Origin of the sequence: Algoriphagus lutimaris, assembly GCF_017051705.1 — a bacterium.
GTDB lineage: Bacteria > Bacteroidota > Bacteroidia > Cytophagales > Cyclobacteriaceae > Algoriphagus > Algoriphagus lutimaris.
The window spans coordinates 1,611,484-1,842,169 of sequence record NZ_JAFIDJ010000001.1; the positions used below are offsets into that span (position 1 = coordinate 1,611,484).

Here is a 230,686-nt window from a genome sequence, read left to right on the forward strand (position 1 = left end):
AGCCTTGGGTAGACTCTCATGAATTAAAAAGAATTGGAGAAATTTCAAGTCCTTGGCCATGTTTTGTCATGGTCGCATCCAACAAAGCTTTAAAAGCATTTGGAGATGTTATTCTACAACTCAGAGATATGGTATACGAAGAATCTGCTCATCTTCAACAATCGAAGTCTACGGTTTCAGAAATAGCAGATAAATATAAATTGCATCCCGAGGATGTGGTACAATGGTTAACCCAAACAGAATGGGCCACCAAAGCTGAAGTTTCTCAGGTGGAACTTCAGAAGGCCATCCAAAACATGGTAGATTTAGGAATTTTGAAAAAGGAATTAAGCTTGGGAGATTTCCTTTTTAATAGTAGTATTCGAATCTTGGATTAAGTCTACCCTAGGAATGTCTAAGCAAATTTTTGTTCCTTCCCCCTCTTGGCTATAAATGTAAATTTCACCCCCATTCATGCGGATAAATTCCTTGCAAAGTTGAAGTCCTAGTCCGGAACCCTTTTCCTGTTCGGTTCCCTTTTGAGAATCGGTAATTGTGTATTCTTTGCCTAAAATTTCTTTGATTTGGGATGCTTTAATACCAATCCCATGGTCTTGAACACACCATTTTACAAACTGACCATTGGATGAAGTAGTAATCTCTACAGTCCCATTCCTTTTTGAAAATTTCACCGCATTGTTTAAAATATTCCTCACCACGACTTCCATCAAATCCTGATCTGCATGTACAAGCTGGTCCTTATTCATCAAATTAGAAACTACTATATTCTTTTCTTTGAGTTGAGGTTCGATCAAAGTTAAGTTAGAGGCTACTAAGTCATGAAAATTGAAAGACATTTTTTTGAGCTTAAAACCCTCCATTTGCGCCATGGACCATTTTAAAGTGTTGTTCAAGGTGAAATGAACTGAGTTAATATCTTTATTGAGCACCTTCAGTAACTCCTCAAATTCCTCCTTAGTAAGCATTCCTTGAATCAATAAATCAACCACCGACTTTACCTGTCCTATAGGAGCCTTTAAATCATGGCCCAAAATAGAAAACAGTTTATTCTTAGTTTCATTGATTTTTCCGAGCTGCAATGATTTAGCTTCTAGATCTATATTTTGATCCTTAATCTTTCTTTTCTGCTCTAAAAGGAAATCATTGTATTTCTTAATGTTCCTATTCAATAGGAAGAGCCATATTAAAAGACCCAATATCAAAACTGCTGCAATAGCAATGATGTAATAATTCCTTCTGATTAATTTTAATCTTTGCGCCTGGTTTTCATTTTGCTCCTTGAGTAAGTTCAATTCTGATTTATCCAAATCCTCTTGAAACATCCCTTGAAGGAGGGCAATTCTATCCCTATTGCCTTTATCCACCAAAGAGTCATTTAATACCACATAGGTACTTTGGTGTCGATAGGCATTCCTTATATCTCCCTTTTGCTCATAAACCTGGGTCAAGTATTTATGGTTTTTAGCCAACTCATCCAAGAACTTATTTTCTTCTGAAACTTTGACACCCTCGAGCAATACTTCTTCCGCATCTTTTAATTTACCGAGTTTCAAGTAAGTTGCACCCAATCTATGAGTTACACTGGCTTCCGTAGTTTTTACATTTTGGAGTCTTGCTTCCTTGAGTGAATTTTCAAAAATGGAAGCAGCACTATCGTAATTTCCTGAAGAATAATAAATATCGCCGATTACACGATTGGCGAATGCAGTCAAGTAAGGCGAGCCTGCCTTTTTATTAACTTCGATAGCATATTTGGCATAATATAACGCTGAATCCAGTTCATTTTTCTGGCTAAAATTATAGGCCATATTGTTCAAACTTCGGATCTGAGTATACAGGTCACCCTCCTTTTTACTTAGGATGTATGCTTTTTTAAACTGTTCAATTGCCAGGTCAAAATTCTGCTGTTCATAATACAATGCCCCCATTGAATTAAGAAGTCTTGCAGCCACTTTCATATTGTCAACCTGAAGGGCTAATTCATATGCATCCTTTGAGAAATCAAAGGACTTTTGGTATTGACCTCTTCTGTAATAAATCCATCCTATATTCTCCTTAGCTAAACTTTCACCCGAGATATCTCCTAAAGAGTGTGCTAATCCTTCTGCTTCTAAGGCATAATTAAAGGCGGACTCTTGGTCAGATTCTCTAAGATTGGTTGCAAGCAAGTTTAATGTTTGGACACGGGCTTTACCCTCCGTACTTTTTAATTCCGATTTTAAGCTATCAATATTTACTAATGATTGCGCTTTCCCCTCAAAAGATAGTATGAGGACTATTACAAAAAACAAAAAAATGCCTAGATTCCTTTTCACGCCCGAAATTATAAATGACGACTCACTGAAATTAACTAAATTAAGTGATAGTCAATTTTACCCAATTTTTTAATTTTTAAATTTCTTTGAAGCATCAAAAATAAAAGAACTCAGAACTTTACCATCAGAATTCTGTAAAATCACTTAAACAAAATCTTCAAACACTTTGATTTTCAAACAAATCAAAGCTTGTTCCAATCCCATTCCTTGTTGATCTGGCTGATCGAATGATGCGCTGTTAAATCATATTGGCAGGGTACAATGGAAACATAATTATTTGCAATAGCCCATTCGTCATTATCCTCCCCCTTATCAAAATTCACGAAATTACCCGCCAACCAAAAGTACTTTCTACCATTGGGATCATATCGCTCGTCAAATTCCTCTTGCCACTTCGCATCCGCTTGCCTACATACTTTTATCCCTTTGATATCTTCATTCCTTTTTGGAGGAAAATTTACATTTAATGCCACCCCTTTAGAAATTCCATTTTCCAATACCTGTATGGCTATTTTCTCCACCCATTCTTCGACATGAGAAAAATCGGCATTGGAAGAGTAATCGCACAATGAAAAGCCGATCGAAGGGAGCCCCTCTAAGGCGCCCTCAATAGCTGCTGACATGGTACCAGAATATAAGACAGAAATAGAGGTATTTGAACCATGGTTGATCCCACTCACCACTAAATCGGGAGTTCTATCTTTTAAAACATAATGCTTTGCAAGCTTCACACAGTCAGCAGGAGTGCCACTGGATTTGTAGGCTTTCACATCCTCAAATATCTCTTCTTCGGTAAGTCTCAGTGTCTCTCCTATGGTAATGGCATGGCCCATACCAGATTGGGGACTGTCTGGCGCTACCACCACGACTTCACCCAACCTTTTCATAACAGATACTAAAACTCTTATTCCCTTGGAAGTGATCCCGTCATCATTTGAGACAAGAATTAGTGGCTTAGGCATTAGTTTTTATTCAATTCGTTGTAATAAGCAGTAATCCTTAATAAATCCCCTCTTTTGTCATGCTCCAACCTGTTTTTTCTCATAAACAAATCAATTTCTTCATCATAACCTGTGAGGTAATTATACAACTCTTTTTTCTTCAAGTTATATTTTTGGATTTTTCCATTTTTAAAAAAATAATAATTAAACGCTAATCGATATCCAGTCATGGTTTGAGGACCCCAAAATGGGTTCATCCCCATAGCACCATAAGCTCCCATGCTTCTGGAATCTGTTGCGATGTACTCTCTACATAATAATGCAATGTCATCACCCTGTGTCAGGACCTCAAAGAAAATAGGGGTTTCATAATCTCCATTTACACTAAATGGTAGGCTATAAAAGGTTCTCACGCCTCCAAAAATTTCATCATATATCTCAAAATTTGAAACATTGGATGCTGTCAGCGTTATGATACTTTCGCTTTTTAGTTGAACGAGGTTATTATCCAAATCATATTTGATAAGTCCTGAAAAGGTCTGCCCGTCAGCCCCATAAATATTCCCTTTATGCCAGACTTGGGAGGGAAATTGATTTTGAGCCATGACAGTCACAAGGCCAAAGAAAACTAAGCTTAGGGTGAATATTGCTTTTTTCATGGTTTTAGTCATGCCTTATTTTACGTAAATCTAATATTTGGGTTAGAATTACTTTCTTTTAGATATTTAATTTAACAACATTTTTACTTTAAAATGTTGTGACCCATTTTATCTCTCTTGGTTTGTAGATAACGCTCATTGTGAGGGTTAGGTGATATTTCTATGGGAACTTGCTCTACAATTTCTAAACCATAGCCTATCAAGCCCACTCGTTTTTGAGGATTATTAGATATCAATCGGATTTTACTAACATTTAAATCTCTCAATATCTGTGCTCCAACTCCGTAATCTCTGCTGTCCATAGGAAGTCCCAATGCCAAATTAGCTTGCACTGTATCCATTCCTTGTTCTTGGAGTTTGTACGCTTTCAATTTATTAATCAATCCGATACCTCTACCCTCTTGATTCATATATAATACCACTCCTTTTCCTTCCTTTTCTACCATATCCATGGCAGCATGCAATTGAGGTCCACAATCACATCTACAAGATCCGAAAATATCACCAGTTACACAGGAGGAGTGCACCCTTACCAATACTGGTTCATCTGGTCCCCAAGATCCTTTAATCAAAGCCATGTGGATTTCTTCCGTATTGGTTTGTTTGAATGCGATTAAATCAAAGTTCCCGAACTCAGTAGGCATTTCCACACCGATTTCCCTCTTGATTAAGGATTCTTTCTTCAATCTGTACGCAATCAAATCTTTAATTGAAACAAGCTTGAGATTAAATTTTTTGGCTACAGTCACCAAATCATTCAATCTAGCCATGGTCCCATCTTCATTCATGATTTCCACCAATACACCAGCAGGTGAAAAACCAGCCAACCTTGCAAAATCAATAGCTGCCTCGGTGTGCCCTGCTCTTCTTAAGACTCCGCCTCGTTTGGCCTTCAAAGGAAAAATATGGCCTGGCTTACCTAATTCATTTGGATCAATGCTATCATCTACTAATGCTTTGATGGTTTTTGCTCGGTCTGAGGCTGAAATACCTGTGGTACATCCATGTCCAATTAAGTCTACCGAAACAGTGAAAGGTGTTTCAAATGCAGCCGTGTTTTGGCCCACCATCATATCCAAGCCTAATTTTTCACATCTATCTTCAATTAGAGGTGCACAAATAAGTCCACGTCCATGTGTCGCCATAAAATTGACGATCTCAGGAGTAATCTTTTCTGCAGCACAAACAAAGTCTCCTTCATTCTCTCTGTCCTCATCATCAACGACAATGATTACTTCACCATTTTTGATTGCTTCGATCGCATCTTCAATGGGATCTAATTGATAATTTTCCACAAGATTTGGGTTTGAATTCATATCGGAACTGCAAATTTACACGCTTTCCTTACAAAACAGGTTGTGACCAAAGAAAGTTTGGTTCTACCCAATGACAATTCCGAGTTCTTTATCTATTTCTAATTGAACCTTCTTTAACTCAAAATAGATTTTTTGCAATTCATCTATTTTCACATCAGCTTCTTGGTCTGATTCTGCTGATTTTATCTTTTGCTTGGCTTCTTCCATCATTTTTTGAACCACTCTCCGCTTCAACCTTAAGATGGATTTAAAACCGGTCAAAGACAGATTATCTGATTCAGTATTTATAAAAATTTGATGTCGTTCATGCCAGTGGTTGGAAATCTCATGCCTCGGAGTAATCAGATCAATGATCTCCTGACGCATTTCCTCATCCTTTTGCCTGATAAAAAGGTCTACAGAAGGCACTTCTCCCCTTCTTAAAATTTGCCGATAGGTCAATAGTATCTTTTCATAAACAGGCGTTTCAAATTCCAGATCCTGCGTTTCGGCCAGTAAATAATCGCACAAATGAAGTTCTTCCTGATCTAGAGTTTCCCAGCCATAATTAATGAGTAGCCGAACCATTTCTCGTTCCTGGACTTTTAAAATATCAGAAAATTGAGTTTTCTCTTCTGTAGGAAGAAATTCTTCAAATCCAGTTTCAGGCACCTGCGGTTCCTGCTGCTGATTGTAATGATCCTTTTGTGTTTTTAGTAAGGACTTATTTAACTCTGTATGGATTACATCTTCTTCAACTTCCAATAAAGTTGCTGCCTCTTTGGCATAAACGGACCGAATTATCGGGTCAGGTATTTTGCCGATACTTTGGATCACTTCACGTATTACCTCTGCTTTCCGAATTGGATTTTTTACAAACTCATCTTTATACAAGCCTATTTTAAATCCGATAAAGTCCCGTGAATTTTGCTCCAAATAGTCTTGGAATGCTTGGCTTCCCACCTTTCTTGAATAGCTATCCGGATCTTCCCCATCTGGGAATACCACCGCTTTCACATTTAAGCCCCCTTCCAAAAGCAGATCTATTCCACGGAGAGAAGCTTTAATTCCAGCAGAGTCTCCATCATAGAGGACCGTCACTTGATCTGTAAAACGCTTGATGAGTTTTATTTGCCCCTCTGTTAATGAAGTACCAGAAGATGCCACTACATTCTCAATACCTGAAAGATGTAAAGAAACCACATCCGTATAGCCTTCTACCAAATAGCAGTTATCCTTTTCCCGAATGGCTTTCTTTGCCTGAAACATGCCATATAGCACATCACTCTTATGGTAGACTGCGGTCTCAGGTGAATTAATGTATTTGGGTTGGCTTTTATCCTTAGTTAGAATCCTAGCTCCAAAACCAATGGGTTTACCTCCGATATTGTGAATGGTAAATGTTACCCTTCCCCTAAATCGGTCATATACTCTACTGGCATCTCCCTCTTTTTGAAGGATCAGCCCGGCTTTCAATAATATCTCTTCTTGGAAGCCAGCAGATTTGGCAGCCTTCAACAGGTGATCCCACCCATCCAGTGCATAGCCTAAATCAAACTTCTCTATGATCACGGGGCTGAAGCCTCTTTCTTTGAAATAGCTTAGACCTATGGATTTACCCTCTGGGGTTTGGAGATTTTTTACAAAAAAATCTCTCGCAAACCCCAAAGCTATATACAGACTTTCGCGTTCGCTTTGAGCTTGATCTTGTTCAGGGGTTCGCTCCTTATCCTCCTCCACTTCAATGCCGTATTTACCTGCCAGGTGACGGATCGCCTCTGTAAACCCAACTCCTTCTATGTCCATCACAAACTGAATAGGATCTCCTGCTTTTCCGCAACCAAAGCATTTATAAATCTGCTTAGCGGGCGAAATAGAGAAAGAGGGACTCTTTTCATTGTGAAAAGGACAACAAGCCCACATATTCTGGCCTTTCTTTTTCAAAGGCACATAATCCCCTACCACCTCAACGATGTCTACTCTTTCTTTTACTTTTTCTGTGGTGAGTTTACTGATTCCCATGGGTACATTTATACGGCAAAGGTATCTTTCAATTTATTAAAAGGTGCGATAATGTCCGAACTATTTACCAAATACCTAAGTTAATCGAGCATGAAGTAACTCTTTTGACTTTTCTAAGCCAGAGAGAGTCCCTAAATTGCAAAAAAATTCAACAATCATCCGATGCATTTATCTGCGGAAGCGATCCGAAAAACACTTTCCAGAGTACAAGACCCTGATTTAAAAAAGGATCTAGTCACTTTGGGAATGATTCAAAAAATAAATATTGAAGGCAATAAAGTCAGTTTTAACGTGGTTTTGACCACGCCGGCTTGTCCTTTAAAAGAAGTAATCAAAAATAATTGTCTCGAGGAGTTAGAGGCAGACTTTGGGAAGGATATTGAGTGGGATATTTTCATGACCTCTCAGGTTACCACTGTGAGAGATGCGGCACCAGTCCTTCCGAAGGTTAAAAATATCATTGCCATTGCCTCGGGTAAAGGAGGTGTAGGAAAATCAACTACTTCTGTCAACCTCGCCGTAGCCTTGGCGGAGTCAGGTGCAAAGGTGGGACTTATTGATGCGGATATTTCTGGACCTTCTATTCCTACCATGTTCAATGTGGAGGGAGAGCAGCCATCAGTCAAAAAAGTAGGTGAGAAAAACATCATCATTCCTATTACACAATACGGAGTAAAGCTGATGTCCATTGGATTTTTGACTCCTTTGGAAAGTGCAGTTGTGTGGAGAGGCCCTATGGCAAGTTCCGCATTACGACAATTTATTTCAGATGTTGATTGGGGCGAATTGGACTATTTATTGATTGATTTACCTCCTGGCACTTCAGATATTCATTTGACAATGGTGCAAACAGTTCCTGTCACAGGGGCAGTTATTGTTACCACTCCACAAAAAGTTGCGCTAGCAGATGCAAGCAAAGGCTTATCCATGTTTAGACAGGCGCAAATTAATGTTCCCGTTTTAGGTGTTGTTGAAAATATGGCTTATTTTACGCCAGAAGAATTGCCCGATAATAAGTATTATTTGTTTGGTAAAGAAGGTGGCAAGAGATTAGCTGCTAAGTACGAAGTACCACTTCTTGGTCAAATCCCAATAGTACAGAGCATTAGAGAAAGCGGGGATACAGGATACCCAGCTGTGATGAAAGACGGATTGACAAAAGAAGCCTATATGGATCTTGCTGAAGAAGTAGCTCGACAAGTTGCCATTAGAAATGCCTCAAATGCTAAAACTGAGGTAGTAGAAATTAAAGGTTAAAAAAATGGAAGCAGAATTAAAAAATAAAATAGAGTTTGCCTTGGACACCATTCGACCCTATTTGGAGGCCGATGGCGGGAATGTGAGGATTGTAGAAGTAACAGATGACATGGTACTGAGAATTGAAATGATGGGATCTTGTGGTTCCTGTCCTATGTCCTCTATGACCTTGAAAGCTGGTGTTGAAGACGCAATCAAAAGAGCGATCCCTGAAATCACCAAGGTGGAAGCCATTAATCTGACTATCGCCTAATATTTTAATCTGGATGAAAAAAGGTTTTCGCTTTTATTCAAAAGCCACTTTGCTTCTTTTTGGAGCCATTTTTACGTTTTCAATTTCATTCGCCCAGCAATTCAACATAGTTGATGTAACGGGTCAGACAAGTAACAATACTAATCATGCGCATACTGGAAAGTGTGCGCATACTTTTTTAGAAGCCAAACAGGAAAAAGAACTTGGTTTTTTTGGAACCAAGCAATATTTTGAAAGTTGGGTCGATCAAAAAATTGAGGCAAGAAAAGCCAATCCTCAGATTTCTTCCAGAGCTAATTCAGAACTTCGATTGATTCCTGTGGTGGTTCATATAGTTCATAATGGACAAGCAGAAGGCGTAGGATCCAATGTACCTACCAGCCAGATTTTGGAGCAGATACGAATTTTAAATGAAGATTTCCGTCGGTTAAACGCAGATGCGGTCAATACTCCGGGTGAATTCTTACCTGTAGCAGCAGATGCTAACATTGAATTTGTGTTAGCAAAACAAGACCCCAATGGTTTACCCACTGATGGAATAATAAGAATTCAAGGTCCCAAAACAAATTATAATCCAGAGACTGACGCCACAATTATTGGACAATTGTCCCAATGGAATCCAGAAGAATATTTAAACCTTTGGGTAGTCCCCTTGATCAACCCCTATATTGGATACGCTTCCTTCCCTATTTCCGATTTACCAGGACTAAATTCACCTCCTAACTCTGCTTTAACTGATGGGGTGACTATTGATTATCGTTTTTTTGGAGTCGGCGGAAGTGCCATATCAGCTTCATTGGGCAGGACAGCTACCCATGAAGTGGGCCATTATTTGGGATTGAGACATATTTGGGGTGATGGCGGATGTGGAGTGGACGATTTCGTTGCAGACACCCCTGAGCAAGATTCTTCTAACAATAGCTGTAGTCCCAACTTCACTCGCACCAGCTGTGGATCTACAGATATGATTCAAAATTACATGGATTATACCCCTGATGCATGTATGAATTTATTTACACAAGGGCAAGTGGAGCGATTTAATGTGGTCTTGGAAAACAGTCCCAGAAGAGTGACCCTTGTCAACAATAGAGCAACCCAAGAGCCTGAATTACTCGATGTGGATCTTGCTATTTCAAAAATAATTTCCCCATCAGAATATATCTGTTCCACCACTGTCAGCCCTGCCATTGAAGTTTTAAATGCAGGAAACAACAGGCTTACCTCTGGTAGAATCGAGTTGAGAAGAAATGGAACGCTCCTAGAGAGCAAAAGAGTGACATTCGATTTAGAAACTGGAGAGTCTACTACCGTCAGCTTCAATGATTTCAATTTACAAACTTCTGGAACTACTGTTGAATTCAAAATCACAGAGGCAAATGATCAGCCTGACATGAATGAATCCAATAACATTAGAAGTTCAACGCCTTTAATCCAAGAGGAAATCACTTTGCCATATACGCTTGATCTAAACAATTTCCCTGGACAATTTACAGTAGAAAACCCTGATGAAAGCTTTACTTGGGAAAAAACGACGCGTTCGATTTCAGGTGTAAGTCAACCTCTAGTTACTATTTCTAATTACAATTATGAAGCGCCAGGAGAATTAGACTATTTCATTTCTCCATTGATTAATTTGGAAGAATATCCAAATGCCCAAATTGTATTTGAACTCGCATATGCAAATTATGATCAAGCTGGTTTCGAGGATCAATTGATTGTGGCGGTTTCCCAAGATTGTGGAAATAATTTTGATTTGGCTAACGCAACCTATCAGAAATTTGGTCAAAGTCTGGAAACTGTAGAGGCTACCTTAGATGAATTCTTTGTTTCAACCTCCTCCCAATTCAGAACTGAGATCGTCAATCTAAGTGAATATCGCGACCTGGGCACGATACGTTTCGCATTTATCAATCAAAATTCATACGGTAATAATCTATTCATCAGAAACATCCGTATTCTACCGACAGAGCAATTCAAGTATGAATTGTCCGTCAATGAAATGCTTACCCCATCTCCGATCGCAGACGGAGAACAGGATAATGAAATATATCTCCTACAAAACACTGGAAACCTACCTGTCTCCAAGTTTATATTTTCGAAGAGTACAAATGATGGAGTAACACAAACTTTCTTGGCAAGTGGTTCCACAGTTGAACCGGGCGAGAACTTTACTTTATCTTCTCCCAAATCTACGATTTCAGGCAAAAACAAAATTGAGATAGAAGTTAGGCAACCAAATTTTGATCAAAACGGAGACAATTCAGATGACTTAACCCGTTATATCATTGAAGATGATAATACCATTCTAACCCCTTGGAGACAAAATTTCAATAACTCATCCAGTATTACCCCGATTAATCAAACCATCAATCCTGAATCAGATCAGACTGCTTGGGAGATTATCCCTATCAATTCAGGAGAAGGGCCAAATAATGTCGCAAGGCTTCAAAATCAAGAAGATGGAAATACCTATTGGTTGGGAACCTCTATATTTGATTTAAGTAGTAGAAAACAAGCCAGTGTGTTCTTTGACTTAGCGGCAGGGGAAGTGAGTAATAATACCACCTTCAATGTATTGGTAAGTACAAACGGAGGCCAAGACTTTTCCATCGCCTACCAAATTTCCGGATCAGAAATTTCTACGGTATCTTCTGGAGAAGCAAATCCAAACTCCGTGAACGACTTTGCCAGAAAATATGTAAACCTGACCGAATATGCCGGACTGGCAGAGGGTAAAATAAGACTTGCCTTTGTGGTAGCAGGTGGATCTAGCGAAGACAGTCCTATTTACCTAGACAATATTGAATTATTCCAAAGTGCCAATCCAGACCCTGTCATTCCAGGGGAAGGAATGAGTATTCTTTACCCTAACCCTGCTCGAGATATTTTCAATATTGCGTTTAATTTAGCCCAGTTTGAAGATGTAAATATTCAAGTGATTTCTACCTCGGGTATGGTTGTTCAGGATTTAGATTATCCAGGCACCCTAAACCAAACGTATTCTTTTAGTACAGAATTATTTTCCAAGGGTGTATTCATAATCAAAATTACCAGCCCTACCATACAGGAAACCAGGCGTTTAATAATAAATTAACTTGTTTTCAGGCCGAAGTTCATTCTTCGGCTTATTTTTTGTCTGTGGTAAAGCTGGTTTTTGGGAATCCCTTCGTTGTAGGGTTTCAATTTCCCATGTATCTTTAGCTATCGTAAATTTCCAAAATGAGTTCATTTAACTATTCCATAAAGAAAGTGTTGATCAATCTATTTATTGTGATTGGGCTTTCTATATTACTAGGTTACTTATTCTTGAAGCTTTACCTCCCTATGTACACCAATCATGGAGAAACCGTTTCTGTTCCTGACTTGAGCGGATACACCTTTGAGGAAGGCAAAAGTATTTTAGAAGATGCAAGTTTAGAATATGAGGTATCTGTAGACTCTGCTTTTAGTACAGACGAAAAGCCTTTGGCGGTACTCAAGCAATTTCCAGAGGCAAATTCACAGGTTAAAACCGGTAGAAAAATCTATTTAACCCTGAACGCCAGAAATGCACCGATGCTTAAGATGCCTAACCTAGTCAATACTCCCCTAAAAAATGTTCAGGAAATATTAGCAAATATGGGGCTAAAAAGAGGTGACATAGTGTATGTACCAGATATTGGCATCAATGTGGTATTGGAGCAAAAATATAGAGGCGTGGATGTGCCTGAAGGATTCGAAATTCCAAAAGGAGCCAGAATTGATTTAGTTGTTGGTGACGGATTGGGAAATCAGATCTTAGAAGTTCCAAGTTTGACAGGAATGGATGAAATTGACGCAGAGTTTTTAATCTTAGGTTCCGGGTTGAGAGTGGGAAATAAAAATTTCGCCGCAAATGACACCGTACCTCCAGGAAAAATATTTATGCAAACCCCTCCTGCTGGTACTCAAGTAAAAACCGGAGAATTGATTGAGCTTTGGATCTCTAAAGAAAATTTTTAAATCAATGGGCAAAAGCCTATCCCTTATTTGTACATGTACCTTCCTCCTTTTTCTAGGCTTGGAATCAGAGTCTCATGCTCAAATAGTAGAGTTTGCCCCTATCCATCAAATTAAAATCCCTAAAAATACTGCTGAACGCGAACAGTTAAGAATACAAGACACACATACTATTCCTTTTTGGGATGACTTCTCTCAAGGTCTAGACACGTTGGTATGGAAGGTAAATGGAGCCTCATATACGGAAACCATTGGGATTGATGCGCCTTCTTTTGGACAAGTATTGTTTAATGGTGTGGACGCTAATGGTAAACCCTACTCCCTCTCCCAAAGAGATATTGGCATTACTGATATGTTGACCTCCAAGGTATTTAATTTATCTGCCCAAAATTCCAACTCTTTGTACTTGAGTTACTTTTGGCAAGCAGGGGGAAAAGCCGAATTTCCAGACGGCAATGATCAATTCTATTTACAGTTTCTGAATGCATCTGGAAATTGGGTCACTGTATGGAATCAATTTGGAGGAATAGAAGAAAATCAAACCAAATTCTCCCAAGAAATCATTCAGGTTGGACCTGACTATCAACATGAAGCATTCCAATTCCGATTTGTTGCAGATGGAAGACAAGTAGGCCCTTTTGATAGCTGGATTTTGGATTATGTGTATTTGAATGACGGCAGGTCAGCCACTGATTTGAATTACAAAGACAGAAGTCTAACACAAGTAAATCAGGTCCTAATAGGAGATTATGCTGCCTATCCCTTAGCATTAATTGAAGGTAATCAGGACGGGTTTTGGAGTAGAATTCAAAATCAGTTTTATAATTTAGAGAATAGGTTTAGGGCGATGGAATATACCATTCAGGTAAAGGATACTTTAACGAATAGCTTCTTGGCTATCAATCAAAATACCCCATTTGACCCAGTTCCTAATTCTAAAGAAAGAAGAAATTTTACAAGCAATGAGTTTGATGAAGTTCCTATCCCGATAGGTGAATCTGCCTTAGAATTTACAACTTCACTTACCACAGGAGATGATTTGTATTTTGAGGTGGACGGAAATGACACTACATTTTTTCAGACCATAGACTATCGGATAAATGACACGGTAAAGAGTTATCTCCCTATTCAAGACTATTTTTCTTATGATAGAGGTACCGCAGATTATGCTGCAGGCATCAATCAGAAGTCGGGCATGCTGGCGGTGAAATATGATACTCCGGAGGAGGCCTTTTTGAAAGGAATTTCCATCAATTTCACCAATCCCAATCAAGCAAACCAAGCCATTGATATTATTGTTTGGAAAGACTTAGATCAAGGCCCTATCTTCCGAAGAGAGGACTTGATATCTGTGAAAGAAGCCGAAGAGGAATTCTTATATTATTCTTTGGATACGAATATTCAAGTATCCGGAGAATTCTACATTGGATACGCGCAGTTTACCAACGATTTCATTCATGTAGGACTTGACAAATCCAATGACCAAGGTGACAAATTATATTATAACGTCTTAGGGGCTTGGGAAGAAAATACGGAAGTTCAAGGCGCCATGATGATTCGTCCACATATCAGTATAGATGCCCCATTTGAAGAAAGCTCTATTCCAGAAGCTAGATTGATAAAAGTCTTCCCAAATCCAGTGGAAACTATTCTGAATTTGGAGGGTAGTTATAGTGATTTAAGGATTTTTGATTCCTTTGGAAGGGAGATTTTTCTTCAAAGAGAACGTAGTCTAGAAGGGGAAATTATTAATTTTACAGGACAACATCCCGGAATCTATCTGGTCAATGTGGTTTCGGAAGATGGATATCAGTCAATAAGAATATTAGTTAAATAGAAATATGGAAGATATTACTGTAGAAGACCTTAAAGCTAGGTTAGACAAAAACGAAAAATTTGTATTCATAGACGTTCGCGAAGAGTGGGAATATGATGATGACAACCTCGGAGCCATGAATATTCCACTAGGAGACTTACCTCATAGATTGGATGAAATCGATCAGTACAAAGATCAAGAGATTGTGGTGCATTGCAGATCTGGCGCCAGAAGTGGCAATGCCAAAAAGTTTTTGGAATCCAAAGGTTTCACAAAGGTTCGAAACGTACTTGGTGGAATAATGGCCTACAACAACTTATAAAAAAAGCTCCCTTGGTGGAGCTTTTTTTATGAAAATATAAATGGTTTTGGAGAGAAACTGATGAGGAAAATAAGGATTGCAATCCAACCAATAATTTTTCTCGAGGTACTTATTTCTCTCAATCCAGAGACTTCTGGATGCTTTAGCCCCATAATTCGTCCCAGCAGGAATCCAAAAAACAACCAGCCTTGATATCCCTCCCATTCAGGTTTTACAAAAGCAATGGTATATTGAACAGCTGCTAAGCTTAACACAATCGTCAACTTATTTTGGACAGTTAGCCCTGACTTACTATAACAGATGTACAAGAATGCCAGGTATAGAGGAATTCGGAGCAACAAATCATTTCCAGGTAAATAAGGAGAAATAAATCCCAAACCGGCATATCCAATAAATCCCGTAAAGGCAATCAAAGAGACATATTGATGGTACTTTGGAAAAAGCCCAAAAATCACATGTCCACCATCTAACTGGCCTATTGGTAATAAGTTAAGCGAAGTAAAAAACAAGGCTAAATATCCTGCAAACAGAAAAGGATAATGAATTACTTCTGCCATCTCAGGGAGTCTTTCCGGATCTGCAAAAACTTTCCCCAGACCAGAAAAAAGCAGATTATTACCCAATTCAAAATCGATGGCATCTTCTCCATATCCCTGAAAGCTTTCATCAGCATACTCAGGATGAATTTCATAGATATAGTCTGCAGGAGGCAACGTAGAAAAGCCATAGATTAATACTCCCAAAGCCACTACAAATCCAGCCAGAGGTCCTGCTACACCAATATCAAAGAATTTTTTCCGACTGTTTACAAAGCCTTTCATCTTTATCACCGCCCCAAACGTCCCGATGGAGGGGATACCTATAAATCCAAGCCACACTGGAATAAAGAAAGGTAAACTGCACTTCACTTTGTGGTATAAGGAGGTAAAGAAGTGCCCTAACTCATGAATCAATAAAATTCCAATAAAAGGGATAGAAAATGCGGTAGCTTTCCAAAAATCTTCTAAGGAAAGGAAATGTTCTCCGGTCGCCAACACTGACTTACTCATCACCCATTCTCCCCCTGCGAGGGTAGTAGTAATTAAAGTGAGAATAAATAAAAGACTGTGAACTAGTAGTTCCTTTTTGCTATACATGCTTTAAGTATTCAAATATGATTTGAGGTCCAGTCACATGGACCGCTTGGATACCAATGGAGTTTGCACCTTTGACATTTGCTTCCAAATCATCAAAGAAAACCACTCGTTCAGGTTTGGTTCCTAATTGTTCCACCATGCTAAGATAAATTTCGGGAGAAGGTTTTGACATTCCCATTTCATGGCTATAGAACACATGCTGAAATAGCGGATCAAAATTATCCAACTGAAAATCTTTTTTCAGCATTTTGTAGACTGCTTCTATATGGATTTCATTGGTATTGCTTAAAATCCCTAATCTGTATTTGTCTTGTAAATTGGAGATCAAATCAATTCGTTCGGCAGGGATATTTTTGAGAAGAGAGTTCCAGATATCATCAACCTTTTCATCATTCCAGTCTTTTTCGAAGTAATCTCTCACCTCTTCTCTAAACTTTTCAGAATTTATTTCACCCTTTTCATATTTTTCATGAAACTCTGTCAAATAAAATTGATCTACCTTATCATGATGATAATCAGGCAATTCCTTTTTGATTAAATCCAAAGATTTTTGGTAGTCAATATCTACGATCACATTACCGAGATCAAAAATCAAAAAATCCGCATCAGGAACGTTTTTCATGCACTAATTAGGTTGTGAATTTGATTTCAAATATGTAACATTGCACTCCCAAAACCAAGGTTTAGGACAAATAGAACAAGCTATTGCCTACTTTGATTTTAAAGGGCCTATAGCTCATCCCGATAGCTATCGTGGAGGTTAGAGCTTTAGGTTAGTTAAAGTAATAATATTTTGGGCCTATAGCTCAGTTGGTTAGAGCACCTGACTCATAATCAGGTGGTCCCTGGTTCGAGCCCAGGTGGGCCCACTAAAACCCCGTTTACTGAAAGTATTCGGGGTTTTGTTTTTTTAAATTATTAAACTTCGAATAAAAACATTAATCCTTATCCCAACCCCATCTTGATTAATTAATAGGATTTATAACTGGCGGTCCCTGCCCACGATAGCTATCGGGGTGAGCCCAGGTGGGCCCACTGAAACCCCGTTTACTGAAAGTATTCGGGGTTTTGTTTTTTTTAAATTATTAAACTTCGAATAAAAACATTAATCCTTATCCCAACCCCATCTTGATTAATTAATGGGATTTATAACTGGCGGTCCCTGCCCACGATAGCTATCGGGGCGAGCCCAGGTGGGCCCACCGAAACCCCGTTTACTGAAAGTATTCGGGGTTTTGTTTTTTTAAATTATTAAACTTCGAATAAAAACATTAATCTTTATCCCAACCCCATATTGATTAATTAATAGGATTTATAACTGGCGGTCCCTGCCCACGATAGCTATCGGGGCGAGCCCAGGTGGGCCCACTAAAACCCCGTTTACTGAAAGTATTCGGGGTTTTGTTTTTTTAAATTATTAAACTTCGAATAAAAACATTAATCCTTACCCCAACCCCATCTTGATTAATTAATAGGATTTATAACTGGCGATCCCTGCCCACGATAGCTATCGGGGCGAGCCCAGGTGGGCCCACTGAAACCCCGTTTACTGAAAGTATTCGGGGTTTTGTTTTTTTTAAATTATTAAACTCCGAATAAAAACATTAATCCTTATCCCAACCCCATCTTGATTAATTAATAGGATTTATAACTGGCGGTCCCTGCCCACGATAGCTATCGGGGCGAGCCCAGGTGGGCCCACTGAAACCCCGTTTACTGAAAGTGTTCGGGGTTTTGTTTTTTTAAATTATTAAACTTCGAATAAAAACATTAATCTTTATCCCAACCCCATCTTGATTAATTAATAGGATTTATAACTGGCTGTCCCTGCCCACGATAGCTATCGGGGCGAGCCCAGGTGGGCCCACTAAAACCCCGTTTACTGAAAGTATTCGGGTTTTTTTTTTTAATTGTTTTAATAATTAAAGATTCGTTTCTCAAAATCAGGTTCCATTGAGATATACCTTCAGCAAGTTAGAAAGCCATTTGCGGAATGATAATCCAACTACCAACTTAAAAGATAATTTAATAAAAGTGATACTCTATTTTTGAGAAAATAACCTCACTGGGGTCAATTGATATTAGCCAAGTATTGAACCCTGAGAGACGAATGGAGAACATTTTGATCATCGACAAATGCTGAAATCAGAATTATTTGGGAGAATAAAACTAAGATTTTACAAGGATGTGAATGTTCGTCTGATGAATACGCATCAGTCCCTTGATTCCAAACTTTCAATAAAAGACAATCCAAAGTTCAACAAAGGAATGGTAGTCGTTTTCTTTTTTTTCTCAATACTTTCCAAAGAGTGTCATCCTTGAATAACTTCTTGAACTACTCGAAGCCTGGCTTCAAAATTTTATTTTCAGTTTTTTTCGCATAAAAGTTCCCCCAATAAGTATCTACCTTTTGGGGGCTAGTTCAATTCTCTGCCTTTTTCTTTCCTTCATAAAACCCAACAGTGTTACTTCTAAAAATTAAATCTTGCGGATAGTAAATAGATCTGCGTTTCCCTTTTGGAATAAAACTCCTGTGAAAAAGCATTCGTAAGTGTATTCCCAGCAAATCTTCTCGTATCAAATATATCACGCGCACTAAACGTCAAGCTTCCCTTTCCATCAAAAAATGATTTTTGTAAACTTCCATCGAAGTAGTATTGTGCCAAATCTCTTCCTTGTGCTTCAATTTCCGGAGATTCATAATTACCGACCAACTGAAAGTTAATTCCTAAAGGAAGTTTAAAGTCTTGAGTTAATTTAACATTCCATGAAAATCCTGAATTTGTAAATTCCTCTCCGATATTGGATCCGTCTACAGCAATTTGAAAAAGTGTCAAGCCTCCATTAATAGAATACCAATCAGTAATCTCATTAGTGGTAATCAACTCTACACCATAAGATTGGGAGGAAAGTAAATTGTCAGGCTGGGAGTAAGATATTCCATCTTCAATGATGGTGATGAAATCTATTTGGCCATTTACCTTACGATAAAACAGGTTTGTTGTAAAGCTAGATTTATCAAAATTAGCCAGATGCCCTAACTCGAAGGAATTAATCATTTCAGGATCCAATTCAGGATTACCCCTTCTTACATTCAAACTATCCGTGATATCTGGAAAAGGGTTCAATCTCCAAGCTCTTGGCCTATCAATTCTTCTACTATAGGTAATTTTCAAGGCATGTTGATCATTCAAGTTATAAAGCGCCTGCACACTTGGAAAAAGGTTGAAATAAGACTGCTTATTGGTCTCGTTTGTATTCTCAAGATAAGTATCCACTTGGGTATATTCTCCTCTTAAACCTACTGCATATTCAAACTTCGGTTTGGTTCTGGAATAGACCATATAACCCGCATGAATTTGATCTTTGTAAACAAAGCGGTTACTAATAGCAGGGTCTAAAACAAAATCTTGGCTTGCCTCTTGGAATCTCAGGTATTGATAATCATTATCAAATTTACGTAGGGTGGATTTCAAACCAGTTTCAAATTTCCCGGTTTCAAATGGCCTGATATAATCTGCTTGAAATACTGATATGTTTCTAACCTCATCAGTAAATGCACGTTCCTGCCCAGTTAAATTCCCAGGATCAGGATTCAAACTATTATTAAAGATCTCAATGTTTTGTGTTTTGTACTGATTTCGATACGAATGACTAGCAGATGCACGCAGCAAATGTCCTTTTTCTTTAAATGAGTGTTCAAAAATCAAGGCATTATCCAAACCGTCATCCGTTTCATTTTCTGAGTTTCGTCTGACATAATTGAACTCCTTACCTCCCCTCACTTGCTCTGCAAACAAGGTGTTTGTTTGCCAATTTTCACTGGACTGATAAACTCCTTCGTAACTCAAAACATTGTTACCAAAGTAGTAATCAGCTCCATAGTTCAAATTATGCCCGATATCCTGTTCTGAATTATCTGTATTCTGAACAAGGGATTCATCATCTTCAAAAAGAAAGCGAGTGGATTCACGCGTCCCTATACTTTTCCAATTCCGGTAATTATAACCGGCGTAAGTATTCAACCTAAGGCTCCTGTGGCTAATTCTAGCTCCTAGGTTTGTCCTATTTCTAGTTCCGTACGTAGCTTCTACACCTCCATGAGTTCCCAACTCAATTCCTTTTTTCAAAACAATATCAATTACCCCTGCTTCTGCTTCCGCATCATATCGAGCGTTCGGGTTATTGATTATTTTGATTTCCTCTACCGCACTTGCAGGTAATTGATCTAAATTTTGGGTAAGAGAAGAGTTTCTTCCATTGATCAGGATATTGGTCCCTGAACTTCCACGTAAGGAAATAGCCCCATCTTCACTTACAGAAATAGAAGGAGTATTTCTTAGCACATCCAATAAAGTACCTCCAGTATTAGCCAGGTTGTTATCAGGAGTGATTGTCAACCCTTCCATGGTGGTCCGAACAGGCATTTTTGACGTTTCTACTACTACTTCCTCCAAATTTTGGTTTTCACTTTTCAGCTCAAGAATTCCTAAATCTTCAGCTCCAGAGACTTTCACATTTGGGATATTCAAATCTGAATAACCTAAAAAGAATGCCTTTAAAGCATATTCGCCAGGATCTACTTGAAGTGAAAACCTTCCACTATCGTCAGTATCTCCAAAGGATTCGGGAGACGTAGAATCTTGAGAACCAAAAAGAGCTACCTGAACAAAAGGCAAAGGCTTTTTGGATTCAGAATCTACCAATACCCCTGTTACCCTTGAATCTTGTCCAAAGGAACCATGTACTATAAATGCAAAGCACAGGATAAAAAACAGGAAAAAATAGGAATTTACTCTCATCATTAAATCAGTTGGTTTTTAAGTTTGATAGAAATTTACCAACTGATTCTGAATCAAATTTGAAGTTGATTAGCGAAAGCTGATTTTTGTACTGTGCACATTCCCTTCAGATGAATATTGAAAATTCAAGCCATAAGACTTACAAATTTGAGAGACTATTGCCAACCCCAAACCAATAGAATCCGACTTGTCACTCTCCTTTTCAAACCGTTTCAAAAGAACTTCAGGGGCTTTCTTCAAAGGAGAACCAGAATTTTCAACCCATAAATAATCTGAATTGAGTTGAATTTTAATCCAGCCTTTTGCTTGATTGTGCTTTACAGCATTGCTAATCAGGTTTTGAATCATTACATCAGCGGTAAATGGATGTATCACTACAGTAACATCAGGATCAATTGATTGTTCGAGTTGCAATCCATTTCCTTCAATCAGCTCTTCAGTTAGTTCTATATTTTTTAGCAGTACCTCTGAAAAATTGATTGCTTGGGGAGACTCAAATTCATTGTTTTCCAGTTTTGCCAACAGGCTCAAAGATTTGACAATCCGCTGAATTCGCTCATTGTTCTGGTAGGCGGAATGAATCAATTCCGACTGTTTTTCGGTAATTCCCTCATTCATTAAATGTTCGAGCTTTCCTCGGATTATAGTGGTAGGGGTTTGTATTTCATGGGAAATATTTTCTGAGTATTCCTTAATTTGTCTATAGTCCTTCAACAACTTATTGGACATGCGCATCAAAAATTCATTAAGCTGATCAAATTCCTTAATGTTACTTTTCTCAAATACAAAGGGCTCGTTCGTTGCAAAATTGAAGTTTTGGATTTTCTTCAAGGACTTTTGAAACGGGAGTAAAATCCGGTTGGAAATCCCCCTTAAAAAGAATACAATGAATGCTAGCTGCAATAGAAACACTACTCCCATAGTAAATACCACGGTTTCAGTAATATCATCTGTTTCTACTACAATGTTGAAATAGGAAATCCTGTAATGCTCTCCTCCGATTTTATAGGATTTACTGGCCTTCAGCTGCTTTACTTTTCTATCACTGGATTCGTGATAGGCAAGTGTATCCCTCAAATACAGTTCTTCAACAGTTCTCTCAAATGGGATCATTTCAATCTCTAGTTGGTCCGTGATCAGACTTTTATAAGGGTTCCCTCTTCTAATCTGATCCGCTACTGAATCTACCTGTCGGTCTAATTCTCTCCCTGTTTCAAAATCAATCTCTGACTCGATTTTGAGGTAAATGAATAATCCACTGATTAGCAACCCTGCTAAGGTTAAGATCAGGTATAAAAAAGTAATAATGTTAATGAGCCTATATTGCATTTTCGTCAAATTTATACCCAATACCATAGACGGTTTTGAGGTAATCCTTCCCCCCTGCTTCTGTGAGTTTTTTCCTTATGTTTTTGATGTGTTGGTAAACAAAATCGAAGTTTGCCAAATTATCCGTGTAGTCTCCCCATAAATGTTGGGCGATGGCTTGTTTTCCTAGAACTCGATTTTTGTTGGTGATCAAGAAGATCAACAGATCAAATTCCTTCCTGGTCAAATCAAGTAATTTCTTGTTAACGTAGGCTTCCGATGTGCCATGATGGATTGAAATTTCATTAATTTCCAAAACATCGATCCCGTCCAGTTTTGCCCTTCTATAAATGGCCTTCAGGCGAGCTAATAATTCAGACAAGTGAAAAGGCTTCGCCAAATAGTCGTCTGCCCCTAGATCCAACCCAGTGATTTTGTCATCTAAAGAACCTTTCGCGGAAATGATCAAAACATTGGGAGCTTGCTTCGTTGATTTGATCAGTTTGAGTAATTGGAGTCCATCTCCATCGGGAAGCATGAGGTCCAGAAGAACACAATCATAACTGTAAGAAAGCAGTTTATCTTCTGCATCAAATAAGGTACTTGCGGTTTCACATAGAATTCCTTCGTGCTCTAAATACCTCACCACATTTTCGGCAAGTTCTGCATTGTCCTCCACCAATAAAATTTTCATAGTTAGAAAATTAATGAATTTGAATTCATTAGAATAAATCAAATTCTTGAAACACTCTGAAGCAATTCTGAAGTTACACTTTAAATAAATGAAATACGGACCCACCCAAACTATTCATATCCAACCACTTACTCTAAATTCACTTTTTTAAGCTAAAATTATCCTCCATTTTTTTTCGATTTATTTGTTCTAGAAAATTGAAAAAAGGAATAATTCACTACATTTGCATCCGGTTCTGGGGAAAGAGTTTCAAAATTCTTTTTCCGAATGGAATCGGGGTGTAGCGTAGCCCGGTATCGCGCCTCGTTTGGGACGAGGAGGTCGTAGGTTCGAATCCTGCCACCCCGACTTAAGAAGCCAACATAGAAATGTGTTGGCTTTTTTTGTGCCTTATACTGAACCGTTCATTTTTTTAAAATTTGGTCGCTTAACCTATTTCATCTAACTTAAAAAGAGAAACTTAACAGTATCCTTTAGTCTATTTTCCTCATGAAAAAATTTATCCAAACTTTTCTCCTATTGACCTTATTTTTCCATGAGGCTTGTTCGCAAAGCACCTCCTCCAATCCCTCTACTCCAACTGGGAGTTTGGCAGTAGTAGAGGCTTTTCCGGGTCTTTCTTTCACTAGACCAGTGGATTTTCAAAATGCAGGAGACAATACCAATCGTGTTTTCGTAGTAGAGCAACGAGGAGTGATTTCTGTCTTCCAAAATGAATCAAATGCCACGTCCAAATCAACCTTTCTCGACATTGAAGCTCAGGTGGATGATTCTGGAAACGAGGAAGGCCTATTGGGCTTGACATTCCACCCCAATTATTCCAGTAATGGCTACTTTTATGTGAATTATACTGCATCCAACCCTAATAGAACAGTAATTTCCCGATTCTCTGTTTCAGCAGCAAGCCCAAATCAGGCAGACCCAAGTAGCGAATTGGTGCTTTTGGAATTTGGACAACCCTATTCCAATCACAATGGAGGTCAAATCTCTTTTGGCCCTGATGGCTTTTTGTATATAGCTGTAGGCGATGGAGGAAGTGGTGGTGATCCAAAAGGAAACGGACAAAATCGAAACACTTTACTTGGGACTATTTTAAGGATCGATGTAGATCAAACGAATGGAGCTAACAACTATGCTATTCCTGCTGACAACCCTTTTATCAATAACAACCAGGGATTCAGAGAAGAAATCTATGCCTATGGTCTACGTAACCCCTGGCGATTTAGCTTTGATTCAGAAAATGGTGACCTATGGGTAGGAGATGTTGGACAAAATAGGTACGAAGAAATTGACCTCATCAAAAAAGGAGGAAATTATGGATGGAATACCATGGAAGGGTTTCATTGCTTTAACTCCTCTAATTGCAATCAAGCAGGCTTGGAATTACCTGTTTGGGAATATGACCGTTCCAAAGGTGACATTTCAGTAACGGGTGGCTATGTTTATAGAGGCCCAAGCATCCAAGAATTACAGGGTTTATATATCTATGCGGATTATGTCTCAGGTAGAATCTGGAGTTTGGATATCAGCAATCCATCGAGCCCCGTCAATACAGAACTTTTTGATACGGATTTTGCTATTTCATCTTTTGGAGTGGACCAAAACCAAGAATTGTATATCTGTGGATTTGATGATAAGATCTACAAATTCAGCATAGAGTAAGAGGGCTTTTAGCTTCTAAAACCAATCAACGAAGCAATAGATTAACCCAAGATATTTTTCCCTATAGGGAGGAATGACTGATCTATTTTTGAGGGGGCAAGGGGCTACCAATCTATATTGCCTGAATTTTCAATTTCAGAGACTTAAATAATTTTAAGCCCTTTTAAAACGATTCTTCTCAATTAATAAGGTATTTTTTGCTTTCTTCGGGTTTAAAATAAACCCAAGCAATCGAGAACTTTATAGATTTAGAAGTATACAAATAAAAAATGAAAGAAATTGTAGAAGCAATTAATGCTGTAGTATGGAGTGATGCCTTAATTTTATTATGCCTTGGGGCAGGGATCTATTTTTCATTTGTGACCAAATTCCTTCAAGTCACTTATTTCAAGGAGATGATACAACTCCTTTTCAAAGGTGAATCCTCTGAAAAAGGAGTTTCTTCTTTTCAGGCATTTGCTATCGCGATATCAGGAAGAGTGGGAACTGGAAATATTGCTGGTGTAGCGACCGCCATCGCCATGGGTGGGCCTGGAGCAATTTTCTGGATGTGGGTTATTGCTTTTCTTGGAGCCGCTTCCGCATTTGTGGAATCCACTCTTGGACAGATTTATAAGGAAGTTGATAAAGGAGAATATAGAGGTGGCCCTGCTTATTATATTGAAAAGGGATTAGGGTTAAAGTGGTACGCTATGGTATTTGCATTTGCAACCATCCTTGCTACTGCCCTATTTATGCCTGGAGTACAAAGTAATAGCATTGCCTTAAGTGTAGAAAATGCATTTGACATTCCTGTTCTATATACTGGTATCATCATCACTGCTTTCTTGGCCTTAATTATCCTAGGAGGAGTCAAAAGAATTAGTAAAGTAGCAGAAGTGGTTATTCCATTTATGGCCGCAGCCTATATCCTGATGGCTATAGTAATCATCTTGATGAATATCACTGAAGTACCTTCCATTTTTGCCTTGATCATTAAATCCGCTTTGAACTTGGAAGCTGCCTTTTCTGGAGTTTTCGGAATGGCCATTGCCTGGGGAGTGAAAAGAGGAATTTATTCCAATGAAGCTGGCCAAGGTACTGCACCGCATGCTGCCGCAGCTGCAGAAGTTTCACATCCGGTAAAGCAAGGTTTGGTTCAATCTTTTTCAGTTTATGTAGACACCATCTTCGTTTGTACTGCTACTGCATTGATGATTCTATTTACAGGCCAATACAATGTATTGAATCCTGAAGGAGGTTTCATTGTAGAAAATCTTCCTGGGGTTTCCTTTGGACCTGAATACACTCAGTTTGCGGTGGGAACTCACTTCCCTGCTTTAGGTAAAGGTTTCGTGGCTGTTTCCCTACTGTTCTTTGCCTTTACTACCATTATGGCTTATTACTACATCGCAGAAACCAACCTAAGCTATTTGATCAGAAAGTCTAATAACAAGTGGGCAATCTGGGTACTTCGAGTAGCAATTTTAGTGGCCACTTTCTATGGCTCTATCAAAACTGCTGCTTTGGCTTGGACCATGGGTGACATTGGTGTTGGCATGATGGCTTGGCTCAATGTGATTGCCATTCTATTACTTAGAAAACCTGCTATGAAAGCATTTAAAGACTACAAAAAGCAGAAAAAAGAAGGGAAAGATCCAGTCTTTATTGCCAAGGACGCAGGTATTGATAATGCTGATTTCTGGAAATAGGATTTGTTGAATAAATAAGAATTCAAAGAAAACAAAGATCAAAAAATAGTCCTTCATGAGAATGGGCTATTCAAGGGCCGACAAGTTTATTGTCGGTCTTTTTTTGTTTGATTTAGGAAACAAAAAATTTCAAAAAAAATCCGACCTGTTTTTAGAAAATGATCCAAAAAAAGGACTTAACTTAAATAATAAAAAGCTGAAAAGTCGGAGATGAAATGGAAGTAAATTATTAGAAAACCATAAACTTAGCTTCCAGTAAAAAATGGCAATTGGAACAAAGGAAAGTGATTTAGAAAATCAAGTGATATTGAAAATATAGCTGTCTTTTAAGATCTAAAAAAAATAGTTTAAAAGTCATTTACAGAATTTTCCAAGCAAGAAGTCATGAAGTTACTCATTATTTTAATACTGATTTGTTGTTCAATTCATATGACTCATGCTCAGAATAATGTCTACTTGAAAAACAATGTCAATGGGCACCAAAAAAAACTAAAGCCTAGGACCATATTAACTTTTAAAACTTCAGACTCCACCTCATTCACAGGAAGAATCCTTTCTGCATCCGACAGTTCATTTGAACTATTAACTTTAAAAGAGAGAAAAAATTCAGACACAGTCCAAATCCAAATTAAATCAGTAAAAGAAGTGACAAATAAATTTATGAATAAACCTGCAACTGGAGCAGGGATAATTGGTTTCATTGGTTTCATTGGATTAATAACTTCTCCACTGCTTTTGATTACAGATACAAAAGAAGATGCTCAAGGATTACTTGAAGTCAGTGGGGTATTTCTCGGAATAAGTGGGGTTCTATATAGTCCTCATTTAATTAAAAGAAAATATGATACTTCAAATAAATGGTCTATTGTCACTAAATAGATAATTGTAAAGAAAGAGAAATTCGAATCAAGGTCATCACCCACTGCATTAATGTAAATCTTTCCCCTATTTTAAAATGTAATTCGGTGTCACCAATAAATCACACTATTCCTTACATTAAGAACAACCATGAAAAAAGGCGGCGCTAATCTCTGGAGTTTCAGTTTTCATAGGTCAACATTTTACCCGACGATCAAAAGCATTTTCTTTCATTATCTTGAGTACAGTAAACTTTACAACCTCTTTTGAGGCCTATGAAACCATAAGTGATCAAGAAAAAGCTTTAAAAAACTATAAAAACCTCTTATGCTAAATCTAAGAAATGAGCACCCAAAAATGAAAATTAAAAGCGTTAGCCAAGGCAAATAATTAATAAGGAATGATCATACTTGATCCTTTATTTTGGCTTCCTTTATCAACTTCAGTTTTCTACTCTTGATGAGACAAAAAAAGAACAAAAGAAGATGAAGCAGTATTATTTTATTATTACTCTCATTCTAGTCAGTTTCAACTTGTCCGCGCAAGTTGATAGTTCTTGGAATCAAAAACCTCAGATCAACATTTTGGGCTTTGCTGATGTATTTTATGTATACGACTTTAATCGACCATCCAGCACCGAAAGACAGCCTTTTTTGTTCAATCACAATCGACACAACGAGTTTAACTTGAATTTAGGATTGGTAAAATTTAGCGTAGAGCACATGAAGTATCGTGCTAATTTCGCATTGCAAAGTGGAACCTATGCCAATGATAATTATGCGGCAGAACCAGGGGTTCTAAAGAATATTTTTGAAGCCAATATTGGCATTTCCCTTAACAAGGAAAATAATTTATGGTTGGATGTAGGTGTGCTACCTTCTCATATTGGATTTGAGAGCGCAATTTCAATGGATAACTTGACTTTAACTCGTTCCCTTTTGGCTGAAAATTCGCCCTATTTTTTAACTGGGGCGAAACTAACTTTCAACCCCAACAATAAATGGGAAATAGCAGGTTTAGTTGTAAACGGTTGGCAGCGAATTCAGCGGTTGGAAGGAAATTCATTACCAAGTTTTGGGTCCCAGGTTACATATAGCCCATCAGAAAAGATATCCTTAAACTGGAGTACTTTTTTAGGAACAGATGATTCGGATAGTACAAGGAGAATGCGGTACTTTAATGACTTTTATGGGCTTTTCCAATTGACAGAAAAGATTAACCTGATTACAGCTTTTGATTTAGGTTTCCAGCAAAACGAAAAAGAAAGTTCAGATTATAATCTCTGGTTTAGTCCAATCATCATCGGTCAGTATGTAATCAACAAAACCTGGAGAGCGGCCATACGAGCAGAATACTACCAAGACAAATCAGGAGTCATCATTCCAACCAATACGATCAATGGTTTTCTAACCAAAGGAATTTCATTAAACTTAGACTACTCCCCTGTTCAAAATATTACATGCAGATTAGAAGGTCGTATGTTGCGAAGTAAAGACAAGATATTTGAAACTAATACTGCTTTTTCTGATACGAACTTTTTTGTCGCGACCTCAATAGCATTTAGATTATCCGATACATTTTATAAATAACATTGGCTGGAATCATATGATTCTTGAGCTATCTACAGATTCAACCAATAAGTCATTTTGAAAACCAGTGCGCGAGATTTTGAGCCACCAAATTGGATAAAACCTTCTTGGTTTTCTGCGAGGTAATTATCTGTATAAACCAAGAAAATATCCGAAACGGGAGCAAATCTCCACTGCAGTCGCGAATTGATATTCACATTGTCAATTTGACTATTGTATTGTACAAAAGTAGTCCAAAACAGTTTTTTGCTGAATGTGAAGTCAAATCTCGGCCCAATTAAGAAGAGGTTTGCATCATTGTAAGGATCTGGCAACCTGATGCCATTGTATGCAAAATCGATGCTTGTAAAACCTAATGGTTGATACCGCCATTGAATACTTCCTTCCAAATTCCAACGCATCCCATTAAAATATTGTCCAGACCGCGTACTTAATTCATAGGACAATTTCTTTCTTTCATCGGACCTGTATCGAGCAATGATCAGATTTGTGGTGTATTCAGTATTTGCTGGAAGAGCAAGACCGTCGGTTCCACTTGGGTCGAAACCATTGAACAAGTAAGTGTATTGCCTACGCAAACGCATGGAGAATTCAGCAGAAGATCGCCAGGTAATATCATATAGGATGTTCATATCCCAATCAAGCAAGCCATAAGTTCCATTACCCAATACATCGAAGTCCAGCCCAGGGCCATGCCTTTGTACCCCTCCACTTGATGGAAAAAACCTTCTTCTGTAGGTCATCGCAAGCTGCTGAATATCTGTTCTTCGGACAAAACCTACTTCAGGAGCATAATTTGCACCTACCATTTGAGATCGCATATTCAGGGACCATTTCGGAACGCTGTATTCAAGTTCCATCCCCGCTGCAAAAGTGCTATCGATATTGGTCTCCCTAATATTATAATGATAGAAGATTTTACCGTTGATTTTATTGTCTGCAGAAGCGAGGTTATAATCCACTCCTACCGTTCTATCCCACTGATTGTATAAGCTATCACTATACTCCTTAGGACTTTCAAAAGTCTGCTTATTTACCAGAAAAGCTGAAATATTGGATCTGGAAAAGACTTTTTGCTGTATGGAAACCATGGAATAATTATACGAAGGCAAACTTGCCGCTTCGTTATCTGAGACTTGCATACTTAAAACCCCCAAGCGCAAATTATCATTTACTTTTCCACTGAGTCGCATTCCTAATGGAATTGCAGATTCAATATTCTGTCCTATACTTTCATCTCTGGAAACACCTATCCTCCTACTGAAAAATGGTCTGGTACCTCTCTGACCATAATCGGCAAATAGATCTGCATTTTCTAAAAAGAACTGTCTTCGCTCGGGAAAGAAAATCTCAAATCGGTCCAGGTTTGTTACCTGCTGATCAACTTCCACTTGTGAAAAGTCAGGATTTACAGTTAAGTCAAGATTTAAACCTGGAGTTAATCCATATTTCAGATCAAAGCCTGCATTGAAACCAGTCTGGGCATCTTTTCCTTCTTCCAAATTTTGATTATAGTTACCAGACACATAGGGGATAACAGAAAGGTTTTTCCCACTTCTTTTGGTGGGCTCCTCCCACTTGGCAACATTTAGCGATGCTAAATTAAAAAGTGTGAAATTTCTCTGGATAGGCGCCCAAGTTGATCTTTCTGCACTCTCGCTATCAATTCGATAAAAATTCACATTCCAATTACTTTGCCCCTCATTAAATCTGAGGGAGTTTAAAGGAATGGCGATTTCTGCCACCCAATACCCCATATACATTTTAGCTTCCCCTCTCCAGACGTTATCCCAGTCAAGACTAAATGACCTTTCTCCACTTCCTCCATTTGTAACTAACCCTTCTCTTCGAACTCCAAAAGGATTAATACCGAAAGTAAATGCGTTTGTTCTATCCTGAAAAGTGTCAAAGATGACAGTAAAGTTGTCATTTGCGGCACCTCTAAAATCTCTTCTGAGAGAAGGGGTTACATAGATTCTATCATCAGTAGCATTGTACATGATTCCCAACACATAGATGTTTTTGTCATCGTAAAGCACTTTAGCCACCGACTGGTTTACCGCCAAAGAGGAATCATAGGGGAAATATTGCATCCAATTATAGGCAGAATCAGCTGTGGCCCAAATTTCGTCAATCTCCCCATCGATAATAACCGGCACATCGATTTTCTTAAATTCTATGTCTTGGGCATACGTGCTAATGGAACATAGAACAAGTCCCAAAAAGTAGATTACTTTTTTAAACATGACACTAAACTAGTCTAATTGGAAAGCCGCTTACCTTAATTTTTTATCAGCGGTTCTCAGGTGTTTGGTATTGGGGTTAAACTTGATCTCCTAAAACAAGTTTAAATACCTCCAATATTTTATGTAAACGGTTGAGCGGTGACAATTAAATTAGCTTTTTGTTCTAGGTATGCTCGATGTTCAACCTTTCCATTTTCAATTAACAAAAATTACTTTTTTAGATTTTTGACAATAAAACCGTTTTTAATTGGGCACCTAGAAAACAATTAATAGTTGATTTTTACTAGAACAGAATAACGCAAAATCCATAGTAATGAATACACCTTTCCCTTCCTCTCAGACACAAAAAAACCTCCCGATAAGCTGCTTCTTACCGAGAGGTTACATTCATTTTAAGCCTCTTTCTAATTAATGATGCAAATGGGCGTTTGGATCATAATTGGCTTCTAATTCGGCCAAAGTTTTCTTACCATAGGCGATTTTTGTAATCACCACATACAATACTGGTACAAAGAAAATAGCGAGGAAGGTTGCCGCCATCATTCCTCCAATTACCGTCCAGCCAATGGTCTGTCTAGCCACAGCCCCTGCTCCATTTGAAATTGCCAAAGGAACTACCCCAAGGATAAATGCCAAGGAGGTCATAATGATCGGACGCAATCTCAATCTAACAGCATCTAGGGTAGCCTTGATCAGTGGCATGCCAACATCTACCCGTTCTTTTGCAAATTCCACGATCAAGATGGCGTTTTTTGCTGCCAGACCTATCAATGTAATCAGACCAATTTGGGCATACACATTATTGTCAAGTTTAGGTAGGAAGTGCAAAGCAATGATGGCTCCAAATGCTCCCAATGGCAACGCCAATAGTACTGAAAATGGTACAGACCAGCTTTCATATAAGGCAGCCAACAAAAGCGAAACCAATACAATCGCCAAGGCGAAAATTAGGATCGTCCTATTTCCTGAAGAAAGTTCCTCCCTGCTCAACCCAGAAAAATCATAGCCATAACCAGCAGGAAGTACTTCTGCGGCCACTTCCTCTAAAGCTGATAAAGCTTGACCACTACTATATCCTGGTGCAGCATTCCCATTGACTTCTGCGGAGCGGAACAAGTTGTAATGAGAAATCACGGGCGCATTTTCTACTACCTCATAATTGATCAATGCACTCAATGGAACGGATTCGCCTCCTGTGCTTCTTACATAATATTGCTCTAGGTTATTGATCCCAGCTCGGTAAGCAGTATCGGCCTGTGCAATAACCCGGAAATTTCTTCCATATCTGGTGAAATCGTTCACATAGGAACTCCCCATGAAATTAGACATGGTAATGAATATTTCAGTTAATGGAACTCCAAGCTTTTTGGCTTTCTCACGATCCACAGTAACATGATAACCAGGCGTTTTGGCGGTAAAGAAGCTATAAGCCATCGCAATTTCAGGCCGTTGATTGGCTGCTGCCAAAAACTTACCCAGTGCCGCCTCAAATTCCTTAATATCTCCCGTACTGGATCGTTGTTCCAACATAAAGCTAAATCCACCTGTCCTTCCTAACCCAGGAATTGCCGGTGGTGGCACTACTACAATATTGCCTTCAGTGATTGCTGCAAATTTTTGATTCAAGGTAGCCAACATGCCTCCCAACTGAAGAGAGGGTTCTGTTCGCTGATCCCAAGGATCCATTTGCACAAAGAAAGTAGCTGAATTCGGTTTGAAAGAGAAGTTAATCACATTCAATCCACCAATACCGGTCACGTGGTTAATTCCTTCTGTTTCAGCGAGGATTTTGTTCATTTTTTGCATGACCTCCTGAGTTCGGTTACTTGCTGCTCCCTCTGGCAACTGAAGTGTAACATACAATCTCCCCTCATCTTCTGTAGGTAAAAAACCAGTTGGTTTGGTCTGGAATAATCCGAATGTTCCTACAAAAATACATACCAGTAGAATCAGCATTAACGGTGCTTTTTTGATTGCTCCTTTCACTCCAGAAGTATAAGACTGGGTAGTTCGATCAAACCACTGATTGAACTTGAAGAAGAACTTATTCAGCCCCTTTCCTTTTTCATTGACCTCAGAAGGTTTCAACAAAAGCGTACATAATGCAGGAGTCAAACTCAATGCAACAAACGCAGAAATCAATACCGAAATAGCGATAGTTATGGCAAATTGCTGGTACATTCTACCTACAATTCCAGGGATAAATCCTACCGGAATAAACACTGCGGCCAAAATCAAGGCAATGGCAATTACTGGAGCAGTAATATCCTTCATCGCCATTCGAGTGGCTTCTTTAGCAGAAATCTTTTTGGAATCTATGTAATGCTGAACCGCTTCCACCACCACAATGGCATCATCCACCACAATACCAATCGCCAAAACGAACCCAAATAATGTTAGTGTATTAATCGTAAATCCAAGCAAGGGGAAAAATATAAAAGTACCGATAATGGATACCGGGATTGCCAGCACTGGAACCAAAGTTGCTCTCCAGCTCTGAAGAAATAAGAATACTACAATTACCACCAAAAGAAGAGCTTCTCCGAAGGTTTGAAGCACCTCATCTATAGACACTTCCACCACAGATACCGATTCGAATGGAACCGTGTATTTCATATCCGTCGGGAAAGATTTTTGAAGTTCCTCTAAAGCAGCATAAACTCCTTCTGCAGTCTCAAGCGCATTACTTCCTGGAGCTTGATAAATCAACAGAATTGCTGATTCTTCTCCATCCAAGGTGGAATATCTTCCATAATCAAATTGGCCCAATTCAATTCTGGCCACATCCCTTAAATATACCAAAGTTCCATCTTGTGGATTTGTTCTCAAGACAATATCCTCAAATTCCTCTGCTCTTTCCAATCTACCATTGACAGTAATCGGATATTCAAAAGCCTGCGAGTCAAACTGAGGCATACTTCCTACAGTACCTGCTGCTACTTGTAAGTTTTGTTCCTGAATTGCGGAGGTTACTTCCCTCGCAGAAATCCCATATAGTGCCAATTTATCCGGCTGAAGCCAGACACGCATACTGAAATCCTGTCCAATCGCGGTGATATCCCCTACTCCATTGACACGGAGTAAAGCATCTTTGATAAAAATATTCGCATAATTGGATAAGAACTTGCTATCATGAGTTCCTTTCGGTGAAGTAATACTCAATACCATCATAATGGATGGGTTCCTTTTTCGAACCACTACCCCAAGCCTACGAACAGCTTCTGGTAAGGATGGTTCTGCAATAGAAACCCTGTTTTGCACATCCAAGGTGGCAATATCAATATCTGTCCCTACTTCAAACGTAACGTCCATTTGCATTTGGCCGGTACTGGTATTGTTGGAAGAGATATAGGCCATTCCCGGAGTACCATTCACTTGGGTTTCTATAGGGGTAGCTACGGTTTGCTCTACGGTCTTGGCATCAGCACCCGTATAATTTGCCGATACTGAAACCACCGGAGGAGTGATATCGGGGTATTGGGTAACGGGTAGGTTCAGAATGGCTAAGACCCCGACCATGACGAGGACAATGGAAATAACCATTGCAGTGACAGGCCGTTTTATAAATACGTCTGATATCATTAGTTAATTAATCAAGTCGTGTAAAAAGAATTTATTGTAATTGGGCCGATTGTTCTGCGATCTGTACCCCTTCCCGTAGATTTTGGATGCCTGTAACCACTATTTTTGAGCCTTCCTGCAGTCCTCCTCTAACGACGATTTCATTGCCAACCTGGGTCCCCAATTGAACCACCTGCTGCTTTACGGTATTATCAGGTTGAACTACGTACACAAAGTATTCACCCATTTGCTCCGTCACGGATCTATAAGGAATTGTAATCTGGTCCCCAATATCCTCATTAAGTACTCTTAAATTCACAGTCATCCCAGCAATCAAATCCTGACTAGGATTAGGAAAGTTTACCCGAAGATTGATAGTACCAGATTGACGTCCCACTGCACGATCCATGGTGGTTAATGTCCCCTGATATGGATAAATACTTCCATCACTCAATTCAATAGTCATTAAAGAATCTAGCGTATCCGTTGATTTCAAAAGCCTATTGAAACGGGGAATTTCTTTTTCGTTGATCACAAAATTCAAGGCCATAGGATCAGTAGAAGACAGTGTATTCAAAAGTGGTTGTCCCGGTGAAACCTGAGCTCCTAAACGCACTTGGGAAATACCTACCCTACCATCAAAAGGAGCTTTCAAAACAGAATAACTATAGTCAGTTTTTGCAGACTCTAATTGGGCATTGGCATAGGCCATTTGAGATTTCGCATCCAAAACGGCAGTTTGTGCATGATCCAATTGTTGCTTTGCTATGGCATCTTGTTCATCCAATCTTTTATATCGCTCCAGGTCTTTCTCCAATTTATCGAGATTTGCTTTTGCACTGGCAAGATTCGCTTCCGCTTGTTGAAGTGCAGCTGCATACTTGCTTCTGTCAATCTCATAGAGATTCTGCCCTTTCTTTACTTCCTGACCATCTTTGATGTAAATATTAGTGATGTAGCCACTGATTTGAGGTCGGATTTCCACTTCATTTAAAGGAACTAAGGTAGCCGGGTAAACATCCATCGCTACAACTGGCTTTCTCTCCACTTGAACCGTTGTTACCGAAACTGCACTAGCTGGAGGAGGACCTGCCTGCTGTTTTGTACCACAGGAAAAAACTGCGAATAGCAGTGCTAAATAGGCAACTTTGCTAAAATTAGATTTCATATATATATAATTATAGATTCGCTTTTAATATTATTCGATAAGTCCCAAGGCTTTTTCTAGATCAAGCTTGCTCTCCAAAACCTGGAAAATGGCATTTAAATGATTGATCTGGGCAGTTCTTAAGTCAGTTTCTGCTACCACCAAATCCACATAGGCTTTGATCCCCTCGTCGTACTGTAATTTGATGATGTCATATACCTCCTCTGCCATCTTCATATTTTCACGGATATTTTCCCATGCATAAATGTCACTTTGATAGGTGGTCAAGGCTACCTCGTACTCAGTCTTAATTTGATTTCCTAGGTTTTCTAAATCAATAGCTCCCCTATCCATTTGAAGATCTGCTACCCGTACCCGATGATTTCTTTTACCCCCTTGGAAAATCGGCAAAGATAAGGTCAGTCCAACCAAAGAGGTGGGATAAGCCTGATTATACAGATTGGAAAACTCCTGATTGAAATACAACCAGTTGTAGCTATAGTTAGCTGATAACTGTGGCAAGTAATTCCACTTTTCATAGCTAAACTGGATTTCATTTAAGGTCTGCTGGGTCTGCATCAACTGATACTCTACCCTGTTTTCCAAAACCAATGGTTCAAAAGCATCCATATAGATTTCAGATAGCATCTGCTCTCGGTCAAAACTCACCGTAAACTCGAATTCCTCCGGACAGCCCATCAACTGTTTGAGATAGGCATACCTAGCATCAAAAGAAGTTTGAACCCTATTTCTGACACTCATCTCATTGGATAAGGAAATACTGGCCCTTTGGTAATCTGTTTTATCTACCAAACCTGATTCATATCTGTTTTTGGCATCCTTCAATTGCTTTTCTAACCTCCCAATATTTTCATTTAATACATTGAGTTGCTCTTCCGCCAAAAGGATATCATAATAAGCCTTACTTACCTCCACAATAGTTGTAATCCGGGTATTTTTAATGGCTTTGTCAAGCTGATCCCGGTAGTATTTAGATGACTTGGAAGCAAACAATTGATCTCTATTAAATAAAGTTTGATTCACCTGGAACATCAGATTGGAATTCCAAGGCTGACCAAAAGTGATCAATTGGTCCCCGATCACAGAGGTCTGAAGTTTAATGTTATAATTCCCCGCACCAGAAAGAGTAACCTGAGGATACCAATCCGCCAAACTTGCCTTGATTTCATGGTCCCCTATCTCCTGATCTATTTGTGATTGCTTTACCATTGGACTATTCACCAAGGAATATTCTAAAATTTCCTTCAAGGTTAATTCTCCTTGAGGAATTGGAGGGTTCTCTTGTGCATAGCCAGATGTCGAAAGGAGTAAAACTCCCATCACGACAAGCAGAACATACTTTTTAAACATAGAATTGATAATTGAATAAAATTTACTTCCTAAAAAACTTTGGGCTTATCATCTTTTATACCCTCCCAAATGAGCTTGGAAATTTCCTCCAAGTCCACATTGTTACGGGCAAGTTTTGCTTTGAAGTTATTTTTGATCTTCACTACTGAGTTGATATTCGAATTGACTAAAATGGCGAGGATCGTTGGGTTCATGTTTTTGATGGCTCCCTGATCTATTCCAGACTGAAAAAATCCAAAAGACCACTCATGCCAGACATTGGGAAATTGCTGTGAACTCTCAGAATTAAAAGGAGAATTTAAGAATTGATCATAAAACCCGTGTTGTGCGGGGTTTAATTCATAAAATCTGGTGTAGTTTTTCCAATAATTGAAAAACCTACTTTTAAAATCCAAGGTCTCATCGTCTCTATCAGAAACATAGGCCTTGATGTTTTGAGAGACATATTCATAAATCCCCAAAATCAATTCTTCTTTGCTTTCGAAATAGGTATAAATTGATCCTGCCGCCACACCGGCATTCTTAGCTACTTTACTAATAGGGCTTCCATGAAAGCCTTGCTCATTGATTAATTCAAGAGCACTTTCAAGAATGCATTTTCTTTTGTTGAGTAAATTTTCCATGACTGAATGAACGTTCAATCACACCTAGAAGAAATAAGTTCCTTCTTATTTCAAAAAATTTCAATTTTTAAATCTATTTCTAAAAAAGCGACCGAATATCCGCAAACACTTCTCATTAAAGAGCCGGAAATGAATATCCCTCAAAAATTACTTCTTATTGGATTTGCTGAAATTCTTTTTGATCAGTTTCCAAAAATTCTCACTTTCTTCAGAAATGGTAATTTCATCACCCAATAAAAACCCATAGGCTTTTAAATTCTCATTTTTTTCCAAGGTGATTTTCAATACCCCTACCAGCGGAATAAACAATATCATCCCAGATATTCCCCAAACCCATCCTCCAAATAAAATTGCCAAAACCACTGCCAAGGCATTTACCTTGACTTCTGAGCCTACTACCAATGGCGTGATTAGGTTATTTTCAATCAATTGAATTCCCCATAACACAAAGAAAGTAATCAATGGAAAGGCCAAAGAATCAGTGGTAAGAAAAACATAGAGAATGGCAAATAAGGAACTGATAAACACCCCCACATAAGGGATTAAATTCATCAAGGCTACAAATACAGCAAATAATAAAAAGTATTTAACGCCAATTAGATAGAAAAATAATCCGGACATCAACGCTACAATTGCGGTTACTTTCAGCATTCCCGCCAAATAAAACTGAATTACCCTACCGGAATCTTTTGCCCAGTTGATGATCTTTTCATTGGAGTCTTTGGATTTTCTGATCAAAAACTCCACAAAAAAATCTTTATAATACATCAATAAAAAGATGTAAAGCGGAATAATCCCTGCCAATACAATGGATTTTCCAGTAGCAAAAATGGTCTTATTCAGACTACTAAAATCAAATATTCCCACCTTATCAAGCAAATCATTGGAATTTAACTCAACCCCGAAAAGATCTTGCAAATCACTCAAATAGGTTTCTACTCGGGAATTAAAGGCACTTCCAATTTCCGGAATATCGCTGATCAGCCCAATTACTTGGTTAAGCAATAAATAAAAAACACTGAATGCCAATAAACTAACCACTAGAATACTACTTAAAATCGCTAATCCCCTGGGAATCCTTTTCTTCTCTATCCAACTAGACAAGGGATTTAAGGCAAAAGCGAAAAACACTCCCCAAACTAAGGGCACGATAATAAATGAGCCCTCCTTAAGGAGAATAAAACCCAAGACCAATACGATCAGAAGGTTTGCAATATTTTGAAGGTTTTCGTTTTTCATGTTGATAGATGAAAGATAAACAAAATCAAATCCCAAGAAAATGACTATTGTCATGATCAACCCGATTTTAATTTTAGAATTATCTCTAATTTGTAGGCCGAAATTACCCAAACCCCTGATTCACTATGAAGAAGTTGTTGTTCGTTTTGTCCTTCCTACCTTCTTTGGTATTTGCCCAGGCGACTGTGGACACCATTGAGGTTTATAGTCAGGCCATGAAGAAAACTCTAAAGGCTGCAGTAACCACTCCTTCAGGATATTCAAACTCCGAAAAGCTTCCAGTTCTTTATTTACTTCATGGAGGAAGTGGTGCTTTTGACGATTGGCATAAAAAGATAACAGAACCAGGAATCGTCAATAAAATGGCCGAAAAATATAATCTGATCATTGTGACTCCTGGGGTAGGCCCTGCAAGCTATTATTATGATAGCCCAATGATGGATTCCGTTCAATACGAAACCTATATCACAAAAGAGCTCATTCCTGAAATAGACAAAAATTACCATACAATAGCTAAAAAAGAGTCTAGAGCTATAACCGGTTTGTCTATGGGAGGTCATGGAGCAATGATGCTCAGTGCCAAACATCCTGAATTATTTATCGCTGCAGGGAGCATGAGTGGGGTAATGAATATTGACACCCGACTCTGGAAAGTCCCAGAGAGTTTTCAAAATTTGAGACAATCTCAACAAAAAGCTATGCTTGGAGAAGATTTGATGTATGACTCCCCCTATTCCATCTATACCGCTGTTGGCTTAGTTAATAAAATGAAAGACAATGGAATTGCGCTGATTATCGATATTGGAGTAGATGATTTCTTGATAGAAACAAATAGACAAATGCATCAATTGCTATTGGAAAACGGAACCCCCCATGATTATACAGAAAGGCCTGGTGCTCATACGTGGGAATACTGGACTGAAGCACTTCCCTATCATTTATTGTTTATCTCTAAACATCTGAAATGGGAATAATTAGCTTGATGGTTAAAAATCATTTAGCGATTATTCTTCAAAAATTGACCTAAATTTTGCTTTTTGCAATCTCACTCGCCCTTGTACTATGTCAAATTTTGATTCTATCAGGCCATTTTACGATGCAGAAGCCAATGCTGCCATTCGAGAAATAGTGGATGATCCCATGCTGGAGGCCATGATGAATTTCACCTTTCCTTCAGATTCAAAAGAACATTGGAAAGACCTGATGTTACATACCCATTCTTTAAGGGATTTTCAAATCAACTTTATTTACCCTGGAGTAAAAAAAGTGCTTGAAAAAAGTTCTGATGGGCTTAGTATCGGTGGTTTCGAGCAATTGGAACCCAATACGGCATATTTATTTATTTCCAACCACCGGGACATTATTCTCGACACCTCTTTACTTAATGCCTGTCTTTACGAGAATGGGTTGGTCTTAACTACTTCAGCTATTGGAGACAATTTGATCAAAAAGAAATTCTTGCATACGCTTTCTAGACTCAATAGAAATTTTGCTATCAAAAGAGGACTTCAAGGAAGAGCTTTACTGGAAAGTTCTCAATTGGCCTCTGCATATATTAAAAAGTCATTGGTTCATGAAAACAGGTCTGTTTGGACCGCACAAAGAGAAGGAAGAACCAAGGATGGAAATGATGCTACCCACCGAGGTGTATTGAAAATGCTCACCTTAGCCGAAGATGGTAATGACCCTTTTGCCTACTTCGAAAAAATCAAAGTTGTTCCGATCTCAATATCCTACGAATACGATCCAACAGACATTTTGAAAATGCCTGAGCTGCTGGCAAAGTCAAGAGATGAAAAATATATAAAGAGCGAAAATGAGGACTTCTTAAATCTTTTAAGAGGAATCATGGGTACCAAAAAGAGAATTCACATTCAAGTCAATGGTATTTTAGACCAGGAGATTGCCGAAATTTCAAAAACTGATCTCAACTTAGGTGAAAAGCTTTCCCAGTTAGCGGCGGTGATAGATCAAAAAATTTGGTCTGGGTATAAACTTTGGCCAAGTAACTACATTGCCCATGATCTCTTATACGGAGATGAAGAGTACCTTTCTTTTTATACTCCGGAGGAAAAAAATGCATTTGAAAAAAGGTTGGTTGAAAAGGTAGATACCAAGAATACATTGATGGTTAAAAATTTCCTTGCCATGTATGCCAATCCAGTCAATAATCAAAGGAAAAGCCTGGAATCAAACTCGGTTAATTAAAACTGATTTTAATTGTAAACTCAGTCCCTTTTCCTACTTCAGATTGAATGGACATTTCTCCATGTAGATATTTCACCAACTTTCTAACCATATTCACTCCAAAACCAAAACCTTTCTCTCCAGAAGTTCCCAGTTCGGTGACTACTTCATTAGAAAGTAACTGAATAATCTTTTCCTGAGACATGCCCATGCCGGAATCCCTCACTTTTATTTCCAACATCATTTTATTAGACTCTAGTTTTAAATCCAATAAGATGCATATAGAACCACTGGAGGGAGTGAATTTAATTGAGTTTGAAACTAAGTTCCCGACAATTTGCATCAATTTAGCCTTTGGGAAAGGCACATATTGATTTTCTTCATTCAAAATTACCTGAAGGTCAATTTCTTTAAGAATTGCCTGAGGAGTGAACATGTCCAAAATTTTCGTTCGAAAGGATTTTAGATTAAGTTGATAATCTTCGAGTACCGTGGACCGGCGTTGGGAAGTATCATTGTGCTGTTCCAAAATTTCATCAGCAAGATCCATCATGGATTTACTACTCTTTTCTATCAATCCCATGTATTCCAACACTTCCTCTGGATCATTACCTCTCCCTTGGCTTATGATTATTTCAGCAAGCCCCATAATTCCACCCAATGGTCCTCGAATATCATGGGCAAGCTTTCTTTGACTTTGGTGTAGTCCCCCAATTTGAACTTCCAAATCTTGAATCTTGCTATTCACTTTCAAACGATCAACAATTTGCCTAGCGATCATTTTAAGCAGTTCTCTTTTTTCCTGACTAACCTGCTTCAACTCGACATCCATCACACAAAGTGATCCGAGGTTATACCCTTCCGAAGTTTTCAGAGGAACTCCCAGATAATAAGTCAGATTTGGGTTCTCTGTAACATACTTCTTTTCTTTGAAGCGCTCATCTAATCTTAAATCATCAACTTCGAAAAATTCACCTTCCTCATTTCCAAGTGTATATTGGCATACGGAATCTTCTCTAGGCATTTGAGTTAATTCCATACCCACAGAGGCAATACTCCATTGAGTATAGGAATCTATCAAATTAACCAACGAAACTTGGGTACCGGCCACAGATGCAGCCATTTCAGCCAGCCATTCAATCCCATGCTTGGCATCGTAATAATCTAAATCCAAGTTGCTTAAGGCTAAAATTCTTTCCAACTCATTGTCTAGCATTAACTTTTGGTTATCCAAAGCAGGAATTATATTAGTTAAAACATTGAAAACAGATCAAAATGCCCCATTTTCATATCTAGATTTATTGCAACGCTTAATTTTCATCTTGAAATGTTCATTAAAAATCAACACTGCCTTTTGACTTTACTATTAGTTTGTATTGTTTGTTCCTTATCTTTTAGTCAATCCTCAAAGAAGGTACCTTTAGGAGAGATTAAGACTCCCTATGGGAAAATTTTAATTTCCCTTGCAGATCAAACTCCTAACCATCGTGATAGTTTCATAGAATTGGCAAGCGCAGGCTATTGGGACACACTCACTTTCAATCGGGTTATTCCAAATTTTGTCAATCAAGGGGGATGCCCAGATACTGAAGAAGGGTTTAATGATCCAGAATATTTACTAGCTCCGGAAATCACTCCAGAACTTACTCATGTTTATGGTGCTGTTGGTTCAGGAAGAGATGGAAATCCAGAAAAAATCAGTGCTCGTTGTCAATTTTACATTATTCAAAATCCGGAAGGAGTCCATCGACTAGATGGAGATTACACGGTATTCGGTCAGGTAGTTCAAGGTATGGATGTAGTGGAAACCATCGCACATCTAGATACCGATGACAAAGATGAACCATTGAAGCCGGTTACCATGAAAATTAAAATCAAATACTTCTCTCCCTCAAAAATCGAAAAACTTAAAAATTCAAATCCATGAAACCCATAAAAATATTAGTGGTAGGATGCGGAAACATGGGAGCTTCTCATGCCGCCGCCTATCACCAATTTCCTGAGTTTGAAATTTGCGGATTGGTCGCCAGAGGAAGCAGTAAAGAAAAGCTCAATCAAAAATTGCAAGCAGCATATCCTCTCTTTGAAGATTTTGAATCTGCATTGGAAAAAACTTCGCCAGATGCTGTTTGCATCAGCACCTATCCTGACACCCATGAAGAATTTGCTTTGGCTGCTTTGGAAGCTGATTGCCATGTTTTTATTGAAAAACCATTAGCAGATACTGTATTGGGTTGTGAAAAGATCATTGCCAAAGCAAAGGAAAAGAACAAAAAGGTGGTGGTAGGATATATCTTGAGACATCATCCTTCCTGGATTAGATTTATAGAAGAAGCCCAAAAAATGGGAAAACCCTTGGTGATGCGTATGAACCTGAATCAGCAAAGCCAAGGCTATATGTGGGAGGTCCACAAAAACCTCATGAAAAGCCTAAGTCCCATTGTGGATTGTGGAGTGCATTACATTGATGTAATGTGCCAAATGACCCGTTCTAAGCCAATATCTGTATCCGCAATCGGTGCCCGCTTAACCGATGCCATTGCCACTGACAATTACAATTATGGTCAACTACAAATCCGCTTTGAAGATGGTTCTGTTGGATGGTATGAAGCAGGTTGGGGTCCTATGGTCAGCGAAACAGCTTTCTTTGTCAAAGATGTTTTTGGTCCTAAAGGATCGGTTTCTATTACTGCCAAAGAAGCGGGATCATCTGGGAAATCTGATGATGTAGATAGCCATACCAAAACAGAATCCATTCGGGTCCACCATGCCGACATCAATACAGAAAACAAGTTTATTAAAAAAGATGAATGGATTGATATGAAGGATGAACCTGGGCATCAAGAGCTTTGTAACCGAGAGCAGTCTTTCTTTTTGAAATCTATTAGGGATGACCTTAATTTGGATGATCATTTGGATGATGCCCTGAACAGTTTAAAGATCGCTTTTGCTTGCGATGAATCAGTAAAGACCGGTGAAACAGTAAAACTGTAGCTTAAAATCAAAAGTTATTGCGGTTGGTTAAAAGCGACATTATCTTAATTTTTTTTTATAAAAATCATGAAAAATAAAACCATAGTAATAACCGGAGGAGCCAGTGGTATAGGATTGGCAATGGTGAAAAAATTTGCTTCGGAGGGAAGTTCCGTGTATTTCTTGGATCTCAACGAAGCTGGAGAAGCCATCAGTAAAGAACTTACTGCCGAGGGAAAAACTACCACATTTATCAAATGTAACTTAGCATCCTTCTCAGAAACCGACAATGCGATTAAAAGCATTCCTGGAAAAATCGATGTGCTCATCAATAATGCTGGAATTTCCCATATTGGAAAAGTTGAAAACACCTCGGAAGAAGACTTTGACAAAGTATTTCAAGTCAATGTAAAGGGCATGTTTAACTGTACCAAAGCGGCCTTACCTAAGTTGAAAGAAAATGGTGGTGGGTCTATTTTAAACATGGCTTCTGTTGCTGCTACTATCGGGATTCCGGACCGATTCGCCTATTCCATGACTAAAGGAGCCGCTTATTCCATGACTTTAAGTATTGCCCGAGATTATGTAGCGGATGGTATTAGATGCAATTGCTTATCTCCAGGAAGAGTCCATACTCCTTTTGTGGATGGATTTTTAGCTAAAAACTATCCGGGTCAGGAAAAAGAAATGTTTGAAAAACTTTCTGCAACCCAACCAATAGGAAGAATGGCTACTCCAGAAGAAATTGCCAACCTAGCCTATTTTGTGAGTTCCGATGCCGGTAGCTTTATTACAGGTACCAATATCCCAATTGACGGAGGGTTTTTAGGACTTAAAATGTAAAATAAATTGATTTACATTCTTGATTTAGGAATATAGACTATTAACCAACCGATTAAATGGCATTCGTTCATTATCCTAAATCTTGATACTAATTCTACACACTCAATTCAAAATACCATATACAAAATTCTAGACACTAGATTATGAAACTGATACGATTTGGAGAAGCTGGTCAAGAAAAGCCAGGAATTATAGATGAAGAAGGAAACTACCTAGATTGTTCTGGCTTCCTTGAAGATTGGAACGAGCAATTCTTTGCCGAAAATGGGCTCGATAGATTGGACGCTTGGTTAGAAGCAAACCTCGATACCTTAAATAAAATCCCAGAAGGTAGTAGAATTGCCTCTCCTGTTGCCAGACCTTCCAAAATTGTTTGCATTGGATTAAACTACAGGAAACATGCCATTGAATCAGGTATGCCGGTTCCCGAAATACCAATCATCTTTATGAAAGCTACTTCTTCCCTATGCGGACCATTTGATCCAATTTATATTCCAAAAAATTCGGTTGCTACTGACTGGGAAGTTGAATTGGCGGTAGTGATTGGAAAAAGAGCCAAATATGTCAGCAAGGAAAATGCAATGGATTATGTAGCAGGTTATTGCTTACATAATGATGTCAGTGAAAGAGATTTTCAGCTTCGACACGGTGGACAATGGGTAAAAGGAAAAAGTGCAGACAATTTTGCTCCTCTAGGTCCTTTTATGGCTACCAAAACTGAGATTCCCGATCCTCATAATTTGAGACTTTGGTTGAAACTTAATGGAGAAACGATTCAGGACAGCAATACTTCTGACTTGGTATTTGATATTCCAACCCTTATCGAACACCTAAGTCAATACATGACTTTATTGCCTGGAGATGTGATCTCTACCGGAACTCCTGCAGGGGTAGGTCTAGGATTTGACCCACCAAGGTATTTGGCTGAAGGAGATGTAGTAGAGCTAGGAATCGATGGATTGGGCGTTTCCAGGCAAGTGGCAGTCAATGATCCGGAAGCATGAGAATAGATGCTCACCAGCATTTCTGGAAGTATAATCCACAAAAACATCAGTGGATCAATGATGATATGAAGGTCATCCAGAAGAATTTTCTTCCAGAGGACCTGATTCCTCTACTTTCCCAACATCAGCTTGATGGCTGTGTGGCTGTTCAGGCTGATGAAAGTTTTTATGAAACCGCATTTTTAATTGATTTAGCAGAAAAGTTCAAAGAAATAAAAGCAGTGGTAGGTTGGGCTGATTTAGGTAGTGATGCCTTGGACAAGGATCTTGATCAGTTTTCCAAACACAAAAAGCTTAAAGGATACCGGGAAGTTTTACAAGACAAGCCGGTGGAATACATGCTTAGAAAAGAGTATATCCGTGGTATTGAGAAAATAGGAAAGCGAGGATATACTTATGATATTCTAATCTTTCCTAATCAACTGGAAGCCACCCTGCAATTTTTGAAACGAAGTCCAGAGCAACCATTTGTCATTGACCATCTGGCTAAACCTAATATTAAGCTGGGAATCTGGAGAGAATGGAAAAAGGAACTGTCCCCTATCGCAGAGCGGGAATATGTTTCCTGCAAACTATCTGGTATGGTCACCGAGGCGGACTGGAAAGCATGGAAACCCAATGATTTTGAAAACTATATGGAGATTGTTTTGGAGACTTTTGGTCCCAAGAGATTGATGTTTGGTTCTGACTGGCCAGTTTGTTTGGTCGCTGCAGAATATGAACAAGTATTTGAATTGGTAGATCGTTTTACCGACAAGCTTTCACCTTCTGAGAAAAAATTAATTATGGGTGAAAATGCAGTAGATTTTTACGGGATAAAAGAATAATATAGATTAATAAAACCCAAAATGGATTTAAATCTTAAAGATAAAGTCATCATCATCAGTGGAGGTGCCAAAGGAATTGGAGGAGCAATTTCCAATGGTTTGATTGATGAAGGAGCGATCCCGATTATTATTGACCCTTCCATTGAAGAAGGAGAGTTGATTTTAGAACGAGCCCCCATGAAAGCCCTTCAAATTCCCATCAGACTTCAGGAGGCTAGTGATGCCGAAAAGGCAGTAAAGTTGACGATTGAGAAGTTTGGAAGGATAGACGGCCTGGTCAATAATGCCGGCGCCAACGATAGCGTGGGCTTAGAAAATGGTTCTCCAAAGGCATTTGCCAACTCAGTTTCCAAAAACCTATTCCACTATTACCAAATGGCCCATTATGCGCTTCCTCATCTGAAAAAAACGCAAGGAGCCATTGTGAATATCAGTAGTAAGACTGCGGTAACAGGCCAGGGAGGAACTTCCGGTTATACCGCTGCCAAAGGAGCGCAATTGTCCCTGACCCGAGAATGGGCAGTGGAATTATTGAAATATAAAATCAGAGTCAATGCGGTAATTCCTGCTGAAGTTTATACTCCCCTTTATCAAAACTGGATTCAAACTTTCGATAATCCAGAACAGAAGCTTGCGGACATTACTAAAAATATTCCTTTAGGAAATAGAATGACTACACCGGAGGAAATCGCTGCCATGAGCATTTTCTTACTTTCTGACAAAGCCTCCCACATAACAGGACAACATCTGTTTGTGGATGGAGGATATACGCACCTTGATCGATCTCTTTAATGAACAACCCAACCCAAAAACCTGCTCTTGTCCCCAAAAATTTAATTCTTCCATTCATTCTGATTACCTCCCTCTTTGCCTTGTGGGGGTTTGCCAATGACATCACCAATCCCATGGTGGCTGCATTTAAAAGAGTATTGGAATTGAATAACACCCAGGCATCTTGGGTGCAAATGGCATTTTATGGAGGCTACTTTACCATGGCCCTTCCTGCTGCCTTTTTCATTAAAAAATACTCCTACAAAACAGGAATTCTACTTGGACTAGGTCTGTATGGATTCGGAGCCCTCCTATTTTACCCAGCAGCAGCTTGGGAAAGTTATGGTTTCTTCTTAGCCTCCTTATACATCTTGACCTTTGGCTTGGCTTTTTTAGAGACCACTGCCAACCCCTATATTTTGGCAATGGGACCAGAAGCCACCGCTACCCAACGATTGAACTTAGCCCAGGCCTTTAACCCTATGGGAGCTTTGGCAGGCTTATTTGTAGCCAAGCAATTCATCCTGAATGCCCTCCAATCCAATGAAACAGATGCGGATGGGAATATCATCTTCACCACCTTGGATGAATCTGCTAAGGCCGTGATTAGAACTGCAGATTTGATGGTCATACGAAATCCTTATGTGATGCTTGGATTGGTGGTTTTGGCCATTTTAGTCATTATCGCCTTGGCCAAAATGCCCGAAAGTAAAGACGCTAACAACCGAATTGACTTTGCTGCTACCATGAAAAGGTTATTGGCCAAAAGGAATTTTGTGGAAGGAACTTTTGCACAGATGTTTTATGTAGGTGCTCAGATTATGGTTTGGACCTATATCTACCAATATGCTGAAGTATTAGGGATTTCCAATGCTTCTGCAGTGAATTACGGGTATTCGGCATTGGTGGTATTTTTAATTGGGAGATGGATTTGCACCTACTTATTTAAGTTTTTTGCTCCGGCAAAGTTACTAGCCATTTTCTCTGTATTAGCCATCCTATTTACAGCTGGAGCCATATTCCTTCCCGGAATGTTAGGATTATATAATTTGGTGGCGATTTCCTTTGCCATGTCCTTGATGTTCCCAACAATTTATGGAATCGCTTTAGAAGGTCTTGGTGAAGACTCCAAATTTGCTGCTGCCTTTTTGGTAATGGCGATTGTAGGTGGTGCCATCATGCCCACCCTACAAGGAATGATTATGGACATAGGAGGAGCAGGTTACGATGACACCCTTATTTTAGGGGTACCTGAGGTCAATTTCTCCTTTATTCTGCCTTTAATCTGTTTTGTATTTGTAGGATTGTTTAGTATTCGAGTAAAATCTTCTGCCCAATGAAAACCCAAACATTTGTGCTGATCTGTGACCTAAAAAATGAAGAAGAAGCCATTCAAGCCTACGTAGCATGTCATAAGGCAGTGGCTCCAGAAATCATTGAGAGTATTCGGGTTGCTGGAGTCTTGCAAATGAGTATTTACCGTTGGCAGAACAGGTTGACCATGATATTGGTGGGTGACAAGGATTTCTCTTTCGAAAAGAAGGCAAAACTAGATGAGAGCAATCCAAAAGTGCAGGAATGGGAGACCTTCCTTGGACAATATCAGACCAATCTCCCAGGTACTCCGGCTAATTGGAGATGGGCGATTACTGAGAAAATTTTTGAGTTTAAAGTCTAAAATAAACCTTATGAAAAAGATATTATTAGTACTCAGTGTAGTTATGGGTTATGGATTTGTAAATGCTCAAGAAATCGTTTTACCACTTTGGGAAGGAACTCCTCCTCTTCAAACCGATATGGGTTTGGAAGAAAAAGCCGTGGAGCAAGGAATTATTCGAATTGAAAATGTTCAGATTCCTCAGATTGAAGTCTTTTTACCAAGTAAGCAATCACGAACAGGACAAGCAGTAGTCATTTTTCCTGGAGGTGGATACCATATTCTAGCTTATGACTGGGAAGGAAGGGATTTTGCCAAATGGCTAAACACCCAAGGAATAGTTGGAATTGTCGTTAAATACAGACTCCCCGATTCCAAATCACTGACAGATGGGAAGGAGGTTCCCTTACTCGACGCACAAAGAGCTATTCGACTGGCAAGACATCATGCAAACGACTGGCAAATAGATCCAGACAAAATCGGTGTCTTGGGATTCTCTGCTGGTGGACATTTAGCCTCGACGGTAAGTACCCAATATGCCCATGAAGTAGATCGGCCAAAAGATGCCATAGATGCCTTACCTGCACGTCCTGACTTTTCAATTTTAGCTTACCCGGTTATATCATTCAGGGATGCCAGTGCCCATTCAGGTTCTAGAAGAAACTTAATCGGAGAAAACGCTCCACAAGAGTTGATCGATCGTTTTTCGGGTGAACTAAACGTCACTGAAGACACCCCTCCTACGTTCTTGGTACATGCACAGGATGACAAAGGGGTTCCAATCGAAAACAGCTTTTTATATTACAAAGCCCTTCATGCCAAGGGAGTTCCTGCTTCTCTGCACATCTATCCTACCGGAGGACATGGCTTCGGCTTTGGATTAGGTAAAGGTCCTGTTTCTGGATGGAGAGAGGTGTTGTTGGATTGGATGATTTCACTGAGTAGTGAGCAGTGATCAGTGGTCAGTGATCAGTGGTCAGTGGTCAGTGGTCAGGAGTCACTGGTCAGGAGGAAGTTGCACTGCGCAGATTTTTTTTGAACTGTCATTGCGAGCCTGCCTTCCGGTAGGCAGGGAGGAAGAACGACGACGTGGCAATCACAAAATTCATAAAACAGATTCCTTCCTTTCCTTAAATAAGTTAAATGAAAATTTAGAAGGCTTAAGTATGAAAAATGAAATTAGTGTTCCGTCGCAGTGGTCAGTGATCGGATTACGTAACTTTGACAAAAAATCGTTTATTCGAATTTTGAAGCTCTTTATTTTGAGAAGGAACCAAATCATTTTATTCCCTAATCTTTAATTTTTACAACATCTCAATTTTAAAATTTCATGATTAAAGTAATCGCTTTCGACGCAGATGATACCCTTTGGGTTAATGAGCCATTTTTTCGAGAGGCTGAAGAAAAATTCACAGAGATGTTAGAGGATTTCATGCCTCAACACAGCTCTTTAAAGGAATTATATCATACTGAGATTGAAAACATTAACATCTATGGCTATGGCATCAAAGGCTTCATGCTTTCCATGATAGAAACCGCCATCCGGGTATCTGAAAAGAACATTCCAATAACCATGATAGAACGAATCATGGATATTGGAAAAGAAATGATGAGTAAACCAGTGGAAATGCTACCCGAAGTAGAGCAGGTTCTAAAAGAACTGAGTTCGGATTATAGACTGGTAATGGCCACCAAAGGCGACTTGGTAGATCAGGAAAGGAAACTCAAGAAATCAGGTTTGGAAGCTTATTTCCATCATATAGAAATCATGAGCGAAAAAAAGGAAGCGGACTTCCTAAAGCTCATCAAGCATTTGGATATTTCCCCTTCGGAATTTTTGATGATCGGGAACAGCTTAAAATCAGATATACTCCCTGTCTTGAAACTTGGGGGTCACGCCATTCATATTCCATTTCATGTGACTTGGAAGCATGAAATGATCCATCATGAAATTGAGCACGAAAACTTTTATCAGGCCGAACAGATTTCACATATTATCCCTTTGATTAAAGAAATGTGAATCAGTGGTCAGTATTCAGTCATCAGTCATCAGTATTCAATATTTCAGATTTCCTATTTCGTACTTCCTACTTCTCACTTCAATTATCAATCCCCCTACCCCCTTTTCAAAGGGGGAGTTGGCAGTGCTACTCTTAACTTTTAGTTCTGAATACTAGGACCTTAACACTGGAAACTGATTTCTGACTTCTTACATCCTAAATCCTATATCCTCGCCTGATAAGTATACAATTGATAATACCTTCCTTCCAAAGCAATCAATTCTTCGTGCTTCCCTCTTTCTACAATCTTGCCTTGTTCGATCACCAAAATCTGGTCGGCTTGTCTGATGGTGCTCAATCGGTGTGCAATCACAAAAGTGGTTCTTCCCTTCATCAAGTCTTTTAAACTCGCCTGAATCAAAGTTTCTGATTCCGTATCCAAATTAGAGGTAGCCTCGTCCAAAATCAATATTCTTGGATCAGCCAAGATGGCTCTCGCAATGGCAATTCTTTGTCGTTGTCCGCCGGAAAGCTTCACCCCTCGTTCTCCTATCAAGGTTTCCAAACCATCTTCAAAACGATCCGTAAATTCCTGTACATGGGCTGCATGAACCGCCTGAAGCAATCGTTCTTCCGAGGCATCAGGTCTTGGGAACAGAATATTTTCCCGAATAGTCCCTTCAAAAAGGAAATCATCCTGTAATACCACGCCCAATTGGGCCCTGAAAGAGTCCAGCGTCACTGTAGCCAAATCATTTCCATCCAGGTAAATACTTCCAGAGTCCGGAGTTAAGAACGTGGCTGCCAGTCCAGCAATAGTAGTCTTTCCTGAACCTGAAGTCCCTACCAAGGCAGTCACAGATCCGGCAGGTGCTTCAAAACTTACCTCTTTCACCACCTCTTTTCCCTCTTCATAAGAAAAAGAAACTCGGTCAAAAACCATATCTCCTTTAATTTTGGCTAAAGATAAAGTTCTCAGGTTATCGTCAGCCTCCAATGGAGTATTCATGATTTCCTCAGTTCTATCTAATCCTGCAAAGGCTTCAGTCAACTGACTTCCTATGTTTGACATCTGAACAATCGGAGCGATCATAAATCCCAAATAAAGGGTAAAAGCCAGGAAATCCCCAAAAGTCAATTGCTCTTGCATGATCATATAACCGCCCAAACCCATGATCCCTGCAGAAGCTAGCCCAAGCAATAAGGCACCTGCGGAAGTCACAAAGCTGGTAGCCGTCAAACTTGCCTTCACATTCAAAAACAGCTCTTCTACCCCTCTGGCAAAGGTTTTAATTTCCTGTTGCTCCGCATTAAATCCTTTGATCACTCGTATTCCTCCCAAGGTTTCCGTGAGCCTTCCGGTCACCTGCGCATTAATCTTTCCTCTTTCCCTGAATATCGGCCGGATCCTTCCAAAGGCTTTTAAGGACACCAAACCGAAAATCACCACAGGAAGCAGCACAAACAAGGTCATTTTAGGAGATATGCTGATCAGTAAAAACAGCGAAATGATCGCCGTCAAGATCCCCCCTACCATTTGGGCAAAGCCCGTTCCGACCAGGTTCCTGACTCCTTCTACATCCGACATGATTCTGGACACCAATTCTCCAGTTTTAGTATTATCAAAGAATCGGATAGGAAGTTTGATGATGTGACTTTGGACCTGAGACCTTAGCTTGGCGATCAGATTTTGTGCTTCCACGCTCAGGATTTGAGTCAAAGCATAAGAGGTGACCGACTGGATCACGATGGCGGTCACAACGGCAATAATCAACCATTTGAGCATGGTCAGGTCATTACTGGGTATCACATCATCTATCAGGTATTTACTGGCTCCAGGGAGCACTAGGCTGGCGAGTCTACTGATAATGATCAAAAAAAGACCTAAAAATAAATGCTTTCTTCTGGGCCAGATGATGGTTTTAAATACCTGACCCATGGTCACTTTGCGTGCTGCTTTTTTAGCCATGAAATAGTGCGTTAAGATTGGTAAACCTGAATTCAGAGAATTCAGTTCAGCTTGTAATTTAATTTCAAGATCCGATATACTGAATTAATTACTTTCAGATTTATTTCAAATCAATTAGAAAACATTAAATGGATTTGATCATTGAAGGACAAGAAAGAAACAAGTAACGTCCTGTTAAATATTCAAAAAGAAGTATTCAGGCTATCCAAAAAAGAGCCGTTAAAAAGGCTGGAATCAAAAAAGCAAAACAGCTCATACCTTAAGACGTTCTCCAAGTAGTCATCGTGACGCTACCCATTTACTGGAAAATGGAACTGACCTAAGGGATATTCAAAGCTTATTTGAACATGAAAGTGCTAAAACCACCGAGGTATATACACATATGATTACCAAAGAGTTTAATTAGATTCAAAGTCCATTGGACAAGTTAGCTATATAAAATATATGCGAAACTAGTTGCGCACACACAATCGTTGTCAAAAATTGAGATTTGTCACCTTATTCTATTTTCAATCGTCTAATTTAAAAACAAGCATCTCAATTATGAAAAATCCGTTTTCTAATTCAAAAGAAGGTAGACTTCGAGCAGGCTGGCGTATCTTCATTTTCCTATTACTTTTTTGGGGATTCGCTTCAATTATTTTTTTGATAAAGCCCTTATTTGGTGAAATAGGTAAAAGAGAGTTCCTACAGAACTATAGTTTGATTATCGTTGCAATTCTTGCTTTCGGCGCAACTGCGTCAGTATTTATATCAAGAAAATATTTGGATAAAAAGTCATTGGTTTCATTAGGTATAATAATAAATAAAAGAACTATCCAAGATATCTTTTTCGGGTTTTTATTAAGTGGATTGATGGTGAGTATATTTTTTGTTTTATTATATACATTTAATTTGGTAGAATTCAATGGATTGAACTTTGGAGATGGTCAAAATATTTCTAATGACTCTTTTACCTTTGTCAATTTTATGAGTATAATTTCAATTGGGTCCTTATCCTTGCTTTTATTGGAACATATTTTAGTGGGTTATTGGGAAGAACTTGTTTTTAGGGGTTATATACTGCAAAATATGATAGAAGGGATGGGATTTAAACTAGCCATAATTATATCGTGCTTGCTATACGGCATCATTCATGCCGCAAATCCAAATGCAGGAATATTATCTTCTTTAATTATTGTACTCTTTGGCTACTTAAGAATTTATGGATATCTATCTACTAAAATGTTATGGCTATCGATGGGAATGCATATGGGCTGGAATTTTTTTCAAGGTCCAATTTTTGGTTTTGCCGCTAGTGGACATAAAAAAGCAACTCTAATGGATTTAACTATAACATCTAATATAGATTGGTTAACAGGAGGAGAGTTCGGACCTGAAGGAAGTGTAATTGTTATTCCAATAATTTTAATAGCCCTATTCATAATGAATTGGTATTCAAAGAAGCAAAATAGGTCATCAACTAATTATTTCTTAAATAAACAAAACTCTTTCTAACATCATGCATCGCTCATTGCGGCTGAATTCCTTAACGGAATCCATTGCAATTTGCTATCTTTCTGTTACCGCGGAAATTCATAGCTGATTTTCCGCATCGAGCCCTATATGCAACGTTGGCATTAATTAGAAAGAATTTAAGAGCAATTGAAAGTAGAAATTACTGGATTAATCATTTTATTTTTTTCAGCATGTACTATGAATGAAAGTACTGTAGATATTGTAAAGAAAGAACATCATGCTCCAGCATTTCATTACCTGCTTTTTGATTCAGACTCTGTATTGAATGAAGTGCTACACGGATATCAAAATGTAGAAGATAAAACAGCGGTTGATAGACGGACCTCTTTTCACGCCTTTTCTGTAACCAAAACTTTTACTGCAGTTGCAATAATGCAACTCATAGCCGATGGTAAAATCAAGCTTAGCGATACCATTAGTTCACATATTCCTGCCTATTCATTCTCCAGACCTGTTACTATCAGAAATTTGCTTAACCATCAATCAGGTATAGCCAATCCACTACCACTTAAATGGACGCATTTAGCAGATAAGCATACGAGTTTTGATTACAGCAAATTCTCCGACACAATCATCTTAAATCATTTAGAGTTAAAGCGCTCCCCAGGCACAAAGTATGCCTATTCCAACATAAATTATCTTGTATTGGGAAGACTAATCGAAGAAATTAGTGGGAAGGAATATCAAGCATACATTACCGAAAATATTTTAAGCCTTTTACCGACCAAAGAATATATTGGGTTTGACATCCCGGAAACAAATCATGCCAATGGTTACCATGCAAATACCTGGCTTCAAAACCTGCTTTTAGGATTTTTACTAAATAAGGACACTATGATATATCGAGCAGGTGAAGATTGGAATGGTTTTCATCCATTTTATAATAATGGTGCACCTTACGGTGGTATTATTTGTGCTCCAGATGCATTAAGAGCCTATTGTCAGGAATTGCTAAAGAATAATGGTAAAATAATGCCTAAATCCTCAATTAAGGAGATGCTCACAGAACAACAAACTACTAAAGGGGAAAATACGGGTATGGCCTTAGGATGGTTTAAAGGAACTTTAAATGAGAGTGATTATTACTGCCATGCAGGTGGTGGTGGTGGCTACTATTCGGAAATAAGAATTTATCCTTCTTTGGGGCTTGGAAGCGTAATTATGACAAACAGCTCAGGAATGTCAGACGAGAGAATTCTTGACCAGCTGGATATCCAGTACCTGAAAAATATAAAATGATGAATCGTAAGATAAGTAACGCTCACTGTTCAGGCTGGTTCCCCATTTCAACTGCAGTTTTAATGCTACTATTCTGGACGCTATTTGCTGTCTTTTTACCAATGCAAGAAGCCTATATTAATTGGGTATTAGATAGTAACTGGACCTGGATTAATATAATCGGGTTTATAGGCGCATTACTGGGAATATTTGCATTGAATTCAATTGCTGCAGCTCTCAACTCTAAAAAGAATATAGATTTTATCGGATACCTTGCTGCGGTTTGTGGAGTTACAATACTCACTGCTATATTATTTTTTGAAGCCTTTATTCTAAAAGATATAGCAATTCAAAATCCTGAGATCATTAATCTTAATGAGGGCTTTTATCAAAACTCTACATTCAAAACTGCCAACTTATCCGGTGGACTTTTACTATCAATAGGCGCTTTGATATTAGGTTTCAGCATGATTAAGAAAAGAACATTTAAAAAGTGGAAGGTTATCTTGTTTATGCTCGGATGTCCAATGTTCGGAATTGTTTTCATGCCAGGCAATGTAAGGCTGATAGGAGTACTTCTATATTCAATCTCTTTAATTGCTATTGGAATTGAAATGATCAAAAATAAACTAATGCCAACTAGACCTAAACTGCATTAAAACGCAGTTTAGCTTAAACGCATGGCATATAACAATTTAACCACTAAAATATATGATATGAAGTACAGAGTACATAGACTAGAGGTCAACAGTGCAAACATGCAAGAAAAATTAGAGCAATATTTAAATAAACTTGATGGAGAAGTTGTTTCAATAATCCCTAATGTTCGTCCAACTTTTCAACTAATGGGGGCAACAGCGAAAATTGATTATATCCTTATTGTTGAAAAGCAAAAATAAGAGATTCGTACTTAGTAGAAAAATATGTAAATGAAGCCAATTATTGGAAAAGAAAAATAACTTTTTTCCAGATCAAGCATCAATAAAAACGATTGATAGCAAAAGGATTATTTATTTTATGATTGCAGTTTTATTTTTCTTTTTGACAGAAATAGGTAGGACTATTTATTTATACAAATGTGGATGAATGAAGGACAAATAAATGGTTTACAGTTTTTAGAGAAATCAACAGTCGAAGAAGCCCCCAAAATCCAGTCTAACACATACATTGAGAAATTATCTGGTCACGGATTTGGATGGTTTATTGATGGGCCTCCAAAAGTTTTTAGCCATAAAATCGTGCGTTAAGATTGGTAAATCTGAATTCTCTGAATTCTGTTCAGCTTGTAATTTAAATCAAAGAACCTAAATCCTGAATTTAATCCACTTGTAATAAATACAATTCCATCAATACAATAATTAATAGATGAACTAATTATTTAGAATTATTTCGCATATTTACCATATAGCTGTATATACGCAACTTTTCAATATTTTTTAATGAATAAAGCAGTTGAAATAGAAGTAAAAGGGAGAAAGATTCTTTTGAAAATGCCAAAAAATGAAGCTGATATCGGCTATGTCAGAGGCATTCTTTATTCACGTTGGAATAAAGACCTTTTTCTTTGGGAAATCCCCCATTATCCCGGTAACCTGGAAAAACTGGAATCTTATTTCGGAAAAAGAATCAGTAAACTGACAAAAGAAGAACGACACCAATCCACCACCACACCCAAAACGACCATTGAGAAAACTGGAATATTGGCGATAATAACCCAAAACAGAAGAATCAAACTCCTTTTTGGATATATTCCTACACTCATAAAACACATTAAAACTATCCCTTATGCAAAATGGGATAGCAAAAACAAATGGTGGACGGTACCCTATTCTGAACAATTTTTAGAAGAAATAAAAGTTCACAGCGCCCAAGCAGGTCTTTCATTAAGAATAGAAATGGAGCCTCCCAAAACAGGGATTACCAAACTCAAGCCTGAGGAAGTCGCTCAGTACAAACCTGCTCCTGAATCCTTTAAGGATAAGCTTGTAGAGTTACGATACAGCGAAAACACCATCAAGACCTATATCCCTTTATTTGAGGAGTTTATCAATCATTTTCCAGCCGAAGACATGGATTCATTGAATGAGAAACATGTCATAGAATTCTCAAGATTCCTGGTCACTGATCGAAAAGTATCCAGTTCTTATCAAAATCAAGCAATTAATGCCATCAAATTTTACTTTGAGAAAGTATTAGGTGGTAAAAGAAAGTTGTATTTTGTGGAACGTCCCAGAAGAGAAAAAACACTTCCTGTAGTCTGTAGTGAAGAAGAGATCAAAAGGATATTAAAAGAAGTGAAAAACATCAAACATTTGGCAATTTTGAGCACAATTTATTCAGCGGGATTACGGATTGGTGAATTGATTGATCTTCCCATTCATGCGGTTGATTCCAAGCGGATGCAAATCCGGATTGAAGGGGCTAAAGGGAAAAAAGATAGGTACACCATCTTATCCAAAAAGTTGCTGGATTTATTGAGGGTATATTTCAAACAGTACAAACCTTTTTACTATCTTTTTGAAGGACTAAGAAGTACCTCTGAAAAGCCTGTACAATATACAAGCAGAAGTATTCAGGCGATTTTAAAAAAAGCAGTAAAAACGGCGGGAATCAAAAAAAATATCACTGTCCATACCTTAAGGCATTCCTTCGCAACTCACTTGTTGGAAAATGGAACTGACCTAAGATATATTCAAAGCTTATTAGGACATGAAAGTTCTAAAACCACGGAGGTTTACACCCATGTGACTACCAAAGGGTTCAATCAGATTCAAAGTCCTTTGGACAAGTTAGATATATAAAATATATGCGAAACTAGTTTCGTATACACAATCGTTGTGTGCCATGCGAAGAAAGCCAACGCACATTCAAGCACATTTGGTTTTTGCCGACACGCAAAGCCAAAGCTGAAAAACCAAAAGAGCTTGAATTTTTGCCAACGCTCGACTGAAACGAATAAAGAAGAATAGACATAAAATGAATTTAGATACTCAAAGTTTACAACCAATTATCAACTTCATCTGGACTGTTGCGGATGACGTATTGATTAACAAATACCTTGAAAACCAGTATCAGGACGTGATATTGCCAATGACGGTATTGAGAAGGTTGGACTTGGCACTAGAGCCAACAAAAGACAAAGTGCTTAAAACACACAATGAGTTCAAAGGGAAAATTGACAACCTATCAGGACTACTGACAAGCAAAGAACATGGCTCTGGATTGGCGTTTTACAATACTTCGCCTTACACAATGAAAAAGTTGCTGGCTGACCCGAAAAATATTGACGCCAACTTTTTGGACTATCTAAATGGCTATTCTGAAAATGTCCAAGACATTATTTCAAAGTTCAAATTCAGAAACCAATTAGAAACCTTTGAAAATACAGGAATCACTTTTTCCTTGATTGAAAAATTCTGTAGTCCGAAAGTTGAACTACGACCAGAAAAGATTTCGCCTATGGCAATGGGCTACATGTTTGAGGACTTAATCAGACGGTTCAACGAAAAGACCAATGCAGCGGCAGGACGACACTTTACACCAAGAGAAATCATTGAACTGATGACCCATTTGGTTTACCTGCCCGTAAAAGACAAAATACAGCAAGGAACTTACTTGGTTTATGACCCTTGTGCGGGTTCAGGTGCAATGTTGACACAATCTAAACGCTATGCGACCAATCCTGATGGTGAGATAAAATCGAAAGCGACCTTTCACTTGTACGGACAGGAAAATACAGGTGAAATGTATGCTGTGTGTAAATCAGATATGTTGCTAAAAAATGAAGACCCTGACAAAATCAAGTACGGCTCTACGCTTAGCGAATATGGCTTTGACCCTGATTTGAAGTTCAACTTCATGCTGACCAATCCGCCTTATGGAACAAGTTGGAAAGAGGATATTGGAAAACTGAACGTAGGTACAGAAAAGAAAGTCAGCATTGTTGACAGACGATTTAATCTACCAATCAAAACCTTTAAAGGTGAGTTAGAAGAAACTTGCTTGACTTCCAGAAGCAATGATGGGCAGCTCATGTTCATGCTTCACATGCTTTCCAAAATGAAAGACCCAAAAGATGGCGGTAGTCGAATTGCTTCTGTTCAAAATGGTTCCGCCCTATTTACTGGAGATGCTGGAAGCGGAGAAAGCGGAATTCGTCAATATATTTTAGAAAATGACCTTTTGGAATGCATCATACAGTTACCTAATGACATGTTCTACAATACAGGTATTTCAACTTATATCTGGATAATCAGCAATGTGAAAGAAGAACGAAGGAAAGGCAAAGTTCAACTTATCAATGCTTCTTCTGCTGAATTCTACAAGAACATGAGAAAGCCACTTGGTGACAAGCGAGTAGAATTGACAAATGACCACATCATTAAAATTCAGGAACTGTACTTCGCCTTTGAAGAGAATGAATACAGCTTAATTTTTGACAATGAAGATTTTGGTTTCTACCAAATTACTGTACACCAACCTGAAAGAAATGCTAATGGCGAAATAATCAAAGACGCTAAGGGTAAGCCCAAGTCCGATAAGGAGTTGAAAGACACTGAGAATGTACCCATGAAAGAGGACATTCAAGAATATTTTGAACGTGAGGTTTTACCATTTGCTCCTGATGCTTGGTATGATAAGTCCAAAATGAAGTTGGGCTATGAAATTTCTTTCACTAAGTATTTCTACAAACACGAACCACTTCGAGATCTTGCTGATATTGAGAATGATATTATGCAGTTGGAAAAAGAAACAGATGGTTTATTAAAAGAGATTGTGGAATAATGGCAAAGAAGAAATACACAAGCTATAAACCTTCTAAAACGCTTTGGCAAGAGGAAATTCCAAGTCATTGGCAGGAAACTGACTTGAGAATGATTTATACTGAAAACAAAGTCAAGAACATTGGTTTAGTTGAGCGAAATCTTCTTTCTCTGAGTTATGGTAAACTGAAACGCAAGGACATTGACAATGCTACTGGCTTAGTACCCGCTTCATTTGAAGGTTATCAAATAATTGAAGAAGGCTACATTATTCTACGTTTTACCGACCTGCAAAATGATAAAAAGAGCTTGAGAGTTGGCTACTGCCCTGAAAGAGGCATTATCACCAATGCCTATGTTGGTATCGTTCCGAATGAAGATATACATTCCAAATACTTTTATTACCAACTGCACTTTTTAGACACCATAAAGTATTTCTACAATCTTGGCGGTGGAGTAAGACAGTCATTGAGTTACAAAGAATTTAAAAGGGAAACACTGCTAATTCCTGAACCAGAAGAACAAATCAAAATTGCAGCTTTTCTCGATTACAAACTCGCCAAAATCAACAGATTTATCCAAAAGAAAAAGCAACTCATTAAACTACTCAACGAGCAAAAAGCGGCCATTATTAACCAAGCCGTTACCAAAGGCTTAGACCCCAATGCCAAAATGAAAGTTAGTGGCATTGAGTGGTTGGGAATGATACCAGAAAAATGGAGGGTTTGGAAGTTTAAATACTTTACAAAAATACTTTCAGGATTTTCTCCTGAACAAGTCAAGTTTTTAGATGAGGGTGGCGTTGATTATTTCAAGGTTGAGCAATTAAACAATATTGATAATAGATATAGATTGAATGAAAGTACTTGGAGAATTGATGATGCAGAGTTAAAGAAAATTCATCCTAGTAATATTTTATTGATTCCAAAAAGAGGAGCTGCAATCAGCACAAACAAAATTGCAATTACAACTGATAGATCTGTTTTTGACACAAATGTAATGGGGCTCAAGCTAAATTCGAAAATGGTAAATATCGATTTTATTGCACTATGGATAAAGAACAGGAATCTTATTGAAATAGCAGATACTACCACCATCCCTCAAATCAATAACAAACACATAAACCCACTGCAAATAGCTTTGCCAGAATTGGATGAACAGCAGTCTATTATAGACCACATTATATCGGAAGTGGATAATATTGAATTAACTATCAGCAAAATAAACCAGGAAATACTCTTGACCCAAGAATACAAAACAGCCCTTATCGCAGAGGCCGTTACTGGAAAAATTGATGTCAGGGATTTTGAAATTCCAGAATCAATCGAAGATGAGAGTTTTGAAGATTTAGAAGAGGAATTGAGTTTAGCAGCTGAGAATGAAGCGGACTATCAAACCGAAGAAATTGAAGAATGAGTAAAAGTACAGATACCACAGAAAAGGGCTTAGAAAGTCATATCACCAACTATTTGGTAGAGGCGAATAGGTACATCCAAAGAGAAAGTACGGATTACAATAATGTCTCCTGTTTAGATGAAGACTTATTGTTTCAATTTTTAGAAACTACCCAACCCAAAGCGGTCGAGAAGCTCAAGCGGTATCACAAAGAGTTGTATCGCCAAAAAATCATCAAACGTCTGAACGACCGCATTCAAGCCAAAGGGGTAATTGAAGTTTTAAGAAAAGGCATTGTTGATGGCTTTACAGATACCAAACTCAAGCTGTTTTATGACAAGCCTGTTTCGGCTTACAATGCCAGCGCAAGTGCCTTGTACCAAGCTAATATTTTTTCGGTCATTCGTCAGGTCTACTACTCTACTAAAAACAAGAATTCCTTGGATATGGTCGTTTTCATTAACGGCTTGCCTGTCATCACTTTTGAGTTAAAAAATGAACTAACCAAACAGAATGTAAAACACGCCATCAACCAATACAAAAAGGACAGAGACCCTAATGAGGAATTATTTCGCTTGGGGCGTTTGGTTGTCAATTTTGCTGTTGACACAGAAGAAGTTTGGATGTGTACTCAACTAAAAGGCGAGCATTCGTATTTCTTACCATTTAACAAGGGCAATAGCAATGGAGCTGGAAATCCACCAAACCGAGGAATAAAAACAGATTATCTCTGGAAAGAAATCCTAACCAAGGATAGCCTAACAGACATCATTCAAAACTTCTCTCAGCTCATTACCGAAGAAAAAGAATACACGGACGACAAGGGCAAAAAGCGAACTAAAAAGGAAAAAAAACTCATCTTTCCACGTTACCACCAACTATCCGCAGTAAGACAGCTCTTGGCAGATGCACAAGAAAAAGGTTCGGGACAGAAATATTTGATTCAACATTCCGCAGGTTCAGGCAAGTCCAATTCAATCGCTTGGATTTCGCACCAGTTAATTGGCTTGCACGACAAGTCAGGAAGTAACAACATTTTTGATACGGTTATTGTCGTTACAGACCGTAGAGTGTTGGATGCTCAAATCCGAGAAAACATCAAGCAATTTCAACAAGTCAGTGGTGTGGTAGAAGCGATTACCGAAGGAAGTAAGCAACTCAAAACTGCCTTGGAAGACGGAAAGAAAATCATCATAACCACCATTCAGAAGTTTCCGCACATAGTAGAAGAAATTGGAGAATTGCCTGGAAACAATTTTGGAATTGTCATAGATGAAGCTCACAGCAGTTTGAGCGGTCAGATGGCCAGGAAACTTAATGAATCTTTATCCAAACTAAATGATGAAGACGAATTGAAATCTGACTTGGAAGATTATGACGAAAATGAAAACAGTGAAGTAACAGGAGAGGATTTAATCAGGGCTTTAGTGAAGTCAAGAAAACTCTTGCCAAATGCCAGTTATTTTGCTTTTACGGCCACTCCCAAAAACAAGACTTTAGAACTCTTTGGAGTTCCTTATCAAGAAAGAGATAAAACCAAATTCAGAGCTTTCCATCTCTACTCTATGAAGCAGGCGATTGAAGAAGGCTTCATCAAAGATGTATTGCAGAACTACACTACTTATCAAAGCTTCTACGCCTTACTCAAAAAGATTGAGGATGACCCTGAATACGACAAGAAGAAAGCACAAAAGAAACTCAAAGCTTTTGTAGAAAGCCATGAACACGCCATTAAGAAAAAGTCAAAATTGATGGTTGACCATTTTATGGAAAATGTGATTCAGAAAAAGCGAATGGGCGGCAAAGCAAAAGCCATGATGGTAACGAGTAGCCGAAAAAATGCTGTGCAATACAAAAAGGCCTTTGATGCTTATTTGAAATCCATTAACAGTCCTTATAAAGCGGTTGTAGCGTTCTCAGGCGAAATTGACGGAGAAACAGAAGCAAGTTTGAACGGCTTTTCAAGTAGCTCAATACCTTCTGAATTTGAGAAGAATGAATACCGTTTTCTGCTGGTAGCCAATAAATATCAAACTGGTTTTGACCAGCCTTTACTTCACACTATGTATGTAGATAAAAAACTAGGCGGAGTAAATGCAGTTCAAACCCTATCAAGGCTTAACAGAAGTCACCCTTTGAAGAAAGACACTTTTGTGCTTGACTTTGCGAACACAGCAGAAGATATGGAAAATGCTTTCAAGCCATATTTTGAAAGCACAATTCTTGGAGAAGCTACGGATCCAAACAAGCTGTTTGATTTGCAAGATGCTTTAGACAACTATCAAGTGTATTCGCGTGAACAAGTCGAAGATTTTTCAAACAAGATTTTAAATAATGTGCCAGTTGACCAGCTACATGCATCATTAGATGAATCGGCTGCAATTTTCAGAGACGACTTAGAAGAAGAACAGCAAGCAGATTTCAGGGCAAAAGTCAAAACATACGTTCGCCTTTATATTTTCCTTTCTCAGATTGTACCGTTTGAGAATCCTTATTTGGAGCGTCTTTACATTTTCCTGAATCACCTACAAAACAAATTTGGTGGTGATACTTCTGTGGATTTAGCAAAAGGAGTTTTGGACAATATTGACATGGACAGTTACCGCCTACAATTGGAATCAACAACCAATGTGGTTTTAGAGCAGGGCGAAGACTTGAAGCCTATTCCAACCGATATGAGAGGCGGAGTGAGTGATCCTGAAATTGACAAACTTTCAAATATCCTTCAAACTTTCAACGACCGCTACGGAACTGAATTTGAAGACGCAGATAAAGTCCGTCAAATGGCGGAAAATATCGCAACTGATGTAGCTAAGAACAAAGAGTTGATAAGTTCTATTCAACATTCAGACGAACAGAACGCAAGAATCACCAGTGACAAAATTGTAGGAGAAGAACTGCTAAAGCATATCACTACCAACTTTGACCTGTACAAGTTGTATTCGGACAACAAGGAATTTAAAGAGGACTTCTCGGCAATGATGTTCGGTGTTGTGAAAGAATTAATCAACAGAGGAATAAACGCACAGAAGTAAGAGATGAGACTAACAATTCAAATATTGCTTTTCGTTATTTCATACGTTCCATTGTACTTCATTCTGTTTTTTCAAAACCTGAATGACAAACTTTGGACGAAAGCAAATGAATTTATAGGCATCAAAGAAGCCCTGATTTTAAATAAAGTTTCATTGGCCTTTTTAATATTAATTATCGGTTCAGTTTCGCTTTATTTTATCCTCTACAAAATTGTTATCAAGTCATCCCACGAAGAAATTAAGGTTGTCAGAATTCAGGACAATCATGCAGAACATCTCTCTTATTTGGCAACCTATATTCTGCCGTTTATAGGTTTAAAATTTGATACTTGGCAAAATATTCTGTCAACTGTGGCATTGTTCTACATACTTGGGCACATATACATTAAAACCAACCTCATTCTTACAAATCCAACTCTGACCTTGTTCGGATATCATATTTCAAAGATTGAGAACGATAAAGAGAAAATGAAAATCATTATTCATAAACAAGCATTAAAGAAAGGGCAAACAGAGAAGGTGGTTCACTTGACATCTAATGTTTACCTACAAAAGATAACAGAATGACTAGAGACGATCTATTAAATCACTTAGCATTCCTTGATTTAGAGGAAACACCAACAGTTGAAGTCTATATACTTGACCAGCCTGTTGATTCTGAAAACGGAATTGACTTAAATATTTACAAAGGCAGAATGCATGAAGATTTGGATCAACAAATCATTGATACATTCTATCCCAAAATAAGAAGTCGCTTGATAAGACGACAATACGACCTAATTCCATATAATCCAGCACTTACGCCTGATAGAACCGTTAATTGGTTCTATCCAAGTGATGAAGTTCCATTCTATGGTATTGTTCTCGAAAAGTTGGCTGAGTTAGATGATGAAAACCCCATCTATTACGACAACACGACATTACCTTATTCGGATATTTGGGCTTTATGGATAAAGCTTAGTATTCAGGGCAATGATTTCTATTTTTTAAGAAAAATTACGCCTCAGAAAGTTTTAGATACTGGTGGTAAACTTGCCCTCATATTCAGTCAAACAGTTTTCAGAAAACTTGACCAAAACGTTTTGACCATTGATGGAAACTTTGATGTATTTGCATTTAATGGCACTTTGATTTTTGAGAATAAGACCAATTTTGAAAAGACTCTCCTTTACGAAGAAGTCAAGAGACAAGTAGCTAATGAAACCTTGGACGACATACAATCAATTGATATCATTGAGAATTTTGACGAACTGAGAGGGTTTTTAGAAGACGACAAGCATTCGATTAATAAGCTCAACAAATTGAGAGAGAAAGAATACTTCCGACAAAAGACCTTTGCTGACTATCACAGAATAATTCGAGACTATGGAGTTCCTGTGACTGTTGATGAAGCAAACGGAAAATTCAATATTTCGAGTAAAGCGGAAGCCAAACAACTGATTAAAGTTCTAAATGACGACTACTTGAAATCAGAATTAACGGACTTGAAATATTCAGCGAACAGTAAAGAAGAAACTAATGCCAACGCTTAGCATCCATACACATTGGCAAGTCGCTCAAAGCCGACCCGCAAACCAAAACTTGCCAAAGAGTATGGCTGCCCCAACGCACAGACGAACAGAAAAAATAAAGCACAGGCACACAACATTGTGTATAAGCAATAGCGGGTACAGTGCTATTTTGAAACATAAAACTATAAATCAAAGGTCTGTGCTATCTGACAGTTTAGTGGGTTAAAATCCGCTACTGCTCATACACGAGACCGTTGGCGGTAATTTAAAATGAGAAAACTGATAATCATAATTTTCGCAGTAGTCGGATTGGGTTCCTGTAAAACGGATGAATTTTATAATGTAACTAAAATTATTGAAGCACCAGAACAGATACAACTTGACAAACCTTTCAAGTTCAAACTTAAACTCGTAAATAAAACAGATTCCGTTTTACCATTAACACTTGACAAGGATATTACTAAATCAATTCAGTTTTTACCGAATTGGTATTGTGGTGAAGATTTATTAATTGATAGAACTCCAAAACCAGCGAATAAAAAACACAATTACTATTCCGTAAACTTAGAACCAAAAGACTCCTTAACTTTCGAAATGACTGCTGAATTAAAGACCTATTCAAATGCGGACAGTTTATTGTTTATGATTGACAATTATGAAGAGGATTTTAGACTCGCTAACCAAAATTGCAAGGATTTTCATCTAAACTTTGGAGGAATGTGGATTCCAGGGAATGGACCTTTTGATGATTCAATGGAAGGATACAATTTTAGAACGAAAATTAGAATAGAAAATACCGCCAACAATGTATTTAAAAAATAGGCGAAACATCAATAAAATTAAGGCTTGTGGCGGCTATTAAAATTTGTGTTTAGCCGAAAATTTCGAACTTCGAAATCGCCTACTTTTCATATACTAAACGTTAGCAACAAGCAGAACAAAACACAATAATGAAAAATAATTTTAAAGAATTTATTAAAAATATAATACCTGTTCTATTGGGTGTATTAATTGCATTGTGGATAGATAATTGGAATGAAGATAGAAAAGACAGAAAATATATTGACAACTTCTATTTATCTTTAAAAAAGGAATTAGGGGATACCGATAAAGAAATAACTGAAAAAAACCCATACCAAAAAGCATTAGTAGATACCCTTGATTCTTACTCGAATAACGAAACATTACCATTAATTACTATCATTGAAAAAGCTGGGGGCATTAATGGCCCTCGTATCAAACTTAATTACTGGAGGGCATTATCGAACTCCAAAATAGAGTTGATTGAATACGGTAAATTATCTGTTTTGACAGATATAGAAGAAGGGAATGAACTCTTAAAGTACAAACAGAATAAACTTTTGGATTTCATTTATTCCAACCTGACTGAAACGGGTAAAAAAGAAAAAATCTTACTAAAATTAATGATGGAAGAGTTAATGAGAACACAAATAAGTGTACAAAAGGATATCCAAAAAATATTGAATGAATAAATGCCAGTTGCTAACAATGCATAACCGAAATTACAGTGGATTCGACTACGTCCGAATCTACTAGGAATTGCTAAAGTAAGTGCCAAACCGAAAATTAACGCTTATTAACCCGAGACCGTTGTGGGCAAACCACTGGACAAATTAGAACAACTCGAAAAATCCGGATATAGAAGTATCTTACCTAGACATAAGAGTAATAAATCATTTAAAAATGGCACTATGAAAAGAAGATCGTTTATCAAAAATTCATCTCTCACCGCTTTGAGTATTAGCGCATTTGGATCCATTCAATGGAATGGCAAGAGCTTTGTCGGAGACACTCCAACAACCACTGACATTCTTGGACCCTTTTATAGGCCGGGTGCGCCAATGAGAAGTGATATTATTCCACCTGATTCGAAAGGAATTCCGATGAACCTAACTGGAACAATTTTTAAAGAAGATGGAAAAACTCCATTGGACAATGTACACGTTGAAATATGGCAATGTGATGAGAATGAACATTATGACAATACTTCTGATAGTTTTTTATTCAGGGGAGCAATAAAGACCGAGAAGAACGGAAAGTATGCCTTCAAAACTATTGTGCCAGTTCCTTACAAAGCTGACCCTAATAATGATGAATCCTGGCGACCAGCCCATATCCATATGCGGGTTTCCGTTGCCGACCAACAAGACTTAATTACGCAAATTTATTTTAAAGGCGACAAATACAATGATACGGACACATCGGCATCCTCTCCGCAGGCTGTGAACAGAATCTTGGAAATTGTCAAAAATTCATCCGGGGAGCATTCAGTCACATTCGATGTTGTACTGAGTAAAGAATTTCCGCTCGACCAGGAAGTATACAATAAGATTACCGGTCTATACAGAATGGACAGTAACAGTACCCTGGAGTTCATAAAGAGAGACGACTTATTGTTCATGAAAAGAAACGGTCAGTTGATCGCAAGTTTTAATTACATAGGCAACAATACATTTGAATCTGGGAGAGGATCTCTAAAAGTAACCTTCGAGTTGTTACCCAAAGGGGATGCTAAAGTGGTCGTTACCACGCGGGACAACACCTACACGGGTGAGAAATTCTTAAAATACAGTGATGGATAATCTTAGGTAAGGTAATTTGAAACAAAGCTGAAAGCGGCCAGCCCACAACAAAATGTTTGTGCAATGGTGGCAGGATGTCAGGGTATTAAGTTATATTTTTTTATATAGTTTGTGCACGGGGACAGGACGCGGTTTTAATATGCCACCAATGCGCAAACACCAACGTTATCTATAATTATCAGAAACATGAAAAAAACAATCGGCATATTATTAATTACTTTCTCTTTCCCATTATTTGGTCAAGAAAAAATCAATGTCCTGATTCTACAAAACGAGTATGCCCACGATGTGCATATTATAACAGACGTATTTGAGGAAGTACTGAATAACACGGGAAATTATTCGATTGACAAGTTTTTTGTTCAAGAAAAAGATGGCTGGGAGAAATTCAATTATAATTTCAAAGATTATCAATTGATAATATCATCAAGACTTGGTGGTGATATGCCTGAAAAATTAAGAAATGAATTTGTTTATTACATAGCAAATGGAGGTAATCTAGTCATAACTCATCAAGGTGTTAGTTCTTTTTATGATTGGCCAAAATTTCATGAAGTAATTGGGTTAGGATGGTATAAATCAGATGCGGGAGAACATATTTTCTGGAACGAAAGCAGCGGTGATTTTGTCAGAACTCCTATATACCACGGAGTCGGAGTCGGCCATGGAAAACAACATGAATTTCTTGTGACTATGAGAGATACTGAACATCCCATTTCTAAAGGCATTCCAGTAGAGTGGATACAATCAAAAGATGAATTATATCATGGTTTGCGAGGGCCAGCCCAAAATATAACAATTATAGCTACTGCATATTCTGACAAAAACACTTGGGGTTCTGGAGACCATGAACCTATAGCATGGACTACTAATTATGGGAAAGGAAGGGTATTTGTAACTGTTCTTGGACATGTTATGAAACAGGAATACGAGAATGCTATCAATGGAATAAATTCTTGTGAAAATAAAAATGAGGCTATTTACTCTGTTGGTTTTCAAACGCTTTTCGCACGAGGAGCCGAATGGGCTGCTACTGGCAAAGTGAGTATTGAAAATCCTGATAATTTCCCTTCAAAAACGGAATCTAGTTCTGTTGAACCTAGTAAAGTTAAATGGAAGAAATAAAAAATGTAGCTAACACCGTGTAAAAATAATTGCTTGGTTCTCGCCTATTAGAAAATCATTATGGTTTTTCTATGATTCGTTCCATTTTTAGTAAGTTAGTTGCTTGCACACGCAACTATCTTTACACAAACCGTTATCAACAATAAATACAAACTATGGATAATAAGGTTATCACTATTATCAGTATCCTTTTTTTCTTTTTATCATCATGTGATAATCACAATAAAGAAAATCAGTTTCCCACTGCATCTTGGAAAATTTCAACTTTTGAGGCTGAAGGCCTGAATAGTAAGCCTTTTGATGATTTATTGAATAGGATTGCAAATGGAGTTTACGGTAATGTTGACCAACTGCTCTTAATTAAAAATGGAAAGTTGGTATTTGACCAATCATTTACGAATGACTACGAAAAAATAAGTAAAGGAAAGTCAGGTGTTCTTGGATGCGGATTTGCAACCTGTGAAGATTCGACGATTTTTGGAGACTATAATTATTATCATCCCAATTGGCATCCATATTATCAAAATCAAAAGATTCACACCCTACAATCTGTTACCAAATCAATTGCTTCTATTATGATTGGCGTTGCAATTAAAGAAGGTGATATTAGCAGTACAGACGTCAGAGTAATTGATTTTTTTGAAGATTACGACTTATCAATGGCTGACGAATCTCTCAAAACTGCAACCTTAGAAAATTTGCTGACTATGCAACTGGGGATGGAATGGCATGAAATAGACAGGCCAATAGATTCAACAAATACTACCGGACAGCTTGAAGCAAGTCAAGATTGGATTCAGTTTACATTGAATCAACCCATGGACACGATTCCAGGAACTAAATGGGTTTATAATAGCGGGGGGAGTCAACTAATGTCAGGGATCATCAAAAAAGCAACTGGATTATACATTGACGAATATGCAGAGAAACATCTATTTACACCTCTGGGAATAGAAAACTATCATTGGAAAAAAACACCCACTGGATATACCGATACTGAGGGTGGATTGTATTTAGAAGGCCAAGATTTGGCGAAAATTGGTTTTTTAATGCTAAGAGAAGGTAAATGGAATGGACAACAGATAATTTCTTCTGAGTGGGTAAAAAAGAGTGTCACAAAACAGGTCTCTTTCGACAAAGAAAAAGGATATGGGTATCAATGGTGGAGAGACGATCAAGATGGTGTAGAAATCTGGGCTTGTCATGGTTTTGGTAATCAATACCTTCTGGTATTTCCAAAATTCGAAACTATAGCAGTGGTTAATAGTTGGAACATATTTGATGAAGAAACGGAGAATATTTTGGAAGCAACTAACACAGCTGTGATTCAGTCAAACTCTCAATAAGAGTCATATGAACTCAAGCCAATGGGTAATCCTAATTTTCGGAATATTGTATTTTAGCTTCATCCTCTTTACCCGAAAAAAAGGAAATTTTGAGGAGTATTCAGTAGCAGGAAGAGGCCTTGGCTTTTTTCTTATTTTTTCTTCGCTTTGTGCTTCTTTTATAGGGCCAGGTTGGTCTATGGGGTTAGTGAGGGAAGGTTTTTCAAGAGGTATGTTTTTGGCTTATCTTCTTCCGCTTTGTGGATTGGGTTTGATACTGGTTGGCATCTTTTTAGTTCCCAGAATTAGAAATAAATTCAATGATATATATTCTATTGGAGATTTAGTTGGAGGTATAAAAAGTCACAATCATAAATTTGTTCGACTGGCTACTGGAGTTTTCTCTCTTCTTTTTTTCGGGTCTATCACAGTGGCTATGAGTTATGCCGGTGGTGAATTAGTGAATAACGTTTTTGGCTTTTCTAAAATATGGTCTATAGTAATAGTAACTACCATTGTAATATGCTATTCTTATTTTGGTGGTATTAGGGCTACTATTCAAACAGATTCAATTCAATTTGTTCATTTTATAATTCTGATACCCATATTGGCTATTTTGATATTATCTGAGGACCGGTTTATTTGGAAAGATTACATAGAGGCAACTTCTTCCAAGACAACAAGCGCATTTGATTCGCATCCAATAATTGGAATCTTCAGTTTCGGAGTATTATGGCTTCTTAGCTCAACAGGCCTTGATTCAGGTGGACTAGGGAGGTTTCTTGCTTCAAAAAGCAATAAAGTTGCTCGAAATTCGACTGTTGCCGCAGGTGTATTTATGGCCATATGGCTTGTCTTAATGGTTTTTATAGGAAGTACAGGGTATTACTTATATCCTGAACTTGATAATAATGATCAAGTATTACTTCATATTGCTTCAGAACATTTTCCTGGCATACTCTATGGCATTTTCATTATTGCCATGTTAGGTGTAGTCATGTCGTCTCAGGATACTGTACTAAATGCAGGCAGTATCCTATTTAGTGAAGATATTATAGGCGTGTTGAAGCCAATGACAGAAAAACAAAAACTTAAAGCTGCGAAACTATATACCCTGTTAATGGGAATAATCTGCATAATTATAGCTAGTTATCTGTCTTCAATTCTTGAAGTGATAATGATTATTACCGAGTTCTACATTCCAGTTATGATACCAGTAATTGTTTTTTCAATTCTTAAGAAAAATTTTCATTGGCAAGCTGCTTTAATATCTATGTTCGTTGGCTTTATTTCATACATCATTTGGAGACAGTTTTTGAGTTTTCTTTTACCTGAGTTAGTAGCGGCTTTAACCCTAAGTACTTTATCATATTTTGTAAGTGATTATATTCTAGCTAAAAAACTAAGATTAAATGATTAGTCTCTAGCCTATTAAAAAGGAAATAATATTGAAATGTGAATGAAATAACTGTTGCTAACACAGTGTATAAAGCATAGCTAATAAGTGTTAAACCCAAAGGTTTACGTATATTTAGAAAGCCCGACAAATTTTTAATTTGGCTTTTAAATAAGAGAAAAATTAAAAACAAAATATAAAAATTCGGCTCTGTGTTAATCCGAAAAGTTAGTCTCTTTTTACACACTACGTTTCATACACAAGACCGTTGTGTGCAAGCAAAAACAATGAAAGACTTCTTAAATAAAATACATTCAATAGATCAAAAAATTCTTGAGGAGTACATTTCTCAATGGACTGAATACAAGGCTCCTAGAAAAACCATAATGACAGCTCCAGGCGAAACGGAACGATACATGTATTTTGTGCTAGACGGGATTCAAAAATCCTATTATTTAAAGAAGGATAAACAACACGTCATTGCTTTTACCTATCCTCCCTCGTTTAGCGGAATACCAGAATCCTTTCTTACCCAAACACCATCAAAGTACTTCATAGAGACCATTACAGAAAGTTCATTTCTTCGGATTTCTTTTGAAAAACATCAACAACTAATGCAAGAATATCGGGAGATAGAAACGCTGTTTAGAAAAGCCACTGAACTCGTATTAATCGGCATGGTACAACGCCACTATGAGTTAATGGCATTTGATATAAATGAGCGATTTAAATCCTTTGCTCAAAGAAGTCCACACCTGTTCAGTTTAGTTGCTCACAAAGACCTGGCTTCCTACTTGCGGATCGACTCAACGAACTTCAGCAAGTTGTTCAACACGATTAAGATTTAGAATCTTGGTTTATACCAAAAATAAGCCGGGTTAGGTGTCTGACATTTGTTTAAAATTAATAAACAATGAAACGGGCTATTAACATTTTAATCTTAATCATCATGAGTACAACAGCATTTTCCCAATCATGGGTAGACACATCCCTTTATCCATTTGAAAACAAATACCTGCGATTGGAAGCAGGCAACGTGCATTATGTGGATGAAGGAAAAGGTGATATTATTCTCTTCGTTCACGGCACTCCAACATGGTCATTCTTATACAGGGATTTTATAAAAGAACTTTCAAAAGAAAATCGTTGCATTGCCTTAGACCACTTAGGGTTTGGCTTATCTGACAAACCGGACTCAGCCACTGGAACACCTGAATGGCATTCGGACAATCTTAGCGAATTCATCAAAAAACTGGACCTTCAAAACATCACTTTGATTGTGCATGATTTTGGAGGCCCTATCGGATTAGCAGCGGGCATTAAAAATTCAGAAAGAATTAAAAGAGTTGTATTGTTCAACTCCTGGTTTTGGGCTACTGATCAAAGAAAGGATGCTGAAAAAATAAATAAGATCGCTAACAGCTGGTTTGGCAAGTTTATGTATCTCAATATGAATTTCTCTGTGAAGGTACTTTTGAAAAAAGGCTTTGCAAACAAGAAAAATCTATCGAAAGAAGTTCATCAACAGTACATCAATCCATTTCCAGACAAAAACTCCAGAATTCCTTTACTCAATCTTGCCAAAGCGTTGGTCGGTTCATCGGATTGGTATCAGAAACAATGGGAGCAGCTTGACCTTTTATCAGACAAAGAATGGCTAATTCTATGGGGAACTGAAGACGCATTCATTACAATGGACAACTTGGAGAAATGGCAAAAAAGGCTTTCAAATTCTAAAACGAAAGAATTTGATTGTGGTCATTTTGTTCAAGAAGAAGCTACAGAGGCTTCAATCAAAGAAATAACTAACTTCATGAATAAATAAAGTCAACACACGACAAGGTGTATAGGGCATACCCTGCGGGATACGCACTATACACCAACCATGAGCAATTATACATTATGAAAAAATTTCTATTAATACCCATCCTACTTACTGTACTTTCTTGTGCTGAAACAAAAAATAATAAAGAGACAGATAAATCCTTAATGGACAAAAGTCACTTTAGACATCTACGTTATTTGCTTAATGTTAAAAATGAAACTGCTAAAAAATATTGGCCTGATTTCGCAGAACAAGACTTTTTTCAAACTGTTGTATATTATTCCAGAGAAAATACCTACGTACTTAATCCGAGCGACCATATTCTCAATAACTTCGATTATCAAGAGATCGGAAATTTTAACGAGGTAAAAGTCATCCAACTACCAGATAGTTATACTGACACGACGGCTTTTAAATTTGAGACAAGTGTAGGGATGGACAGTACTGAGCTTCATTACAAGAAGCCGGTTTTATATTTTCAAAGTTTTGAACTCTCCAAGAAGTTTCCTGAAGTAGGTGTAAATGATCTGGAGGATTGGTCCTTGATGGTGATACATGAGCTGTTCCATGGCTATCAATGGTCAAAACCAAAAATGTTTGCGCTAGCAAGAGCCACTTCTATACCTGGCGGACCAGATGAATTTCTTGGTTCATACCGCAGAGATCTTAATTGGTACAAAGAAAGTGTGAAAAGGGAAAATGATGTACTAAAAGCAATTTGGATTGACGGAGCAGACTTAAATCAGAATCTAAAGCAATTTGACTCTCTACGTGATCTAAGGATTGAAAGAATTAAACGAGAATACGATGTTGATATTCGAGCGGCTGAAGATTATGAAAACACCATTGAAGGAAACGCACGCTATTTTGACTCGTTCACCAGACGATACTTAGCCGAAAACAAACCGGACGTCTCTTTTTTGACCGAGGGAGATAAAAAGGACATTATTGATAGGTTCAATAGCTATAAGGTTTCAACAGACAGCTTAAATTATAATATCACTAAGGATAGATACTGGTATCCTCTTGGCTTTAACATGTCTATGATCCTGGAAAAATACGATTCCGATTTTAAGAATAAAATTTATACTGAAAAGGTGACCCTTCGTGATTTATTGGAAGAATTAAAAAGCTCACAACAATAAATAAACGGTATTAAAATGACCGTTTATTAAGATCGTTAGCCTCAATTACTAAAAATAAATTATATGATTAATAAGCCGCTAATAATACTTATAATCTCACTAATAATGATTATTCATAATTCATTATTTTCTCAATCAAAAAAGGACCAACAGTATTTATTTGAAATAGGGCTTGTTGATAGTTTATATTCAAAAACATTAGGTGAATACAGAAAGATCTGGGTACATGTACCGGAAAGTGTAACATCTGACAAAAACAAAAAATATCCGGTTCTCATCGTTTTAGATGGAGATACACAGCTACTTAAAATTAGAGCAATTCTGCAGCAACTTGAAAGGGTTAAAGTACCCGAAATGATTATTATTGGAGTGGATAATAATACTAACAGACTAAGAGATTTAACACCAACAAAACCCCACAATCCAAGTCCGGCTTCTCCTTTACCTGGTGGTGGGGAGAAATTTACTCAGTTTATTCAAAATGAATTGCTTCCTTATGTAGATAGCAAATATCCTACAACACCTTATCGCACCTTTTTTGGACATTCTATTGGGGGTTTACTTGTATTAAATTCATTATTTTTAAATTCCGCTAGTTTTGATAACTATATAGCAATTGAACCCAGTCTATGGAGGGGTGGCGATTACGATTATTTAAAAGAGTATTCGACTTATTTAAAGAACACTCAATTTTTTCAAAAATCACTTTTTGTAGGAGTTGCTAATACGATGTCAAGATTAAATTTAAATCTTGACACGACTTCTGTTTTAAAAGATAACTCAAGAGCAACAGAACATATTCGTCATATTTTGACCTTTGCAAAGACAGCAAGTGAAACTAATCAAAATAAACTAAATTTTGATTGGAAGTATTATGACAATGAAGACCATAATAGTGTTGTTCTAAGATCAACCTATGATGCTTTATGTTTTCTCTTTAGTTGGTATCCAGAAAATAAAAATGATTTGATGAAAATTAAAAACGCTGATACGCCTGTAGACGAAGCACTCAACATATTTAATAAACGAAATAAAGAACTAAGTAGTCATTTTGGGTATACTGTTATGCCGGAAGAACAAGTAATAAATCGACTTGGTTATCAATTATTATCGATGGGTCAGAGTGAAAAATCATATGCTTTCTTTAAAATGAACATTGACTATTATCCCAAAAGTCCTAATGTATATGATTCTATGGCAGATTATTTTGAATCTGAAAAAGACAAAGAAAACGCTTTAAAGTATGCAAGAATAGCATATGAAATTAGTGGCGAAGACTACTATAAGGATAGAATAAAAAAGCTTGAATCAAATAAATAATAGAGGCTAACAACACCTAAGAAAACATGGGTCGGACAGTGGTTCCCGCAAGGTTCGTTCTTCGTGGCCTTCTTTGTTACAGACGAAGAGAAAAGTACTCTGAAAGGCCCCAAGCTTCTTTACTCCAAGCTGTTATATTCCAGAGAAGAGGTAAGGAGAAAACCAAAAAAATCCGACTTGGAAAACCTTCAGAAAACGTACGCTCCATTGGCGAGAGCGCTATTTGAGCAGTATAAGATTATTTCACTAGACAATTACTAAAACAAACACATGCAACAGATCTCTTTTTGGCAAACATGGGTAGTGGCAGGCTTACTGATGATGTTGCCCTCAATAGTAACAGCACAGGAAGGTGAGCTCACTCTTGATGACCTATTCGCAACGCCAAAATTGACGGGAACAACCCCGTCCCAACCCACTTGGGCACCAAACAGCAAGCACTTTGCCTTTTCCTGGAGTGAACCAGGAAATCCTAGGCGTGGCCTCTGGGTCTTCACAAGCGATGGGAAGCAAGTGCGCCTTAATTCCGATACGGCATCCGAGTCAGTGCGCGATATTGCATGGACCGACGCGAACACAATCGTCAGCCTCCGAGGCAACAACTTATGGCAGACTTCGCTGAGCCAGGGAAAAGACCTCCAGTTGATGCCCGTCCAGGCAGATGCACATAACCTGTCGATATCGCCAAACGGCAAGCAAGCGGCATATATACGGAACGGTGACCTTTGGCTTGCTGACTTCCCTTCCAAACAGAATCGCCAGCTCACCAAGATCGGCATCGCCAGTCTCTCGAGCTTACAGAAGGGGCGATACAGCCGACCGGAACGTGAAATCGGTCCAGGCATCTGGAGTGGGCCAACTTACAAATGGTCCCCGGATGGCAAAACAATTGCGTTTCATATCGTTGACAGACGTGAGATGCGAAAGGTACCGTTCCCGGATTACCTCGCTGATGAAACGAATCCCAACGTAGTACGCAGAAGTTACCCGGGCGATCCAAATGAGATTCGTAGGGTTGGACTGCTCGATGTAGAAAGTGGTAACATTATATACCTAGATTTGCCAGATCCGCATGCCAACCAGGTCATCGACTTCAACTGGTCACCAAGCGGTGCGCTGCTGGTGGATATCGCATCCGACACGGCGGTTGAACGTAAGTTGTTTGTAGTTGCACCCGGAGAAAGCCAACTGCGCGAGATTTGGCGAGGTGTTCGAGAGAGCCGCATGTATACATCGTTTGGGTCTACCTGGCATCCGGATGGAAAAAAGGTTGTTTTCTTAAGCGATTTGGGTGATCGCTACGGCCTGTTCACGATCGATGCCTCACCGTCTGGGGATCGTCCGCAGCTCCTGACAGATTCGTCCTACGATGTACTATCCGTTCCAAGTATTGCTGGTGATGCACTGTTTTATCCAGGCAACGGTGTCAATCCGTACGAACAACACGTGTATCGCCTGAAAATGTCCGGTGGCGATCCAGAGCAGGTGACGGGTCTTTCGGGCCGGAACGATGGCTACCCCTCACCGGATGGCCGGCACTTGGTGTTCATGCACAGCAACGACACATCACCGCCCGAGCTTTATGTGGTAAGCAGCGAGGGTGGTGACGCTACGCGAGTAACCAACTCGCCCTTGCCCGCCTTTACGGAGCGAACCTGGGCAGCTGCCGAATACGTTAGTTTCCCCAGTCTTGTAGATGAATACACGCTCCATGCCAGGATTCTGAAACCTACTAACATGCAGCCCGGCAAGAAGTATCCCGTACTGTTTGGGCCCGTGTATTCAAATACAGCGAGGAACCGCTGGGCAGGTAACTACAGCCTCGTACAGCAGCTGTTGGTCAGGAAGGGATATATTATCGTACAAGTGGATTCACGAGGTAGCGACGGTTATGGCCGAGCATTCCGAGAAGAGTTTTTGCTGGGTTTTGCGGACCAGGACATTGAGGATTATGCAAGTGCCGTTGCCTACATGGAGTCACTGGATTATGTAGATCCCGATCGCATCGGGATTTGGGGCAGCAGTTACGGTGGCACACTCTCCGTTTATTCGCTGTTGATGAAGCCGGGCTTATTCCAGGTGGGTGTTGCTGCAGCGGCGGCTGTTGACCCGATGTTCTTTGGCACGGACGACGTTGCGATTGTTCGTACCCCACAGACACACCCGGAGATCTTCGAAAGAAAAGCGCTCAACTATGCATCAAATCTGCAGGACAAACTCCTGTTTATCCATGGTATGCAAGACCATGTGGTGCCCTTCAAGACAGTGGCCGTGTTAGCTGAAGAACTGATTAAACAGGGTAAAGACTTCGACTTTGCGTTTGCTCCGGGTGCGACGCATGGATGGAGCCGTGAGCAGAATTATGATCGCTACCTATTTGGAAAGATAATCGAATACTTTGACCGACACCTAGCCGTTCCGTCAAAGTAGATGTTTGTAGGTCTCTTGTTTCTAGGGGTTGAGGAACACCGTATAACAAACGATATACCACATGCCTCACCTGAGTTATCTGAAAGTGAAACGCAACAAAGAAACATTACCGATATTTGAAAGCCCAGAGGCATGTGCCATATCTGGACGTTAGCAAATAATATTTTTCAGATTTTTTTAGGTAAAACAAAAACAAGCCAATTTAGGTAGTATACAAAGCAATAGGTTATTTTTCTAATTGACTACTTATTCGTTGAAAACCAACTGCAAACTAATACAAACCATGAAGCTCTTGTTTTTACTACTCTGCTTGACTTTTGTCACCACTTATGAAGTTTTTGCACAAACAGTTTTTGTGCTCAAACCCTCCCAAAGTATGATCATAACAGGAAAAGGACCTGGTCAAGACGCGACGATTAATCCTTATCGAGGACAGGATTGCTATGCAATTGTTGAAAATATTGGGGACAGGCAATTTTCGGTTAGAATTCAACAAGACGGAAAAATCATCAATGAAATCACCATTCTTAAAGGGGAATCAAAAAAGATCAAACTTTTAAAAGATCATGAACTCTACCTAGATCCAAATCCAAAAGGCACCGCAAAAGCCAGTGTGGATTATGAAAAAATAAGTGGTAAGTGAATGTTTATTCCAAGCGATATTTTTTAATTCCTGTTAAAGTAGTGTCTATAAAGTAAACATGATTTATGACGAGGATTTAAGTTGAATACCTCCAGTTAGGTTTTCTAGCCCCTTCCCTATTTTTATTTATTACAATTCCATATTCCCTGTACTCCAAGGTTTTATGTGATTTTTAAAGTAAATTCATAGACATTAAAATCGCAAAGCCATGTCTATCCGAATCGCATCCAGTTGCAACCACTGCAACTCTTTTTCCGAATCCCACATGTGCAAAACACATGATTTAAAAGTCAGTGAGGAATACACATGTGACCAATTTTCTATTCTTCAGCAATTAAACAAATCCATGCATTGCAATAGTTGCCAACGAATGAATCGGGCAGATTGCGAACATCCCGATTTGGCTGCCGAAGGAATGCTATGTGCAAGTTGGGCTCCGAAGGTTTCTTGAATAAAAGAGTGCTTCTTGAATAGTTAAGGCCCAAAGAAGCTTAGGGAATGCCTTTTCCTCAGAAATTAAGAAGAGATTCTACTACTTTATCATAAAAGTGGATTAGGTAGCTTATGACTAAAATTAATGATACCTGAATGCCCCATCCCCAATTCTTAAAAAGTCTTTACCGAATAGCAAACTCCTTTTTCCCTACATTCGAGCATTATGAAATCTACCTAGAATCATTTTGATAGTGAGAAAAGGATCATTAACTACTAAATAATAAACTTACATCAAGGTTAACTGTGGCTTAATACAAATTCTGTGTAGCTTTTATAAACCACACTCAAAGCTTCCCCCTGAATGGAAAAATCAACCTTTGAAATTCCAAAAATGGACTGTCCTTCCGAGGAAAATTTAATCCGGATGAAGCTAGATGGATTAGCAGGTATTAAACAATTGAAATTTGATATTCCTAATAGAAAATTAACTATTTATCATCAAGGGGAGACTGAAAAAATTGAAGGATCCATTTTGGATTTGAATTTGGGTAGTAAAAGGCTGAAAACAGAAAAAATAGAGCAATTAGATTTCGAAGAAACTACCCAGCAGAGAAAATTACTCTGGGCAGTCCTAGCGATCAACTTTTCCTTTTTCCTCATTGAACTTACCACTGGTCTAATTTCAAAATCCATGGGCTTGGTGGCAGATAGTCTGGATATGCTTGCCGATGCTTTTGTTTATGGAATCAGCCTCTTTGCAGTGGGTGGAACACTGATGCGGAAAAAGAAAATTGCAAAGCTAGCAGGCTATTTTCAAATCCTATTGGCTGCATTCGGGTTCTTGGAAGTATTGAGAAGATTTTTCGGAACAGAAAACCTCCCCCACTTTACTACCATGATTTACATTTCTGTCTTGGCTTTGGTAGCAAACGGAATATGTCTCTATTTATTACAACAATCAAAAGGGAAGGAAGAAGCACATATGAAAGCCAGTATGATCTTCACTTCCAATGATGTCATCATCAATTTAGGAGTCATTATAGCTGGACTTTTGGTGCATTGGTTAAACTCCAATAAGCCAGATTTAATTATTGGGAGCATCGTTTTTGTTTTGGTGGTGCAAGGAGCTGTCAGGATATTGAAATTAGGAAAATAAATCCCTAGTCACTTTTAGCTAATTTCTTTAAAAAATCTTCAAACTGAACCCACCAAAGATTTATAGGATTTTGGTAAATTAATTTGCTTTTACTTACTGGAATTAGTCTGTTGAATTTTTATACTCCCGTTTGACTACGTTAAAAACTGAAATGACTCTGGAAGAATTAGGATTTACCGAATCGCTGGCTACTTATCAAAAAGAGCAACATCTTGATTCTTTTTTAGTAGGAAGAGTAATATCCGAACACAAGGAACGATACCTAGTAAGAACGGCTGACTCGGAATACGACAGTGAAATTATCGGCAATTTAAGATTCACTGCCAATAGCCGGGCTAATTTCCCTGCTGTTGGGGACTGGGTGGCCATTTCTCCTTTTAATGAAAAGGATGCATTGATACACGCTGTATTTCCCAGAAAAACAATCATAGAACGAAAGGCAGTTGGAAAACACGGAGAAAAGCAAATCATTGCCACCAATATTGATTATGCCTTTATTGTTCAAGCTGTGGATCGGGATTTCAACATCAATCGCATCGAACGATACCTTAGCATTTGCTATGCTTCCAAGGTAATCCCCATGATCATTCTTAATAAAATAGATTTAATTGAGGATTCAGACCTACAATCCTTAGTAGCAAAAGTACGGAATAGAATCCCGGATGTTCAATTATTCACTATAAGCAATGAAAGCCTTCATGGTATTGAGATGATTAAAAAGGTCATACAAAAAGGCAAAACTTATTGCTTACTAGGATCCTCTGGTGTTGGCAAATCCAGTTTATCCAATATTCTTTCAGGTAAACAATCCATGAAAACGGATGCCATCAGTACCAGTACAAACCGAGGAAAACATGTGACCAGTCATCGGGAACTATTGATTTTAGAAAATGGAGGAATCCTGATTGATAATCCTGGAATGAGGGAAGTTGGATTGACAGATACCCGTGAAGGCCTTGACCAAACATTTGAACAGATTATTACCTTGGCTAAGGAGTGTAAATTCAAAGATTGCACCCATACTAGTGAATTGGGGTGTAGAGTCCTTAAAGCTGTGGAAAAAGGAGAGCTTAATCAATCTGCCTACGAAAACTACCTAAAAATGGAACGGGAAAAAGCCCATTTCGAATCAACAGTAGTGGAAAAACGCAAAAGGGACAAGCATTTTGGAAAGATGATGAAGAATTATAAAAAGGATCAAAACAAGTTTAAATAGCCAAAAACGCTCACTCCTAATTTTTATCCTACAAAACAGCCTCCCGGAATTCCGAGAGGCTATGTATTGATTTTAATCACATCAAGCTTTTTGATTACTTGGTCTTAGGTAGCACATTGGAGATCAAAGAAATCTTCTCAATTGGCTCAGATGCGTTGGAATAAATTCTAACTACCGAATTTTGCTTGCCCATTTTTCCTGTAGAGTTAAAGGAAACTTTAATTTCAGCAGATTTACCTGGAGCGATTGGTTCTTTAGGCCAACTAGGAACAGTACATCCACAAGTTGCTGCTACATTGGAAATGATCAATGGAGCTTTTCCAGTGTTGGTTAATTCAAAGGTATGGGACACTTTTTCACCTTGGGTAATATCTCCAAAGTCAATTGACTTTTCCTTAAAGGTAATTGCTGCTCCAGAAGCTTCTTGTGCATTGGCATGGAATACCAAAGCAAATGCAAAAAGGCTAAATAGAATGGCTAATTTTTTCATGGTAAATCTATCTTATAGTTTTCAAATATTTATTTTTTTCGAATAGCATCAAACAACGAAATTGACTTCTATTGGTTTTTTTAATTGAAAATACCTTGCCAAAAATACTTGAATGACTCACTTTAATCTTCGCTTTCCGGTGATTTAACAAAAAATAGTGGATTAAAATTCACCAAATACAGTTCCTCAGTAGCTCTGGTGACAGCTGTATACAACCACCTGGTAAAGTCTTTATCAACCTGGTCTTCTTTCAGATACCCTTGATCCACAAAAACCGCCTTCCACTGCCCTCCTTGGGCCTTATGGCATGTTAAGGCATAGGCAAACTTTATCTGCAAGGCATTTAAATAAGGATCCTTTCGAATGAGTTCCTGTCGCTCTACTTTGCTGGCTACATCTGCATAATCCTCTGAAACCTGTTGGTAAAGACTTCTATATTGATCTCTGGTCAAAGATGGGCTCGGTGAATACAGGGTGTCCAAGAGTACTTTTGCCTCAAAGTGAGGTTCATCTGGATAATCCAGCAGCCGAAGTTCTAAGGTTGCAAACCTGAATCCATATAATTCTTCAAAGGATTTGATTTTCATCACTTCTGCCATATCACCATTGGCCAGGAAATTCACCCGATCCGAATCAGCCATGTAGGTGTAGTTATTTTTCACGATCATCAACAAATCACCGGTACTGATCTCATCCTCAAAAAAATGAATCACTTTTCGGATGTACAGATTATACTGAACAGCTGCTTTATTAGATCTAGTGACTATGGTGGTGTTTTCCGTACCATATTTATCATAGGCATATCTTAATCCATCTTCCAGCCTTTCTCCGGTCATCTTGAAGGTATCCCTGAAGCGATTAGTCGTAATCTGTATTTCCTGTTGCTCCTTTCTTAATTGATCCCTCAAGTTGGTCGCATTGTACAGAATACCCGATTCCAATTTTTGACGCATTACCTCTGTCAATTCAATTTGGTCTGTATCTAGACGAAAATGCCTAAGCAAATACCCGGACTCTAAGGCAGGGCTATAATCACTTCCAACCGGTGGCAATTGCGCGGTATCCCCAACCAAGATCAATCGATTCCCGGTTCCTTGAAACGTAAATCGGATCAGATCCCCCAATAAGGTCCCGGACATCCCTCCATCATCAGCAAGCATGGAGGATTCGTCAATGATGAAAACGGTATCTTTATAGTAGTTTTTCTGAAGAATAAAGCCCATTCCCAGATTCCCATCTTCTCCTTTAGGCTTATAGATGATTTTGTGAATGGTATAAGCAGCTCTATTACTATAATTCCCCATGACTTTGGCAGCTCTTCCTGTAGGAGCAAGCAACAGAGCCCTCATGTTCAGTCGTGGCAAACTTTTTACCAGGGCTGAAATCACAGATGTCTTCCCCGTTCCCGCATATCCCCGGAGTACAAATGTGGGTTTGGATTCAGGCTCCATCAACAGAAACTGATCCATTTTCTTAAAAAAGCTGGATTGTCCTGATGTGGGAGGAAAAGGAAAATTTTTGATCAATAAATCCGAAGGCTTCGGCAAGTGCTGATTATCTTTAGCCATAGAAACGAATGTAAATGTCAAAAGACGAAATCAGCAAAGAAATCGAATCAAAATTTGGAAATCATTTACGAGTACGGGTAAATGGAATCCTTATCGAGGACAATAAATTGTTAATGGTTAAACATTTGATGGGAAATGGAAAGATTTTGTGGTCCGTCCCAGGAGGTGGGATGCATTATGGAGAAAATGCAGCACAAAATCTCATTCGTGAATTCGAAGAAGAGACTGGCCTAAATGTTAAAATTGCTAAATATTTGTTCGTTCATGAGTATTTAGACCCTCCTTTACATGCCATGGAGCATTTTTTTAGCGTAAAATCCACAGGAGGTTCTTTGAAACTCGGAGAAGATCCCGAACTTAGTAAGGAATTCCAGATTCTAAATGAATTGTCATGGATGAGCCTGGAAGATATCCGTTCACTGCCTCAGGACTCCCTTCATCAAATCTTTTGGCGAATAAATTCACTTGAAGACCTAGGTTTGTGGAAAGGATATTTTAATTTTGGAAATATTTCCATAAAATAGCACGTTTTAAAAACCTTCAACCTTACCTTGATTTAAAATTTAATCAAAATGAATCTAACGAAAGTATTATCCTTTGTCTTCCTTTTAGCTGCTCTAGGTCTTGGTTACCTTCTTTGGAAAGGCGTAGATGATGTAGTGGAAACTGAAAAGAGAATTGCAGCGACAGAAGCTGCCATTATCGGAAAGCTCCAAATGCTACGTGATGCTGAATTAGCATACCAGGCAGCCAATGGGAAATATGCAGACAACTGGGACTCCTTGAAGCAATTTATCAAGGAAGGTAAAATCTGGTTAGTACAAAGAACAGAAACTACTAAATTGTTAGAATACGGTAAAGAAGAAACCACCGTTACTTTTGACACGTTGGGTTCTGTCAATGTACTTGACTCTTTGTTTAATGATAGAAAATATCCAGACTTCAACTTAGAAGCGCTTGCAGTGGTTCCAGGTTCAGGAGGAAAGCAATTTGAATTCTTTGCTGACAAAATCGAAAGAAATAATTACGAGGTTGCTGTATTCGAGATCAGAGACCCTGCTCCTATCAATCCTGAAAGAAGATTAAACAATAACGAAAAAGCCCTTAAAGTGGGTTCCAGAACTGATGCTTCAACTGAAGGTAACTGGAAATAATCCCTACGGATTTTGGAAAACATTCTAAAAGTATATAAAAGTGATAAGTTTGATGTGGAAGACACAACGAGCTTATCACTTTTTTTATATCCCAATTCTCTCGCTGTTTTTGCCAAGGACAACAACCAAGCAAACATTGGTATACACTTTTATACCACATTTAGTTGGGATAAATTAGACGGACTTCTAGTCAATGACCCATTATTGAAGTTAGACCTCCCGACCAAAGTCTACCTTCATCAACCCGACTTTTGCCTGGTTCCGGGAGTGTTATTTCAACCAGGAAAAGAAGAAACTTACTTATCTTTTATTGGAGATTTAAAAAAGGATAATTTTTACTTTTCATCACCTCTGGATAGCAATAACATCCAGTTGGTTTCTTATTTGAATAAGAAAGCGAAGAAATCTTTAGAAGCCAGATTTTCTGATTTAAGTTTTTATCACGGAGGCACCTCCTTTCTCTCCTATCTTTTCAAGGAGCGGTTCAATTTAATAGGACAGGAGATCTTGGTATGTGTTTTTGATCAGTACATCTACTTGGCTGCATTTACTGATCAAGAACTAAGTGTGTTCAATATTTTTGAAGTTCAAGATAAAGCAGACATCCTCAAATATGTGAGCATCCTTATCGCCCAGCTTAATTTTGATAAGAATTATGTTCGCATCAGTTTATTTGGAGCAACAGAGCAGAATGGAATCACAGAAGATTGGGGAAAAAGTTATTTCCACCATTTCCGGATACTGACTCCTCATTCCAATCAAAATTATCCCCATGGATTTAAACATTTGAAATCCAGAGGATTATTTGAAACTTACTGGCAATTCGATTAACCAATGAAAAAAGTAGCCATATTTCCAGGTTCATTTGACCCATTTACCATGGGACATCATGACATAGTAATCCGAAGTTTGAAACTATTTGATGAATTAATCATTGGAATCGGCTACAACTCTACCAAACAAAATCGATATTTCGACATCGATATGATGGTCAGCAAGATCGAGGATGTTTACAAAGGAATAGACTCGGTGAAAGTAATCGTATACAATGAATTGACTTCTACCCTTGCTAAAAAACATAATGCATCCTATTTGGTCAGAGGGCTTAGGAATACCACCGATTTTGAATATGAAAACACGATCAGTCAGATGAACCGGTATTTAAACGAAGATCTTGAAACCGTATTTTTGATTACCTCTCCGAACTACGCGGCAATCAGTTCTACGGTAATCAGAGAAGTACATCGTTATGGGGGGGATATTTCTAAGTTCGTCCCCTATAAAATCTGAACCTTTGGACGGTTTTTTATGAACTGCTTAAACAGGTAGCGCATGGAAGGGTAAGAATTGACTAATGCAATCTTGGCATCTGTTTCATAAAACCAACGAATATCATCGATGCCTTCTTCTTTTTGAGGCGTCATTTCTTTATCATCTAAGCATTCCATTTCATACCAAAAAGTCTTCTTTAGAATACTCTTTCTGTTCTGGGTATAGGTATGCCATGTATTGTATAAGTGCTTTTTTGATTTCACTTTGATGGCACATTCCTCTTCTACTTCGCGCACAGCACATTGTTCGGGAGTCTCACCTTTCTCAAATTTTCCTTTAGGGAAGTCCCATTTTCCCAACCTGTAAATCAATAGTACTTTTTTCTTCTTATTGGTCACCACCCCTCCAGCAGCTTTAATAATCATAAACCTACTTTTCACAAACTTCTTAAGGGCAGCTTTATCATTTGTCACCAAGGTAATGGAATCCAGATTTTTAAGTTTTCGAGTTCTCAATACATATAACAGTTTGATTACCAGGTCATGGGAAGGCTCATGAAACAATATATCATCATTCCAAGAAACTTGGTTCAGCAATTCATCTGGTTGGCGGTAAATCGACTCATAAGACTTCTTTGCATCTAACTCTTCGTATGAAAGGAGTTCCAAAGGCTTGTCGTTCACAAAAATTCTCATAAAAATACTGAGTCTTTAATTTACTGAATGAGCCAAAAATGCATAAAAAAATCAGCAGCAACAACCTTCAGCAAAGTTTATCACTTATTTTTGGGGTATGGAAATCTTAGACCCGAGTGTAGCTGCAGAAGTAGCTGATAAATTACTGGAAATACAAGCCATTCGTCTCCAGCCAGAAAACCCATTTACTTGGGCTTCCGGATGGAAATCCCCTATCTATTGCGATAACCGACTGTCTTTATCTTTTCCAAAAGTCCGTAATCTTATCAAAGAACAATTGATAAGAAGTGTAATGCATTATTTTCCAGAAGCAGAAGCCATTGCCGGCGTTGCCACTGCAGGTATTCCTCAGGGTGCTTTAATTGCCAATGATCTGGAGCTTCCTTTTATTTATGTTCGCTCTAAGGCCAAAGGCCATGGAATGGAAAATATGATTGAAGGAAAAGTTACTCCTGGCCAAAAAGTAGTGGTAGTAGAAGATCTGGTTTCTACCGGTGGCAGTTCATTGAAAGCAGTAGATGACTTAAGAAAAGCTGGATTCGAAGTTCTTGGAATGGTAGCCATTTTTACCTATGGTTTTGATGTTGCAGATCAGAATTTTAAAAACTCAAACACCAAATTGATCTGCTTAAGTCATTACGAAGCCTTACTTCCTAGGGCGATCCTAAAAAAATATATCACAGATGAAACCTTAAAGTCCCTATCCGCCTGGAGAAAAGACCCTGGCAGTTGGACTCCTTAAATCATAAACATCAATCCCTCATTAATAGCAATTTATTAGTGAGGGATTTTTTTAATGGTGGAAAAAATCTATTAGGGCTTCATTCTAAATTAGATTTCTTTCACCTCAGAATTTTAGTGTTGTAGAGCGGAAAAGTTTTTGGATAAATACAACTTAACAATTCCTGCAAGTAGGAATAATGCTAATAACCCTACCAACAACCATTTACATGTAGTGATAATAGAGGCCCAAGTCACCATAATGGGCTTTTCTACTGGATAGGAATTTAAAATTTGGATAATCAGGATATTTTCAATCAAGTCAAAAAGAACTATTCCTAAAGGAATAAGCAGAACAGTAGGCTTTTTCCAAACTAAAAATAGTAAGCCGCTTGCAAGCATACCATAAACAAACATATATGGGAAGTCCAATGCTAAAATTCCTACTCGGTATAAGTCTCGGTCAGGTTTAGATAGATTTCCAATAGCATTATATGCTTGTTCTACTGTGTAAGCAAATTTGAGATCCAAGGCATACTCAGAGGGGAGAAAATAATTCAATAGAAAATTGAATACTAAAAATAGGAGCGTTAAACATATTAAAACTGCCCTCCTACTAAGCGATAAAAAAATTGCTTTAGGAATCATAAAAAATGGATTTGATAATAGAAATTTACAAAAAAATATAATTTAAACCATTAAATGCTTACTGTTTTTTATGGCAATTCATTTAAATTTTAGAAAGTTTTACTCTTTTTCAAACCAAGAGGCATACATCGGATAATTTTTGGCAGTTCTATCTATTACCTCCTGCATAGCTTCCCCTGTATCCTTCACTTTTTTAGCAGGCATACCCGCATAAATCGAATTTGCTTCCACTACAGTGCCAGCCAATACCACTGCTCCGGCAGCGATGACTGCACCGGAATGAACCACAGCACCATCCATTACAATAGCTCCCATTCCAACAAGTACTCGATCATGAATAGTACAACCATGGACGATGGCATTATGGGCGATCGATACTTTATTTCCTATGATTGTAGGAAACTTCTGATAGGTACAGTGGATCACCGCCCCATCTTGTATGTTGGTATCATCCCCAATTTGAATTTTATGGACATCTCCCCTGATAACTGCGTTATACCAAACCGTACAGTTTTTACCCATCCTAACCTCACCTACCACTGTTGCATTAGGTGCTAGCCAACAATTTTCACCAAAGGACGGCTCTTTTGAATTCACTGGAATAATTAATGCCATAACGTATTTACAATTAGATTTCATTCAAATCTAATTAGATAAATTTCTCAACATAAAATTATTTAAATGAAACTTTTCTAGAAATTTTGAGTTTACATGTATATACACATAAATTTGCAACGTATTCAACCCTTATCAAATAATACAACCAATGAAAACTATTAAACTATCAGGATTATTTATTGCTGCTGCATTGATCGCTTTCTCATGTAGCAAACCTACAGACACTGTAGAAACTTCAGAAGCTCAGGAAGTTGCTGCGGCAGAAGGTAAAACATTAGAGATTATTCCAGATGCTACTACTATTGCTTGGAGAGGTTACAAACCAGCTGGACAGCATTTCGGCAAAATCCCTGCAGTAGAAGGAACTTTAGCTGTACAGGGAGAAGAAATCACTGGAGGTAAATTTACCTTTGACATTACCGGCCTTAAGATTGAGGATATGGAAGAGACTGACGAGAGCTATGGTAAGCTTTATGGTCACTTGCAATCTGCTGATTTCTTTGATGCCGAAAATCATCCTAAAGCTACTTTTGAAATCACTGCAGTAGAGCCATTCAACAGTGATGATGTAATTGCAGATGTTGAACAGTTTGAAACCGACAACACTCCGCTTTCTTCTTCAGAACTTTCTCCTGAAAATCCTACTCACTGGATCAGCGGAAACCTGACTATGAGAGGAACTACCAAAAACATTAAATTTCCTGCAGCAGTAAGCTTAGAAAATGGTGCTGTTGTAGCTAAAGCTGGTTTTAATATCGATAGAACTGCTTGGGGACTTGCTTATGGAGATGAAGCTTCAGCTGTAGACAAAGCAAAAGACAAGTTTATCTACAATACTGTTTCTCTTTCCTTAGATGTGAAAGCTTCAGAATAATCAGTATAATTTATTTCAAAAGAGGAATTCATAAGAATTCCTCTTTTTTTTGTCCTTCCATGAATGAATATCCTTTTTCATACCGTCTAGATTTTCCTAATTGGAAACAAAAATTAATTTGTTGGGTAAATAAGAACTATGATTACCTAGCGCTTTTTCAAGGAAATGGCTACGAATACCCAGAAGGGCCTTTCCAAGATTTTTTGTTTGTAGCCAATACCCAATTGACAGAAGAGGAGCTTTGGGATGATCAAAGGAATGTAGCCAAAGTTGGAATCTTCGGGTATGATCTAAAAAATCAAATAGAAAAGCTGGAAAGTAATAACCGGGCTACTTTTAAGTTACCTGACCTGTGTTTTTTTACCCCAGAACTCAGTTTTTCATTTCAAGACAATCTGGTAAAAAGTAAAACAGCAATACCTAACACCTTTTGGACACACATTGAAAACACTGTTATAGAAGAAGGGAATACCTCTTGTTCATTCTATGGGCTAACTTCAAAAGAGGAGTACATTGCTACTGTAAAAAAAATTCAAGACTATATCATCGAAGGAGAAACTTATGAAATGAATTTTTGTCAATCCTTTGAAGGATCCTTTGAACATTGGGATCCCGTGACTGCATTTTTTAGATTACAAGGCACCTCCCCCATGCCTTTTTCTTCCTTATTTAAAGCAAAACACCAATGGCTTGTTTCAGCCTCTCCTGAGAGGTTTATCAAAAGAAATCATGTTCGATTGATCGGACAACCAATAAAGGGAACTATTCGAAGGGGAAGCACTGTAGAGGAAGATCGACTAAATAAGGAAAGGTTACTTGCCAGTGAAAAAGAAAGAGCTGAAAATCTAATGATAACAGATTTGACCAGAAATGACCTATCTAAGGTTTCAGAAATAGGTTCTGTCAAAGTAGATGAATTATTTGGAGTCTATGCCCTTCCTAGAGTCTTCCAGATGATCACTACTGTAAGTGCCGAATTAAAAGAAAATTCTTCTTTGAAAGAGATCATTCATGCCACCTTTCCCATGGGGTCGATGACTGGAGCTCCGAAAATCAGAACAAAGAAACTGATTGAACAATTGGAATCTTTCAAAAGAGGCTGGTTTTCAGGAGCTATTGGTTGGGTCAATGAAGCCGGAGATTTTGATTTTTCGGTGGTGATTCGAAGTATCATTGCAGACTTAGAGTTCAAAAAACTCTATTTTGGAGTAGGAAGTGCCATCACCATCGACTCTGACCCCATTCAAGAGTACGAGGAATGCGAACTTAAGTCACAAGCCATTCGAGAGGTATTAAATGGAAGAAGTAAGTCCTAATGTGCTCAGAAAAATCATTCATGTGGACATGGATGCATTCTATGCTTCGGTAGAGCAAATGGATCATCCTGAATGGAGAGGAAAACCTTTGGTAGTAGGTGGGAACGAATCTCGGGGAGTGGTAGCAGCGGCAAGTTATGAAGCCAGAAAATTCGGTATTTATTCTGCCATGGCATCCAGTTTAGCAGCTAGAAAATGTCCCCATCTGATTTTTGCCAAACCTCGATTTGATCGATACAAAGAGCTCTCTTTGCAAATTAGAGAAGTATTTTACGAATACACTGATTTAGTAGAACCCCTATCTTTAGATGAAGCATTTTTGGATGTCACAGAGAATAAAAAAGGCTTGACTTCCGCCATATTAATTGCCAAACAAATCCGGGCCAAAATCAAAGAAAAAACAGGACTCAATGCTTCTGCAGGTGTTTCTTACAATAAATTCCTGGCTAAGATCGCTTCCGACCTAAACAAACCCAATGGCCAAGCGTATATCCTTCCCGAGGAAGCAGAGGAGTTTCTAGAGAAACTTCCAATTGGAAAGTTTTTTGGTATAGGAAAAGTAACCGCTGAAAAAATGCGAAAAATTGGCATTCACAACGGTGCTGACCTAAAGCAGTTTTCATTACAATTCCTCTCTAAAAAATTCGGAAAGTCCGGGCTTCACTATTTCAATATTGTCAGAGGAATTCATCTTTCGGAGGTTCAACCTCATCGGGTTAGAAAATCTTTAAGTGCTGAAAACACCTTCGAAAAAGACTTAATTTCCGATTTAGAATTGATGGAGGCTTTACATGCAATCTATTTGGAACTAGCCAAAAGAATAGAAAGAAGTGGAGTCAAAGGTAGAACCGTCACCTTAAAAATTAAATACGCAGACTTCACCCAACAGACCAGAAGCAAGACATTAGACCAATACCCGGAAAATGACAATATTTGGGAAATCGCCCAAGAGCTCCTTTTTCAAGAAAGTCTTCCTAAGGCCATTAGATTACTTGGGCTAGGTATTTCTAACCTGAATATCACAGAAGAGCATCAACATTTTGGGGAACAACTGAAAATACCTTTTTCCAAAATGAGCTCCTCTAGATAAGCTTTGGTATTTCCCAAAGAAAAAGAGTAAGATAATCTGCCATTTTGTCTGCATTTTATTAATTTCGCATCCCGAAAGTATTTCTATACATGGAAAATCTAATTAAAGACATTGACATCATCTCTGGCGAGGAAGCACAAGCATGCGACTTTAAAACCACTGTAGATGAGAATACTGGAAAATCCAGAAAACTATATATCGAGAGTTATGGTTGCCAAATGAATTTCTCTGATTCAGAGATAGTGGCTTCCATTATGAAGGAAAATGGGTTTGATACCACTTCTGACTTCAACCAAGCAGACGTTATCTTTCTAAATACTTGCTCGATTCGCGAAAAAGCCGAACAAACAGTCAGAAAGAGGTTAACAGATTTCAATAAAGCTAAAAGAAGCAAGCCAGAAATGACCATTGGTGTCTTGGGTTGTATGGCGGAGCGTCTTAAAGAAAAACTTCTGGAAGAAGAGAAAATTGTAGACGTAGTGGTGGGGCCGGATGCCTACCGTGACCTTCCTAATCTCATTGCTTCTGCGGAAGAGGGTAATAAAGGAGTCAATACATTCCTATCTCGAGAAGAAACTTATGCGGATATCGCTCCCGTCCGGCTAAACTCAAATGGAATTACAGCATTTATCTCCATTATGAGAGGTTGTGACAACATGTGTTCTTTTTGTGTAGTACCATTTACGAGAGGAAGAGAGCGAAGCAGGGATCCCCATTCCATTGTAGCGGAAGCCCAGGATTTATTTGCAAAAGGATACAAGGAGGTAACCCTCCTAGGCCAAAATGTAGATAGCTACAAATGGTCTCCAGAGGAAAATAATAAAGCCCGATTAAGCAAAAAAGAAGGAAAAGTAAGTACGGTCGTTAATTTCGCCAATTTATTGGAAATGGTGGCACAGGTATCTCCTTACTTGCGAGTTAGATTTTCCACTTCACACCCCAAAGACATTACAGATGAAGTGCTTTATACCATGAAGAAGTACGATAATATTTGTAAATACATTCACCTTCCTGTACAGAGTGGCAATAGCCGAGTACTTGAACTTATGAATAGAACCTATGATCGGGAATGGTACTTAAACCGAGTGCAAGCCATCCGGGATATCCTGGGTGAAGAATGTGGTATTTCTTCTGATATGATCGCTGGTTTTTGTACAGAAACGGAGGAAGAACATCAGGACACTTTGACTTTGATGGACTTGGTGAAGTACGACTTCAGTTATATGTTCTTCTATTCAGAAAGACCGGGCACTTTGGCTGCAAAGAAATATGAAGATGATATCCCCTTGGAAGTCAAAAAGAGAAGACTTTCTGAAATCATTGCAAAGCAGAGCCAACTTTCCTTGGAGAGAAACAAATTGGATATTGGAAAAGAACAATTGATTTTGGTTGAAGGAACATCCAAAAAATCAGATCAGGAATATCGTGGAAGAAATTCAGCCAATAAAGTTGTTATCATTCCAGCGGGAGACTACCAGCCAGGCGATTACGTTTTAGTTAAAGTGACTGATTGCACCACTGCAACTCTATTTGGAGAAATTATTACAGTGAACCCCACGCTTCAATGATTACAGATTCCGAAATACAAAGTGTCAAGCAGCGGTTTGGAATAATAGGCAATAGCCCTTTGCTGAATCATGCCATTCAAGTGGCGATGCAAGCTGCTCCTACGGATATGACTGTCTTGATTACGGGAGAAAGTGGAAGCGGGAAAGAAAGCTTTTCAAAGATTATCCATTCCTTAAGCCTAAGGAAACATGGAAAATTTATTGCAATCAACTGCGGAGCCATTCCAGAAGGCACCATTGATTCTGAATTGTTCGGACATGAAAAGGGCTCTTTTACGGGTGCTCATGAAGCTAGAAAAGGATATTTTGAAGTAACAGATGGCGGATCCATTTTCTTGGATGAAATAGGTGAAATGCCTCTTGGAACCCAAGCCCGGTTATTGAGAGTCCTTGAAAATGGAGAATTCATTAAAGTGGGTTCTTCTAAAGTTCAAAAAACCAATGTGCGGGTGATTACTGCGACCAACGTCAAATTGCTCAATGCAGTGGAAAAAGGGAAATTTAGAGAGGATTTGTATTACCGATTAAACACCGTTCCAATTTATGTTCCACCGCTTCGCGAGCGTGGAGATGACATGGTGTTATTATTTAGGAAATTCACCTCAGACTTTTCTGAAAAATACCATGTAAAACCTATTTCCCTAGATTTGGATGCACAAGCATTATTGAAAAGGTATCCTTTTCCTGGCAACATCCGACAGTTAAAAAACTTAGCTGAGCAAATTTCCTTGTTGGAAGACTCCCGTGAGGTAGATGCAGAAACTTTGTCAAAGTATTTACCTACAGATAATTCTAGATTACCGATGGCATTGAGTAATCAAAACACAAAGTCTGAAACCACTGATTTCTCAGAAAGGGATTTACTGTACAAGGTTCTTTTTGATATGAAAAAAGACATGAACGATCTAAAAAAGCTTGTTCTGGAATCCTATCAAAACGGCGGGTTGAGTCAAAGTATCATTCAAAAACATCAAGGTTTGTTTGAGGACATGGACAGTTCAGCGCCTAAAAATGAACCAAGCGAAGGCAATCCAAATTATTCTGTTCCCTTGGTTATTGCACCTCAAAAAAACCAGAATGAACCAGACACTTACGAAGATGATGTAATTGAGGATATTTACCATGAGGAAGATGATAATTCACTTTCTTTGGAAAGAAAAGAAAAAGAGATGATCCTAAAAGCCTTGCGAAAGCATAATAACAAAAGAAAATATGCTGCAAGCGACTTAGGAATTTCAGAACGAACCTTGTATAGGAAGATCAAGCAATATGAAATTGACCAGTAAATCACCAATTCTTCTCATTTGCTGTTTATGCATCGGATTACAGGCTTGTTCGGTAAAATACAGCTTCACCGGAACAAACATTAATTACGAGTTGGTGAAAACATTCACTGTGGAAAATTTCTTTAACGATTCCGGAGGTGGCCCAGCCAATATGGAGCAGCTTTTTACCGAATCATTAAAAGAGTATTATCAGCGAAACACCCAGCTAGAACTAGTGAGAAGTAATGGCGATTTACAATTTGCTGGAGCTATTAATCGTTATTCACTTACTCCTCAGTCGGCAGTATCCAGTAATGATCCAAATCTTCCAGATAGAGCCGGACAAATGAGACTGACCATCGCAGTGGAAGTGGAGTACATCAACCTGACCAATGAAGAGGAGAACTTGAGAAGAACATTTTCTTTCTTCCAGGACTATGATCCCAGGACGACCACTTTACTAGATGTTGAAAGCCAATTAGTTGAAGAAATATTTGAAAATATTATTCAGGATATCTTTACGGCGACGGTAGCTAACTGGTAAATTCCCTATATTAAACCCAAAATTAGGTAGATTGAACGCGGCACAGTTTATAGAGTTAATTAATAAATCAGAAACTCCGAGTAGGAGTGACTTATTGTCTCTGAAAAAAATTCAGGAGAATTTCCCGTATTTTCAGATTCCTCATGTGCTAGCTGCCCGCTATGAATACAGCAAAGACCCAAAAGCTCCTTCTGAATCCTTGGGATATGCTGCGATTACCAGTCCAAATCGGGTTTGGTTAAAGGAATTGATAGAGCGTGACGCAGATGCTAACCCTAGCTCAGAAAGGACTTCCCCAAAAGAAGAGCTCCTACCAGAGAATGTCAAAACGTCCAAAGACCCGAATCAAAGAACAAAATCCCTTTTACAGTTAGGGGAAAATCTGAAAAGCCAAAAAGAAGAAGCGGAAGCTATTGAAAAGCCTAAAGCGAAATCTGTTCGAAAAAGAAGAAAATCTCCGAATGATGATTTGATCGAGACGATCAAGAAAAAAGAAAAAAAGGAGATTCTAGATTCCAAGAAAAGAGAGCAAATTGATTTGATCAAAGCATTTAGCAAAAAAGAGATCAAACTTGCCACGATTAAAGAGATTGAAGCCAATCAAAATAATGAGAATTTAGCTGCAAGTAGTACAGAAATAAATGACGACTTAATATCTGAATCCTTTGCAAAGCTTTTGGTTAACCAAGGCAAAAAGCCCAAGGCAAAGAAAATTTATGAGAAATTGATGTTGAAATTTCCGGATAAAAGGTCTTACTTTGCGGACTTGATTGAAAAACTGAAAGAATAATCACTACTATATGTTTACTTTATTAATCACCATAATCCTGATTTTGGCAGTGCTTTTAATACTTGTCATCTTAGGTCAAAATTCAAAAGGTGGCGTTGGAGCAGCTTTCGGAGGCAGTGCATCGCAAATCATGGGTGTAACTCGTACCGGAAATGTGTTGGAAAAAGCTACTTGGGTTTTAGCGGTATCCATCTTGGTTTTATCATTGGCATCTTCAGCTTTCTATTCTGGAAGCCAGCCAAATCAATTTTCTTCTCCTAACATCGAAAGTGCCAAGCAACAAGTTGTTGCTCCCGCATTCGGAGAAGATGATAGCTTACTCCCAACTGAGTCTACTCCTGCTACCAGCGAAGACACTACTGGAAATAATTAATATTTCCGTGAACAAATGTTAAGTCTGCCTCAAAAAGGCAGACTTTTTTGTTTTAGGACTATAGAAATCGTAATTTCTAACCTAGTCACCAAATTCTGGTCTTCGTTGATTCGTTTTTGAGCTACCAGAATCATTCAATCACCCTATTCATTTTCGGATTATTTATGAATTCTAAACCGATAAGTCTGGAAGACTTACATCTTGAAAATTGGCCTAACCTAATCCTTTGGGCAGCCCCTATCATGTTCCTACTAGTATTCATCGAGTGGGGTATCAGTGCCTATCAAAAAAAAGATGCGTATAACACCAAAGACTTCTTTGCTGCTTCCACCATTGGGCTGGTCAATGTGGGAATCAGTGCATTGATAAAACTAGCGACCTTTGGATCTGCTTTATTCTTTTATAACATTTCTCCTTTTACCATCCCTTTAACCTGGTGGTCTTTTCCCCTATGTTTTGTAGCCATAGACTTTGCCAGATACTGGGCACACCGAGTAGCTCATGAACAGCGCTTTTGGTGGGCAACTCATATTACCCATCACAACTCGTCCAAATATAATTTATCGGTTTCCTTCAGATTAGGCTGGACTCAACACATCAAAGTGATTTTCTTCTTTCCTGTCATGTTTATGGGATTCAATCCCTTTGTCTTTTTTATCTGTCATCAGATCGCTGTACTTTACCAATTCTGGATACATACAGAGTATATCAAGAAATTACCAAGACCTATAGAGTTTATTTTCACCACTCCTTCCCATCACCGTGTGCATCATGCCAGTGATGCACATTATTTGGACAAGAATTACGGTTCTACATTTATTATTTGGGATAGAATGTTTGGGACTTTTATGCCTGAAGCAGAAAGGCCAACTTATGGAATTACTAAACCAGTAACCTCATACAACCCCATTTACCTGGTCTTTCATGAATGGGTAGACATCTTCAAGGACCTAAAAAAGGCCAACAACTTCAAAGAGGGCTGGAGAATTTTATTCGACAAACCCGGTGCGGAGGTAATTGCTTCCCGTAAAAAAGAAGAAGTTCCTAAGCAAGAAAAAGCAGCTCTTGAAGAAGAAGAAGAAGAAGAAGAAGTTTTAGTATAGTATCCTATGTAGGCTGCTTACTTGGCAACGTGCTGCAAAAGCAATCTTTTGCTGATAGGGATTAAGGTTTCCTCCAATGGAAAATCTTGAGCACTATGAACCCTCCAAGTTGCTGGGTTTGGAAGCTCCTTGACCTCTCGGATCAATTGCAATTTTATTTTCTCCAAAGTGTTGACGATGCTTTTTTGAAACACGCCTACGAGCCACATGGTCACACTTCTAAACTTCTCACCTGCTAGTTGTAGTAAATTGGATTGGTATTGGTAAGCATGAATGTCTGTTCTGTTTTCTTTGGAAACCAGGATAAATCCTTCTTGGGTGTAAATAGGCATAATACCAACCGGTTCAAATTTGACCTGATTTTCCACATGCTGATAAATCTCTTTTCCTTTGTGGATTTGCTGAGAAAATAATGGAAGTGCGTATTCGGTGATATTTGCTATTTCCTGCATCAATTCGCCCTCATTTTCTCGGGGTTGATAATGGATCTTGGCATTTTGGACATCGATTGAAGAAATAGCTTTAGGGAAAAGATTTTTCATCTCTGATTTCCCTTTTTTCAAATCATCCAAAAGCCGATGATGCTCAATCAGCTCCCCTAACACTGGGTAAAGCTTGGCAGCGTCAAATTGTTGATCAGTTTCCTGTAAGTATGCCAGAAGTTGATATTTCTTATACTCAAAATCAATCAATCCTTCGGCAATCCAGTTTTTTGGCAATGTCTTCATAGGATATAGGTTTACCAAAAAATACTAAAATCTGACATAAAAACTGACAGTTTTGGAAAAATTGACAGTTATTTTTTTGAATTCTGTCGCATTGAAGAAGGCAGCCACCTGACATTTACAGCCGATTTGTCAGCCTTTTTTAAATATCTGGTACTGGCACAGGAAGTGCTAATAGCCTTATGCATTTTAATCTAACATTTAAACAAATACATAATATGTCAAACGTGAACATCAAACCTCTTGCAGATCGGGTTTTGGTACAACCAGCTGCAGCCGAAGAGAAAACCGCATCCGGACTTTATATCCCGGATACTGCTAAAGAAAAGCCTCAAAAAGGCACTGTAGTAGCAGTGGGTAATGGTAAAAAAGATGAGCCCTTGACTGTTTCAGTAGGAGATACCGTATTGTACGGAAAATACTCTGGTACTGAACTGAATGTAGATGGCAAAGATTTTCTAATCATGAGAGAATCTGACATTTTCGCTATCCTTTAAGCAATCACCAAAACGTTAACCTAAAAAATCAAAAAATATGTCTAAAGAATTATTTTTCGACACAGATGCTAGAGACCGCCTGAAAAAAGGTGTTGACGCATTAGCTGACGCAGTAAAAACCACATTGGGACCAAAAGGTCGTAATGTAATTCTAGATAAGAAATTCGGTGCCCCAACAATCACTAAAGATGGTGTTTCTGTAGCAAAAGAGATTGAGCTAGCAGAACCAATCGAAAACATGGGTGCTCAATTAGTTAAAGAAGTAGCTTCTAAGACTGCAGACAATGCAGGTGACGGTACTACTACTGCAACTGTACTAGCTCAGTCCATCTTTAACGTAGGTATCAAAAACGTTGCTGCTGGTGCAAACCCAATGGATCTTAAAAGAGGTATTGACAAAGCGGTTACTGCCGTTGTTGCCAAATTGAGAGAGAACTCTAAAGAAATCTCTACCTCTAAAGAAATTGCTCAAGTGGCTACCGTATCTGCTAACAATGACGAGGAAATCGGTAACATGATTTCTGATGCAATGGACAAAGTAGGTAAAGACGGTGTGATCACTGTTGAAGAAGCTAAAGGAACCGAAACTGAAGTTAAAACTGTAGAAGGTATGCAGTTTGACAGAGGTTACCTTTCTCCATACTTTGTGACCAACACAGAGAAAATGGAATCTGAATTGGAGCAACCTTACATCTTGATCTATGACAAGAAAATCTCTTCCATGAAGGAATTGCTTCCAGTTCTTGAGCCAGTTGCTCAGTCTGGTAAGCCTTTGGTGATCATTTCTGAAGATGTGGATGGAGAAGCTTTGGCAACTCTAGTTGTCAACAAAATCAGAGGTGCCTTGAAAGTAGCTGCTGTAAAAGCTCCCGGATTCGGAGACAGAAGAAAAGCAATGCTAGAGGACATCGCCATCCTTACTGGTGGTACTGTAATTTCTGAAGAAAGAGGCTTCAAGCTTGAAAACGCTACTGTTGACATGCTTGGTAGAGCTGAAAAAATTAACATTGACAAAGACAACACTACCATTGTAAACGGTGCTGGCGATGCCAACGCGATCAAGGGACGTGTTTCTGAAATCAAAGCTCAAATCGAGAAAACTACTTCTGATTACGACAGAGAGAAACTTCAAGAAAGATTAGCGAAGCTTTCTGGCGGTGTAGCAATCCTTTACATCGGTGCTGCTACTGAAGTAGAAATGAAAGAAAAGAAAGACCGTGTAGACGATGCATTGCACGCTACTAGAGCAGCCGTTCAAGAAGGTGTTGTTGTAGGTGGTGGAGTTGCTTTGATCAGAGCGAGCGAAGCACTAGCTGATCTTAAAGGTCTAAACGAAGATGAAGACACAGGTATCAACATCATCAGACAAGCAATCGAATCTCCATTGAGAACAATCGTATTGAATGCTGGTGGTGAACCATCTGTAGTAATCAACAAAATCAGAGAAAACTCTGGAAACTTCGGTTACAATGCACGTACTGACAAATATGAAGATCTATTCTCTGTAGGTGTAATTGATCCTACTAAAGTGACTAGATTAGCACTTGAAAATGCAGCTTCTATTGCAGCATTACTTCTTACCACTGAGTGTGTAGTAGCTGATGTGAAAGAAGATGCTCCTGCAATGCCTCCAATGGGTGGCGGAGGAGGAATGGGTGGAATGATGTAATTCCAACCCCTCAAACTAGAAAGGAGACTGGTTCAGTCTCCTTTTTATTTACCTGAATATTAGAGGCTAGTCATATTTAATTATAAAAAAGGGCAAAAATACTTTTTCTAGGATATGGAATAATTGTATTTTGCTGGTCATACCCAACTGACTACTTTATATCGTTCAATGATTCACTTTGACGCCATTTTTCTCGTGGATGATGACCCCATCAATAACCTGATCAATAATAGGTTATTAAGTAAAGTTGAAGTTTCGGAAAATATTGAGGAATTTCTTGAGGGTCAATTTGCTATTGAACGAGTCTCCGAAATCCCTTCTCATAAAAAAATCCTGATTTTTCTGGACATCAATATGCCTGTAATGAATGGCTGGGAGTTTCTAGAAATCTATCAAGAAAAATTCCCTGATAGAAACAACAAAATCATCATCCTATCAAGCTCCATTGATTTTCAAGACCGTCAAAAAGCAGAAGAATATAGTATTGTCTCGGGCTTTTTAGAGAAGCCGCTTACTCTTGACAAAATCAAACTACAACTTACCCATTACGAGGAAGAAGGTTAATTGATTGCAGAGTCAATCCAGCTAGCTAATAGCTTTAATTAACTCTTGAAAAGTACTTTTAGAGCCATAAAATATCTTCGAAGATATTCTATTCGCGTTTTAACAAAAAAAATAACCAGCAACCTATTCCATTTTTACAGTTGATTGAAACAGGCTGCTGGATTCCATTTTTATTTTCTTAAAGTGTCAGAAATAAAATCCTTTAGATCTGCTCTAAATTTAGCTGCCGACGGTAAATGAGTATACATCATATGTCCTGCTTCATAATAGGTCATTTTAATTCTATCTGTGGCCGATTTTGGCAATCCTAAATGAGAAATAGAGTGTTCTACCCCATAAAACACAGTTGCTAAATCATAATAACCATTCATGATCAACACTTTCATATTTGGATCCTTACTTAACGCATCCGCCATATCAGGAAGGGTGGTAATCGCACCGGTTGTTCCCCAATATTGGTTTCCGCTATGAGACCAATCCCATTTAAAACCATCTTTGCTGTAGGCAGAAGGAGCATACATTAAATCCTTACTTACTCCCAAAGCACCATGGAAGTAATCTAAGAACAAACTGGTGTACGCTGGAGAAATCGCATCACTTTGAGGATCTGTAAATGCAGACATAGAAAGAGGATCCAAATTGATCCCTTTATACCTGGAATCCAATCTACCTACTGTCATACCTTCATCTCTTAGGAGCTCCTGAAAGGTCTCACCTGCATTCAATTTTAAATCAGCTCTTTTCCAAATCTCTGCATCAATTCCGGTAAATCCTTCAAGTTTTTGTGCAATGGAATTCTTTTCAGTATCAGAAATGGTATTCCCTTTAAATAAAGCCGGAGCATATTCATTTTCGGTAAACTCTCTTACTTCCTGTACAAAGGACTCAATATCCGCTCCTTTATTGGTTATTTTATCATGATATCTTGCCGTTACAGCTACAGTAGGTAAATAAGCAATATTTGAAATATCCTCATTTGGAACAAAAAACAAAGTTCTTAAATCAAATACTGAAGAAACCATGATCACCCCATTCAAGGCATATCCTTGATTCAATAAATAGCTCATTACACCTGCATTTCTGAAAGTTCCATAGCTTTCTCCCAAAATATATTTTGGAGAATTCAACCGGTCATATTCCTTAAGAAATTGCATAATGAATAAGCTGACACTTCTGATATCCTGGTCTACCCCCCAAAAATCCTTGCCGGTAGCATCACCGATAGGAACGCTTAAGCCCGTACCTACTGGATCCATCATGACCACATCTGCTACATCCAAAATGGAGAATTCATTGTTGGTAAGCTCATAAGGACCTGCCTGATTGTAATTAGGATCATCTAATACAATTCGTTTTGGCCCCATAATACCCATGTGAAGCCAATAAGAAGAGGATCCTGGACCTCCATTGTAAGAAAAGATAATGGGTCGATCTTTTTCAGGGTTCTCCTTAAAATAGGCAGTAAAACCAAATAGTGCGATCGGCTTATTTTGTTCATCCTTCAATTCGAAGGTCCCGGCTTTCGCATTCAGGTTAATGGTCTTGCCATCTATTGTGACTGACTGCTTGGACTCAAACACCTGTGCTTTTGGCGTATCTTTTTCCGTTTCAGGCTTTTCCTGTGCAAAAGCAAAACCGGTTACGAGAAATAGGATTAGTACTAATCTTATCTTCATGATTCTTTGATTTAGATTGGTTGATATAGTTTAATTTAAGACATAAAAAGCCGAAAACTCGGGCTTTCAATTATTGTTTGTAGACTTTTCCTTCTTTCATGACAAATACTACTTCCTTCATCACTGATATATTCTGCTCTGGATCGCCATTTACTGCGATGATATCTGCTATTTTACCTCCTTCTATAGAGCCTAATTTATCTTCAATATTCATGAATATTGCATTGGTGATGGTGGCTGCCTGAATAGCTTCCAAACTTGGCATTCCTGCTTCTACCATGTATACAAATTCCCGATAATTGTCTCCATGTGGGTACACTCCCGCATCCGTTCCAAAAGCGATTTTGACTCCACTTTTATAGGCTTTAGCAAATGTATCTTGAATTTGAGAACCTATTCTTCTTGCTTTCTCAGCCACAACCAGAGGGTAATAGCCTGGAACCTCAGCCAACTGAGCAGCAGTCATTCCGGCAGTAATGGTAGGTACGTACCAGGTTCCCTTTTCCTTCATTAAGCTCATGGTCTCATCAGTCATCATAGTCCCATGTTCGATTGAATGAACCCCAGCTTTCACTGCCCGTTGCATTCCTTCATCTCCATGCGCATGTGCTGCCACATGGATTCCAAAATCATTGGCAGTTTGAACAATCGCATCCAATTCGTCCTGCTGAAATTGTGGAGCTGACCCATCTCTAGCCACGGACAAAACTCCACCTGTGGCAGTTACTTTGATGACATCCGATCCGTATTTTACGGCTTGACGCACAGCTTTTCTTGCTTCATAGGGCCCATTTATTACTCCTTGATCTGGCCCTGGGTCCCCCATCAAATCTCTTTTAACTCCATTCGTCGGGTCTGCATGACCTCCTGTCGGAGCAATGGATTTTCCTGCCGTATAAATTCTTGGACCATCCACCCTTCCAGCAGCAATGGCATTTCTCAAAGCAATATTCACTCCGGATCCTCCTAAATCACGAACAGTGGTAAAACCGGCCATCAGAGTTTTTTCAGCAAAAGGGATCGCTTTGTAAGCTATGTCAGCCTCATTGTCTCTAAAGCCATCTACGTATCTGGTTGGGCTCGTTTCTCCCTCAATATGCACGTGCATATCCATCAAACCCGGCATCACTGTACTGCTTTTCAGATCGATGGTTTGATCACTACCTCCCCCAGTTTGATATCCTGAACTAACAGATACAATTCTATCTCCTTCTACCATAATGGTCTGCTCAGTAAGGATTTTTTTGGTTTTCACATCCACTAGTTTTCCAGCGTGGATGTATATTTTTTGCGCAAAAACTCCAAGGGATAGCATCAATGCCAATCCCGAAAGAACTAATTTCCTCATAGGTGATGGGTTGGTTGGTTAAATTATGAAGCAGTTTAACAAAAAATCAGGAGAATGGCTCTCCGGTCTTCAATTGATAACATCGCTCGTGTAAGTGAAAGCCCAGTTTCTGATAAAAACCTTCAGCATCCTCTGCAGCAAACAAAATTAAACGGGCAGAAGGAGCAATTTCTCTCGTTTTTAAAAGCATTTCTCTACCAACTCCTTTTCTTTGATAGTCTTCGATTACCGCTAAATCTGCAATAAAAGTTCGGTAACAGAAATCTGAAATTCCTCTCATAAAACCTATCAGCTTTCCTTCCTCCCTTGCGGTAACCCAAAGATTTGCTCCTTTCACCATTTGAGTTAATAAAGCTACATCTTCCATGGGCCTACGTTTGGCCAAGGTAGAAGCATTCAAAACATAGATAAATTCTTCCAATTGAATGATTTGCTCTTGCTGTATAGAGATCATTTTGGCAGTTAATCAAGTTAATATGTCTTGCAAGTCTTCACGCTTCCTAAAAATAGCTTTCGCAAATGGGCATAGAGGTAATACCTTAATTCCTTCCTTTCTTACATACTCAGCCAAAGCTTCCAATAATTTCGCCCCAATACCTTGGCCTTTAAGTGATTCATCCACTTCTGTGTGTTCAATAATCATCTTTTTTGGCCCTGCCATGAATAGACCATCTCTGCAAATCTCTTCGCTTCTTCTTCTACAAAAAAAGATCCTTTTCGACCATCAGATTGATGTTGTATTTCCATTATCAATACTAAAATCAGCTTTTTGTTTTGTCTTCAACCATGTCATCATAGGCCTCATTTTTGGGCTCCCAGAGCTCTATGCTATGCCCATCAGGATCTAAAATATGGACAAATTTCCCATAATCATAAGTTTCAATTTCATCTAAAATAGTCACTCCTTCTTTTTTTAACTCTTCCACTAACTCCTGCAGATTTTCTACACAGTAATTGATCATAAAATCCTTTTCCGAAGGCTTGAAATAGGTGGTGTCATCCTTCATGGGAGACCATTGTAAAAATTCTTTTTGCTCTGGGTTATCAGAACTCCTATACTCAAAAGTGGTCCCATAATCATCCGTATGTAGTCCCAGGTGTTTTTTGTACCAATCTTTGGTTTTTGCTGGGTCTTTCACTTTAAAGAAAATACCCCCTACTCCTGTAACGCGCTTTTTCATTCTTATTTAGATTAGGTTATTCTTTTCCTTTTACAATCAAAAACCAATCTCCTTCTAGCTCCAAGTACCCATAATCATAGCAGTAATGGTATTGATTTCCCTTTTTATTAGTGTACAAATGCGTGAAATATTTAAAATTGAATCCTGCTCTCATTAATTTATCTCTTGGTGATTTAGCCATGCTTTCACCTTCTGGGATCAAACTTTCTAAAATATTCCGGTTCTTTTTAAGGGCATAATTAATATTCCGAATCAAATTGGTGGTGATTGCATTTTGCTGGTAGTTGTAACTATTCCGGCAGGAATCATCACAAAACTTTTTGTCTACTCTACCTCGTATTGGCTCACCACAATTCAAACAGGTTCTTTTTTCCATGTATTATTCAAAAAAGTAAACCTTAATCTACTAAATAAAAAGAAAAGTTTAGGCAATTACTTGAGGTGAAATCAATCCAATTCATTTTACAATTCCCCCTTGATCACCTCTTGCAATTTGGCTACGTCCTCCCCGGTGTTGAAGACATTTACCGAAATCCTCAGATTTTCTCCTCTAGCAGAAAGATAAACCTGATTTTGATCCAACTTATTTTTAAGGGAAATCAGATCAAGTTTTCCCGGCAATTTGGGGGCGATCAGGTGATATGCTAAATAATCATCTTCTTCTACCAAACCTCCAATTTCTTTCATAAACTGTCTCAACGGCTCATTTAGCACTCGAGCGTATTCCTGTATTCCCTCTGGTTTCCACTCAAGCAATTGATTCAAACTTGCTTTTAACATCGGCATCATAATGAAATTACTAGTTTCGCCAACATTGAACCTGCCTGCTCCGGCCTGGTATTGATCTGCATAATCAGACAAGGAGCTAAAATTTCGTGCATTTACCCTATTCATCCAGGATTCTTCCAATGGAGTTCCATCCAGAAATTTTTCTCCAATAAAGGCCAAGGCAATGGAATAAGGGCCAAGAAGCCATTTATAGGTTGCACAGATCAATGCATCTATTTTAAACTCCTTCACATTCATTGGCATTGCCCCTACTGACTGCGTCCCATCTACAATAAAGTAAGCGCCCACTTCCTGGCACCTCTCTCCAATCGCCTTTAAGTCAAACTTTACCCCACTCATCCAATGGATAGAGGAAATTAAAATTACAGCAGTATCCTCATCAATACTTTCCAAAATCCGCTGATTCCAAGAGGCTCCTTTTTGATCCTCCATTGGGTCAGGGCCAACAGTCACCAAGTGAGCTCCATGTTCCTTTACCCAGCGCTCCAAGGAAAAATATCCACTTGGAAACTCATCTTTCACCACAATTGCTTTTTTGCCTTTTCCTCCTGGTACATTATTCAACACAGAAGTAAACCCATAAGAAGTAGACGGAATTACAGCTACTTCATTGGCTTCACAATTTACCAATAAACCAAAAGAGGTCCTCACTTCCATTACCCCATCAAAAAAATCATCTTGGGTAAACTCAAAAGGATTCCTTTGTTTAATAATTGACTGGATACCGGCTTCTTCCGAACTCCCAAGTAATGGGGCACGATAGGCATTATTTAAGTAGTGGACCCCTGATTTCAGATTAAAAAGGTGTTTTTGACAAGAAAGCATATACAATAAGAATTAATTATTACTAGTTCACTCGGTTACCAATGATTTGATCCAAACTCCTCATATGATTTCTTCCCTTTTTGAAACAGAATTACAAATCATTTAAATTCTATCTTTCAAAGTGTTTTATACATGATATAAGTGTTTACTAAACCTAATTTTTGATGTCTAAACCCATTAGGAGTCGTTCCTATGATCTCAAAACCAAAATTCTTCCAAAGGCGAACGGCCGCTTGATTGGTGCTGATTACTATATTAAACTGAATGGCACGATAACCTTGCGCTTTCGCAAAGGCAAGTGAATGTTCACACAAAACTTTTCCTAAACCTTTGCCTTGATGGTCAGGATGAACCATATAGCTGCAATTTGCAATATGATTTCCTAATCCAATTTGATTCGGTTTAATGATGTAGGTAGCCAAAACACCCTCATTTTCATCTTCCAAAACAAAGGTATTCATGTAAGACGCAAACCAATACTCTCTCAACTTTTCTTTGGGTGTATCGGGTTCAAAAACATAAGTATCCCCTGATTGGATCACTTTTGAGAAAATCTCCCAAACTCCATTTTCATCTTGTTCGAAAGTTGATTGACGAATGATATACATATTACATTTGAAAAATGATATCTAACAAATCTATCGAAAAATGGGTTGGATTTCAGTACCTCTCTTAAAACATAAAACTTATAAAAGTCCACCAATCAAAAAATCTTGTAAGTTCGATTACTAATTGAACCTTTTTAAAGGATTTGAAATTCCAAACATGTCTTATGATTTGAAATTTTAAATGAATCAAATGTCAATTACGAGACAAAAGGAGTATTAAAAGAACTTGAAATAGCCTTAAAAAGTAAAAACTCATTAATTCAAATAAAATTCAAGCTACCCCTCACCATGCAAAAAACATATTACGATCCTGCAGATTTAAAGAAATTTGGAAAAATCTCAGAATGGAATGAAGAGCTAGGAAAGAAATTTTTCGAGTATTATAACAGCGTCTTTGAAGAAGGAGAATTGTCTGCAAGAGAAAAATCCCTGATTGCTTTAGCGGTAGCACATACCATCCAATGTCCTTATTGTATAGATGCTTATACCGGAGATGGCCTTCAAAGAGGAATCACCAAAGGCGAGATGATGGAAGCATTGCATGTAGCCTGTGCCATCAGAGGAGGAGCAACGCTTGTTCATGGAGTGCAGATGATGAATAAAGTGAATAAACTGGAAATGTAAATGATGATTCAATCTCTAAATCGTAGGAAGAGTGACTTGGCAAAGGCGGAAAAGCAATTGGAGATTTTATCCGATGGCCCATTTGCAGAGGGAGAACTTCCTACTTTTCAAAAGAAAATTGCAGTGTCAGGACAATTCCCCCTTCGTCCAAAAAAACTAGAAATCCTACAGATCAATGTGGGCTATATGTGCAACCAAGTTTGTAAACATTGCCATGTAGACGCGGGACCAGACAGAAAAGAAATAATGACCCGCCAAACCATGTCTCAGTGCTTGGAAGTATTAAAAAGTACCTCTGCGCACACACTTGACTTAACCGGTGGAGCCCCTGAGATGAACCCTGATTTTCGTTGGTTCGTAGAGGAAGCAAGTAAGATTGGTGTGCAGGACTTTATCGTAAGGTCCAATCTGACGATCCTGAGGTCCAACAAAAAATACCATGATTTGCCTGAGTTTTTCAAAAAACACAGGGTTCATGTAGTGAGCTCTATGCCTCATTGGACCAAAGGAAAGACAGACTCCCAACGAGGAAGTGGAGTATTTGAACAATCTATTGAGGCGTTGAAAAACCTGAATGAGGTAGGTTATGGAAAAGAAGGGACTGGTTTAAAATTAGATTTGGTTTATAATCCTTCAGGAGCATTTTTACCAGGGGATCAGGCAGCTTTGGAAGCTGATTTCAAAAAAGCCCTTAGAGAAGATTTTGGTATCGAATTCAATAATTTATTCGCCTTAGCCAATCTTCCCATAAGTAGGTTTTTGGACTATTTGATAGCATCCGATAATTACGAGGAGTACATGTATACCTTGGTGGAAGCCTATAATCCTGCTACTGTTGCCAATGTGATGTGTACCAATACCCTTTCTGTAAGTTGGGATGGGTATTTATACGATTGCGATTTCAATCAAATGCTTCATCTTCCAGTGAAGAGTTCCATCAAACATATTTCCGAATACCAAGAAGGAATACTTCAAGACCGGGATATTGCCATCAGTCAACATTGCTATGGATGTACTGCCGGAGCTGGAAGTAGCTGTCAGGGTAGTGTGTCTTAAAAAAGGCAGAGTTTTCTGCCTTTTTATCAATTATTTAATCCCTGAATTAATTCCTTTGCGATTAATTGATATCCTGCCTCATTTGGATGTAAACCATCCGTAAACAGGGATTCATTCAGTTCTTCCTCTGCTGTCAATAATCCTTGACCAACTTCTATATAGGTCACATTCGCCAAATCTGCCATTTGAGAAATTTTCAGATTAATGTGATTTACTTCCTCAATCATTCCTCTCCTTGGTAATATTCCTAACATTAACAGCTTACTATTCGGCTGTCTTTCTTTTATTTCTTGGATCAGATTCGCTAAACCATTCACAATCTCCTCCTCACTATTCAACCCAAGATTGTTGGTCCCAATCATTAAGATAATTTTCTCGGCATCAAATCCATCCAGTTCATCATGGTAAATTCTCCAAAGAACATTTTCTATTCTATCCCAGCCAAATCCAAAATTTCGGATACCTGCTGGATCTATGATCTCTTTCCAGGAAGTTTGACCATTGACTGCCTTCGCCTTAGGCTCACCTCCCCAAAAATTCACAATGGAATTACCGAAAAGGAGAATTTCTGGATCTTGCTCTTGATTCATCCTCAAGATCTCCTGATGCCTCTCTTCCCATTTGTAAACTGCAATATCTCTACTTTGGCTCGTTGGAACCATGGTAGAAATAGGTCCTTTCTCTTCGCTCAAAATTTCCAAGATCAATTTTTCATAAGCATTCGCATACTCAATCATTCCAAAGTCATTTGGATGAATAATATCTACAAATGAGTCAAATCCTAGGCCCAGCTCTTCTTTTTCCAACAAGAAAATCCCTGTTATCCCCTCTTCCTTCAATGCCAAAAAAGCTTTTTTATATTGCTCATTGAGTCTTTTTACATGTTCGAAGTTTTTCATATTGCTCAATGCATCTGCATAGCCTACATGCTCGGTCAATATAATCGGTACATTGGGACGTTTGGATTTCAATTGATGGACCGCATCCAAGGTCAATTGATATACATTATGTTGATCCGGACTTAGATTAGGCAGGCAATCTAGAATATAAGCTTTGGCATCAATCTCGGTCAGAAGTTCAATGATTTCTGGCTCCATCCTACCATTCCCGGAAAAACCGAGGTTCAGTACAGGTCTTTCCAGCTTTCTCTCCAAAATATTTGTCCAGGCCATACCAGGTCTTGAAGCACAAGCCCCTTGACAGATGGAAGTTCCATAAGCCACGATGGGCTTTTCCCTTCTGACTGGTAAAGGTTCAAAAGTAGATTCTTGTCCCACTCCTATTTCGAGTTCGGTTACCTCGTTGTAAAGAGGTAAAAACAACTGGTACTCGCGCCCATATTGCGCATACTTTGAACTGGTTTCATTGAGAATAAAAGTGTATTCTGATTCTTCTTTAATCGAATATTTCCCCCAAACCCTCAGCCATTCTCCATCATAAGATTTACTATACAAATCCAATCCACTAACTCCAGTTGCCGGCATATGTGGCATCGATACCCCTCTTGAAACCTTGTACCTGACAGCAATGGTATCCGAATTACTCCAAAAGCGGATAGAAAGTCCAGCTGATTGCTTCGAAAGATTCCAAACTGCCTCTCTTACTTCGCTCTCGGACCTTGCTGGTAGCCGATGATAAAGTGAAGGAACCTCCTCAACCCAGGCTTGGCCTGCTATAACTGGAAATTCACTTTGTGCAGGGTTCCACCACTTTAATAAACTCTCCTGCTGTGAAATAGCTTGGAAGCTAAGGCAAAAAATAAAAATCAGTATACTTAATTTTCTCATATAAAATAGACCATATTTTTCCACGCTTAAAATGCGGATTTTTAAGTAGGCAACTATCCTTTTCAAAGGTTTTCAATGAATTTTATTTAAAGTTCTAAAAATAAATTGTAAACCTGAATGACTAAAAATTAAAAAAGTCAGTGAAAAAATCTTCACTGACTCCTATTCTATACTTTAATAAGAAATATCTATTCCACTTCATATTTTAATACCAAGGCAGGAACCTCCGCTAATTTCTTTTGCAAGCTTTTTGGGATGGAAACAACCGTTTTCCCATTTTCTGTTTTCCACTTTAAGGAACCCTTTTCTCCCAAGACTTGGATTTTGCTTCCTTCTTTGGGAGCATTTACGGACCAAGAAATGTTTTCTCCTAGCTTCTCTCCTTCTTCCAAAGTCAACAAGGCATAAAGTTCTTTTTCCTTTCCTTGGGTGAAATAAACCTTTCCATCCTGAAATGATTCTATGGCTCTGGTATTGTAAATCCCTTTCCCATTCACCTCTAGCCAAGCACCGATTTCCTCTAGTCTTTCAACTTGCTCAGGCAAGAATAGGCCGTTCGCTGTTGGCCCCACACCCAGTAGGAGATTTCCTCCCTTAGCCACAATTTCAATCAACAAATGAATGACTTTTCTAGAAGGCTTGAATCGATCATTAGGTACATATCCCCAAGCGCCTCCAAGTGTGATACAGCTTTCCCAAGGATCTGGCGACATGGTAGCAGGAATTCCTTGTTCCGGAGTTCTATAATTTTCAAAAGGCCCATGCACCGTACGGTCCACAATCAAAATTCCTTCTTGATTTTTTCGGACCATCTCTGCCACTTTTGGCATATCGATTTCTTGGCTAAATTCTGGAATAGGAGCTCCCCAACTTAATACTTCTTCATTTACTGTGGACTTCGGGCGAACCCATCCTCCGTCTAGCCATAGGATATCAATGTCCCCATAATTGGTGGTGATTTCATTGAGCTGGTTATGGGTAAATTGCACAAACTGGCTCCATCTCCAAGGATGTTTCCGGATATCGTAATTCACATTCCGGTCTGAAGTGGCTCTATAATCCCACCAAAAATATTGGGAATGCCAATCAGGCTTAGAAAAATAGGCTCCAATCATCATATCCTTGGCTCTAAAAGCATCGAACACATGTTTCGCCACATCTGATTTAGGATTGGAACCAAAAGGCCCATTGGTGATTTTGTAATCGGTGAATTGAGTATCAAACATATTGAAGCCATCATGGTGCTTGGTCGTAAACACCACATATTTCATACCTGCTTTGGCTGCTGCGTCAGCCCATTGTGAGGGATCAAAACCTATAGGATTAAACTCCTCTTTTAGGCCCCAATACCATTTTTTATAATCTTCATAACTCTGAGTCGTGTCTTTTCTGTTAATCCAATCTTCATTGACAATGCTCCAGGATTCTACAATCCCAGGTACCGCATAGATACCCCAGTGAATTAAAATACCGAATTTCTGATCTCTCCAATGCTCCAACTTCTCCATTACTTTAGGATCTGTAGGATATTGATATTCGGAAGAGGTTGGATGTAATGTGTTTTGGGATTGTGCCCCGAAAGTGATCACCAAGGCAATCACTAATAGCCAAAATGATTTTTGGTTCATAGGTTTAAAGGATAATCAAAAGAAAATAAATGGAAAAAATTACCAGTGGTTAAAGGTAAAATGGAAAGTTAGGGAGAGCAAGAAGAATCAGCTTCAAGTTACTTTTAGCTTACTTCCAAACTGAATTAAAGATAATTCCAATCGCTTCAATTGTCTATCACAGCTGCAATTCCAATGGCATCTTCCCCTCCTCCACTATACAGTAAATACCATTTTCCGTCAATGTCTTGAAACAATTCTGGATCTCTCAATTGATTCACATGATTTTCGGCTCCATTTTTTGAGGGCTTAACCGGTAAATTTACTCCTTCCCATTCTAATTCGGGACGAAGCATTTCTTCATGAGGAAGGGTAGTTTTCCATTCCAACCAATTTCCTCTCAAATCCAAAGTAGTTCTAAAAATCCGCTCAGGGGCATCGCCTCTACTCGTGTACCAAACCTCTAGGGTATATCCATCCCTTCTCATCCTAGTAGTAAAATGCCTAGGAGTAGAAACATCTTTTCGAGTCGAGTCTATTGTTTTGATTACTTCCAAATTCATAAAGACAGGGTTTTTAGAAGTCTTCCCCTCTTCCCAAGCATCCTCGATTGGACTGTTTTTTGTTATCCAAGGTTTATCCTTGGAAGGTGATTTCCATATAACTCCGTGATTGGTAAATCCATAAAGTTCACCACTGTATTCAAAAGTCTTCAAATAGGCATTTGCCAAAATTTGATTGACCATTCCATAGCCGGATTGTCCTTCTCCTACTCCTCCAATCATTTCTTCATCCGAGATACTCCCATTAAAATTTAATCCATCATGAGAAATCCCTACAAAGGTTTTTTGTGATTCTGTAGAAAAATTACTACTTCCTTTTCCATTGGAGGGAGCATGTACAAATAAGATAAATTGCCGATTTACTGAATCTAACAAAACTTGGGGAGAAGCCACATGTCCTTGCAATTTGGCTCCATTTACCCATTCCATTTTATCCTCTGAACCTAAATCCAAAACTCCATTGCCTGGAAAACAAGGATCTTCCTGATTGCCTGCATTAAAAAGTGTATAGGGCCCCAAAATCGAACTTGACCATGCCATACGGATGTAATTCCCCTGATGATGGGAAAAATAAAGATAGTACTGAGCGGAAGGATCTGCACGTTGATCTTTTGTCAACCAATCAGGAATTCGAATCAAATTGGCTCCATTAATATTATTGGCATCCGAATCGGTAATCCCCTGACTTTCAAACCAGGCTTTATCGATGATGGGTTTTCCTTAATTCAGTCGAATCACTTGTGTATACATATCCTTTTCTTGCGCAAAAATTGAGGATAGGGATCCAAGCATGATTAGAAAAAGAAATCTCATAATCCTACTTTTAAAACCCATCCTCAAAGCATTAAAAAAGACGTTCATTTTTCTATTCATCTAGTTTTTCAAAAACCAATAATCGAACCTCTATAAACTCTGGTCCATTTATTTTCTTGGACTTTAAGGCAATTGAATGGACACCTTCATTCAAATGAATCACTCCAAGTTCGAGGGGTCTAAAGTCCTTTTCATACGACTCTTGTCTAGGATATCGATCGTATTCCACGGCTACAAATGGAGGGTCATGGGCTTTTAAAACAGGAGTTTCCAATTGATTTTCTCCCTGATGTAATGAAACAATAGACCCCACAGCAGATTCCTTTGCGGCATAATAAATAGTTGCCTTGTATTTGCCGCTGGTTAAGACCTCAGCATCCCAAGTGATACTGTCCGACTCCGAAATCCAATTTGTAAAAAAAGAGGAATTTGGAAAACGATTGGATCGTTGGATAGATCCATGTGCTATACCGTCTCTCGCAGGTAAATGGGTAAAAGTACTTCCTGAATAGCCAATGGGAAATAACTCTCTCCTATTTCGATCCAACTCGCTCAATACGGTGTTCTTCCAATTTGCCTTTGCCTCAACAAAAAGAGAGAGTAAGGAATCAGACGGATTTACTAAGGGTTCCAATTGCCCAGGGTCATTTTTCAAATCAAATAGCCGATCTTCTTTATCCAAGAGGAAGTCTTGATTTCTAACACTGACCGAACCATTCCAATGCGAAAAAATAAATCGCTCCTCCCAATCTTGATCCTCTCCCATAAGCAGAGGTTTTAAACTGACCCCATCCAATTTCTTATTTTCCTGCATAGAAATTCCAGCCATATCAACTAAAGAAGGTAATAGGTCAATGGTAGCCGCCACTTGATGGATTTTCTTTGCCTGTAAATGATCTTTCCAAAACACAATGAATGGGGAGCGTACGCCTCCTTCATCAGTATGGCCCTTAATCCCTTTCAATCCATCATTCCATCTCCAACCATTCGGGCCATTATCAGACATATAAATCACAATGGTGTTTTCAAGCTTTCCTAAACTATCCAGGCGATCTAAAATTCTTCCTACATTCCAATCGATATTTTCGCATAGCGCCCAAGCAGCTCGTGTTTTATCTGGGCTCTCTGAATCTTGATACCTATGCGGAGGAATAGAATCATTTTTATAGCGATCCCACCACAGATCCGGTACCTGCATGGGACTATGGGGTGTATTAAGTGCCAACCATGCAAAGAAGGGTTGGTTGGATTCTTTTTCTATAAACTTTAATGTTTGATTGGTCAGGTCATCAATGATAAAGCCATCTCCTTGTACTACCTGTCCATTTCTTTCCAGCATGGGACTGAAATAGTTGCCCCAATGCCCGGAAGCAAAGCCATAATATTCCTCAAATCCACGATTGTTTGGATGATAGGGAGGTTGAGTCCCATTATGCCATTTCCCAAAAGCACCTGTTCTATAACCTTCAGATCGAAAAATCTCAGCAACCGTAGTTTCGTCTAAATCTAATCGCTCACCTCCCGAAGAGGTATCATATATTCCTCCTCTTGGATGATATCTCCCGGTTAATAATTCTGCTCTGGTTGGAGAACAAACGGGACTGACATAAAAGCGGGTAAATTGAACTCCAGCTTCAGCCATCGCATCAATTCGAGGAGTATGTACTGAGGAGTTTCCATTCACACCTAAATCACCCCATCCCTGATCATCAGAAATTATTAATAAAATGTTGGGAGGAGTTGGCGAGTTCTCTTCTTTCTTACAAGATGAAAATATCAAAAGAGGCACTCCAAGCAGGCAAAAGACCCAGAAAAATAGGCTGAATTGATTTTTGAGATAGTTCATTCAAAAAGAAAATTGGGTTTAAGTCAACATCATTCAATGTACAAATACTTTCTATTTTCTTACATAAACTTCCTTATTCCCGCTAACATATCTTTTGTTTCTATAAAGCAATCAATTACTTATCTTGAAGATTAAACTAGTTAGTAATGCCCCATTACAATTTACGGATAAACGGCTTAGTCAGAGAAGTGGAAACCGATGCAGACACCCCCCTTCTATATGTTTTAAGGGATTATTTGGAACTCAATGGACCCAAATTTGGATGTGGTTTATCCCAATGCGGAGCCTGTATGGTATTAATTGATGGAGAAGCCTCCACCTCTTGCATGCGACCAATATCCTCTTTAGGTGACGCTGAAATTATCACCTTGGAGGGTCTTCGGGACAAAAACGGAAATCTTCATCCTGTCCAGAAAGCCTTTGTCCAGGAGCAAGCTGCTCAATGCGGTTATTGTCTTAATGGAATGGTGATGGCATCTGTTAGCCTATTGAATCAAAACCCAGCCCCCAATGAACAGGAAATCAGAGAGGGAATGCAGTTAAACTTATGTAGATGTAGCACTCATTCCAGAATCATAAAAGCTATCAAATCTGCAGCAAAAACCCAATAAGGATCAGAATGGAGCTACCTAAAACTACAAGAAGGAAATTTTTAAGAAATATTGGATTTATCAGCGTGGGCTTCCCTTTGCTGAGTTCTTGCTTTGAGGAACAAGAAAAAGCAATGGCCAAGCGGATCGATTACAATGGGGATTTACCCGGAAGTATGAGAAATGCCAGTTTGGTGAATGCTTGGCTGCAAGTATTGGAAGATGGAAGGGTGCTGATCTTTTCTGGAAAAGTTGAATTGGGCCAAGGAATCCGAATGGCGATTTGTCAGGTAGCAGCAGAAGAACTGGATCTGGATTTGGACCAAGTGGAAGTCCATTTAGCAGAAACAGGAGTTACTCCAGACGAAGGGTATACTGCCGGAAGTGGGTCAGTACCCAACAGTGCCATGTCTGTCCGTTATGCCGCAGCGACAGCAAGAAAAAAGCTATTGGAACTTGCTAGTAGCCAACTGAATGCACCAATAGAAAAACTTTCATTTTCACAAGGAAATGTAGGGTATCAAAACCAAAATTTAAATTTTGCTGAAATTCTTGGTGGGACTCAAATTGAAATGGAAGTAAGCAAACCAGTCCCAATAAAAGATAGCTCCTCTTACCAATACGTTGGGAAAGCCATCCACAGAAAGGATATTCCAAAAATGGTCATTGGGGAAGAAATCTATGTCCAAGACCTTCGATTTCCAGGGATGGTACATGCACGTGTGTTACGACCTGCCAGCTATCAATCCTTTTTAACATCCATTGACCTTGATGGGCTATCGGCAGAAGTATCGGGAGTCTTAAAAACTGTGGTAAAAGGTAATTTTGTTGGTGTAATTACTGAACGGGAGTATCAAGCAGTCAAAGCAGAAAGGTACCTTAAAAACCATTCGGAATGGACCTCTGAGACAGCTTTCCCTGAGGAAGAAAATTTATACAACCATTTAAAGTCCATTGCTGAATCACCTGAGACCATCCAAGACAAAGGGGATGTTAGCAAAGCGTTTGCAGAGAACAAGACCTATCAAGCAGAATATACCAAGCCCTATTTTCAACATGGGGCCATTGGTCCGGCTTGTGGTATCGCAATGTTCGATGGTGATATTTTACATATCTGGTCCCATAGTCAGGGAATATACCCCATGCGTAGTGCCATTGCCGCCATTTTGAAGATGGATCAATCAAAAATTCATGTGACAGGAATCCCTGGTGCCGGGTGTTTTGGACATAATTCGGCAGATGATGCAGCCGCAGATGCAGCCATTCTTGCCATTGAATACCCTGGAAAGCATGTCCGGGTTCAGTGGTCTAGAACTGACGAACATACCTGGGAGCCCTATGGTACAGCAATGATCATGAAGATGGTAGCCAGTATGGACAATCAAGGGAAAATCACCGCATGGAAATCTGATGTGTGGACAGATACCCACAGTATGAGACCCAATCGGGATCCCGCAACCTTGTTAAATACTAGATATCTGGAGGATCCAATCCCCCTAACTCAAAGAGGATATTTAGGAGGAGGTCATCGTAATGCCGATCCCTACTATGCTTTTCCTAAAATGCAGGTGAATGCCCATTTTTTTAATGGACCGCTGAGAGTATCTTCCTTGCGAAGCTTAGGCTCCTATGGGAATATATTCGCAATAGAATCCTTTATGGATGAACTTGCGGGGAAAGCCAATAAAAATCCTTTTGAGTTTAGGATCATTCATTTAAATGATGAAAGAGCCATCGCTGTAATCCAAAAACTACAGCAATTATGCGACTCTGCCAAGGTCAATACTGGAGAAGGAATAGGGATGGCTTTTTCCAGATATAAAAATAATACTGCTTATGCAGCTGTGGCAGCACATGTAAAAGTAGATCCAGCTGCAGGAATGCTCCAACTCAAAAAATTATGGGCAGTGGGAGACGTTGGCCAGATTATCAACCTAGATGGAATCACCAATCAATTTGAAGGTGGAATGATCCAGGCCGCCAGTTGGACCTTAAAGGAACAGGTTAATTTTAAGGGAGATCAAATTACCAGTGAAGACTGGATGAGCTATCCAATTTTCCGATTTGATGAAATTCCAGAAGTGGAAGTGGTGATGATTGACCACCCTGAGTTACCAGCAGAGGGAGGAGGAGAAGTTTCCATGCCTCCCACCGGAGCGGCTATTGCCAATGCAGTGTACCAAGCTTGTGGAATTCGAGTATACGATCTTCCTATCCGAATTGAGAAGATTTCCAACTGATTTATATATCTATTTCAGAATCCATAACCAAGCATCTCCGATTTCTTCATCCTGAACCACCTTGGAATACTCAAAGCCATGTTTTTCAAGAATCCGGGTAGATGCATTTTCCTCAGGGGCAGTTTTTGCAGTTAAGGATACAAGGGGATCCTCCTTTTGAGCGATTTCAATTAAACCTTTGCAAGCAAAACTGGCTATTCCTTGGCCTTCAAATTCCTTAAAAGTCCAATAAGCTAATTCTACTTGTCCGTCAAAGGGTTTACCCACAAATCCACAAGACCCCACCACTTTATTGTTTTTGATAATCAAGTATCCCACCCAAGGTGGATTAAACCCAATGGTAGGATAAAAATCTTGATACATTTTTACCAGATTTTTAGCATCGGGAGAATCAAAAATTGAATCCTCAGTATTTTCCTTTCCTGTTAATAACCGTAATTCCATCATTGGATTTCTGTTAAATTTCGATCTAAATCCTGGCCTAGACTAGTGAATCCAAACGCCTTTTTCCAATGCCAAAAACAGAATTTCTCACTTTGCGGATGCCAAATGATTCTCAAAAAAAGTTCTCCCATTTAATCTAATTCCTTTTGCATCTTAGACAGCTGTTCATTTAACTGCTTCAGCTGATCCAAACTAGTTTGATACCCCTTGATTAATTGATTCAACAATACATCATATCCAAAGACGATATTTTCAAATTGAGGATCCTTTGAAAACTCAGTGGTAATAGAGCTAAAATCACTAAATCGTACTTTCTCGAAAAAAAATGGAGTAACGTATTCATTGACATAATCCGAAAGGATCTGTTCAAGTTTGGTGGTTGTTTTAAAGGAATTGTAGGTATTGATTAAATTCTTTCTCAGTGTAACATCATGGATCAAATCAAATTCCCCAGATGCAGAAATATTCTCCATGGTGGTGGTAGAAGGGCTATAATTTGCCATCCCCATCATACTAGAAACCAAAGATTTAATCCTTACATCTTCATAATTTTTTGCAAGAAGAATTTCTTTGAGCGTATCTACCTCGTTTTTAATGGATTTGGAATAGTCCAAAGCTAATACAAGGTTCTCATAATTATCCTTATTTTCTTCAGAAAAGCTGCTCACATATTGCTTTTCCTCCTGACTGGTTTTAATGGACTCGTTCCAATTATTCAATTTGAATGCGATCGTAATTCCAATAATCACTATCAACAGATCTACAAATTTTGAAGTCCAATCAAAAGGTATGTTCCATTTTTTCTTTCTCATACAAGAATTCTTCCTTCAAATGAATATAGGGTTCATTTTACAGTAATTTATCCTAAGATACCATTTGCATGGCTTCTTTTTTTAAGTGATTTGATTCCAACTACGAATACCAAAATCAACAATATCAAAAAAAGAGTGTTGTCGTCATGCTTTTCACTATAGTGCATACCTTGGTCACTTTCATGGAAATTGAAGATAAATTGGGGACACTGTTCAACATGATCATGATACCAAAATTCTCCGCATAATCCGTCAATCCTGCAATGATGGGGAGGTAGCAGAGGTTAGATAAATAAGGAATTTAGTTTATTCAGTTTCTTTAAAAAATAACCCATTAACAGCCCATAACCTACACCAAAGAGAAATGGATAAATCATGTCCCCTGGAAGTTGCATCGTCAAATAGATCTGCCTTCCTTGTTCTCCTAAGGTCTCAAATAGCTTCTTGATATATTCGGGACTATATCCCAAGGGCATCATATCCAAGAGTTTCAATTCATTTGAAAAGAACATGGTTTTAGGATTCGTAATCCATAACATATTGGAATACAACAAATTAGTAAAAAAAAGCAGGAGTACTTTCTTGCCAGAAACATTCCGTTCTATGATCTCCCTTATTTTCCCATGCATTAGTAGGTATTCAATGCATTGAAATAAAAAATTGATTGATTTAAAATCCGTATTAGTGTGCTAAAATAGAAGATGTTTGATGCGGTTAAGAACTTAAGTTCAAAGTAAACTCCCATAAAAAGCGTTTAAAGGCACTCACTCATCGATAAAAAGGAAAAGAAGCTCTAGCAAAAACTGAAAAACCTCCAATTATTAAGTTGATAGGTTAACTCTATTCAACCTTAACCACTAATTTCCCTTTTGCTTTATTGTCTTCCATGTATTGATGGGCTTTTGCAACTTCATCTAATTGAAATATCCTATCAATCCTTAATTGGATAGTTCCCTTTTCCACATCATCAATAAATTCCTGAAGCAGATTTTTAGAAAGATTATCTGATTCACCCATATACACAGTAAGCCTACCTAGTGATGGAATATCCCCCATAGGAGTAAACTCTTTGATAGTCCATTCATTTCCTAATATTCCAGTCATACAAACCATTCCTTTAGGCGCAATACATTTCAAAGAATCCTTCAAAGTTCTGGTCCCGATTAACTCCAGTACTTTATCAACGCCTCGGGGATAAATCTTTCTGACTTGATCCTTTACAGTTCCTTCGTCCAAAATGACATGGTCAACTCCATTATCTAGCAGGGCCTGCTTCTTTTCAGAATTTCTAGTAGTCGATAGTACAGTCAACCCTTTTGCTTTGGCAAGTTGACAGGCTAACATTCCAATGGATGAAGTTCCTCCACGAATTAAAAGGGTTTCGCCCTTTTGGATTTCAAGTGCCTGATTAAGAGATCCAGATACTGTCTGAAACATTTCTGGAATTGCTCCAAGGGTCCCCCAATCCAAACTACTGGAAAAAGGAAAAATTATTTCTAATGGTGCCATGGTAAATTCTGCATAGCCACCATCAAAAAATCTTCCCATTCCTCCCATGATTGCTGCCACTTGCTGTCCTTTTTCATAGGTGTTTGAAGGATCTTCCTCCACCACTCCTACACATTCAATTCCTTGTATCCGTGGAAATTCAACTCCTGGAGAATCACCACGTCTTGTGAATAACTCAGACCTATTCAGGCCAAAAGCCTTTACCTTTATTAAAACCCAACCTGGTTTTACTTGGGGTGTAGAGATCTCTTGAATTTCAATAACCTCAGGACTTCCGGCTTTAGTGGTGATAGCTGCTTTCATTTTTTTATTTCATAGGTCAGATACGTAGCCAAGCTTATTGTAAAATTACATTGGCATCTTCCGTCTTTCCGCATCGGTCTACTTACAAATGTTGAACTATTCACCTTTCAGTTGTTAAAAAACAAGTTTTTATAAGTATAGAAATCATTATCAATTTGCCAGATCAATTTGATTAGAGTGCAGATTTACGGAATAAACTTTATGCTTCTTTATTTCTAATTTATACATTTCCCGCTATACTATTTAAGTTCCATGATTCCTTCTTGTACAAACTTAATTTATCAGGGATCTACATTAAGATGAATCTTTTAATTTTGGGTCAAATATTAATGTTTAAAAAACAACTCGTAAAATTCTTGTGATGAGCAATAACCGATATTTCAAAACGACTTTATTAACTTTTTTCTCAATTGTTATAGCAATTACTTTTGGGTGTAATTCTGAAGATAATGATCCTACTCAATCTATTCAATTAACTATTAATGGAACTGTGATTTTTGAAGATGGAGATGATTTTTTTGGAGACATTGATGGTGACTTTATTGGTAATGGTGGAAGTGGAAAAAGAACATTTCTTTGGCAAAACTCATTGAATACTGCTGATTATAATGCTGATATAACATCCTCCATAGGAGGTTTTTTTGAAATGGAAGTTAAAGATGCTGATGGAAAAATTGTATTAAATAAATCTTTACAAGGAGGTGTTGAACCGGATTCATTTTCTGGTGTAACCACAAGTGGAACACCTGGAATTTGGTCAGTAACTATTACTCTAACCTCGTTCAACGGAGATGGAAGTTTTTCCTTAAGTGAAGGTGATTAGTCAGTATATGCCTTTCCCTCTCCATCGAGTTAAACTTCGCTTATTTACTTTTAAGACTTATATTTAGTAGTGCTTTTAGCATGATCAGTGAAACATGCTACTTAATTGCATATTGGAATAAAACTTTTTTGATTTAATAATCACCCCATACAGTCTCCAAACCCTGATTATCCGACAACAAACGACAACAAACGGATACAAACGACTAACTCCCGACTCTACCCCATGCCATCCCCCAACTTTGGCTTATCGATTTTCCTCTAGCGAAATCACAAATCAATTTTTTACACAAAACAATACACATTATGAACACGCTAAGAAACAGAGTACAGTTGATCGGACGTTTAGGATCCAAAGTAGAAATCAAAAATCTAGATGGTAACAAAACAGTCGGAAAGGTATTCCTAGCTACCAATGAATACTACAAAAATCAAAAAGGTGAGCGAGTAGAAGATACCACCTGGCACAACTTGGTTGCCTGGGGTAAGCAAGCACAACTATTGGAAAAGTATACTGATAAGGGGTCAGAAATCGCCATCGAAGGCAAGCTCAGTAATCGCTCCTATGAAGACAAGGAGGGTAACAAGCGGTATGTGACTGAGGTGATCGTCCAAAACATTTTGTTAATGGGCGATAGAAAAGCAACAGTTTCCGCAGAAGCTGAAGAAGAAACAGAGGATGATTTACCATTCTAAAATTGACTTCTGTTCTAAAACTAAAACCGGGAGAAGAATATTTTTTTTCCGGTTTTTTTAATTGAATTAGAAATAGGTCTGTGACGAAATAAAGTCGCTTCACTCCTGAAATACGCTTCGCTGAAATATTGTCTCTTGTACAGGCCGAGATATGCTTCGTTGAGATACACCTTTGGCGAGAAAAAGTCACTTCGCTCCTGAAAAACGTCTGCGGCGAAATATCTAGGCTTTAGCCATATCTTAAAATATCTGCCTGAAGGGCTATCTTCATATAAAAGATATGCATCGCGAGATTTAGCCTACTAGGGAGGCTGAGTTACCTGTATGTAGACAGAAACAAAACCCACTATTTCACCGATCGAAGCGAGGTATATTTCTAAAGTATTTCCACCTTATTTCCTATTTCGCACTTCAGACTACGTACTTCTCACAACCCTTTTCACCGATTTCTAAAATTCTGATAGTATTCCAGAGTTTCTCCTACGATGGTTGGTAAAGGATCCTTCGCTATGAACTCCAAAAATGAATTATCGAAGTTTAAACTCTTTTGATTTTTAAACATCTTCTTCCAAGTCATTTTAACGGCTGGCCCTGACCTCACCACAATTTTATCCGCAAGTTTAATGGTTGGAAGTTCTACACCTAAAGCTGTTAAACAAGCAAGGTATGGGAAATTGACACCTGCAAAAACAGAAGCTGTCACACTGGCCCAAAACCGAGGGTTCATCTCTATTAGCTTGGCCCGCTTCTCCACTTCATCATACCTTAAATCTATATGTACAATACCGGACCAATTGAATTTTTCGACCAGATCTTTTACAATTGACAAAATCTCCTCATGGTTCTTAAATTCCAATCCATAAGGCCAAGGATAATCTGCTGAGTATTTGATGCTTTTTTGAATGGTATATGCAAGTATTTCACCTTTCTCCCCTAACAAACTACAGTCAATATCATACCCTTTGATGTAATCCTGAACGATCAAGTCCATTCTATGATCAAACTCGGAATACCATGCTCGGAATTGATCATTATTCTCAAATATTTCAATCCCTTTCCCTCCCCATCCTACCCTTGGTTTTACGATGATAGGAAAACTAATTTTTGAAACCACCTCTTCCAAACTCTCACCTGGGCTGAAGAGTAAGGTTTCCGGATGGGCAATGTTTTTCTCTTTCAGCCAACGAGAAAGTAACCATTTGTCATCCGCTATATCAAATGACTTAATTTCCGGAGTCGTTATGTTAGCTATTACTTTGGAAAATGTTCCTTTTTTTTCAACGATTAAACGGACAGCCCGAACTCCTACAGGTAACAAAACATCTGCCTTAGTCTTTTCTAAAGCATTCATTATCCCCTCCAAATAACATTCATTATCTCCAAAAGGAAAATGAATAAACTTCTTCACATAACGGGAAAATCGAATAGGGGCATATTTGCGTTCAGATATCACAAATACTTGGATATTCTTCACTTCTGCCAGACACCTAACCACAGAGAGTGCATTGGCTTCATCACCATCTGGAATCAAAACAGAAAATGAGGAAGATTTCGATTTTTTGTTCATCTAGCTTAAATAAGTTTCTTGAAAGGAATTCTTTCCCATCAATAAAGATTTTCAATCTGGAACTCTAAAAAGTTAACCTAAAAGTCAATTAATTTAATAAGTTAATAATAAAATTAAAAGCAATTCAAATCATGATTTCTTAAAAAAATATATTTTAAATACAATTTTTTACCCTTCAAACTCTAAAAGTTCATCGATATTAAATACTAAGCTTCATGCTTTAGTTTATTGTAAGAGGTTCGGGCGAAGTAAACAAACCAACTGATAATCCCTATGAATTTGAGTCCATCTTCAAATAAATAAGTCTCTTTTACAGTAAAACCTAGCGTAAGGATTACGTCTGTAATTACAGATCCTGTCATGGATAGAAAAGCAAGAAGGAATAATAAATAATCTGATTCTTTAATGATTTCCCGAAAAAGATAGAAAAGAGCTAAAACATAAAACCCGTAAAAGAGATAGAGAAATTTTTCACTGATGTGTAAAAAATAGGGAATGATCACATCATGCATTAAAAACAAATCATCCACCAAAAAGAATGCAGTTAATATTCCCGAATAAAAGAAAAATTGCATCACCTTTTTCGGTTTCCCATAGTCTTTGGCAAGTTTCGCTGAAAAGAAAAGGATGGCAGCTGTAAAACACCAAAAAATCACTCCAATGTTGGACAAAAGCCCTATATAAAATTCCACCTCTGCATTGGGCTCATGCCAAAGCGTTTGGATGGCATCTCTTGAAAGGTATCCAAAACTGACTCCATTCATTTTCCCAACAGTAAATATTACCCATAAAAGAGCGATGGTTGGGACAAAAATTTTGAGCAATAGAAAGAATGACTCCTTCTTAAAAAGTGTTTTAAAGGTCAAATAATTCAAAACAAAAAAGACTTAATTAAACAATACCTATAATTTAGTTCATTTAAATAGTAAAATGATTAACACATATGACTTAATTTAAAATTAAAGTCATTATATATCAAAAATCTTGATCAAAGAGATGCGTTTCAGGAATTACTACTACGCTGAGATACGCCTGCGGTGAGAAAGAAATGATTTCCAATATTTCACCAAGCGAAGTGAGGTAAATTTCTAAAGTATTTCCACCCTATTTCCTATTTCGCACTTCATACTTGGAACTAGTACTTCTTACTCTTAATTTCCAACTTCGTATTTCGTACTTCTGACTTCTCACTTTAACTTTTCCAAAAACCCTTCTGCATTCTTCAAATGATCTTCTTTCTTTTCTTTTCCCATTCGCTCCCAAGAATAAAATAGCATAGAGATGCGTGGATTGGATTTAAAAAAGTCTTGATGTTCATCAATAAATCTCCAGAATAGCCCATCCCAAACCTTTTCCCAGTCCCCTTTGGGATAATCGCTCATTTTTTTCAAATAATTAGAGCCTCCGATATAAGGTTTTGTTGCAAAAAGTCCCCCATCCGCAAATTGGCTCATTCCATAAACATTTGGCACCATGACCCAATCATAAGCATCTATAAACAACTCCATAAACCATCGGTATACTTCATCAGGATCAAATTCACAGAGCAACATGAAATTTCCCAAAATCATTAATCGCTCAATATGATGGCAATAGCCTGTATTTAGAACCTTTTTGATGGTTTGATCAATGGGATCTATGCCTGTAGTTCCATCATAAAAACTAGGAGGAATCGTTCGTTTAAATCCCCAGAAGTTCCTCGTTCTTGAAAAGTTTCCCTTACATTCATACATCCCACGAATAAATTCCCTCCAGCCTATAATCTGTCGTACAAATCCTTCGGTAGAGTTAATGGGTACATTCTCTTTTTTTGAAAATTCAAGACTCTTTTCGATGACCTCATCTGGCAACAATAAACCTACATTGATCAAGGGGGATAACAAACTATGATTCAGAAATGACTCCTCTTTGACAATGGCGTCTTCATAAGCCCCAAACTCGTGAAATCTGTTCATCAAGAACTGATCTAACCATTCTGTGGCTTGTTTTTGATCAATAGGGTAAAAAGGTTGTTTGCTTAATTTCCCAGGATTTTCTCCAAAATACTTCTGGGTATAAACCAAAGCTTCCTTCCAAGATTCAGAAGCATCCGGAAACTTTATTAAAGGAGGAGTTTTTCCTTTAGGATATTTCTTTCGATTTTCTGTGTCATAGGTCCAACTCCCCCCTTCAGGCTCTTGATCCTTATCCAAGAGAATTCTTCTATCCTTTCGCTGCTGTTTATAAAAAGCAGTCTGGAAAAATGATTTTTTATTTGGCTTGAAAAATATCGAAAGTTCATCCTTGTTATTTAAAAACGCTGGATTTTCATATAGGACCAATTCACAGGACTTTGCCATTTCCTTTAATCTCTTCTCCAACCAATTGTCAACGGGGTCCAAGCAATAAATCTTTGTTATCTTTTTCTCTTGAATTTCTTTACTGAAATTTCTGATATCTGAGAGCTTTGAAGGACTTTCAATATAATGAACGATTAGTCCCTTCTTTTCCAACAAATCTTGGTATGCTTTCATGGATGCCCTATGAAATGCCAATTTCTGTTGATGGAATCGGTATTGCTTAAAAAATAAAAACTCTTCTATCAGATAAATTTCATTTCCATTTTCCAACAAAGGGGAAGACGAGAAAAGTTGGTGGGGAAATATAAGATTAATGGTTTTTTCCATGGTGCTTGTTTCTTCTACAGCGTTCACTGCAGTAGTTTACTTCCTCCCAATTCTTCTCCCATTTCTTTCTCCAGGAGAAGGGTCGGTTGCAGACCGGACAAATCTTTGTAGGCAAATCCGATTTTTTCATTCAAATTCAGGCATCTCATTTTCCCTTACATAAGGAAAGCTTTCCAACATATTCAATCCATAATAGGTATTTAAGCCAGAAATACCCACTCCTAAATAGCTAGATAAATCCAATTGTCCCAGTGAATTGATGACTTCATCAGGTACTTCAATTAATTCTACCGAACCGATAACGAAAATGCAACCGTTTGGCAGTGAAATACTTTCAAGATGTTTCATCCCAATTTTCACTGGACTTTCCTTGACGAAGGGAGCGTAAAAATCCCCGATATATTCTTGCTGCAACTTCATTCGATCAAATTCGGATTCTCCTCTTCCCAATTTAGCCGAGGTGAAGTGTGCTTTTTTGATAAAGGATTCCGAAACATGGTTGATGGTGTAAAAACCGGTCTCCATAATATTCGGATAGGTATCTCTAGGGATTTCTGTTTGAGGCCTCATGATAAATCCCAGTTGGGCAGGACTGGACCCTAAATGAACCACTGAGGAAAATATTGCAACATTTTCTTGATCGTCCACAGACTTAGTACCTATTAAGTTTGCTGGCTTGATCCCGGAAATCGAGTTGATCAAGTTCAATCGAAACTTCCGATCCATTTGGTCCAATTCTTCTTTTTGCAATTGCATAATTCGTTTTTGCTTTATTTATCTTTTCACAAAATCAACGCCTTAATAAATTTCCTTCTTGCATCTCTTCCAAAAGGCAAAAAAGGACGGATAGTACCCTTTGACAGAACTTATCCAATCTCTGGGCTCTTCCTTTCCTTGGTAATGCAAGTTGGTTGGGTGCTCTTTGAAAATCAGGTTTTTGGGTTCTACAAGTTTCATCAAGTCTGCATACTCACCTACAAACACCTTTATTCCAGGGATGTTTTGGCTGAGCCCTAAGGCAAAATCAAGGCATTTTTGTTGGATAGGGTGTTTTTCAAAAAATGAAGGCTCCAACAAGAAAACTCGTTGGACACTCTCCCCCTGATACCAATAAGGATCTAAATTGTAATAATTATAGACCAACGTAGTGGAAGAAGAATCTAACTGGGGAATCCCTACCTCTGGTAATTTGAATTCTACTTTAAAAAGTAAGGTATCTTTTAGAATGGAAGGAATTTCCATAACCTCAAAATCCGCATAGTCCACATCCAAGAAAGTATCTTCCTGATCACTTTGAAAGTACTTATTGATATTGGATTGATTGGCGTAGTATTTCTTACTGGAATTTGATCCTGCCACCCATTGCCAACTTAAATGGTTACTAGCCAAATCCCCATCCAACAAATGACTGTACAGCCATCGAGCAGGTTCCAGCCAATGAGATTGGGCAATATTGCAACAAATAGAAGCCACATACATTCGCATATGATTATGCATGTATCCCGTTTCATATAATTCGAGGATGGCTTGGTCCATGGCCTCAATACCGGTTTTTGCCTGAATAACGGCTTGTGGAATTTTCCAATTTGAAATGGGCGTTTGAGTCTGTTTTAAGTCCTGGAAAATCACATCTTTTTTAGAGATCCAGATTTGCTGCCAATAATCTCTCCAGGCCAATTCTTGTATCAACTTCTCAGTTTGAGAAGCTGGAAGTTGAAGGGAATAAATATGATCCAGTACCTGTTTCGTGGAAATTACTCCTCTGGAAATGTAGGGACTCAAGCGGGTGACTGCTCCATCTTTGAAATTTCTGGTAGCTGCGTATTTTGCCGGTTGAATTTCCCGAATCCGTTGCTCAATAGCTGTTAATTTGGTTGGAAAAGAGTGCACTAGGTAATCTTATTTAGGGAGATACTTCGTTGTCTGGAACATTTAAACCGGGTGATATCCTCACTTCTTTTTTTCAAATGTTTTTGGCTGACCCCACTGTTCACCCGCTTCCTCCACATTTTAAAGGAACTTTCTTTCAGTTCTCTTCTCATGAGTTTGATTACTTGAGACTCTGAAAGTCCAAATTGGGATTCAATAGCTTCGAAGGGAGTTCTATCCTCCCAAGCCATTTCTATAATTCGATCTAATTCTCTATCGGTCATATAAAATTCATCTTCAAATTGGAATTGGAAAGACCTATTTCCTTTGAATTAATTTCTACTTAGATAAAGCTGATCGGCCTGAAAAATGTTTGAAAGGATATTAAAATTATAGGCACAAATTCTTCAAAAAAGAGGGGACTTGAGTTTTTTAGGATAGACTAAAGTACATATCAAATCAGGAAGAAATTTTGGACCAAGAGCCTCCAAAAATAGCAATGGTTAAGACTATTGTAAATTAAAATAGTTGTAAAACATTCAAAAATCACTAATTACCATATGCACTATTTTTTTGTCATGATTTTAATTTTTAATTAGGGTTAGGTAAAGTTATGATGTACTCAAGTTCTGGTTGAGCAGAAATTTTATATTGTGTATTAATTATGATGGATCCTTTTAAATCGCTCGGAATATCTTTAATTATTTTTGGAGTAGTTAAGCCGCTTTTATTAATTCCTATTTTTTCATCCTTATACACTTGTATTTCAGTAAGGATTAAGAGTTGAGAAAAACCCCTAATTTTTTTTTCATCTAAAGTGGTTTGTCTCTTATCAAATAAAATTTCTCCATTCAACTTACTTTCTATCGGATTTAAATGGAACATTGCTTCCTTACTCAGATCAAATATTTTTTCCTCTTTTTGATAATGCTTAATTTGAGTTTTTTCTTCGGGAATGCCTGCTTTTTTAAGACCGATAGATAGTTCAATTTTTTCAGGGATAAAGATAGTATCCCCATTAACCTGATTCATCAAATTTAAAAAGATTGAAACCTGCTGTTCCTTTGCTAAAGCATTTTGCATAGTTTCACTTATAATTATATCAGGTTTATCATTAAAATCTATTTGATATTTAGTTGCGTCTTCCCTTTCTAATTTTATGTTATAATCTTTCAATCCTAATTTTGAAATTATACCTTGAAGAATTTCAAAACTTAATGGATTTATTTCTAAAAATGTGTATTTAATTTTTTGTTTTGAATATCTAAAAATTATAGGAAGAATAAGTGTTGCAAATGGCCCAGTCCCAGCATATAGAATATGAAGAGACTTTTGCTTTTTAATTTTTTCCTGAATGGCTTTATTTATTCCTCGAATAAATTGCCTAGTTCTAATCAAATCATCAAGACAAAGAGCTGCCCAAAAAGTACCTAAGGCCCATCCATTATCAAACCCAATATCATTTCTTCCTTTTTCAATATCTATATTTTGCCCACAAACCTTATTTAATAAGAGTTTATATTCTTTTGAAGCAATTGATAATTTGTGGTAATCAAGATTATCTTCAAAATATTCTGAAGTAATTCGTATTATTTCTTTTTGTATGTCCATGGATGGGAATTGCTATTTTTTTTAAAAAATTTATCTAACGATTTTATGTAGGAAGTTTTTTTTACCCATTAAACCTAGCAAACTTTTTTGTATTAGTAATCAATCCATACGGCCCCTGATCCTTGATTATCCGACAACAAACGACTACAAACGGATACAAACGACTAACTCCCGACTCTGCCCTCTGCCATCCCCCAACTTTGACTTATCGATTTTCCTCTAGCGAAATCACAAATCAATTTTTCACATAAAACAATACACATTATGAACACGCTAAGAAACAGAGTACAGTTGATCGGACGTCTAGGATCCAAAGTAGAAATCAAAAATCTGGATGGCAACAAAACCATCGGCAAGGTATCCCTAGCTACCAATGAATACTACAAAAATCAAAAAGGGGAGCGAGTGGAAGATACCACCTGGCACAACCTAGTTGCCTGGGGTAAGCAAGCACAACTATTGGACAAGTATACTGATAAGGGTTCAGAGATCGCCATTGAAGGAAAGCTCAGCAATCGCTCCTTTGAAGACAAGGAAGGCAACAAGCGATATGTGACCGAAGTGATCGTCCAAAACATTTTGTTGATGGGTGATAGAAAATCCAGTATTTCTCCAACATCAGAGGAGACAGAAGGTGATTTGCCATTTTGAAATATTAGAACCTAATAAAAAGGTCGTGACTGGATCCAGTCACGACCTTTTGTGTGTTTTTGGTAAAAGATAATGGAGATACAACTGTTATGAAATACGCCTACAGTGAGATATACTCTGTAAGATAAAACCCGAATTACCCGTCTGGGATAATATCCTACCCCTAATTACCTAACTGAACTACTATCATTTTTTCGCGACTGAAAGAAGCCTATTTCCATTTTATTTCTAAGTATTTCAGAGATACTCCATAAAACATCTTGGTTATAGCTTGATCTCAAATTTATCAACCCAAAGGGCTATCCTTGATTATTTCGCGATCCGCCAAAGGCGGTGAACTTATTTCAATTGTATTTCTAACTAATTCCTGCTTCATACTTCCTACTTCCTACTTCCCGTCCCTTTTCCCCGGCTTATATATCTCCTCCGCCCTAGCCTCAATATCTTCTCGATAATAGGCTACTTCCTTAAATTCCACATCAGCATACCGCTGTGCTTGGTCATCAAAATGAGGTGAATTCGGATCAGCATTTTGGCCTCCTGCCAACATGGACTTGGCTTTTACTTTCTCTCCAAATTCTACGACTGCCACAAAGCTATTTCCTCTATACCCATACAACCTCTTAGTTTCTGGAGTAGATCTAGCACCATATGCAGCCAATGCTCCCCAGGTACCTGAAGCTAAACCAACTGGTACATAAGGCTTGTTATCATCAAATTTTAAATCAATATCGCCAGTTAAGCGCTGAAATCTATTGATTTCTGACCAAGGAGTATTCCAGGTTCCAAAATCAGCATTCATTTGCTCCAAAGTAGTCTTAAACGCTGCTATCAATTCAGTAGCAGAGGGAGATGGCACTGTACCTTTACCCTCATTGAATTCCAGTAAATTGTTAATGTTTCCATGGTTTCTCATAAAATTCATTCCAAAGAAATGAGCAAGAGACATTGCCACAGATTCTTTACTTGTACGGTAATCCCAATCTTCTAAAACTTTTATAGGTTCCGTCAGTTCAGGGTCAGCAATTCCTTTTTGATCATAGGCTTTCGATAGCATAGGAATCAATTTTTCGAATGCCGGTAAATACGGATCATATGCCAATTCAATTAGTTTGTCTAGCGTCAGATCTTTGGCATCACTGAGCACTTTGACTGCATGCACTCCTCTATAATTTTCTGCTTCTGGAGCCATATAAGCAGGGTAATCTTCTTTTTTAGGGCTATATTCTGCTGCCGCCGTAAATGGAGTTGAATTACAATTTTGAATCCATCCATTCGCCGGGTTTAAAATCACAATACTTTCATCTACCGTATGTAAACCCAACCAATCCGTATTTGGATCTGAGCCATCAACTGGTTTAGAGAAATCAAACTCTTCATTTCTTTTGGGAATAAAATTTCCATGGAAGTAGGCAATATTCCCTTCCGCATCCGCAAAGACCGTATTATTTGAAGAGTTGGTTCGGATGTTCATCATTTCTTTGAACTCCGCATGGTTATTCAACTTGGTTCGGGTAAAGCTCTGAGTCAAAGCATTGACAGGATCCCAATTAATTTTGGTCACCACCCATTGATCGTCTAGTTTATGAGTTACCGGACCATGATGAGTACGGTACATAGTGAATGATTTTTCCTTTAATTCATTACCATCTTTATATTTTAAGGTAATGGGAAGCTCAGATACATTCCTGGTTTCCTCTCCATACTTATAGGTCAATTTCCCCTCAGCTTCACTCACATCTTCCACGAATTCATCAATGAAATCAACACCAGTAGAAGTGTGCATCCATCCGGTTTTCTCGTTAAACCCCTGATATACAAAAAACTGCCCCCAGGTCACCGCACCATAGGCATTTAAGCCTTCTTCACTGACCACATGAATTTCAGGTCTGAAATAAAAAGAGGTGTGCGGGTTAATTAAAAGCATGGCATTTCCTGATTCCGTCAGTTCCCCCGAAATCGCAAACCCATTGGAACCCTTAGGTTCTTCAGTTAAATCAATCGGATTCAAACCACTCCCGAATTCATTCAAGGCCAAGGATTGATCATCCCCGTAAAAAGCAGCAATTCTTCGGGTAGGAATCTGCTCGATATCTCCACCTATGGAACCCTCTGAGAAAAACATGGGCATCCATGGTTCATAATGAGTGATCACCTGAGGATTGACTTCTGGGTGTGTTGCCAAGTAATAATTAACTCCATCAGCAAAGGCAATGCATAATTCCTTTAGCCAATCTGGAGCAGCTTCATATGCTGCTTTGGCTTCAGCTTCCGTCATGTATAAATTCGCCCGCAAATCTGAATAAATTGCTTGCTCTCCTTCTAACTCCGCCAACCTTCCAGTAGCCCAAACATAGTTTCTTTCCACCCTTCTAAAATCGTCCTCACACTGTGCATATAGCATTCCAAATACTGCATCCGCATCGGTTTCCCCATAAATATGTGGAACTCCAAAATCGTCCCGGATGATCTCCACTTTTTCGGCAGTGGCTTCCCATCTTTCTTGCTCTGTCAGTTCTTTGGGTTGGCAAGCAAATACCAACATTGGCAATGCCAAATAGAGTAATCTAAACTTCATCTGTGTTTTAATTTTGGGTGGTTTGAAGGAATGATATCCTTAGTGTCGAAAATAAGCTATTTGTTTTCAGTGGGCAACCCAATTTTTACCGATGCTGCTGATAATAATTTGGGCTGAATTTTTCTTTTAGATCAGAAATTATGCTTTCTGGAAGGGTCAGACTCTCTTCATACCCTTTCAACATTTTTTGAACTTGCTCTATAGCGCTTGTTCCTATGATCAAAGAACCCACTGCAGTTGGCAGCAGTCCAAATTTGATTAAAAAGGCTTCTGGGGAAAACCCAGATTCTTGAATTATCCCTTTCATTGCTTTAACTTCTTCTACCGATCTATCCAAATACTCACCTGCAGGCTTACTGATAAGCATGCCTTTGGCGAAACTCCCTCGTACCAACACCTTTGTTTCAGTTGTAGCAATCAAAGGGAAAGCAGCTTCCTCAGGTCTCCTGTCCAACGGAGAATATTGCATCATGATGGTAGCGGGCTTACCTTCTGTCAATACTTTTCGAATCACATTGGAGCGAATCGATGAAATACCGAATTCGCGGATTTTACCTTGCCCTTTTAGTATTTCAAACGCCTCCAAGGTCTCCTCCCAAGGGTCATCAATCGTACCACCATGTAACTGGTAAAGATCTATAAAATCAGTTTGTAGCCTTTTTAAGCTTTTTTCAACTGCTTCCAAAATGTAGGATTTCCTCGGGTTCCAATCCCAGCCATTCCCATCGGGGCGCAATTGATTTCCGACTTTAGTAGCCAATACCACTTGGTTTCTTTTGCCTTTAATAGCCCTACCCACCATTTCTTCATTGAACCCCTTCTGGTATAAATCGGCAGTGTCTAAAAGATTGATTCCCCCAGAAATAGCTGCATCTATTATTTTTTGGCTCAACCCATAATCTTCAGGAAGAGACATACATCCTAGACCAATTGAAGAAATTTGAACCTCAGAGGAGGAAAGATTGATCATTTTCATAAAAAATTAAACTGTTTTTAACCTAAATATCTTGTTTTGTAATAAAGCCGATTTTTTTGTGCTTTTAAAATCAACCTTCTTAAATATTCCTCCATTAATCCCTATTTTTGAAATCTTAAACCTATTAAAATGAAAAAGATCGCAGTTTTTACTTCTGGTGGAGATAGTCCTGGCATGAATGCCTGTGTTAGAGCAGTTGTCAGAACAGCTATTTACAAAGGACTGGATGTTTACGGAATATATAGAGGATATGAGGGAATGATCGAGGGCGACATCAAAAAGTTGTATTCTCATTCAGTAAGCAATATTATTCAACGAGGTGGAACGATTTTAAAATCTGCCAGATCCATGGAGTTTAAAACTCCAGAAGGCCGAAAGCAAGCCTATGACAACTTGGTGGCCAATGGCATTGAAGGCATTGTAGCCATTGGAGGAGACGGGACTTTTACAGGTGCCAAAATATTTCAGGAAGAATACGGGATACCAACGGTAGGATGCCCTGGCACGATAGATAACGACCTATATGGTACGGATTATACCATCGGTTTTGACACTGCGGTCAATACCGCTTTAGAAGCTATTGATAAAATTCGTGATACTGCAGCGGCACACGATCGAATCTTTTTTATTGAAGTAATGGGAAGAGATGCAGGATTTATAGCTGTAGATTGTGGTATTGGTGGTGGAGCCGAATTCGTGATGGTTCCTGAAACCAAAACAGATCTAAACAAAGTGGTCAAAAGCATGAAAAATCTTCGTAAAAATAAGTCTTCCAGTATCGTGGTGGTAGCTGAAGGTGATGATGAAGGCAATGCTGAGGTCATTATGAACAAAGTAAAAGAACGCATCAAAGACGAAAATAAAGATTTTAAAGTAACTACTTTAGGTCATATCCAACGTGGAGGAAGCCCAACCGCCAGAGACCGTGTATTAGGAAGCTTATGTGGCATGGCAGCTGTGGAAGGATTGCTTGATGGAAAAATGAACTGCATGGCAGGTGTGATGAACCAACAAATAGTTTATACCCCTTTTGCTGATTGCATCGGCAAAGAAAAGCTATTAAGTAACGAGCATTTAAAATTGATGGAAATTTTAAGTATCTAATATGGGGTTTATTCCGATCTTCTTGACTTTGGGAGGCGCTTGCCTCCTATTTTTTCTTACTGTCCGCACCACCTTGCAAAGAAAATTAAATCTTCAACGGGAAATTTCCTCAAAATTGGGCATCAACCATCCGGAATTAGACATCTTTCTTGGTGAAATTGCAGATCCAGAACTGATTTACAAAAAATGGAGGGAAGTTCATGCTGACAAAAAAATCCCGAAAAATACCTTGGAGCAAATAAAAGCGCTCAAAGTCAATAAACTTCAATACAATCAGCTAATTAAAAAAGCTCCCTATAATTGGGTAGCCAAAATTTCTGGTTATTCTACTATTTGAGTATTAATATAAGAGATAATATTTGATTCTTCGGATGGATGAAACCATGCGATCTCAGTATCTCTTCGAAACCAAGTCAATTGCCTTTTGGCATACCTTCTGGAATTTCTTTTCAGAAGACGTATGGCTTCTTCTTTGTCATATTTACCTTCCAAAAACCCGAAGATCTCTGAATATCCTACCGTCTGTAAGGCATTTAAATGCCTTTTAGTAAAAAGGCTTGCTGCCTCCTCAAATAACCCGGCTTCAATCATCAAATCCATTCGGGTATCTATCCGATTATATAAATCTTCCCTGTCTCTATCGAGGCCTATCTTAATGGTTTTGAAGTTTCGTTCAGCCTTTTTCTTTACCCGAAAAGTACTGAAGGGCTTACTTGTTGCTCGAAAAACCTCAATTGCTCTCATCAATCGCTGAGGATTATTGATGTCCACTTGTAGAAAATATTCCGGATCATTTTTTTCAACTTCTTTTTGTAAAAACTCCAATCCCTTTTCCTCAAACTCAGCAATAATTTCCTTCCTAAATTTAGGATCGATCTCAGGCATCTCATCTAAACCATTGATCACCGCATCTGCAAAAAGTCCTGAGCCTCCAGTAAGGATCAAAAAATTATGTTTCAAAAACAGTTTTTCTATCAAATTGATCGCATCCCTTTCAAACATTTTCACATCATAAGATGTTTCCACAGAAAGACTGTTTATAAAATGATGTGGAACTTGTTCTAATTCACTTTCGGAAGGTTTAGCAGTTCCCAAATTGGTTTCTTTATAAAATTGACGGCTGTCGCAGGAGATGATTTCCGAATTAAATTTTTTGGCTAGATTTAGGCATAATTCAGTTTTTCCAACTGCAGTGGGGCCGACTACGAGTATCAAATAATTTTGTGTTGCCAATGGTTTCTTTGCTTAGGCGGAAATCTAAAATCCAAACTTACCAAATGAAAAGCAAAAGGGTACTTATTGTTGATGATAATGACCTCAATCGTAAACTTTTTGAGAATCTAATAGGTCAGCTATGTTATTTTAAAAGTGTAAAAAATGGTATAGAAGCCTTAGATATCCTAAAAGTCGAAAATTTTGATTTGATTTTAATGGATATTCAGATGCCGCAAATGGATGGAATGACGGCTATGAAACAGATTAAAATTTCAAAACTTACTGAGAGCCCAATTATAGCAGTGACTGCATTTGCAGAGCTAGAAGACAAAAACAATTTCCTGGATCAAGGATTTGATGATTTTATTGTTAAACCAATTCGACCTAGAGAATTCATTGAATGTATCAAAGAAACCTTAAGTCGGAATCCAACTCCTCAAAAGGTTCAAAATGAAACGACTTCTGAAACACTTTCTGACCTTATACTAGATGTCCAGGTCATAAAGCAGCTCATGAAATATAATAGCACTGAAATTATAAAAAATGTATACTTAGACTTTTTGAAGGAATGTGAAAAGCTGGTAGAAGATTCTCAAAACTCTTTCTCTACAAGTGATTTACAATCTATTGAGGACCACCTTCATATCATCAAAGGTAATAGCGGAACTCTTGGCGCTAATAAGATTTTCAAACTTTCGCAAAAGGGCGAATTGCACGCAAAAAACTCAAATTGGGCGGAAACGAAAAAAATTCTTCAACAGTTGCAAAATGAAATCCTTATTTTCAGAGAATATTTAAATGAAGAAACTATTTTTGAGTCATGAGTGATACAAAAAAAATCCTAGTCGGAGAAGACAGTTCTGTTATTATTAATTTGACAAAAAGTGTCCTTGCTTTTGAAAATTATCAAATGAAAGCTGCTAGAAATGGCAAACAGGTATTGGAGATGCTTGACAAGGAAGATTTTGATTTGATACTGATGGATCTTAGTATGCCGGTCATGGACGGAGCTTTGTGTACACAAGCAATCAGAAAGTTAGAGGATGAAAGAAAATCCAAAATTCCAATTATTGCGATATCAGGAAATATCAATAATTACACCATGGATGAATTACGCAAATTTGGATTTGATGACTTCATTCAAAAACCCTTGGACTTCGATAAAGTTCTTGCAACTGTAAAAAAATATTTGAAGTAAAATGGCTGTCAAGTACACCAAACATTACCTGGATAAACTGGAAAACCTTTTTGCGGCATCTGATTACGTCTTGCGCTATGAAAAAGGCAACTTCAAATCTGGTTATTGTGTACTTAGAGACACCAAAATCGTCATCATCAACAAGTATTTCCCCATCGAAGGCAAAATCAATGCTCTGATAGACATCATCGCAGAACTAAATTTCAATCCCCAAGACTTTTCTGAGAAAAGCAATCATGATTTCCTTCGCGAATTAAGGCAAACCACAATAAAATTTTGAAAGCTACTTTTCTAGGCACAGGAACTTCACAAGGTGTCCCTGTAATAGGTTGTACTTGTGAAGTTTGCAATTCATTGGATTTTAGGAATAAAAGATTCAGATCATCCATCTATTTTGATTTAGGAGATTTAAGTCTGGTCGTAGATACAGGGCCAGACTTTAGGAGCCAAATCCTTTCCGCTGGAATTAATCAATTAGATGCCGTTCTATTCACCCATGAGCATAAAGATCATACTGCTGGTTTGGACGACATTCGCCCTTTCAATTTTGCCCAGCAAAAAGACATGCCCATTTTTGCAAGAAAACCCGTCTTAGAGCAAATCAAAAGAGAATTTGCTTATGTGTTTTCAAGCAAAAAATATCCTGGAGTCCCCCAAATTGAACCCGTTGAAATAACGGATCAACCTTTTACTATTCAAGGTCATACCATCACTCCTATTCCTGTATTACATTATAAACTTCCAGTATTAGGATTTAGAATAGGTGATTTTACATATATCACAGACACCAATTTTATTCCAGACGAATCCAAAGAACTTATCAAGGGAAGTAAAGTCCTTGTTCTCAATGCGCTTCAGAGAGAGTCACATATTTCACATTTTACATTAAATGAAGCCATAGAAATGGCGAAAGAATTAGGGGCAGATAAAACCTATTTCACCCATATTTCACATAAACTGGGCTTACATAGTGAAGTAGAAAAAGATTTACCTCCGGGAATTGCTTTGGCCTACGACGGTCTTGAGGTAACTTTGCCCTAATGCACCTGAATTATCATTTTCTTAAATTTCTTTGCCCTGCACTCAATCAGCGATTTCAAGGTCAAAAAATTGTGTCCTGCTTCTCCCAAAGTAAGGATGAACTAATTATTGAAACATACGGTGAAAAAGGAGAAAGTTGGATCAGAGCCCATCTGAAAACCCCGCAGATTTACCTCAGCTTTCCTGATCAATTCCGTAGGGCAAAAAGGAACAGCATTAATCTCTTTCCTGAATTACTGAATGAAACCATCCTATCCTGTGAAGTAATTGATTTTGAACGTTCTTTTATCATGAAGCTTACTTCCGGCAAATTGTTACTTTTTAAGCTTCATGCAAACCGGAGCAATGTGATCTACTATGAAGATCAGAAAGAATTGCCAACCAAAATTTTTAGAAATGAAATTCAAGAAGATAAAAAATTGGATTGGAATAACTTGAAAGTTTATCAAGAGCTGAGCAGATCAAGATTTGACGAGTTAAATGGAAATGCTGCCCAGTTTTTACCCACACTTGGTAAAATTCCCAGAGCTTGGCTCCAAGAACGAGGGTACCCTGAATCTGATCTTGATAAAAAATGGGCTTTAATGGAGGAAATCATCGATATTCTGGAAGCCCCCCTTTTTGCTTTGGTGGAGAATTCCGATGGAGTATATCTCAGTTTATTGCCTGAAGAAGATCCATTATACCTTTTTTCAGATCCCATCGAAGCTGTCAATCAGCTATTTTACCTTGCTATAGTCAAAGGTAATTTTGAAAAGGAGAAAAATGAGCTTTTGAAAAAGCTCAATGATCAACTCAAGAAAACCAACTCCTACCTGACCAAGGCTTCTGCCAAACTTGATGAGTTGAAAAATTCGCCCCCCCCTTCTCAGTTGGCAGATATCATCATGGCTAATCTCCATGAGTTTTCCTCAAGTAGACATGAGGTGGATTTGATGGACTTTTACACCGGTAAGATGGTAAAAGTAAAGCTGAAACCTCAGCAGAAACCACAGGAATATGCTGCACAACTTTATCGAAAAAATAAAAACAGGAAATTGGAATGGCAGCAGATTGAAAACACCATCAAGAATAAAGAAGCCTTCAAGACTGAACTTTTAGAACAACTTTCCAAGCTAGAAGAGATTCATGAATTCAAAGGACTAAAAGCCTTCAAAAAAAAGGAAGTACCCGAAAAATCCTTACTTAAATCTACGACTTCACTTCCTTTTAAAACATTCGAAGTGGAGGGCTTTCCTGTATGGGTGGGTAAATCATCCAAAGACAATGACGAAATGCTTAGAGGTTATGTCCATAAAGATGACATTTGGTTGCATGCCAGGCTAGTGCCCGGATCGCATGTAGTCGTCAAAATGAAAGGGCATGCATCCATGCCTACAGCCGTATTGGAAAGAGCGGCCGAACTAGCTGCTTTCTATTCCAAGCATAAAAGCGAATCCTTGGCTCCCGTGATTTACACAGAGGCTAAATATGTTAGAAAAGTAAAAGGATCTCCTGCAGGCTCGGTCAAAGTGGATCGTGAAAAAGTAATCATGGTTAGTCCAAAAGGCCCTGATGATGAAATTTCAACCCCTTAAAATTGAAACTCCTTTTTAAACCAATCCTGTTTTCACTTTATAATTTAATAAACCTCTCTCTATCGTATCCTTGGCAGAATCAACAGAGAACATTAGAGTGAAACCTATAGTGCAGACGGTTCAATATTGGTTATAAAAAAAGCCCTCATGAGGAGGGCTTTAAAGAAATTCATTTTAGTTTATGTTAACGCACCACGTGGATTTTCAACATGTTGGTTCTACCTTCCACCTTTAATGGCATACTTGCCGTATTGATGATGATGTCATCGGTATTCACGTGATCATCCTCTTTCAAAATATTTTCGATGTCTTCAAAAGTAGCATCTGTAGAAACAACCTTATCGTAATAATAGGCTCTAACACCCCATACTAAAGACATTTGAGTAATCAACGATTTTTTGCTTGTGAACACAAAAATATTGGCTAAAGGTCTATGAGAAGCGATTCGGAATCCTGTAAATCCTGAAGAGGTAATCCCCACTATTGCTTTTGCTTTCACATTTCGGGAAAGTCTAGAAGCCATCAAAATCAAGTTATTGCTTAGGAACGTCTCATCATCCTCTGGAATCTTATATAGGTTATGATAGATCTCTGCATTTGCCTCCAGGTACCCGATGATACTACTCATGGCTTTCACTGCATTAACTGGGTATTTCCCAGAAGCAGTTTCAGCAGAAAGCATTACAGCATCAGCACCGTCCAGTACCGCATTTGCAACGTCATTGGTTTCAGCTCTTGTAGGTCTTGGGTTCACTATCATGCTTTCCATCATTTGGGTAGCAATGATTACTGGCTTACAAGCCAATTTACATTTCTCGACAATTTTCTTTTGCCAAAGAGGAACTATTTCCATTGGAACTTCTACTCCTAGATCCCCTCTTGCCACCATGATGGCGTCTGTAGCCTCTATGATGGAATCGATATTTTCAAGTGCTTCTGGCTTTTCTATTTTGGCAACAATCTTACATACCTTTCCTGCAGCATGAATTCTTTCTCTCAAATCGTCTATATCCTCTGCAGAGCGTACAAATGACAAAGCAATCCAATCCACCTCTTGAGATAGACCAAACTGAAGATCTTCAATGTCTTTCTCTGTTAAGGAAGGTGCACTTACCTTGGTGTTAGGAAGATTAATTCCTTTTCTAGATTTCAAAATCCCACCGTGGATCACAGTACAGTTTACATTTTTACCATCCGTATCATTGACTACGACTTCTAGGTTACCATCATCAATTAAAATTCTATCTCCGGTAGCCACATCGTTTGGCAAATTTTGATAAACGGTACTCACCAATGTTTTGGTTCCGACTACAGGATCATTGGTAATGGTGATTTTTTCTCCTGGCTTGATTTCTACTCCGTTGTTTTCTACTTCACCCACTCTGATTTTAGGCCCTTGTAGATCCTGCAGGATACCCAGGTTCAAATTATTTTCTTTATTTACTTTTCGAATAATTTCAATTACTTCTTTATGGATTTCATGACTTCCATGAGAAAAATTTAGACGAAAAACATTCGCACCAGCTGCAGCAAGACTGGAAATTGTCTCAAAGTTGTTGGATGCAGGGCCGATTGTTGCAAGAATTTTGGTCTTGTTAAATTGAGTATAGCTCATTGGAATATTAATAAGTTAACAGGTTCTCTTTTGATTTTAATTTTGAAATATCCAGTTTGACAACGTTTTGAACAAATGAATTTTTAGCCAATTGATCTACAAATGTATGAATACTCGTCTGAAAGGTATCATCTTGTACCAAAAGGAAATAATCCATAAATCGAAGCTCTGGAATAAGATAGGTGACTTGATGCTCATTATTTAAAGCCTTATTTTTCAAAAGCTGAATGTAACCATGTGGTAAAGAAAGGAAATATTGTGATATTTTCAGACTCGGAGCGGTAAGAAACTCTAATTCTAGATCTTCTTTCCGGACCAAGTTTAAATCTAGGTCACGATTGATCAACCAGGCCATTTTATAGTCTTTTACAGGAGACTGTAGGCCAAGAAGCTCAAAATCATATGTATGTTCAATTAGTAATTTTGCCTTCTTCATTTAGGAAGAAAATAGATGGGGACAAAGTTAAAAATTTAAACGCAACCTAACAGAAGAGTCATTTATAATAAAATTTACTTGAATCTTTTCTTTGTCAATTAGGTATTAAATATATTTCTTTGCGAAGTGTTATTAACTAAACTGATCACAAAATGTCTGAAATTGCACAAAAAGTAAAAGCCATCATTGTTGACAAACTTGGCGTAGAAGAGTCTGAAGTGACTTTAGAAGCAAGCTTCACCAATGACCTAGGAGCTGATTCACTGGACACCGTAGAATTGATCATGGAGTTCGAAAAAGAATTCAATATCTCGATTCCTGATGATCAAGCTGAGCAAATCGGTACGGTGGGACAGGCAGTTACCTATCTTGAGGCTAACGTTAAATAATAACCCATAAATTCATTTTATGAATTTAAAAAGAGTTGTTGTAACAGGTATTGGTGCCCTCACCCCAATAGGCAATACGACAGAAGAATTCTGGACCGGATTGGTTAATGGAGTGAGCGGTGCTGCACCGATCACCAGATTCGACGCCTCTCTATTCAAAACTCAATTTGCCTGCGAAGTCAAAAATCTTGATCTCGAAAAGTTCATTGACAGAAAAGAGGCCCGAAAGATGGATCCTTTCACACAGTACGCAATGATCTCTGTAGAAGAGGCCATGAATGATGCAGGTTTCGATTTAGATTCCATAGATAAATCTCGTGCTGGTGTAATTTGGGGTTCAGGGATCGGAGGATTAAAGACATTTCAAGATGAAGTGACGGATTTTGCCAAAGGTGATGGTACTCCCCGCTTCAATCCTTTCTTTATTCCGAAGATGATTGCAGATATCAGTGCAGGCTTTATTTCTATAAAATATGGTTTCAGAGGGCCAAACTTCGTAACCGTATCTGCTTGTGCATCTGCAACCAATGCACTTATTGATGCATTTAATTACATTAGATTAGGCAAAGCTGACATCTTTATAAGTGGAGGATCTGAAGCTGCAGTTACTGAAGCAGGAATTGGTGGATTTAACGCAATGAAAGCGCTTTCACAAAGAAATGATTCTCCCGAAACTGCCTCTAGACCTTTTGACAAGGACAGAGATGGATTTGTTTTGGGTGAAGGAGCGGGAGCTTTGATCTTAGAAGAATTTGAACATGCCAAAGCTAGAGGAGCTAAAATCTACGCTGAATTAGTAGGTGGTGGAATGTCAGCTGACGCATACCATATTACTGCTCCACATCCTGAAGGATTAGGAGCTAGCTCGGTTATGAAAATGGCCCTTGAAGATGCTGGCTTAGAGCCTGAAGCCATTGATTATATCAATGTGCACGGAACCTCTACTCCATTAGGTGATGTAGGTGAAACCAAAGCAATAGGAACTGTTTTTGGAGATCATGCTTATAAACTTAATATCAGCAGTACGAAATCTATGACGGGGCATTTGTTAGGTGCTGCAGGGGCTATTGAAGCAATTGCATCGATCCTTGCTATTAGAAATGGTATAGTTCCTCCTACGATCAATCACTTTACTGATGATGAAAGTTTTGATCCAGGATTGAATTTAACTTTCAATAAAGCCCAAAAGAGAGAAATTAATTACGCGTTGAGCAATACATTTGGATTTGGCGGACACAACTGTTCTGTCATTTTCAAAAAATATAATTGAACCGAATTTGAAAATCCTTCAGAGACTCGGAATCAACACTCTCTTCTTTAGCAAAAAAGATAAAAGGCTTGCTGCCTCCATCAAAGTGATGTTAGGTAGCAGGCCTTTTAACATTGCGTTATATAAACTGGCCTTAACTCCATCCGGACTGGCAGAGGAAACCCGAAAAGGGTTCAAAATCTCAAATGAGAGACTTGAATATTTGGGCGATGCTATCTTGGGGGCTGTGGTGGCAGAATATTTATTCCAAAAATATCCATATCGAGACGAAGGTTTTTTGACTGAAACACGATCCAAACTTGTAAACCGGGAATCATTAAATTCTACCGGGATAAAAATAGGATTAAAAAAAATACTCAATCTGGAAATTGGTGACCGCACATTCATTGGAAATAAATCCTTATACGGAGATGTTTTAGAGGCACTCCTTGGAGCGGTTTTCTTAGACAAGGGTTATCATTTTACCAAGAAATTTATTCTGAATAGGATTTTACTTCATTTTGATCTAGAGGGAATGATTGCCACTGTTACCAATTATAAAAGTAAAATCATCGAATGGTCCCAAAAAGAAAATAAGGCAATTGAATACAAGGTACTTCATGTACATGGGAACCAACGATTCAAAGAATTCATCGTTTCACTTGAAGTGGATGGAGAAGAAGTAGCACAAGGCAAAGGAAGTACCAAGAAAAAAGCAGAACAAGAAGCTTCAAAAAACGCTTGTGACTCGCTTAATATTACTTATTAGAAGTACATTTCAACTTCAATTCTAATCTACCATGTCACCAATTAAAATTGCTTCTGGTACCGTTAACCAAACTCCGTTGGATTGGAAGGGCAATCTTGACAGAATTATTCGGGCAGTAAAAGAGGCAAAATCTGAACATGCAGAAATTCTTTGCTTACCTGAATTGGCCATTACTGGGTATGGAAGTGAAGATCTATTTTTAAGCTATTGGTTTCCCCAAAAGGCCCTAAAACAACTGGAATTATTGATTCCAGAATGTACCGACATCACAGTTGCTATAGGATTACCTATTCGAATTCAAGATAATGTCTACAATTGCGTAGCAGTCATTGCAAATGCAAAACTAAAAGGCTTTGTAGCCAAACAATACCTTGCCATTGACGGAGTACATTACGAATTTAGATGGTTTACTCCCTGGCCAGCATATGAGGTTATTGATTTTGAGTTTCAAGGTGAAAAATACCCACTTGGAGATCAGATTTTTGAGCATAAAGGGATAAAATATGGATTCGAAATCTGTGAAGATGCCTGGAGAGGTTCAATTCGACCTGGATATAGGCTAGCCGAAAGAAATGTTGATTTAATTTTTAACCCAAGTGCCAGTCATTTTGCCATGGGTAAAACCCGTGAACGCTACAAATTAATCCAAGAAAGTAGTAAAATCTTTGATTGCTATTATTGCTATACGAACCTGCTTGGAAATGAGTCAGGAAGAATGATTTTCGATGGTGAGATAATGTTGGGTAAATCAGGCGAAATCCTAGGTAGAAATCAACTCTTATCCTTCCAGGATTTTCAAGTAAAAAGTTTTTACCTAGATCCAAAAAAGCAGGACATCGCACCAATTTTAGAAAAAGAAAAAGAATTTGTTCAAGCCGCTTCCTTGGCGTTATTTGATTACCTCCGAAAAAGCAAAAGTAAAGGATTTGTTCTTTCTTTGAGCGGAGGGGCTGATTCCTCTACGATAGCTATTCTGGTTTCTGAAATGGTCAAACGAGGAATTCAGGATTTAGGGATCGTTCTTTTTTGCAAAAAATTAAATCTACCACTTCCTCCTAAGCAGGAAAATGCCGAAAAATTTCTGGTAGGAGAATTATTGACTACCGCATACCAAGGCACCAAAAACTCTTCTGACGATACCTTTCAAAGTGCCAAAACATTGGCGGAAAGCATTGGAGCCAAGTTTTATCATTGGAACATTGACGAGGAAGTATCCTCCTACACCAAGAAAATAGAGCAAGCCATCGGAAGACCTCTGACTTGGGAACAGGATGACATCACTCTACAAAATATTCAAGCTAGATCCAGGTCTCCCATTATCTGGATGTTGGCAAATATTCGTAACTCCTTGTTGCTTTCTACCTCCAATCGAAGTGAAGGAGATGTGGGCTATGCTACCATGGATGGAGATACCAGTGGAAGCATCTCCCCTATTGCAGCAGTTGATAAATATTTCATTTTAAATTGGCTTAGCTGGGCAGAAAAAAACTTAAATCAGCCAGGTTTACAACTGGTCAATTCTCTTCAACCTACTGCCGAGCTAAGGCCTTTGGAAAGAACGCAGACGGATGAAAAAGATTTGATGCCATATGCAGTTATTGTGGAAATCGAAAAATTGGCCATTCGGGACAAAAGATCCCCTATGGACATTTTTTTAATTCTAAATGAGGAACTTCAACTTGAAAGCAGCGTTTTGAAGGATTATATTAAAAAATTCTTTAGACTGTGGTCAAGAAACCAATGGAAAAGAGAACGGCTGGCTCCTTCTTTTCATTTGGACGAATTCAATGTAGACCCAAAAACTTGGTATCGTTTCCCAATTTTATCCGGAGGATTTGCCGAAGAACTTGAACAATTAGATCAACTTTAAATATGATTGAATCATTGCTGAATTATGTCGTTTGGGATCCAAATCCTGCTGTTTTCTCAGGGTTTGAAAGGCTCAGATGGTACAGTTTATTATTTGCTTTAGGCTTTATTATTTCTCAACAGTTTATGGTCTACTTTTTCAAGAAAGAAGGACAAAATGAATTGTTGGTAGACAAGCTTACAATCTATATGGTGTTGGCGACCATCATTGGAGCTAGACTGGGACATGTCCTATTTTATGAACCTGAAAAATACCTCAGCAATCCAATTGAAATCCTTAAAGTTTGGGAAGGTGGACTTGCCAGTCATGGTGCAGCTATCGCCATCTTATTTGCTTTATGGCTATATGCTAAAAGAACTCCAGGTCAAAGTTACCTTTGGGTAGTAGATAGAATTGTCATAGTCACGGCAATGACTGGGGCGCTGATTCGTTTTGGAAACTTGATGAACTCGGAAATTGGAGGAAAAGATACAGGATCAGATTATGGATTTGTATATGCTTGGGATACCAAAGACATCATGGAAACCATGCGAGTACCAATAGAATCCATCGAGGCCTATAAGCCGACAGATCGTGAATCAGAACTTCAAAATAATGGAATTGTTCCTGTCAATTTTGATATAAAAATCAATAAAGGAGGGTATAGCCTTACAGACTTAGAATCCACCTTAAGAAGGGATATTAAATATGTTCTGACCCAATTTAAATCTTCCCAAGAATATTTGGCTGAGCCTGAAGAAAGCCCTCTGGATTTGACTATCTCGGATAAAGGAGAGTTTTATCTGGCTACTGTAAAAACCTTTGGCAGAACAAAACACCCGACCCAGATTTACGAATCTATCTCCTACTTCATCATCTTTTTGATTTTGTTAGCTTTATGGAATAAGTATAAATCCAGATTACCAGATGGTCTCTTATTAGGATTATTTTTAATTGCCGTATTTGGAATGCGCTTTGTCTGGGAATATTTTAAGGCAGTTCAGGTAGACTTTGAAGAGAATATGGCTCTAAACATGGGCCAAATCCTAAGTATACCATTAGTAATTATAGGAATTATCCTAGTGGTACGGGCACTAAGTAATGGAATCAAACCTGAAAAAAATTAAGGAACAGGATCATGTCCATGACCTCCCCATGGATTACAACTGGCAATTCTCTTTAATCCAAGCCAACCTCCTTTGAAGATCCCATATTTAAGGATTGCTTCCTTTGTATATTGGCTACAAGTAGGGGTATAACGACAACTTGAAGGAAACAAGGGAGAAATTGTGTATTGGTATACCAAAACGGGAAATATGGCTATCTTTCGAATTAATAATCTGAATGTCATCTGAAAACTCAGTAAGATTTAACTACTAAACCAAAAATACTCAATCTGAATTCCCTCTTGTCCATTAAGATAATAAATTTCATTCTTGTTGTTCTAGTTGCACTCGTTCTAAGCCTTTGTTTAGGACATAAAAGTGTTTATGCACAGGTGGACACCTCATTTAGCCCTGCTAATTCAGGAACTCCGGAAAAAGTGAAGGTGAACAATATCTTTATTATAGGGAATGAAAAGACTAAAAAAAGCATCATCCTTCGGGAGCTAGACTTCACTACGGACTATTACTATGATTGGGATACATTTATAGAGATCATTCAGGCAGATCAAAAAAAAATCTATAACCTCCGACTGTTTACTGAAGTGGAAATCACACCTCTTCTTACTGGAGAAGATGAAGCCGAAGTGGTAATTACTGTCAAAGAAAGATGGTATATTCTTCCTTCTATTATTTTCCAGTTAGCAGACAGAAACTTTGCCGAATGGTGGACCAACCAAGGTAGAGATTTTTCCAGAGTAAACTTTGGACTGAGATTGAGTCATAACAATGTGGCAGGAAGAAATGAAAAGTTAAGGTTTGCTGGCCAACTAGGTTTTACTAAAGCATTGGATATTCAATATAGCAAACCTTACATAGACAAAAAGCAAAAGCACGGATTAGCAGTACAATTCACCTTTTACAATAATAAAACCCTTGCTATTAAATCTGAAAACAACCGACAGGTCTTTTATACCTCGCCTGAAGAAAATGTACTAAGAAAAAATATTGCTGCCGCTATCAGGTATACCTATCGAAGGAGTTTTTACAATTTCCATTTCGTAACCCTCGCCTTCAATCATACTTGGATTAACCCTTCAGTATTGGAAGAAAACCCTAATTACTTCCAACATGGCTCCAATACATTACGCTATTTATACCTGACTTATACATTCCGTCATGATCGAAGGGATAATGTTGCTTACGCAACAGATGGCGAATTACTTGTACTTTCAGCTACGAAATATGGAGTTTTCTATACGAAAGAACTAGATGAAATCGAAGTAAATCTTACTGCCAATAAGTATTTTAAAATCAACGATAAATTCCATTTTAACACTGGATTAACTGCCAACTGGTTTCTGAGTGAAACCCAACCTTATACGTTAGTTAGGGGAATCGGGTATAATCCTAACTTTATTAGAGGATATGAATTAAATGTAATTGAGGGTCAACAGCTTTATGTTCATAAAAACAGCTTTAGGTGGAAATTTTTTGATTATGATTTCGATATTTCCAGAACTGTTCCCCTTGATCAATTCAGTACTATTCCGATTAGGTTGTATCTAAGTGCAAACTTTGATCATGGTTTTGTAAAAGATAGAAATGAAATTCTTGCAAATGCTAGACTGACTAATAAATACCTCTTTGGATATGGTCTTGGTATTGATTTAGTAGGATTTTACGATGCAGTATTGAGGTTTGAATATTCCCTAAACAATACGGGAGGAGGCAACTTTTTCTTCAACTTTAAAACACCTTTCTGATAAAATAAAACTTAGTTCTCCTTTCAAAACGAATGAATTTTATTTAAATTAATAGTTCATTTAAGTTTTTGAGAAATGAAGCTTCTTATATTTTTATGCTTCGCTGTTTTTGTTTGTTTTTCAGCTTTCCCTCAAACGGACCCTTTGACCCAAGCACATGGTGCCAGAAGTCAAGGTATGGGAAACCTCAAAGTTAACCTTCCCGACACTTGGGCCATTTTCAACAACATAGGAACCTTGGATCGGGTATCCTCTTCACAGATTGGTGTGGCTGCAGTTCAACGATATGGCATCCAAGAGCTCAGCACTTTGGATTTAGCATTTGCCTTGAAATCCAATATTGGCTCATTTGGAATAGGTGTCTCTAGGTATGGAGGAAAGCTATTTAATCAACAACTAATCGGAATGGGTTATTCCCAAAAGTTAGGAATTGCCAGTTTTGGAGTCAAATTGGATTGGTTTCAAACCCATATTCAAGATTTCGGACATGCCAATTCTTTTATTTTTAGTTTAGGAGGAGTAGCTGATTTAGGCCCAAACCTCCAGATAGGTGCCTATTTTTCCAATTTAAACAGGTCTAAAATCAGCAGTGAATATAATGACCGACATCCCACTACTTTCTCGATAGGAGTCACCTACCTTCCCATTTCTAACCTGCAACTTCATTTAGAGATTGAAAAGGATATTCTTTATAAACCTAATGTGAAAGCGGGTATTGAATATGGAATCCAAGACTGGCTTTATCTTCGATGTGGAGTAAACAGTAAGCCATCTAATTTAAATTTTGGTTTGGGGCTAAAGCCAGGAAAATTCCAGTTTGATTATGCTTTAGGGCAAAATAATGCACTCGGCAATACACATCATGTAAGTTTCGGATATCTGTGGTAATGAAAGGAGCTCAAATAGCATTTCTTTTTTGTCTTCTCTTTTGGAGTAATAAATTACTCAGCCAAAACCCTTCAAAGCCAACTATAGACCCGGAAAATTTAGTGGAAAGGTTATTCCCTGTTCAGGATGAGGACATAGATTATGAGTCGATCTATGAAGTATTATTTCAACTGTACTCCAACCCAATTAATTTAAATAAAGCAAGCGCCGAAACCCTTCAGGCCAGCTATTTATTGAGTCCTAATCAAATCACCTCCATCCTCTCCTATCGTGAGAAATTCGGACCATTTTTATCTCTATATGAATTGCAGGCAGTTCCGCATCTAGACTTAAAAACCATCTCACAAATATTACCTTTCATTACTTTGGATGAAACTGAATCTAATTTTTCAAAAAATCTTTTTAGAAGAATTTTTGAAGAGGAACAAGCCTACCTGTTGTTTCGGCACAGAAGGGTTTGGGAACCGAGAAGAGGATTTATCGAGGTTGATAGTTCCTCCACAGGAAAATCCAGTAAGCCTTATTTAGGAGACCCAAACGACCTATATCTACGTTTTAGAATACAACATCCACGTGATTTTAGCCTAGGACTTACCCTTGACAAAGACTATGGAGAACAATTTACTTGGGATCCCCAAACCAAAAGATATGGGTTTAATTTCCTCTCTTTTCATTTCACCAAATACTTCACCAGAAACTGGAAGGCGCTGAGTATTGGTGATTTTCAAGTTCAATTTGGACAAGGGCTTGTATTTGGGGCAGGATATTCTTTAGGAAAGGGATCAGAAACTGTTCCTACCGTCAGAAAGAGTAGTATTGGCATCTTACCCTATACTGCAGCAATGGAACATGGCTTTTTTAGAGGGGTTGGAGCCACGTATCAAAAAGGTTCATGGGAAACTTCAATTATTACTTCCATTGCCCCTAGAGATGGTCGTTCTTTAGTTATCCTTGACGATTTCGGAAATGAAATAGAAACGATTTCTTCACTGGGACAAAGTGGCCTTCATAGAACCATGAGCGAACTTTCTACCAAATCCAGATTTCAGGAAGTAAATCTTGGAGGGAACATTCAATTCTCAAATCAGAATAAATTCCAAATTGGAAGCAATTTCCTAGTAACAAGATTCAATCAACCTTGGATAAAGAGTCTCTCAGCTTATAATCGGTTTGATTTTTCAGGAAAAAGCAATTGGGCAGGAAGTTTGTATTTCAATTACAACTGGAGAAATTTCTTCCTTTTTGGAGAGTCTGGAGTTTCAAAATCAGGTGGTCGAGGAGCAGTAATGGGTTTTATTAGCTCTCTGAGTAAAGAATTCGATATTTCATTTGTTTGGAGAAACTATGACCGGGATTTCCATAGTTTTTATGCCAATTCATTTTCTGAAGGCTCCAGACCAATAAATGAAAGAGGCGCCTACATAGGTATTCAACTTAAACCCAATACAACATGGAAACTGAATGCCTATTATGACTTTTTCAAATTTCCTTGGTTAAGATACCGGGTTTACTCCCCTTCAAATGGATTTGAATGGCTGGCCCGATTTAGTTACTTCCCTTCCAAGAAGCTATTGGCGTTCATACAAATAAGGACAGAGGAAAAGGACCGAAATGTCAACGATAGTGGTGCTCCCAGCCTTCCTTATGTAGTTTTACCTATCAAAAAATCTAATGGCATGATAAGTCTGGAATACCATCTTTCAGACAATTTATTTTTGAAATCAAGGATTTTGGCAAGTAGAGTAGACTTTAACTCTGAAATCACTCATGGATTTATGATCCTACAAGACATTCAGTATGGGCTAGATCGGTGGAAAATCACCGTAAGAGGAGCATTATTCGATACAGACAACTATGATACTAGGCTGTATGCTTTCGAAAACAACGTCCTTTGGACATTTTCAATTCCTGCCTTCTCAGGCCAAGGAATGCGATATTACGTAGTTGGGCAATACAAATTTAACCCGCAATTAACTGCCTATATCCGATTTGCCAGAACGAGTTATACCGATCGTGAACAAATCAGCTCTGGGCTTCAAACTATTAATTCTTCCCATCAAACAGAAAGTACATTTTTGATTAGATATATGATACATCGATAATTTTCCATCAATGGTGCAATTTTGAGGTAGTTTTTTTAATAATTTGTCAACAAACCACTAATCCATGAGAAAAACACTTTACACTACTATCATTGTACTCCTAAGCAGCCTTTCGGTCTTTGCTCAAAATCTGGATCTGAGCAAATTCAATAAAATGGAGGGCTTTGTTGATTTCTATCTAGATGAAGAAAATGGAAAGATCTATTTGGAAATTGAAGATTTAGAAAAGGAATTTTTATACGTCAGTTCGCTTACTGCCGGAGTAGGATCCAACGATCTGGGCTTAGATCGAGGCCAGCTTGGTCAAACAAGAATTGTGGAATTCAGAAAGACCGGAAATAAAATCTTTTTGGTTCAGAAGAATTATGATTATCGAGCATATTCAGACAATCCTGCCGAAGTAAAATCCATCCGAGATGCCTTCGCAGAGTCCACTCTTTGGGGATTTGATGTGGCACAGGAAAATGACGGTAGTTTCATTGTGGAAGCCACAAAATTCTACATGGAAGACACCCATGGCGTTGGAAGCAGACTTTCCAGAAACCGCCAAGGAACTTTCCGTACCGATGCCAGCAGATCTAGTTTATATTATCCTACCATCAAAAACTTCCCTAAGAACACGGAAGTAGAAGCGGTTATTACCCTTACAGGACAAATTACGGGTAGAGAGCTTAGCTCAGTAACTCCTGGCTCAGATGCGATAACGGTGCGTCAAAGACATTCATTTATAGAGCTTCCTGATTTAAACTATCAAAAGCGTGATTTTGATCCAAGAGGTGGTTTCAACGCCATTTCCTATATGGACTTTACCACTCCCATCACTGAACCAATTGTAAAACGATTTATCACCAGACATCGATTAGAGAAAAAAGATCCAACTGCTGCTGTTTCAGAAGTGGTAGAGCCAATCGTTTATTACCTAGACCGAGGTACTCCAGAGCCGGTTGCATCAGCATTAATTGAAGGTGGTAATTATTGGGCGCAGGCCTTCGAGGCAGCGGGTTTTAAAAATGCCTATAGAGTCGAACTTGCTCCAGAAGGAATGGATCTAATGGACGTTAGATACAATGTTGTACAGTGGGTTCATCGATCTACCAGAGGTTGGTCATATGGTAGCAGCGTTCGAGACCCTCGAACAGGAGAAATCATCAAAGGTCATGTTTCTTTAGGATCACTTCGCGTGAGACAGGATTACTTAATTGCTCAAGGACTGATCCAACCCTATGAAAATGGAACAGAACCAGACCCCAAAATGCTAAAATTGGCGTTGGACCGATTAAGACAACTCTCTGCTCATGAAATTGGTCATACCTTGGGAATTTCCCATAGCTATGCAACTTCTGCAGAAAACAGATCCTCTGTGATGGACTATCCATATCCTGTGATCACTCAAAATGCCAATGGAGAATTAGATCTTTCCGTGGCTTATGATCAAAAAATTGGAGAATGGGATAAGTGGGCGATTAAATTTGGATATGGGACAGTTCCTCCAGGTATGACTGAAGAAGAATACCTGGAAAAAACCCTTCAGGACACTTACTCGGCAGGCTATGAATTTATTACTGATTCGGATTCCAGAGACCCAAGTGGAGCTCACCCTCGCTCCCACCTTTGGGACAACGGCGCTTCTTCTTCTGTTGAGTTAAAAAGAATGTTGGAATTGAGAGCCAATAAATTACAGTCTTTTGGCTTAAATGCAATTCCTACTGGTACCCCTGAAGCAATGTTGGAAGAGGTTTTAGTACCTCTTTACTTAATGCACCGCTATCAAGTAGAAGCTACCACCAAACTGGTGGGTGGTATGGATTACAATTACAAAGTAAAAGGTGACAATCAACCCAATCACAAATGGGTACCTGCAAAAGATCAATTGGAAGCACTTGATGCTTTGTTATTGACAGTATCTCCGAGCCAATTGGCGGTACCGCCACATATTCTAGCGTTGATCCCACCTAGACCTTATGGGTATGGGAGAACCAGAGAAACTTTTGTTTCCAGAACTGGACCTATTTTCGACCCTATTGCACCTGCTGAGACAGTGGTTGATTTAACTTTCTCATTCCTTTTGGATGATGCCAGAATGAATAGAGTTTACTTACAGAACCTTCAAAACAACAGTTTACCAAGCTATCAGTCCGTATTGGATAAAGTCAGTGCTCAAGTATTCTCATCCAACATTCCTTCTGGATTAGAAACAGAAATCAAGTTGATGACTGAAACAAAATTGGTAGATCATATGATTGCTTTAGCCAAGAATGGAAATGCTTCCAATACGGTAAGAGCTATCACCAGAGCACAGTTAGATGAATTAGCCAATGGCAGTAAAAAGCTTTCAGGAAGATCATCTTCGGGACTGCTTTCCCAGCACTCTGACTACCTCACAGAAAAAATCAATGCATTTTTAGAACTACCAGTTGAATTAACTGTGCAGGAAGCATTAAAGGCACCTGATGGCTCTCCTATTGGTTCAGAGTCTATGTCTTGTGATTTTGATTATTAAATGAATTTATAAAATTCTTCAAAAGCAGCCTTAAATGAAAAGGCTGCTTTTTTTTAAGTGGCCATCAAAACTTTTAGATCATCTTTTACAATCCCTCTCCCCATTTTTTCTTCCATTATATAATCGCTCAGTGACTTTGTAAGCTCCAAGAATTCGAAAGGTTTTGAGAAAGAGCCATTTGAAATGAAAATTCAGGAAATTAAAGTGGAAAAAATTTCACATCCCTTTTAGATCGGAGAGAGCTTTACAGATCAAATTGGTAGATTAGAGGCTGAATTGAAAAATTCAGGTCATTTGATGGCTCCTACCGAAATCCATCAGCTAAACCATATACTATAGTTTCTAATTATATGCAAAACCCATTATTGGCTCAATTTGCCACTCCATTCGATACAGCTCCATTTACTAAAATTAAAACAGAAAATTATCTTCCTGCCATTAAAACAGCAATTGAGGAAGCTAAGTTAGAGATTGAGGGAATCAAGAAGGAGGGTCAGCCAACCTTCGAAAACACGATAGAAGCATTAGATAGATCCGGCAAAAAGCTTGGAATTATCAGTTCTATATTTTTCAATTTAAACGCTGCAGAAACAAGTCCTGAATTACAAAAACTGGCCAGAGAGATCTCCCCCCTGTTAACACAGCATTCCAATGACATTTTGTTGGACCAGGTTTTATTCCAAAAAGTAGCTTCAGTTTTTGATTCGAAGTCATCGCTAACTTTGACTCCAGAGCAAAGTATGCTTTTGGAAAAAACCTATAAATCTTTTGTGAGAAATGGCGCAAAATTAACATCTGAACAAGGTGAGATTCTACGGAATATCGATCAGGAATTAGCCCAGCTAAGCCTAAAATTCGGTGAGAATGTACTGGAAGAAACCAACAAATTTGTCCATTTTGAAACAGAAGAAAGTGCCTTAGATGGCTTGCCCGAAGGAATTAAAGAGGCCGCTGCTCAAATCGCTGAAGAAAAAAACAAACCCGGCCAATGGGCATTTACCCTGGATTATCCCAGCTATATTCCTGCGATGACTTATGCAAAAAATAGAGCATTGAGAAAGCTTCTTTTCTTAGCTTACAATACGAAATGTTCCAAAGGAGATGAATTAGACAATCAACAAATCATCAAAGACATATTAACGCTAAAAGAAAAAAGAGCAAAGCTATTGGGATATGCCAATCATGCTGAATTTATTTTGGAAGAGCGCATGGCAAAAAGCCCAAAAGAAGTAATCAAATTTTTAGAATCACTTCTGGAGAAAGCTAGGCCAAAAGCTGAGAAAGAAGTAAAAGAGTTGACTGCATTTGCCAAAAAACTTGACGGTATTTCCGAATTACAAAAATGGGACTTCGCTTACTATTCTGAATTATTGAAAAAAGAGAAGTACGCAATTGACGATGAATTACTTAAGCCTTATTTCCAACTGGAAAAAGTTGTTTCTGGAGTTTTCAAAACTGCAAAAAAATTGTTTGGAATAGATTTTAAATTGAATCCAGAAATTCCGGTTTATCATCCTGATGTGAAAGCCTATGAAGTAACAGATAAAGGCGGAAATCATTTGGCGATATATTATGCCGATTATTTCCCTAGACCCGGAAAGAGAAATGGTGCCTGGATGACCAGTTACCGAGGCCAAAGTATGCAAGGTGAAATCAACAATAGACCTCACGTTTCCATTGTTTGCAACTTTACTAAGCCTACCAAAACGAAGCCTAGTTTACTAACCTTTAATGAAGTAACCACTCTTTTCCATGAGTTTGGGCATGCACTTCATGGCATGCTTGCCAATACTACCTATGAATCTCTTTCTGGAACGAGTGTCTATTGGGATTTTGTGGAATTGCCTTCTCAGATTTTTGAAAACTGGTGTTACGAGAAAGAATGCCTTGACTTCTTTGCAGACCACTATGAAACGGGTGAAAAAATTCCTTCTGATCTGATTGAAAAATTAAAAAAGGCAGCAAATTTCCAACAGGGCTATCAAACAGTTAGACAAATTAGCTTTGGATTGCTCGATATGGCGTTTCATAGTACCCCAGCCTCTAAAGTCACCGATATTCCTACCTTTGAAGAGGAAGCAATGAAAAGGACTGACTTACTTCCAAAAGTACCTGGAACCTTGATGGCAACCTCATTCTCCCATATTTTTCAGGGAGGCTACTCTGCAGGTTATTACAGCTATAAATGGGCAGAGGTTTTAGATGCAGATGCATTCGACCTGTTCCTGGAAAAAGGAGTTTTTGATGAAGTAACAGCTGCCTCTTTCCAAACCCATATCCTCTCTGCAGGAGGGAGTGAACATCCATCTGTTCTCTATAAGAAATTTAGAGGAAGAGAGCCCAAAACAGATGCCTTATTAAAGCGAGCTGGTTTAATAGAATCCTAATTATGAGAGAATAAATTTTATTGAAAATCTCCTATATTAAGAAGAGATTAGGAACAACTAAAGTCATATAAATGAAAGAGAAAGGTTTTATTTTACCCCCTTATTTAAAAGCCCTATCAGTGTTGATTTTCATCATTGTGTTGGTCTTTTTCCTTATTGTTGGCAAAAGTCTCCTAGTCCCATTATTTATGGGAGGTTTTTTCGCAGTCTTATTTACCCCACTCTCTAATTGGTTTGAAAAGAAAAAAATCCCCAGGACCGTTTCTTGCATATTGTCCTTATTGATTAACATCGCAGTGGTAGTGGGTTTTTTATCATTTATTATCACTACGATTTCAAATTTTACCAATGATTTTGACAATGTTTCCGAAAAGCTATCCAATTATGCAAAAGAAATTGATGATTGGACATACAGCAATTTTGGGATAGACGAAAACTTGGAAGAGAAAGCTAGTGATGATTATGTTAAAACCTTATTACAACAACATGGCGCAAATATTACTGGGTTTGCATTAAGAACCGTAGGTTCCCTATCCGGCGCTGTCCTTATTCCCGTCTTTATGTTTTTCTTTCTCCTTTATAGGGATCACCTGACAGAGGTGATGATCCGAATCTATAGGGATAAAGACCCTCAGTTGGTAAAAATGAGAATTACTAGTCTCAGGAAACTTCTTCAAAATTACATTATAGGCGTGATAAAGGTGATGGGAATCCTTGCTATCCTGAATGTATCCGCATTTTCGGCCCTTGGCATCAAGCATGCTATTTTCTTTGGAGTGATCGCAGCCTTTCTAAATATCATTCCTTATGTAGGACCTTTTATAGGAGCCCTGATGCCCATGATTTATTCATTTTTGACTAAGGATAGTCTTTTCTACCCTTTGGCAGTATTAGCTTCTTATCAGATTATCCAGTTGATCGAGGGTAATTTCTTAACTCCAAAAATTGTGGGCGGAAATGTCAACTTGAATCCTTTCATCACGTTCTTAGGACTATTAATTGGTGGTTCCATTTGGGGGATTGCCGGAATGGTTTTGATTATTCCTACCTTAGCAATTCTAAGAGAAATATTTGAATTAAGCGACCAGACTAGTCCATTTGCCTTACTACTAGGTGAAGAAGAAGATCATGCAAAAATTGAGCATAAAGAAGAGGATAGCGATTAAATCCATTGTGATTATTGCCTTTTTAGGGATTTATTCCTGTGACACAGTTGAGGATAAAAAAGGTAGGTTCCTGTTGAAAGGGAATGAGAAAATTGAAGAGAACGATCCTAAATCAGCTATCTCATTCTACGAAGAAGCTATCAAGTTAGACAGTAATTATTTTGACGCTTATTTCAACAAAGCGATGGCTCATTTAAAAATCAATCAACTTGATTTGGCCATTCATGCATTGGATGATGCGTTAAAAATTGCCCCCTCCAATTTTGAAGGTTATTTCCAAAGAGGCTTAGCATACCTGGACAATGGAGAATTCTACAAGGCAAGAGAGGATGCTGAGAAACTGATCAGTTTAGATGATCAATCCTGGAAGTCATACTTCTTATCCGGCCTTGTGGAAGAGAAATTAAACAATTATTCAAAAGCATTGGCCTCTTTCGAAAAAGCAGTAAGCTTAGATCCTACCAATTCTGATTTATTGGTTAATCAGGCAACCTTACTTTATTACGAGAAAAATTCTGCTGCAGCCATGGAGATCTTGAACCAAGCGGAATTAGTAAACCCATTGGAACCCAATCTTCACAATTTGAGATCCATGATATATTTTGATGAAGGAGATTACGAAAAAGCATTAAATGCAGTAGATAAAGCAATTGCAATCAATAATTCTCAAGCCTATTATTACAACAACAAAGGACTCTATCTGATGTATTTGGGAAAATTGGAAGATGGTCTAGAGTTGGTCAACCAAAGTCTAAAAATGGACTCCAATAATCCATTTGCTTTGAGAAATAAAGGAATCTATTATGTAATGAAAGGTGATAAAGTCACTGCTATGCAGTTTTTGGCTGAACTAAGTCAAAATTATCCAAATATGGATTTAGTTGCTGAATATATTCAAAAAGCTCAGGCGTTGTAACTCTCGCCAGAAACAACTTCTCTAATCTTCTTCAAAAGCTCTGCAGCATCGATCGGCTTGGCTACAAATCCATCAAAGCCACAGTGATCAATCTTTTCCATAATTTCAAGCTTAGCTGCTGCAGTCAATGCAATTACTGGGATAGAAGAAAAGGATTTGATGGCGGTAGTAGCATCGAAACCATCCATTACAGGCATTTGAATATCCATCAATACACAATCATAATCTTTCGACTTGACAGCTTCAACAGCTTCCTGACCATTGAAAACACGTTCATAGGTAAAGCCCCACTTCTTAATTATTTTACCTAACACCAATGCGTTTACATCATTATCCTCCGCCATCAACAAGTTTAAAACTTTGGGATCCTTGTGTACTTCTTTAGCAGCAACATGAGATAAAGGTTGATCTTCGGAAACATCAAATTCTAATTCAAAATAGAACCTACTCCCCTTACCTTCTTCAGATTCCAATTGGATCTTTCCTCCCATTAAACCCAATAATTTACGAGTAATAGAGAGCCCTAACCCAGTTCCTCCGTACTTGGTACTAAAGGAAGGTTTGACTTGGTCAAAATCGTTAAAAATCTTTTCTTGATTCTCTTTGGCAATTCCGATACCACTATCTTTGACTTCAAAATAGATTTTTACTCTTTCTGAATTTTGGTCCTTCAATAAAACCGAAACATCTATATCCCCTTCTTTTGTAAATTTTAAGGCGTTTGTAATCAAGTTATTCAATATTTGTGATAACCTGGTTTTATCTCCTTTCAACCATCTATCCAACCCTTCTGAAGTATGCAGATTCAAATTATTTTTGCTGTCACGGGCATGGAAAGATAATCCCTTAATAATTTGATTAATCAGGTTTTCCAAATGGAAAGGTGCTTTCTCGATCGTAAGTTTACCAGCTTCAATTTTTTGAAAATCAAGTAAATCATTGATCATGATAATCAAATTATCTACCGCAAAATTAATGGTGTTCAACGCTGTTTTTTGAGAATCGGTAGGCTGATCTTGAAGTAATGAGTAGGTCGAACCAGAAATGGCATTCAGTGGAGTCCTTAACTCGTGACTAATCATAGACAAGAAATCAGACTTAATTTGACTGGCTTTTTCAGCAGTCTTCCTCGCTTCGTCTAGTTTAGCTTCAAATTCTTTTTGGTTACTGATATCAGTGAGATATCCATACCAAACCATGTCACCATTGGATAACGACTGAGGTCTTGCAGCTCCAAGCACCCAGCGGAATTCATTGTTTTCAGAATTTGTCTTAACCCTAAATTGGCATTGCCAAGGCTCTTGTTTTCGAGCTGAAGCCACGGAACTCATGATTACTTGCGGCAAATCCATAGGATGAACTCTGGAAATCGCTGAAGAAATATCCTCAAAGTCTTTGATCTCTTCCGGATTCAAACCAAGCACAGAACTGATACCCTTAGAGAGGAATGAAAACTTCATTTTCCCTTCCTTATCCAGCAACATCTGATACAATCCGCCTGGTACTTGCTCCGTTAAATTCATCAAGAAGTTACTGCTTTCCTCTAGGTTCTTTTCAAGAGTCACTTTTTCGGAAATATTTCTAAAGGAGAGACTTATCAAACTTCTTTCGGAAGTCAAAACAATTTTAGAAGCTACTTCTAATGTCAATTGCTTGCCTTGCCCATTAATCAACAAGGAGGAAAATCGTTGGGTATGTTTGTTATTATCTTCTTTTTGTATCCAATCTTTCCAAAGTTCCGGATCATCAAACAAAACTCCTAAGTCAGAAAGGTGGGTAATATCTTTATCCATACCAAAAAGTCGATTGACTTCAGCATTTGCTATGAATATTTCTCCATCTGGATAGACCACCATCGCTGGTTCAGGAGATTCCATAAGAAGTTGCTCCAACGTCTTAAGGCGAATATCCTGTTGGACTATTTCAAAATCATCCCATAAAATTCCTGCAAACTGGTCATCTGAACCAATGACAGTAATTCCTTTAAGTTGAATATGTTTTCCTTCAAGGCTTTTAATTGGCAATTCACATTCCAATTCTCCTGATCCTGACTCTTTTTGTCCAAAGACAGTACTCCATACAGACTTGAATTCCTGTAAGGATTCGTTGAGGTCTATTCTATTCAAATCAATGACCTGTGGAAAGCCTAATAAGTTGGAGGCCGTTAAATCCAGATTAATGATTCGAGAACTTTTGTTATACCTCCAAGAGCCGGATGGAGCCATGATGGGAGAGGCTATTTTCAATTGCTCTATTTGGCTTAATACTTCTTCCTGTTTTACCCTGTCAGAAACATCCCGACCTATAATAAAAAATCTGTCCGGCGTAAACTGGACAGAACATTCAATACTTTTATAAAGGTCCTGCTTACACTTTACCCTAACTTTAAAGAAAGCATTCCCTTCCTGACCAGCATATGCCTTCCAGGTTGACTTTACATGATCCAAATCTTGGGGATGGATCAAACTGCATAAACTGTTATTTAACAATTCCTCAGCCTCATATCCTAATACTGGCAATACGGACCCATTTACATAATTAAAGTAATCATGTTGACCGATTGCGATGATATCAAGATTGGATTTAAAAAACTGTTGCGATTCTTGCTTACTCGGTAATCCATGGGTCTTTACCTCTTTCCCTTTGTAGAAAAGAAAATAGTTAGAGCCGTTCTCATGGGGAAGTTCTAATCGGAAGCTATAATCTTTACCTCCATGGGAAAGAATTAGCTCTTCTTTAAAAATATAAGCATTGATGTCCAAACCTAGACCAGCAAGTGTCTTCTCTTGGAGAGACTCCCCTATTAGCGTTTCAAATGATTCATTCGCATAGAAAATACTGTAAGGAAAGGTATCATCAGCAAGAAACACCATTTCCGTGGATTCGTAAATGATTTTTTTAAAGGTGCTATTAATACCTCTTTCCTGCATTGAATAATTTATCGCTTTTTGGGTGTATGCCTTTTTTTTTAAAGCTGAAGACTTATTAGAGTCTTATCTGCGGTAAACATACATCAATTTGCATTTCATAACAAATAAATCGTCTTATAAATACATTTTTTTGCATAAAAAATTTTCAATTCAAAATCTGAAATCAAAATTCAAGGATAAATGGAAATAATTTAGTTTGAATAGAATGGAAACAAGCAAAACTAATTACATAAGAGCATTTGAGCATAAAAAAACCGCAACATAATATGTTGCGGCTTCCAATTTTAAGAAGTTCTCTTATTTAGCTTTTGCTTTAATCAAGTTTAGCGCAGATCCTGCCTTAAACCAATCAATTTGTGCATCATTATAGCTATGGTTCGCAACAATAATGTCTTTTGAACCATCTGCATGAACAAATTCAAGAGTCAATGGTTTTTCTGGCGCAAATTGATCTAAGTCTAAGAAATTGATGGTATCATCTTCCTGAACTTTATCGTAATCCGCTTCATTGGCAAAAGTTAATGCCAGCATACCTTGCTTCTTCAGGTTTGTCTCATGAATTCTCGCAAAAGATTTCACCAAAACTGCTTTCACTCCTAGGTGTCTAGGCTCCATGGCTGCATGCTCTCTGGAAGAACCTTCCCCATAGTTATGGTCACCCACCACGATGGTTGGAACACCAGCTGCTTTGTAAGCTCTTTGAGTTGCAGGTACTGGACCATATTCACCAGTCAATTGATTTTTTACAGAATTGGTCGCCTCATTGAATGCATTGACAGCACCAATCAAGCAATTGTCTGAAATATTATCTAAGTGACCTCTAAAACGCAACCAAGGACCGGCCATTGAAATATGGTCAGTAGTACATTTTCCGAAAGCTTTGATCAACAATTTTGCACCAGTAATATTTTTTCCATCCCATGGAGCAAATGGTTCTAATAACTGTAAACGATTAGAATCAGGCTTCACTACTACTTCAACTCCACTTCCATCTTCAGCAGGAGCTTGGTATCCATTATCTTCCACAGCAAATCCCTTTTCTGGAAGTTCATCACCTTTTGGAGGATCTAACTTCACCTCTACCCCGTCAGCATTGACCAAAGTATCTGTAAGTGGGTTAAAACCTAAGTCACCGGAAATAGCGATAGCAGCCACCATTTCAGGTGAGGTTACAAATGCATGGGTATTTGGATTACCATCCGCACGTTTTGAGAAGTTTCTATTAAAAGAGTGAACGATGGTATTCTTCTCTTTTTTATCTGCACCTGCTCTTGCCCATTGTCCAATACAAGGTCCACAAGCATTTGTGAAGATAGTGGCGTCTAAATCAGTAAAGATTTTCAAAAGTCCATCACGATCTGCAGTAAATCTTACTTGCTCAGAACCTGGGTTAATTCCAAATTCAGCTTTAGTTTTCAATTTTTTATCTACTGCCTGTTGAGCAATAGAAGAAGCTCTTGACAAATCTTCATAGGAAGAGTTGGTACAGGAACCGATCAATCCCCACTCCACTTTTGTTGGCCATCCATTCTTTTCCGCTTCTGCACGGATTTGAGATACTGGAGTAGCTCTATCTGGAGTAAATGGACCATTGATATGTGGTTCCAAAGTGGAAAGATCAATTTCAATAACTTGATCAAAGTATTTTTCTGGGTTGTTATAAACCTCTTCGTCTCCAGTCAAATGTTCTTTTACAGCATTTGCAAGCTCAGCAACATCAGCACGATCGGTAGCCTTCAAATAACGCTCCATGGAATCATCATATCCAAAAGTGGATGTGGTAGCTCCAATCTCAGCACCCATGTTACAAATGGTACCTTTACCAGTAGCCGAAAGCGATTTAGCTCCTTCTCCGAAGTATTCTACGATGCAACCGGTTCCTCCTTTTACAGTCAAAATCCCAGCTACTTTCAAGATTACGTCTTTGGCTGAAGTCCAACCATTCATCTTCCCTGTCAACTTCACACCAATCAGTTTAGGAAATTTCAATTCCCAAGCCATGCCAGCCATCACGTCCACTGCATCTGCACCACCAACACCAATCGCAACCATTCCAAGACCACCTGCATTTACAGTATGCGAATCTGTTCCAATCATCATTCCTCCGGGGAATGCATAATTTTCTAGTACCACTTGGTGAATAATACCTGCTCCTGGCTTCCAGAACCCTATTCCATATTTATTGGAAACTGACTCCAAAAAGTTAAACACCTCACCACTGGCTGTAAGAGAGCTCTTCAAATCAGCTTGTGCTCCATTTTGCGCCAAGATCAAGTGATCGCAGTGTGCAGTAGAAGGAACTGCCACTTTATCTTTTCCAGCTTGCATGAACTGCAAAAGCGCCATTTGGGCAGTTGCATCTTGCATGGCAACTCTATCAGGAGCGAAATCTACATATGACTTCCCTCTTTCAAAGCTTTGTGTAGCATCTCCTTCCCAAAGGTGAGCATAAAGTATTTTCTCAGCTAAAGTAAGTGGCTTTCCCACCACCTTCCTGGCAGCTGCGATACGCTCAGGATACTTCGCATACACTGCCTTGATCATTTCTATATCAAATGCCATTTGTAAAGGTATTTTATGTTGTATTAAAAGGTTCTGTTTTATCGAAGGCAAATATAGAAATATAGCCCAATAATCGGTAGCCACAGACAAGCTGTAGACAGGGGTTTATCCTAATTTAAAACCATTATAAACCTTATTTATTCAATTAATGAATAATATAAAGGACAACAGTCAAGTAAATAGTTCCAACCAAGCAAAGTAAAAAACAATATTTGAACATATCCTGTGGCCTAACTCCAGTGATTGACAACAATGGCAAAGCCCAAAATGGCTGAAGTAAATTCGTCAGTTGATCTCCATAAGAAAAGGCCAAAATCAACTTTTCATAAGAGACTCCCAGTGCTTTTCCTGCTTCCATCAGTACCGGTCCTTGAACCGCCCATTGCCCACCTCCTGATGGAATCAACGCATTCACTAATCCTGCCGAAAAAAAGGTGAATACGGGAAGATTGGCTGAGCTAGAATAATCGACAATTTGATTTGATAACTGAACCAATAACCCTGATTGGGTCATTAAACCCAAAATCCCTGCATAAAATGGGAATTGAATAAATATATCTGCCGACACTTTTAATCCAGAAGTCACTGCTTTCGTAAATTGTTTAAAGGATTTATATACCAACAAGGTCAATCCAAAAAGGAAAAAATTCACCAAGTTTAAGTTGATGGAGGAATTTTCTGGATTTGCACTTAAAAAATAATTGACCCCCAAAATCAATAACATCCCTCCTCCTAAAACACCACCGAGTTGATACGTTTTCCCCGGTTTGATGCTTTTCATGGGTTTAGTTTTGGTTTCACGAAGAGCTGCCGTAAAAAAATGATCACAAATTAATAGCACACCAAGGAATACGATGATCAATCCTGTAGTAACTCCTATGTTATAAATGCTTAACACAGTTTGATCCATTCCAATCACCCCTATTTGATCCACTAAAAAATGATTTGGCTCGGCCACTTTCAGCGGGGCAGATCCTGAAAGCCCTCCATGCCATACAGCCATTCCCAAATATCCTGCGGAAGCCAATAATGCAGTATTGAATTTTAATCCCTTTTCATCTAACGCTAAAGACATATAGCGAGCCAACAAAGCCCCTATAATCAAACCAAAGCCCCAATTAAATAAACCTGCAAGCATGGTAATCAAACCTGTACTAAAAACAGCCTGAGTAGAATTTTTAGGAATAGAGGCAATTGTTTTTAAAACTTTATTCACGGGTTTAACTATGGCCAATGCATATCCAAAGACCAATATCATCATCATTTGAACAGTAAAACCTAAAAGAGTAAAAAAACCAGATTGCCAATAATCCAGTGCAGAAAATAGTTTTTCTCCAAAAGTCTGATTCGGTTCCCCATCAGAAATAACTACCCAACTAAAACAAAATATTGTTAGTCCAATAACCAAAACAAAGGGGGTTGGGAAAAATTGTTGCTTATTAGGTGGATTCAATTTTAAGATTGTTTTTTTAGTTTAAATTTAAAAGTTATTATTATCTATTAATCACCACCAAAACCCAAAAAACCGCTGAAAGGTATTCCAGTGGACACGCAAGATGGAACTTGTACTTAATCCATTTTCGATTACCCTCCTTATTTCAGGGGCTTTAGTAGGATTGCTATCCACATTTATAGCAATTAGACTAGGGGATTCTACAAGGTGGATAGCTCTGACCATGCTTTCTGCATCCATTTGGGGATTATTTTATGGGCTGGAATTATCGAGCAATACACAAGAAGCAATGCTATTGTTCATAAAATTCGAATACCTAGGAATTTTATCAACCCCTGCTTTCTGGCTGATTTTCTGTATGAAATATACAGGAATGAGATCCAAATTTTTAAAACTAATCTACTTTTTAATAGGAGCAATTCCAGCAGTTTCTTACCTAATATTATTAACCAATGACTTTCATCATCTACATTATGTGCAAACCGCAGTTAATGATCAAGGACCTTTCCCTGTTTTAGAGATTACTATAGGACCTTGGTATTTGGTTAACATTTTTTATACCTACGCCACATTTGTAATAGGTTTGATCATACTATGGACGCGGTTTCATAACGCCGACCCTTTTTACAAAACTCAGACGAAATTCATTTTTGTCGCTGGCATAGTCCCCATTTTTATCAACCTTTTTTATCAATTAGACATCATCCGGGTTTATTCTGAAATTGATTTAACACCTTATGCTTTCTTGTTCACTTATCTGATTTTAGCTTTTGCAATCATTCGGTTCAACTTATTTAGTATCAAACCTATTGCAAAAGAACGAATTATCGAAACCATTACACGTGGCGTACTAGTCATCGACTCTAGTTTGAACATAGTTGACATCAACCCTGCACTTAAAGCATTTTTTAAAAACCCTGAGTCAGTTAAAACAGGGGAAAACCTTAAAGTGATTTTAAAGGATTATCAAGTTATCCTTGATTTAATTCAATCGAATGAACCCAAATTCATTGAGGTTCAAGATGCAACCTTCGATGAAAGGAAAGTCATAAGGATTGAATGCATCCCGATTTTGGAAAGAAAGTCATCTCTTAGTGGGTCAGTTTTACTCTTTGAGGACATTAGTGAAGAAGTATTAACAAAAGAAAAGTTGCAGACGCAGGCAAAGGAATTACAGCAACTTAACAACCTTAAGGATAAGTACTTCAGTATTATCTCACATGATCTTAAAGGGCCAATTTTTGGAGTTAAAGAGTTAATTCACCTTACCCAAAGTGGAATAATTTCTCAAGAAGAATTTATGACCATGATGCCTGAAATTTCAAAAAACATGGAGAATGTAGCCATACTTCTTGAAAACCTATTGGCATGGACTAGTTCTCAAATCCGAGGTGAATTCTTACAATTATCTGATTTTAATATCCAGCCTGTATTGGTTCAACAAAAAAACCTATTGGAAAGAATTGCAAAAGAGAAAGAAATTGAAATCAAAGTAGAAGGAGAAAGAGAAGCTTGGGTGCTGGCCGACAAAAACATGATTGAGCTGGTAATTCGAAATCTGCTCAATAATGCTGTTAAGTTTTCCGGCCTTCATGGAATAATAAAGATGTCAACTAAAACCGAAGATCAACACGTTTCTATCTGTATTGAGGATAATGGATCAGGAATATCTGAAGAAAATCTTACTAAACTTCGAAACAGGATCTCTTTCACGACCAAAGGCCAGCACAATGAATCAGGTACTGGGCTTGGACTCATCTTAGTGAATGAATACATTGCTAAAAACCATGGCTCTTTAGAAATTCGATCAGAATTAGGAAAAGGAACCACTTTTTGCATTCAACTTCCCCTTGGAACAAAAACTTCCTAATTCAACCCGATTAAAAACTCCAAGGTATCCACATCGTCAGCATAATCCCAAGGCTCCGGTTGCTGGGCATATCCAAAAGGAACTCCTCCTACCCAAAAGGAAGAATCAGCGACAATACATTGAATCTTACCTTTTAATGATTCCAATTTTTTCAATAGGTCATTTTTAGAATCATAGGTTTCATAATAAAGTACTGATATTGGTGATACCAGCTCTGTAGATTCTTTAAGAAGCAGAAACCCATTGTCAAAATGAGCTTCATTATTGACCAGATAGATAGATTTATTGTACTCGTAATTATTGTGATACTTATGATGATTCGCTATAGACGAATATCCTTCTATGGCATCCAATAAATACTCGAGTTGATCTTTAGATTTCACAAAAATTTTGGAAACATTCCTACATCCCAATCCAAAATATTTAAAAATATCTTCCCCCAAACTTCTCAAATCATCAGAAGACTCTTCTCCGGAAAGAATGGCGATCGAAGTTCGGTTTTGTCTGATTATACTAGGGTATTTCCCGAAGTAATAATTAAAATATCTAGCCGAATTATCACTTCCAGTAGCAATATAAGCATCTTTCCCTTTAAGCATTTCCTCGACAGAAATTAAGGATTCAAACTCTGGCTCTAAAATAATGAGTTGATTAATCACCCAATTCATCAAAAAGGTATCAGAGGAACTTAATTTCAAACAAGCTTTATTCCCCGATATCAACACAGTCATCAAATCATGAAAACCCACCAGTGGAATATTTCCTGCCATTAGAATCCCTACTGATTTTGGCTCCACCTCTTCTTTTATCTCATATTGACCTAGCCACTTTTTCAGCTTATCCTCTTGAAGCATGGATACCAATCCTTCAAAGGCCGAAGAAACCGATTCTTGGGTAAACCAATTATTCCCATTTTGGGATCTCCAGTACAGTTCTTCTCTCGTCTCCTCATCCAACTTCTGAATGGTTTGTCCCAATTTGATAAATGCTTCTATTCTCTTGGATAAAATCATAAGGTATTTTTAAAACTGCGAATTTACCGATTTTAGGAGGAAGGAGCAGGAAAGAATGAATATAAATTCAAGACCATGTCATTTTTTTATTGTCTCTTCAAATAAGGCTTGTTACTTTTGGATTTAAATATTTGAGTTATGGCAATAATGATTACTGACGAATGCATCAACTGCGGTGCATGCGAGCCTGAATGTCCAAATACTGCAATCTATGAGGGCGGAGTAGAATGGACTTGGGGTGGAGGAACATCTCTTAAAGAAGTAACCTTAGAAGACGGTACTGTTGTGGATGCAAATGAAGCACAGGAGCCTGTTTCAGATGAGTTTTATTACATCGTGACAGCAAAATGCACGGAATGTAATGGTTTTCACGAGGAGCCTCAATGTGCGGCAGTATGCCCTGTAGATTGTTGTGTGGATGACCCTGATCATGTAGAGACAGAGGAAGAATTGCTTGCAAAAAAAGCACTAATGCATGGTGAATAAAGTAATAAGCAATAATTTCAAGGGTTAATTTGAGCCCTGATTTTTAACTTATTACACCTAAAATCAGCCAATTCTAGAAAAAAAGTGTAAAATAGCTTTGATTTCTAACTCCGAATTGTCTTATCTTAGAACGTATTTTATCTTTATCAAAAATTAATTAATAGAAGAACTGTGGAAGATCAAAGAGGTTACGACAGGGAAGAAATCTTTTCGAAAAAAGTGAAGGCAGGAAAGAGAACCTACTTTTTCGATATCAAATCGACCCGTGCTAACGATTATTATCTAACGATTACCGAAAGTAAAAGAAGAGTCAATGGAGATTCTTTTTCTTACGAAAAGCATAAAATTTTCCTTTATAAAGAAGATTTTTTCAAATTCGTTGAAGCATTGAATGAGTCAGTAGACCATGTTAAAAATGAACTACTGCCAGATGTTGATTTTGATCAATATGAAAAAGAGGAAGAGGAATCTTCCAATGAGTTAAAATGGGAATAGAAACTGTTTAGCAAAAGTTTTTTGTAGGACAGAAATAGTATATTAGAGGAGGCAGTTTGCCTCCTTTTTATTTAACGGATATGCAACGCTTTTTTATTTATCTAATTCTATTCATAACCATCTTCCTATTATTCGGATGGTATTTTTCAAATATCACCCTATATCTAGTTATTTCCCTTATTCTAGCTGCGCTCTTACGTCCGATGACGAATCAGCTAAATGACTTCCACCTTTTAGGCCAACATATCCCTAGATGGTTAGCCATCTTGGTTTCGTATTCCTCTATAGTCCTATTGTTGGTATTGTTGAGTTTCCTGTTTTTACCTCTCATCAACAACCAAATCATCATCCTGAGTGAACTGGATCTAAATACTATTTACCAAGAAGTTTATGGCCCTGTTTCAAAAATTGAAAATTTCCTGATCCGATATCAGCTTATAGAAAGTCAACCTGGCTATTTATTCGAAGAACTACGGTCTCAATTATTAGAAACCATCAAAGGAATTGATTTTGGGGCCTTTATATCTAATGTATTAAACATTACCAGTAGTTTATTCATCGGTTTGATGGCAATCTTATTTATCACCTTTTTCTTCTTACTTGAAAACGGGCTCTTAAGAAGAAATCTGCTCAATTTAATTCCGAATCCCTACTTCGAATTATCTGTAGCCACCTTTACCAAGGTTGAAAAACTACTTTCCAATTATTTATCCGGGCTATTGCTGCAAATGCTGGCTATCTTTTCCATTGCGAGTTTTGGGCTCACTATTGTCGGGGTAGATTATGCCTTGACCATAGGACTTTTTGCAGCTGTAGCCAATCTAATACCCTATGCAGGTCCTATTCTAGGTGCATCTTTTGGGATTATCGTAGGGATTTCAACTGGGGAATACACGCAAAACCATGAACTGAATTTCCTTTTATTAAAAATTATATCAGTCTTTGGGATAGTACAAATGACAGATAATGTATTCTTACAACCCATGATTTTTTCTAAATCTGTAAAAGCGCATCCCCTTGAAATTTTTGTTGTTATCTTTGCGGGTGCAAAAATCGCCGGGGTAACCGGGATGATTTTTGCCATCCCAGTTTATACCATTTTTAGAGTATCTATTTTAGAATTCTATCAAGGGTATAAATCCTATAGAATCTTTAAAATTAAATAATTAATTAATGGCCTTACAATGTGGCATCGTAGGACTTCCAAACGTTGGAAAATCCACTTTATTTAATGCTCTTTCCAGTGCAAAAGCAGAAGCAGCTAACTTCCCTTTTTGTACCATCGAACCCAATGTCGGAGTAGTCACAGTCCCTGATAATAGACTTAAAATATTAGAACAACTGGTTAATCCTCAAAAAGTACTCCCTACTGTGATCGAGTTTGTGGATATTGCTGGTCTTGTAAAAGGGGCTAGTAAAGGAGAAGGACTAGGAAATAAATTTCTTGCAAACATCCGTGAAGTAGATGCTGTCATCCATGTAATCAGATGCTTTGAAGATGAAAACATCGTCCATGTTGCGGGAAGTGTGGACCCGATCTTTGACAAAGAAGTGATCGATACAGAGCTTCAATTGAAGGACCTGGAATCCATCGACAAGAAAATCTTGAAGACTGAAAAAATCGCCAAATCAGGGGATGCCAAAGCCAAAAAAGAGTTAGAAACCCTAACACTTTTCAAGGAAGCATTAACCTCTGGGAAAAATGCACGTTCAGTAGAAGTAGAGAAAGAAGACTTGGAGGCAGTTAAAGATCTACATTTATTGACAATCAAGCCTGTATTGTATGTTGCCAATGTGGATGAGAACAGCATTCTGACTGGAAACAAATATGTGGATCAGTTAAGAGAAAATGTAAAAGAAGAAAATGCGGAAGTAATCGTTCTTTGTGCAGCTATTGAATCTCAAATTGCTGAATTTGAAGATTTGGAAGAAAAAGAACTGTTTTTAGGAGAATATGGTTTAGAAGAAAGTGGACTTAATAAACTAATAGCTGCTGCTTACTCGTTATTGAACCTAATCACCTACTTTACTGCCGGTGTTCAAGAAGTGAGGGCCTGGACAATTGTCAGAGGTTGGAAAGCACCGCAAGCCGCGGGGGTAATCCATACGGATTTTGAAAGGGGTTTTATTAAAGCTGAAGTCATTAAACTAGCTGATTATCAACAGTTCAAAACTGAAGCAGGGTGTCGTGAAAATGGAAAGATTTCCATCGAAGGAAAAGAATATGTGGTCAAAGATGGCGATATCATGCATTTTAGGTTTAATGTTTAACATTTTCTTGAAAAAAATTGTAATTTTGCCTCTTAATCACCCTAAAACGTAAATATTTTAATTTATCTATTGTCTCAATTTATTTTTAAATCACCGTGAGAGTTAGACTTATATTTTCCCTAAAAAACAAAGGCTCCTATTTGCCTTTCCATCATCAGTATATCCTTGCCCAATTCCTAAAGGGACTGATTGTAAAAGGTGGACGAGAAGAATTTTACAATTACAACTTCTTTAACTTTTCTGGACTAAAAGGACAGACCAAAGTTAGTAGAAGTGGTCTTCACTATTATTCCAGTCTTGTCACTCTTGTACTATCTTCACAAAGTGAGGATTTCATGGATTATCTATTAGAACAGGTTTTTGCTACTCCAAAAGTAGAGCTTGGAAATTTAATCTTAGTCCCTGAATATACTGAAATTGAAGTTGAACCAGAGTTGGAGACTTCCAATAAATTTGTTTGTATTTCACCATTGGTGCTGATCATTCCAGCATTCAACGAGGAGGCTGGTAAAAGATTTATCAGTCCAGACAGTGATGAGTTCTCTGACCTATTGTACGAATCCACATTGACTCGTATGGAGCGTTCCGGTTGGTATACTCCCGAACAAATGGAATCGTTCTTCAAATTTCAAGTGGTTCCTGATATGGTTTATGTAAACAAACTGAAGGAACAACAAAAGAAATTTGCAAGAATTTATGCAGTGTACGACATGGACGTGAAATATGAAGTACGTGGTTACACCCTACCATTTACTCTATATGCAGCACCTGAAGTACAGGATTTTGTCTTCAAATGTGGTCTTGGTGCCTTTACCCATAAAGGTTTTGGCATGTTAGATTTGGCAACACATCCTCCAGGAGCAAGAACCAAAACTTACAAATTCAAAAGAGAAGGTTTCGTCCCTTACAAGCCAAATGAGCGAGTAAGGCAGAATGTAGCCCCTGCAGCGGAAGAGAATGATTCAGAGACTGAAACTGAAGATTAATACATTTAAAAGCTCCCATAACCTGGGAGCTTTTTTTATAACCTTCTTCGATTGGGCTGCAAAACTGAATAGCCTACCAATTGATCATAACGGGATCCTAACGCTCTGAGGTAAACAAATACCTCATATACGTTTTCGGTTTCGAAATGAGATCCTTCGAATGTTTCCGTTACAAAAACACCATTCTTCAGGTAACCCAACTGATAATCGTACCAACCTTGCTTGAGTAATAAGGAGGTTCTATAGATCTGAAACTTCTCATCCCATTCAAATTTTGCCTCTTGAGCTTTCCCCCAATTGGTCAAAGATCCCAATAAATAAATAGGCTCAGTTCCTTTGGGGATATCTACATTAAAAGTCATGTATACATATTGACTTTCAAGTTCCGGATCTCCCCCTGGTCGATCATTTGTATCCACAATATACTGGCCATTCAAGTCCAAATATTGGGAGTAGGCTTCATTCTGCCTTCTTTTATTTGCCAGGGATTCCCCAAACACAGCATCCTCTTCTACTCGCATAGCACCTACATTCTGTCCGGTTGCTCTCATAAACCTTAGATCAACAAACCGAAATTCATTACTGGCATCAAAAGCGTTCCCACCATCAAAATCCTCGTATCGGAGCGTTTTTGAGCTTTGGTTGATAAAAGTAGGTTTAGTCAGGTATTTGGCATTATCCCATCGTTGATTTTGTCTAATAATCACTTTAACCTGAGATTCGGGATTCATGACCTCCACTTTGGAGTAATTTACCACCGTGTTTATTTGCTGCTGACCCCGGGTATTGGCTGTTTGAGACGGTGGCACTATGCCCGCTCCCACTGTCAACAAATCCTCATAAACCATGAATCTCTTGGTTAGGATGACATCATCTGGATCTCTTCTACGATAAACTTTGACCACATAGTTTCCTGATTTAGTCACCTGAGGAATATTAAACTTGTAATGGATATATGGAATTCGGGTGTTTATCGAATAATCATAGTCCTGAATATTAAACTCATTAAAAGGGACCAGAAAATCATTGTTTTTTAAATCTGACTGCTTCCAATCTGCATCACAATGAATCAAGGTGGCAGAATACAATTCTGGATCATAAGCCAAATCATCAAACAACAAAACAAGTTGTTTTCCACCCAAAATTGAAACAACAGGAGCGTCCAATTGGCTCCCAGTAGTCGGTCCCAAAGGGAATATTCTTACTGATTGAATATGGTCTTTATATACCTTGTCTTCCACTTGGGCATAAACACGGGGACTACAAACCAATAAAATTGCTAAAAATAAAATGGGGACAGACTTCATGCTTTTCCTCTTTCAGTTTGTGATCATTAATTGTTAAGCCACGACATCCTGAAGTGCCGATATTTCATCTACCAATGCTTCCCATTCTGCATTCAGATCATCCATTTTTCGATGAATGGATTGATGAAGATCTTGCACCTTTTTCAACTCATTTTCATTGGAGTACAATTCCGGATCAGACATTTTCAGCTCCACATCCGTTTTGTCAGATTCCAGCTTTTCTATTTCTTTTTCTACCCTAGAAAGATTTTCTTCCAGCTTCTTCAACTCCTTTTTTGCCTGATTTATTTCAACTTGGCTTTGAGTTGGAGCAGTTTTTTCCTTCTTAGCTGGTTTAGGAACATCTATTTCTTTCTCCTCTACTTGCTGAGACTTCCAAAACTCATATTCCTCATAGGTCCCCGGGTACTCTTTAATCTCATGATTTTCAATATACCAAATCTTATTCGCTACTCCTTTGATAAAATGTCTATCGTGAGAGACTGTTACAAATGTGCCCTCATATTGCTGCAGCGCTTGAATTAAGATATTTACAGACTGAAAGTCCAAGTGATTAGTAGGTTCATCCAAAAGCAAAAAATTCGCCTCTGAAATCAGTGTTTTAGCCAAAGCTACCCTAGACTTCTCCCCTCCAGAAAGAACTTTGATTTTCTTAAACACCTCCTCATTGGAAAACAAAAAGCAGCCTAAAACTCCACGAAGTTCCATTTCGGTTTTTGCACTTCCTGCCTGGGACATCTCCTGGATTATCTCATTATCTAAAGTCAAGGCTTCCAGTTGATGCTGCGCAAAAAATGACTTGATGACATTATATCCCTCAGTTCTTCCCTCTATACCTTTTTCTGATCCATCTATAATTCTAAGTAGCGTTGATTTCCCTTTCCCATTCGCTCCAATCAAAGCAATCTTATCACCCCTCTCAATTCGTGCTGAAGTATTTTTCAAAATAACATTATCCCCATAGGCTTTTGAGATATTATCCAAGGTGACGACATCCCTACCCGATTGCTTTGAAAATTTAAACTTAAAGTTTACAGAAACTTCGTCATTGACTACTTCATGCACTCGTTCCATCCGATCCAGAGCCTTGATCCTAGATTGGACCTGATTGGATTTAGTAGCTTTTGCACGGAATCGCTCAATGAACTTTTCCGTTTGTTTAATCATTTGTTGCTGATTTTCATAAGCATTCTGTTGAATCTCCATCCGCTCTTTCTTCTCCTCTTTATAGAAAGAGTAATTCCCCGAGTAAAGCGTCAACGTATGATTGGCCACTTCAACCGTGCTTGTGATACAGTTGTCCAAAAAGGTTTGGTCATGGGAAACGACCACCACTGCACCTTCATAAGTCTTAAGATAGTTCTCTACCCATTGAATGGATGGTAAATCCAAGTGGTTGGTTGGCTCATCCAGCATCAATAAAGATGGCTTTTCCAAAAGGAGCTTGGCAAGCATCACCCTCATTCTCCAACCTCCGGAAAATGTTCGAAGTGGCTTTTGAAGATCCGAGGTCTTAAAACCTATTCCTTCTAATACCTCCTCTGCCTTAGCTTTGATGGTATACCCTTCGTTGGCCTCAAAGCGGTCCTGCAAAGTCGCCAACCGATTCATGATTTCTTCCGAATAATCAGTTTCCATTTCTTTGAGAACCTGATCAATTTCATCTTGAAGGTCCAAGGTTTCTTTAAACGCTGCCAAAGCCACATTTAAAATACTTTCATCCGATTGATAGGAAAGAAGATCCTGATTTAAAAACCCAATGGAACAATCTTTGGCTTTTTGGACTTCTCCTGATGTAGGTTGATAGTCTCCAGAAATAATTTTCAGGAGAGTAGATTTGCCAGTACCATTCTGTCCTACCAGCCCAATTTTATCTTTTGGCTTGATATGAAGGTTGGCATTTTCGTATAAAGGACGTCCGCCTATGAAATAAGAGAGATTACTAATCGATAACATGCCCCAAAAATAAAGATTAACCCGTTCATATACCTTTGAAAGTTGAACATTCTGAAATTGTTTAGATTACTTAACTTGTAGAAAATAAAATATTATGAAAACCATTTCAACATTAACATTATCTGTGCTTTTGACAACAGCTTCAATGACGATCAGCTGTGAACAAAAGAAGGAGGTGAAAATTGAACCCATACAAACTGTTAATTCTGCCAATAAAAGAGATATTTCTCAAGCAACTGCAGAGGTACAATTGGATAAACTTACACTTCCTCCCAATTTTAAAATAGACGTTTGGGCTGCGGATATTCCAAATGCCAGAGCCATGACTGTTACAGAGGAAGGGATTGTGTTTGTAGGAAACAGGCAAGAAGATAAAGTATATGCCGTGATTGATGAAAATGGAGATGGCAAAGCTGATTCAAAATTCATCTTGGCTGAAGGCTTACAAATGCCCAATGGTGTCGCTTACAAAGATGGAGATTTGTATGTGGCTGAAGTAAGTAGAATTTTAAGATTCAAAGACATCAAAAATAATCTGGGGAATCCAAGTTATGAGGTTGTTTATGATGGTTTCCCTACAGAAACACACCACGGATGGAAATTCATCGCATTTGGACCTGATGGCAAACTCTATGTGCCAGTTGGAGCTCCTTGCAATATTTGTGATCCAGAAGAGGATATTTATGCAAGTATCACACGTTTGGATGTCAATGCAGCTAATCCAGAGCCAGAAGTATATGCCCATGGGGTAAGAAATACAGTGGGATTTGACTGGAACCCAAAAACAGGAAATATGTGGTTCACTGACAATGGAAGAGATATGATGGGAGATGATATTCCTAATTGCGAACTCAACAAAATCACTGAAGCAGGTCAGCATTTTGGCTATCCGTATTGGCATGCAGGTGATGTTAAAGATCCAGAGTTTGGAGATGCCGGAGGCGCCCAATCAGACTACATCGCTCCTGCCGCATTAATGGGACCCCATAATGCTCCGCTAGGAATGCGATTCTATGAAGCAGGTATGTTTCCTAGTAGCTATGACAACTCCATATTTGTTGCAAAACATGGTTCCTGGAACCGAAGCAAAAAGTCAGGATATGTGGTTGCTGTGGAGAAATTAGACGAAAACTCCAATGTGACTGGAGAAGAAATCTTTATCCAGGGTTGGTTGAATGAAGCTAGTCAAGAAGCTTGGGGGAGACCGGTCGATGTACAAGAACTTCCAGATGGAAGCATGTTGATATCAGATGACATGGCTGGAGTTATTTATAGAGTGACTTACAACTCAGCAGAATAAAATAAAAAAGGGAAGCAAAAAGCTTCCCTTTTTTTACTTCAGCCAATCTGGCTTAGTCGTATCAATTTCTGCTTGCAATTGGTTTAGCAGATTATACAACCCAAAATAGGTACGATTGATATAGAGTCCATGTCTGGATCCTCTCGCTTGACGAGATTTCTTAAACATCTTATCATTGGAAATCCTATCTCCTAGTTGAAAGATTTGTTCAAAGAACCCATCATCCGAAAAATCAAAACGATCCACATGAAATGGTTTTCCTAATAAAGATATCATTTCTCTAAAGACTCCTTTGAAATACAATTGCTCCTCTTTGGTATCCTTCTCAGATATAAATTCCAGATCAAAGAAGATTTGATCGAGTTCCTGAGGTTTTATCAGCAAATCCTTTTTAATCAACGCGAAGTATCCTGAATAAAAGTCTTCAGGTATTACTTTGACACATCCAAAATCAATAATCCCCAATTGATCCGAATCCTGAACAATGAAATTCCCAGGATGGGGGTCTGCATGGACTTGTTTGAGATTATGGACTTGGTGATGGTAAAAATCCCACAAGGCTTGACCAATTTTATTCCTAGCCTCCTGCGAAGGATTTATCTCTAACCATTCCTTCAAATGCTTCCCTTCGATCCAGTCCATAGTAATAATTCGGTCGGAACTATACTCATCATAATAGTTTGGGAATTTCAGATTTGGAATATGAGCGCATGCTGAAGAAATCTCTCGCGATCGCTGTACCTCCAAATTATAATCCGTTTCCTCCAAGAGTTTTTCCTCCACCTCTTCCATGTAATGATCCAGTTCCCGTTCATTCATATTTAGAAGTCGAAGCGCAAAAGGCCTCACCAATTTCAAGTCTGAACCCACGGAATCTGCAATCCCCGGATATTGAATTTTTACGGCCAAGGTTTGACCATCTTTTGTAGCTTTATGAACCTGACCAATAGAAGCTGCATTGACAGCAGATCTAGTAAAGGTATCATATATCTGATCAGGAGATTTTCCGAAATATTTCTGAAAGGTTTTTACCACCAATGGATAAGAAAGCGGTGGGGCCGAATACTGAGCCATCGTAAATTTGTCTTGATATGCTCTTGGTAATAAATTCTTATCCATGGACATCATCTGAGCCACTTTCAACGCCGATCCCTTCAATTGACTCAAAGAATTATAAATATCTGAGGCATTATTCTGATGAAGCTCTTCTTTATCCAAACCTGGCCTTACCACCTTTTTTGCATAATGCTTCACATAATTCCCTCCTACTTTTGCACCTGTTGAGATGAACTTTGCCGCCCTCTGAACTTTTGAAACTGGAATAAACTCCTGTTCATTTAAACTTCCTGTCATGACTTATTTGGATTGATACATGAATTTTGCAAAATCAAGAAATGAGTCAAGTGCACTTTTCCCCATTAAGTCAAAAGCTAAATTGACGGACTTTTCAATGGCTGCATCTGTTTTCTCAAATCTTGGTGACTGATCTTTCAACCAATATTGAAAAACGAACCAAAGTTGAATCCACATCGCTTCATCATATTTCTCAGAAATAAATGGCCTATTTGCAATTTCTTCAGTTTCTTTTCCTTCCAATATGATCTCATTGGCGAAATCTTTAAACTTTTCTTTGAAATCAGAAGCTTCTTTTGGCAAAGAGGTAAGCTGAGAAGAACTGCTTCCATAAAGACTTAGCAGGTAGGATCTGTTTTTTTTCAAAATTTCAATCCATGTAAAAAGAAATCCTAAGAATTTTTCTCTTGCGGAGTATTCATTAAACACTTCCTGTGCTTCGATTTGGGATAATGTATCTTCAAACATCTCTACCCAAATGGCTGATTTAATGGCTTCAAAAGAGGTAAAGTATGAATAAAACTCCTCCTCCTTCATTTTTAAGTCCTTAGAAAATTTGAATATTGATTTCGGAGAATCTCCATGTTCCAAGACATATTCCTTGAATGCATCGGGGATAATTTTTTTGAAATCCTTTTTAGTATTCTTTTTTGCTGCGGTCGTTGTCATAAGTTGTAGCTAATTATCATATGGATAACAGACAAACGAACCAACAGGTTTAAAATTAGGCACAAAAAAACCGGAGAATTCTCTCCGGTCTCATTTTCCTTTCATTAAGGGGTCATATTACTTTTTCAATCACCAAATTATGATTGGTATAAATACATACATCGGCTGCGATATTTAAGCTTTCTCTCACCATTTGTTCCGCTGACATGTGAGGCGCAAATTGCTTCATGGCTCTGGCTGCAGATTGAGCATACATACTTCCCGAACCTATCGTTGCAATCTCCATATCAGGCTCAATTACGTCACCTGTCCCAGAGATAATCAAAATATCTTCTTTATCTGCAACGATCATCATTGCCTCCAACTTACTGAGCATTCGGTCTGTTCTCCACTCTTTAGCGAGTTCCACCGCTGCTCTTTTCATGTTATTACCAAAAGCACCTAACTTTTCTTCGAATTTTTCCAACAAGGTGAAGGCATCAGCAGTAGAACCAGCGAAGCCAGTCACAATTTTACCACCTTGAAGAACTCTCAGTTTTTTAACTGTACTTTTTGCAACTGTATTACCTAGTGTAGCTTGGCCATCGGCTCCGATTATTACTTCTCCATTATGGCGAATTGCTACGACTGTGGTTGATTTAATTCTTTCCATGATTCTCTATTCATTAACAAAGCAATTATTCGAAATGCATCACTCGGAAAAATAACTTTCAAAGCAAACGTGCATTGTCAATGTTGCTTTCTGACAATAACCATACAAAAAGCAAAAAGTCCTGAAAACAGGACTTTTTGACAGGTATTTAGATTTTTATACTAAGATTCTAACTGGATCCTCCAAAAGATTCTTTAAAGTAATCAAGAATGCTGAACCAACTGAACCGTCTACGACTCTATGGTCACATGACAAGGTCACTTTCATGACATTACCAATTTGCATTTGACCATCTTTCACAATTACGGTTTCTTTAATTCCTCCAACTGCCAAAATACAAGCATCTGGTGGATTAATAATCGCAGTAAATTCTTCAATACCGAACATCCCTAAATTTGAAATAGTGAAGGTATTTCCTTCCCAGTCTTTAGGCTGCAACTCTTTGTTTTTTGCTTTCCCTCCCAAAGATTTTGCTTGTGCAGAAATCTGGGATAAGGATAAGTTGTCAGCAAATCTGATCACAGGCACTAACAATCCTTCTTCTACTGCTACTGCCATACCAATATGGATATGCTCGTTGTATCTGATTTTATCACCTAACCAACTTGAATTTACTTTTGGATGCTGACGCAAGGCTGCAGCGGTAGCTTTGATTACCATGTCATTAAATGAAATCTTTGTAGATGCGATTTCATTCATGCTTTTTCTAGCTTCTATCGCCTTATCCATGTTAATTTCCATGGTAAGATAGAAGTGTGGAGCACCAAATTTACTTTCGGCAAGTCTCTTAGCGATTACTTTACGCATCTGAGAAACTTTTTCCTCTTTATAGCTTTCTTGTCCAATTGCTGGAGCTCCAGCACTAGCACTTGCTACTTGCGGAGCCGCTGCAGGGACGAAGTTTTCTACGTCTTTTTTGACAACTCTTCCACCTTCACCAGTTCCACTTACTTGACGGATATCTAAGCCCTTTTCTTCAGCAATCTTTTTAGCTAATGGAGAAGCTTTCACTCTTTCTCCATTTGCAGAAGTTGCTGCAGGGGCAGTTGAAGCAGGGGCTGATTTAGTTTCAGCAACTGGCTCTGCTTTTGGAGCAGGTGCAGATTCTGCTTTCGGAGCTGGAGCCGGTTCTGATGAGCTTTGTTGCTGAGCTTTTAAAAGAGTTTCAAAGTCAGCACCTTTCTCACCAATCACAGCGATTACCCCATCTACGGGAACGCTATCTCCAGCTTCTACACCAATGTATAGCAAAGTTCCATCATCATAGCTTTCCAGCTCCATGGTTGCTTTATCAGTCTCCACTTCAGCGATGATCTCACCAGACTTAATTTCGTCTCCAACCTTTTTCAGCCAAGAGGCAATGGTGCCTTCTTGCATAGTATCGGACATTTTAGGCATGGTGATTACCGTCGCATTAATATTTGAAGTATCAATGCTTTCGTTCGGAGCCTCTGCTTTTGCTGGTTCGGGAGCTTTTTCATCTGATTTAGGAGTATCCTCTTTTTTATCGGAAGAACTATCAGCACCTTTCAAAAGGTGTTCATAATCTTCTCCTTTTTCACCTATCACAGCAATAACGCCATTGACAGGTACAGAATCTTTCTCTTTTACTCCAATATATAAAAGCACACCTTCGTCGTAGGATTCAAGCTCCATTGTTGCTTTATCAGTTTCAACCTCTGCCAGAATATCTCCTGGTTTAACAGTATCTCCTACTTTTTTCAACCATGCAGCGATCACACCTTCTTCCATGGTGTCGCTCATTTTAGGCATTCTAATAATTTCGGCCATGAGTTATTGCGCTCTATTCGTTTTTAAAGTGTCCAAAAATAGTTTTTATAATGTCTTTATTCAAATTTAAAACTAGTATTTTCCCCCTGCATTTCAGCCTTTATTCATCAATCTCCTGATATGCCTTTAATTACAGACAGCATTTACCAAAGACCAAGATGGCTTTTTAATCGCCATTTGGAAACTATTTATCCTGCTATTTTCAGGAAAGTCCACCTAGAAAGGCCTATTCGTGAGAGGATTACTACGATTGATGGAGACTTTCTCGATTTAGATTGGTACAAACAAGGAAGCTCCAAATTGATCATTGTAAACCATGGCCTGGAAGGAAATAGTTCCCGTGCATATATTCTCGGGATGTGTAAAATTTTTCTGAAAAATGGGTTTGACGTACTCGCGTGGAATTTTAGAGGATGCGGAGCAGAACTCAACCAACAAGCTATTTTCTACCACTCTGGGGCGACCTATGATTTAAACACGGTAATCAGGTATGCGGAAAATGACTATGATGAAATCTCATTGGTTGGTTTTTCTTTAGGAGGAAATCTGATCTTAAAATATTTAGGGGAACAGGAAATAATTTCCAAAAAAATAAGAAAAGGGGTAGCTATTTCGGTTCCGTTGCACTTAAGTAGTGCAAGTAAAAAAATCTCCTCAGTAGAAAACACCCTGTACTCAAAGCGGTTTTTAAAAACCTTAAAAGAAAAGGTTATTCTCAAATCAAAGACACATCCAGGAGAAATCCCTGTCCAAATGTTGAAAAACATAAAAACTTTAGCAGATTTTGATGATTATTTAACGGGGCCACTTCATGGATTTGCCGATGCCGAGGAATACTATTCTATCAACTCCTCTCTTTATTTTTTAGAGCACATAAAAGTGCCCACACTCGTTCTAAACGCAATAAATGACCCATTCCTCAGTGAACTATGCTTCCCTTACCAACTTGCCAATAATCTTGAAAAAGTATATTTTGAGTTCCCAAGACAAGGAGGCCATGTAGGCTTCACAGTAGCAAATTCTGAAAAACCTTATTATTCCGAGTCTCGGGCTGTTGAATTTATAACCAAGGATATCTAACTTCCAGCTTGGTAATCAAGTTAATCTATATATGTGTGGACGTTATTCATTAAGCAAAAGTAAAATTGAATTGGAAGAAAGGTTCCAGGCTGAGATGCTTTCTGATTTTCATCCCAGATATAACATTGCCCCTACCCAGTTGGTGCCTGTAATTACCTCAGCAAGCCCAAATGGTTTTTCTTATTTTTATTGGGGAATTACTCCAGAGTTTGGTAAAAATAAACCTGTCGCATTGAAATTGATCAATGCCAAATCCGAAACAGTAGATCAAAAAGTTTCTTTCAAAAGTTCATTCCAACAAAGACGTTGCATTATACCTGCAGATGGTTTTTATGAATGGAAAAAACTTGGTAAGAAAACGAAAATCCCATATCGATTTACTATGAGAGAAGGTGAATTATTCTCTATGGCAGGCATTTGGGAAGAGTACGAATCAGTTAATGGAGAAACCCAACATACATTCTTGATTTTGACAACCACGCCAAATGAGGTCGTTTCTGATGTTCACGATAGAATGCCTGTTATCCTAAACAAAGAAGGTGAAAAAAAATGGCTGGATAATTACTCCAGTATAGAAGACCTTAAAAGCCTTTTTGAGCCAATATCTTCCGATTTCCTCCTAAGCTACACCGTTTCACCATTGGTAAATTCTGTGCAAAATGACACCCCTGCTGTCATGCGGAAAACATCCCCGATGGATCAGCATGGGAATTACACCTTGTTTGGTTAATTCTAAACTTTTTATTGTTCATCTGAGTATTTTGTAAGAGAGCGATCATATCCTCATATTTGAACTCATTTTTAATAAACCCAAGGAGAAATGAAGAAATCCAAAATTTTAGGAGTGGGCCATTCCTTGCCTGAAAGGATTGTGACCAATACGGAATTATCAGGTATGATGGATACCAATGATGAATGGATTGTAGAACGAACAGGGATTGAACAAAGAAGATGGTTTACTCCTGGAGTAGATACTGTCACTAGTTTATCCAAAGACGCTTCTGTTATGGCTTTAAAAAGAGCTGGCTTAGAAGCAAAAGACCTGGATTTCATCGTTTTTGCAACGGTTACACCCGATTACTATGTGCCAGGAAATGGAGTCCTATTGCAACGTGAACTGGGAATCCCTGGTATTGGAGCCTTAGACATTAGAAATGCCTGTTCAGGATTCATTTATGCCTTGTCGGTAGCAGACCAATTTATCAAAACTGGCATGTACCGAAATATACTTGTAGTAGGAGCTGAGATTCAATCTTCAGGATTGGATAAAAGCAATGAAGGTAGGTCCAGCGCAGTGATTTTTGCAGATGGCGCGGGCGCTTTGGTTTTGAGTGCAACCGATCAAGAAGATTCAGGAATCCTTTCTACCCATTTACATGCAGATGGAACTTATGCGGAAGAACTTTATTGCAAAGACCCTGGAAGCTCCAGAGCAGACCGTTACTCCCAAGAATTGTTTGATTCGGGTAGTTTCTTCTTAAAGATGAATGGAAATGTGGTTTTCAAACACGCCATCGTACGATTTATTGAAGTAATCAATGAGGCTTTAGAGGCAAACGGTAAGACGAAAGAAGAAATTGATTTATTGATCCCTCATCAAGCCAACTTACGTATTAGCCAATACATTCAACAAAAATTGGAATTCCCAGATGAAAAAGTTTTCAATAATATCATGCATTACGGAAATACCACTGGTGCAACAATTCCAATAGCTTTGAGTGAAGCTTGGGAACAAGGCAGAATCAATGAAGGGGATTTGATTTGTTTGGCTGCATTTGGTTCAGGTTTTACATGGGCTTCTGCATTATTGATATGGTAACATGAACGAACCTGACCAACATCCTGATTTGGAGCTTTGGAAAGACCAACAGTTGTTAAAAAAGCTTCATCGTCTAAAACTTCAATTTTGGGATATATTCTCCCGAGTGGCAGAGTCAATTTCAGATGAGGAGTTGGGGGAGATTTGCTTAAAACATAAATCAAAAAAACTTTCTAGAGGGAATGATTTGTTGGGGATGCCTTACCAGGTTTTAGATATCATCCGGAATTTCGATCCTGAATCAGGTCTAAATATTCGGGTTTTAAACTGGTTTGGTAATGGTTTATTTTTGATCATTCTTGCTGGAGAAAAAAATTACCGAACGATTTCATCGTTTCTTTACGAGAATAATTTTTATTTTGGAACGACAGAAAGTCCTTGGGATTACCCAGGTTTAATTCTTGAAAACCAAAAAATAAAGTCCCGGAATCCTGAAATTATAGAGGCAGGATCACTAAATGTATGGATTAAAGAAATTGAAGTTGGGGGAAACAACCATGAAATCAGCACTAAAATCGCAAAAGAAATACAATTGATTGTCAATTACCTTTCGACTATTTAGTTAATCAAAACAAACCTGAAAATTGAGATTGACGTAAACTTATCACAATCGATAAAACGCTGGTTTTATTTTCTTAATTTGAGTTATAACCTACAATTCACAATTTCCTGAAAGATATAGTATATATGAAATTTATCCTGATTCTAGGTGCATCCTTATTTTCATTCTCCCTTTTTGCCCAACAATCTTCCATAGTGAAGCTCTATAGTTCTGATTCTTCCATCATGGCAACAGGGGTAATGGAAGGCACTAACAAAGAAGGGCTGTGGAAATATTACAACCCAAAAACGAACCAAATACTTTCTGAAGGAAACTTCCAAAATGGACAAAAAGAAGGAACATGGACTTCATATAGTTCAAGAGGGCTTAAAAAAGTCGTGGCAGAATATAAGGATGGGAAATTATTTGGTCCTACAAAAGTTTATGATTTGGATGGAGCTTTGGTTACAGAAATGATTTTTCAAGACAGTGTTTTAGTAGGTCAATTCACTGAATATTATGGAAAGACTGGTAATCCTGATTATATTCCTTTCAAACAGGTAAAAAGAGAAGGTTCCTACGAAAACGGAATGAAATCCGGTCAATGGGTTACCTATCATGAATTCGGCGAAACTGCCGTAGTAGAATACTTCAAAGAGAACAAAAGAGAAGGCCCATACTTGGAGTATGATCCCGAAGGAATATTAAATATAGAGACTACTTATAAAAATGGACAACTAGACGGAGATTTTAAACGATACTTCTATCCAAATAGACCCATTGAAGAAGGCAAGTATTCCAATGGAGTTAAAGTTGGGACTTGGAAACGATATTACCCTGAAAACAACCGAGTTGAAGCCGAAGAAACCTATGATAAATATGGAAAAAAGACAGGTACCTGGAGTTATTTTTATGAAAATGGTCGGTTAGCTAGGGTAGAAAAATACAAAAACGGTTTAGCAGAAGGCACTTGGGAAGAATATTTCCCAAACAAAAGCCTTTCCAAAAGACAAACATTCGAATTGGGAATTCCAGTTGGGGAATATGTGGAATACCATAGCAGTGGTAAACTTTCTGTTGCTGGCAATTATGTTTCAGGAATGAAAACAGGTCTCTGGAAAAGCTATTTTCCTGATGGCGAACTCTATTCGATTGGCGAATATAGAAATGATGTACAAACTGGAGTATGGAAATATTTTAATAAAATCGGAATTTTAATTGCAGAAGGCAGCTTCAACTTAGGACTAGAAGAAGGGCAATGGTTTTACTATTATGATGGAGGCCAGCTAAAGTCTGTAGGAACTTATAAACTAGGGGAAGAAGACGGGATTTGGGGCTTGTTTTATGACAATAAAAATCTTACTCAGGAAGAATTTTGGGAGTCAGGAAAATTGCTAAATGTTGGAGAATACAATTCTTACGATGGGACAGAAACGTATGACAAGGGCACATTAAAAGACGGAAATGGCACTCGAATTACTTATTATGTGGCGGGTAAAAAAGAATCAGAAGGAAGTTATAAGCTTGGAAAAGCAGAAGGAATTTGGACCTTTTACCATGAAAATGGAAGAAAGGCCTCTGAAGGAACCATGAAAGACGGTAAAAAAGAAGGTACTTGGAGGTACTACAACCCATCTGGAAGATTGGAGGATTTGATCAATTATAAAGCAGATGAGATTGTAATTGATGAAGGAGAGCAAAATCAAATTATAAGATTTAATTAATAAAGGTTCAATTGGCTAACTTCACCCAATAAATATTTTAGATAATTCAAAATGTTTTTTACATGCAATATTTTGATTTTTAGATATTTATCACTACATTAAGTTACTTTTTAAACTTGTCCGCTAGACATTTTTTTGACTACTAAGTTTATTTTAAGGGTGATTGAGCTACGGACTGACTTATTAAAAATTTTTTAGCCCGGTTTTCCGGGCTTTTTTAATGCCTTAAAATGAATCTTTTTTTCTTGATTGTGAAGGGAGAAATTTGATAAGCAGGAATTCTTTCATTCAATTCTTTTGCTGAAATTAACTTCTTCAAGGAATTAATTTCAATTCCCATAAAAAAGACAAACATGTTTCTATATTTTTTTAAATAAGTGCTTTTTTGAAATCAAAAAAATACCTTAATTGAAGATCAATTCAAACTTATGCATCTAATAAACCCGCAAGAAGTTATTGATAAAATGGACGGTGTCGTCGAAATCAAGAGCTATCTTAATAAGATTAAAATTATTAAAAACTTATACCTGAAAGGTGCGAATACCGCCAGTGAAATTTGTGCGGAAGTAGGGATTTCTCTTCCCACTGTAAATGCATTGTTATCAGATTTGATGGCTTCCGGAGAAGTAATCAAACATGGTCGGGCCGAATCCCAAGGGGGAAGAAAACCTGATTTATACCGATTGGCCGAAGATGCTTTTTATGTATTATCGGTGGATTTATCCAAGTTTCAAGCAAATTTCGCTCTTTATTCCTGTAATCAAACATTGGCATTCCCTAAAGAAAGCCATAAGATCACACTAGATAATGAAAAAGAGACTTTTGATCATCTTTGTGATTTGATTGATTCTTACCTTAAAAGGACGGAAATCAAGCCTGAAAAAGTGATTGCGATTGGAATCTCTATGCCTGGTTTAGTGGACTCTGTTGGAGGTGTCAACTACACTTATTTAAGATTTGGAAAAAAATCTCTCATTGAAAATCTTGAGGAACGGTTTTCGAAGAAAATATACATGGAGAATGATGCACGGGCAATGACTTTGGCAGAGTTCAAATTTGGTTCAGAACATTCCCACAAAAATGTCCTGGGAATTTTCGTAGGTTGGGGAATTGGCTTAGGAATAATTATTGATGGTAAATTGTATCAAGGTGCTTCTGGATTTGCCGGAGAATTTTCCCATTCTCCAATATTTGAATCACGGGATGTTACCTGTATTTGCGGGAAAAAAGGTTGTTTAGAAGCAGTAGCTTCAGGAACCGCGATCGTAAAAATGGCTGAAGATGCCATTAAGCTAGACAAAGACAGCATTTTGGCCAGAATGGTCAGAGATCATAAAGGTGATCTCGAACCAGCTTTAGTAGTAGAAGCTGCTCTTGCAGGAGATCAAAGAGCGATTACCATACTTTCGGAAGCAGGATTGGATTTAGGTAGAGGTATTTCTATTTTAATTCAGTTATTAAACCCTGAATTAATCATTATTGGAGGTTCCGTTGCGGAAGCCAATCAGTATTTGATTACCCCCATCCAACAAGCATTAAATATTTACAGTATGGCAAAATCCCGAGAAAAGTCCCAATTAGCTCTTTATCAGTTAGGTGAAGATGTTGGACTATTGGGAGGGGTTGCAGTTGTAAACGAAAAACTGTTTGAAGATGTCATCAATCGGTTGAGTTAAAACTCTTCAAATTAACTACATGAATTTCCTATTTAAATCCAAGGCAAGTATCATTGTTCTGGGGATTTTACTCTATATCACTCAGGGAAATACGCTACTAGCACAAGGTGCTAAGCCCCCCCTTTTTGAAAAAATCTCAAATAAAAAAGCAGGAGTTACTTTTAAAAACCAATTAAAGGAAGACCAAAAGAACAATATTCTTCGATATGAATACTTCTACAATGGAGGAGGTGTAGCTGTGGGGGACCTGGATAATGATGGATTAGAGGACCTCTTTTTCACAGGCAACATGAGTTCTAATAAAGTCTTCAAGAACTTGGGAAATTGGAAATTTGAAGACAAAACCAAGTCTGCGCGTATTGCCGGTAAAGAGGTATGGACGACAGGAGTCAGTATGGCAGATGTCAATGCGGATGGTCTTTTGGATATATATGTTTGCTATTCCGGAAAAGGAAGTCCCGAATTAAGAGGAAATGAGCTATGGATCAACCAGGGTGACTTCACTTTTATAGAAGAAGCGGAAAAATATGGACTTGCTGATCCCTCAAATAGTACTCAATCTGTTTTCTTTGATTTTGATAGGGATGGTGATTTGGACATGTTCCTACTAAATCACCACATAGAAGTAATCAATGAATTGGAGTTTAGTGAAGTCAAAAACATTCGACATCCCTATGCGGGCGACAAACTCTATAGAAACGACCAAGGTAAATTCGTGGATATAAGTGAACAGGCAGGTATCAAAGGTTCTGCATTAGGATTTGGCTTGGGTGTAGTGGTTTCCGACATTAACCAAGATGGATGGCCCGATCTATTAATCACCAACGACTACATAGAGCCTGACTATCTATACATTAATCAAAAAGACGGAACATTTTTAGACCAAATAAAAGAGTCTTTTCAGCACATATCTCATTTCTCCATGGGGGCTGATATTTCTGACATTAACAATGACGGAAATTTCGACATCTATACCTTGGATATGCTGCCAGAGGATAATGAAAGGCAAAAACTACTGTATGGCCCCGAAAATTATGAGCAATACGCATTGATGATTCAAGAGGGATTCTACCATCAAAATATGCGAAATATGCTTCAATTGAACCTAGGAGATGGAAACTTTTCTGAAATTGGTCAATTGTTGAATATTTCAAATACTGATTGGAGTTGGTCAGCTTTATTTTTTGATGCCACCAACAACGGCCATAAAGACCTATTTGTCAGCAACGGTTATTTTCGGGATTATACTAACCGAGACTTTTTGAAATACAAAGGAGATTATTACTTCCAACAGGCCATTGCCAAAGAAAAAGCAGATACGCTACACTTGGTCACTTCCATGACTTCTACCCCTATTCATAATTATATATTTGAAAATCAAGGGAATCTAGAATTTAAAGACCGATCAGACGAATGGGGAATGGATGAAAAAGGATTTTCTTCTGGCGCAATATATGCGGATTTAGATAATGATGGGGATTTAGACCTGGTGGTGAGTAACTTAAATGATTTTGCCAGTTTATATGAAAACAAAAGTGGCAATTCCAACTGGATTGAATTATTGCTTTCCTCGAAGGATCAAAATACCTTCGGTATAGGGGCAAAGGTTGAAATTAGTTCGGACACCCAAACCCAAACTTTGGAAGTCCAACCTGTTCGAGGATTTCAATCCTCTGTGAGCCCCAGAATTCATGCGGGAGTTGGAAATGATCAACTGATAAATAAAATTAAGATAAGCTGGCCTGATGGTACTATACAAACTATTGAGAATGTTCAACCCAACCAGCTAATTACCATCTCTAAAGAAAATTCTATTCCCTCAGAAAGTTTAAAAACAACACCCCCGCTCCTTTCTAAGAATTCCAATATACCACCCTACTCCCCCATTTCTCCAAATTTTAATGACTTCAAGCGTCAACCTTTGATGCTCACTATGGCAAGTTACATTAACCCAATCTTGGCAAGTGGCGACTTAAATAAGGATGGAAACCCAGAGATTTTTGTGGGAGGAGAAAAAGGAAATCCCGGAAAAATATATTCCCTTACCGATGGGAAATGGACTGAATATACTGGTTTCAGAAGTTCTTCAGAATTTACTGATGCCGTGGCTATTTTTGAGGATTTCAACGGAGATGGTCATCAGGATTTATTCCTAGGAAGTGGTGGGTACCATGATTATATAGGTTCTGATGATGCATTAAATGATCGCTTGTACCTAAATGATGGCACCGGTAAACTTATTCGCCAATCCAGCTATCCTTCCTATAAATTCAGTACTGGAACAGCCCAATCCCTAGATATCAATGGAGATGGAGCCCCAGATCTTTTTATCGGAGCTAAGCTAATTCCCGGGAGGTACCCGATTATCCCTGCTAGTAAGGTTCTAATTAATGATAGGAAAGGGAATTTCACCGATCAAACTTCCACTTATTTGCCCGAGGAAGGAAAAATTGGAATGGTCACAGGGTCAGAAAAGCTAGATCTCAATGCAGATGGGAAAATGGATTTGGTTTTAGTTGGTGAGTTTTTACCTATCACTGTTTTGATCAATACCAATTCCGGTTTCCAAAATCAAACCACTTCCTATTTCACAAAAGAGTTTTCCGGTTGGTGGGGAAGCCTTTCCAAAGCAGATATGGATGGAGATGGGGATCTCGATTTAATCGCAGGAAACTTTGGTTTAAATTCTCAATTTGAAGCGAATGAAAACAAAACTTTGAGATTATATGCCTCTGACTTCGATCAAAATGGCTCCATAGACCCGATCTTAGAATGTTTTGTAGGAGACAAAATGTATCCATTTCCAAGTAGGGATGAATTATTAGATCAAATGACCAGTATGAGAAGCCGTTTTACGGATTATGCCGCTTACTCTAAGGCGACGATGCAGGATATATTTTCTTCAAATGAATTGGAGAAGGCACAAATTCTTGAGGCCAATACCTTAGAGTCGGTTTATTTAGAAAATACTGGATCAGGTTTTAGCGTTAAACCATTACCTAGAATCGCTCAATCCTTTCCCATTTATGCAATTCTACCCATAGATATCAATAGAGATGGAAATCAGGATCTCATTTTAGGTGGAAACCAATCTTTTTCAAGAATTCGAATCGGAATGATTGACGCTAGCTTGGGACTCGTAGTGTTAGGCGATGGAAAAGGTAACTTTAATCCACTTACTCCTTCTGAATCTGGCATTTCAATCAAAGGTGACATCAAATCCTTCTTACCTATAGAAACTGATTTGGGTACTCAAATCTTAGTAGGTATCAGCCAACAGGCTTTGCAAAGCTTTCAATTAAAATGAGATCACTGACTAAACAAATATTTACCAGTTGCTTTATTTTCCTTTTTGTAGGTGGTAATACCTTCGCTGGCTCAAAGGAACCTGACTGGCCTAAAACATACGCTGAGGAATATTTTCACATCACAGAAGTCATGGTGACAGATGTGGCAAGTCCTCCTGTGGCAGCAAGAATATATGCCTATACGAGCTTGGCGGCCTATTTAGTAAGTAAAAGCCAAGGGGCTCAATTTCAACACCAAAATTTATTAGAACACACCTATCTATCAGACCACACTTGGAACATTAGCACCGATAAAATTCAATCCCCAGAGTTTGCTGCCATACTGGCTTTCATGAAAGTTGGAAAAGCAATCATGCCATCTGGGTACTTGCTGGAAGGAAAACAACAGGACTGGATCAATAAAGCTTTAAAAGCAAAAATCATTAGCAAAAAAAACCTTCAAGCACACATCGACTTGGCTACAGAGGTAGCAGGAAAGGTGATGGAAGTAGCCAATAAAGATGGATACCTCCAACTCTCCACCCTAACTCGTTATACTCCCAAAAAAGGAGAAGGTTATTGGTACCCCACTCCACCAGCATATATCGCGGCGATAGAACCAGAATGGAAAACCATCCTTCCATTCTTCATTCAAGATTTAGAAAATTTTGAGCCGGCTCCCATGGCTCCATTTGACATGTCAGAAGGAAGCTCATTTCACAAGCAATTGATGGAAGTGTACAATACCACGAATCAGCTCGATGAGGAAAAAATACTCATCGCTAATTTTTGGGATTGTAATCCATTTAAAGTTGAATTTTCAGGGCATATGGCCATAGGCGTTAAAAAAATCTCACCAGGAGGTCATTGGATGGGGATTACAGGGATTGCTGCACAAAAAGCGGGGTTATCATTTGAGGAAACTGCTTATATCTATGCATTGGTAGGAATGACTTTGCACGATGCATTTATCTCTTGCTGGAAAGCAAAATATGACACGGATAGAATTCGCCCTGAAACGGTCATCAATCAAAAAATGGATCAAAGATGGAGACCTATCCTTCAAACTCCTCCATTTCCTGAATATACCTCTGGCCATTCTGTAATTAGTCGAGCTTCTGCGGTAGTATTAACCGGTTATTTCGGGGATAACTTTGAATTTATAGACAGTTCAGAGACTTATTTTGGGTTGCCAGAAAGGCCATTTAAATCTTTTCTCCTAGCTTCTGAAGAAGCTGCAATTTCCAGATTATATGGAGGAATTCATTTCAGAGATGCCATAGAAGAAGGAGTGAAACAGGGTGAAAAAATCGGCGATATGATCTGGTCCAGCCTACAACAAAAACAATAGAAATATAGTACCACATGCGATTCAAAAACTCCATATACTTCTCTTTATTTACTGCTTTGGTTGGGATTTCTTCGTGCCAAAACAAACCTGCTGAATCTGAAGAGTTGATCACTTCTGAAAAACCTAACATTGTATTGATTTTTGCAGACGACATGGGATATGGGGATTTAGGGGTTTATGGAGCTACTCAGTGGAAAACCCCTAACCTGGATCAATTAGCAGCCGACGGAGTCCGATTCAATCAGTTTTATGTACCCCATGCAGTTTGTTCGGCATCCAGAGCAGCCTTAATGACGGGCACCTATGCCAATAGATTAGAAATCTTTGGAGCATTGGACCATACTGCAAAACATGGGTTGAATCCAGAGGAAACTACTATTGCAGAAATGCTAAAAGTGAGCGGCTATGCAACTGGCATGGTAGGAAAATGGCATCTAGGACATCAGGCTCCTTTCTTACCAACCGAGCAAGGTTTTGATTCTTATTATGGCTTGCCATATTCTAACGATATGTGGCCACATCATCCAGAGGTAAAGGATTATTACCCCCCGCTACCTTTGTATCAAAACACAGCAGTAATTGACACCTTGGATGATCAAAGTATGCTGACTACCAATTACACTGAAAAAGCACTGGAATTTATTGATCAAAGTAAAGACCAGCCATTTTTTCTTTACCTCGCTCATAGCATGACTCATGTACCACTCTTCGTTTCCGATAAATTCAAAGGCAAATCAGAACAAGGATTATATGGAGATGTGATGATGGAGGTGGATTGGTCTGTAGGTCAAGTGAGAAAGAAATTGGAGGAATTAAACTTAGCTGACAATACCATAATCATTTTCACTTCGGATAATGGTCCATGGCTTTCCTATGGAGGACATGCAGGCTTAACGGCAGGATTGCGTGAAGGAAAAGGAACTTCTTGGGATGGAGGAATTCGGGAACCAGGAATATTTGTGTGGCCAAATCATTTTCCAGCCGGAAAAGTGGAAAATCAAGCCGCGATGACCATTGATATACTTCCTACTTTGGCCGAAATCACAGGCTCTAAACTACCCGATTTGCCGATTGACGGAAGAAGCATACTTCCTATGTTAGAAGGTCAAGAAATGGAGCCAAAACCCTATTATGCTTATTACAACAGAAACGAACTTCAAGCCGTGATCTATGGAAAATGGAAAATGGTCATGCCCCACTCTTACCGTAGTATACCCGAAGGAACAGTCATGAGAAATGATGGTATTCCGGTAAAATATCATATGCTGAATTTGGAAAAAGCAGCACTTTTTGACCTATCTACCGATCCTTATGAAACGACAGATGTTGCTGCAAATAACCTGGAAGTGGTTGCTAAAATGAATCAATTTGCTGAACAAGCAAGAGCGGATATGGGAGATGCCTTGACTGAATCAGAAGGCATCAATCTGAGAAAACATGGTATGATAGAAGAATAAATTTTAAGGCTGAAAATCAATTCAAGATTCACTGATTTTCAGCTTTAATCTAATTTTATTTTTTTAACTCTCCCTCCCAATTTACCTCTTTTGAAAAAGGATTCAGTAATTCATCCAATAGTACCGAGACTTCTTTTCTATTGAGTTTCTTCTCAGATGTGAAATTCCCTTCCAGTCCTCTCCTTTTCCAAACTTGTGCTATTTCCAACAAGGGAGTATTGGGCTTCACAAGTTCCATTATTTCTTGAAATCTTTCTCCTGTTAAATAATCTCCGGAAGCACCCCAATAATCCTTCAATTCCGGATACAATGACCGCATCCCATCTACCAATTCATATTCAGTGACCAACCTATCTGGATAAAACCAAGTTTGATTTTCCCATAGATAAGGGACTCCCTCTCCTTTAAAAATTCCTGTGGCCCCAATTTTCTGCATGGCTACAAAATGATCTGAAAGAGGATTCGTGTCCAAAAAAGGCATAATGTAGGCATTATGAGAAAGCAATAAAGTCTGTACTTCACGGATAGAAACCTCATCCAATGGTTTCTTCTCCTTTATTGAAACTGCAGCCAACACCCCTGCAGCTTGTCCAATTCCTAATACTACTGGCTGAAGTCTAGTTGCTCCATTGACAATATTAGATACTGAAATACTTTTTTCAGCTAGAATCAATGCCGAATGATCTTTCGGTATCAAGGCACCCAGTGGGACATTGTAAGATGGCACACGAATCTTGATAAAGTCAATAGCGGGAGCATCTAGGTTCTTTTTGTGATGATGATCTATGGTATAATCTCCTACAGCAATTCCTGTCCTGAACAAAGGATTTGGAGCCTCATACGGCGTCCTAACATAAGGTAAAGTAAAATCAACCAACCCGAAATACCTCCTTGACTCACGATGATATGGAATCATAGGCAGATCATCTTCTGTAGGATATTCATTTTCAGCAATCCCCAAATTTTTGTAACCAAGGTCATGCTGTATGTAATAAATAAATCTAAGACTCGCCTGCCTCGCAGCCTCAAGTGCCGTTTCTCGCTCTTCAGGAGTCATTTCTACGATATTCACATAATAATCATTCCCACAATTCGGCCAATTGATCATGTATTTACCGTTGGGTAGTTTTCCATAATCAATCATTTTTCCACAATCCAAAGTTGGATCGTTATCTGTTATTGGATCAGCATGAGCACAGGCACAGGCAAACTCCTCCGGATCATAATTTGAAGGTTTTGGGATAGTCTTATCAGCAGACTTACCAAAATCTTCAAGTGTCACAACATAAGTCAGGTCTTGGATGATATCATTGCTTTCTTCCGGGGCAAAGCTTTCACCGATTTCATCCCTGGCATCCATACCCAACCTATATTCTAAACCTTGGGCTGCAGCCACATCTCCAAGTTCAGTAGCATCAATTAATAATGGTGCTTGTACGATGTATTCTTCTCCATTCTTGAGATAGCTCACTGTCCAAAGTTTGTTTTCATAGGAGACCTCATTCCAATCACTTTTAAAAGTCACCGTCAGGGAAGGCACGGATTCAGCCATCAATTGTAAAATTTCATTCCCAATTTTAGGTTCAAAAAGTGTATTACTAACCCATCCTGTGGCGAGTTTATCTTCTCCACCATAGTGTTCTTCTAATTTTGCCTTAAACTCTCCCCAAATTCCAGAAGGTAGTTGATGGTTCCCATCAATCGCTGAAACTCCTGCAGAAGTCAACATACCTCCTAACCATGTTGTTGGCTCAATAATTAAAGTTTTAAGGCCTTCCCTTCCAGCAGAAATACCCGCTGAAGTTCCACTAGCTCCACCTCCTACAATGATTAAATCATAGTTATTCTGGGCAAATAAAGAATGGGAAAGCCCCATTAATATTAAGATGACTGAAAAGGAAAATCTAATTAATTTCATATCAAGTTATTTTTGATTGAATGGCAAACAAGCTCCAATTAAAGCTGCTTTTTCGCCCAATGCTGAAATTTTAAAAGGGACGGAATATCCCATTAATTTTAAATAGGAATAGGTTGATGGTAAAAAGTTTTCTGAGGCTAAACTTATTTTCCCGCCTAGCACAACTCCATCAGATTGAAGCCGAACCAGATAGGGGAACAAAAACTCACCCAAGGATCTACCAAATTCACTAAAGATTTTTTTTGAAACTTTGGGATCAATATCTTCTTTTAAGATCTCTTTGACACCTGATATATAAATTCCAAACTGTTCTAGAGCAATATCTTTAAACCAAGAAGTGCCAAGATAATCTTCTGCAATCCCATCACGAAAAGGTGCTGACCAAAGCTCCGCATCTTTAACAACATCAAAGACTTTTATGGCAGAGCCAAGCCCTGTTCCTAAAGTTATTCCAATGGAATTCTGGAATTCTTTCCCAGAACCTGCAAAGCTTTCCCCCAAAAGAAAAGCTTCTGCATCATTGGTAAATTCTAGTTGATCGGGTGAAATACGAAGGCTTTCTGCAAGTAAATTCTTAACAGAGAGTTGATATAGGGAAGCCATTTTTCCCTGATCTTTAATCAAAGAAATACCATTCTTATAATCATAAGGACCTGGCATTGCTATACCGACTTTAATATCTTTTGAACTCCCAGCTACAGCCAAAATAACTTTTGACCAAGTTTCTATAATCGAATCTTTGTCTTTATATGTATCGACAAGGCCTTCATGAAAGTCAGATAAACCTGCTTCCTTATTCCCTATCTGCACAGTAGCAGCTGAAATATGAGTACCCCCTATATCTACACCAATTAGTTTCATAAATAAAGAAACTACCTTTTGAGATTAGAATATTTAAAAAAGTCCATATAAGAAATGACGATCCAACAAAAATATTTTAATCAAAGAAAAAGATAGAGGTCTGGATGAACCAAGACCTCTATCTGAAAACATTCAAATCTTAAATAGGAAGATTGAAATTATTTTCCTCCGTCCCACCATACTTTAGTAGCAAAAAGATCGCCACCCATTCTGGTTACTGCGGCTTCGTAATTGTCAGGGTTAGCTCCTATTTCAGATTCCCAATATCTTAGTCTTCTTGGAATGAAATTACCTTCGAATGCATTAGGATCCTGTGTTGGAGTCAACTCAGGGTATCCAGTTCTTCTCCAGTTCGACCAAGATTCGATATCGTTCAAATAAGTTGCCGCCCAATACTCCTCACCTATTAATCTTAATTTTTCGGTATCAGATGCTGCATCAAATCCACGGCCGTCGATATATGCTTGAATCTCATCACTCGAAGTCACAAAAGATGGATCAAAATAAACCCAAGCAGATATTGCAGCAGCAACCCCATTACTAAAGTGAGTTGAAGGGCTACTAGAAATCCAACCTTTAATTGCAGCTTCAGCTCTCATTAATTCTACCTCGGCATATGAAATCAAGTAATATGGATCTTCCCAATCTAAATACTTTAGGTTGAGCATAGAGAAATTCTGCTGGACCGTTGTAAAACCATCAAGAGTTCCTGGAGGTACTGCATCTACCAAATTAGTAGAATTGTAGCCGTTTGGAAGACCGATTTGTTTATCTGGATCAGTAATCCAAGTTGACTCATTCTCTGGATCTCCCACACCGCCAGTAATGATCATCTTACGAGGGTCATTGTTAGAATCCATCCAGTTTAGGAAAGTCTCAGAAATCTTGCAATCTCTAGAGTACTTATAGGTGTTCCAATAACCATCATTCAATCCATTTCGGTTTACACCCTGAGGACCTGGAGCATAGTGAATAAATGCAATGTCATCATTACTGGTAAATGCACCACTTGTGTTAGCTTCATTAAACACAGATTGAGCAGTGGATGGGTCTACATTACTCATTCGCATTGCCATTCTCATTAAAAGAGAATTTGTAAATTTCTTCCACTTATCAATGTCGCCACCATACAAGAAATCCTGTGCGCCTAGTGATCTCGCAGAAGGAGAAAACTTATCTCTGGCTGCTTTTAAATCAGCAATCATAAGAGAATATACCTCTTGCTGAGATTGATAGGTAGGGAACCAATTTTCCTCAGATTCGAGTCCGTAACCCGCTTGAGTATAAGGAATATCCCCATACATATCGGTCATTCTCAGAAGATCAAAAACTCTCAAAACTGTTGCTGCCGCATTAAGATTTGCCTCATTTGGATCTTCAGCGGTTTTAGTAATCACATGTGAAAATAACCGAATAACAGCTGTAAAATGCCTCTCCATGTAAGCACCACTATACTGGGCACTGTAGAAATACTTATCCCCACTGAAATACCCTGCAGTAGATGCCGTGTGCTGAATCATCGTAGCTGCATAAAGCATGTTGGCTCTGGTGTTTTCATATTCTCCACCGATTCTCAAGGTGCCAAGAGAAAATAGATATCGCATATCGATATCTTCAACTGCGTTTTTATTAACATTTAGGTCTAATAAGTCTTGTTCATTACAAGAGGTGCCAAGTAGCAAAGTGCCTAGAATTAGACCGGTAATTTTATTTCTTAGTCTCATAGTTTCGTTTTTTTAGGTTAAACCTTCGGTCTTAGAAGTTAGCAGATAGATTAAATCCAATACTTCTGTTCGCAGGAACTGAGAAAAACTCTAATCCTTGAGAGTTTCCAGAAGTAGTGTATGCTGCCTCCGGATCAAGATTTGGCACATTTGACCAAAGAATAGCGAGGTTTCTTCCCACTACTGAAAGCGATAAAGACTGGAATGGAGTTTTATCTAAGACCTTTGCATTGAAAGTATACCCAAAAGAGAATTCCCGTAGCTTACCAAAAGAAGCATCGTAAACAACATTTTCTGAAACTTGGGAATATCGCTGCCAATAATTATCAATTAAGTACCTAGTCGGGTCAGAAGGGTCTGCTGGAATAGTCCATGTTCCCGGATCGCCTTCTGGAGTAACACCTGTAACAGTAAGGGTCCCATCTCTTCCAACCAAGGTGTTTTTATGAAGACCATTTTGGTAAGCAAAATAATTTGTACCTGACATCATTGATCCGCCTGATCTAAAGTCTATTAAAAACATTAAGCGGAAGCCTTTGTAGGAGAAGTTATTGCTAATACCTCCCGAAATAGGATGACGTCCTTCAGCAATTGTCTCATAGCCAGAGGTAGTTACCGGAAACCCGTTTGCATCATAAACAGGCTGACCATTTATTTCAAGCTGCTTAAAGCCAGCAATCATCCCAAGTGGCTGACCTACAATGTGTCGGATTCGCTCTCTACGAACTCGAGATTCGTCTAAATTGATGAATTCAATTGGGTCACCTGCCGCGTTATTTCCAAGGCTTAATACCTCTGAGATATTTCTTGCAAAGTTAAAGGAGATATCCCAACGAAAATCTCCAACTACTGGAGCTACATTTAAGAGTACCTCGATACCTCTGTTTTCCAATTCACCAATATTAACTGTAGTAGACCCGAAACCAGAAGTAGCTGAAATACCTGTATTTAGAATATCATCAGAAGTTCTTCTTTTATAATAAGCCAGATCTAAACCAATTCTATTTTCGATAAATCTTATATCTGTACCGATTTCCCATTCTGAAGATAAGTATGGACCTAAATTGGCATTAGGAATAGAGCCGTTGTTGATTTGACCCAAGCTTGATCCACCAATGTGTCCTGCTCCAACTAATCCATAAGTCAAGTTTAGTGCATAAGGATTTGGTCCTCCTCCACCTACTTGTGCCCATCCACCTCTTAATTTTACAAATGTCAAGAAATCTGGCATTTGAATCATATCTGAAATAACAGCACTTAGGCCTACCGAAGGGTAGATAATTTTATTGTTAGCTGGAGCTAGAGTAGAAAACCGGTCTTGTCTACCTGTGAGGTTCAAGAAAAGCATGTTTTTATAACCAAGGTTTGCTGCACCATAAATGGAGTTGATTCCGAACTCAGAGAACCCATATCCAAAAGAAGGTGCTGCGACATTAGTAACACTATGGAAAAATGGAACAACTAAATCATTTCCTCCTCCTCTTTTGGTCTCATTTACCCTTTTAAGCTGATTTCCACCCAAAAATCCATCGACATCAAAATCACCAAAAGTTTTATTGAAACCGATCATTACGTCGGCATTATTTTCTCGAACTGTTCTGGCTGTTGTATTATAACTTCCACGAGGTTTAAACGCCGTACCATATCCTTCGTAAGCATCTTCAGCTCTAACCTGAAAATCGGTACCATATCTACCTTGTACATAAAGCCAATCAGTGATATCATACCTCAATGACATATTTCCAAATACTCTATCAGTCACATCAGTTCTTCCCCATTGGTACGCTGCCCAATAAGGGTTAGTCTGGAAAACATTTCCTTGGTATCTCAATTCAGTTCCATCAGGATTTGCCCCAAGCTTGTTAGGGTCTCCTTTTATTACGTCTAAAGGAATATTTCCTGGTTTAACCACCATCGAGAAATTGGCATTTCCAGGTGAGTCAGATAGTCTTGGTCTATTATTTGCCTCTTGCTTAGAATATTGACCAGATACAGCTACCGTCAATTTACCCTGCTTACTGTTAACATTGATACTAGCTACATTTCTATCAAACCCGGCATTTGGAAGAACGTCATCATTTGTCAAATTTGAGAATGAGAATCTATAGCTAGTATTCTCATTGCCACCAAATAAGGCAACTGAGTTGTTCCAAGTGCTTCCTTGGCGATAGAAATCATTAAAGTCCTCACCTAAAAAAGAATATGGACGCTGTTGACCATCAAACTGGATAGCATTTGCTCCATCATATACACCTCCCCAACCATTAGTGGACGTATTCAAAGCTTCATCCTGAGTTCCAGGTTTTCTACCATCCTGACCCGGCCCATAGGTTCTTTGAAAATCTGTTCGGTCTACTACTTGATCAAAGGTGAAATTTGAGTTTACAGCAACTCCAACTCCTTTTCTGTTTTTTCCTTTTTTAGTAGTGATAAGAATAACACCATTTGCCGCTCTGGCTCCATAAAGCGCAGCAGCAGTATTACCTTTCAAAACTGAGATACTCTCAATATCATCAGCATTAATGGAAGAAAGTCCATCTCCTGCATCATTTCCTCCCCACATTCCTGCATTTCCTAAATTTCCTGATTCTATTGGTACACCATTAACTACATAAAGCGGCTGATCAGCTCCCGTTAATGAAGAACCTCCACGGATTACTACTCGAGTAGAACCTGCAGCTCCTGTGGAGGGAGGAGTTACATTTACCCCGGCCACTTTTCCAGTTAATGCGTTTCCGACATTAACTGCTCTAGATTCTGTAAATTTGTCTCCCGAAAGTTGTGTGACCGAATAGCCTAAAGACTTCTTGTCTCGCTGCATACCAAATGATGTTACCACAACTTCTGATAATTCATTCATATCTTCTTCAAGAGTAACATTTAGTTCAGTTAAATTCCCTACAGTAAACTCTTGTGAAGTATAACCGATGAATGAAAATACCAAAACTGAATTTGGTCCTACAGAAATTGAATACTCCCCTTCCACATTGGTGGTAGTACCTGTGCCATTCCCCCTATCAAGGATCGTAACTCCCGGCATAGGAAGACCGTCTGACGAGGCAGTCACCACGCCTTTCAAAACTCTCGTTTGTGCCTTAATATTTGCCATCAAGCCAAACATCAAGAATAGAGAGAAAGTAATTGATAAAACTTTTCTCATAATTGGTAATAAATGGTTAGAAATAATTGAGTTAAATAAAAGCGCTCGAAATCAAATTTTTAAATCTTTCAAAAAACCGAAAAGCAAGAAAATTGAAACGCTAAAAGAATAGTTATTAATCCCTTTATAGCATAAGCAATTTCAAAACTCGAATCAATCACTATTATGTCGAGTAAAGCTATATATTTTCAAAAATTTTCAAAAATATTTGTATAATTTTTTATGTAAGAAAATTCTATTTTTTCTTTTTTTTTAGAAAGTTAGTAAAGTAAACAAGTTTTTTACAACATATAATCTGGTAAGTTATTAGTTATATGAAATTTTATTTGAATAATTCATGGATATTTATGGATATTTGGTATAAAAAAAGCCCCTCAATTACATTGAGGGGCTTTTTAATAAAACACTACCTAAAAAAATTAATTCACATCCCAGAAAATGGTGTTCATCAATTTATCATCAGGCTGTACTACAGAATAATTTTCTGTATTGTAAGTCTGTTCAGACCCAGGATACATCCATCTTGCTGGAGGCAAGCTCTGCTGATTAGAGTTATCTTCCCAGAATTCAAGGTCCACTTTACCCAATCTTCTTAATTCATGCCAGCTTTCATTTGATTGAACCACATTGAAGTGTAACCATTTTTGCTCAGCAATTAATTTAAGCTTCTCCTCAGAAGATCCTGCCATATCCCAAGAAACATCATCCATAGATAAGTAAGCATTGATCGATTCTTCGGTAGGAACAATCGGATCACCTGATTCTGCATTATTACTGATACTTCTTAGGTATTCGTAAAAATCAACAGACTGTCGAATTGCTTCTTCATAATGGGTCTTCGCCATCATACCCTGATTTTCCTTCAGGTAATATTCAGCTGCCATCAAATGTACTTCTGCCGCTGTAATGATTAAACCTGGGAAATACTGGTTTCTACTGATGGTAGAGTGATTGTAGATACTCAAAGTTTGAGTCAATACCAAAGCGTTCTGATCTGTAGGGTTCATCAATGGATCCAAACCAAGGTACTCGCCTTCTGCATTCTCTCCTGGTTGAAATACATAAGTTAATCTAGGATCCTCATTTCCTACCATGTGATTCAAAATAGCTTTTCCGGCAATGTTGCCACCCCAATCTTCCAAACCACTCTGGAAGTTATTAGCAGGCATCAAAGTCCCTAAAGTATGGATTCGGAAAAGGATATTACTGTCATTATCAGAAACAATTGGATACTGTCCCGGATTCGACAAAATAGTACCGATTTCAGTTTTTGCTCTAGCGCTGAACTCACTAGTACCGCTTACTCTAGTCAACATCCTTAATCGTAAAGAATTGATATATTTCAACCACTGATCTATATCTCCACGGTTGATCAAGTCTTGAGTCCTGAATTCAATTTCAATAGCAGGATTGATTTGTAGTGTACGTAACTCATCAGCAAATCCAGCCAAATCATCTAACATCTTGGAATAAATATCACTTGCTTTATCATAACCAGCATATGATTTAGTATAATCCCCTCCATTAGTACTTAGCATACCTGCCTCTGACCAAGGAATATCCCCATGCAAATCGACTACTTGCTGAGTATGGTCATAGAAGTAAGTAGCTGCAGCAATCATAAATACACGATTATCAACTTTCTCCTCTTCAGACAAGGCATTATATACTTTCTCAAGCTCTCTGTATTGAGCCACGAAATTGTAGTAATTATTCCAACGGTCATTTACTGCCGCAGAACCAGGCACATATTGATTTTCAACATTCACCCATCCTACTGCCTGTGTATATCTATTGGAAGTAATTCGCTTAATCACAAAGTAATCCCAATAAGTAGGCAATACAGATTGACGGTTGGTATAAATCATTCCAGTAAACTGCTTACCCACTGAGGTTTCAGAAAGCTTCGAAGGATCCGTGTAATTATCTTCAAAATCTGCTGTAGTACAACTCACCGAGAAGCCTATTAGCATAATGTATATTAATATTCTATTGATATTCATCTTAATCATGTTTTTATCTTATATCAATTATTAGAATCTAGCTCTTAACATAAAACCCCATGTTCTAGTAGCTGGGTTGGTACCTGCACTAGTCAACGTTTGAGTCCATCTAGATCCACCAGTCAATACTTCTGGGTCTAAGTCCTTGATATTTCTATATAAGAAAAACAAGTTTCTACCAAATACAGAAAGGTTCACATTGGAAGCTCCAATTTTAGAAGTGATTTGATTTGGAATAGTATAGCTCAAAGACAATTCTCTCATTTTGACATAGTCATTGTCCTTTATATACAATTCATATCTAGACTGGCTATACTGAGGACCACCCCAGTTATAGGTATTCCAATAATAATACGCTTGAGAAATTACATTAGAGTTTGGAGAACCATCAGCAACAACTCCATCCATCACCATACCATCGTGATAAACAGTTTCACCATTTGGTCCTTGTGCTGCAGAATGATCTACTTGGATTCCTTGTCCATTTTCATTTACATAATAAGCCAAACCACCACTTGCTTCGTCCATGTAGTTCAAACTCTTTTCAGTCAACCCTCGGCTAATCATCCAGTTAATACCTGTTGGCATTACACTACCTCCGATTTGGAAATCAACGACTGCTGAAAGGGAGAAATTCTTATAATTTAACTCATTAATAAAACCACCTACAGCATCTGGCATGGCATTACCCACTTGAATCCAGTTTTGATTATCGATTTTATATAAACCATTTGGCTGAACGATTTTATTACCATTTGCATCTGTTGCAATTGGTCTAGCGTAAAAATCACCCATTGGTCTACCTACCACAGAACGAAGTTGAGCCGCATTTCCATCATAATCAGCATGAAGAAGTTCAGTTGCATTGTTAGCCAACTTTTCAACTTTGTTCATATTTTTAGCAATGTTTAGCGTCATATTCCAACCGAAGTTCGCAGTCTGAACGATCGTTCCATTCAATGAAATTTCAACACCTGTATTTCTCAACGTACCGATGTTTGTCAATACAGATCTAGCTCCTGAAGTAGTAGGCAAAGTCAACGGTAAGATTTGGTCTCTGATCTGAGCATTGTAGTAAGAAAGGTCTAAACCGAATCTATTGTTGAAGAATCTAGTATCTAAACCAAATTCAAATTCATGCTTCTGTTCTGGCTTAATACCATCGTTTCCGAAAGAACTAGAAATAGTAGTGTATAGTACATTCCCTCCACCTGGCTGCTGAACACCCAAAGAGTTTTGAGAGTAAGCAATATTTGCTCTATAGATATCTGGATAGTTACCTACGATACCCCATGATCCTCTCAACTTAGAGAAAGTGATAAATTGAGGTAATTGAATGGCATCAGAAATTGCAAAACTGGTATTTACAGAAGGATAAACAAATGCATTATTGTTAGGATTCATAGTAGAAATTCTATCTCTACGAACCGTACCCTCAACAAACCAAATGTTTTTATAATCGAAATTAACTGTTCCAAGAAATGCATCAATTACTCTATAAGATCTATCAGAACCAGAGTTAGGGATATTTGTGGAAGCAACAATATCAAATAGATTTTCGGTACTTAATCCACCATTGGTACTTCTAGACACATTGCTAAAACTTTCTTTTCTTGCAGTATAACCACCCATAGCACTCAAAGTGATTTCATCTGTAAGTCTTTTAGTGTAAGTCAACATCAAGTCCCCATAAAGAATGCTGAATAATTCAGTATTCATCCCAAATGCTCCTGAAGGTCCGAAAGCCAAAGGACGAGTAGAATAATTACTGAATTCTGAATATCTATTCGTGAAGTCAGTAGATAGACGAGCTCTTAATTTCAAATCATTAGTAATCTGGATATGATTAGTCAAACTACCAATTACTCTGTTACTCAATTCGGAAGCTCTATTTTTGTTTACTCTCCATACATAGTCAGCAATATCTCCTCTGAAACCATTACCGGTAATATTTTCTTCAGGAGTCAAGCTTTGTCCATTGCCTGTCACAAATCTATAACCACGGCTCGTTTGATATCTATCAAGATACCACTCACCATTATCGAAACGTGTCATCATCCCACCGAAGTTATTGATCATTCGGTCAATGGAATAAGGACGGTTCTTAGTGTTCTGATTGATGTAATTCACCATCAAATCCACCTTCCAATTTTTGTTTACTTGATAGCTTGAATTCAGGTTAACAATGTTTTTGCTGTTTTTAGAATTCAAACTCAATGATTCATTGTCTTGACGAGTCAAAGAAAGACGGAAATTTGCCTTATCAGTACTATTGGAAATAGCCACGTTAACATTTGAACTTACCGGACTATTGAATAAAGCTGCATAGTTATCTTGTTGAGCTACATATGGTCTGGAAATTCCATCCCAAGCTTGCATTGGCTGACCATCGAATACTGGCCCATAGTTAGTGGTTGTATTCGGTACAGTACGGATTCCATCTTGCGTATAATTAAAGCCATCTTCTGCTTGCCCCAAATTCTGGATATGAGCTGGCATACCAGGACCTCTTACATTTTGGTATCTTGGCAAATAGGCAATCTTATCTAAGCTGACATTCGCATTAAAGTCAACTTGCATTCCGTTTTTACCTGCAGTTCCTTTTTTGGTGGTAATTAAAACAACACCATTAACCGCCTCTGAACCATAAAGTGCAGCTGCAGAGGCTCCCTTTAAAATGGAAATATTATCAATATCTGCTGGATTTATATCTAGTAAGCCATTTCCTCTTAGTCTTTGATCACCCCAATAGTTGTTGTTGGTAACTTCTTCATTTCGAATTGGCACCCCGTCCAAAACAATAAGTGGCTGGTTTTTACCCGTAATCGAATTAATTCCTCGAATCTGAATATTGACCGCTGAGGTAGCCCCCCCTGCCCCTGTTTGGATTCTAACACCTGGAGCTTTACCATAAAGTGCAGATGCGACGTTTGGATTACCTACTTTAATCAATTCGTCAGCTTTGATTGTACTAGTAGCATAACCCAATGATTTTTCACTCTTGTCCATACCAAAAGCGGTAACGACAAATTCGGACAGTTCACTTGCATCCTCCTCCAAATTAATATTGATCTCAGATTGATTACCTACCACTACTTCCTGAGCAGCAAAACCAATAAAAGAAAATACCAAAACTGAATTCGGTCCAACAGAAATAGAATACTCTCCATCAATATTCGTGGTAGTACCCGTCTGGTTGCTCTTGTCCAAAATTGTAACACCCGGCATGGGCTCTCCATCCGGTGAAGCTGTCACAACTCCTTTCAAAACTCTTTTCTGAGCCTGTACCATAGCCGTGGCACAAAAGATCATAACCAGAGTCAAAGCAATTGATAAAACTTTTCTCATAGCAATTAATTAATGATTAGAAAATAAATGAGTTAATAGACAGACTAGGGAATACCTACTAATTACTTGGCCTTTATAACTAAAGATTACTTAAAAGTTTGTTTCCGGAAAAAATTCAAGGAGAAAACTTTAACATCTTTCTAGTATACACTAGTCTGTGTGGTAAATCTATAAATTTCAAAATCCATTCAAAACAATTAGATAATATTTTTTGTTGAAATAGGATATTTATTTAATTTTTTTACAAAAGTAAGTTCATAATTTAATTATTTTAAGTATTTACTCTTTTAAATAATCAATATTTATTCTTGAACTAATAGCAATAAATAAAATTTCCTTCTTTAAATTAGGACTTAATAAATTTTTCTTAAAGGTAAAAGCATAAAAAAAGCCTCTCAAATGAATGAGAGGCTTTTGTACTTTTCGAGTTAAATATTATCTCAAAAACAACATTTCTCTATACTTCACTAGTGGCCAAGACTCATCGTCTACCAATAATTCCAGCTTATCAACAGCATATCGGATTTTATCGAAATAAGCTTCTTTCACTTCAGTCTGATAGCCTTTAGCCATTTTCACAATATCTTCTTCTTTGTTGAGCTTCTTACGAGCTTCAATCATTGCAGTGATATTGGATTTCAAAGATTCAATATGTTTAGAAACTTCTTTGATCGTTGCTACAGCAGCGGTATGATCCAAGCCAAGGCTTTTCAAACCGTTCGCATTTTCAATCATCTTATTCTGATAAAGAATGGCTGTAGGAATAATGTGATTCAATGCCAGATCCCCCATCACTCTACCTTCGATTTGAACTTTCATAATGAAGTTTTCCAACATAATCTCATGACGCGCATGAATCTCAATCTCATTCATCACGTTGTGTCTTTCAAAAAGCTCTTTGGTAGCCTTCCTCTGATACACGTCAAGTGCAAGTGGAGTAGACTTCAAGTTAGACAAACCTCTTTTTTCGGCTTCCTTAGCCCAAGCTTCAGAATATCCATCTCCTTCGAACCTTACTTTCTTGCTATCCTTGATGTATTTTCTTAGTACATTCACTATAGCAATTTTCTTCTCCTTACCTGCAGCCATCTCTTTCTCGATATCCTTATACATACCTTTCAAGACATCTGCTACAATTACGTTAAGGGCAGTCATTGGACCAGCAACATTGGCTTGAGAACCTACCGCACGGAACTCAAATTTATTTCCAGTAAATGCAAATGGTGAAGTTCTGTTACGATCAGTGTTATCAAGTATGATTTCAGGAATCTTAGAGATTCCTAACTTCATATACATGTTGTCACCTTTCTCTATTTTGATATTTCCATTTTTCTCAAGTTCATCCAATACCTCAGTAAGAGTAGCACCTAAGAAAACAGAAATAATTGCAGGAGGAGCTTCGTTAGCACCTAATCGGTAGTCATTACCCGCAGAAGCAATACTTGCTCTTAATAAATCTGAATGATCATATACTGCTTTGATAGTCGCTACTAAGAAAGTCAAGAACTGAAGATTCTCTCTTGCAGAACTACTTGGCTGGAACAAGTTTACTCCGGTATCAGTAATCAATGACCAGTTATTATGCTTTCCACTTCCGTTGACACCAGCAAATGGCTTCTCATGGAACAACACCTTCAAATTATGCTTTTCAGCAACTTTGTCCATCACATCCATCAATAATTGGTTGTGATCGGTTGCTTTATTGATTTCTTCAAACAAAGGAGCTACTTCAAACTGACCTGGAGCCACTTCATTGTGACGAGTCATTACTGGAATACCAAGCTTATGAGACTCAATTTCAAAGTCAACCATAAAGTCCTTTACCCTAGTAGGGATAGTACCGAAATAATGATCATCCAATTGCTGACCTCTGGCTGGGCTATGTCCAAAAACGGTTCTACCTGCCATCACCAAATCCGGTCTTGCAGCAAACAACGCTTTATCTACTACAAAATATTCTTGCTCTACTCCAAGAGAAGGGAATACCTTTTTCACATTTCTGTCAAATAATTGGCAGATCTGCACGGAAGCATCATTGATTGCTTCCATAGATTTTAACAATGGAGTTTTGTAATCCAATGCCTCTCCTGTGTAGGAAACAAAAATAGTTGGGATACAAAGCGTGTTTTCAAAAATAAATATTGGAGAAGAAGGATCCCAAGCGGTATAACCTCTTGCTTCAAAAGTAGATCTGATCCCTCCATTTGGGAAAGAAGACGCATCTGGTTCTTGCTGAACTAAGGCACTACCTTTAAACTTTTCCAATCCGCCTAAAGCATCGAAAAAGGAATCATGCTTCTCAGCAGTAGAACCTGTCAATGGTTGGAACCAGTGAGTATAATGTGTTACTCCTTTCGCAAGAGCCCAAGTTTTCACTGCAGATGCAATTTCCTCAGCAGTTGAAACATCTATTTTTGAGCCTTTATCGATCGCTTCCATTACCTTTTTGAAAACGGATGGAGCCAAAGACACTTTCATTTGAGCAGTTCCAAATACGTTTTCGCCAAAATAATCGGATATTTTGGTAGATGGTGCTTTTACAGCAGATCGCTGTCTAGCCTGCACCATTGACAAGGCTTGTTGTCTGAGTGTTGCCATTTCTACAAAGTGTGGTTTAAGATTATACTCACAAAAATAGAAAAATACTGACTCGAAAATGAAAATGACCAAAATTTGAGCTCATTTTTTGAAAAATTTACAGTTTTATCAAAAAAACATGGTCTTTTTCACACCATTTCGTTCAAAAAAGTGATTTTCCGTTCTGAAATTAGAAAATTGAAAACAAGTAGACTTTAATTACCTTTGCATTCTCAAATAAGCTGGAGATTAATTGTGAAAAAGGTAGCATTTTATACACTTGGATGTAAACTCAACTTCTCGGAGACGTCTACTATTAGTAGACAGTTTGAAGATAAAGGATATTTAAAGGTGGATTTTCAGGATAATCCTGACATTTTCATCATTAATACTTGCTCGGTAACCGAGAATGCAGATAAAAAATGTAAGAAGATAGTAAAAGAGGCTAAAAAGATCTCTCCCAATTCTTACGTGACGATCATTGGTTGCTATGCCCAATTAAAACCGAAAGAGATTTCGGAAATAAAAGGAGTCGATGCAGTGTTGGGTGCAGCAGAAAAATTCAGATTAATCGAGTTATTGGATGATTTTGCCAAAGCACAGGACACCAAAATCCTAGCCTCAGAAATCCAGGAAGCTACTACTTTCAACAATGCCTACTCCATCAATGACAGAACACGGACTTTTTTAAAAGTTCAGGATGGCTGCAACTACGGATGCGCATTCTGCACCATTCCATTGGCAAGAGGAAAAAGTAGAAGTAACACTATTGAAAGTGTCGTTGCTTCTGCAAAAGAAATAGCGAGTACCAAGGTCAAAGAAATCGTACTAACCGGAGTTAATATTGGAGACTTTGGAATAGTCGATGGTAAAAGAAATGAAAAATTCGCTGACCTAGTCTATGCTCTTGATGAAGTGGAAGGAATTAGTCGATTTAGGATTTCTTCTATTGAGCCCAACCTACTCACCAATGAAATCATCAGTTTTGCTGCCCAATCCAAAAGATTTGTACCCCATTTCCATATCCCATTGCAATCCGGTTCTAATACCATCTTAAGAAAAATGGGGAGAAGATACCTTCGTGAATTATATGAAGACAGGGTCTCCAAAATCAAGACCTTGATGCCGCATTCCTGTATAGGAGTAGATGTTATTGTAGGGTTCCCAGGAGAAACAGACGAACTATTTCTAGAAACCTATAATTTTCTAAACGAACTGGATATTTCATACTTGCATGTTTTTACCTACTCTGAGCGTGCAAATACCAGGGCAGTAGAAATGGAAGGTGTCGTTCCGATAAAAAAAAGAAACGAACGTTCCAAAATGCTCCGTATACTTTCTGAAAAGAAAAGGAGGAAGTTCTACGAAGAAAACCTGGGAAAAACATTTACAGTACTATTTGAAGAGGACATAGAAAATGGGAAAATTCACGGATTTACCGAAAACTATATACGTGTTTCGGCCAAATATGATCCCATGCTAGTCAATGAATTGAAAGTGGTTACTTTGGATAAAATCAACGATGAAGGTACTGTCGAGGTAATCGAACCAGAGTATGTTTACGAGAAACATTGAGTATAAACTAGAGTTGATGCAAATTCTGCTTTGAAAACAACTTCCTATCAGGCTCGTTAGTTAAAGTATGAATTCAACATTTAAACCAGAGGGAAGAATAACTAGAAGGAAGTATTTATGGATGTTCATGGTTTTCTATTTCATCAACATTCTATGCTTATTGTTAATATGGGATAGTTTCCAAACTGAGTCATGGATGATATTCTATGGAGCTGGCGTAGCTCTAATAGCTTCGATCAGTATTTTGATGGTGCAAGCCATTAAAAGACTCCATGATATTGGTCTGGATTGGAGATATGCCTTTTATTTATTGATCCCACCTCCAATCAATTTTATAGGTTTTATTTGGCTGGCCGCAAAAAAAGGTCAGAAAGGAAAAAATCAATATGGTCCAGACCCTAGAAAAACAGATATTGTTTGATTTTGGACGTATTTTATAATTTAGTATATAAATCAGAGCGGTAAGAATTAAATTTTCTTACCGCTTTTAATTTTTCAATTCACCACAGGAATGAAAAAAAGAAGGACATGCTTGATTCCATTTACATTTTTCTAAATTAAGCCAAGTAAATTTCATGTTTGTGAGAAAGTCCGCCCCCCTCAATTTAGTACTAGACGAGCCTTGGCTTGAAAAATACAGTGATAAGATTTCTCTTCGATGGAGCAAATACCAATCAGCTATCCAAGAAATCGAAAATTTCTGCGGTGATATTCTAGAATATGGTAGCAACCATCAATTTTATGGAATTCATTTCGAGAGTTGGAGAAATGGTTGGGTCTATAGGGAATGGGCCCCTGCAGCAGAAGCACTTTATTTTTTTGGGGACTTTAACGATTGGGATCGACAATCCCACCCTATGAAAAAAAATCCTCGTGGAGATTGGGAAATTTTCTTACCCTTTGATCAATATAAAGATACGTTCGTCCATGGTTCAAAGGTAAAGGTCCATGTCATTGGTGCCAATGGGGCTTTGGATAGAATTCCCGTATACATCACTCGGGTAATTCAAAATGATGAAACACATGATTTTGCCGGTCAAGTGTGGTTTGATTCTCCTTTTCCCTGGACCGACCAAGATTTTTCTTTAGCAGAAAGTAGAAAACAACCCTTAATATATGAGTGCCATATCGGGATGGCACAGGAAAAACTAGGCGTAGGGACATATCAAGAGTTTGAGGAAAACATCTTGCCACGGATCAAATCAGCTGGATACAATACCATCCAGCTCATGGCTGTCATGGAACACCCCTATTATGGATCATTTGGTTATCACGTGTCAAATTTCTTTGCTCCCACTTCTCGTTTTGGAACACCAGAAGAATTAAAATCTCTGATTAATACTGCCCATAAGATGGGAATTGCAGTGGTAATGGATATTGTTCATTCACATGCAGTAAAAAATGTGAATGAAGGAATCAACGAATTTGATGGAAGTGATCACCAATACTTTCATGCCGGCCCAAAAGGATATCATGAAGGTTGGGACTCTAAAGTATTCAACTATTCAAAAAGAGAAGTCCAACAATTCCTCTTGAGTAATATCCGATATTGGATTGAAGAATTCCATATGGATGGATTTCGTTTTGATGGAGTGACATCCATCATGTACCTCCACCATGGATTATTCATGGATTTTGATAATATCGATTTATATTTTGATTCCAATGTGGATGATGATGCCATTCTTTACCTACAACTTGCCAATACATTAATCCACAAACTAAAGCCTCAAAGTATTTCAATTGCGGAAGATGTCAGCGGAATGCCTGGACTTTCCAGAAAAATAGAAGATGGGGGAATAGGCTTTGACTTCAGAATGGCTATGGGTGTTCCGGATTATTGGATCAAAACCCTTAAACATAAGCAGGATGAGGAATGGGATATGTTTGAGCTTTGGCACCAATTATCCAACCGTCCGGTCAAAGAGAAATCCATCGCCTATGCCGAAAGTCATGATCAGGCATTAGTTGGAGATAAATCGCTGGCATTTTGGCTGATGGACAAAGAGATGTATTTCAGCATGTCTTTACTACAGCAAAATTTGGTGGTAGACAGAGGGATCTCCTTACACAAATTAATCCGTATGATTACGCTTTCCTTAGGGGGAGAAGGATACCTTACTTTTATAGGAAATGAATTTGGACATCCTGAATGGGTAGATTTTCCAAGGGAAGGTAATAATTGGAGTTACCAATACGCCAGAAGACAATGGTCTTTAGTAGATGATCCTTTACTTCGTTATAGGCAATTAGCTGCTTGGGATAAATCCATGATTCAATTGGCAAAAGACTTTCAAGTTCTGGCTTCTCAACATGCACGCCAGTTACACCTAGATCCAAATAAAAAAATTCTCGCTTATGAACGAGCAGGTCTCGTCTTTGTATTTTCCTTTCATCCTACAGAATCTTTCTCAGGTTTTGCTATCCAAGTACCTTGGCCAGGTTCTTATCAAATGATTTTAAATTCCGATGAAGAGGAATTTGGGGGATTTGAAAGATTAGATGCAAGTACCACCTTCCTAACCAATGAAAACCAGGGCTTACTTCTTTACATCCCTAACAGGACCATGATGGTTTTGAAGCGAAAGGATTAGTAGCCCCGATTTTAAAATGGAAAGATCAATAAGGCATGTTGACTTACCGTATTAAAATCTCTCCATACTCTATTCAATTCAGTATGGGTTTTTGCTGCTTCCAATCCCGAAAATGGATAAAGAACTGCATGATACTCCCTGCATTTATGACTTAATTTTCTAGCGGACTTACTGAGTGATTTCAAATTCTTTTTGGAGATTTTTCCATGTATTCCCAATTCATCCCAAGACTTGTCTACCTCTTCATAAAACTCATTCCTAAACTTATCCAGTTTCTTTTTCTTCTTTTCAAGTATCTTTTGAAAATAGCTCAAATGTTTTTGGTCATACTTCCTGTAATAATGTCGCTTCCAAAAAGATTCCTCAATCAAATCAATCAAATGTTGTGAAACACCCAAAACATTTACTGCCAGCGTAGCCTCCGCAAATTGTAAAAAAGGGAATTTGTAAATTGAATCTTTGAGTGTGGTTTTATCAGGCTTTATTTCAAATGCTCTATATGCAGGCACCTTGATTTTCTCTGCTTTGAATGCATGACTTCCCGTGGCAATCATTCCCATGTAATTCCATCCATCTAGAATCTCCACTTCATTTTTCTCTAGCAAAAAGGCTTTGACCAATGGGTTTCCTTCTTCATCCATTAAGGGCTTCCCATTTTCGAGAATTTCGCAATTCGCCGTAAAGTTGGTGGCATGCAACGCTCCTGATGCATAGGTCCAACTTCCTGAAATCTCATATTCTCCATTTACAAAGTCTGCTTTCCCTCCTACAAACCCACTCCCTGCCAGGCATAAGTTAGATGCTGGAAACACGCTATTTCTCAATTGCTCATTCATGAAGCCTACAAACCAACCTGCCCCCGCACACAAAGTAATTGTCCAGCCTAAGCTTCCGTCCAGCCTGGCTAGTCGCTCTTCTATTTGTAGTGCTTCTGGGAACGAATATGCCAACCCACCCAATTCTACCGGTACGAACATTTTAAACCATTTCTCTTGATAGATCAACTCAAGCCACTCATCAGGAAGGGATCCTAATTTTTCCGCCTTAATGGCGAGCTCATGGTTAAATAGCTTTGTATCCTTCATGCTTTTTCTCTAGTTCTTTTTTCCAATCCAAATAACCAAAAATGGCTACGATGAATAGAAACAGGGTTAAAAATGAAACTAAGATCAATTGTTTGTGATATAGCAATGGAATAGCCACTAAGTTTGAAATATTCAGCCAAATCCAATTTTCAAGCTTCCGTTTTGCCAAAAGCCACATTCCTGCCCAAGCGGTGGAAGAAACGAAGGCATCTATCACAGGCACATCTGAATCGGTAAAGAAGCGAAGGGCGATATACAATAAAACCCATCCCCCTAATGCAATAGACCAAGTGATTTTTTGATCTTTCGGGCTACTTCTGGATATTTTGCTAGCTCCTGAGCTGGTTCTGTTTTTCCACATAGCCCAGCCATAAATACTCATTACCAAATAATACCCATGCAACAGTGTTTCTGCATACAGCTTCGCATTAATCAATAAAAAGGAGGAACATAAAATACCGATGATTCCTGCAGGGTATAAAAGCACACTATTTTTCCGGGCCAACAACACTTCTGTCACTCCAAAGCTCACAGCAACCCATTCGAGCAAACTCGTATTCCTGATCTGCTGCCAGAGCAGATTCAATTCCATAAAATTTTCCATTTGAATAATTTGTTATGATTATTCAAAAAAGGGAGAACAATTCATCTTATCCCTACGCCGGCATTACCCGGATCAGGTGCTCAGTAATTTCTTACTGATGGGTATGATCTCAGCCCGTAATTTAGGGCACCCCTCATTTGATGCTGCTAATATAGAAAATAATAGTTTTCGGAAGACTTAATACAGGGATTATCTAATCCCTCCATTTTTCATCTCTTTTACTGCATAATCCACAGCCCTGGCGGTTAAAGCCATATAAGTAATGGAAGGGTTTTGAGTTCCAGTAGAAGTCATACAAGCTCCATCGGTAACAAATACATTGGAAGCCAAATGCATCTGATTATAAGCATTCAAAATGGATGTAGCTGGGTCTTTCCCCATTCGAGCCCCTCCCATTTCATGGATATCTAATCCTGGAGCTTGCTTACTATCGGATTTCCGTATGTTGGTACACCCAGCCTTCGTCAACATTTCTTCGCCTTGCTCATGAAAATCCTTCAAAATCATTTCATCATTGGCATCGTAATCCACATTGACTTTTAATAGAGGAATTCCCCATTCATCCTGCTGATCTATACTCAAACTCACTTGATTGGACTCTTTAGGAATAGTCTCTCCTTGCATCATCATGTAGACAGACCATGGCCCTGGTTTTGAATTAGCGGCTTTAAATTCCGCTCCAAAAGGAGCATCCGCATGACCAAATCCTGCTCTTCCAGCGGTATAAAAAGTCATGTAGCCCCTTAGAAAATCCATTTCTTGCTTTTTCACATTCCTAAAATTCGGCATCATCACCGCTGTGGGTCTTCGCCCAAAATAATAAGAGTCCTCAAAGCCTTCATAATAAGCCCCTAATGACCCTCTATAATTATGAAATGCAATATATTTTCCCAAAACCCCAGAATCATTCCCAAGCCCATTAGGGAATCGCTTGGAGGTACTATTCAATAAAATTAAGTTCGAGTTTAAGGCAGAGGCATTGACAAAAATCACTTTTGCAAAATATTCCATCTCCTTTTTCGATATTCGGTCTACTATTCTAACACCAGTTACTTTACCTTGCTGGTCATCATATATCAGAGAATGAACCACTGAATCTGGCCTGATAGTAAGGTTACCGGTTTTGGCGGCAGCAGGTAAAGTGGAAGAGTTTGAACTAAAATACCCTCCAAAAGGGCATCCTCGGTAACATTGATTCCTTGCCATGCATTGACCTCTCCCCTGTGCAAGATGAATATCTTTGGGCTCTGTCAAGTGAGCACATCTACCAATAATCACATTTCTGTCTTTGTATGCCTCGACAATCCTTTTTTGAATTTCCTTTTCTACGCAATTCATTTCCCAAGCCTTCAAAAACTCCCCATCAGGCAAGGTATCCAAACCTTCATAACTACCGCTGATTCCCACAAAACGCTCTACATAGCTATACCAAGGATCAATATCAGGATATCGGATCGGCCAATCCACTGCAAATCCATCTCTGCCAGGCCCTTCAAAATCATACTTGCTCCAACGCTGGGTTTGTCTCGCCCAAATCAACGATTTGCCCCCTACTTGATACCCTCTTACCCAATCAAATGGTTTCTCCTGAACATAAGGATGCTCGGAATCCTTCACAAAGAAATGTTCGGTATCCTCTTTATAGGCATAACAGCGGTTGACCACTGGGTTGGCAATTTTATCCTGTAATGGAATCTGATTCCTGTGGGGCATTTCCCAAGGGGCAGCTGTCATAGTAGGATAATCGGTTAAATGCTTTACCTCTCTTCCCCTTTCTAAAACAAGTGTCTTTAACCCTTTTTCACAAAGTTCTTTTGCTGCCCAACCACCACTGATTCCTGATCCAATAACGATCGCGTCAAATTGATTTGCTTTCATAATTGAAAAATAAAAGATTACCCTTCAATTCCATAATCTAATTCAATGACTGGTCAAAATTCTTTTCACAAAAAAACCTCCAAAAATCTGAAGGTTTGAGTGAGTCTTTCTAATTAATATCCTTATTCGTACCGAAGTGATTCGATAGGATCCATTTTACTTGCCTTTTTTGCCGGGATGTACCCTGATAAAAGTCCAACAATAATACAGATCAAGAAGGCCACAAACATCCATAGCCAAGGAACTAAGAATCCTCCTACTCCAATAACCAAGGAAATTAAATTGCCAATTGCGATACCTAAAATCACTCCTAAGATCCCTCCTAAAATGCAGATCATGATTGCCTCCAACAAAAATTGTTGGCGAATTCTTAAAGGGGTAGCCCCCAATGCTTTTCTAATACCAATTTCACGGGTCCTTTCCGTTACAGAAACCAGCATGATATTCATAAGACCAATAGATGCTCCCAGTAATGTGATAAAACCAATTCCGAAACCGCCCATTCTTAAATATCCTGCCACTTCCTCTAAGCTTTCAGCAACAGAACGGCTTTTAGTTAAATCAAAAGAGTCTTCCATTGTTACACGATCCTGACGGACCTTTCTCATAATTTCAGTGGCCTGCCCCATATCGTACTCAATCTTGGTACCATCAGAACTTAATGCAGTGATATTGTAGTTGAAATTTCCATTTTTATCTAATCTACTTGCATTCTCTATAGGAATAATCACCTGTCTATCCGCTCCTTGATCCTGACCAACACCTCCTTGCTCTTCTAACACTCCAACTATCACATAAGGCCTTCCAAAAACAGTAATCTTTTGATTAATCGGATCTTCATTGGGCTCGAACAATATAGAAACAATCTCAGTACCCACCACACAAACATTGTTTCCATACTCCACTTCCAGATTACTGAAGTTTCTACCATTCTCTATCTTCATCGCTTTGATATTCAGATAGTTCTCATCACCCCCTGTTATCCTTGAATTTGGATCCGTTTTTTTGGATCCTCTTTTTATCTCGGCCGCCCCAGCAACTCTGGTGTAAACCGTAGCACTCCCAATGGCACTGTATTCTGATTTAAATGATTGGGTTTCCCTAAAAGTGATTTTCGGATAGGTCTTTTCTGTTACTCCTTGTTGAATAGCTCTCCCGCCGGAATACCCTTTATTACGAATATCAAATGAATTAGCTCCAAGCCCTGAGAAACTTTCCGCAATTTGTGTTTTGATTCCGTCAATCGCCGTCAACATCCCTACCAATGAAGAAATACCAATGGCAATGATGGCTCCAGTCAAAATGGTACGAAGCAAGTTTACTTTTACAGAATTAAGAGCTTCCCTAATATTTTCGATCAAATTCATATATTGTCCAAATTGGAACAGATTTTACTGCCTGCTTTAAAAATTATGATTAAGTATAACAATAATGATTGACAATGCTTATTGCCTCACAAAATTTAACCTCAAAACGGCCTTTAAAGCTTATTTTAATACTTTAATGGGCGTCCAAATCAATTCAACGGAACTTTCTGAAAAAGGATCATAGCTCTCATCAAATGTTTCAAAATGGGCTCGATTATCCAACCCGTAACCAGAACTAGGAAGCCATTCCTGATAAAATTTTTGCATTGCTTGTTGGAATTTAGAAACAGAGCCCGAATGTTCAAATACTGCATACTTCCCCCCTTCTAAACTGATTTTCTCAAACCCATCAATTCTATCGAAATCTAACTCAATAGCTGCGCATTTTTCAAATTGAGTATCTAAAGAAAAACTCCCCTCTTGCACGGCTTTGCCATATCGATGGATGGAATAAAACAGTTTAGGAAAAAGGTCTTTTTCCTTGAGAGTTTGTCTAAAAGGCTTCCAAAGTTTTGAGGTTTCTTTCTTCGAAATTGAGGTCAATATCTTTTGACCCATCAATTCCATTGCCCGTATCTCTCTGATTTTTATTTCCATTCTTAATGCATTCTATCTCCTCTAATCCCAATTTCTTTCAACACTTCCGCCTCAAATGATAGCCATTCCTGCCAACGAGCGTTTACCTTTTCAGGATCTTGGTATTTCCTAGCCAGTTCAATAAAAGTCACATAATGACCCGCTTCGGAAATCATGAGTTCGTAGTAAAAGCTCTGAAGTTCTGAATCTTCAATATTCTTGGACAATAATTTGAAACGCTCACAACTTCTCGCTTCGATTAAGGCATTCAGCAGCAATACCTCAGTAAGCTGTTGCCAGCGATTGCCTCCTTTTTTGACAAATCCTTGAAGTCGGGTGACATATTCATCTTTCCGAGGTTCGCCAAATCTCAATCCTCTTTTTCGAATTTGCTCCATCACACGCTCAAAATGCCCCCATTCTTCTGAAACAATTGGAGTCAAGGTGTCCACTAATTCAGGCAAATCAAAAAATCTCAAAATCAAACTGATGCATGATGAAGCTGCTTTCTGTTCGCAATAAGCATGATCCGTCAATATATCCTCAATCTGCATTTCCGCAATATTGACCCAACGAGGATCTGTTGGCAACTTCAAATGAAGCATTTTCTCTCTGGTGCTTTCTTCCCAACTCATAATTAGTCAAATAAATACCAAGTGATACCCAAGTCAATAAATGATTTATATCCAGTATAGTCAGGAGTAACAAAATAGCCCTCCCGATTCATCAAGCCACTATTTAAATGATTGTATTTTAACAAAACCCGCGTTCTGTTGATTCTGAAATTCAAAAATATATCTGCTACTGGATAGGCATAAACATTAAATGAATTTTGCAGATAGAACTGTTGTGTAGAAGGGAAATAAGCATCTGCATAATAGTCAGACTTGTATCGAACATCGATACCAAACTGGATAAATACATGTTCATCGAAAGCTGGACTATCAAAATAAAACTTACTGTTGGCGTAAAACTTTGGAATTCTAAAAGCATCACTTCCAGCCCCAGAAATCTGGGTAAATACCAATTCATTATCCCACCTGAATTTCTTTCCAATCTGGAAGTTGGCCACCAATCCAGGCATTAACATAAATGCTTCCCCATTATTTTGAGTGGCGACCCTATCTTCATTGAAATAAATGTAATTATTAACTCTGTTGATGGTCAGACTGGGTCTTAACCTGATCTTATCAAAATTGATGATCAATTTCCCTTTGATTTGATCCACCCCGGTATTATCAAAATCATTTTCCCATTGATAATGATTCCCCATGTACACCTGTTGAACGGAGGTAGGCTTATACAAGGCTTTGGTATATTCCAATTCTATCCAAGGAGAAACAAATATTCCATGTAGTTTATAAGCGCCCGGCAGCAAATACTCCCCGTCAGCTGTCAAAGACCATTGATCGGAGATTTTACCTACTAATTGTCCCCCCAGATAAACCTCATTGAATTTATCATCCTCAGCAAAAAACTTATTTTTCATCCTTCCGGTCCTGAACTTCCCATAGGCATTGTAAAAAAAGCCTCCAAAAGTTCCCTTAAACCCAACTTCATTTCTCCACTCCGAAAATTCATTGAAATTCCTGGTAGTATCTTGTTGATTGAACCTTGTACTTGGATAGAATATTGAATCCGAGGTAGTTAGATCGGATTCAAAAGTCATGTCTTGGTTTTTCTTATCAAACACATGATAAATCTGCAAACCATCCTGGACCTTATACTCATGGTAGAAATGGTAATCTTGTCTCAGATCCCTCGCCTGAGAATTTCTCAACCACACTTTGGCATCTTCATAAGTGAAATAAATAGAGGTACTATCCACTTCTGGGGGTATGATTCCTCCTATTTCATTCACTTTGTGCTTCATCCTGGAAAAATTACCCATGAACCAGTACTTCCCATTTTCAGAACGATAATTCGTATGCAAGGAATAGGTAGTCTGATCTACCATATTGTCATCTCTTGCTACTGGATTTAGTGTTTTTCGAGCTTTGATGGTATGAAACTCAAACCCTACATTCCAACGTGGATTAATGTTTCTAGCAAAGGCCAGGTCCAACATATTCCGATGCCCTCCCCCAAAAAACGCAGACATTTCTGTGAACGGCGATTTGGTATCAAAATATTTATAATTTTCAGGATTTCGGTAATATAAATCATAGGCAGAATAACCAGACCTGGTTCCTATTAATTCCGGAATCTGATAAAATACTGGTTGAGATGCACTTCCTATATTTCCTAGATCTTGATATTTCCATCCCCCTTTGGCCACTGGATCATAATTATGGAAATTAGTCAAAGAGGTGTCTTGAGGATAAAGAATTAAGTTGTTTCTCTTGATATCTTTTTCGAAAAAATAAAGACTGGTTTTAGGTCCGTAGACTTGTTTGGTACTATCATCCAACAAAGGTCTCCTACCATCTGTCTCCTCTCCTTCTTCCTGAGGATCAACTAATTCCCTTGTCCTTTGTTGGTTAGGATTGGTAGTCACAGGGCGCTGAGCCATCAAACTTGTGGAAAGCCCAATTACCAACAATATAAGTAAACCGAAAACTCTGATTTTCACCTAATCTTTTTCTTTTAAAGAATTACCTGATCGATAAACCTTTCTATGATTTGCTCATCCTCAGGTGAAAAGACCACCTGGATTGGCAAGACAAAAATCGGAATTTCTCTTAGAAATCCTGCTGGACAAGAAGATTTAACTTTCACTGCATCTTTTTCGGTGGTGATTATCACCGGTTTTTTGGAAGCATATCGATGGTAAACCTGTTTGATCCGTTCAAAATCTTCTTGTTGGTAATCATGATGATCTGGATAATTAAAGTTTTCCAGTAATTTATAGTTATCAGACACAAAACATTTTAACTGCTTGTCATCCGCAATTCCACTTACTAAAATCACCGAATCCGAAAACTTATGTTCAGGTTGAAGTGCAACAGGTTTTCCATAATCAATGGAACTATATAAGATGGGAGCAATTGAATTATAGTGTTTGATTTTCTTTTGAAACCTATCCTTTTCTTGAACATCCAATCCTCTTGGCGATTTGGTGACTACAATTAAATTGGCGCGTTTAGCTCCAGACCTACTTTCTCTCAACCTACCCATCGGAAGTAAAAAATCAGAGAAAAACGGTTGATCATAGGTAGTCAAAAGAATATTCAAATCAGCCTGAAATGATCGATGCTGAAATGCGTCGTCCAGAAGCAATACTTCTGTATTGGGTTGTTTTTCTGTGATTTGAAAAGCTGCCGTAAATCGATCTTCTCCTACAAAAACAGATATATCATTCCTATATTTTTCATAAATCTGGAATGGTTCATCTCCAATATCCGAAGGAGTTGAGCTTTCTGAGGCTTGTAAAAATCCATGAGTGCTTCTTCCATAGCCCCTGCTTAGGGTAGCGATATTCTTTTTAGACTTTAGATATTCAATCAAATATTCCACCATCGGAGTTTTCCCAGTCCCCCCTACTCGGAGATTGCCTACCAAAATACTTGGGATGGGAGATTGGCTACTTTTCAGCCATCCCCAATCAAAAAACCAGTTCCGTACTCTGGTGATGAGGTCATAAAGCAAGGCAAATGGATAAAGCAAAAAAGCGTAAGGGCGCATTCCTAAGTTTTACTATTTTTGACCAAATAAACATAAAAATTATGGGATACAAGATTGGAGAATTGATTTCATGGCTAGAATCTTATGCTCCACCTTCTTACCAGGAATCCTACGACAATGCCACGTTGATTACAGGCAATCGAAACGATTTAGTTACAGGGGTAATCTGTTCATTAGACTGTACGGAAGAGGTAGTTGAAGAGGCAATATCACTTGGGGCGAATTTAATTGTAGCCCACCACCCCATCGTCTTCAAAGGATTAAAGAGTTTTACCGGAAGAAATTACGTAGAGAGAACAGTCATCAAAGCAATTAAAAATGACATCGCAATTTTTGCTATCCATACCAATTTGGATCATGTATCCAACGGGGTCAATAAGAGAATCTGTGATCGACTTGGATTGATTAACACTAAAATTCTTCAGCCTAAAAAGCAAATGTTGAGCAAGTTGGAATTCTTTGTGCCCAGGGCAGATAAAAAGCGAGTTTTGGAAGCTATTTTTCAAGCTGGAGCTGGTAAAATCGGGGAATATTCAGATTGCTCTTTTCAAACGGAAGGAACTGGGACTTTCACTCCTTCTTCCAAGGCAAATCCTGCAATTGGAAAACAAGGAAAACCTGAAACCGTGGAGGAAGTAAAAGTTGAAGTCCTGGTTTCAAATCATTTGATTGGAAAAGTTTTAGGCCAGCTCAAAGTCAGCCATCCCTATGAAGAAGTTGCATATTATGTTTCCAGTATAGAAAATGAACATCAGGAAGTAGGGGCAGGAATGATTGGGGAGTTACCAGAGTCCATGGAGGAAACTAGCTTTTTAGATCATTTGAAAGATAAAATGGAACTGAAGGTAGTCAAACACACATCTTTTCTCCAGAAGAAAATAAAAAAAGTTGCTGTGTGCGGAGGAGCTGGAATTTTTCTTTTAAATCAGGCAAAAAGGACCAATGCTGACGTATTTATCACTTCTGATGTCAAATACCATGAATTTTTTGATACGGAAGGGCAATTAATACTCTGTGATATTGGACACTATGAGAGCGAAATTTTCACAAAAGAATTACTAGGAGAGCTATTGTCACAAAATTTTCCTAATATTGCACTCTATTTGACGAAAGTAGTTACAAATCCCACATCCTACCGATAGTACATGGAAAGTACAGTAGCACAAAAACTCGAGGCTATACATAACCTTCAACTCATTGATTCAAGACTTGATGCTCTTATTAAGGTAAGAGGCGCTCTACCTGAGGAAGTTCAAGATCTAGAAGACGAGATTGCTGGTTACGAAACCCGTTTGGAAAAATTCAAAGCCGAGATTGAAGCATACGACGAGGAAATCAGACAACTCAAGGACAGCATTAAAGAATCTGAAAAACTGATCAAGAAGTATCAGGAACAGCAGATGAACGTGCGAAATAATCGTGAGTATGATGCCATCACCAAGGAGCTGGAATTGCAAGACTTGGAGATTCAGGTTTCAAAGAAAAAAATTGCTGAAGCAGGAGTGAAAATTGATCAGAAGAAAGTTGATCTAGAAGAACTTACTGCCGTAATGAAAGATCGACAAAAAGATCTTGATCAGAAAAACAGTGAATTGTCTACCATCATTTCTGAAAGTGAATCTGAGGAAGCAAAATTAAATGCGGATAGAGAGAAAGCTTTGAAGAAAGTGGATGAGCGATTGGTGAAATCTTACGGTAAGATCAGAGCCAATGCAAAAAACGGTTTAGCTGTAGTGCTAGTAAAAAGAGGTGCCTGCGGAGGCTGTTTCAATACAGTTCCCCCTCAAAGACAAGCTGATATCAGAGAGAAGAAAAAATTAATTGTGTGTGAGCATTGTGGAAGAATCTTAGCCGGAGTAGAGGATGAGATCGAAGAACCAACTCCAGTGAAAAAGAAGAGATCAAAAGCTTCTTAAAACACAGAATCAAAAATAAGAGACCCCGAAAATAAATTTATTTTCGGGGTTTTTATTTTTTTAGCCAAAGCTCTTGTTTAATCAGGCATTATTTTAGTATCTTGAAAAGTATGAGAAGTTTAGGAACCCTACTGATAATCATGTTTTTGTCTCTTTCATCCTTTGCAAAAAACGATGATTCAAAAACATTTATGGTGATTTTCAAACAAAAAGAACTTAAATCACTAAAAACTTCCATTCAAAAAATCGAAGATCAATTTTCTGAAGCTTTCAAAACAAAAACCTATTCGGGGAATTCTGACCTCACCTTGGTGATTGAAGTCCCAAGCAGTGAAATAGATGAATGTAGTCTAGGAAGTTTTATTGTGGAAATTGGAGAAGGTCAAGAAATTCAACTTCAAGATATTGCTTTCCGCGTTTTTGATCTGACTGAAGGTAAAGAAGAGTTGCAAAGCTTCATTTCAGAATATGAAGAAGCTCAGCAGCTCAAAAAGAATGGTAAACTTGCTAAAGCAGATACTAAGCTTTAAGATGTTTTACATCATTCCTCTTTAATAATTCAAACTCCCTGTTTTCTTTTTCCTGAAGTAAATAGAGACAAAGATTTTGGTGCTCGAATTGATCCATATTTTTCAAATCCTGCTTCAAGATTAAGCTTAAAAATATTCTCATGGCCCTACCATGCATGCATACAAGCACGTTTTCTCCCGGGTCTGCAATTATTCTTTCTATCCCCTTAATCATTCTAGCTGCCACAATGTTTGGACTTTCTCCCCCTGCAATGGCATAATCTAAATTACCAACCTTCCACTGGTTGAGCATGTGTTCGTAATATTGATTCTCTTCTGTAGTCATTGGGGTCCCTTCATAGTCACCCCAAGAGATTTCATTTAACTCAGGTAAGGTAGTCGCTGGTATTCCTAGATCTATAAATCTTTGAATTGATTGCTTGGTTCGAATCAGGGCAGTATGATATACCCTATCAAAGGGAACATCTTTATATGCCTCAAAAAACATCTTTCCCTGGGCTCTTCCGGTTTCATTGATGTCTGCATTTATCCCACTTCCCTGCACTACACCTTTTAAATTGAAATCAGTTTGCCCGTGCCTAACTAAGTAAATTTTTTTTCGATTCAAGATTCTCTATTTTTGTCTACCCCCAAAGAAAACTCATTTACTTTAATTTTCATGGTATTTAAGCGAAAGCCTTCCCTTGATCAACTCAATAAACAAAGTGAAAATACGATGGTAGAGTATTTGGGAATTCTTTTCACTGATATTACAGAAGATACTATTTCTGCCAAAATGCCCGTAGATCACCGAACAAAACAACCCATGGGTTTGTTGCATGGTGGAGCTAGTGTGGTGCTAGCCGAAACTTTAGGAAGCATTGCAAGTACCCTCACTATAGATTTGGATAAACAGGTTTGCGTGGGCTTGGAAATAAATGCAAACCATTTAAAATCAGTGAAAGATGGTTTTGTATCAGGTACAGCGAGCCCCATACATGTGGGTAAAAGCACCCAGGTTTGGGAAATAAAGATCTCAAATGAGAAAAATCAACTTTGCTGTATCAGTCGAATCACAATGGCTATTTTAGATAGAAAATAATGAATACTGAGGTTTCATATAATCATACCCAAACAGAAATTATTCAGCTTTTATTACAGCTTGGATTAACTTCCGGTGGATCTTTTGCCATATGGAGAAAACCAAAATCCAAAAAACTGGAAATGGTATTGGATGAAACTGCTTCTCCTCAAAAAGTAGAATTAAACCTTGAAGAATTGCCACCTGGGTTTATCGTTCATCCCTTCGCTGACCAAGAGGATAAAAAAGCATATTACATCAAGGCGAATCGATATTTCAGTTTTGAACTAGACCAGGAATTTAAACCTGAAG

General features: G+C 38.2%; 196 protein-coding genes and 2 tRNA genes (2 of these 198 running past the window's edge). 118 read left to right on the forward strand and 80 right to left on the reverse strand.

Annotation, left to right across the window (positions count from 1 at the left end):
* A protein-coding gene (locus JYB62_RS06570) for a type 2 periplasmic-binding domain-containing protein (protein ID WP_205644617.1) crosses the window boundary here: on the forward strand, positions 1-377 show its 3' portion. The gene continues 496 nt to the left of window position 1, outside the view; 377 of the gene's 873 nt are visible here — the last part of the coding sequence; the start codon falls outside the window, past its left edge; its stop codon occupies positions 375-377.
* Here JYB62_RS06570 and JYB62_RS06575 read toward each other — a convergent pair.
* From JYB62_RS06575 to dnaG, 5 genes are all read right to left on the reverse strand, one after another.
* Entirely contained in the window at positions 327-2,168 is a 1,842-nt protein-coding gene (locus JYB62_RS06575) for a tetratricopeptide repeat-containing sensor histidine kinase (RefSeq protein WP_205644618.1), read from the reverse strand. The genes JYB62_RS06570 and JYB62_RS06575 overlap by 51 nt on opposite strands.
* Positions 2,169-2,497: 329 nt before the next feature.
* A complete protein-coding gene (gene surE / locus JYB62_RS06580; RefSeq protein WP_205644619.1) occupies positions 2,498-3,277 on the reverse strand; it encodes a 5'/3'-nucleotidase SurE in 780 nt (259 codons plus the stop codon).
* The gene (locus tag JYB62_RS06585) at positions 3,277-3,915 is read right to left on the reverse strand and encodes a hypothetical protein (RefSeq protein WP_205644620.1); all 639 of its coding nucleotides are present in this window, start codon (positions 3,913-3,915) and stop codon (positions 3,277-3,279) included. The genes surE and JYB62_RS06585 overlap by 1 nt, the downstream gene beginning before the upstream one ends.
* 83 nt (positions 3,916-3,998) lie before the next feature.
* On the reverse strand, positions 3,999-5,210 hold the full coding sequence (locus tag JYB62_RS06590) for a bifunctional 3,4-dihydroxy-2-butanone-4-phosphate synthase/GTP cyclohydrolase II (RefSeq protein ID WP_394369683.1): 1,212 nt from the start codon (positions 5,208-5,210) through the stop codon (positions 3,999-4,001).
* Positions 5,211-5,294: 84 nt separating this feature from the next.
* Entirely contained in the window at positions 5,295-7,232 is a 1,938-nt protein-coding gene (dnaG, locus tag JYB62_RS06595; RefSeq protein ID WP_205644622.1) for a DNA primase, read from the reverse strand.
* Between the two features lie 162 nt (positions 7,233-7,394).
* Here dnaG and JYB62_RS06600 point away from each other — a divergent pair, with 162 nt between their 5' ends.
* The 6 genes from JYB62_RS06600 to JYB62_RS06625 all read left to right on the forward strand — a co-directional run bounded on the left by JYB62_RS06600 (position 7,395) and on the right by JYB62_RS06625 (position 14,858).
* Positions 7,395-8,489: an Mrp/NBP35 family ATP-binding protein gene (locus JYB62_RS06600; protein WP_205644623.1), complete on the forward strand. Its 1,095-nt coding sequence runs from the start codon at positions 7,395-7,397 to the stop codon at positions 8,487-8,489.
* A 4-nt stretch (positions 8,490-8,493) separates the two neighbouring features.
* Positions 8,494-8,742 carry a NifU family protein gene (locus tag JYB62_RS06605; protein ID WP_205644624.1) on the forward strand — a complete coding sequence of 83 codons (249 nt, stop codon included), beginning with the start codon at positions 8,494-8,496 and terminating at the stop codon, positions 8,740-8,742.
* 13 nt (positions 8,743-8,755) lie between these two features.
* Positions 8,756-11,836 carry a M43 family zinc metalloprotease gene (locus tag JYB62_RS06610; RefSeq protein WP_243431452.1) on the forward strand — a complete coding sequence of 1,027 codons (3,081 nt, stop codon included), beginning with the start codon at positions 8,756-8,758 and terminating at the stop codon, positions 11,834-11,836.
* Between the two features lie 125 nt (positions 11,837-11,961).
* A complete protein-coding gene (locus JYB62_RS06615) occupies positions 11,962-12,723 on the forward strand; it encodes a PASTA domain-containing protein (RefSeq protein ID WP_205644625.1) in 762 nt (253 codons plus the stop codon).
* Between the two features lie 4 nt (positions 12,724-12,727).
* Positions 12,728-14,557 (forward strand): T9SS type A sorting domain-containing protein, encoded by a 1,830-nt coding sequence (locus JYB62_RS06620; protein WP_205644626.1) that lies wholly within the window; start codon positions 12,728-12,730, stop codon positions 14,555-14,557.
* 4 nt (positions 14,558-14,561) lie between these two features.
* The gene (locus JYB62_RS06625; protein WP_074223643.1) at positions 14,562-14,858 is read left to right on the forward strand and encodes a rhodanese-like domain-containing protein; all 297 of its coding nucleotides are present in this window, start codon (positions 14,562-14,564) and stop codon (positions 14,856-14,858) included.
* Between the two features lie 26 nt (positions 14,859-14,884).
* Here the strand turns inward: JYB62_RS06625 and JYB62_RS06630 are convergent, their stop codons facing one another.
* Both JYB62_RS06630 and JYB62_RS06635 read right to left on the reverse strand, forming a co-directional pair.
* Positions 14,885-15,994, reverse strand: coding sequence for a site-2 protease family protein (locus tag JYB62_RS06630; protein WP_205644627.1), 1,110 nt, complete (start codon positions 15,992-15,994; stop codon positions 14,885-14,887).
* Complete coding sequence (locus tag JYB62_RS06635) at positions 15,987-16,616, reverse strand: HAD family hydrolase (protein WP_205644628.1); 630 nt, start codon at positions 16,614-16,616, stop codon at positions 15,987-15,989. Before JYB62_RS06635 ends, JYB62_RS06630 begins: the two co-directional genes overlap by 8 nt.
* A 173-nt stretch (positions 16,617-16,789) precedes the next feature.
* Here JYB62_RS06635 and JYB62_RS06640 point away from each other — a divergent pair.
* Positions 16,790-16,863, forward strand: a tRNA-Ile gene (locus JYB62_RS06640).
* 1,602 nt (positions 16,864-18,465) lie between these two features.
* On the opposite strand, the gene JYB62_RS06645 is transcribed toward JYB62_RS06640, so the two are convergent.
* From JYB62_RS06645 to JYB62_RS06655, 3 genes are all read right to left on the reverse strand, one after another.
* A complete protein-coding gene (locus JYB62_RS06645; protein ID WP_317194636.1) occupies positions 18,466-20,799 on the reverse strand; it encodes a TonB-dependent receptor domain-containing protein in 2,334 nt (777 codons plus the stop codon).
* A gap of 66 nt (positions 20,800-20,865) precedes the next feature.
* The gene (locus tag JYB62_RS06650; protein ID WP_205644629.1) at positions 20,866-22,125 is read right to left on the reverse strand and encodes a sensor histidine kinase; all 1,260 of its coding nucleotides are present in this window, start codon (positions 22,123-22,125) and stop codon (positions 20,866-20,868) included.
* Positions 22,115-22,798, reverse strand: a complete 684-nt coding sequence (locus tag JYB62_RS06655) for a response regulator transcription factor (RefSeq protein WP_205644630.1) — start codon at positions 22,796-22,798, stop codon at positions 22,115-22,117. Before JYB62_RS06655 ends, JYB62_RS06650 begins: the two co-directional genes overlap by 11 nt.
* 274 nt (positions 22,799-23,072) lie before the next feature.
* On the opposite strand from JYB62_RS06655, the gene JYB62_RS06660 reads away from it, so the two are divergent.
* The 5 genes from JYB62_RS06660 to JYB62_RS06680 all read left to right on the forward strand — a co-directional run bounded on the left by JYB62_RS06660 (position 23,073) and on the right by JYB62_RS06680 (position 28,598).
* A tRNA-Pro gene (locus JYB62_RS06660) sits at positions 23,073-23,146 on the forward strand.
* Positions 23,147-23,287: 141 nt separating this feature from the next.
* Positions 23,288-24,460 carry a PQQ-dependent sugar dehydrogenase gene (locus JYB62_RS06665; RefSeq protein WP_205644631.1) on the forward strand — a complete coding sequence of 391 codons (1,173 nt, stop codon included), beginning with the start codon at positions 23,288-23,290 and terminating at the stop codon, positions 24,458-24,460.
* A 269-nt stretch (positions 24,461-24,729) separates the two neighbouring features.
* Positions 24,730-26,151, forward strand: a complete 1,422-nt coding sequence (locus JYB62_RS06670; RefSeq protein ID WP_205644632.1) for an alanine/glycine:cation symporter family protein — start codon at positions 24,730-24,732, stop codon at positions 26,149-26,151.
* A gap of 384 nt (positions 26,152-26,535) precedes the next feature.
* Complete coding sequence (locus JYB62_RS06675) at positions 26,536-27,030, forward strand: hypothetical protein (protein ID WP_205644633.1); 495 nt, start codon at positions 26,536-26,538, stop codon at positions 27,028-27,030.
* 512 nt (positions 27,031-27,542) lie between these two features.
* On the forward strand, positions 27,543-28,598 hold the full coding sequence (locus tag JYB62_RS06680; RefSeq protein ID WP_243431453.1) for a porin: 1,056 nt from the start codon (positions 27,543-27,545) through the stop codon (positions 28,596-28,598).
* A gap of 32 nt (positions 28,599-28,630) precedes the next feature.
* Here JYB62_RS06680 and JYB62_RS06685 read toward each other — a convergent pair whose 3' ends face one another.
* The 6 genes from JYB62_RS06685 to JYB62_RS06710 all read right to left on the reverse strand — a co-directional run bounded on the left by JYB62_RS06685 (position 28,631) and on the right by JYB62_RS06710 (position 38,839).
* Positions 28,631-30,844 carry a carbohydrate binding family 9 domain-containing protein gene (locus JYB62_RS06685; RefSeq protein WP_205644635.1) on the reverse strand — a complete coding sequence of 738 codons (2,214 nt, stop codon included), beginning with the start codon at positions 30,842-30,844 and terminating at the stop codon, positions 28,631-28,633.
* A gap of 408 nt (positions 30,845-31,252) precedes the next feature.
* Positions 31,253-34,426, reverse strand: a complete 3,174-nt coding sequence (locus tag JYB62_RS06690; protein WP_205644636.1) for an efflux RND transporter permease subunit — start codon at positions 34,424-34,426, stop codon at positions 31,253-31,255.
* 31 nt (positions 34,427-34,457) lie between these two features.
* Positions 34,458-35,573 carry an efflux RND transporter periplasmic adaptor subunit gene (locus JYB62_RS06695; RefSeq protein WP_205644637.1) on the reverse strand — a complete coding sequence of 372 codons (1,116 nt, stop codon included), beginning with the start codon at positions 35,571-35,573 and terminating at the stop codon, positions 34,458-34,460.
* A gap of 30 nt (positions 35,574-35,603) precedes the next feature.
* Entirely contained in the window at positions 35,604-36,923 is a 1,320-nt protein-coding gene (locus tag JYB62_RS06700; protein ID WP_205644638.1) for a TolC family protein, read from the reverse strand.
* A gap of 29 nt (positions 36,924-36,952) precedes the next feature.
* Positions 36,953-37,546 carry a TetR/AcrR family transcriptional regulator gene (locus tag JYB62_RS06705; protein ID WP_205644639.1) on the reverse strand — a complete coding sequence of 198 codons (594 nt, stop codon included), beginning with the start codon at positions 37,544-37,546 and terminating at the stop codon, positions 36,953-36,955.
* A 147-nt stretch (positions 37,547-37,693) separates the two neighbouring features.
* A complete protein-coding gene (locus JYB62_RS06710) occupies positions 37,694-38,839 on the reverse strand; it encodes an AI-2E family transporter (protein WP_243431454.1) in 1,146 nt (381 codons plus the stop codon).
* Positions 38,840-38,910: 71 nt separating this feature from the next.
* Here JYB62_RS06710 and JYB62_RS06715 point away from each other — a divergent pair, with 71 nt between their 5' ends.
* Entirely contained in the window at positions 38,911-39,759 is an 849-nt protein-coding gene (locus tag JYB62_RS06715) for an alpha/beta hydrolase (protein WP_205644640.1), read from the forward strand.
* 88 nt (positions 39,760-39,847) lie between these two features.
* Positions 39,848-40,993, forward strand: a complete 1,146-nt coding sequence (locus tag JYB62_RS06720) for a 1-acyl-sn-glycerol-3-phosphate acyltransferase (RefSeq protein WP_205644641.1) — start codon at positions 39,848-39,850, stop codon at positions 40,991-40,993.
* On the opposite strand, the gene JYB62_RS06725 is transcribed toward JYB62_RS06720, so the two are convergent.
* Complete coding sequence (locus tag JYB62_RS06725) at positions 40,986-42,188, reverse strand: GAF domain-containing sensor histidine kinase (protein ID WP_205644642.1); 1,203 nt, start codon at positions 42,186-42,188, stop codon at positions 40,986-40,988. The two genes, JYB62_RS06720 and JYB62_RS06725, sit on opposite strands and share 8 nt — an antisense overlap.
* Positions 42,189-42,326: 138 nt before the next feature.
* On the opposite strand from JYB62_RS06725, the gene JYB62_RS06730 reads away from it, so the two are divergent.
* From JYB62_RS06730 to JYB62_RS06775, 10 genes are all read left to right on the forward strand, one after another.
* Complete coding sequence (locus tag JYB62_RS06730) at positions 42,327-42,899, forward strand: peptidylprolyl isomerase (RefSeq protein ID WP_243431455.1); 573 nt, start codon at positions 42,327-42,329, stop codon at positions 42,897-42,899.
* Positions 42,896-43,966 carry a Gfo/Idh/MocA family protein gene (locus tag JYB62_RS06735; RefSeq protein ID WP_205644644.1) on the forward strand — a complete coding sequence of 357 codons (1,071 nt, stop codon included), beginning with the start codon at positions 42,896-42,898 and terminating at the stop codon, positions 43,964-43,966. The genes JYB62_RS06730 and JYB62_RS06735 overlap by 4 nt, the downstream gene beginning before the upstream one ends.
* A 66-nt stretch (positions 43,967-44,032) precedes the next feature.
* Entirely contained in the window at positions 44,033-44,788 is a 756-nt protein-coding gene (locus JYB62_RS06740; protein WP_205644645.1) for an SDR family NAD(P)-dependent oxidoreductase, read from the forward strand.
* Between the two features lie 143 nt (positions 44,789-44,931).
* Positions 44,932-45,792, forward strand: a complete 861-nt coding sequence (locus tag JYB62_RS06745; protein ID WP_205644646.1) for a fumarylacetoacetate hydrolase family protein — start codon at positions 44,932-44,934, stop codon at positions 45,790-45,792.
* Positions 45,789-46,619 (forward strand): amidohydrolase family protein, encoded by an 831-nt coding sequence (locus JYB62_RS06750; protein WP_205644647.1) that lies wholly within the window; start codon positions 45,789-45,791, stop codon positions 46,617-46,619. Before JYB62_RS06745 ends, JYB62_RS06750 begins: the two co-directional genes overlap by 4 nt.
* Positions 46,620-46,640: 21 nt before the next feature.
* Positions 46,641-47,411: an L-fucose dehydrogenase gene (locus JYB62_RS06755; protein ID WP_205644648.1), complete on the forward strand. Its 771-nt coding sequence runs from the start codon at positions 46,641-46,643 to the stop codon at positions 47,409-47,411.
* The gene (gene fucP, locus JYB62_RS06760; protein WP_205644649.1) at positions 47,411-48,730 is read left to right on the forward strand and encodes an L-fucose:H+ symporter permease; all 1,320 of its coding nucleotides are present in this window, start codon (positions 47,411-47,413) and stop codon (positions 48,728-48,730) included. The genes JYB62_RS06755 and fucP overlap by 1 nt, the downstream gene beginning before the upstream one ends.
* Positions 48,727-49,068 carry an L-rhamnose mutarotase gene (locus tag JYB62_RS06765; protein WP_205644650.1) on the forward strand — a complete coding sequence of 114 codons (342 nt, stop codon included), beginning with the start codon at positions 48,727-48,729 and terminating at the stop codon, positions 49,066-49,068. The genes fucP and JYB62_RS06765 overlap by 4 nt, the downstream gene beginning before the upstream one ends.
* Before the next feature lie 10 nt (positions 49,069-49,078).
* Positions 49,079-50,002: an alpha/beta hydrolase gene (locus tag JYB62_RS06770; RefSeq protein WP_205644651.1), complete on the forward strand. Its 924-nt coding sequence runs from the start codon at positions 49,079-49,081 to the stop codon at positions 50,000-50,002.
* Between the two features lie 375 nt (positions 50,003-50,377).
* On the forward strand, positions 50,378-51,067 hold the full coding sequence (locus JYB62_RS06775; RefSeq protein ID WP_205644652.1) for an HAD family hydrolase: 690 nt from the start codon (positions 50,378-50,380) through the stop codon (positions 51,065-51,067).
* A 203-nt stretch (positions 51,068-51,270) separates the two neighbouring features.
* Here JYB62_RS06775 and JYB62_RS06780 read toward each other — a convergent pair whose 3' ends face one another.
* Positions 51,271-53,016, reverse strand: coding sequence for an ABC transporter ATP-binding protein (locus tag JYB62_RS06780; RefSeq protein ID WP_074223607.1), 1,746 nt, complete (start codon positions 53,014-53,016; stop codon positions 51,271-51,273).
* Between the two features lie 301 nt (positions 53,017-53,317).
* Between JYB62_RS06780 and JYB62_RS19840 the strand changes: the two genes are divergently transcribed.
* From JYB62_RS19840 to rsgA, 26 genes are all read left to right on the forward strand, one after another.
* Entirely contained in the window at positions 53,318-53,422 is a 105-nt protein-coding gene (locus tag JYB62_RS19840; protein WP_243431527.1) for a hypothetical protein, read from the forward strand.
* Between the two features lie 137 nt (positions 53,423-53,559).
* Positions 53,560-54,513, forward strand: a complete 954-nt coding sequence (locus JYB62_RS06790) for a CPBP family intramembrane glutamic endopeptidase (RefSeq protein WP_205644653.1) — start codon at positions 53,560-53,562, stop codon at positions 54,511-54,513.
* 147 nt (positions 54,514-54,660) lie between these two features.
* Positions 54,661-55,773, forward strand: coding sequence for a serine hydrolase domain-containing protein (locus tag JYB62_RS06795; RefSeq protein WP_205644654.1), 1,113 nt, complete (start codon positions 54,661-54,663; stop codon positions 55,771-55,773).
* A complete protein-coding gene (locus tag JYB62_RS06800; protein ID WP_205644655.1) occupies positions 55,773-56,411 on the forward strand; it encodes a hypothetical protein in 639 nt (212 codons plus the stop codon). Before JYB62_RS06795 ends, JYB62_RS06800 begins: the two co-directional genes overlap by 1 nt.
* Before the next feature lie 57 nt (positions 56,412-56,468).
* Positions 56,469-56,651 (forward strand): hypothetical protein, encoded by a 183-nt coding sequence (locus JYB62_RS06805; protein WP_205644656.1) that lies wholly within the window; start codon positions 56,469-56,471, stop codon positions 56,649-56,651.
* A gap of 540 nt (positions 56,652-57,191) precedes the next feature.
* On the forward strand, positions 57,192-58,553 hold the full coding sequence (locus JYB62_RS06810) for a tyrosine-type recombinase/integrase (protein ID WP_205644657.1): 1,362 nt from the start codon (positions 57,192-57,194) through the stop codon (positions 58,551-58,553).
* Between the two features lie 175 nt (positions 58,554-58,728).
* Entirely contained in the window at positions 58,729-60,537 is a 1,809-nt protein-coding gene (locus JYB62_RS06815; RefSeq protein WP_205644658.1) for a type I restriction-modification system subunit M, read from the forward strand.
* On the forward strand, positions 60,537-61,931 hold the full coding sequence (locus JYB62_RS06820; protein ID WP_205644659.1) for a restriction endonuclease subunit S: 1,395 nt from the start codon (positions 60,537-60,539) through the stop codon (positions 61,929-61,931). The genes JYB62_RS06815 and JYB62_RS06820 overlap by 1 nt, the downstream gene beginning before the upstream one ends.
* Complete coding sequence (locus JYB62_RS06825) at positions 61,928-64,945, forward strand: type I restriction endonuclease subunit R (RefSeq protein WP_205644660.1); 3,018 nt, start codon at positions 61,928-61,930, stop codon at positions 64,943-64,945. Before JYB62_RS06820 ends, JYB62_RS06825 begins: the two co-directional genes overlap by 4 nt.
* 3 nt (positions 64,946-64,948) lie before the next feature.
* A complete protein-coding gene (gene kwaA, locus JYB62_RS06830; protein ID WP_205644661.1) occupies positions 64,949-65,512 on the forward strand; it encodes an anti-phage protein KwaA in 564 nt (187 codons plus the stop codon).
* Positions 65,509-66,477: a Kiwa anti-phage protein KwaB-like domain-containing protein gene (locus tag JYB62_RS06835; protein ID WP_205644662.1), complete on the forward strand. Its 969-nt coding sequence runs from the start codon at positions 65,509-65,511 to the stop codon at positions 66,475-66,477. Before kwaA ends, JYB62_RS06835 begins: the two co-directional genes overlap by 4 nt.
* 249 nt (positions 66,478-66,726) lie before the next feature.
* Positions 66,727-67,278, forward strand: coding sequence for an EVE domain-containing protein (locus tag JYB62_RS06840; RefSeq protein ID WP_205644663.1), 552 nt, complete (start codon positions 66,727-66,729; stop codon positions 67,276-67,278).
* Between the two features lie 128 nt (positions 67,279-67,406).
* Positions 67,407-67,949, forward strand: coding sequence for a hypothetical protein (locus JYB62_RS06845; RefSeq protein WP_205644664.1), 543 nt, complete (start codon positions 67,407-67,409; stop codon positions 67,947-67,949).
* A gap of 219 nt (positions 67,950-68,168) precedes the next feature.
* Positions 68,169-69,059: a dioxygenase family protein gene (locus JYB62_RS06850; protein ID WP_205644665.1), complete on the forward strand. Its 891-nt coding sequence runs from the start codon at positions 68,169-68,171 to the stop codon at positions 69,057-69,059.
* Positions 69,060-69,245: 186 nt separating this feature from the next.
* Positions 69,246-70,184 (forward strand): ThuA domain-containing protein, encoded by a 939-nt coding sequence (locus tag JYB62_RS06855; RefSeq protein WP_205644666.1) that lies wholly within the window; start codon positions 69,246-69,248, stop codon positions 70,182-70,184.
* Between the two features lie 155 nt (positions 70,185-70,339).
* Positions 70,340-71,530 (forward strand): serine hydrolase domain-containing protein, encoded by a 1,191-nt coding sequence (locus JYB62_RS06860; RefSeq protein ID WP_205644667.1) that lies wholly within the window; start codon positions 70,340-70,342, stop codon positions 71,528-71,530.
* Positions 71,531-71,537: 7 nt separating this feature from the next.
* Entirely contained in the window at positions 71,538-72,929 is a 1,392-nt protein-coding gene (locus JYB62_RS06865; protein WP_205644668.1) for a sodium:solute symporter family protein, read from the forward strand.
* Between the two features lie 263 nt (positions 72,930-73,192).
* Positions 73,193-73,753, forward strand: coding sequence for a Crp/Fnr family transcriptional regulator (locus tag JYB62_RS06870; protein WP_205644669.1), 561 nt, complete (start codon positions 73,193-73,195; stop codon positions 73,751-73,753).
* 101 nt (positions 73,754-73,854) lie between these two features.
* The gene (locus JYB62_RS06875) at positions 73,855-74,730 is read left to right on the forward strand and encodes an alpha/beta fold hydrolase (RefSeq protein WP_205644670.1); all 876 of its coding nucleotides are present in this window, start codon (positions 73,855-73,857) and stop codon (positions 74,728-74,730) included.
* Positions 74,731-74,807: 77 nt separating this feature from the next.
* Positions 74,808-75,875 (forward strand): hypothetical protein, encoded by a 1,068-nt coding sequence (locus JYB62_RS06880; RefSeq protein ID WP_205644671.1) that lies wholly within the window; start codon positions 74,808-74,810, stop codon positions 75,873-75,875.
* Between the two features lie 105 nt (positions 75,876-75,980).
* A complete protein-coding gene (locus JYB62_RS06885; RefSeq protein ID WP_205644672.1) occupies positions 75,981-77,195 on the forward strand; it encodes an alpha/beta hydrolase-fold protein in 1,215 nt (404 codons plus the stop codon).
* 270 nt (positions 77,196-77,465) lie between these two features.
* On the forward strand, positions 77,466-79,625 hold the full coding sequence (locus tag JYB62_RS06890; RefSeq protein ID WP_205644673.1) for a prolyl oligopeptidase family serine peptidase: 2,160 nt from the start codon (positions 77,466-77,468) through the stop codon (positions 79,623-79,625).
* A gap of 283 nt (positions 79,626-79,908) precedes the next feature.
* Entirely contained in the window at positions 79,909-80,268 is a 360-nt protein-coding gene (locus JYB62_RS06895) for a hypothetical protein (protein WP_205644674.1), read from the forward strand.
* 208 nt (positions 80,269-80,476) lie between these two features.
* Positions 80,477-80,719, forward strand: coding sequence for a hypothetical protein (locus tag JYB62_RS06900; RefSeq protein ID WP_205644675.1), 243 nt, complete (start codon positions 80,477-80,479; stop codon positions 80,717-80,719).
* Positions 80,720-81,064: 345 nt separating this feature from the next.
* Positions 81,065-81,859, forward strand: coding sequence for a cation transporter (locus JYB62_RS06905; protein WP_205644676.1), 795 nt, complete (start codon positions 81,065-81,067; stop codon positions 81,857-81,859).
* A gap of 151 nt (positions 81,860-82,010) precedes the next feature.
* On the forward strand, positions 82,011-83,075 hold the full coding sequence (gene rsgA / locus JYB62_RS06910) for a ribosome small subunit-dependent GTPase A (RefSeq protein ID WP_205644677.1): 1,065 nt from the start codon (positions 82,011-82,013) through the stop codon (positions 83,073-83,075).
* A gap of 94 nt (positions 83,076-83,169) precedes the next feature.
* On the opposite strand, the gene JYB62_RS06915 is transcribed toward rsgA, so the two are convergent.
* Positions 83,170-83,565 (reverse strand): DUF1573 domain-containing protein, encoded by a 396-nt coding sequence (locus JYB62_RS06915; RefSeq protein ID WP_205644678.1) that lies wholly within the window; start codon positions 83,563-83,565, stop codon positions 83,170-83,172.
* 122 nt (positions 83,566-83,687) lie between these two features.
* Positions 83,688-85,133, reverse strand: a complete 1,446-nt coding sequence (locus JYB62_RS06920) for an ATP-dependent DNA helicase (protein WP_205644679.1) — start codon at positions 85,131-85,133, stop codon at positions 83,688-83,690.
* Between the two features lie 14 nt (positions 85,134-85,147).
* On the opposite strand from JYB62_RS06920, the gene JYB62_RS06925 reads away from it, so the two are divergent.
* The 4 genes from JYB62_RS06925 to coaD are packed head-to-tail and all read left to right on the forward strand — an operon-like array spanning position 85,148 to position 87,577.
* A complete protein-coding gene (locus JYB62_RS06925) occupies positions 85,148-85,657 on the forward strand; it encodes an NUDIX domain-containing protein (protein ID WP_205644680.1) in 510 nt (169 codons plus the stop codon).
* 48 nt (positions 85,658-85,705) lie between these two features.
* A complete protein-coding gene (locus JYB62_RS06930) occupies positions 85,706-86,287 on the forward strand; it encodes a hypothetical protein (protein WP_205644681.1) in 582 nt (193 codons plus the stop codon).
* Between the two features lie 12 nt (positions 86,288-86,299).
* Positions 86,300-87,118, forward strand: coding sequence for a DUF3822 family protein (locus tag JYB62_RS06935; protein WP_205644682.1), 819 nt, complete (start codon positions 86,300-86,302; stop codon positions 87,116-87,118).
* A 3-nt stretch (positions 87,119-87,121) separates the two neighbouring features.
* On the forward strand, positions 87,122-87,577 hold the full coding sequence (gene coaD, locus JYB62_RS06940) for a pantetheine-phosphate adenylyltransferase (RefSeq protein WP_205644683.1): 456 nt from the start codon (positions 87,122-87,124) through the stop codon (positions 87,575-87,577).
* Here coaD and JYB62_RS06945 read toward each other — a convergent pair.
* Entirely contained in the window at positions 87,565-88,254 is a 690-nt protein-coding gene (locus JYB62_RS06945) for an NUDIX hydrolase (protein ID WP_205644684.1), read from the reverse strand. The two genes, coaD and JYB62_RS06945, sit on opposite strands and share 13 nt — an antisense overlap.
* A 97-nt stretch (positions 88,255-88,351) precedes the next feature.
* Between JYB62_RS06945 and pyrE the strand changes: the two genes are divergently transcribed.
* Positions 88,352-88,996 carry an orotate phosphoribosyltransferase gene (gene pyrE / locus JYB62_RS06950; protein WP_205644685.1) on the forward strand — a complete coding sequence of 215 codons (645 nt, stop codon included), beginning with the start codon at positions 88,352-88,354 and terminating at the stop codon, positions 88,994-88,996.
* Between the two features lie 113 nt (positions 88,997-89,109).
* Here the strand turns inward: pyrE and JYB62_RS06955 are convergent, their stop codons facing one another.
* A complete protein-coding gene (locus tag JYB62_RS06955) occupies positions 89,110-89,622 on the reverse strand; it encodes a hypothetical protein (protein WP_205644686.1) in 513 nt (170 codons plus the stop codon).
* Between the two features lie 99 nt (positions 89,623-89,721).
* Entirely contained in the window at positions 89,722-90,237 is a 516-nt protein-coding gene (locus JYB62_RS06960; protein WP_205645423.1) for a gamma carbonic anhydrase family protein, read from the reverse strand.
* Between the two features lie 151 nt (positions 90,238-90,388).
* Between JYB62_RS06960 and JYB62_RS06965 the strand changes: the two genes are divergently transcribed.
* The 9 genes from JYB62_RS06965 (at position 90,389) to JYB62_RS07005 (ending at position 99,163) form a co-directional block, all read left to right on the forward strand.
* Positions 90,389-91,114, forward strand: a complete 726-nt coding sequence (locus JYB62_RS06965; protein WP_205644687.1) for a YceI family protein — start codon at positions 90,389-90,391, stop codon at positions 91,112-91,114.
* Between the two features lie 59 nt (positions 91,115-91,173).
* Positions 91,174-92,430, forward strand: a complete 1,257-nt coding sequence (locus JYB62_RS06970; RefSeq protein ID WP_205644688.1) for an anthranilate synthase component I family protein — start codon at positions 91,174-91,176, stop codon at positions 92,428-92,430.
* A complete protein-coding gene (dinB, locus tag JYB62_RS06975) occupies positions 92,411-93,520 on the forward strand; it encodes a DNA polymerase IV (RefSeq protein WP_205644689.1) in 1,110 nt (369 codons plus the stop codon). Before JYB62_RS06970 ends, dinB begins: the two co-directional genes overlap by 20 nt.
* 89 nt (positions 93,521-93,609) lie before the next feature.
* Entirely contained in the window at positions 93,610-95,088 is a 1,479-nt protein-coding gene (gene miaB / locus JYB62_RS06980) for a tRNA (N6-isopentenyl adenosine(37)-C2)-methylthiotransferase MiaB (RefSeq protein WP_205644690.1), read from the forward strand.
* Entirely contained in the window at positions 95,085-96,374 is a 1,290-nt protein-coding gene (locus tag JYB62_RS06985; RefSeq protein ID WP_205644691.1) for a sigma-54 interaction domain-containing protein, read from the forward strand. The genes miaB and JYB62_RS06985 overlap by 4 nt, the downstream gene beginning before the upstream one ends.
* Positions 96,358-96,897 carry an LPS assembly lipoprotein LptE gene (lptE, locus tag JYB62_RS06990; protein WP_205644692.1) on the forward strand — a complete coding sequence of 180 codons (540 nt, stop codon included), beginning with the start codon at positions 96,358-96,360 and terminating at the stop codon, positions 96,895-96,897. Before JYB62_RS06985 ends, lptE begins: the two co-directional genes overlap by 17 nt.
* A 31-nt stretch (positions 96,898-96,928) precedes the next feature.
* Entirely contained in the window at positions 96,929-97,687 is a 759-nt protein-coding gene (locus tag JYB62_RS06995; protein ID WP_205644693.1) for a hypothetical protein, read from the forward strand.
* 10 nt (positions 97,688-97,697) lie between these two features.
* A complete protein-coding gene (gene secG, locus JYB62_RS07000) occupies positions 97,698-98,060 on the forward strand; it encodes a preprotein translocase subunit SecG (protein ID WP_205644694.1) in 363 nt (120 codons plus the stop codon).
* 164 nt (positions 98,061-98,224) lie between these two features.
* The gene (locus tag JYB62_RS07005; RefSeq protein WP_205644695.1) at positions 98,225-99,163 is read left to right on the forward strand and encodes a sterol desaturase family protein; all 939 of its coding nucleotides are present in this window, start codon (positions 98,225-98,227) and stop codon (positions 99,161-99,163) included.
* Between the two features lie 17 nt (positions 99,164-99,180).
* Here JYB62_RS07005 and JYB62_RS07010 read toward each other — a convergent pair whose 3' ends face one another.
* The gene (locus tag JYB62_RS07010; protein WP_205644696.1) at positions 99,181-99,891 is read right to left on the reverse strand and encodes a hypothetical protein; all 711 of its coding nucleotides are present in this window, start codon (positions 99,889-99,891) and stop codon (positions 99,181-99,183) included.
* A 215-nt stretch (positions 99,892-100,106) separates the two neighbouring features.
* On the opposite strand from JYB62_RS07010, the gene JYB62_RS07015 reads away from it, so the two are divergent.
* The 3 genes from JYB62_RS07015 to JYB62_RS07025 all read left to right on the forward strand — a co-directional run bounded on the left by JYB62_RS07015 (position 100,107) and on the right by JYB62_RS07025 (position 102,618).
* A complete protein-coding gene (locus tag JYB62_RS07015; RefSeq protein ID WP_074223565.1) occupies positions 100,107-100,385 on the forward strand; it encodes a co-chaperone GroES in 279 nt (92 codons plus the stop codon).
* A 37-nt stretch (positions 100,386-100,422) separates the two neighbouring features.
* Positions 100,423-102,054, forward strand: a complete 1,632-nt coding sequence (gene groL / locus JYB62_RS07020) for a chaperonin GroEL (protein ID WP_205644697.1) — start codon at positions 100,423-100,425, stop codon at positions 102,052-102,054.
* Positions 102,055-102,222: 168 nt separating this feature from the next.
* Positions 102,223-102,618 (forward strand): response regulator, encoded by a 396-nt coding sequence (locus tag JYB62_RS07025; protein ID WP_205644698.1) that lies wholly within the window; start codon positions 102,223-102,225, stop codon positions 102,616-102,618.
* Between the two features lie 170 nt (positions 102,619-102,788).
* Here JYB62_RS07025 and JYB62_RS07030 read toward each other — a convergent pair whose 3' ends face one another.
* From JYB62_RS07030 to JYB62_RS07065, 8 genes are all read right to left on the reverse strand, one after another.
* Positions 102,789-104,294 carry a S10 family peptidase gene (locus JYB62_RS07030; protein WP_205644699.1) on the reverse strand — a complete coding sequence of 502 codons (1,506 nt, stop codon included), beginning with the start codon at positions 104,292-104,294 and terminating at the stop codon, positions 102,789-102,791.
* 70 nt (positions 104,295-104,364) lie between these two features.
* Positions 104,365-105,642, reverse strand: a complete 1,278-nt coding sequence (locus JYB62_RS07035) for a metal-dependent hydrolase family protein (protein WP_205644700.1) — start codon at positions 105,640-105,642, stop codon at positions 104,365-104,367.
* Between the two features lie 46 nt (positions 105,643-105,688).
* A complete protein-coding gene (locus JYB62_RS07040; RefSeq protein WP_205644701.1) occupies positions 105,689-106,096 on the reverse strand; it encodes a GNAT family N-acetyltransferase in 408 nt (135 codons plus the stop codon).
* Between the two features lie 12 nt (positions 106,097-106,108).
* Positions 106,109-106,303 (reverse strand): GNAT family N-acetyltransferase, encoded by a 195-nt coding sequence (locus JYB62_RS07045; protein ID WP_243431456.1) that lies wholly within the window; start codon positions 106,301-106,303, stop codon positions 106,109-106,111.
* A gap of 100 nt (positions 106,304-106,403) precedes the next feature.
* On the reverse strand, positions 106,404-106,823 hold the full coding sequence (locus JYB62_RS07050; RefSeq protein ID WP_205644702.1) for a VOC family protein: 420 nt from the start codon (positions 106,821-106,823) through the stop codon (positions 106,404-106,406).
* A gap of 16 nt (positions 106,824-106,839) precedes the next feature.
* Positions 106,840-107,199: a DUF2116 family Zn-ribbon domain-containing protein gene (locus JYB62_RS07055; RefSeq protein WP_205644703.1), complete on the reverse strand. Its 360-nt coding sequence runs from the start codon at positions 107,197-107,199 to the stop codon at positions 106,840-106,842.
* Between the two features lie 86 nt (positions 107,200-107,285).
* Complete coding sequence (locus JYB62_RS07060) at positions 107,286-108,437, reverse strand: aminotransferase class V-fold PLP-dependent enzyme (RefSeq protein ID WP_205644704.1); 1,152 nt, start codon at positions 108,435-108,437, stop codon at positions 107,286-107,288.
* Between the two features lie 116 nt (positions 108,438-108,553).
* On the reverse strand, positions 108,554-109,045 hold the full coding sequence (locus JYB62_RS07065; protein WP_205644705.1) for a GNAT family N-acetyltransferase: 492 nt from the start codon (positions 109,043-109,045) through the stop codon (positions 108,554-108,556).
* 288 nt (positions 109,046-109,333) lie between these two features.
* On the opposite strand from JYB62_RS07065, the gene JYB62_RS07070 reads away from it, so the two are divergent.
* Entirely contained in the window at positions 109,334-109,669 is a 336-nt protein-coding gene (locus tag JYB62_RS07070) for an arsenosugar biosynthesis-associated peroxidase-like protein (RefSeq protein WP_205644706.1), read from the forward strand.
* A 3-nt stretch (positions 109,670-109,672) separates the two neighbouring features.
* Complete coding sequence (arsS, locus tag JYB62_RS07075) at positions 109,673-110,725, forward strand: arsenosugar biosynthesis radical SAM (seleno)protein ArsS (protein ID WP_205645424.1); 1,053 nt, start codon at positions 109,673-109,675, stop codon at positions 110,723-110,725.
* Between the two features lie 26 nt (positions 110,726-110,751).
* Here arsS and JYB62_RS07080 read toward each other — a convergent pair whose 3' ends face one another.
* The 4 genes from JYB62_RS07080 to JYB62_RS07095 all read right to left on the reverse strand — a co-directional run bounded on the left by JYB62_RS07080 (position 110,752) and on the right by JYB62_RS07095 (position 117,341).
* A complete protein-coding gene (locus JYB62_RS07080) occupies positions 110,752-112,512 on the reverse strand; it encodes an SGNH/GDSL hydrolase family protein (RefSeq protein ID WP_205644707.1) in 1,761 nt (586 codons plus the stop codon).
* A 188-nt stretch (positions 112,513-112,700) separates the two neighbouring features.
* Positions 112,701-114,140, reverse strand: coding sequence for an alpha-L-fucosidase (locus JYB62_RS07085; RefSeq protein ID WP_205644708.1), 1,440 nt, complete (start codon positions 114,138-114,140; stop codon positions 112,701-112,703).
* 146 nt (positions 114,141-114,286) lie between these two features.
* Entirely contained in the window at positions 114,287-115,321 is a 1,035-nt protein-coding gene (locus JYB62_RS07090; RefSeq protein WP_205644709.1) for a hypothetical protein, read from the reverse strand.
* A gap of 226 nt (positions 115,322-115,547) precedes the next feature.
* Positions 115,548-117,341, reverse strand: a complete 1,794-nt coding sequence (locus tag JYB62_RS07095) for an arylsulfatase (protein ID WP_205644710.1) — start codon at positions 117,339-117,341, stop codon at positions 115,548-115,550.
* A 146-nt stretch (positions 117,342-117,487) separates the two neighbouring features.
* Here JYB62_RS07095 and JYB62_RS07100 point away from each other — a divergent pair, with 146 nt between their 5' ends.
* Together JYB62_RS07100 and JYB62_RS07105 are read left to right on the forward strand one after the other, a co-directional pair.
* Positions 117,488-117,952: a (2Fe-2S)-binding protein gene (locus JYB62_RS07100; RefSeq protein ID WP_205644711.1), complete on the forward strand. Its 465-nt coding sequence runs from the start codon at positions 117,488-117,490 to the stop codon at positions 117,950-117,952.
* Between the two features lie 8 nt (positions 117,953-117,960).
* Positions 117,961-120,171: a xanthine dehydrogenase family protein molybdopterin-binding subunit gene (locus tag JYB62_RS07105; RefSeq protein ID WP_205644712.1), complete on the forward strand. Its 2,211-nt coding sequence runs from the start codon at positions 117,961-117,963 to the stop codon at positions 120,169-120,171.
* Between the two features lie 9 nt (positions 120,172-120,180).
* Here the strand turns inward: JYB62_RS07105 and JYB62_RS07110 are convergent, their stop codons facing one another.
* From JYB62_RS07110 to JYB62_RS07125, 4 genes are all read right to left on the reverse strand, one after another.
* Positions 120,181-120,618: a GNAT family N-acetyltransferase gene (locus JYB62_RS07110; RefSeq protein ID WP_205644713.1), complete on the reverse strand. Its 438-nt coding sequence runs from the start codon at positions 120,616-120,618 to the stop codon at positions 120,181-120,183.
* Positions 120,619-120,746: 128 nt separating this feature from the next.
* Positions 120,747-121,427 (reverse strand): DUF6090 family protein, encoded by a 681-nt coding sequence (locus JYB62_RS07115; protein ID WP_205644714.1) that lies wholly within the window; start codon positions 121,425-121,427, stop codon positions 120,747-120,749.
* A 284-nt stretch (positions 121,428-121,711) separates the two neighbouring features.
* A complete protein-coding gene (locus tag JYB62_RS07120) occupies positions 121,712-122,056 on the reverse strand; it encodes a hypothetical protein (protein WP_205644715.1) in 345 nt (114 codons plus the stop codon).
* 211 nt (positions 122,057-122,267) lie between these two features.
* Positions 122,268-123,239 (reverse strand): zinc-binding alcohol dehydrogenase family protein, encoded by a 972-nt coding sequence (locus JYB62_RS07125; RefSeq protein WP_205644716.1) that lies wholly within the window; start codon positions 123,237-123,239, stop codon positions 122,268-122,270.
* Positions 123,240-123,600: 361 nt separating this feature from the next.
* Here JYB62_RS07125 and JYB62_RS07130 point away from each other — a divergent pair, with 361 nt between their 5' ends.
* Together JYB62_RS07130 and JYB62_RS07135 are read left to right on the forward strand one after the other, a co-directional pair.
* On the forward strand, positions 123,601-124,062 hold the full coding sequence (locus JYB62_RS07130; protein ID WP_205644717.1) for a hypothetical protein: 462 nt from the start codon (positions 123,601-123,603) through the stop codon (positions 124,060-124,062).
* A 305-nt stretch (positions 124,063-124,367) separates the two neighbouring features.
* Positions 124,368-124,757, forward strand: coding sequence for a single-stranded DNA-binding protein (locus tag JYB62_RS07135; protein WP_205644718.1), 390 nt, complete (start codon positions 124,368-124,370; stop codon positions 124,755-124,757).
* A gap of 439 nt (positions 124,758-125,196) precedes the next feature.
* Here the strand turns inward: JYB62_RS07135 and JYB62_RS07140 are convergent, their stop codons facing one another.
* The 8 genes from JYB62_RS07140 to JYB62_RS07175 all read right to left on the reverse strand — a co-directional run bounded on the left by JYB62_RS07140 (position 125,197) and on the right by JYB62_RS07175 (position 132,470).
* The gene (locus JYB62_RS07140; protein WP_205644719.1) at positions 125,197-126,324 is read right to left on the reverse strand and encodes a carboxylate--amine ligase; all 1,128 of its coding nucleotides are present in this window, start codon (positions 126,322-126,324) and stop codon (positions 125,197-125,199) included.
* Between the two features lie 206 nt (positions 126,325-126,530).
* Entirely contained in the window at positions 126,531-127,199 is a 669-nt protein-coding gene (locus JYB62_RS07145; RefSeq protein WP_205644720.1) for a hypothetical protein, read from the reverse strand.
* Positions 127,200-127,511: 312 nt separating this feature from the next.
* Positions 127,512-129,017, reverse strand: coding sequence for a cryptochrome/photolyase family protein (locus JYB62_RS07150; protein ID WP_317194637.1), 1,506 nt, complete (start codon positions 129,015-129,017; stop codon positions 127,512-127,514).
* Complete coding sequence (locus tag JYB62_RS07155; protein ID WP_205644722.1) at positions 128,974-129,120, reverse strand: DUF2256 domain-containing protein; 147 nt, start codon at positions 129,118-129,120, stop codon at positions 128,974-128,976. Before JYB62_RS07155 ends, JYB62_RS07150 begins: the two co-directional genes overlap by 44 nt.
* On the reverse strand, positions 129,117-129,746 hold the full coding sequence (locus JYB62_RS07160; protein ID WP_205644723.1) for a flavin reductase family protein: 630 nt from the start codon (positions 129,744-129,746) through the stop codon (positions 129,117-129,119). The genes JYB62_RS07155 and JYB62_RS07160 overlap by 4 nt, the downstream gene beginning before the upstream one ends.
* Before the next feature lie 42 nt (positions 129,747-129,788).
* A complete protein-coding gene (locus JYB62_RS07165; protein ID WP_205644724.1) occupies positions 129,789-130,880 on the reverse strand; it encodes an FAD-binding domain-containing protein in 1,092 nt (363 codons plus the stop codon).
* Positions 130,880-131,143: a TIGR03643 family protein gene (locus tag JYB62_RS07170; protein ID WP_205644725.1), complete on the reverse strand. Its 264-nt coding sequence runs from the start codon at positions 131,141-131,143 to the stop codon at positions 130,880-130,882. The genes JYB62_RS07165 and JYB62_RS07170 overlap by 1 nt, the downstream gene beginning before the upstream one ends.
* Before the next feature lie 307 nt (positions 131,144-131,450).
* Positions 131,451-132,470 (reverse strand): SAM-dependent methyltransferase, encoded by a 1,020-nt coding sequence (locus tag JYB62_RS07175; RefSeq protein ID WP_205644726.1) that lies wholly within the window; start codon positions 132,468-132,470, stop codon positions 131,451-131,453.
* Between the two features lie 264 nt (positions 132,471-132,734).
* Here JYB62_RS07175 and JYB62_RS07180 point away from each other — a divergent pair, with 264 nt between their 5' ends.
* Positions 132,735-133,121, forward strand: a complete 387-nt coding sequence (locus JYB62_RS07180) for a single-stranded DNA-binding protein (protein ID WP_205644727.1) — start codon at positions 132,735-132,737, stop codon at positions 133,119-133,121.
* Positions 133,122-133,509: 388 nt separating this feature from the next.
* Here JYB62_RS07180 and JYB62_RS07185 read toward each other — a convergent pair whose 3' ends face one another.
* Positions 133,510-135,699 (reverse strand): acylase, encoded by a 2,190-nt coding sequence (locus JYB62_RS07185; protein WP_205644728.1) that lies wholly within the window; start codon positions 135,697-135,699, stop codon positions 133,510-133,512.
* Between the two features lie 85 nt (positions 135,700-135,784).
* Complete coding sequence (locus JYB62_RS07190) at positions 135,785-136,675, reverse strand: aldo/keto reductase (protein ID WP_205644729.1); 891 nt, start codon at positions 136,673-136,675, stop codon at positions 135,785-135,787.
* 129 nt (positions 136,676-136,804) lie between these two features.
* On the opposite strand from JYB62_RS07190, the gene pfkA reads away from it, so the two are divergent.
* Both pfkA and JYB62_RS07200 read left to right on the forward strand, forming a co-directional pair.
* Positions 136,805-137,779 (forward strand): 6-phosphofructokinase, encoded by a 975-nt coding sequence (pfkA, locus tag JYB62_RS07195; protein ID WP_205644730.1) that lies wholly within the window; start codon positions 136,805-136,807, stop codon positions 137,777-137,779.
* Position 137,780: 1 nt separating this feature from the next.
* Entirely contained in the window at positions 137,781-138,116 is a 336-nt protein-coding gene (locus JYB62_RS07200; protein WP_205644731.1) for a hypothetical protein, read from the forward strand.
* On the opposite strand, the gene miaA is transcribed toward JYB62_RS07200, so the two are convergent.
* Positions 138,101-139,012, reverse strand: coding sequence for a tRNA (adenosine(37)-N6)-dimethylallyltransferase MiaA (gene miaA, locus JYB62_RS07205; RefSeq protein ID WP_205644732.1), 912 nt, complete (start codon positions 139,010-139,012; stop codon positions 138,101-138,103). The two genes, JYB62_RS07200 and miaA, sit on opposite strands and share 16 nt — an antisense overlap.
* A gap of 44 nt (positions 139,013-139,056) precedes the next feature.
* On the opposite strand from miaA, the gene JYB62_RS07210 reads away from it, so the two are divergent.
* From JYB62_RS07210 to JYB62_RS07230, 5 genes are read left to right on the forward strand one after another with little or no spacing between them, the layout of a single operon-like run.
* On the forward strand, positions 139,057-139,818 hold the full coding sequence (locus tag JYB62_RS07210; protein ID WP_205644733.1) for a response regulator: 762 nt from the start codon (positions 139,057-139,059) through the stop codon (positions 139,816-139,818).
* Positions 139,815-140,192, forward strand: a complete 378-nt coding sequence (locus tag JYB62_RS07215) for a response regulator (RefSeq protein WP_205644734.1) — start codon at positions 139,815-139,817, stop codon at positions 140,190-140,192. The genes JYB62_RS07210 and JYB62_RS07215 overlap by 4 nt, the downstream gene beginning before the upstream one ends.
* A gap of 1 nt (position 140,193) precedes the next feature.
* Positions 140,194-140,472 (forward strand): hypothetical protein, encoded by a 279-nt coding sequence (locus JYB62_RS07220; protein WP_205644735.1) that lies wholly within the window; start codon positions 140,194-140,196, stop codon positions 140,470-140,472.
* Complete coding sequence (locus JYB62_RS07225) at positions 140,469-141,233, forward strand: MBL fold metallo-hydrolase (RefSeq protein ID WP_205644736.1); 765 nt, start codon at positions 140,469-140,471, stop codon at positions 141,231-141,233. Before JYB62_RS07220 ends, JYB62_RS07225 begins: the two co-directional genes overlap by 4 nt.
* Positions 141,233-142,810 carry an NFACT RNA binding domain-containing protein gene (locus tag JYB62_RS07230; RefSeq protein WP_205644737.1) on the forward strand — a complete coding sequence of 526 codons (1,578 nt, stop codon included), beginning with the start codon at positions 141,233-141,235 and terminating at the stop codon, positions 142,808-142,810. Before JYB62_RS07225 ends, JYB62_RS07230 begins: the two co-directional genes overlap by 1 nt.
* A gap of 184 nt (positions 142,811-142,994) precedes the next feature.
* Here the strand turns inward: JYB62_RS07230 and pyk are convergent, their stop codons facing one another.
* On the reverse strand, positions 142,995-144,425 hold the full coding sequence (gene pyk, locus JYB62_RS07235; protein ID WP_205644738.1) for a pyruvate kinase: 1,431 nt from the start codon (positions 144,423-144,425) through the stop codon (positions 142,995-142,997).
* A 7-nt stretch (positions 144,426-144,432) separates the two neighbouring features.
* The gene (locus tag JYB62_RS07240) at positions 144,433-144,861 is read right to left on the reverse strand and encodes an IPExxxVDY family protein (RefSeq protein WP_074223523.1); all 429 of its coding nucleotides are present in this window, start codon (positions 144,859-144,861) and stop codon (positions 144,433-144,435) included.
* Positions 144,862-145,013: 152 nt separating this feature from the next.
* Between JYB62_RS07240 and JYB62_RS07245 the strand changes: the two genes are divergently transcribed.
* The 5 genes from JYB62_RS07245 to JYB62_RS07265 are packed head-to-tail and all read left to right on the forward strand — an operon-like array spanning position 145,014 to position 150,244.
* The gene (locus JYB62_RS07245) at positions 145,014-145,250 is read left to right on the forward strand and encodes an acyl carrier protein (protein ID WP_057940051.1); all 237 of its coding nucleotides are present in this window, start codon (positions 145,014-145,016) and stop codon (positions 145,248-145,250) included.
* A 19-nt stretch (positions 145,251-145,269) separates the two neighbouring features.
* The gene (fabF, locus tag JYB62_RS07250; protein WP_205644739.1) at positions 145,270-146,520 is read left to right on the forward strand and encodes a beta-ketoacyl-ACP synthase II; all 1,251 of its coding nucleotides are present in this window, start codon (positions 145,270-145,272) and stop codon (positions 146,518-146,520) included.
* Between the two features lie 7 nt (positions 146,521-146,527).
* Positions 146,528-147,268: a ribonuclease III gene (rnc, locus tag JYB62_RS07255; protein ID WP_207758593.1), complete on the forward strand. Its 741-nt coding sequence runs from the start codon at positions 146,528-146,530 to the stop codon at positions 147,266-147,268.
* 31 nt (positions 147,269-147,299) lie between these two features.
* A complete protein-coding gene (gene nadE / locus JYB62_RS07260) occupies positions 147,300-149,138 on the forward strand; it encodes an NAD(+) synthase (RefSeq protein ID WP_205644740.1) in 1,839 nt (612 codons plus the stop codon).
* Positions 149,139-149,140: 2 nt separating this feature from the next.
* Positions 149,141-150,244 (forward strand): prolipoprotein diacylglyceryl transferase, encoded by a 1,104-nt coding sequence (locus tag JYB62_RS07265; protein ID WP_205644741.1) that lies wholly within the window; start codon positions 149,141-149,143, stop codon positions 150,242-150,244.
* Here the strand turns inward: JYB62_RS07265 and yidD are convergent.
* The gene (gene yidD / locus JYB62_RS07270; RefSeq protein ID WP_074223518.1) at positions 150,241-150,468 is read right to left on the reverse strand and encodes a membrane protein insertion efficiency factor YidD; all 228 of its coding nucleotides are present in this window, start codon (positions 150,466-150,468) and stop codon (positions 150,241-150,243) included. The genes JYB62_RS07265 and yidD overlap by 4 nt on opposite strands.
* A gap of 57 nt (positions 150,469-150,525) precedes the next feature.
* Between yidD and JYB62_RS07275 the strand changes: the two genes are divergently transcribed.
* From JYB62_RS07275 to JYB62_RS07305, 7 genes are all read left to right on the forward strand, one after another.
* Positions 150,526-151,986 (forward strand): POTRA domain-containing protein, encoded by a 1,461-nt coding sequence (locus JYB62_RS07275; RefSeq protein ID WP_205644742.1) that lies wholly within the window; start codon positions 150,526-150,528, stop codon positions 151,984-151,986.
* 75 nt (positions 151,987-152,061) lie between these two features.
* On the forward strand, positions 152,062-152,874 hold the full coding sequence (locus JYB62_RS07280; RefSeq protein ID WP_205644743.1) for a PorV/PorQ family protein: 813 nt from the start codon (positions 152,062-152,064) through the stop codon (positions 152,872-152,874).
* A 101-nt stretch (positions 152,875-152,975) separates the two neighbouring features.
* Positions 152,976-154,976 carry a ComEA family DNA-binding protein gene (locus JYB62_RS07285; RefSeq protein ID WP_317194638.1) on the forward strand — a complete coding sequence of 667 codons (2,001 nt, stop codon included), beginning with the start codon at positions 152,976-152,978 and terminating at the stop codon, positions 154,974-154,976.
* 64 nt (positions 154,977-155,040) lie between these two features.
* Positions 155,041-157,476 carry a zinc-dependent metalloprotease gene (locus JYB62_RS07290; RefSeq protein WP_205644745.1) on the forward strand — a complete coding sequence of 812 codons (2,436 nt, stop codon included), beginning with the start codon at positions 155,041-155,043 and terminating at the stop codon, positions 157,474-157,476.
* A 350-nt stretch (positions 157,477-157,826) separates the two neighbouring features.
* Complete coding sequence (locus JYB62_RS07295; protein WP_205644746.1) at positions 157,827-159,863, forward strand: M3 family metallopeptidase; 2,037 nt, start codon at positions 157,827-157,829, stop codon at positions 159,861-159,863.
* 71 nt (positions 159,864-159,934) lie between these two features.
* On the forward strand, positions 159,935-161,029 hold the full coding sequence (locus tag JYB62_RS07300; RefSeq protein ID WP_205644747.1) for an AI-2E family transporter: 1,095 nt from the start codon (positions 159,935-159,937) through the stop codon (positions 161,027-161,029).
* Positions 160,992-161,945 (forward strand): tetratricopeptide repeat protein, encoded by a 954-nt coding sequence (locus JYB62_RS07305; RefSeq protein WP_205644748.1) that lies wholly within the window; start codon positions 160,992-160,994, stop codon positions 161,943-161,945. The genes JYB62_RS07300 and JYB62_RS07305 overlap by 38 nt, the downstream gene beginning before the upstream one ends.
* Here JYB62_RS07305 and JYB62_RS07310 read toward each other — a convergent pair.
* From JYB62_RS07310 to JYB62_RS07320, 3 genes are all read right to left on the reverse strand, one after another.
* Positions 161,933-164,875: an ATP-binding protein gene (locus JYB62_RS07310; RefSeq protein WP_205644749.1), complete on the reverse strand. Its 2,943-nt coding sequence runs from the start codon at positions 164,873-164,875 to the stop codon at positions 161,933-161,935. The genes JYB62_RS07305 and JYB62_RS07310 overlap by 13 nt on opposite strands.
* A gap of 297 nt (positions 164,876-165,172) precedes the next feature.
* Complete coding sequence (locus JYB62_RS07315) at positions 165,173-167,437, reverse strand: aconitate hydratase (protein ID WP_205644750.1); 2,265 nt, start codon at positions 167,435-167,437, stop codon at positions 165,173-165,175.
* A gap of 145 nt (positions 167,438-167,582) precedes the next feature.
* Positions 167,583-168,890 carry a TIGR00366 family protein gene (locus JYB62_RS07320; protein WP_205644751.1) on the reverse strand — a complete coding sequence of 436 codons (1,308 nt, stop codon included), beginning with the start codon at positions 168,888-168,890 and terminating at the stop codon, positions 167,583-167,585.
* 103 nt (positions 168,891-168,993) lie between these two features.
* Between JYB62_RS07320 and JYB62_RS07325 the strand changes: the two genes are divergently transcribed.
* Positions 168,994-170,760, forward strand: a complete 1,767-nt coding sequence (locus JYB62_RS07325; protein ID WP_205644752.1) for a sensor histidine kinase — start codon at positions 168,994-168,996, stop codon at positions 170,758-170,760.
* Here JYB62_RS07325 and JYB62_RS07330 read toward each other — a convergent pair.
* Positions 170,757-171,773 carry an acyl-CoA reductase gene (locus tag JYB62_RS07330; protein WP_205644753.1) on the reverse strand — a complete coding sequence of 339 codons (1,017 nt, stop codon included), beginning with the start codon at positions 171,771-171,773 and terminating at the stop codon, positions 170,757-170,759. The two genes, JYB62_RS07325 and JYB62_RS07330, sit on opposite strands and share 4 nt — an antisense overlap.
* 138 nt (positions 171,774-171,911) lie before the next feature.
* Between JYB62_RS07330 and JYB62_RS07335 the strand changes: the two genes are divergently transcribed.
* The 5 genes from JYB62_RS07335 (at position 171,912) to cas6 (ending at position 176,011) form a co-directional block, all read left to right on the forward strand.
* A complete protein-coding gene (locus tag JYB62_RS07335; protein WP_074223507.1) occupies positions 171,912-172,259 on the forward strand; it encodes a 4Fe-4S binding protein in 348 nt (115 codons plus the stop codon).
* Positions 172,260-172,430: 171 nt separating this feature from the next.
* Positions 172,431-172,754 carry a DUF3276 family protein gene (locus JYB62_RS07340; protein WP_074223506.1) on the forward strand — a complete coding sequence of 108 codons (324 nt, stop codon included), beginning with the start codon at positions 172,431-172,433 and terminating at the stop codon, positions 172,752-172,754.
* An 80-nt stretch (positions 172,755-172,834) separates the two neighbouring features.
* Entirely contained in the window at positions 172,835-173,920 is a 1,086-nt protein-coding gene (locus JYB62_RS07345; protein WP_205644754.1) for an AI-2E family transporter, read from the forward strand.
* Between the two features lie 7 nt (positions 173,921-173,927).
* Positions 173,928-175,025 carry a redox-regulated ATPase YchF gene (ychF, locus tag JYB62_RS07350; protein WP_205644755.1) on the forward strand — a complete coding sequence of 366 codons (1,098 nt, stop codon included), beginning with the start codon at positions 173,928-173,930 and terminating at the stop codon, positions 175,023-175,025.
* 95 nt (positions 175,026-175,120) lie between these two features.
* Positions 175,121-176,011: a CRISPR-associated endoribonuclease Cas6 gene (gene cas6, locus JYB62_RS07355; RefSeq protein ID WP_205644756.1), complete on the forward strand. Its 891-nt coding sequence runs from the start codon at positions 175,121-175,123 to the stop codon at positions 176,009-176,011.
* Positions 176,012-176,046: 35 nt separating this feature from the next.
* On the opposite strand, the gene JYB62_RS07360 is transcribed toward cas6, so the two are convergent.
* Both JYB62_RS07360 and JYB62_RS07365 read right to left on the reverse strand, forming a co-directional pair.
* Positions 176,047-177,318, reverse strand: coding sequence for a type IX secretion system plug protein (locus JYB62_RS07360; RefSeq protein ID WP_205644757.1), 1,272 nt, complete (start codon positions 177,316-177,318; stop codon positions 176,047-176,049).
* A gap of 33 nt (positions 177,319-177,351) precedes the next feature.
* The gene (locus JYB62_RS07365) at positions 177,352-179,274 is read right to left on the reverse strand and encodes an ABC-F family ATP-binding cassette domain-containing protein (RefSeq protein WP_205644758.1); all 1,923 of its coding nucleotides are present in this window, start codon (positions 179,272-179,274) and stop codon (positions 177,352-177,354) included.
* Positions 179,275-179,368: 94 nt separating this feature from the next.
* On the opposite strand from JYB62_RS07365, the gene JYB62_RS07370 reads away from it, so the two are divergent.
* Positions 179,369-180,574, forward strand: a complete 1,206-nt coding sequence (locus JYB62_RS07370; RefSeq protein ID WP_243431457.1) for a PQQ-dependent sugar dehydrogenase — start codon at positions 179,369-179,371, stop codon at positions 180,572-180,574.
* Between the two features lie 33 nt (positions 180,575-180,607).
* On the opposite strand, the gene JYB62_RS07375 is transcribed toward JYB62_RS07370, so the two are convergent.
* The 4 genes from JYB62_RS07375 to JYB62_RS07390 all read right to left on the reverse strand — a co-directional run bounded on the left by JYB62_RS07375 (position 180,608) and on the right by JYB62_RS07390 (position 185,039).
* Positions 180,608-181,927 carry an ABC1 kinase family protein gene (locus JYB62_RS07375; protein ID WP_205644759.1) on the reverse strand — a complete coding sequence of 440 codons (1,320 nt, stop codon included), beginning with the start codon at positions 181,925-181,927 and terminating at the stop codon, positions 180,608-180,610.
* A 3-nt stretch (positions 181,928-181,930) separates the two neighbouring features.
* Positions 181,931-182,596 carry a TetR family transcriptional regulator C-terminal domain-containing protein gene (locus JYB62_RS07380; protein ID WP_205644760.1) on the reverse strand — a complete coding sequence of 222 codons (666 nt, stop codon included), beginning with the start codon at positions 182,594-182,596 and terminating at the stop codon, positions 181,931-181,933.
* Between the two features lie 112 nt (positions 182,597-182,708).
* Positions 182,709-183,248: an ATP-dependent protease subunit HslV gene (gene hslV, locus JYB62_RS07385; protein ID WP_205644761.1), complete on the reverse strand. Its 540-nt coding sequence runs from the start codon at positions 183,246-183,248 to the stop codon at positions 182,709-182,711.
* A 156-nt stretch (positions 183,249-183,404) separates the two neighbouring features.
* A complete protein-coding gene (locus JYB62_RS07390) occupies positions 183,405-185,039 on the reverse strand; it encodes a pyruvate dehydrogenase complex dihydrolipoamide acetyltransferase (protein ID WP_205644762.1) in 1,635 nt (544 codons plus the stop codon).
* A 120-nt stretch (positions 185,040-185,159) separates the two neighbouring features.
* Here JYB62_RS07390 and JYB62_RS07395 point away from each other — a divergent pair, with 120 nt between their 5' ends.
* The 9 genes from JYB62_RS07395 to JYB62_RS07435 all read left to right on the forward strand — a co-directional run bounded on the left by JYB62_RS07395 (position 185,160) and on the right by JYB62_RS07435 (position 197,974).
* The gene (locus tag JYB62_RS07395; RefSeq protein ID WP_205644763.1) at positions 185,160-186,119 is read left to right on the forward strand and encodes a YheT family hydrolase; all 960 of its coding nucleotides are present in this window, start codon (positions 185,160-185,162) and stop codon (positions 186,117-186,119) included.
* Positions 186,120-186,150: 31 nt separating this feature from the next.
* Positions 186,151-186,849, forward strand: coding sequence for an SOS response-associated peptidase (locus JYB62_RS07400; protein ID WP_205644764.1), 699 nt, complete (start codon positions 186,151-186,153; stop codon positions 186,847-186,849).
* A gap of 90 nt (positions 186,850-186,939) precedes the next feature.
* Complete coding sequence (locus JYB62_RS07405; protein WP_205644765.1) at positions 186,940-187,938, forward strand: 3-oxoacyl-ACP synthase III family protein; 999 nt, start codon at positions 186,940-186,942, stop codon at positions 187,936-187,938.
* A gap of 1 nt (position 187,939) precedes the next feature.
* Positions 187,940-188,500 (forward strand): hypothetical protein, encoded by a 561-nt coding sequence (locus JYB62_RS07410; protein ID WP_205644766.1) that lies wholly within the window; start codon positions 187,940-187,942, stop codon positions 188,498-188,500.
* Between the two features lie 125 nt (positions 188,501-188,625).
* On the forward strand, positions 188,626-190,203 hold the full coding sequence (locus JYB62_RS07415; protein WP_205644767.1) for a toxin-antitoxin system YwqK family antitoxin: 1,578 nt from the start codon (positions 188,626-188,628) through the stop codon (positions 190,201-190,203).
* Positions 190,204-190,631: 428 nt separating this feature from the next.
* Positions 190,632-191,879: an ROK family transcriptional regulator gene (locus JYB62_RS07420; protein ID WP_205644768.1), complete on the forward strand. Its 1,248-nt coding sequence runs from the start codon at positions 190,632-190,634 to the stop codon at positions 191,877-191,879.
* 19 nt (positions 191,880-191,898) lie between these two features.
* Positions 191,899-195,186, forward strand: a complete 3,288-nt coding sequence (locus JYB62_RS07425; protein WP_205644769.1) for a VCBS repeat-containing protein — start codon at positions 191,899-191,901, stop codon at positions 195,184-195,186.
* Positions 195,183-196,517 (forward strand): vanadium-dependent haloperoxidase, encoded by a 1,335-nt coding sequence (locus JYB62_RS07430; protein WP_205644770.1) that lies wholly within the window; start codon positions 195,183-195,185, stop codon positions 196,515-196,517. The genes JYB62_RS07425 and JYB62_RS07430 overlap by 4 nt, the downstream gene beginning before the upstream one ends.
* A 14-nt stretch (positions 196,518-196,531) precedes the next feature.
* Positions 196,532-197,974: a sulfatase family protein gene (locus tag JYB62_RS07435; RefSeq protein WP_205644771.1), complete on the forward strand. Its 1,443-nt coding sequence runs from the start codon at positions 196,532-196,534 to the stop codon at positions 197,972-197,974.
* 55 nt (positions 197,975-198,029) lie between these two features.
* Here JYB62_RS07435 and JYB62_RS07440 read toward each other — a convergent pair whose 3' ends face one another.
* The 7 genes from JYB62_RS07440 to JYB62_RS07470 all read right to left on the reverse strand — a co-directional run bounded on the left by JYB62_RS07440 (position 198,030) and on the right by JYB62_RS07470 (position 213,586).
* Positions 198,030-199,892 (reverse strand): FAD-dependent oxidoreductase, encoded by a 1,863-nt coding sequence (locus JYB62_RS07440; protein WP_205644772.1) that lies wholly within the window; start codon positions 199,890-199,892, stop codon positions 198,030-198,032.
* Between the two features lie 6 nt (positions 199,893-199,898).
* A complete protein-coding gene (locus tag JYB62_RS07445; protein WP_205644773.1) occupies positions 199,899-200,753 on the reverse strand; it encodes an ROK family protein in 855 nt (284 codons plus the stop codon).
* Positions 200,754-200,911: 158 nt separating this feature from the next.
* The gene (locus JYB62_RS07450) at positions 200,912-202,477 is read right to left on the reverse strand and encodes a SusD/RagB family nutrient-binding outer membrane lipoprotein (protein WP_205644774.1); all 1,566 of its coding nucleotides are present in this window, start codon (positions 202,475-202,477) and stop codon (positions 200,912-200,914) included.
* A gap of 31 nt (positions 202,478-202,508) precedes the next feature.
* Entirely contained in the window at positions 202,509-205,637 is a 3,129-nt protein-coding gene (locus JYB62_RS07455; RefSeq protein WP_205644775.1) for a SusC/RagA family TonB-linked outer membrane protein, read from the reverse strand.
* Positions 205,638-206,056: 419 nt separating this feature from the next.
* Positions 206,057-207,640: a SusD/RagB family nutrient-binding outer membrane lipoprotein gene (locus tag JYB62_RS07460; protein WP_205644776.1), complete on the reverse strand. Its 1,584-nt coding sequence runs from the start codon at positions 207,638-207,640 to the stop codon at positions 206,057-206,059.
* 30 nt (positions 207,641-207,670) lie between these two features.
* Positions 207,671-210,988, reverse strand: coding sequence for a SusC/RagA family TonB-linked outer membrane protein (locus JYB62_RS07465; protein WP_205644777.1), 3,318 nt, complete (start codon positions 210,986-210,988; stop codon positions 207,671-207,673).
* 435 nt (positions 210,989-211,423) lie between these two features.
* Positions 211,424-213,586, reverse strand: coding sequence for a glutamine synthetase III family protein (locus JYB62_RS07470; protein WP_205644778.1), 2,163 nt, complete (start codon positions 213,584-213,586; stop codon positions 211,424-211,426).
* A gap of 234 nt (positions 213,587-213,820) precedes the next feature.
* Here JYB62_RS07470 and mtaB point away from each other — a divergent pair, with 234 nt between their 5' ends.
* The 3 genes from mtaB to JYB62_RS07485 all read left to right on the forward strand — a co-directional run bounded on the left by mtaB (position 213,821) and on the right by JYB62_RS07485 (position 217,734).
* On the forward strand, positions 213,821-215,140 hold the full coding sequence (gene mtaB, locus JYB62_RS07475; protein ID WP_205644779.1) for a tRNA (N(6)-L-threonylcarbamoyladenosine(37)-C(2))-methylthiotransferase MtaB: 1,320 nt from the start codon (positions 213,821-213,823) through the stop codon (positions 215,138-215,140).
* Positions 215,141-215,207: 67 nt separating this feature from the next.
* Entirely contained in the window at positions 215,208-215,561 is a 354-nt protein-coding gene (locus JYB62_RS07480) for a DUF805 domain-containing protein (RefSeq protein WP_205644780.1), read from the forward strand.
* Positions 215,562-215,715: 154 nt separating this feature from the next.
* Complete coding sequence (locus JYB62_RS07485; protein WP_205644781.1) at positions 215,716-217,734, forward strand: alpha amylase C-terminal domain-containing protein; 2,019 nt, start codon at positions 215,716-215,718, stop codon at positions 217,732-217,734.
* Between the two features lie 11 nt (positions 217,735-217,745).
* Here JYB62_RS07485 and JYB62_RS07490 read toward each other — a convergent pair whose 3' ends face one another.
* The 8 genes from JYB62_RS07490 to lpxK all read right to left on the reverse strand — a co-directional run bounded on the left by JYB62_RS07490 (position 217,746) and on the right by lpxK (position 226,868).
* Positions 217,746-218,819 carry an acyl-CoA dehydrogenase family protein gene (locus tag JYB62_RS07490; RefSeq protein ID WP_205644782.1) on the reverse strand — a complete coding sequence of 358 codons (1,074 nt, stop codon included), beginning with the start codon at positions 218,817-218,819 and terminating at the stop codon, positions 217,746-217,748.
* Positions 218,797-219,423, reverse strand: a complete 627-nt coding sequence (gene pnuC / locus JYB62_RS07495) for a nicotinamide riboside transporter PnuC (RefSeq protein ID WP_205644783.1) — start codon at positions 219,421-219,423, stop codon at positions 218,797-218,799. The genes JYB62_RS07490 and pnuC overlap by 23 nt, the downstream gene beginning before the upstream one ends.
* A 189-nt stretch (positions 219,424-219,612) precedes the next feature.
* Complete coding sequence (locus JYB62_RS07500; RefSeq protein WP_205644784.1) at positions 219,613-221,301, reverse strand: GMC oxidoreductase; 1,689 nt, start codon at positions 221,299-221,301, stop codon at positions 219,613-219,615.
* Between the two features lie 122 nt (positions 221,302-221,423).
* On the reverse strand, positions 221,424-222,668 hold the full coding sequence (locus JYB62_RS07505) for an ABC transporter permease (RefSeq protein ID WP_205644785.1): 1,245 nt from the start codon (positions 222,666-222,668) through the stop codon (positions 221,424-221,426).
* 120 nt (positions 222,669-222,788) lie between these two features.
* Positions 222,789-223,265, reverse strand: coding sequence for a GyrI-like domain-containing protein (locus tag JYB62_RS07510; protein WP_205644786.1), 477 nt, complete (start codon positions 223,263-223,265; stop codon positions 222,789-222,791).
* A gap of 2 nt (positions 223,266-223,267) precedes the next feature.
* The gene (gene miaE / locus JYB62_RS07515) at positions 223,268-223,879 is read right to left on the reverse strand and encodes a tRNA-(ms[2]io[6]A)-hydroxylase (protein WP_205644787.1); all 612 of its coding nucleotides are present in this window, start codon (positions 223,877-223,879) and stop codon (positions 223,268-223,270) included.
* 2 nt (positions 223,880-223,881) lie between these two features.
* Positions 223,882-225,816 (reverse strand): putative porin, encoded by a 1,935-nt coding sequence (locus JYB62_RS07520; RefSeq protein ID WP_317194639.1) that lies wholly within the window; start codon positions 225,814-225,816, stop codon positions 223,882-223,884.
* A 14-nt stretch (positions 225,817-225,830) separates the two neighbouring features.
* Positions 225,831-226,868: a tetraacyldisaccharide 4'-kinase gene (gene lpxK, locus JYB62_RS07525; RefSeq protein WP_205644788.1), complete on the reverse strand. Its 1,038-nt coding sequence runs from the start codon at positions 226,866-226,868 to the stop codon at positions 225,831-225,833.
* 41 nt (positions 226,869-226,909) lie between these two features.
* Here lpxK and JYB62_RS07530 point away from each other — a divergent pair, with 41 nt between their 5' ends.
* The 3 genes from JYB62_RS07530 (at position 226,910) to JYB62_RS07540 (ending at position 229,314) form a co-directional block, all read left to right on the forward strand.
* Positions 226,910-228,010, forward strand: a complete 1,101-nt coding sequence (locus tag JYB62_RS07530) for a Nif3-like dinuclear metal center hexameric protein (RefSeq protein WP_205644789.1) — start codon at positions 226,910-226,912, stop codon at positions 228,008-228,010.
* 3 nt (positions 228,011-228,013) lie between these two features.
* A complete protein-coding gene (locus tag JYB62_RS07535) occupies positions 228,014-228,784 on the forward strand; it encodes a zinc ribbon domain-containing protein (RefSeq protein ID WP_205644790.1) in 771 nt (256 codons plus the stop codon).
* 110 nt (positions 228,785-228,894) lie between these two features.
* Positions 228,895-229,314, forward strand: coding sequence for a hypothetical protein (locus JYB62_RS07540; protein WP_205644791.1), 420 nt, complete (start codon positions 228,895-228,897; stop codon positions 229,312-229,314).
* Here the strand turns inward: JYB62_RS07540 and JYB62_RS07545 are convergent.
* On the reverse strand, positions 229,304-229,921 hold the full coding sequence (locus tag JYB62_RS07545) for a histidine phosphatase family protein (RefSeq protein WP_205644792.1): 618 nt from the start codon (positions 229,919-229,921) through the stop codon (positions 229,304-229,306). The genes JYB62_RS07540 and JYB62_RS07545 overlap by 11 nt on opposite strands.
* A 51-nt stretch (positions 229,922-229,972) precedes the next feature.
* Between JYB62_RS07545 and JYB62_RS07550 the strand changes: the two genes are divergently transcribed.
* Together JYB62_RS07550 and JYB62_RS07555 are read left to right on the forward strand one after the other, a co-directional pair.
* The gene (locus JYB62_RS07550; RefSeq protein ID WP_205644793.1) at positions 229,973-230,395 is read left to right on the forward strand and encodes a hotdog fold thioesterase; all 423 of its coding nucleotides are present in this window, start codon (positions 229,973-229,975) and stop codon (positions 230,393-230,395) included.
* Positions 230,395-230,686: the 5' portion of a chorismate-binding protein gene (locus JYB62_RS07555; protein ID WP_205644794.1), read on the forward strand. It continues 926 nt past the right edge of the window; the window shows 292 of its 1,218 coding nt (coding positions 1-292); it begins with the start codon at positions 230,395-230,397; its stop codon lies off the right edge, out of view. Before JYB62_RS07550 ends, JYB62_RS07555 begins: the two co-directional genes overlap by 1 nt.

What these genes read in the sequence shown, in the direction of transcription:
- JYB62_RS07485 (WP_205644781.1), top strand. Translation starts at nt 215,716, where the DNA reads ATGTTTGTGAGAAAGTCCGCCCCCCTCAATTTAGTACTAGACGAGCCT.
- JYB62_RS07445 (WP_205644773.1), bottom strand. Translation starts at nt 200,753, where the DNA reads ATGAAACTAATTGGTGTAGATATAGGGGGTACTCATATTTCAGCTGCT.
- JYB62_RS07175 (WP_205644726.1), bottom strand. Translation starts at nt 132,470, where the DNA reads ATGGACATACAAAAAGAAATAATACGAATTACTTCAGAATATTTTGAA.
- JYB62_RS07005 (WP_205644695.1), top strand. Translation starts at nt 98,225, where the DNA reads ATGAATTCTAAACCGATAAGTCTGGAAGACTTACATCTTGAAAATTGG.
- JYB62_RS07325 (WP_205644752.1), top strand. Translation starts at nt 168,994, where the DNA reads ATGGAACTTGTACTTAATCCATTTTCGATTACCCTCCTTATTTCAGGG.
- secG (WP_205644694.1), top strand. Translation starts at nt 97,698, where the DNA reads ATGTTTACTTTATTAATCACCATAATCCTGATTTTGGCAGTGCTTTTA.
- dnaG (WP_205644622.1), bottom strand. Translation starts at nt 7,232, where the DNA reads ATGGGAATCAGTAAACTCACCACAGAAAAAGTAAAAGAAAGAGTAGAC.
- JYB62_RS07295 (WP_205644746.1), top strand. Translation starts at nt 157,827, where the DNA reads ATGCAAAACCCATTATTGGCTCAATTTGCCACTCCATTCGATACAGCT.
- JYB62_RS06865 (WP_205644668.1), top strand. Translation starts at nt 71,538, where the DNA reads ATGAACTCAAGCCAATGGGTAATCCTAATTTTCGGAATATTGTATTTT.
- JYB62_RS07035 (WP_205644700.1), bottom strand. Translation starts at nt 105,642, where the DNA reads ATGAGGAAATTAGTTCTTTCGGGATTGGCATTGATGCTATCCCTTGGA.
- JYB62_RS06700 (WP_205644638.1), bottom strand. Translation starts at nt 36,923, where the DNA reads ATGTTTAAAAAGTATGTTCTGCTTGTCGTGATGGGAGTTTTACTCCTT.
- JYB62_RS07375 (WP_205644759.1), bottom strand. Translation starts at nt 181,927, where the DNA reads ATGACAGGAAGTTTAAATGAACAGGAGTTTATTCCAGTTTCAAAAGTT.
- JYB62_RS07265 (WP_205644741.1), top strand. Translation starts at nt 149,141, where the DNA reads ATGATTGAATCATTGCTGAATTATGTCGTTTGGGATCCAAATCCTGCT.
- JYB62_RS07160 (WP_205644723.1), bottom strand. Translation starts at nt 129,746, where the DNA reads ATGCAATTGCAAAAAGAAGAATTGGACCAAATGGATCGGAAGTTTCGA.
- JYB62_RS06855 (WP_205644666.1), top strand. Translation starts at nt 69,246, where the DNA reads ATGAAAAAAACAATCGGCATATTATTAATTACTTTCTCTTTCCCATTA.
- JYB62_RS06850 (WP_205644665.1), top strand. Translation starts at nt 68,169, where the DNA reads ATGAAAAGAAGATCGTTTATCAAAAATTCATCTCTCACCGCTTTGAGT.
- JYB62_RS06635 (WP_205644628.1), bottom strand. Translation starts at nt 16,616, where the DNA reads ATGAAAAACGTTCCTGATGCGGATTTTTTGATTTTTGATCTCGGTAAT.
- JYB62_RS06845 (WP_205644664.1), top strand. Translation starts at nt 67,407, where the DNA reads ATGAAAAATAATTTTAAAGAATTTATTAAAAATATAATACCTGTTCTA.
- JYB62_RS06915 (WP_205644678.1), bottom strand. Translation starts at nt 83,565, where the DNA reads ATGAAAAAATTAGCCATTCTATTTAGCCTTTTTGCATTTGCTTTGGTA.
- JYB62_RS06835 (WP_205644662.1), top strand. Translation starts at nt 65,509, where the DNA reads ATGACTAGAGACGATCTATTAAATCACTTAGCATTCCTTGATTTAGAG.
- JYB62_RS07405 (WP_205644765.1), top strand. Translation starts at nt 186,940, where the DNA reads ATGAAGAAATCCAAAATTTTAGGAGTGGGCCATTCCTTGCCTGAAAGG.
- JYB62_RS06695 (WP_205644637.1), bottom strand. Translation starts at nt 35,573, where the DNA reads ATGAAATCTAATTTTAGCAAAGTTGCCTATTTAGCACTGCTATTCGCA.
- JYB62_RS07330 (WP_205644753.1), bottom strand. Translation starts at nt 171,773, where the DNA reads ATGATTTTATCCAAGAGAATAGAAGCATTTATCAAATTGGGACAAACC.
- JYB62_RS07130 (WP_205644717.1), top strand. Translation starts at nt 123,601, where the DNA reads ATGAGCAATAACCGATATTTCAAAACGACTTTATTAACTTTTTTCTCA.
- JYB62_RS07135 (WP_205644718.1), top strand. Translation starts at nt 124,368, where the DNA reads ATGAACACGCTAAGAAACAGAGTACAGTTGATCGGACGTTTAGGATCC.
- JYB62_RS06945 (WP_205644684.1), bottom strand. Translation starts at nt 88,254, where the DNA reads ATGAGAATTTTTGTGAACGACAAGCCTTTGGAACTCCTTTCATACGAA.
- kwaA (WP_205644661.1), top strand. Translation starts at nt 64,949, where the DNA reads ATGAGACTAACAATTCAAATATTGCTTTTCGTTATTTCATACGTTCCA.
- fabF (WP_205644739.1), top strand. Translation starts at nt 145,270, where the DNA reads ATGAATTTAAAAAGAGTTGTTGTAACAGGTATTGGTGCCCTCACCCCA.
- JYB62_RS06970 (WP_205644688.1), top strand. Translation starts at nt 91,174, where the DNA reads ATGAATGAATATCCTTTTTCATACCGTCTAGATTTTCCTAATTGGAAA.
- JYB62_RS06740 (WP_205644645.1), top strand. Translation starts at nt 44,033, where the DNA reads ATGAAAAATAAAACCATAGTAATAACCGGAGGAGCCAGTGGTATAGGA.
- yidD (WP_074223518.1), bottom strand. Translation starts at nt 150,468, where the DNA reads ATGACATTCAGATTATTAATTCGAAAGATAGCCATATTTCCCGTTTTG.
- pyrE (WP_205644685.1), top strand. Translation starts at nt 88,352, where the DNA reads ATGGAAATCTTAGACCCGAGTGTAGCTGCAGAAGTAGCTGATAAATTA.
- JYB62_RS06885 (WP_205644672.1), top strand. Translation starts at nt 75,981, where the DNA reads ATGATTATTCATAATTCATTATTTTCTCAATCAAAAAAGGACCAACAG.
- JYB62_RS07140 (WP_205644719.1), bottom strand. Translation starts at nt 126,324, where the DNA reads ATGAACAAAAAATCGAAATCTTCCTCATTTTCTGTTTTGATTCCAGAT.
- JYB62_RS07455 (WP_205644775.1), bottom strand. Translation starts at nt 205,637, where the DNA reads ATGAGAAAAGTTTTATCAATTACTTTCTCTCTATTCTTGATGTTTGGC.
- JYB62_RS07435 (WP_205644771.1), top strand. Translation starts at nt 196,532, where the DNA reads ATGCGATTCAAAAACTCCATATACTTCTCTTTATTTACTGCTTTGGTT.
- JYB62_RS06750 (WP_205644647.1), top strand. Translation starts at nt 45,789, where the DNA reads ATGAGAATAGATGCTCACCAGCATTTCTGGAAGTATAATCCACAAAAA.
- JYB62_RS07230 (WP_205644737.1), top strand. Translation starts at nt 141,233, where the DNA reads ATGCACCTGAATTATCATTTTCTTAAATTTCTTTGCCCTGCACTCAAT.
- JYB62_RS06610 (WP_243431452.1), top strand. Translation starts at nt 8,756, where the DNA reads ATGAAAAAAGGTTTTCGCTTTTATTCAAAAGCCACTTTGCTTCTTTTT.
- JYB62_RS07380 (WP_205644760.1), bottom strand. Translation starts at nt 182,596, where the DNA reads ATGACAACGACCGCAGCAAAAAAGAATACTAAAAAGGATTTCAAAAAA.
- JYB62_RS07105 (WP_205644712.1), top strand. Translation starts at nt 117,961, where the DNA reads ATGGAGCTACCTAAAACTACAAGAAGGAAATTTTTAAGAAATATTGGA.
- JYB62_RS06900 (WP_205644675.1), top strand. Translation starts at nt 80,477, where the DNA reads ATGTCTATCCGAATCGCATCCAGTTGCAACCACTGCAACTCTTTTTCC.
- JYB62_RS06895 (WP_205644674.1), top strand. Translation starts at nt 79,909, where the DNA reads ATGAAGCTCTTGTTTTTACTACTCTGCTTGACTTTTGTCACCACTTAT.
- lpxK (WP_205644788.1), bottom strand. Translation starts at nt 226,868, where the DNA reads ATGCGCCCTTACGCTTTTTTGCTTTATCCATTTGCCTTGCTTTATGAC.
- JYB62_RS07215 (WP_205644734.1), top strand. Translation starts at nt 139,815, where the DNA reads ATGAGTGATACAAAAAAAATCCTAGTCGGAGAAGACAGTTCTGTTATT.
- JYB62_RS07095 (WP_205644710.1), bottom strand. Translation starts at nt 117,341, where the DNA reads ATGAACTATCTCAAAAATCAATTCAGCCTATTTTTCTGGGTCTTTTGC.
- JYB62_RS06790 (WP_205644653.1), top strand. Translation starts at nt 53,560, where the DNA reads ATGAAAAATCCGTTTTCTAATTCAAAAGAAGGTAGACTTCGAGCAGGC.
- JYB62_RS06725 (WP_205644642.1), bottom strand. Translation starts at nt 42,188, where the DNA reads ATGCTAGACAATGAGTTGGAAAGAATTTTAGCCTTAAGCAACTTGGAT.
- JYB62_RS06630 (WP_205644627.1), bottom strand. Translation starts at nt 15,994, where the DNA reads ATGTATAGCAAAAAGGAACTACTAGTTCACAGTCTTTTATTTATTCTC.
- JYB62_RS07040 (WP_205644701.1), bottom strand. Translation starts at nt 106,096, where the DNA reads ATGATCTCTATACAGCAAGAGCAAATCATTCAATTGGAAGAATTTATC.
- JYB62_RS06965 (WP_205644687.1), top strand. Translation starts at nt 90,389, where the DNA reads ATGAAAACTATTAAACTATCAGGATTATTTATTGCTGCTGCATTGATC.
- JYB62_RS07540 (WP_205644791.1), top strand. Translation starts at nt 228,895, where the DNA reads ATGAGAAGTTTAGGAACCCTACTGATAATCATGTTTTTGTCTCTTTCA.
- JYB62_RS06880 (WP_205644671.1), top strand. Translation starts at nt 74,808, where the DNA reads ATGAAAAAATTTCTATTAATACCCATCCTACTTACTGTACTTTCTTGT.
- JYB62_RS06675 (WP_205644633.1), top strand. Translation starts at nt 26,536, where the DNA reads ATGAAGTTACTCATTATTTTAATACTGATTTGTTGTTCAATTCATATG.
- JYB62_RS07470 (WP_205644778.1), bottom strand. Translation starts at nt 213,586, where the DNA reads ATGGCAACACTCAGACAACAAGCCTTGTCAATGGTGCAGGCTAGACAG.
- dinB (WP_205644689.1), top strand. Translation starts at nt 92,411, where the DNA reads ATGGAAGAAGTAAGTCCTAATGTGCTCAGAAAAATCATTCATGTGGAC.
- miaB (WP_205644690.1), top strand. Translation starts at nt 93,610, where the DNA reads ATGGAAAATCTAATTAAAGACATTGACATCATCTCTGGCGAGGAAGCA.
- JYB62_RS06600 (WP_205644623.1), top strand. Translation starts at nt 7,395, where the DNA reads ATGCATTTATCTGCGGAAGCGATCCGAAAAACACTTTCCAGAGTACAA.
- pnuC (WP_205644783.1), bottom strand. Translation starts at nt 219,423, where the DNA reads ATGGAAAATTTTATGGAATTGAATCTGCTCTGGCAGCAGATCAGGAAT.
- JYB62_RS07390 (WP_205644762.1), bottom strand. Translation starts at nt 185,039, where the DNA reads ATGGCCGAAATTATTAGAATGCCTAAAATGAGCGACACCATGGAAGAA.
- JYB62_RS07425 (WP_205644769.1), top strand. Translation starts at nt 191,899, where the DNA reads ATGAATTTCCTATTTAAATCCAAGGCAAGTATCATTGTTCTGGGGATT.
- JYB62_RS07505 (WP_205644785.1), bottom strand. Translation starts at nt 222,668, where the DNA reads ATGAATTTGATCGAAAATATTAGGGAAGCTCTTAATTCTGTAAAAGTA.
- JYB62_RS07415 (WP_205644767.1), top strand. Translation starts at nt 188,626, where the DNA reads ATGAAATTTATCCTGATTCTAGGTGCATCCTTATTTTCATTCTCCCTT.
- JYB62_RS06705 (WP_205644639.1), bottom strand. Translation starts at nt 37,546, where the DNA reads ATGGAAAATTTACTCAACAAAAGAAAATGCATTCTTGAAAGTGCTCTT.
- nadE (WP_205644740.1), top strand. Translation starts at nt 147,300, where the DNA reads ATGTCACCAATTAAAATTGCTTCTGGTACCGTTAACCAAACTCCGTTG.
- JYB62_RS07500 (WP_205644784.1), bottom strand. Translation starts at nt 221,301, where the DNA reads ATGAAAGCAAATCAATTTGACGCGATCGTTATTGGATCAGGAATCAGT.
- JYB62_RS07550 (WP_205644793.1), top strand. Translation starts at nt 229,973, where the DNA reads ATGGTATTTAAGCGAAAGCCTTCCCTTGATCAACTCAATAAACAAAGT.
- pyk (WP_205644738.1), bottom strand. Translation starts at nt 144,425, where the DNA reads ATGAGCTATACTCAATTTAACAAGACCAAAATTCTTGCAACAATCGGC.
- JYB62_RS06985 (WP_205644691.1), top strand. Translation starts at nt 95,085, where the DNA reads ATGATTACAGATTCCGAAATACAAAGTGTCAAGCAGCGGTTTGGAATA.
- JYB62_RS07115 (WP_205644714.1), bottom strand. Translation starts at nt 121,427, where the DNA reads ATGAGAAAGAAAAAATGGAACATACCTTTTGATTGGACTTCAAAATTT.
- JYB62_RS07440 (WP_205644772.1), bottom strand. Translation starts at nt 199,892, where the DNA reads ATGAAATTAATTAGATTTTCCTTTTCAGTCATCTTAATATTAATGGGG.
- JYB62_RS07220 (WP_205644735.1), top strand. Translation starts at nt 140,194, where the DNA reads ATGGCTGTCAAGTACACCAAACATTACCTGGATAAACTGGAAAACCTT.
- JYB62_RS07245 (WP_057940051.1), top strand. Translation starts at nt 145,014, where the DNA reads ATGTCTGAAATTGCACAAAAAGTAAAAGCCATCATTGTTGACAAACTT.
- JYB62_RS06840 (WP_205644663.1), top strand. Translation starts at nt 66,727, where the DNA reads ATGAGAAAACTGATAATCATAATTTTCGCAGTAGTCGGATTGGGTTCC.
- JYB62_RS06815 (WP_205644658.1), top strand. Translation starts at nt 58,729, where the DNA reads ATGAATTTAGATACTCAAAGTTTACAACCAATTATCAACTTCATCTGG.
- JYB62_RS06720 (WP_205644641.1), top strand. Translation starts at nt 39,848, where the DNA reads ATGTCAAATTTTGATTCTATCAGGCCATTTTACGATGCAGAAGCCAAT.
- JYB62_RS07085 (WP_205644708.1), bottom strand. Translation starts at nt 114,140, where the DNA reads ATGAACCAAAAATCATTTTGGCTATTAGTGATTGCCTTGGTGATCACT.
- JYB62_RS07070 (WP_205644706.1), top strand. Translation starts at nt 109,334, where the DNA reads ATGCAAAAAACATATTACGATCCTGCAGATTTAAAGAAATTTGGAAAA.
- JYB62_RS06805 (WP_205644656.1), top strand. Translation starts at nt 56,469, where the DNA reads ATGAAGTACAGAGTACATAGACTAGAGGTCAACAGTGCAAACATGCAA.
- JYB62_RS06685 (WP_205644635.1), bottom strand. Translation starts at nt 30,844, where the DNA reads ATGTTTAAAAAAGTAATCTACTTTTTGGGACTTGTTCTATGTTCCATT.
- JYB62_RS07240 (WP_074223523.1), bottom strand. Translation starts at nt 144,861, where the DNA reads ATGAAGAAGGCAAAATTACTAATTGAACATACATATGATTTTGAGCTT.
- JYB62_RS06745 (WP_205644646.1), top strand. Translation starts at nt 44,932, where the DNA reads ATGAAACTGATACGATTTGGAGAAGCTGGTCAAGAAAAGCCAGGAATT.
- JYB62_RS07430 (WP_205644770.1), top strand. Translation starts at nt 195,183, where the DNA reads ATGAGATCACTGACTAAACAAATATTTACCAGTTGCTTTATTTTCCTT.
- JYB62_RS06715 (WP_205644640.1), top strand. Translation starts at nt 38,911, where the DNA reads ATGAAGAAGTTGTTGTTCGTTTTGTCCTTCCTACCTTCTTTGGTATTT.
- surE (WP_205644619.1), bottom strand. Translation starts at nt 3,277, where the DNA reads ATGCCTAAGCCACTAATTCTTGTCTCAAATGATGACGGGATCACTTCC.
- JYB62_RS07360 (WP_205644757.1), bottom strand. Translation starts at nt 177,318, where the DNA reads ATGAAGTCTGTCCCCATTTTATTTTTAGCAATTTTATTGGTTTGTAGT.
- JYB62_RS06955 (WP_205644686.1), bottom strand. Translation starts at nt 89,622, where the DNA reads ATGATTCCTAAAGCAATTTTTTTATCGCTTAGTAGGAGGGCAGTTTTA.
- coaD (WP_205644683.1), top strand. Translation starts at nt 87,122, where the DNA reads ATGAAAAAAGTAGCCATATTTCCAGGTTCATTTGACCCATTTACCATG.
- JYB62_RS06810 (WP_205644657.1), top strand. Translation starts at nt 57,192, where the DNA reads ATGAATAAAGCAGTTGAAATAGAAGTAAAAGGGAGAAAGATTCTTTTG.
- JYB62_RS06665 (WP_205644631.1), top strand. Translation starts at nt 23,288, where the DNA reads ATGAAAAAATTTATCCAAACTTTTCTCCTATTGACCTTATTTTTCCAT.
- JYB62_RS07370 (WP_243431457.1), top strand. Translation starts at nt 179,369, where the DNA reads ATGAAAACCATTTCAACATTAACATTATCTGTGCTTTTGACAACAGCT.
- JYB62_RS06585 (WP_205644620.1), bottom strand. Translation starts at nt 3,915, where the DNA reads ATGAAAAAAGCAATATTCACCCTAAGCTTAGTTTTCTTTGGCCTTGTG.
- JYB62_RS07200 (WP_205644731.1), top strand. Translation starts at nt 137,781, where the DNA reads ATGGGGTTTATTCCGATCTTCTTGACTTTGGGAGGCGCTTGCCTCCTA.
- JYB62_RS07185 (WP_205644728.1), bottom strand. Translation starts at nt 135,699, where the DNA reads ATGAAGTTTAGATTACTCTATTTGGCATTGCCAATGTTGGTATTTGCT.
- JYB62_RS07530 (WP_205644789.1), top strand. Translation starts at nt 226,910, where the DNA reads ATGGGATACAAGATTGGAGAATTGATTTCATGGCTAGAATCTTATGCT.
- JYB62_RS07060 (WP_205644704.1), bottom strand. Translation starts at nt 108,437, where the DNA reads ATGCTTTCTTGTCAAAAACACCTTTTTAATCTGAAATCAGGGGTCCAC.
- JYB62_RS07310 (WP_205644749.1), bottom strand. Translation starts at nt 164,875, where the DNA reads ATGCAGGAAAGAGGTATTAATAGCACCTTTAAAAAAATCATTTACGAA.
- JYB62_RS06800 (WP_205644655.1), top strand. Translation starts at nt 55,773, where the DNA reads ATGAATCGTAAGATAAGTAACGCTCACTGTTCAGGCTGGTTCCCCATT.
- JYB62_RS06930 (WP_205644681.1), top strand. Translation starts at nt 85,706, where the DNA reads ATGAATCTAACGAAAGTATTATCCTTTGTCTTCCTTTTAGCTGCTCTA.
- JYB62_RS06875 (WP_205644670.1), top strand. Translation starts at nt 73,855, where the DNA reads ATGAGTACAACAGCATTTTCCCAATCATGGGTAGACACATCCCTTTAT.
- JYB62_RS07335 (WP_074223507.1), top strand. Translation starts at nt 171,912, where the DNA reads ATGGCAATAATGATTACTGACGAATGCATCAACTGCGGTGCATGCGAG.
- JYB62_RS06670 (WP_205644632.1), top strand. Translation starts at nt 24,730, where the DNA reads ATGAAAGAAATTGTAGAAGCAATTAATGCTGTAGTATGGAGTGATGCC.
- JYB62_RS07210 (WP_205644733.1), top strand. Translation starts at nt 139,057, where the DNA reads ATGAAAAGCAAAAGGGTACTTATTGTTGATGATAATGACCTCAATCGT.
- JYB62_RS06735 (WP_205644644.1), top strand. Translation starts at nt 42,896, where the DNA reads ATGAAACCCATAAAAATATTAGTGGTAGGATGCGGAAACATGGGAGCT.
- JYB62_RS07055 (WP_205644703.1), bottom strand. Translation starts at nt 107,199, where the DNA reads ATGGAAAAAAGAACCTGTTTGAATTGTGGTGAGCCAATACGAGGTAGA.
- JYB62_RS06605 (WP_205644624.1), top strand. Translation starts at nt 8,494, where the DNA reads ATGGAAGCAGAATTAAAAAATAAAATAGAGTTTGCCTTGGACACCATT.
- JYB62_RS07460 (WP_205644776.1), bottom strand. Translation starts at nt 207,640, where the DNA reads ATGAATATCAATAGAATATTAATATACATTATGCTAATAGGCTTCTCG.
- JYB62_RS07305 (WP_205644748.1), top strand. Translation starts at nt 160,992, where the DNA reads ATGCAAAAATTGAGCATAAAGAAGAGGATAGCGATTAAATCCATTGTG.
- JYB62_RS07110 (WP_205644713.1), bottom strand. Translation starts at nt 120,618, where the DNA reads ATGATGGAATTACGGTTATTAACAGGAAAGGAAAATACTGAGGATTCA.
- JYB62_RS07465 (WP_205644777.1), bottom strand. Translation starts at nt 210,988, where the DNA reads ATGAGAAAAGTTTTATCAATTGCTTTGACTCTGGTTATGATCTTTTGT.
- JYB62_RS06780 (WP_074223607.1), bottom strand. Translation starts at nt 53,016, where the DNA reads ATGGCTAAAAAAGCAGCACGCAAAGTGACCATGGGTCAGGTATTTAAA.
- JYB62_RS07190 (WP_205644729.1), bottom strand. Translation starts at nt 136,675, where the DNA reads ATGAAAATGATCAATCTTTCCTCCTCTGAGGTTCAAATTTCTTCAATT.
- JYB62_RS07180 (WP_205644727.1), top strand. Translation starts at nt 132,735, where the DNA reads ATGAACACGCTAAGAAACAGAGTACAGTTGATCGGACGTCTAGGATCC.
- JYB62_RS06920 (WP_205644679.1), bottom strand. Translation starts at nt 85,133, where the DNA reads ATGGCTAAAGATAATCAGCACTTGCCGAAGCCTTCGGATTTATTGATC.
- JYB62_RS07050 (WP_205644702.1), bottom strand. Translation starts at nt 106,823, where the DNA reads ATGAAAAAGCGCGTTACAGGAGTAGGGGGTATTTTCTTTAAAGTGAAA.
- JYB62_RS07420 (WP_205644768.1), top strand. Translation starts at nt 190,632, where the DNA reads ATGCATCTAATAAACCCGCAAGAAGTTATTGATAAAATGGACGGTGTC.
- JYB62_RS06615 (WP_205644625.1), top strand. Translation starts at nt 11,962, where the DNA reads ATGAGTTCATTTAACTATTCCATAAAGAAAGTGTTGATCAATCTATTT.
- groL (WP_205644697.1), top strand. Translation starts at nt 100,423, where the DNA reads ATGTCTAAAGAATTATTTTTCGACACAGATGCTAGAGACCGCCTGAAA.
- lptE (WP_205644692.1), top strand. Translation starts at nt 96,358, where the DNA reads ATGAAATTGACCAGTAAATCACCAATTCTTCTCATTTGCTGTTTATGC.
- JYB62_RS07510 (WP_205644786.1), bottom strand. Translation starts at nt 223,265, where the DNA reads ATGGAAATAAAAATCAGAGAGATACGGGCAATGGAATTGATGGGTCAA.
- JYB62_RS06820 (WP_205644659.1), top strand. Translation starts at nt 60,537, where the DNA reads ATGGCAAAGAAGAAATACACAAGCTATAAACCTTCTAAAACGCTTTGG.
- rsgA (WP_205644677.1), top strand. Translation starts at nt 82,011, where the DNA reads ATGACTCTGGAAGAATTAGGATTTACCGAATCGCTGGCTACTTATCAA.
- JYB62_RS07300 (WP_205644747.1), top strand. Translation starts at nt 159,935, where the DNA reads ATGAAAGAGAAAGGTTTTATTTTACCCCCTTATTTAAAAGCCCTATCA.
- ychF (WP_205644755.1), top strand. Translation starts at nt 173,928, where the DNA reads ATGGCCTTACAATGTGGCATCGTAGGACTTCCAAACGTTGGAAAATCC.
- JYB62_RS07490 (WP_205644782.1), bottom strand. Translation starts at nt 218,819, where the DNA reads ATGAAGGATACAAAGCTATTTAACCATGAGCTCGCCATTAAGGCGGAA.
- JYB62_RS06870 (WP_205644669.1), top strand. Translation starts at nt 73,193, where the DNA reads ATGAAAGACTTCTTAAATAAAATACATTCAATAGATCAAAAAATTCTT.
- JYB62_RS07410 (WP_205644766.1), top strand. Translation starts at nt 187,940, where the DNA reads ATGAACGAACCTGACCAACATCCTGATTTGGAGCTTTGGAAAGACCAA.
- pfkA (WP_205644730.1), top strand. Translation starts at nt 136,805, where the DNA reads ATGAAAAAGATCGCAGTTTTTACTTCTGGTGGAGATAGTCCTGGCATG.
- JYB62_RS06770 (WP_205644651.1), top strand. Translation starts at nt 49,079, where the DNA reads ATGAAAAAGATATTATTAGTACTCAGTGTAGTTATGGGTTATGGATTT.
- JYB62_RS07155 (WP_205644722.1), bottom strand. Translation starts at nt 129,120, where the DNA reads ATGAAAAAATCGGATTTGCCTACAAAGATTTGTCCGGTCTGCAACCGA.
- JYB62_RS06710 (WP_243431454.1), bottom strand. Translation starts at nt 38,839, where the DNA reads ATGACAATAGTCATTTTCTTGGGATTTGATTTTGTTTATCTTTCATCT.
- JYB62_RS07280 (WP_205644743.1), top strand. Translation starts at nt 152,062, where the DNA reads ATGAAGCTTCTTATATTTTTATGCTTCGCTGTTTTTGTTTGTTTTTCA.
- JYB62_RS06960 (WP_205645423.1), bottom strand. Translation starts at nt 90,237, where the DNA reads ATGGCATTAATTATTCCAGTGAATTCAAAAGAGCCGTCCTTTGGTGAA.
- JYB62_RS06620 (WP_205644626.1), top strand. Translation starts at nt 12,728, where the DNA reads ATGGGCAAAAGCCTATCCCTTATTTGTACATGTACCTTCCTCCTTTTT.
- JYB62_RS07400 (WP_205644764.1), top strand. Translation starts at nt 186,151, where the DNA reads ATGTGTGGACGTTATTCATTAAGCAAAAGTAAAATTGAATTGGAAGAA.
- JYB62_RS07010 (WP_205644696.1), bottom strand. Translation starts at nt 99,891, where the DNA reads ATGAAGACATTGCCAAAAAACTGGATTGCCGAAGGATTGATTGATTTT.
- JYB62_RS06755 (WP_205644648.1), top strand. Translation starts at nt 46,641, where the DNA reads ATGGATTTAAATCTTAAAGATAAAGTCATCATCATCAGTGGAGGTGCC.
- JYB62_RS07315 (WP_205644750.1), bottom strand. Translation starts at nt 167,437, where the DNA reads ATGGCATTTGATATAGAAATGATCAAGGCAGTGTATGCGAAGTATCCT.
- miaE (WP_205644787.1), bottom strand. Translation starts at nt 223,879, where the DNA reads ATGAGTTGGGAAGAAAGCACCAGAGAGAAAATGCTTCATTTGAAGTTG.
- JYB62_RS06625 (WP_074223643.1), top strand. Translation starts at nt 14,562, where the DNA reads ATGGAAGATATTACTGTAGAAGACCTTAAAGCTAGGTTAGACAAAAAC.
- JYB62_RS06645 (WP_317194636.1), bottom strand. Translation starts at nt 20,799, where the DNA reads ATGATGAGAGTAAATTCCTATTTTTTCCTGTTTTTTATCCTGTGCTTT.
- JYB62_RS06775 (WP_205644652.1), top strand. Translation starts at nt 50,378, where the DNA reads ATGATTAAAGTAATCGCTTTCGACGCAGATGATACCCTTTGGGTTAAT.
- arsS (WP_205645424.1), top strand. Translation starts at nt 109,673, where the DNA reads ATGATTCAATCTCTAAATCGTAGGAAGAGTGACTTGGCAAAGGCGGAA.
- JYB62_RS07480 (WP_205644780.1), top strand. Translation starts at nt 215,208, where the DNA reads ATGAATTCAACATTTAAACCAGAGGGAAGAATAACTAGAAGGAAGTAT.
- JYB62_RS07365 (WP_205644758.1), bottom strand. Translation starts at nt 179,274, where the DNA reads ATGTTATCGATTAGTAATCTCTCTTATTTCATAGGCGGACGTCCTTTA.
- fucP (WP_205644649.1), top strand. Translation starts at nt 47,411, where the DNA reads ATGAACAACCCAACCCAAAAACCTGCTCTTGTCCCCAAAAATTTAATT.
- JYB62_RS07290 (WP_205644745.1), top strand. Translation starts at nt 155,041, where the DNA reads ATGAGAAAAACACTTTACACTACTATCATTGTACTCCTAAGCAGCCTT.
- JYB62_RS06825 (WP_205644660.1), top strand. Translation starts at nt 61,928, where the DNA reads ATGAGTAAAAGTACAGATACCACAGAAAAGGGCTTAGAAAGTCATATC.
- JYB62_RS06690 (WP_205644636.1), bottom strand. Translation starts at nt 34,426, where the DNA reads ATGATATCAGACGTATTTATAAAACGGCCTGTCACTGCAATGGTTATT.
- JYB62_RS07030 (WP_205644699.1), bottom strand. Translation starts at nt 104,294, where the DNA reads ATGAAGATAAGATTAGTACTAATCCTATTTCTCGTAACCGGTTTTGCT.
- JYB62_RS07025 (WP_205644698.1), top strand. Translation starts at nt 102,223, where the DNA reads ATGATTCACTTTGACGCCATTTTTCTCGTGGATGATGACCCCATCAAT.
- JYB62_RS07535 (WP_205644790.1), top strand. Translation starts at nt 228,014, where the DNA reads ATGGAAAGTACAGTAGCACAAAAACTCGAGGCTATACATAACCTTCAA.
- JYB62_RS06925 (WP_205644680.1), top strand. Translation starts at nt 85,148, where the DNA reads ATGTCAAAAGACGAAATCAGCAAAGAAATCGAATCAAAATTTGGAAAT.
- JYB62_RS07045 (WP_243431456.1), bottom strand. Translation starts at nt 106,303, where the DNA reads ATGGCAGGGCCAAAAAAGATGATTATTGAACACACAGAAGTGGATGAA.
- JYB62_RS06655 (WP_205644630.1), bottom strand. Translation starts at nt 22,798, where the DNA reads ATGAAAATTTTATTGGTGGAGGACAATGCAGAACTTGCCGAAAATGTG.
- JYB62_RS06905 (WP_205644676.1), top strand. Translation starts at nt 81,065, where the DNA reads ATGGAAAAATCAACCTTTGAAATTCCAAAAATGGACTGTCCTTCCGAG.
- JYB62_RS07170 (WP_205644725.1), bottom strand. Translation starts at nt 131,143, where the DNA reads ATGACCGATAGAGAATTAGATCGAATTATAGAAATGGCTTGGGAGGAT.
- JYB62_RS07125 (WP_205644716.1), bottom strand. Translation starts at nt 123,239, where the DNA reads ATGAAAGCAGCTATCACCACTAAAGCCGGAAGTCCTGAGGTTATTGAA.
- JYB62_RS06860 (WP_205644667.1), top strand. Translation starts at nt 70,340, where the DNA reads ATGGATAATAAGGTTATCACTATTATCAGTATCCTTTTTTTCTTTTTA.
- JYB62_RS06650 (WP_205644629.1), bottom strand. Translation starts at nt 22,125, where the DNA reads ATGCAATATAGGCTCATTAACATTATTACTTTTTTATACCTGATCTTA.
- JYB62_RS07080 (WP_205644707.1), bottom strand. Translation starts at nt 112,512, where the DNA reads ATGAGAAAATTAAGTATACTGATTTTTATTTTTTGCCTTAGCTTCCAA.
- JYB62_RS07065 (WP_205644705.1), bottom strand. Translation starts at nt 109,045, where the DNA reads ATGTATATCATTCGTCAATCAACTTTCGAACAAGATGAAAATGGAGTT.
- JYB62_RS06890 (WP_205644673.1), top strand. Translation starts at nt 77,466, where the DNA reads ATGCAACAGATCTCTTTTTGGCAAACATGGGTAGTGGCAGGCTTACTG.
- hslV (WP_205644761.1), bottom strand. Translation starts at nt 183,248, where the DNA reads ATGGAAAGAATTAAATCAACCACAGTCGTAGCAATTCGCCATAATGGA.
- JYB62_RS07345 (WP_205644754.1), top strand. Translation starts at nt 172,835, where the DNA reads ATGCAACGCTTTTTTATTTATCTAATTCTATTCATAACCATCTTCCTA.
- JYB62_RS07015 (WP_074223565.1), top strand. Translation starts at nt 100,107, where the DNA reads ATGTCAAACGTGAACATCAAACCTCTTGCAGATCGGGTTTTGGTACAA.
- JYB62_RS07120 (WP_205644715.1), bottom strand. Translation starts at nt 122,056, where the DNA reads ATGCATGGGAAAATAAGGGAGATCATAGAACGGAATGTTTCTGGCAAG.
- JYB62_RS07395 (WP_205644763.1), top strand. Translation starts at nt 185,160, where the DNA reads ATGCCTTTAATTACAGACAGCATTTACCAAAGACCAAGATGGCTTTTT.
- JYB62_RS06765 (WP_205644650.1), top strand. Translation starts at nt 48,727, where the DNA reads ATGAAAACCCAAACATTTGTGCTGATCTGTGACCTAAAAAATGAAGAA.
- JYB62_RS07100 (WP_205644711.1), top strand. Translation starts at nt 117,488, where the DNA reads ATGCCCCATTACAATTTACGGATAAACGGCTTAGTCAGAGAAGTGGAA.
- JYB62_RS07450 (WP_205644774.1), bottom strand. Translation starts at nt 202,477, where the DNA reads ATGAGACTAAGAAATAAAATTACCGGTCTAATTCTAGGCACTTTGCTA.